We start from the raw sequence: 185,007 nt of genomic DNA, 5'->3' as shown, positions 1-185,007 counted from the left end.
GGGGTTATACCCCAAGTGCAAACCACCCGTTGGACGGGTGGTTCTGATTTCGTGGATAATAGAGGGGAGTGGGGATTTGTCGCCTCCAGACCTTTCACGTAAAGGATGAGCTACTATTGGCGGATGATATCATACAATCAATAAATTATAATCAGGCACCTGCAAGCCTATGGAGAGAGATTGCCGTCTTGCTGCATCGCGTATGGCCGGAGGAGGATGGACTGCTGGAGGATACGATACCGGCTGCCCATCATGAAGCGCTGAATGCGCGTTCCTTCTATGCCTATGCAGATGGAAAATTAGTCAGCTATACGGGAGTTGTCTCCAAAGCGATCGAGCATGAGGGAGAGAGGTTCAGGCTATCAGGACTTAGCTGTGTAGCGACTGACCCTGATTATCGTGGTTTAGGCTATGGGCTAAAAACAGTCGCTGCCGCTACCCGATGGATGGAGCAGAGCGGCGTGGATCTTGGCTTGTTTACATGCCATCCAGATCTGGCTGGTTTCTACCATCGAGCCGGCTCCTGGCCGGCTGTGCCCGATGTAAGCCTTATTGGCAGTCGTGATGAAGGGGCGTTGACGAGCGACTCGCTGCAGGTCGCTGTGCTGATGCGCCTGTTTTCGGCAAAGGCTATTGCCCATAAGAAGGTACTCCGCAACACGACGATCAATCTTGATCTCCCTGTCGGAGAGTTTTTGTAGGGATGGTTCAAAGCCATCCCTTCTCCTCGGCAATGGCTGCGGCCTGCTGTCTCGATTCAGCATCCAGCTTTTGAATGGCAGAAGATAGATAATTTCGTACCGTGCCAATCGTCAGGAAGAGGGATTTGCTGATTTCGCTTGTCGTCAAGCCTTCCTTCGTTAGCCGCAGCATCTCAGCTTCTCTCTCGCTTAATGGATTCTCATTGTTCATAAAGAGCACTGCAGCCAGATCGGTGCTGATCACCCGTTCTCCAGCCATGACCCTACGAATGGATTCAATGAGATAGTCGATCGGTTCATCCTTAAGCAGATAGGCATTCACTTGGGCATTCATTGCCTTTTGCAAATAGCCAGGCCGGGCAAAGGTAGTAACGATCACAATTTTGCAAGGAAGCCCGGCGTTTCTGATTTGCAATGCCAACTCTAAGCCGTTCATGTGCGGCATTTCAATATCTACCACGCATACGTCAGGCTTATGCTGCTGTATGGCTTCCCATGCCTGCTTCCCATCCGCCACTTCCGCCAATACTTCAATATCGTCTTCGAACTTCAGCAATGAGGCAAAGGCACCTCGCAGCATCTGCTGGTCTTCAGCAATCACAACGCGAATCATGTAGCAGCACTTTCCTTTCCGAGATGATGGAGGGGGAGCATCATTGCAACCGCAGTCCCTCCGGCAGGCAAGCATTCCACTGTAAGAGTGCCGTTCAGCGCGTGCATTCGCTCCTTCATTGACAGGATGCCATTTCCGCCTTCTTTGTGGCTTAGCCCGACACCATCATCAGTTATGTATATGGTGTACCTGTTATCTATCATTTGAAGCTGTATCGTGCAGTGCTGCGCCTGACTATGCTTAATCGTATTTGTAATTGCTTCCCGCATAGAGAGAGCAATCATCGTTTCCTCGACACTGGATAGCAATGGGGGAGGGCCATGCTCTATAATTACAAGCTCAATGCCAGCCGTATGAAGCAGCTTGCGCGAATGCGCCAGCTCACTTGTCAGTGAAATGAACTTCATCTCGGAAACGAGTTCCCGTACTTGCTTAAGGGCAATTCGCGAGGTGTTGAGGATGTCGTTCAGCTCTTCTTTGGCCTGCTTCGGGTCTTTATCTACCCATTTAGCAGCCAGCTCGCTTTTCAGTTTGATCATCGTCAAGGTTTGTCCCAGCGTATCATGGAGATCGCGTGCGATGCGGTGTCTTTCCTCCTGCAGGGCATATTGTTCAAGCTGTTCATTGGCAGAGTCCAGCTGGCCTTGCAGGCTGGCCGCTCGCGCTCTTATGTATAGGATAGAAGGCAGGAGTATCTGGATAATGATAATGGGGAGATGCATCATATACCTGGCATAGAAATCACTTTCTCCCCATCTTGCGACTACCGCGTACATAAGGGCTATGGCTGCAGTTCCGACGCCGATTTGCCATTTGGTCTTCGATCTGCCGAGCAGATCGGCAAATATAAATCCGAACATGAGAAGATTGGGGTCAATAAAGATACTGAGTACCGCAATCGTGCCGAGACCAGATACAACAGCTGCCAGCAGATAGATATTCCGATGCCATAATGCAATATAGAAGGAAATCAAAAATAAGCTTAGGATCATAAGGGATCCCAAGAGACCAAGATCGGAACGCGTGCTCAGGACAAAATAGCACAAATATACGATCGCAATTACATCTATGAGCAGAAACTGTTTCATCTGATCTCTTGGGTAGATCTTCATCGATAGCCTCCAGATTCACCTAGACTGAAAAATGCCTACCGCACGCTTGCGGACAGACTCCATAGGGCCAAGCTTGAAGATCCGCAGCCATCTTGAAGCGAACCATAGCTGGAACACGGAGATCTCCACCCAGATTGCGATAATGGTTAACGAATTCAACTTGCCGCCTAATGCTAAGCCCCAGCCATAACAGAGCACGGAAGCAATCACATTTTGCATAACATAGCAGCTTAACGACATCTTCCCTGTGTTTTCAAGCAGGCGCCACAGCCGATCTAATTTGTTATATTGTACCACTTTACCAATGAGCGCTATATACCAAAATGACAGAAAGGGAGCAAATAAATAGCGGACGGGCATGTCGAAAATGCCGCCGGGTATGAAGATAAGCAGGTTTAATGGCACCCCGACGTAGATGCCCAGCTTCAAAAGCTTGCTGCGTTGTCGCTGCCCATTCTCATCTGGAGCGAACACTCCGGAGCGCATAAGGCGAACGCCGAGTAAAAACAGAAACACATTCAACGGAATGACAAAAATGGGCTCAAAGCGAAGCTGTACGAAATGAGATAGTCGATATTGGACTTGCTCCAGCCATGAACCGTCCTTGTAGAGAGTGACCACCTGATCAAAGTTCCCTAGTGACATATTGGCGCCCATTAATCCAAGCAGAAGGATACTCAAAATTGCGATGACATGTACGCTGCCAATCACTCTCATCGTGATGGATATGGCACGATCGCCACCTCGAATAATGAAGGCGGCAATCATGCCTGTTATGCCATAGCTCATTAAGATGTCATACTCCATTACGAGAATAAAATGAAGCAAGCCCTCCAATAGCAAAACAAGAAGCACCCACATATAGACGCCCGGCCAGGCCTTGCCCACACGCTTCGCCTGCTGATACTTCATTTCCATGCCTACTCCGAACATGATCGTTAATAAGCCGAGCATCTTGCCATTTACGAAAAATAATACGATCATGCGGAGCAGATCATCGAGCTTCCACCAGCCCGTATACGCGTACGTGGTGAGATAAGATAAATCTCCTAGATGTGCAAATATCCAAATATTTGTCCCCAATGTGCCTAGAATTGCAAATCCCCGCAAAATATCGAGCAGACGGATTCTCTCCTGACGTTGTTCCACATGTACTCATCCTTCCCTCATATTCATCATGCAGCTTTATTGTAGTGGGGAAGAGGGGCGGTGGAATATTCACAGCTGTAAAGGAATTAGGATGACAGGTGTCATATTGTTCGAATTTGGATAGCAAGGAATATTGTTGCGCAGGATAAGGCTACAGGATTTTGAAAGAAGGAGATAGCCGCCATATGGATCATATGATTTTTCAGGTTGGAACCGCCTTGCTGTTAGTTACCGCCGCCTCGCTAATCGCTGGGAAACTAAAGTTTTCGATCATACCATTCCTCATCGTTCTCGGTATGTTGGTCGGACCGCATGCTCCAGTGATCGGCTTGTTCGACTTAACCTTTATAGAGAGTCAGTACATAATAGCTTTTCTCGGGCGGATGGGAGTACTATTCCTGCTCTTCTACATTGGTCTAGAGTTCTCGGTTTCGAAGTTAATTAAGTCTGGGCGCAATATTGTATTTGGTGGTACCGTATATGTCGTACTGAACTTTGTGCTGGCAATGGCTTACGGATTTTTGGTTAATTTTCCGCTGTATGAAACGTTAATCATTGCAGGGCTGATGTCTGTATCCTCCACTGCCATCGTAGCCAAGGTTTTGGTTGATCTTAGACGTACAGGCAACTCCGAAACAGAGCTGATATTGGGCATGATTTTGTTCGATGATCTCTTTCTGGCCGTGTTCTTATCCGTTATGTCCGGCCTTCTGCTTGGGGGGGCCACATCTATTGGCGGAGTTCTGCTCTCCGTAGGGATTTCCATGGGGTATATGCTCGTATTCTTCATCATCGCAAGAGTGGGGCCGCCAGTATTGAACAAGCTGTTAAATATCACATCGAACGAAATCTTTATTATAGTCGTGTTTTCCCTGCTATTCTTTATTGCCGGGTTCTCGGAAACCCTGCATGTAGCTGAGGCTATCGGTGCGCTCTTATTTGGACTTGCATTGTCAGAAACAGAGCACAGCAAACGAATAGAGTATCTGGTTGTTCCTTTCCGGGATTTCTTCGGTGCGATATTCTTCTTCAGTTTCGGTCTAAGCATAGATCCGCTGACGCTGGGTGATGCTGCATGGATGGCTCTAGGGGCTGTGCTGCTCACGGTGGTGTCCAATATGGTTGCAGGCTGGATGGCAGGACGTAAGGCAGGATTATCCTATAAGGCTTCGACGAATATTGGACTTACCATTATGGCGCGGGGGGAATTCACCATCATAGTGGCGAACTTAGGTATATCAGCCGGTTTGATGCCTTTACTTAAACCTTTCTCCGCGCTGTATGTACTCGTGCTGGCTATAGTTGGCCCACTGCTGGCGAAAGAGTCGAAATATGTGTATAGCGGTCTGAACCGCATATTCAAATGGAGCAATACCAAAGAAAAAGCAAACGTACCAAATAAATAGGATTGAAGGGAGATGTCAGGCCATATGGCAACGATAAGGGAAACGGAACTACCGGGTATCGGGAAAAAGTATCAGATGGAAGCTGCGTCGGGGGATAAAGTCGTCGTCGTTATCCATGATGATGGCAGAAGAGAAGTATACCATTTCGAAGATGACGATCCAGAGCAGAGCATTTCCCAAGTGACACTGGAGGATGAAGAAGCAAGACAGCTTGCATCTATTATCGGCGGCATGAGCTATAAGCCGAAGGCATTGGATACTATCCAAGTGGAACTTGATGAACTCGTCATTGAATGGTGCAAGGTGGGGCCGTCCTTTCCATGCATTAATAAATCCATTGCCGAGCTGCAAATCCGTCAGCGTACGGGAGCAACAATCCTGGCAGCTATAGAAAAAGGAAAGCAGTATATCAATCCCGATCCTGAGGTACAACTTACGCCCAATATGACACTCGTCATTGCAGGAGAGCGCAAACAAATCAAGCAGCTCAAAGAGCTGCTCGCACAAGGATAACGGATCATTATAGTCGGAGAGCATCTGCTTGGATAATAGCAGGTGCTCTTTTTTTTGTTTTGCTGAGATAAGACTAGCTGTGTTTGCCGTGTTTGCTGCCTCTCTCCATTTCTTCTCTAATGATCTGCATGAGCAGATTAGCAGAGGGCGACTGCATATATTCCTGGGCGCCTCGCCTCTGCAAGAAGCCGATTTGAATCAGGGGATCGGCGATGTTGACGTCAATTGCTGCGACTTCCTGCATCAGTGGTGTGGTATCCAATACGACGCCCACGGCAGAAGTATTCTTCACAAAGTGTGGGATTGAAGAAATCTGACTTACGGTGTTCAGGTTAGGTGATGATTCGAATCTGGCGAAATGCTTTGATAAACGCAGCGAATATAAGCAGTTTGGCCCGCCAGCTATGATTGGGTAATGGAGAACCTCTTCCAATGAGATGTTCTCCTGTGCACACAAAGGATGCGCCTGATCTGCAATGAACGTGATCCTCTCTTGATACAGCGGCTGAAAATAGAAGGGAGACGCGTCGGAAGGCTCGCCACAGATGGCAAAGTCCAGCTCCTTTTGCAGGATGGATTGGGACAGGAAATCGGTATTTCCCGCCACAACGTGACATTGCATGTTCGGCTTATGCACTCGGAACTTCCGCAATGCATTAGGGAATACCGTCTCCATGATGGATTCAATTCCTCCAATCCGTACAGACCCAATTTCGTCCTGCTGCAATGCCTTCGCCTGTTCCGAGATATAGTTCCAATGCTGAATGAGACTGTCAATCTCCGCTGCCAGCATGTGGCCGGCACGGGTCAATTCCGCATCCCAGCCTCTGTTGAACAATGGTATGCCCAGTTCTTTTTCCAAGCGTTGAATTTGACTCGTAATGGTAGATTGTGCGTAATTCAACTTCTCGGCTGCTCGGGAGAAAGTCCCTTCTTCAAGTATGGTTTTGAATGCGGTTAGTTCTTTGAGATCCATTTGCTTGTTGTCACCTCTATCGAAATAATCGAATAAGATCATGATTTTATTCAATTATACAAATGAAATTAGCGGGCGTACAATGGAGGCATCTCAGAGAAGGAGTCGATCGGATATGCCATTCATTCGGGTTAGTTACATGGAGGAGCAATATGACACCCGCCTACTTGAACAAATCAGTAAGACAATCATGTGCACTTTGATCACACACTTCAATGTGCCGGAAGATGATTATTTTCAAGTCTTTCATGCCCATAGGGCGGAGGAATTTTTCTACAGCAAGAATTACTTGAATGTTGAACGGAGCGATGGCTTGCTCTATATCCATATCACACTTAAATCGGGGAGGACGGAACAGCAGAAAACAAGCTTTTATGCGATGCTGGCTGAGGAGTTGTCGAACACGGTGAGTATAAGAAATGAAGATGTATTTGTTGTGCTTGTTGATAATGAATTCGATGATTGGTCGTTCGGCAATGGCATTGCTCAAATGCTGGATCGTCAGACAAAGAGGGGTGATTAGCATGGCTCATCGAGCAATTAAACCGCATGTAAGCGAGTCGTTAAGAGGATTAGCTCCGGCATTTGTTGATTATTCGGAGAATGTGTTGTTCGGAGACCTGTGGCAACGGGAGCAATTATCGCTGCGGGATCGGAGTCTGATTACGATTTCTGCGCTAGTTGCTGGAGGATTGATGGAGCAACTTCCTTATCATTTGCGACTCTCGGTAGAGAATGGACTGCAGCAGGAAGAAATCGTGGAAGTGATAACGCACCTTGCGTATTATGCAGGCTGGCCGCGTGCAGCTTCGGCGCTGCAGGTGGTGGAGGTGGTCTTCGGGAATAAGGCGTAATCATGGATAGAAAAAGCACAGCATCTAGCGAATGGCTAAGCACTGTGCTTTTTATGTTCAAGCCACTATTGCTGACTCACGAATTCTGTAACTCCAAAGGCAAAAATGCATAATCTCCGTCTCTTACGATTTCGCATTTGCGAACCGGAATCGGGTGCTTAAATAGAGGGCCGTCGATTACGGTCGTGTGGAACTCTCCACCTTCACCACATGGATCAATTCCGCGTGCGAGGAGCTCCTCCACGAACTCGTGAGTCAGCACACGTCCTAAATCTTCTTCCTTCATGCCCTTCGACAGATTGACTGTCACCAGCATCGTAACAAATCCGAGATTGATGAATTCCTGAACTGCTCCCAGATGATCCATTTCCCAGAGAGGCATTCCCAAGCCTAGCCCTGCATTCTTCGTTACTCGATCATGCCAGCAGCCGTGTTCCGGTACGTCCAAGTCCCCCGTCACTAATACTTCGGCACCTTGCTCCTTCGCATGCGCCAACAGCCCCATAAATACGGACTCATAGTCTGTCCAGCTTGCCGCACCTGCAAATATAGGCAGCCCGATGGCCTCGGCTTGTGCCCGGATAAGCTCAGGCGGCATGCCATGGGAGCGGGAACGCTTGCCCTCTTCTTCAAGCATGACGATTAAGCCTACTGCTTCTCCGCCCTGCATGGCCTTATAGAGTGCCAATGTACTATCTTTTCCTCCGCTGAAGGAAGCAATGAATCTATGTCCGTGAGCACCGTTTTTCCAAGTTGTTGCGTCTGTCATGGTTGTACGCTCCTTTGTATGTGCAATGTAGATGTGGCTCGGTTGATAAAAGAATGTCACACGACATGCGTTTTATAATGGATACTTTATTTTATCACTATTACGTGTGAAGAAATATGCGCAATGCAATAGTAGGCGTTTCCGATTTTAGGCATGAGAACCTTCGATGGAGACCGCCTTTTGATTGCAATTATAGTAAAATGGTAGGATGAACCAAGTTGAGGTGATAGAGATGATATATAATCTTGAAGCGTTACAGAAAGCGCACCAAGCGGGGAAGAAGTTCAAGTACTTATTCTTCTGGGGGCATACGCCTCCTGCTGACGGAAGCATCAATCAGAGCTGCTTCAGCCAATGGTGGACAGCTAGCTTTACAGTAGATGGCCATAAAAATAGCTGCACGGAGCAGTATATGATGGCAGAAAAGGCAAGGCTGTTCGGTGATAACGAGATGTTGGAAGCCATTATGAACGCGAAGCATCCGAAGCAAATGAAGGCGTTCGGGCGCGCCGTGAAACGTTTTGACAACGAGGTGTGGAGCCGCGAATGCTATGACATCGTGAAGCGAGGCAACTTCGCGAAATTTTCGCAAAATGAGGAACTGTGTGCGTTTCTCAAGGCGAGCAAGCAGCGGATTTTAGTGGAGGCAAGCCCAGTTGACCGCATCTGGGGTATTGGAATGGCTAAGGATCATCCAGATGTGGAGAATCCGATGAAATGGCGGGGCGATAATTTGTTGGGATTCGCCCTAACCGAAGTGCGAGATCAGTTATTGGCGAATGGAACGGAGTGACGCCGCCACAGCCAAATAGGCTGCCCCTACTGCCTTTGTTAGAAGGTACAGGGCAGCCCAAAAGCTCAAGAGCTAGTAATTCTCCTTGTCAACCATAACGATAGATTGCCCACGATACATACATGCGGAGCTCCATTTTTATCGTAGTACCGGTAAGGCGAGCGCATATATCCCTGCATTGTAGTTCGAATGCGGCTTATGCATCGTTGTGGCGCGATTCATTCGATTTCCCTCCTCACTTATTTAAATCCAGTCAAGGCTGAGCCAGACTGCATAAAGTATTTCTGCCCGAAGAAGTAGAGGACGATCATCGGCAGTGTCATTACGGTAGAGGCGGCCATGAGCTTCTCCCATTGTGCCCCGTGATCCTGCTGAAAGCCTTGCAGGCCAAGCGTTATCGTCCATTTGGCTGAATCGTTCAAATAAATTAGCGGCCCCATAAAATCCACGTACGCCCATACGAAAGAGAACAATGCCACGGTAACGAGGGCGGGCTTCAGGATAGGCAGGATAATTCGGATATAAATCCGAATCTCAGAAGCCCCATCTATTTTAGCCGCCTCAGACAGTTCTGTCGGTATACCCATTAGAAATTGGCGCAGCAGGAAGATAAAGAAGGGCGCCCCGAAGAAAGCTCCGATCGTTAACGGTAAAATCGTATTCACCCACCCAAGCTTTGTGAAGATGATATATTGCGGGATCAACTGAACCTGTGCGGGTAAAATCATCGTGGCAACCACGATCGAGAAGATGATGCCGCGCCCTTTCCACGGTATTCTTGATATGGAATAGGCAACTAGCGGCGCTGCGAATAATTGTCCGACAATATTGACGGTACAGATGATGAGCGTGTTGGTCATATACCGGGCGAAGGGGATGGTTTCTAGGGCGGCTGCATAGTTGGACCATTGGAACGTGTCCGGCAATAGGTTAGGCGGAAGCTGGAAGATCTCATCCGGTGTCTTTAGGGAGGTCATGACCAGCCATAGAAACGGAAATAGAAACAGAAACGAGAACAGAATAAGCACGGCATGCGGCAAAATCGATTTTCGAAGCTTCGCGGCCACGTCAGTCACCTCCGTAATATACCCAGCGTGCCGAGGTCTTCATGAGCACGAATGTAATGAACAGGACAAGGATGAATAGAATCCAGGCAAGAGCAGAGGCATAGCCCATTTTCAAGTACACGAATGCTTCTTGATACAGGTTAACTGCATAGAACAGCAGGGATTGATCCGGCCCGCCGAGCGATTTGCCCCCATCTACCTTCCCGCCCGCCAGGATGTAAGATTCCGTGAAGATCTGAAAGGATCCGATCAAGCCCATAATGAGTTGGAAGAGGATGATGGGTGACAGTCCGGGTATGGTGATGTTCCAAAATCGATACCACCAGTTCGCCCCATCAACTTGAGCCGCTTCGTAATATTGCTTCGGCACGCCCTGCAAGGCAGCAAGGAAGATGAGTGCTCCAGCACCGGTTCCCCATAAGCTCATGAGAATTAATGAGGGCTTCGTATACTGGGGATCCAGCAGCCAAGCGGGATCAGGGAGTCCTAAGGAGCGGAGTAGAGTATTGATTAAACCAAAATCCGGGTTCAGCATCCACGTCCACAAGAGGGCGCTGGCGACGATCGGAATGACGGACGGCAAATAGAAGATCGTCCGATAATAGTTAATTCCCTTCACCTTCGTATTCAACAGCAGGGCAATCAACAGGGAGATAATAAGCGTAGTAGGCACGGCAATGAAGGTCATGAACAAGGTGTTGCGAAGTGAACGATAGAAGCTCTCGTCCTCAAATATTTGCTTATAGTTATTCAATCCAACCCACTTGGGCGAGCTGAACAGATCATACTCCGTCAGGCTGAAATATAAGGAACTGAAGAACGGATATACCGTAAAGGCTAGAAATCCGATAATCCAAGGGGCGGCGAACGCTAGACCGAGGAGGAAAGTATGCCTCTCCTTCTTCGACCAGCCTCTCTTCAGCTTAGATGGGGCAATGGATGAGGGGACGTTCATCTTGAGTGCCCTCCTTTCGTCAACAATACGTGAATCGAACCTGGATTTGCTGCAAGCATCCGGATGCGAAGGCCATAAATCTGCACAGCTTTTATTTCACTAACGGCTGAATCTTGTCTTTCACCTTCTTCAAGCCTTCCTCCATGCTCACGGTACCCCTCAGAATGGTATCAACCTGTACGGCGAACTCCGCAATATACTCGTTGGCGAAGGAAGTGGCAGGGAAAGAGCGCAAGTTCTGGCTCGTGGAGTAATCCAAGAACTCCTTGAACCCTGGCACGTCATGATAGGCGGGATTCTTCAATGCAGACAGCTTCGTCGGCAAATTCCCAATCGCTGCCGTGAATTCGGCCATCTGCTGCGGCTCTGTCATCCACTTCAAGAACTTCCAAGAAGCATCTGGATGCTTAACACCCTTTGGGATGTAGAATACGCTTGTCGTTACATTGCCCGGTTTCTTCAGCTCAGGGTGATTCTCGTCATAAGGGATAGGAGCTATGCCGTAGTTCAGATTAGGTGCGAACTGCTTAATGAAGGTCGGCAGCCATTCGCCGTCGATTGTCATGGCATACTTGCCGGAGAAGAACGGATTCTGAGCGGACATATATTGCCCGAGACCGGAAGAGAAACGATCTAGGTTAGCTGAGCCGTACTGATCCCAGATGCCCTTGGATAGTTCGAGCGCGGCTTTGACCCCAGCATTGTCAGGTGTTACCTGCTTCGCAGCCTCATCGTAGAACGAGCCATTGTACGCATTCGCGAAGGTGTACGTATCCATTCCCGGCCATAATCCGAGCCGCTGCAGGCGGCCTCCATTCTCCACAATGCTAAGTGCTTTGATGTACTCCTTAAGTTGACTGATCGTCTCTGGCGGTCCGCTAAAGCCTGCCTCCTTCAAAATATCTTTGTTATAAAACAGCATCGTTACGTGCATGGCAATCGGTATGGCATATGTGTTGCCGTCGTGCTGGGAAGTGCTAATTGCAGCGGGAACGAAGTCTTTCATATCGACGCCGTCCTTGGCAATGTAATCATCAAGCGGCATCATGGCACCGCGAAGTCCCCAGGGCACTACATTTTGCCCGAATTGGGACGCGATATCAGGAGGATTGCCTCCCGTGATGGCGGTCAACTGCTTCTGATAATCACTCTGAGACAATCCCTTCACCTGAATATCCGGATTGGCAGAGTTCCACTTGGCGATTAGCTTCTCCAGCGCTGCTGCCTCCGGCCCAGTCCATCCATACCAGAAGCTCAGTTCTACCTTCTCTTTGGAGGACGATTCGCCAGACGATCCTTCTTCGCTGGAGGTATTCCCCCCAGAACAACCTGCAAGCATAGAGAACGCGAGAATGAATGCTAGACACCACATCAACGGCTTTCTTTTCATGACTTTTCCCCCTCCATCATTCAGAAATGTATACTTCCGATCTCCCGATGAAGCAGACCGTGCGCGTAGGGCACGCAGCCTGAGGCATCAATCCGGGAGTGTTCAAGTATCATCGTCAATTTCCCTCCCTTCTGGATTTGGAGTATTCCCATGGTAGCATGTATGCGCTTTATTTTGATTTCATTTTCGTGTGCAAAAGTGGGATTATCGTATGCGTGGCGTGCCTGGCTCCTGCTGGATCGCTTGCTTGCGGTAGGAGGTAGGGGAAATGCCGGTGTATTTCTTGAAGATGCGGCAGAAATAAGAAAGTTCGTTGAATCCGATCGCATAGCAGACATCGGTAACGGATAGTTCGGGCTGTTTCAACATCGTAAGGGCATGAAATATGCGAAGATCCGCTAGATAACGATTGAACGTCTTGCCTGTCCATGTCTTGAATATGCTGCAAAAGGTGGAGCGGGACAATTTCGCGAGCGAGCAGAGCGTGTCCAAATGGAGGTCCTCATGATAGGCTGCATGGATATAATCGATGACTCCTGTCATAATCGACCGATATTTCTCGGTTTTCTCGTATCCTTCCTGCACAAGATCTTTGTTAATTTCCCGGATGAGCATCGAGAGGAGGAGGAGCAGGTTGGATTTCAGTACGATTTGGAAAAAGGGGGATCGCCGCTCATATTCGGCAAGCATTTCTTTGAGCACATGGCGGACACGCATTTCTGTAATGTGTTCGAGCGTAATTTTTGATTGTGCGCTATCATCGCGGCTGAGGAAGTATTCCAGATAGGCAACATCGAAAAAGAGAGGTTCCATCGGCTTCTCCTCGAAGCGCTCGTTAATAAAAGAAGGCATAAACTCACAGCCGTAGATCTCGATGTTCTGTTCGGGGGGAATATCAATACTGTGCAAGGTAAATGGGGGGATGACAAAAATATCGCCCTGTTCAATCTCGAATCGCCGATTGCTGACAGTATGCCGGAAAGCCCCTTTTGCCACATACCAAATTTGAAAATAGTCGTGGCAGTGATAGGTCAGACTATGCTGCCTGTACAGCCTGTACATTTTGCAGGGCAAGTCTTCGAGCATTTCCATTTTGGATGTGAAGTAGATAATGCCTGAGCGAGTCCATTTCCCAATGTCGGCTGCTTTCCACTGAATATCCAATGCCGTTCACTCCTTTGCATCATGTAAATGGGGATCGTCTGAAGAGAATGCCATTCCATCGAACATGCTAGTCAGTTAGCCGTAAGATGCAAATATCCTCCCGCAGAAGAGGTGCAGGAGGATATTTACCTTATTACAAGTATATTCGCGTGCCCCTCGTAACCTTGACTACGTTTCACAGTTTACAGGGTTTGTCCGCTGTCCACTGTTATGATTTGCCCCGTCATCGCTTCTTGCTCCAAGACGGAGCAGATGAACTGAGCAATATCCTCCGGCGTGGAGATCCGCTGCAGCAACAGATTAGGAGCCAGATGCTGCATACGTTCTTCCTGTCCGAGCCACCATCTTGTCGTTACCGCCCCCGGAACGACGCAATTGACCCGAATATTGGGTGCAAGCGCTCGTGCTAAGGATTTGGTCAAGCCATGAACTGCCGCCTTGGATACCGCATAGGGAAGGGAAGAGCCGAGTCCCGTCTGTCCAGCTATACTGCCGACGTTGACGATCGAGCCGCATTGCTTCTCCTTCATATAAGGCGCGACGGCCCGCGCACAGTAGAACATCCCCTTCACATTTACGTCGAACATCTCATCCCATACGTCCTCCGTTGCAGCGTCGAGATCCTCCATCGGGATATGCTTCGTGATGCCTGCGTTGTTCACCAGTACATCAATCGTCCCGAAGGCCCGCACAATCTTATCAACCATTGCTCTAACTTCATTATCTTGTGAAATATCAGCTTGAACCGCTATGGCGCGCCCGCCACTTGAACGAATGAGTTGTACAACTTCTTCTGCATCGGCCTCGGAACGCGAGTAGTTAATGGCAACCGTCGCTCCACGCTTCGATAGAGTAAGAGCGACAGCCCTGCCGATTCCGGTGCCTCCACCCGTTACGACTGCCACTTTATGCTTCAAGTTCATACGTATTCCCCTCTCCTTGTCCATCCTATATTCCATTGTATTGGCTACCTATCTATTTGTATAATTGAATGATATGAATAGATGATTCAATAATATTGAATTTATAAGCAGGAGTATGCTAATGGATATCAAAACATTAAAAACATTCCAGTGTATCGTTAAATACGGCAGCTTTAACCGTGCGGCAGAAGAAATGAACTACGCACAATCCACCATTACGATGCAAATACAGAAGCTGGAGAAAGAGATAGGCGCACAGCTTTTTGACCGAGGGAAAACGATTCAACTGACAGAGGCAGGCAGGATGTTCTATGAGCAGAGTTTGGATATTGTACATCGCATGGAACAGCTGCAGATTAATATTGCGGATATGAGCAACGGGGAGGCGGGATCAGTACGCATTGGCGTAACGGAACCGACGGCTAGCCATCGGCTGCCTATTCAGATCGCACAATTCATGAACAACTATCCGAGAATTCGTATTGCTGTGGAAATTGCGAGCACACCTGTATTAGTGGAGAAGCTGCTTCGCGGCGAAATTGATTTTGCGATCTGTTCGTCTCCAGAAGTAGGCACCGATCTTCACTTCGAACCGTTATTTATGGAGAAGTTTGTTCTGTTATTGCCAGCAAATCATTTGCTCACTGCACGCAATACCATTCAACTGGCAGATATCGAGGGGCATCGCTTATTGATCACAGCAGCGACTTGTCCGTATCGCAAAAAGCTTGATTTCATCCTGCGGGAAGCCGGACAGTTATCTATGGACACCATGGAGATTGGCGGCATGATGGCACTGCAGCATTACGTACAAAGGGGGCTAGGAATTGCTTTAGTCCCAGAAATAATGGTGAACCCGATACCTGAAGGGACAACTGTACGAGCGATAGACGGAGTCGAAGTGGACATGCTGTCCGGCATGCTCAGTAGATCGGGGGAACATCCGTTAAGGTGTACTGCCGCAAATATATATCGGTTTTTGGAAAAGGAACTTCGCCAGAACTGATGTGGACGGGTGTTCAGCTTATCTGTAACAAGTCTACATGACGTTGAAATTATTGTTAAGGAGTTAATATTTATTGACTAACAATAAATACTGATCTACAATGGGTCTTAAATCCATAGAAAACGGAAGTTGAGGCTGGGAAGAATGAAAACATCCATGAGTTCAAGAGTTGTGAACATCATTGTGGCATGCGGTATTGTGTTAACCTTGCTCGCGCTTTTGGCGACTCCTTTACTGCTGACTGCCTTTTTGAAGAGTGCCTATTCTATTCTAGAACAGGACATGGTGACAGTGATAACGAGCAGTATCTATTTATGCGCGGTGCCGTTTGTGATGGCTTTATTTCAGCTCAAGAAACTTAGTAAAATAGCGGTAGGCGGCAATCCGTTCACCCATCATACCGCAAAGGCATTGAAAGTCATCGCAGTCTGTGCATTTATTGAGATTGTCTTGTTCAATGGTTGTTCCGTATTTTTGATATACGCTTACGATCTATTCTTATATGCGGCGACTATCGTCCCGATGGTAGTCGTAACGTTCATTGCGCTAACAGGTGGGTTATTGAGCTTAACCTTGGCTCAGTTGTTTGAGGAGGCTGCGAGAATCAAGGAGGAAAACGATCAAACGATATAAAGCGAGGTTATAGTTGTGGCAATTATCGTGAATCTGGATGTAATGATGGCCAAGCGGAAGATGAGTTCAACCGAGCTCTCGAAGCAATTGGGCATCACGATGGCTAACCTGTCGATATTGAAGACGAATAAAGCGAAGGCGGTGCGCTTCTCTACACTCGATGCACTATGCAAAATTTTAGACTGTCAGCCCGGCGATATTCTCGAATATGTTGAGGATAAAGAAGAGCAGGGAGACAGCTCGGACACCTAAGAAGTGCGGGATATCCGTCAATAAGCTGAACACCACAAAAAGCAATCAACAGCCGTCCGAATGGCCTCGGGGCAAGTGGATTGCTTTTTTTGTTTGTTGTCTGTTATTGTACCGTCACAATCGTAACGCCTTTCATCACATTGGCGGGCTTATCCTTGTTATACAGCCAATAGGAAGGTGTATCCGCAATCTGTTGAATTCGCAGGAAGAATGCTGACTGCGGCAGTTGATCGGATTGAATGATAAGCATATTGCCGTCGACAGAAATAAGTTCTGGTGGAAGGGGGAGCTCTGCCTTGCCCGTTACAATGCTCACACTGCCGGGACGCTTGGCGGAAACTTCATCAATCCGCTTTTGAAACGATATCACGACCTTGTCTCGCTGTGGTCGGGCGACCGCAGTCGGAACAGGGGCTTCGTCGTACATATACTTGCCAAGATGATATTCATAGGCAGTCCAAGTAGAGAACCCCATGTCCTGTGCTACCTCGCCGAATTCTTGAAGCCAGCTGCGATCCTTCACCATTGACAGGGTAGAGCCAATATCGGCCTGCACACCTAGCGGGATGTTCGGATGGACGGCACGTATCTGATCCACGAAGTTCTGGTAGCTGCGAATATACTGTGGCGGCAGCTTGCTCTGCGGCTTCATCCAATCTGGCCAATGCGTCTGCAGGAAGTGAAGGTCAGGCTGAACGGCCGAGATCATCGCCGCAGCATCGAGCCCTTGCAGCTCGCGCAGCTTGGCAACAGAGTCAGGTCCGGCGTCTATCGCCAGCGACCAAGTAGCCACTAGGATGTCGCATCGGGCTTCTCGTACTCCGCCTTCTCCGTTCATGACCTCATTCAGGAAGCTGTTCACCGCTTTGACGCGAAAACCGATCCAATCCTGATATAGCGCCTTATTGGTCAGATAATAGTCTGGATCGCGTGGATTGGTGAAGTTCGGTATGCGTGGGTGCCCGTACTGTTCCTTGAATGCCGCTTGGGCAAGGGGGCCAACATCGCCGTATACACCACGCTTAATTCCGTCCCATTCAGGGAAATACGGTTCTGCTACCTCGATCCCGTCAAAAGGATAATCGCGTACCAATTGGGCGAGCTTCTGCTTCTTCCATTGGACATAGTCCTTACTATGCGGGGAGAAGCGATAGTAACCGTCATTCACAGGCTTCAGCAGTTCCATTTGCCAGCTAGGCCATTCCGGAGGGAATCCCTCTACGGAGTAAGATCCGTTGCCGAGTACAAGCGCCCATACGTACAACCCTCTCTGCTTGAATGCCTCAATGAGTTCACGATTGACGTTGTTTTCGTTGACGACGAAATAATGGACGCCCACAAAGCCATTTTGGATAATCTCATCGGCAATGCTGGCTGCCGAGCGATCTTGATAATAGCGGAAAGTCGGATCTACCTGGATCGTAGGCCCTACAAGGGCAGGGGAATGTTGTTTCGCAAGTGGTGAGCAGGGATGCAGCTTCTGCTTGGGCGATGTATTCGTGATCGATGACAGCAAGATGGGAGGAGGTAAGCGATCTGTTTGGGAACGGGTTAATCCGAAATTGCGAAACGAACGAAATAAAAACATCACAATACCTCCTCTTATGCCGGCTTCTTGCTGCATCTGCTTCATATCGAACCAGAGCCTGCGGGCTCAATCATTATTTTCCCTTTATAACGAATTGGTTCATGAAATGCAAATTTTCCATTCCACTCTTCACTTGCATTACGAGTGGACAGCAGCGCAAGGGAGCTCAATCCATTCATACGGCTGCTGCAATGCTTTCATTCCATTTTCAATAATGGAAATAATCATAATTGTCTGCTCAGACGGAACGGTCGCATGACCAGACTCGAAGAAAGCAACCAAGTCGCGGGCGAACAGCTGGAAGAAGTCCGATTCCACCTTCAAGATGCGGCTGCTGCCTGAGTGATATTTTACTGCCATCGTAAATGGGCATTCGTCGCCAAGATGGCGAACTGTTGCTTGCCTGCCATCCCCGAATTCAATCAGCAGCGCAGGGGCCGTCGTCGTTCCGATGGACATTACTCGCTTTGCATCCGCCCCCATGAGCGAAACAATCGGTTCGATCTGGTGGATGGAGTAACTCCTAAATGTACCAGGCCCCAAGCTGGATATAACCTCAATCCCATCACGGTCTGCTTCGGTATATTCCGCTGCATATCGCAGGGCCGATGAGGAGTACAGCGGCGTGCCATGCTTAGCAGCATGTTCGAACAAGCGAATGGCTGCAGCCCGATCAGGGGCGAACGTCTTATCGATATACGTCGGCTTGCCGGAAGCCAGCGGCAGCTCGGCAAGTACCTCGTGCTGCTCTGGATGGTCTGGTGCGAGCACGATCAGGTAATCACTTTGCGCGACAACTTGCTCGATGCTGTCCAATAGCTGAACACCATGCTTCTCCGCCCATGCAGCATTGCTGAGCCCATGTTCCGAATCCTTCAGGCCATAGGCATAGGCGACCTCCATGGTTCCTTCAGAAGCATTGCGAATCCATGCTGGATAATTATTGGCATGCCATTCGTCTAAGTAATAATCGATAAACCCGATCTTCTTCATGCGAATGAACCTTCCTTCGCGAACGAAATTTCCTTTCTTTGTTCGGATGAATCGTAAATAGCTTGCAGCATCTTGGCAGTCAGAATAACCGTATCAATATGGGAAGGCAGCTTCTCGCCGGATTTAATACAGGAGATGAAGCTGTCAATCTCGTTCTGGAACATATCTGTCTTATTGAACTTCGGCGTGCTCTCCATCAGAGCCCCATGCTTCGCGCTGTAGATCGTGAAGTCTGCGCCGTACTGCAGGCGGATGCCAGCCTTATCGCCTAGGAAGTCGATGTACATTTCATCCACGCCAATGTTCTGCGCCCAAGCGCCATTGACTGTAATGGAAGGACCGGAAGTGCGGATCATTGCCGTTACAAAGTCATCTACATCGTACGTGCCTGCATAATTCGGAGGCCCTGCCCACATGTTGATATAGGAGTAGTTCTCCATATCCTTGCCCAGCTTGCTATAAGCCTGACCGGTTACGGTCTGCGGATCTGGATCGCCCGTGCAGTACATCACGATATCGAGGAAATGCACGCCCCAATCAATGAGTGCGCCTCCGCCGGCAACAGCCTTGTTCGTGAAGTCCCCGCCAAGACCAGGGATCGAACGCTGGGAGCGGAAGCTGACGTAAACATGGTACAGTTCGCCCAAATCGCCGTCGGCAATCATCTTTTTAATAATATTCACGCCAGTATTGAACCGATTTACGACCCCGATGTTCAGCGTCATGCCTGTCTCATGCTGCACCTTCTGCATCTCCAGTGCCTCTGCATACGTTCTGGCAGCTGGTTTCTCGCACAGCACATGCTTGCCTGCGCGCATGCAATCAATCGCGATGGAGGCATGGCAATAGTTCGGTGTACAGATGGACACAGCTACGACTTCCGGATCATCCAGAATGATATGATAATCCTCAACTGCTTCCCCACACTCGTACTTCTCGACAGCTTGCTCTGCCCGTTCCTTGCGAATATCGCAGAAATACTTAATCTCTACCTCTGAATTCGCCATATAAGACGGGATGTGGGCACTGTTCGCAATCGTCCCGCAGCCGATAATGGCAACAATCGTTTTACTCATATCGAATCCCTCCAAGGTATGGGGCCAGTAAGGAACTAGGCCGAATTAGTTCTAGTGACTTGCGCAATAAGTACTCCCATGGTAGCATGTATGCGCTTTAATTAATTTGACTTTCGTATATAAAATTGGGATTATTGTTCGATTTTCGAGTAGGGAACGCCTCAATCTACGTCTTCTACAGAGCTACTGCAATGGGCGTGCATATTTTACAGATTCCGGACAAATCCCATATATAGTGGAATCCTTGCCATCAATCCCATATACTTAGAGCTTACTGATTTGAAAATATAGAATGAATGGAGATATGAAACATGTCTAATTTGCCTAACTGCCCTTCCTGCCAATCGGAATATACGTATGAGGATCGCAATATGTTGGTATGCCCGGAATGCGGGCACGAGTGGTCTGCGAATGCAGATGCTAGCCATTCGGAAGATGACAAGGTCATTCGCGATGCGAACGGCAATATATTGAACGACGGAGACACGGTATCCGTCATTAAGGATTTGAAGGTAAAGGGAAGCTCTTCCGTGATCAAAATCGGAACAAAGGTGAAAAATATTCGCCTTGTTGACGGCGATCATGATATTGATTGCAAAATCGATGGCTTTGGTGCCATGAAGCTGAAGTCTGAGTTTGTAAAAAAGATATAAGCGAGCTATGCGAAAATGTAAAGCCCACCTAGACGACTGTCACAGGTGGGTTTTATTGTGTTCGCTATTCAATTTGTATGGGTTGAATTGGGCATCGCAGAGCGACGGGAGTGTCACGCTGACAACGTTGTTCTACGTATGCTCAGCTTTCAGTCATGATACCTCCATTTACATGAAGCACCTGACCTGTGACATAGGAGGAATCATCGGAAGCTAAATAAATATAAGTCGGTGCAAGTTCAAATGGCTGTCCGGCACGTCTCATTGGGGTGTCGCGTCCAAAGGTTGAGACATAGTCAGCTGAGTAACTGGATACGGTAAGCGGCGTCCATATCGGGCCCGGAGCGACAGCATTGACGCGTATGCCTTTATCAACAAGCTGCAGTGATAATGAACGTGTGAAGGATACGACGGCCCCTTTGGTAGAGGAATAATCAACTAGCAATGGAGCGCCTGCATATGCGGTTACAGAAGCGGTTGAGATGATGGAGCATCCCGGCTGAAGATGAGGCAGGGCGGCTCTGGTCAAATAAAACATTGGGAATATGTTCGTGCGGAACGTATTTTCCAGCTGTTCGTCAGAAATGCAGAGCAAACTTTCCTGAGGAAACTGAACGCCTTGGTTCAGCACAAGCACATCAAGCCGACCATAGTGTTCGATTGTTCTGCGGACGACCTCTTGGCAGTGTGCTGGCTGACGGAGATCGACTTCAAGCAGCAAGCATCGCGCTCCATAGCTTTCAACCATTTGGCGGGTTGCCTCTGCATCTACACGCTCGTATAGATAGGCGATTGCAACGTCTGCTCCTTCCTTGGCAAATCCGATTGCAACAGCACGTCCGATGCCGCTGTCACCACCAGTAATAATCGCTACCTTGCCCGCCAGTTTGCCGCTGCCTTTGTAACCTGGATTATCGGAAATTGGCAGAGGGTGCATCAAATATTCAAGTCCTGGCTGCACATTCTGATGCTGCGGCGGGAAGGTAAGGGGGACTTGGCGACATTGCGTTTCGTAGCTGTAATAAGGAATCATCGGAATCATGGCAAGACATCCTCCTGTGACTTTGTAAACTTACAGGCAGGATATTCGCCTACGCTAAGATCGGTGCTTCACAAGTGATCTGCACTCGTCGTACGACGTTGTCTTTCCACTATACCACTTGATCATGGAAGCGGCGGGAACTGCCAAATAATAAACAAGCACAAGTCGGTTATGCTCATGGACCTGTCAGGAGGGAGATGGTATAATACGAGGTAGAACAACAGGTTGAGGTGGCTATTATGGCAACGGCAATTTCCTTTTTTGCAGGTGCTGGTGGACTCGATACAGGCATTCACCAGGCAGGCTTCGATATTAAACTATCACTTGAAATAGAACCTATCTTTTGTGAGACGCTTCGGGCAAACTATCCGGATATGAATGTGGTCGAAGGCGATATTTCGGACTATTCTCGGGAGCGCATCTATCGAGAGGCAGGCTTGGATGAGGGACAGGACATTGACCTTATGTTCGGCGGCAGTCCTTGTCAATCATTCAGCACGGCGGGTAAAAGGCAGGCATTTGAAGATCCGCGCGGTAATGCGATGTTGAAGTTCGCGCAGCTGGTGGAGGAGACACGCCCCAAGGTTTTTCTATTGGAAAATGTGCGCGGACTGCTGTCTGCTTCTTTGAAACACAGACCGCTCCGCCAGCGGGGAGAGGAGCATGCTCCGCTTGAGCCGGAGGAGATGCCCGGCAGTGCGCTCGCACATTTGCTCCAGCATTTCCATGAATACAATGTGACCTATGAACTGCTGAAAGCAGCTGATTACGGGGTTCCTCAGTCGAGGGAGCGGGTATTCTTTGTCGGCGTACGCAAGGACTTGAGTACAACATATGCGTTTCCCGCCAAGACACATGACGCTGAGGGCGGCGAAGGGCTGTTGAGATGGGTGACGCTTGGAGATGTCTTGCGCGACTTGAACGTAGAAGAGCACCATTACCCTCGGTATTCACCGGAGAGATTGTATTACATGCACATGATTCCGCAGGGTGGAGGCAACTGGCGAAGCTTGCCCGAAGAGTTCGTAGAACTGGCTATGGGCGGCGCCTATGAGTCGGGCGGAGGCAAGGTAGGCTTCTATCGGCGCCTATGGATCGATCGGCCAGCCCCAACGCTGCTGACCTCGCCCATTCAGAAGAGTACGAATCTCGGACACCCGTATGAGGATCGTCCGATAAGCATTGAGGAATACATTGCCCTGCAAGAATTCCCGAAGGAATATCATGTAGCAGGCACATTATCTCAGCAATATACGCAGATTGGAAATGCAGTTCCCGTCCGTCTTGCAAGAGTGCTGGGCAGTTCGATCATGCAGCTGCTTGAGCGCATTACAGAGATACAAGAAGCGAATCCAATGGAAGCAACAGCAAGCAGGTAACATGGGTTTCTTCTTATATGGCCTATAAGGACTTCAAGGTGCAGAGATCATTGCTGCACTTTTTTTGTGCATCTATACGTGTAGAAAAATAAGTAGATTCACCTCTCGTGGTTAGGACTTTAAGAGGTTTACATGATTCATCCAATAACCCATATAGGCTGATTGACATGCATATGATACAATAGGTGAAACCAATAATTAGGAGGTCTATTCATTTGATCGGACGTAGCGGAAATCCAACACTTAATGAAGAAACGTTTGCAAATCAGGGTAACTATGAAAATCAAGAACGAATGACGATCGGCGGTACCGTCAATAAATCGTTCATGGCACTGGCGCTGCTTGTTGGAGCGGCAGTCATATCGTGGACCATGTTCGCGAATGGATACAATATGAATCCATATTTAATAGGTGGAGTAATAGGCGGCGCGATTCTAGCACTTATTATCAGCTTTGTTCCGACAACGGCCCCGTTCCTTACGCCGATTTATGCGATAGCCAAGGGACTTTTCTTAGGTGCTATATCTGCAAGGTTCGAAGCATGGCAAGGAGGAATCACCCTTCAGGCAGTATTGCTGACAATGTGCGTATTCATGGGCATGCTGCTGGTGTACAGACTTGGGCTAATCAAGGCGACAGACGGATTCCGTAAAGGTGTCATTACGGCGACAGCAGGAGTTGCCCTTGTCTACTTGTTCAGCTTTATTTTGGGATTTTTCGGTATTACCATTCCTTATTTGCACGAGAGCTCGCTTATAGGCATTGGAATATCTGTCGTTATCATCATCATTGCAGCATTGAACTTCATTCTTGACTTTAATTTGATTGAAGAAGGTGCGGAACAGGGCGCTCCAAAGTATATGGAGTGGTATGGTGCATTCGGATTGCTCGTGACGCTTGTATGGCTGTACATTGAGATTATTCGTTTGCTTGCCAAGATCGCTAACCGAGATTAATAGGTCTGCTTGTATTTTTAAGCCATTCCTCTCTAGGGATGGCTTATTTCGTTTACTTCTGTAGAGATGAGTAGGCTGACATAAGCCGTTCACTCTTAGGCATATGGGAAGTGCTCTGCTCATTTATAGCTAATATAGGCTCCATTTTCGTTAAATTTATCCCTCGAGTAGAGGAATTCACCCTTGTAGTAGCATCCTGTATCCCTCTACAATGTAAGCAATTAGACCTAGTAGTTATCGAGCCTGCATCACCAGCCACGAGTAGTTCCGGTACTACCGCATATCCATTCTTATATTCACATCCAAATTTACTTTTTCCCGAATAGACATTCATCTTATCCTCATCACCGTATAGGGCATACCCAGTTTCGTAAGCGCTTTAATTAATCGAGTTCTCACTCCTTTCGAAAGCGCTTTAATTATTGCCAGACCACACTTTTACAACTTCTCGGTAGCATTCGCCTACATCATGATCATATTTCATTCCGCTTTTCATTCTGGCAAGGAGGTGATCGCTGCCACAATGACTTTGTAATATCCACCGTAACAATTCAAAAGAGGGTTATACCAACAACAGTCAACAAGATACAGCCTCATTTCGCTAACTCCAAGATACGCAGAAGCTTGAATGGTAGGATAGTGCCATTTTTTTAGGCTTGGACAAATTTGAACATGCGGGAGTGTTATGAGATGAAAAAAAGCTTGATGTTGTTAATGATTATCACCTTGATGGGCATGATGGCTTTGTCTGGTTGCGGCAGTAAAGATGCGGGGAAACCGGCTGAACCAGCGAAGGAGCAGGCAACAACGACAACACCGCAGGAGCCTGCGAAGCAAGAACCTGCTAAAGAGGAGAAGGTTGAAGAATTCTCCATGGTCATTCGTCACATCAACGTCCGTGACACTGCGAAAGCGACGCTGAAGCAGCTGGAGGATGTTGTAGCGAAGACAGAACAGGATGTTCCTGGCTTGAAGTTCAAGTTGGACGGGGTAGAGGATACAGTTAACCGCGACGTGAAGCTGAAGGCGGAGATGTCTGCCGGTACACAGCCTCCGATCTTCAACCTGTTCGGTGGCGATGACACGGTGAAGTACTCTAAGGCAGGACGTTTGCTTGATTTGACTGGGATTTTGGATGAACTGGGCTTGAAGGATGCATTCTTCAACTTAAGGGAATTTACAGTGGACGGTAAAATTTATGGCCTCCCTGAGGCTGGTTATATTGAAGGCTTCTTCTACAACCAAAAACTGTTCAAGGATGCGGGCGTAGAAGTGCCTAAGACATGGGATGAATTGATCAAAGTGTGTGAAGCCTTGAAAGCAAAAGGTATTACACCAATCGCGTTGGGCTCAGGCGCAGGGGATGGCTGGGCAGCCAACATGCTTGTGAACTCCCTGTTCGTCGGCTTGGGCGGGCCAGAGCTGCAAGAAGGCTTTGCATCCGGAAAGACAAAGTGGACAGATCCAGCAATCATCGAGACATTTAAGCGCATTCAAGATTTCAAAAATAAAGGCTATATTGACCCGAACGTACTTGGTCTCAAGTATCCGCAAGGTCAAGCGAATTTCTATACAGGCAAGGCTGCGATGCTGTTCGATGGCAGCTGGGCAGCGAATGCAATTACAGGAGATACTTCTACAGTGAAGGATGTAGCTGGATTCTTCCGCATGCCTGATGTTGGCGGACCTGGCGACGGCTTGATCAATGGCGGTTGGTCGAACGGATATGGCTTCTCCGCTACGCTGAAGGACAATGAGCTGAAGGCCGTTAAAGCATTCATTAAAAATCTATACACGATCGAGGAACAAAAACGCAGTCTCGTTGAATCCAGCCGTATTCCTGCAATGAAGGGTGTGAGCGGTGTCGAGGGTGGTACGGAATTAGTGAAGGCGCTCGGCGAATCGCAAGGCTCTGCAAAAGGTGCATTCCCGGCATTTGATGCGCTCGTACAGAAGAGTGTGAAGGTAACATTGGAGCAAACGGTACAAGAGGTTCTTGGCGGCAAGCTCACGCCTGAGAAGGCAGCTGAGCGTATGCAGCAAGCACAAGAAAAGGGCAATAAGGAAGGGAAATAATCTCGTCGTATTGCATAGTTGGGGGCCGCAGCAGCGCTGTGGTTCCCCTTTCTTATCAGGGTTGATGCGTACATGCTGGTTCGTTAGGCATTACAGCTCTGACCAGGAAGAAATAGCAGCTGATCAGGCAGTCTTCATCTATGAACGGACTCCAGCAGGTGTTTTCCTATCATTTTGTCCCGGTTATGGCCCCACGCTCACCGGATAATGGGAGATGTGAATCATGAACAAGATACTCCGGAATCGTGTCGCTTTCTTTCTGTTTGTAGTTCCGGCACTGGCACTTTACATTACGTTCTATTTAGTGCCTCTATTCAAGTCGCTTCAATATTCCGTAACGAGTTGGGACGGCATTACGGAGCCAGTCTTTAACGGATTCGATAACTTCGCCAAGGCATTGTCTGATGAGAAGTTTTGGATCGCGTTCAAGAACAATATTTATTTTGTGTCTTTCTCCGTATTCATTCAGGTACCCATTATTGTGTTCGTCTCCATATTGGTCAGTGGTGTAAGGCGGATGCTTGATTTCTACAAGCTGACTGTATTTATGCCGAGTATCCTCTCAACCGCTTCGATTGCGGTTATTTGGCAGTTCATTTATTCTCCCGATGCAGGTCTGCTCAATCAAATCTTGAAAGCAGTCGGCCTCGATACATGGACAAGATTGTGGCTGGGGGATGAGAATACCGCAATGCTGTCCGTACTCGTGACCAATGCTTGGCAATGGACAGGATTCTACATTGTCCTTGTGTTGGCGGGTATATTCGCGATTCCGAAGGAAATGTTGGAGGCTGGAGAAATAGATGGTGCGGTCGGCTGGCGCAAGGCATGGCTGCTAACCATTCCGCTCATTCGCCCAGTCATTGTAGTAACGATGCTGCTCTCCATCACGGGTGCCATGAAGGCGCTGGATATTGTACTCATCATGACTAACGGCGGGCCATTCGGCAGCTCTGAAGTTATGGCGACGTACATGTATCAGCAGGCATATGCGCTTGGCGACTTCGGTTATGCGAATGCCATTGCGATCATCATTACGGTATTTACCGCAATTCTCTCGCTCATTTACCATATCATTAACAAGAAGACGTCGAAGGAGGCGGAATACTAATGAGGGCTTATCGATCCAAGCGTATTCTGTCTCATGCCGTGCTTCTCATCTACGTAGTCATCGTTATTTTCCCTATATTGTTCGTTGTGCTCTCTTCCTTTAAGGACAATACAGAGATCTTCAATAATCCTTGGGGATTGCCAGCGAAGTTAAGCTGGGACAATTATGATAATGCCTTGTCGAGTGCACATATAGGCCGGTACTTCGTGAACAGCTTATACATTAGCGTGATCGCGACGACCGCGACCATACTTCTCTCTACAGCGATTGCTTATGCAGTTACACGGATGAGGTTCCCGTCTCTAAGCAAGCTCGTAATGGGGCTCCTGCTACTGTCGATCCTCATTCCACCCGCATCGCTGCTTATACCACTGTATATGATGATTAAGGACTTCGGCATCTACAACACGCCGTTCGCCCTGATGATTCCGTATGCGGCATTCGGCATCCCTTTAACGACGTTCGTCATCGCTGCCTTCCTCAAGTCGATTCCGACAGAGCTTGAAGAAGCAGGGGTTATGGATGGACTGTCCACTTACGGATTGCTGCGCCGTATCATTATCCCATTGACGATGCCAACTCTCGTCACGGTCTTTATTTTGAACTTCATCAGCCACTGGAACGAGTACATTATGGCGAACCTGTTCTTGTCCGATCAGGAGCTGCGTACGCTGCCGGTTGCAGTCGTATCCTTTGCCGACAAGTTCAATATGAACTACGGGGCGCTCACTGCAGCCATTACGATCAGCGTTGTGCCTGTCATTGTCATTTATGGTGTTCTGCAGAAGCAAATTATTGAAGGTGTGACAGCAGGAAGCGTTAAGGGGTAATCGATTTAGCAAATAGCTAGAATTAGGGAAAGGGCTGTCTTCTCGTCATAGAGGGCAGCCTTTGTCATGTTGGATAGAGGAAGTGGATTGCATGCGATTATGCTTGTTCGTTATCGTATATCAGTTTCAGTACCTTGAAAGGGATGCTTTGGGGAAGGAGGATGCCCTCTTCCCATACGCGAGAAGGCCTACCCATGAGAGCAGGCCTTTGTTCGACGGAGGATGATACGAGGGTGAATGGGCGTGATTAGATGATGGATAGAGAACCGCTTCTAATCAAGTTCAATGTGGGGGAACCTTCAGTAAGCACAAGCCTCTCTTCCGCATCACGCGCTTCTTGCTGGGGCTCGATAACGTATCGATAGTTTACGGCATGTTCAAGCAGATACGGCTCTTCTCCATTCACGTAATCGAGATAGCGTGCACGCAAATTCGCAGTCTGTTCCACATAGAGGACTTTGTACATCCGATTGTCCAGCTGCTTCGTCAGGAACACAAAGATTCCGATCGCTTCAGGGATAAGCTCCGCTGATTCAGGGGTAAATGGCAGTACTCGCGACCAATCCGCCATCTTCATCGCCTCCATTTCGTTTAAAATTATTCAATATGGTCAATATGGCGTGTAAACAAGACCGTCCGCAGATACCCTCAGGCCTAGCTCAGAATTGATAGCACAAATAGCTAAGCAGACCTGCATAATCTCGGTAGATGACCTTAGCCTCGCGTTCTGGTTCTCCGCTTCCTAGTGCGATCAGGATCGGAACGAAATGCTCCGGTGTAGGCACAGCAAGCTTCGCGTAGGGAGCGTCTTCGGCATAGTTGAATAGCGCTTCATAGTCTTTGCGTTCAATGTTGTCGATCAGCCAATCGTCGAATTCCAGCGCCCATGATTCTGTTACGTCACTATGCAGGCTTAGATTGTGAACGGTCACGCCGCTTCCGATAATGAGCACACCTTCATGCTGCAGCTCCCGAATGGCACGGCCAATCAAGAATTGTTCCTTAGCGCTCAGATTCGGGTTTACTGACAACTGTACGACAGGAGTGGAGGCGTTCGGATCGAACTGCTTGAGCAAGGACCATGTGCCATGGTCAAGCCCTCGCTCGGCATCCAGCTCACTCTGGATATCGTGTTGGCTCAATAGATTGTGGATGCGGAGAGCCAGCTCTTTATTTCCCTTAGCAGGATATTGTACGGCGAACATCTCATCCATCCACCACGGACCGAAGTCATGAATGGTGTGGTAGGTATCGTCCGTGTACGTTATTCGCGTGCTGGATTCCACTTCCCAATGTGCAGTGAATACGACGAAGGCAGTTGGCTTTACAGGCAGATCCTTGGCAAATTGAGCTAAAAATTGAGTATAGTCATTCTCCTGAATGGCGATGAGCGGCGATCCATGTGCAAGAAATAATACAGGCGCCGAAGTCGTTGTAGCGGTGGACATGATTCACACACCTTCCTTTTTTATATCTCTTAGCGTTAAATCACATAATCAGCAGGTCGGCTGACACGGGAGAGGAACTGCTTCGTCCGCTCGTGCTTCGCAGCTCTGAAGATTTCTTTCGGTGATCCTTCTTCCACGATCGAACCCTTATCGAAAAAGATCACTTTATCTGCAATTTCCTGCACAAACCCCATCTCATGAGACACGATAATCATCGTCCGTCCTTCCCTTGCAGCTGCCCGAATAACGGCAAGCACTTCGCCGACCATCTCCGGATCAAGTGCGGAAGTCGGCTCATCGAGCAGAATTACCTTCGGTTGAAGGGCGAGTGCCCGGGCAATGCCCACACGCTGCTGCTGACCGCCTGATAGCTCGCGAGGGTAGTAGTCTTTCCGATCTTGAAGTCCGACTCGATCTAAGTAGCTGCTTGCGATGTCATGGGCTTGCTGTGTCTTCATTCCTTGTACCGTCACGAGACCTTCCATAACATTTTCAAGAGCTGTCTTGTACTTCAGTAAATGGAACTGCTGAAATACCATTGCGGTATTGCGGCGCAAGTACAGAATGTCGCGCTTCGTCGCCTTGGACATATTAAGCTCGTAGTCGCCCAGTGCAATTGAGCCCGCTTGCGGTGTCTCCAGGAAGTTCAGGCAGCGAAGCAGTGTAGACTTGCCTGAGCCCGAAGGGCCGATGATGGCGACAACCTGACCTTCCTCAACCGTCAGATCCACATGGTGCAGCACGACATGTTTACCGAATGTTTTGTGTAAGCCCTGGATTCGGATCATCGGCTGCCACCCTCCTCTCGTTGACCTTCAGCCGCTTTTCCCAACGCGCAATTAGGCGCTCTATCATAATTGTCACGAGCCAGTAAATGATCGCAAGCGACACATACACTTCGAAGAAGCGGAAATTGCGGGAAGCCATCAGCTTGCCTGCGGCTGTCATCTCCACAACCGAGCATACAAAGGCAAGTGAAGTGCCCTTAATCAACCCGATTAGAGAATTGCCGAGGGTTGGCAGTGCAACGACGAGCGCTTCGGGCAAAATGATGCGGCGCAGAACCTGCATTGTCGTCATTCCCATAGAATATCCGGCTTCAATGCCACCCTTATCGACAGATTGGATAGCAGCCCGAATACTCTCTGAGTTGTAGGCTCCTTCATTCAAGGCAAAGGTGATGAGCACGAAGATCATCGGCGGAATATGGTTCGTATTGTAGTCCGTCCCGTAATAATAATTGATATACTGCATAGCCATCGGAACCGCATAGAAGGCCAGATAGAGCTGAACGATAATCGGTGTCCCTCTCATGAAGGAGACATAGAATGCCGACAGAGAGCGGAGCACGGGAATTTGCTTAATCTTGATTAGTGCCGTCGCAAGGCCGATCAGCAGGCTAAGAAGCATGGATGCAAAGGCAATTCCTAGCGTGATCGGCAAGTACGCAAGCAGTTCAGGAATTTGACTGAACACGAGTTCTACATCAAATAAATTGGGCATGCACATCACTTCTTTATGGATATTTGGAATGGAGCAGGCTTGATTATCTCGTATAGTCGGCTCCTAAATATTGAATGGACAGTTCCTTCAGCTTGCCATTGTCCAGCAGTGTGCGCAGCGCACCATCGAATGCATCGCGAATGGCAGGGCCGTCGCCTGTTTTGCTGAATATGAAATAGGCTTTCGGGTTTTGAATCTTTTCGATTTCTTCCTTAGGGAGCTCTACTGTATCAAGCGCAATGCCGTATTCCTTCTCAATGTCTCTCAGCATGACTTTTTCAGCAAAGGTGAAATCGGCTGCTCCATTGGAAATGTCTTGATAGGTTTTGATCTGATCTTGTTCGGTGTAAGCAGGCTTAATCTCTTTGTCCGGATGCTCCTTGTTGAATTGTTCGACGAACAGCTGCTCGAATCCACCACCAGGACTGATTGGGATCGTTTTTCCTGAAAGATCATGAATGGATGCAATGTCCGTACGGCCTTTCTTCACCACTACCACGGTGCGATTGAAGTAGTAGTATTCGTTGCCAAATAGATATTTTTCTTCGCGTTCCGGCTTCTTGGTGATGTTATTGGCGCCAATTTGATATCGTCCAGAGTCGATGCCAGCGAATATGCTTGGGAACTCGGTCTTCTCAAACTGAATGTCATATTGCGGGAGCAGCTTGTCAATTTCCTTCAAGACAGCAATGTCGTAGCCATCGAGGTTGTTGTTCGGATCCACATATACATAAGGCTTCGGTCCGCCGCTCGTGCCGACTAGCAAGGTCTTGACCTTCTGCTCGCCGGTAGATGATGCTTGATCGGCTGCCTTGCTGCATCCTGTGGCGATTACGGTGAGTGCCACTGCAGCTGTTACGGTCAATGCCCAGAGTATTCTTTTCTTCTTGTTCATATTCGGCGTTCCTCCCTCGACTTCTATATCCGAGTAATCCTATACGGTTATTTGTTTGCCATCATACGGGATAACGTGGTGTAAATATAGTAAAAATCGGAACAGCGCTAAATTTGTTGATAAGAACAGCTACTTCAGCTGTGAGAGATCCAGAGGAAGAGAGGGTCGAAGAGGATTGACAGCAAACAGAAGATTTGATTTTAATATAATTAATCCGATAGGATAAATATAATTAATGTGGGGGTGATCATGTCATGAATGCACAGCCTGACAACTTGGGATATTTCCCTCATCAGCCATCCTTTGAACGGAAGCAGATGAACTACTTCGACAATCGGCTGTCGGCTTATCCCAAGCCGATGGGGATTCAGTATTATACGTTTTCCTTGGATGAAGCAAGCAGCCATCCGATGATGATACTGCCTGATGGGAGTATTGATATTATGATTTGCTGTGATCAGGATCGCCCAAGCGCTAACGTATGCGGAACGGTGACTTCAGGCAAGCAAGGCGGGTTCCGCCAAGGGAACTGTGATGTGTTTGCGATTCGCTTCTTTCCCGGCTATGGCAGGCATGTGCTTCGCTATCCCGCCCATGAGTTCACTGATCGCGAGATCCCACTAGCTGATGTGATCCGCAATTCCTCCATACTGCTGGAGCAAATTGCAACAGCGAACAATATGCCGGCAAGAATCGCGATATTCGAATCGTTCTATCGCCAGCTTATCCAAGAAGAGGACGAGACACCGCCTTGGCTGAAGCATGTAACGGAGCAAATCATTAGCAGCAGCGGATCGCGAAGTATGTCCGATTTATCGCAGCATACAGGGTATTCGTCACGATATATTGCGAAGGTATTCCATGAATATGTAGGGATGTCCCCGAAGCTGTTCAGCCGTATCGTGCGCTTTCAACATGTATTGGACGCCCTGCTGCGTTCGGATTATGAGGGGGTAATGGAGGAGATGATGGAGCTGGGATATTACGACCAGAATCATTTCATTAAGGAGTTCAAGGAATTCAGTACGTTTACGCCTAAAAAGTACATGGAACAGCTATGAATTCATCCGCCGCATCAATCACCCGATAGTTCAAGTAGCAATAAGCCAAGACGGAAGATTAGATATTCTGTTCTTCTTGCACGGAAGATGGACATATAAAAAGCCCCTCTAACTCGTTGAAGGAGTAGGAGGGGCATAACATCTATATTACTTTTTCAATAATAAATAGACGAAGTATGGTGCACCAATCAGTGCGACGACGATGCCGACCGGAATGCCATCAGGTTCCAACACGTTGCGTCCAATCGTATCCGCCACCAGCAGCATCCAGCCGCCTAGCAGTATCGCTACCGGAAGGAAGAGCTGGTGCCTTGGGCCGACCAATGCTCTGGCAATATGCGGCGCCATCAATCCAATGAAGGCGATTCCGCCAGTCACGGAGACGGCTGCGGCAGCTAGTGCAACGGCAGCAATCAGCAATGTCAGTCGTTCCTTCTCGATGGATACGCCTACCCCGATTGCGACAGGCTCATTGAGTGCCAGTAGATTCAGACGATTCGCTTTATATAAGGTATAGGGGATCAATACAACCAGCCAAGGCAGTATCGCCCAGATAAATGGCCAATCTGTTCCCCATACATTCCCCGCAAGCCACTTCGAGATGAAATCAACCTTGGCCCTTTCCGAAGAGGAGATAAGCACGATCATCGTTCCTGATAATGCCATGGAGAAACCGACACCAGTCAGCACCAGCCGTACAGGCTGCAGCCCTGATGTCCGTTGATACGAAAATAGATAGATAAGAGCTGCTGTAAGCACAGCCCCGATAAAGGCGACAAGAGGCAGCATATATGCGAATGAGCCCATGTCTATGGGAACGAACAGGAAGAACACCGAAATAGATACACCGGCCCCAGCATTAATACCAAGTATTCCGGGATCGGCGAGATCATTGCGTGTTACGCCCTGCAGGATGGCTCCTGATAAAGCCAGAGCCATGCCGGATAGGAGTGTAATCAGGATGCGCGGCATTCGGATAGAATACAGCACGAAGTCCTCCTTGAACGTCCCCTGCCCAAGCAGGGTAGGGAGCAACCGATCATAGGATAATGATGAGTATCCGAGACCCATTCCGACGATGACAGTTAGCAGAATAAGCCCGAGCAGCAATACGAGAATAAGCCGCTGCTTTCTCAACAGAGAGGGTAAGATCATGAGAATGCTTTGCCTCCTTTATGTACAATGAACAGGAAGAAGGGCAGACCCAGCATGGCAACGATGGCTGCTACAGGTGTCTCGTATGGGCTATTGATTGTTCGTCCAAGCGTATCGGCAAGCAGCATGAAAGTAGCGCCCGTAAAGATGGACATTGGCAATATAAATCGATAATCCGTGCCGACCATAGCTCGTACAATATGAGGAATCATGAGTCCGATAAAGGCCATATTGCCAACAAGTGCTACAGATGCGCCGGCAAGCAGAACGATGACGATAAATAGGATGATCTTCACCATGAGTGTTTTCTGACCTAAACCCACAGCGACCTCTTCATTCAGGCTTAGGATGGTCAGCTGCCTGGAGAAGCCAATTGCAATCAAGATACCAACGAGGACCACGGGAACGATAATTTGAAGCTGACTCCAATTGGTACCGATAAGGCCACCTGCAGTCCATAAGGAAATTTCCCGAGATATCTTAAAATAAAGCCCTGTCCCTTCCGCTACCGCGATGAGGAAAGCGGTGACGGCAGCGCCAGCTAGAACGATACGAAGCGGGGAGAAGCCTCCCCTCTTCATTGCACCGATGCCGAATACGATAAATGCACCAACCGCTGCACCAATGAAGCAAGCAATCGTAATCGCATAATAGTTGGCGCCAGGAATCAATGCCAGTGTAATGGCCAGCGCTGCATTGGCGCCGGCAGTAAGCCCGAGCAGGCCAGGATCAGCAAGCGGGTTGCGTGTCATGCCCTGCATGATCGCACCTGCTACAGCTAGGGCGGCACCGACGACCATCGCGCCTATTTCGCGTGGAAGACGGATATCTCGTAAAACGGAAATGTTGTCACTTGTAGCATTCGACGTAAGGGCAAGCCACACATCGCGCAGCGAAGTGTCAGCGGCGCCGAATACCATTGCCACGACGAACATTCCTGCACATAAGAGGATTCCGACAATTAACTTGCCTATAAACGGAATCGTACGTTGATTCGAGTTCACCATGCATAATGTCCCTTTCTCATAATGGTGCTTAGAATACAGGAAAAGGAATTCTTAAATTTAAGAATTCCTTCTCCAGACGTTACTTGCTTGCCGCGAAATCTTTACTGAATGTCTCCAATTGGAAGTCCAATGTGAGCGGGTCATTGAAATAGAATTCATTCATATTAACCTCGAACACGCGATTGTTCTTCACGGCAGGGATATTTTTATACGATTCCGTTTCTTGGAATGAATTGTCACCAGCTTTGTTCTTACTGAGAATGACATAGTCGCCTGCGAATTGCGTAAGAACCTCAGTAGAGAGTGCGAAGTAGCCAGGTCCCAACGCTTTTTCTTTGACTTTCTCCGGCATGTTCAGCTTCATCTCTTGGTACAGAATTTCCGTTCCACGGCCCCAGTTGTTGCCGTACACATACAATTGCTTATTGAAGTTCTCGATAACCGAGACAGTTGCATTTTCACCGATTTTGGCTTTAATGTCTTTGCCAGCTTGTTCAGCACGCTTTTTGAAGTCGTCGATCCAAGCCTTCGCTTCAGCTTCTTTGTTCAAAAGCTTGCCGATCTCCAGATGCTGTGTTAAATAATCGACCTTGCCATAAGTGAATGTAACGGTAGGGGCAATTTGGTTCAGCTTGTCAATATTTTTAATGCCTGACAAACCAATGATCAGATCCGGATTCAGTTCAATAATTTTCTCCAGGTTCTCATCAGACACTTCAGCAACATCTTTCAATTTCGATTCAAAGCGAGGGTTCTGCTTCGCCCATGTATCTACACCGACTAGATTCACGTTCAGTGCCATGACATTCCCTGCGAAGGAAGATAATACGACAACACGCTTCGGATCAGCAGGGACCTTTACTGGCCCATTTTCTGACTGATATGTAATCGTGTCGGATTTGCTTTCTTTGTTCTCCGCTGCATCTTTCTTCGGCTCGGCAGCAGGGCTTGTGCAGGCGCTAATTGCGAGCACGAATATGAGCATAAAGGGGATGAACCACTTCTTCATGATGCTGTTGCTCCTTTAATTAAGTTATATGTGATACACATCGGCTTGTTCGTTCGAGGATCCCGTCCGATTTCAGCATCGATTTGAAACACCTTTTTCAGTACGTCTGAGGTCATAACCTCTTCGCAGTCGCCAGCCTTGACGATTTCGCCATTCTTCATTGCGATGATGTAGTCGGCGAATCGAGCGGCCTGGTTCAGATCATGGAGAACCATGACAATGGTACGCTCCTGCTCTTCATTTAGGCGCTGCAGCAGCTCTAATACTTCAAGCTGATGAGCCATGTCCAAATACGTTGTCGGTTCATCGAGGAAGATGATCTCCGTCTCTTGGGCGAGGGCCATTGCAATCCAGACGCGCTGGCGCTGGCCGCCGGAGAGGGCGTCTACAGGGCGATATTTGAAATCAATCGTCCCGGTCACTTCCAATGCCCAGTCGATGACTTCGATATCCTTCTTCGTTAAGCGTCCGAAGCCGCGCTGATAAGGGAATCGGCCATAGGAGACAAGCTCGCCAACCGTTAACCCGCTAGCACTTTCCGGGGTTTGAGGCAGAATGGCCATTTTCTTCGCCAGCAGTTTCGTATTTTCTCTGGCAATGTTCTCACCATCGAGGATGACATTACCGGATTGGTGGGGAATAATGCGAGTAATTGCTTTGAGCAGTGTAGATTTACCGCAGCCATTGGAGCCAATGATCGTTGTGATCTTTTTATCGGGAATAGGTACACTTAGATTTTTGACAATTAAGCGTTCACCGTAACCAATGCTTAAATCATCTGTATATAGGCGAGCCATGCTTCAACCTCCATTTATTTATGGAAAAGAACGAGCGTTATCGACATTAATTGATAATGATTATCAAGATCATTTCTTTCCATAATATAAATTCCTGCATATCGGTTGTCAATAGTAATTTTTGTTGTAAAAGGGTGATGAATCGGATATCATTGATAATGATAATCAATACCAACGAGTTTCTGAGGAGTGAAAGGGAAATGGATCAGGAACAATTATTTGATGTGACGGTCATTGGAGGAGGCCCAGCAGGGCTGTACTCTGCTTTTTATAGTGGACTACGTGAAATGAAAACAAAGCTGATCGAGTATCAGCCACAGCTTGGCGGCAAGGTGCATGTATATCCAGAGAAAATGATCTGGGATGTCGGCGGACTAACACCTCTTACAGGAGCACAGTTAATTAAGCAAATGGTGGCGCAGGGTTTGACATTCGACCCAGAGGTTGTACTTAATGAGAAGGTCGAATCGATTGCTCGCAATGAGGATGGCATCTTCGTACTGGAAGCAACCTCCGGACAGAAGCATTACTCCAAGGCGGTCATCGTGGCAGTCGGCGGCGGAATTTTGAACCCAACCAAGCTTGATATTGAGGGTGCGGAGCGCTTCGAAGTAGCGAATTTGAATTATACGGTGAAATCACTCAGGAAGTTTAAGGATAAGGTTGTGGTCATTTCAGGCGGCGGAAACTCTGCCATTGACTGGGCGAACGAGCTGGAGCCGGTTGCGAAGAAAGTGTATTTGACGTACCGGAAGGGTAAGGAGTCTTTGTCGGGTCACGAGGCAACGATTACGCAGCTGATGAACAGCTCTATTGAGTGCTTCTTCAATACTTCCATTACGAAGCTGATTGCAGCAGACAACCATGAGACAATTGAGCGAGTTGAACTGACGAATCAAACGACAGGCGAGAAGGAAGTATTGTCGATTGACGAAGTGATTATCAACCACGGCTATGAGCGGGATTCGAGCCTCATCGGCAACAGTGCATTGAAGATTGAGCAGGTAGAGGACTTCTATGTGGCTGGCAATGCCAGCAGTGAGTCTTCGATTCCGGGGCTGTACGCAGCAGGGGATATTTTGCATCATGACGGGAAGCTGCACTTAATTGCAGGCGCCTTCCAAGATGCGGCCAATGCGGTGAATAAGGCGAAGCAATTCATTCAGCCGGATGCAAATGGCTGGGGAATGGTATCTTCCCACAACGATGTGTTCAAGGAACGCAACCGTGAGCTTGTGAAGCAGATGATGAATTCATAATAATAACGAAGGGACGCACCAAGGCTTGTTGCTGCAAGCTAAGGGGCGTCTCTTTTTGTTTGCCTGAATCCATCGAAGTATCACGGGAAAAAGCCGATTGGGTGACTAAGAGCGCGGGATATCTATTGTGCTACGGACCTATTCTAAGGAGTGTGTTTGATGATGCCACCATTGAGCCTATTTGATTGGGGTTGACGGATAAATGTCATAGGCGTACAATCAGTTAAAATTTCAGGGGGCGATGGCATGTTGGAATCATGGAGCACAGCGGATGACTTGGTAAATAACCCTTATTTTCAACGGGAGGAGGTGCCGTTCAATCTGCTGTACCGCATTTGCGAGTTGGATGGGGCAACTTGTCTCAAGTCGAAGGCTGGCACCTTGATATTTGCACAGTCTCCTGGACATAATGGGTGGCTTTGGATGTTGAAGGAGATAACGGATTCGGAACGTGATGAGCGCTTGAGAGAGCTTGCGGAAGTGCTTGAATCGCATGAATTGCCTGGCATTACGGGATTGCCGAACACAGTGGAACGATTCGCCAATCTGTATGCGAATGCAAAACAGCTGCACTATGACACCCACATGGGGATGGAATCGTATTGCTGTCCGAAAGTGCTCAAGCCACAGCATGTAGGCGGAACAATGGAAAAGGCCTTGGTAAATCGTACGGGTATCGTGGCTTCGTTTTTGGCAGGATTCTCGGAAAGTGCATATGGAGTAACCGTCACGCCTGAGAGCCAATTGTCGGCGGCTGAAGGATTGATTGGTCAAGGGAATCTATATTTCTGGATGGTCGATGGTCGGCCGGCATCGATGGCAAATATTGCGCACCGATCGCCACGCCATGGACGGATTAATGCGGTTATACGCCGCCTGCATCACGGAAACAGGGCTATGCGAGTGCCCTTGTAGCGGAGGTATGTGAGCTGCTGCATAGAGAGTCCCTGCTGCCGATGTTGTATGCGGACTTGACTAATCCCGACTCCAATAATGTATACCAGCAAATTGGGTTTGTGGACAGCGGCAAAGTGACAGACATTAGATTTAATAGAGGGTAAGCACAACAGGGGCAATCATTAATGCATTTATGATGCACCGAAGAACCGAAGCATTGAAGCTATCAGGCAAGCGTGCCTATAATACATAAGAAGGGAAGCCTTCGGCAGTTCAATCTGATCCGAAGGCTTCTTATTGTTTGCGTAAAGCATACAGTTAGTTGATTAGTCGAGCGCTTGTACCAAGCTTGCACCGAATTGTGCGGCGCCATCCGGGCCGTCGGCGGTAATAATATCATCATGGACGACCACATGCTGTGCGATATACGTGACATTGTTCGCTTTCAATTGGTCAATTTGGATATCAAGTGGATAACATGTCGCTTCTCTGTCTGTAAGCAGTCCAGTACGGGCAACCGTAACAGCGCCTGCGCAAATGCCGGATACAAGCACGCGTTCTTGATGTGCCTGCTTCAAGTATTGCTGAAGCTCCTTGTTATCCCACAGATAATCATTCGTGCCAGAACCGCCGATAACGGCTACGACGTCATAGTCAGCAGCGGACACATCGGAGAAAATGACTTCTGCCGTGGCTTTGCCTTGGAAGTCGCCTGTGATCTCGCCGGTTGTGGTGCTGGCAATGGTTACGTTCACTCCTGCCTGCTCCAAGGCAGCTTTTGGCTGGAACAGCTCATCTTCATTAAATCGTTCAGGTGGTATAATAAATAAAGCTTTTTTATTCATAAAATATGGCCTCCTATTCGTGGTACACAGTTAAGTTGGTGTCAGATCCGTGCTGCAGCACGTACTGAATCACTTCTGAATATAAAGTGAATCTTGATGTTGCGATCATCGCTGTAAGATGTGTCTTATTGTACCGACGCTCTCCCATCCTGTGAAGAATGCACTTTTTTGTGCGGAGGTTACCTATAGGTTACTTATTGAAGAAATAAGGAGTTAAGAATCGATGTCTGATACATTGCGAGAAGAAATAAAAAAGAAAATCGTGAACGGTGACTTTAACTGTGAAAAGGAATTGACACTATCCATTATCAGTGGAAAGTGGAAGGTCGTCATTCTCTGGCACTTGGGCGTCGAAGGCCCTCATCGCTTCAGTGATCTCCAGCGTTTGTTCCCGAAGGTATCTCATAAAATACTGACCAACCAACTGCGCGAGCTGATGGAGGATGGAATTGTGCATCGGGAGGTGTATCCTGAGGTGCCGCCCAAGGTTGAGTATTCCATGACGGAGCTTGGCATGACGCTGCTGCCTCTCGTGGAAATGATGTATGAGTGGGGAAAAATGCGAATGGATCAAATCAAGCAGGAACTGGGGATCGAAGGCGAAGGCTGTGCATCTCATCCATGCAAGGAACAACGTGGCTGAGCAGGATAGCGGTCTTGTCGCCGTGAGGCAGTAAGTGTGATCTAGATCACGTTGATTTTTCTACATGGATTCTTTACAATAGGTGGAAATCAAGATGAGAAGGAGTGGGAGTATGAATTGGAAGCCGAAGACGAACCGTTCATTCGATATTTCATTTTCATATTTTTTCATTCCATAAGAACACTAAGGCATTCGCTGCTTTAGTGTTTTTTTATTTTGCCAATTTCTACGGAGGTGTGGGGATGACGAGATACAAGCGAGTCATGATTAAACTTAGCGGCGGTGCTGTTGCAGGAAGCAGTGAATTCGGCTTTGCTCCTGACAGACTAGAGCATATTGCTAGTGAAGTGATGTCCGTCGTGGAGCTGGGTGTTGAGGTGTCGATCGTCATTGGGGGAGGAAATATATTTCGTGGAAATATGGCGGAAAGTTGGGGGATTGAGCGCGCAGAGGCCGATAATATCGGGACACTGGCGACCGTCATCAACAGTCTTATGCTGCGAGGCGTTCTGAAGGCGAAGACCGATAAGGAGGTGCGCGTCATGACCGCCGTGCCGGTTACTTCTGTTGCAGAGCCGTATATTCGCTTGCGAGCGATTCACCATTTGGAGAAGGGGTATATCGTCATATTTGCCGGGGGCAACGGCCAGCCTTATGTCACCACCGATTATCCCTCTGTGCAGCGGGCAATTGAGGTGAATTGCGACGCTCTGCTCGTGGCGAAGCAAGGCGTTGACGGTGTGCTTGAGGCGGATCCGAGAACGAACAAGGATGCGAGAAAGTTCGCCTCTCTCCATTACAACGATGTGATCCAGCATAATTTGAGGGTGATGGATCAATCCGCATTTATTTTGGCGAGGGACTTCCGTCTGCCTATCCATGTGTTCAACTTCGATCGGCCGGGGACGATGCGTGACATATGTGAAGGGCAAAATAATGGCACATTAATTAGCGAAGAATCAATTCTACAGTTTGATTAATACAGAAGAGGATCCACAAGCGTGGAGTAAAAGAGATCTGCGTTTTGGTTTATCATGACTACACTATATTTTAAAAAGCTAGATGATACCACAGTTGATAAGGTGAATGATGCCTACATAGTTGTTTTGTAAGGATAAGATTGGCCTATGAAAGTAGAAAAGGTATAGCCAGGGATCGGCTATGCCTATTTTTGTTGGCTTATTACTTCCGCGATTTCCTCGCAATATTTCTGAATATTTCGAAAGGAAAGACGTTACCAGCACTACTTAATTTTTAGAGCAGCACCTACTGCGTAACAAAACCATCCATTAGCTTGTCCATGAGCCGACGAAATGAATGTTGGGCATTCCAAGCAGGACTTGTGAACTTCAGTGGGAAAATATAGACTTTATTTGATTGAAGTGGAGTTTAAAGCAGAAAAACTATGTGTGAATAAACAATACTCATTTGGGTCAGAAGAAACTGCAACGAACTTATCGATACGCTGGGCTGCAAACAACAAGAAGAAGGAGAGTATCATGGAACACATCATTAGAGATGGCTACAAATTAGCGATTATAGAGCAAGGAGCGAAAGAAAACGCACCTATATTTGTAATCGGCAGCGCAATTTATTATCCAAGATTGTTTGAGCATGACGTTTTTTCTAATCTGCATCTCGTTTTTATCGATCATCGAGGTTTTGCGAAGTCTGCAAATGATAATGCACCGTATTCACTTGATAATATTGTAGAAGATATTGAAGCGATGCGTGTGAAATTGAACCTCCCCAAAATCATCCTGTTAGGGCATTCCGGACACGGATTTATGGCTATGGCTTACACAAATAAATATCCCGAGCGGGTATCGGCAGTGATACTGGCTAATCTTGCGCCAACGAATTCGAAGGAGCGGCAGGAGGGGAGCATTTCCTATTTTGAACAAACAGCTGATGAGGCGAGAAAGCAGTATTTCTACACGGAAATCGCCAAGCTGGAAAATGATATTAAACAGAATCCGAAGCACCGATTCAGCCATATGAATATTCGTATGCAAGCGCACAGCTTTTATCATTACGAATTTAATGGCGCGTATTTGTGGGATGGAGTGGTAAACAATATGCCGGCTCTGGATCATCTGTGGGGAGTAGAGTTTGCTGTATTCGACACACAATCCGCCCTGCACCATCTTAAAGTCCCCTGTCTGCTCATGTTAGGCGCGTATGATTATTTAGTTTCTCCAATCTCGCTCTGGGATGCCTATCTAGAAAAAATGCCGTCGATCAAAAGGGTCGTTTTCGAAAAGAGCGGGCACAATCCGATGCTGGAGGAACCGGAGAAATTTGCGGATTCGCTTCGGTCTTTCATTGCCGGTTTGTAGACCACTGCGGCTGTGGAACGCAAGATGTCTTCTTACACACTAAGGATTGATGAAGCTTGGAGAGACTACATTTTTATCAGCAATGGAAAGCCCTCAATTGTTGCTAGAATCAATGAGTTTGGGAATCTTGTGAACATCAGCCTGGATCCATTGAGAAAATAAAGATTCAGTAGTTGTTACGAATGGGACAGTTATGCCACCATCATTTCACGACCGTAGGAGGGCGCCGCAACTGGCGCCCTTACGTAAAGTAATGGATCGGTATACGCAATAAATAAATTAAGAAGGGAATTCGTGCAGCGTGATTCGATACAGCTTTATTTCTTTCTCCTTACCGGGATCCACACCTCGCAAATTGACTCAACTCTTTGATCATCCACCCAGTAATATTTTTCAATACAAGGACCCTCTACCTGCTCGAAATTCGTGGAAGGGAACCACTCGGAATAGATCCGTCGCCATACATTCTGAATTTCCTGACCGGAGTCCGGCTCGTCCGTTAACGTTTCCCTACTTTCAAATACGGCGTAAGTGATAGCCGGGATATGCAATACATCAAATTCAGAAGGGACTTCTTGTCCCTCGGGAAGGTCATAACCCATCAGATAGCGCTTCGTTCCATCCTCTTCAAAATCATAAAAATAGCCATAGAGCAGATTGTGCGCAGGTTGACCCAATATCTCGTTTATTCGATCATGCGTGCCATCATTCCAAATTCGTCGAACGAATTCAGGAATTTCTTTGTAGGGATCGTTATAGATGGTGATACTTTTCCCAATGACCGTAGATTCGACTTCTTCCATCATGCGATAGTTCAAAGCAGACTCCCCTTTGATTTGAATGTGAAAGGAGATTGGAGCGAAGGACTTCAGCTTCACATCCATTGAAAGTGATATCGGGATGACAATGCCGATCGGGCAATAGCATCGATATCAAGCTCGGATTGCAGATGCTCCTCCATATAATCAATTGCGTTGAGCAGCATGATGAGTGCCTCCATTTTCCCTCGTATCCTTTCCTGCATTCAGTGTATCGTTGCGGCACATGTATGTCCTGTCTTTGTGTGCGCGGGAATGTCAGGCTTCTCTTAGTAGTACATTTTAGCGCTAATTATACCTGTTGGCATTCGCCATGCTCTATGAAAACAATTGCTTATTGCCTATAACGGGAAAGACTCTTGTTATATTTCAGAAGTTCTGGGACAATAATAATCAGATTATAAGAGGAAGTTCAAAAAGTCCACTTTTGATCACGGAGTAAATCTGGAAGTTAATTGACATCGAATCTTGCATTCACTCTCGAAGTCCGCTGCTCATGTAGTCTTGCCTACACTGCGCTGCTCCTTCTTCGAGTTCTTGCAATCTTCTCGGTGCTGAAAACCGACCTTTTTGAACTATTTTAAAAGCACTTATAAGCAAGTAAGACAGAATTTTGACGTGTTGAAAAGAGGGCACTAGATGAATAAGCAATCCATCTATGGATTAACATTGGATCAGTTGGCCGCTTGGTTAGAGGAGCGGGGGCATAAGAAGTCACGAGCATCCCAAGTGTGGGATTATCTATATCGTAAGCGGGTCAAGGACTTCGCTGATATGACAGAAGTAAATGAAGCCAGCGTAGCACTGCTGTCCGAACACTTCGTTATTCATACGCTTAACGAGCATGTGAAGCAGCAATCGGCTGACGGCACAATCAAGTTCTTGTTCAAGCTCCAGGACGGCAACTTGATTGAGACCGTGTTGATGAGACACAAATTCGGGCTGTCGGTATGTGTGACGACTCAGGTTGGCTGCAACATCGGCTGCAGCTTCTGTGCGAGCGGATTGCTGGCGAAAAGCCGTGACTTGTCCAGTGGCGAGATTGTGGAGCAGATTATGAAGGTTCAGCACCATTTGGATGCAGTGGGTGAGGGTGATCTGGTCAGCCATATCGTCGTAATGGGTATCGGAGAGCCATTCGATAACTTCGAGAATATCGTTGACTTCTTGCGGGTTGTTACCGACCACAAAGGTCTGGCAATTGGAGCGAGACGAATTACGGTATCGACAAGCGGATTGGCGAATAAGATTAGAGACTTCGCAGATATTAATCTGCGGGTGAACTTGGCCCTGTCCTTGCATGCGCCGAATGATGAGCTTCGCACGCGCATTATGAAGATTAACCGTGCCATTCCGATTGCGAAGGTGATGGAGGCGATTCGGTACTTCATCAACACGACAAACCAACGGGTGACGCTGGAATATATTTTGCTGAAGGATGTCAATGATCAGCAGGAGCACGCGCTTGAGTTGGTGCAGCTGATTCAAGAATGGAAGATGCAGGACGAGGTCAATGTGAACTTGATTCCGTACAATCCAGTTGATGAGCACAGCCAGTATCAGCGCAGCGAGCAGGAGTCGATTCGTGGCTTTTATGATGTCATGAAGAAAAATGACATTAGCTGCAGTGTACGGTTGGAGCATGGTACAGACATTGATGCAGCTTGTGGCCAGCTTCGCAGCAAGCAGATTAAGAAAGAAAGCGGTGCTGGTGCCGATCAGGCAGCTATGAGCTAAATAACATTTTGTAGTCAACAAAAGGCGTCCCTACCAATGGGTAGGGCGCTTTTTTTCGTGCTGTCTATGAGAAAGTTCTTTGTCCGCCCTACTAAATTTTGCTACAATAAAACCACGTATTCTTATCGCAATTACATAGAAATAGTTTATATGGTGCTGTGCATGCGCAGCTTAATAGGGAAGTCGATGCAAGTTCGACGCGGTCCCGCCACTGTAACGCAGAGCTGACAATCAAGGCTTTTATCCACTGTTAACTGAGTTAACGGGAAGGTGGATTGTCGAGCGATGATGCGAAGCCAGGAGACCTGCCATATAAGTGCTCTATATTTCTCACGAGGATGGGAGGGGGATGTTTATTCGTGCTGCTAGTAGGAGATTACTAGTGTATTTGGCTGCACCGAAGTGGTTACCTAACATCTTTCTAACAAGGGAAGATGTTTTTTTATTGCCTTCATATCGACATATTAAGGAGATCAGACATTGAAGATGATTACGAACAGAATGTTGAAGAAGAGCTTGTCTGCATTACTAAGTATCGTGTTGTTGTTATCTCTTGTACAGCCACAAGTCATAAGAGCGGCTAGTGGGCAGGGCAATACACAGTTAAATAACATGATTGAACAAACGGTTCAATATTATAAGGACTATTATAAGGATGTTTCTAATCAAGATGCTGTGAGTGATTCATGGTGGGAGCTTGTTGCTCTGTGGAGCGCGGGTCAAGATTTGCATGATGGGACTTGGAGATTACCTACATGGGAAACGAAAGAGCCAAGACTCCGGCCAAATGCAGGAGGCACCGATCATATTCGATATATTTATGGTTTGCTTGCATTAGGAAAGAATCCGGCTCACGCTTGGGAGACGAACCGGAATCTGTGGGCTGAACTGGCAGCTCAGCAAGATCCAACAACGGGTGCCATTGGTGGAGTCAATAAACACATTTGGGCAATGCTTGCCTTAAACGCTGGGGAAAAGCTTGGTCAGGATATGGGGTCATGGAATGCCTCATCCAAGCAAAAAGCGCTCGATTATCTGCTTAAAGCACAATATGCCGACGGAGGTTATGGATTGTCAGCTACCGGCAGTTCGGGTGATACTGACATTACTGGTATGGCGCTGCTTGCACTTGGTCAATACCAAGGACAGAGCGCGGTAGATGCGGCAATTGAACGAGCTAAGGAATTGTTGAAAAAACGCCAATTGGACAACGGAGGGTTTGATTCCGTTGGTACATGGGGATCTGGAGATAATTCCAATAGCTTATCTACATCCGTATCGGGATTGGTTGCGGCAGGCGATGATGTCTTGTCAGCAAAGTGGAGAAAGTCCGGCAACACAGTTATTGATGCATATGCACGTTTTCAACAAAATAACGGATCATTTAAATGGAAAGTAACGGATAACGCTACAAACCGGATGTCCACGGAGCAAGCCCTAGTCGCATTACTTGATATCAAGCATGGAAAGTCGGCGTGGAATCGACTTGCAGAGGTGAAGCTTCCACCGGATCAATCGCAGACAAATGGCAGGACAGTCTTAGTTGGCGAGCATCAAACGAGCGTCACCGAAGGAACTTATCTGGATCCATTATCCTCAAGTAAAGTAACACTTGAATTTCTTAAGGATGAACTGCCACACGTAATTTCGGTAACGAGCAGTACTTACTTAGAAATAGCACCGAAAACGGTTGTAATTTCGACATGGGACAAGAGACTTGAGCTACCCCATAGTTTGGGGATAAGTAATGATAATTTGCTTACGAAGGTCAACGAGGGTTTGTCCCTTGTAAACAAGGAGACAACGGGAATTGATCTCCGCTTGAAAGTGGGCGGTGATCAGGAGATCCGATTCAATCAACACGTAACCCTCATCTTGAAGGGGCAAGGAGATAAGGAAGCCGGGTTCATTAATGAAAACGGAATATTTACGTCGATTCCAAAATACGATAATTCCTCAGAACGGAATGAAGAAGTCTACTCTTATGCACTTAACGGCGATTTGATCGTTAAGACCAATCATTTCACTGAATTTGTAACTTATATTTCGAAAATAAAGGAGACCGGTAATGGAAACGGTGGAGGCGTAGTCCCTCCGGTCACAAATACGATCACATTGTCGGTCGAAAAGCGTACCATAGGCAAAGGGGATATCATTGCACCAGTTCGCGTCGAACTGCAGGATGGAGATACAGCGTATACAGCGCTTGAACGTATTGCTGAGAAACGAGGAATTTCCATTGAATCCACCGGCTCAGGGGCTAACCTCTATATTCAGGCAATCGATGGGTTGGCAGAGTTCGATAATGGGAGCTTGAGTGGTTGGATGTACTCCGTCAACGGTAAGTTCCCGAACTATAGTGCGGGAATCTACAACTTGAAGAATGGCGATGTCCTTCGTTGGCAGTACACGACAAATTTAGGCGAAGATGTTGGCAATAAATTCGAAGGAAACAAGGAAACCCCAGGAAAACCTGGATTGCCAGTTCACCCAGGGGGGGCAGGAACGGGCGGTGGCGCGCTTACACCGAAGCAGGTAGAAGAGTCTGCTAAGCTTAAGAGCCTTATTGACGGTGCTTCAGCATGGATACTAAGCAACCGCAAATTCACCGTTCAAGACAACTTTAATGATTGGGACGTCATGGCGCTGGCTCGTTCAGGTAAGAAAGTTCCTTCTACGTATTACGCGATTCTAGAAAACTATGTAAAAGAGAAAAAAGGAGAATTCCGATTAGTTACTGACTATGAACGCATGGCTTTGGCTGTTACGGCAATCGGCAAGGATCCAAGTAATGTAGCAGGCTTCAACCTCTTAGAGAAAATCTATAATAATGGGCGCATGACAAATCAAGGAACGAACGGTCTCGTGTTTGCTTTATTAGCCTTGGATGCGAACAAAACAGTTGTTCCAAACGATGCACTCTGGACAAGGGATAAGCTGATTCAGCAATTACTTGCTCAACAAAATTCAGACGGCGGGTTCCCGCTTAGCAAAGAGTCTAATGCTGTGAGCGACATCGATATGACTGCTATGTCACTGCAGGCATTGGCGAAATATCAAGATCGCAAAGAGGTCAAAGCAGCCACAGATAAGGCATTGTCTTGGTTGTCTTCGCAACAACTCGCTAACGGCGGATTTAAAGCATGGGGTGTTGAAACGAGTGAGAGCATCTCGCAGGTGATTATTGCGCTGTCCGGTCTTGGAATTGACTTGGAAGACAAGCGATTCGTGAAGAAGGATGGGGATTTGCTGAAAGCACTGCGCACGTATTTCAATACAGACGGCGGATTTGCGCATTCACGAGGCGAAGCGAGCAATTATATGGCAACACAGCAAGCATTGCTTGCGCTGACAGCCTATGATCGCGTGTTGACGAATCGAACAAGCCTGTATGTGATGACGGACGCCGCATCAACGGGCACGCAGAAGCCAAAGGATGAGAAAATAACGTACACAGACGATGCCTCCATTTCTGCTTGGGCAAAAGAAGCAGTCCATAAAGCGACGGAACTCGGGTTTATGCAGGGTACGGGTAAAGATAAGGACGCATCCCAATTTGAACCGAAGCGGGAATTAAGTCGGGCTGAGTTCGCGGCATTGATCGTGAAATTTGCTGGTTTACAGCCACAAGGCACAGATTCAGGATTTACCGATGTAAGTGCTTCGTCTTGGTATGCAGGATATGTTGCCACTGCGAAAGAAAAAGGTCTGATTTCGGGTGTTTCGGCAAATAAATTTGCACCGAACCAGGCGATTTCGAGACAAGAGATGGCAGCTATGCTCATACGAATGAAGGGTCTTCCGAAAGATGCAGATTCATCGGCAGGACCGAAAGATCAACAGCAAGTAGCTGAGTGGGCATTGCCCTACGTCAAATATGCCTATCAAGCAGGTCTGATGTCGGGTGAGGACGGTTACTTTAAACCACAGCTTCATGTGACACGGGAAATGGCTGCTGTTGTCATGGTAAGACTGCACGGCATTCAATAATTTGCACGATCAGAAAGAAGGAGAGCAATCTCCTTCTTTCCGTATGAGCGGAACTACATGATAGCAAGCTTGCATCATCAACGATTATGCATGGCATAGAGGTGAGGACATGTCCGAATGGTTTGCGTGGATAAAGCGCAACAAACAGAAATGGTTAGCTGGACTGGCAGTACTGGCCATTGTAATTGCTACGGTATGGATATATGGCGGAAATGGCAGTCAGCCGAAGGATGAGAGGCTGGCTGGTCATACAACGGCACAAGAGCAAGAGCACCCGAGCCAAGCCTCTAAGGATCTGGCAAGTGAGACTGCTAATCTATCCGAACAGAAGCAGGATCAAGGGAATCCAGAATCGTTGCCTCAAGCAACAGCTGATCCCAAGTCTGATACAGTACAGGACATAGGAAGCAAAACAGGAGACACGGATAACCCAGATCACAAGGACACACGCTCTGATCCGTCTACTACAAGTAAAGAATCGACGAAGGAGGAAGGCCAACAGAAAAATCAGGTTACTGAAACAACGCAGGGAAAAAGCATCGTAAGTAAAGCAACGGAGTCTTCTGTGAAATCGGATGTAACTCCAAAGGATAAAAAACCTTTTGGCACGTCTCCTTCTGCAAAAGAGAGCAAGGGGAATGCAGGCGAAAAGGAGAGCAAGGGCAGCAATAAGCAAGATGGAAAGTCTACACCGAACAAAGGAGTTGCTTCTCAGCCTGATGCAAAGCCTCCACAGACTACTACCGTGCAGCTTACGATTGTGGGATCCTCGGATATTGGTACGATCATGAGCACAGAGGAAATCGAAATTGGCGATTCGGAAACCGTAATGGATGTATTGAAAAAAGCGACGCGTGCTAAGAAGATTCAAATGGACTTCAGCGGTTCCGGTGCAACTGCTTATGTAAAAGGTATTGATAATTTATATGAGTTCGACAAGGGCTCAGGGAGCGGCTGGATGTACAGCATTAATAGTAAATTTCCGAACCGCAGCGCAGGCGTATGGCCGATTCATCCTGGAGACCATATTCAATGGCTGTATACGGAGGATCTAGGCAAGGACTTAGGAGCGGGTACTGACGACGGACTATGGGATGGGGAGAGCTAATATGATACACGGCTTCTCCACATTACATCCGCGATTATGTTTCGCCTATTTTGCCGTACTGCTGCTCTCATGCATGATGTTCACGCATCCTGTATATTCAGTTCTTACTTTACTTAGTATCGTTCTATTGAATCTATCCTTGGATGGAGGGAGAGTGCTCAAGAAGGGGATTAAGGGATACCTGATTATGGCTATGATTATTTTCTTGCTCAATCCCTTCTTCTCTAGTCGTGGAGCTACCATTCTTGGGTATGTGTTCGACCGTCCGATTACATTGGAATCGATCATATATGGTGCTCTATTCGCATTATCACTGCTCAATATACTGCTGGCATTTGTCGCTTACAATCTCGTCATCACACCGGAGAAATTATTGTACCTATTAACCCCAATCGCCCCGCGAACGGCCTTTATCATTACGGTAACCCTCCGTTTTGTGCCGCTGTTGACGAGACGGCTGAAGCAGATTATGACGGTTCAACGTGTTCTTGGTTACCTGCATCCGAAAGCCAGCAAGAAGCATCTTATGCGCGAAGGCATGGAGACCCTGCATACATTAATTAGCTGGTCGCTGGAAGAAGCGCTTCAAACAGCTAGCTCTATGCGTGCGAGAGGATATGGCGTTGGGAAGAGAACGAGTGCAATATCCTACAAGATGGATAAAAGGGATGTCCTTGTATTATGGATCATGGTCGTGACGGGAGCCAATATTGTGATTGGCGGATTGTTCGGCGTTAATCGCTTCCAAGTGTATCCACGGCTGCAGTCGTTGGAGTGGTCGCCACAGCTTTGGCTGCATGCAGCATGTTACTTGGTATTTATCTTCATCCCGATCGTGATGAACGGAAAGGAAGAGCTGTTATGGCGCACTATCAGATCGAAGATGTAAGTTTTCAGTATCCCAATTGTTCAGAGAAGACGCTTGATCATATCACCATCACCATAGAAGAGGGAGAATTCGTGCTGCTGTGCGGCCCATCAGGATCAGGCAAAACTACACTGCTTCGCCAGCTTAAGCGGGAAGTACGGCCGGAAGGCAATCGGAGTGGCAGTATTTATTATAGAGGAATTGCTCTAGATCAGCTTGATGAGCGACGATCCATTGAAGAAATCGGGATGGTATTTCAAGATCCAGACAATCAGATTGTCATGAATACGGTGTGGCAGGAATTGACCTTTGGCATGGAGAATCTCGGCTATTCCACCGCGCAAATGCAGCGAAGAGTGGGGGAACTCGTACAGTTCTTTGGCATGGAGGAATGGCTCCATCTCCCGATACATGAGTTATCTGGCGGGCAAAAGCAGCTCGTCCATTTGGCGTCCGTAATGACATTAAGACCGAGGGTACTGCTGCTGGATGAGCCTACTGCTCAGCTTGATCCGATCGCAGCCAAAGAGTTCATCCAATTGCTCTCCCGAATTAATGAAGAATTCTCCCTTACGATTATAATCAGCGAACACCGAATTGAAGAAGTTGTTCCCCATGCGACGCAGCTTGTCATGCTGAATCGGGGGGGGATCGCATATCTTGGCACTCCTGATCAGGTAATGAAGCAAATATGGAAGGATGAAGATGCATTATTTTTGCCGTATCTTCCATCTATCAGTCAGCTTTATTTGGGAATAGAGAAAGTAAGCGATGCCCGAGCTGTACCTATGAGTGTGAAAGAGGGAAGAAGATGGCTTGCTGGCAAGCAAGAACGGCGGCAAGCTGCTGGGAAGAGCCTGTCTGAAGCAGTGAAGGTTGATGGGCAGCATTTAGAGCCGTTGTTAACATGCAAAGAGCTGTATTTTACCTATGACAAAAATGCTCCTCTCGTCTTGAAGCGATTGTCTCTATCGATTCAAGAGGGTGAATTCTTTGCCCTGCTTGGCGCCAACGGCTCTGGGAAGTCCACATTGCTGCAGCAAATTGCGGGCGCACATAAGCCTCAACGAGGAGACATCTTGTATGCGGGCAAGTCCTTGCTGCGGAAGTCTACAGTAGAGCGGAGTCGGATGATCGGGTATGTCGCGCAGAATCCGATGCTCTATTTCACTAGAGACACGGTGAGGGAGCAATTGATGGATCGGCTAAGGCGGTTAGGCGAGCATAGCAGCATCGAGAAGCTGAATGAACTCGCAGCACGTTTTGACATCGAGTCTATTATGGATAAACATCCGTTTGATATAAGTGGGGGGCAGCAGCAGAAAATAGCGCTCATGCTTGTCTTGTTGGCCGACCCGAAGCTGCTGCTGTTGGATGAGCCGACGAAGGGACTCGATCCTATTTCCAAGCACCGGTTGGCTGAATTGCTTGAAATGATACGCGCAGCGGGTACCACAATTGTCATGGTCAGTCATGACATTGAGTTTGCGGCCAGCTATGCATCAAGATGCGGTTTGTTATTCAATGGCGCTATGGCCGCAGTTGATGATACACGCTCCTTCTTGCAGAGCAACTACTTCTATACAACAACGATTCATCGCACAGTGGGAGATGTCCTGCCCGAAGCGATCACGGTGAAGGATGTATGGGAACAATGGGGAAATTAAAACGCACGATCTACGTGGGAAGTATGGCAGCTGCCATAGTCGTAATGGCAGTTGTGTTATGGATGGACAAGTACTACTTGCCCCTGAGCTTTATGATGATCGGGCTCGCGATGCTGCCCTTCTTCATTCGCTTCGAGCGAAAGACAATGAAGGCGGAAGAGATTCTGCTGATTGCGATGCTTGGTGCGATTGCGGCTGTGAGCCGCGTGCCGTTCGCGCCACTGCCTAGCGTGCAGCCGACATCCTTCGTCATTATGATGTCTGCGCTCGTATTTGGGCCGGAGGTAGGGTTCCTCGTAGGCAGTATCGCCGCAGTGGTATCGAACATGTTCCTTGGACAAGGGCCGTGGACGCCTTGGCAGATGTTCTGTTGGGGGATGATTGGATTTACGGCAGGCCTGCTGCGAAATACAAGATTCATGAAGAGCTTGTGGGGCAAGAACATATTCGGGTTCTCATGGGGATTCCTGTTTGGTTGGATTATGAATCTATGGTTTTTGATCGGCATGTATGATCATTTGAACTGGAAGGTATTCGTATCCGCTTATGTCGCTAGCTTTTATTTTGATTTAGCACATGCGCTGTCGAATGTATTTTTCATTACGATTTTCTCAGCGATATGGATCAAGATACTGCTGCGGGTGAAAACGAAATACGGATTATTGCCCTCGAACGACAAGTAAATGGGGAGCGATCAGAGATATCCACATCTTATAGCCTAAATCAATGTTTTGAGAGTCGGTTCGATACATAAATTTAGTAATTTTACACCTTGACCCCTTGCACCTTCTTCGATTAACATAGGATCTATAAAGGGGAGTAGCTGTTACAATAAAGTCGTCATTACGAGGATAATCCTCCGGCTTTGTTGGCAACTTCGATTGTTAGCGAGACCTTTACCGACAGGGTAAAGGTCTTTATTTATGGCCTTTACCGTGATCGGTAAAGGCCATTTTTGTTTTTTAGGGGGGTTGTCCAGGGAAATTTCTCATAATTGTGCGCAATTGAAGAAAAGATATACATGACATGATAAGAGGAGAGGGTACTATGGATTTCTTTACACCAGAGTTCTGGTCCGCGTTGATGGCGATTGTGGTTATTGATTTAGTACTGGCCGGGGATAATGCAATTGTTATTGGGTTAACCGCTCGGAACTTGCCGAAGGAACAGCAGAAGAAGGTCATATTCTGGGGTACTTTTGGAGCGATTGCGCTTCGTTCCTTGTTGACGCTTGCTGTAGTATGGCTGTTGAAAATACCAGGTCTGCTCTTAGCCGGCGGCGTGTTGCTCGTCTGGATTGCGTATAAGCTGCTTGTGGAAGAGAAGAGCCATGATGTCGGGTCTGCTGGAAGCTTGTGGGCAGCCATTAAGACGATCATTATTGCAGACACGGTTATGGGACTGGATAACGTGCTCGCAGTAGCGGGTGCTGCGCATGGTGATTTTATTCTCGTGGTACTCGGTTTGCTCATCAGTGTTCCTATTGTGGTATGGGGGAGCACGCTTATTATTAAATGGGTGGAGCGGTTCCCGATCATTATCTATATTGGTGCAGGTGTCTTGGCCTGGACAGCAGCGAAGATGATTGTAGATGAGCCAATGGTAAAGGGATTCTTTACAGAGAACCCCTTTCTGAAATGGGGTCTCATCGTTGTCATCATTGGCGGTGTATTGGCTGCAGGAAGAATGAAGAAGCAGAAGCAAGTGAAGCAGGCCGCTTAATAAAAACGAACAACTGCATAGCTGAACGCGACAATCTGAGCACCCTAGCAGGGGTGCTCTTCTTATTTCTGGAATCATGTGTAAATGGATGATGCAGACTGCTACCTTTTGCGGTATAATAAAACCACACAATAAAATGGAACTTAATTTCACCAGGTGAAACAGAACGAACTTTTCCTATGTTCTTATTTCATATCTACAGGAGTGTGAACGTTATGGATAATAAGGAACGATTTTCAACTCGAGTCGATGCGTATGTGAAGTACCGACCAAGTTACCCAGTGGAGGCTGTGTCGTATTTGTATGATACAGTGGGATTCCAAGCGGGTGACGAGATTGCGGATATTGGGGCAGGAACAGGGAAGTTTTCGAAGCTGCTGCTTGCCCAAGGAAGTAGTGTTGTAGCAGTTGAGCCGAATGATCCGATGCGGGAGGCAGCTGTTCAGGAGCTTGGCGGCATTGCGAACTATCGTGCAGCGAATGGAGCAGCGGAGGAGACCGGACTGCCTGATCATTCCGTTGATCATATCGTATGTGCGCAGGCATTTCACTGGTTCGATCGTACCGCAGCCAGAGCTGAATTTCATCGCATCCTGAAGCCTGGCGGTAAGGTTGTCCTGATTTGGAATTCACGATTGCAACAAGGGACTCCATTTCTGGAGGAATACGAGCAGCTGCTGCAGCGGTATGGTACGGATTATGAGAAGGTGCAGCACAAGAACATTTCAGAAGAAGCGCTGTCAGCCTTCTTTGCTCCGAATCAGATGACAGTGGCAAGGTGCACAATGAGTCAATTGCTCAACGAAGAGGAGCTCGCCGGTAGACTGCTATCCTCCTCGTATGCACCAGAGCCTGGCCACCCGAACTATGAACCCATGAGGGCGGAACTGCACCGAATATTTGAACGCAACGAGCAAGATGGCGTGGTATCCTTCGATTATGAGACGGAAATCTTCTGGGGCGAAATGTAGGGAAATAGCCAAGAATAGCATATTGCTTTAGATAAGAGAGGAGAAATACCTCTCTTTTTTTGCGTCTGTGTCATATTTGGTATTGACTCTGCCATACATTATGATAGAATCATTATCACTTATAAATCCTATTGTATTACTAGGTATAAATAAGGGGGATATACGATTTGGCACAAATGATCATTACTGGATTGTTATGCGGGATACTGCTCGGGTTTGTCATGCAGCGCGGCCGATTCTGCCTGACAGGTGGATTTCGTGATATGTATTTAGCGAAGGATAATCGGATGTTCTATGCGCTGCTCATCGCCATCACGGTTCAGAGCATCGGCGTATTTGCACTCATCCAGTTTGGCTTGGTGGAGTTCACGGCAGGCTCGTTCCAATGGCTGAGCACGATCGTAGGCTCATTCATATTCGGCATCGGCATTATTTTGGCGGGAGGCTGTGCGACAGGAACATGGTATCGTGCCGGGGAAGGCTTGATCGGGAGTTGGATTGCCTTATTCGGATATATGGCGATGAGCGCCATTATGAAGTCAGGTGCGCTGCTGCCTGTCAACAATGGCCTAAAGGCGTATGCCGCCCCGAATAATTCCATCCCGGATACATTTGGATTGTCCGTATGGCCGTTCATTGTCGTGCTCGCTCTCGTGACATTATGGCTTGTTAGCAAGCAGTTGCGTAAACCTGCTGTTGCGATTCCAACCTTGCCAGCGAAACGGAAAGGAATCAATCATCTATTGTTCGAAAAGCGCTGGCATCCATTTGCTACAGCTGCTTTTGTAGGAATCATTGCGCTGCTCGCATGGCCGCTGAGCGAAGCGACAGGACGGATGTCAGGTCTTGGCATAACGACTCCATCAGCCAATCTGTTGCAATACCTGGTGACGGGCGATAGTTCCAAGTATGTAAACTGGGGTGTTTTCTTGGTGCTTGGCATCTTTGCAGGCTCTTTCCTGGCAGCGAAGGGAAGCCGCGAGTTTCGCTTCCGGGCACCGGATGCAAAGACAGCTATATCCAGCTTCGGTGGGGGACTTCTCATGGGCTTCGGAGCGAGTTGGGCAGGAGGATGTTCAATTGGCAATGGGCTCGTTATGACGGCCATGATGACTTGGCAAGGATGGGTATCGCTCATTTTCATGATTTTGGGTACATGGACGGCTTCGTATTTCGTATATGTGAGGCCGCGTACTAAGGCAAGTCGTAACCTAAGCACTTCTTATCATGCAAAGACCGTATAGGGGGAGAATGACATGAAAACGAAATTAGCCGTACTGGGCATGGTATGTCCATTTCCGTTAATCGAGGCGAAGGAGGCGATCCAATCACTGAACAGTGGCGATGAGCTGGTCATTGATTTCGACTGCACGCAAGCTACGGAGAGCATTCCTCGTTGGGTCGCCGAAGCCGGGCATACGATAACGAACTACGAACAAATTGACGATGCCTCATGGACGATTACGGTACGTAAAAAATAACCGGGAACATCGACGAACCGTAGCGGAGAGCTTTACGATGCCGCTTCATGCAGCGAACTAAAGAGAGTTGACATAAAGCAAAAAGGTCGAGTTGGGGACAAAGAGAGTCCTGACTCGACCTTTTTTTGAATCACGTTTTTTGATGGCTCTAGGAAAGCTTGTACATATCTTAATCTGGGCATTTTGGGTATGTATCCACTTCAAGCACTCCAAAATTCCAGATCCATGGTTGGAACGAAAAATAGGAGGAAATTAAGCTTGAAAAACAATAAATATAAATTGACTCTCACGTTACGTGATACTTTATAGTAGTTGTTGAAGGGAGGTTACATGGCAATCATGAGAGTAAAAGAAGTGGCGGACATCGTCGGCATTAGCGTGCGTACCTTGCACCATTATGACGAAATCGGACTTCTGTCCCCAGCTCAAGTTACGGATGCGGGCTACAGACAGTATTCAGATGAGGAGCTGGCTATGCTTCAGCAAATCTTGTTCTTTCGAGAGCTGGGCTTCCCATTGAAAAAGATTAAAGACATTATTCACAGCCCAACATTCGATCAGACCGAAGCGCTCGAACTGCACCGCAGTATGCTGCAAGAGAAGCGCAAGCGCCTGGATGTCATGCTGGAGACGCTGGATAAGACGATACTACATCGAAAAGGAGAAATTCACATGACGAACAAAGAGAAGTTTCAAGGCTTCGACTTCAGTCATAATCCATATGAGCAAGAAGCGCGTAAGCGGTGGGGAGATAAGACTGTTGACGCGTCCAATGCCAAGGTTGGGAATATGACGAAAGAGGAGCAGACCTCCATGGGAGAGAAGATGAATGCGATATACTTCCATCTGGCAGAACTGCGTGGAACTGCACCGGATTCAGAAGAAGCGCAGGCAGGGATCAAACAATGGTATGACTTCTTGAATACAATGGGCAACTACTCTCCTGAAGCATTCAAGGGACTGGGACAAATGTATGTAGATGATGCGCGGTTCACCAAAAATATCGACAAGTTCGGCGAGGGCCTTGCCGTGTTCATGCGCGACACTATGGCATTCTTCGCAGATCGGATAAACGAATAGGTATTGCAGCTTTGCACGAAATACGAGGGAAAGAGCAAGGATGAACGCAAGAGAGCCCCTAGTTGCTTTACGCAGCTAGGGGCTCGTTCGTTTTATATCAGGAGTGGGTGGTTCTATAGAATCGAACTGATGGCTCTGTATAATCAATCAGCTGTCTCTATAGATTCAAGATATCACGGATATCCTGCTCAGTTAGGGCGGATATTGCCTCTTCACCAGGCTGGATGACCTCTTCGATCAAGTTCTTCTTTCGCTGTTGAATCTCATACATCTTGTCCTCAACCGTTCCTTGCGCAACAAGACGAATGACCTGTACAACCTGCTTCTGCCCAATCCGGTGGGCGCGATCGGCTGCTTGCTGCTCCACGGCAGGATTCCACCAGAGATCATACAGAATAACGGTATCTGCCCCGGTCAAATTCAATCCTGTTCCTCCTGCTTTCAAGGAAGCCAAGAATAAGTCGCGCTCACCTGCATTGAATCGGCTGCACAGCTCCACTCGCTCAGCGCTCGGCGTCTGTCCGTCCAAGTAGAAGTAGGATACTCCTTGTTCCGCCAGCTCTCGCTTGATCAGTGCGAGCATCTCTGTGAACTGGGAGAAGATAAGCGGTCTTCTGCCAGCCTCTCTTGCTTCTGCGATAATCTCCAGCAGCTGTTCGAACTTTGCAGAGCTTCCTGTATAGTCTTCCATGAACAAGCCAGGGTGGCAGCATAGCTGGCGAAGCCTTGTAATCCCAGCCAAGATTTTGATGCGACTCTTCTGGAACCCGTCTTCATCCAAATGCTTCAAGGCATCCTTCTGCAGCTTGGCTAAGTAAGCGATATACAATTTCTTCTGCTCGGGCAGCAGCTCTGATGCCTGAAGGGATTCGATCTTCTCCGGCAGTTCCTGCAATACATCTGTTTTCAATCTTCGCAGCAGGAACGGGCGGGAGCGCTTCGCTACGACGTCACGCGGAAGATCGCTGAACTCCTTTCTCCCTGGGAACAATCCAGGAAACACAGCATCGTAAATGGACCATAGCTCCTCTAGCGAATTCTCCACTGGCGTTCCGGTAAGCGCGAAGCAGTACTCGGCTTGGAGAGCCTTCACAGACTGGGCCGTCTGAGTCGTGTAATTTTTGAACGCTTGCGCTTCATCCAGAATGAGCGTGTGGAAAGAGTGCTTGGCGTACCATTCAATATCTCTGCGCAGCAGCGGGTAGGACGTAATGATAACATCGACGCGCTCAAGATGATTCAGCTTGCGGGTGCGTTCCGCCTTGTTCCCGTCAGCAATGATGGTGCGGACCGATGGCGCGAAGCGCATGAATTCGTTGCGCCAATTATACATAAGCGACGCTGGACAGACGACGAGCGCAGGAAGCTGCCGCTTTTGAATGTCCGGTAGAACAGACACCATGAAGGCGATGCTTTGCAAGGTCTTGCCAAGGCCCATATCATCCGCCAGAATACCGCCGAAGTGGTAGTGGGCAAGTGTCTTTAGCCACTGGAACCCATATGCCTGATATTCCCGAAGCACATGAACCAGACTGTCCGGGACGGGGAATTCCAAATGGTCCGGGTTGCGCAAATTCTCCAGCAGCTTGCGGAAGGATCTGCCGAATCGTACGGCTTGCCGCTCTCCTTGGGAGTCGATAAGATGCAGCCCGCGCATAACCGGGATACGGAACTCTGCTCCTGAAGCTTCTCCCTGACGAAGGCCCACCTCATTCATGAAGCGAATAATCTCTTGGAACTGTTCACTTTCAAGCGGCATGAGCGCGCCGTTTGCCATTCGATAGTAGCGCCTTTTTTCCTCGATTGCTTTGAGCAGCTTTCGAATTTCTGATTCTGATATTCCATCCATCTCAAACTTGAATTCAAGCCAATCGATACGTTCGTCCACATTGATTGAGATTTTGGGAGGAGCGTTCGGGATGAACAACCTTTCCTTCACAGCTGAAGTCGCATAGATGTGCAGGATTCGTTGCAGTTGGGGAACGATGTGATACATGAAATTATATTCGGCATCCTCGTCATCCAAGAAGTATCCGCCTTCCGTTTTCACAAAGGGCGACTGCTCCATGATTTCTAGTATTCGCTGCTCTTTGTCCGTATTCCGCATCAGAATCCGATTCTCTGTATGCTTGTGTCGATTCGGATCCAGTGGGTTAATGGAGATATCCCCGTAGTGAAATTCCAACCCCGCAAGCAGTCTATCTCGAATGCGATCAAGATACAGCTTCGCCTGTAATTCCGGCTGCACGACGCGATCTGCTATCGCTTGCGCTACGCGTACGTTGCCGAGCTTCTGTAAGCCCGGAACCACCTTGTCCATGATTGGACCAATCTGATTAGGTGATATAAGAATTCGTTGCTGGCGGCGACCGTTGTCCAATGTCTTCTTTAGATCAGAGAGCCGCTTGCATTGCTCAATCGGGGTCGGTATAAAGGCCCCGTTAGCGATGACAGCCCCGTAGCTCTCCAGCACTGTCACTTGTTCTAATCCTTGTACATCAATGCAGTAGGCATCTTTATCCGCCTCATCTAGCCTGAACTGTATTGGGAGAGGCTCATCTACAACAGACAGTCCCTCAAATGTTGATCCGTCATGCGCAAGGAGCACAGAAGGAGCTTGTTGAAGGGCAGGAAGCAGGGCATCCCACGAGTAAGGAGGGATGAGCAGCATCCGTTCGTCGTTGCCCTGCTTGGCAAGAATGGCGGAATGCGGCATGTGACGGTATACATTTTCGTTGCGGTAAATCGCGATCAACTGTTGGATAACGGCAAAATGCTCGGGATGAAAGCAATGCAGTGACGGATCATAGGAGAAATGCCTTGAAAATACATAGCATTCCCCGCGATCGATGCATCGCAGCAATTCGCGAATATGCTTTACGATATATAGTCGCTGCGGCCCGACCCTCATTTCAACGGCCAAAAAGGCCTGCTCGTTGCCTGATGAAACCGGGAAGCAGGTGATTTCTACGTCAAGCGGCTGTCTGGTATCGAATAAGGGGCGGATACGGCTGGATTTGAGTGGAGTATCGTCAAATAATCCGAGTATTCGCTGGGCTAGCTGATCATTCCCCGATTCCATATTCATAGTCGCGGCTCTCCTTTCTATATGTGAGATGAGTATATATAAAGTGAACGCATGTTCGTGTATGTCGATAGCTATATGATATCAGAAAGCAATAAAAAAGAAACAACAGGACTTTGGAACTATGCGATTAAGTCGAAATTAAGAATATATTCAGTGCCGATTGGTAAGATGGTAGCTAGGGTATATATTATTGGTCAGTAAATGCGTGTAAAGGTGTAATAGAGCCATTTATGGAAAGTTGACACCACTGACAGGATGTCTGCAGGCATGTATAATAGGTGCTGCGGTGAAAATATTGTTTTCAGAAAATACAAAATATCCCTCGAATCACCTAGGGAAAAGGATGCCACCTGTCGAATGTAATAGCGATTATACTTTCTTGAGACTCATCGCGCGCAATTTATTTATAAGACTATAGACTCATTTTTTTTGAGTTGATTATAGGAAAAGGAGGCCAACCCGATGGCGGGCACATGGTTGAAGCTGAAAATCGGGCAGAGGCTCGAGTCCCTGCGCCGATATGTCTCGCCGGCACTGCTTGCTGCCGCGGGAGTATTCATCATTACTTGTCTTGCATTATTTGTTCCCCCTTATATCGGAATGGCAGATAACGGCGACTATTTCCGAATTCTCTACAGCAATGGCCTGTACTTCAATGCACCCGATTACTACGATCAGTATTTTGGATATTTTATTAAGGAATATGGAATATTCCAATACTACAATGAGAATGCGGCAACCTTATTTTCTTCCCAGTCCATTTTCATCAAAGCAGCTATTTGGCTCAATCAATTATTTAATCCAGATGTATTCGATATCCGCTTCCAGGCTGCCATATTCGTGGTGCTGTATATCGTTGCCGTATATTTGCTCGTGGAGAGCTTAACGTGGAAGGTTGCTTCCAAGTACGCATACCCGATATCGATCATCGCGATATTTCTATTCGGTGATACCGCATATACCGCTTACTTTAACTCCTTCTTTGGGGAGAGCATCGTGTTTATTATGCTGATCTTTGTGTTCGCCTCGGGGCTGCTCATCTATCGCAATCGATACAATGACTATGTCATGATGGGTGTGCTGTTGGCCAGCGGACTACTATTGACTACCAGTAAACAACAGAATGCGCCTCTTGGCATCATTCTCGGCATATTTGGCATCTTCCTCATCTTTATTCGGAAAGGAAGAACATTCCGGGCATTGATGTCTTCAACGCTCGTGCTCTTGCTACTGGCTGGTATTGGCACTTACACGCTTATACCGAAGGAGTTCGTGAACATCAACCAATATCATGCGATGACGCGGGGGATATTGATGGGATCCGATGATCCAGAATCTACATTGGAACAATTCGATATGGACAAGCAGTACGCCATACTGAACAAAAGTATTTATTACGAGCTGTACACCACAGTAGATGTAGATTCTGAAATTCTGGAGAATCAGTTCTATAACAAATACGGATTTGTATCGATTCTTGGCTATTATGTAACTCATCCTTCTAAAGCTATCGACATGCTGGATTTGGCGGCTAAGAGCGCATTCAAAATACGTCCTCCTGCAATGGGGAATTACGAAATATCGGTTGGAAAACCATTCCGTGCGCAGACGACGTTTTTCTCCGGTTACAGCATCTTGAAGGCAAAAATGGCGCCGAAAACGTTCGGCTTCGTCATTTTGTGGATTGTGCTTGTTGCCGGATTGTACATGCCTTCCTTTGTTGCGGCTGCAAGAGCCAAGCAAATACGGCGCATGATCCGATTCTCCTTTATCTTTATCATGATTTTGATGGGATTGTCGGGAATCGCGGTGTCCATTATTGGTGCGGGGGATGCCGATTTGGCGAAGCATGAATTCGTGTTTACGGCGGTGTTCGACCTTGTCACGTTTGTAACGGTGTCTGACGCCATACGCAGACGCTTATGGAGCAGGCAGGATGAAGATTCTGCATTGCTTACTTCTGATACCAGCACTCATGTTCATGAAGGGGCCAAGGTGGTGATGTAACGTGATCCAAAGAAAATTAATTGTATGCATGCTTGCATTGCTGCTGTTTGGCTGTGGGATGCCTATGACCATTCACGCGGCAGAGCAAGCGGCCTCTAAGGTGCTGCTCATCTACGACAGCTTGGACAAAGGGACAACGAGAGAGGGAAATGTCGAGGCAATGCAGCGCCTGCTGGCATCCTATGGCGTCCAGGTTACGCTCGTTCGTTCTGACCATTATCAGCGGGGGCAGATGGATGCTTATACGAAGGTGATAGGGATTCATAATCTGACTGATTTGAAGGAATCGAATCAGGATTTTCTTCAAGATGTCGAACAGTATCGTGGTGACTACTTGCACATCGGTGCGAGAGTCCCTGCAGCGGTGACCGCAAGCTTAGAGCTTCGCGTTCACAGTGGAGTGCCTGGTCCCATTCGAATCGCTATTGATCGCCTGGCTCAAGATGCAATTCGTACCGAGCAAGTGACCATCATCGAACATGCTGCAGGCACCCGTTATGGGAGCCTGAGTTCAGCAGGCGCTCCATCCGAGTTTCCTTATGGAGTGCGAAACGGCCGCTACGGTTATGCAGCTTATTTCGAGCGGGGCAATATCAGTGAGCTGGCAATGTCGCATTTGCTGAGAGACTGGTTGGGCAATGCAGGAGAGGCGCGCAGCTACGTAATTTTCAAGGAAGTATATCCGTTCTCCGACCTGCATCTGCTGGAGCGGCTTGCCGACCGGATGTACGAGGCGGGAATTCCGTTCATCGCAAGTGTGCAGCCGGTGTTCGTGAATACCGATTATCCGGCCATGAAGCGATACATGGAAACACTGAAGTATGTTCAATCTCGCAACGGAAGCATTATTGCAAATGCTCCAACCGTAGCCTCAACGGTCAATCTAAGCGATACGACATTAAAGGGAAAGATGGAAGGATTCATTGACGTGCTTGCAGACTATGGGGTTGCACCATTGGGACTTGGAGCGGACTTCTACTGGACATATGACCAAAGATATGCAGAAGAGGGCATGAGCTTTACGGACTCGGTCGTGTTGTTTCCAAATAAGAAGTTGAAGTACAGAGTTCAGACGAATGAGTCCAAGGCATTCCCGTTCTCCGCATTCAGCATGCAGCCCGGATTTTTAGAGCAATTCGGTCATTCAGGGACTTTCATGCCTGCAATGCCTATGAACTCCGCATTAACCTTTGACTTCCCTGATACAGAGGAGAAGCTGGACGACATCGTAGAGCAATTGCAGAGCAGCTGGATATCATTTTCTGATTATAAACACGTCTCCCATACTGTTCGTACCCCCAACAGCATCATTATGTCTCGGAGCGGCAGTGTGACCATTAACGGACAGGGTGTAAACTTGGATGTCGTGATCAAGAAGGTAAGCTCGGATTATGTATATAAGGAAAAAGAAGTGAAGAGCTTCGAGACGTTGTTCAATGTACAGAACAAAATTTTTATTGTCATTATCGTACTGACGCTTATTGCATTCACAGGGTTTCTCATCGTGGGTAAACGACTGTACAAGCGCAAATATTACAAATAAGGAGATAGCCATGACGACTGCAGATATTTTAATGCTCATAGCGGTTATCTGTATTTGGTCGCTCTTGCTCGTCAACGTCGTCCTGATCATTGCAGGATACTTGTACTACATCAAGATCGAGAACGAGGAAGTACCGGCAATTAAGGGCGAGGCGCCATTCGTCTCCATCATGGTGCCGGCCCATAATGAAGGGAAGGTTATCACGAAGACGGTGGAGTCGCTATTGGCGCTGGATTATCCCCATGATCGATACGAGATTATCGTTATCAATGATAATTCATCGGATAACAGCAGCGAGCTGCTGGGCAATTTGCAGCGCAAGCATGACGGCCGCAACCTGATTATCATCAACACGGATGCGGTGACAGGTGGGAAAGGCAAATCTAACGCGCTCAATATCGGATTCAAGCAGAGCCGAGGTGAATTGATTGCCATCTACGACGCAGACAATACGCCAGAGAAGACGGCTCTACGCTATCTGGTAGCAGAGATTACGAACGACGATACACTAGGTGCGGTAATCGGCAAGTTCCGTACCCGCAACCGCAACACGAACCTGCTTACGCGCTTTATTAACATCGAGACGCTGTCGTTCCAGTGGATGGCTCAGGCAGGGAGATGGAAGCTGTTCAAGCTGTGCACGATTCCGGGGACGAATTTCATTATGCGGCGGAGCATCGTGGAAAGCATCGGAGGCTGGGACGTGAAGGCGATTGCTGAGGATACGGAAATTAGCTTTCGCATTTACATGATGGGTTATCGAATTAAGTTCCAGCCGAAATCTGTAACATGGGAGCAAGAGCCGCAGACGGTAAAGGTATGGTTCAAGCAGCGAACACGCTGGGCGAAGGGTAATATTTACGTCATCATCAAAAACATTCCGCTGCTCTTTGACCGCAAGGCACGAAATATCCGTTTTGATATCCTTTATTTTTTATCGATTTACTTTTTGCTGCTTACCTCATTGGTCATGTCCGACATCTTGCTCATTTTACATGCCTTAGGCTACGTACATACGACGATAGCTGGCTTCAGTTCCTTCTTATGGCTGCTGGCCATCACGCTGTTCATCTTAGGTACCTATATTACGTTGATCACGGAAAAAGGGGAGATGGTGCTCTCCAATCTGTGGATCATTATGCTGATGTATGTATCATATTGCCAGATGTGGATGGTCGTAGCCGCTTATGGGCTCTATAACTATGTGAAGGATTTATTATTCAAGCGAGAAGTCAAATGGTACAAAACAGAACGCTTTTAGAAGGTCGATTTTGATCACGCAGTATCTCGACCATTTTGATCACGCATTTATATAGGAACTCGTTTGAACATTGATACTCATTTATGAAGAAAAGACAGGAGAGAAGCTTGTGAATAAACGGTGGATCGTAGTCGGCATGACTTGCTTGTCCTTGTTATTCGGACAGCTTGGACAGGCCTCGGCAGCTGTGGCTCCGGCAATGGGCTCTGCTCAGCTGAGTACGTATGAAGAGACATTTTCAAGTGCGGACACATCCTTGTCCGGGATTATGTCCTCCAGACAGTTCAACTTCCAGACTGAGGAGTATTGGAAGGTTGATGAAGTTAAGATTCATGTAGATTATAAAGCGTCGCCCTTAACGAAAAGAGAACGGTCAAGCGTGACGCTGTCATTGAACGGGAAAAAGTTTCATTCCTTCCGTCCTGACGTCAGTGATGATCCAAAGCGTCGACTTACGGTATCCGTCCCTAAGGAATTGCTGGTGAAAGGGAATAACACACTGACGATCGAAGGCTATATTGTCACTACGGATGCGAATCAAATTTGTATGCCGTCGGAGAAGCGTGACAACTGGCTGCAGCTGTTCGCGACGTCAGGCGCCTCTATTCGATATACGAGTGAGGCGATTAAGCCAAGCATTCGCGATTTTAACCGTCATTTTACAGGCATGGATACGGTTAGCGATGAACGTAACGCGATTGCGATCCCGAAGAGCAGTAAGCCTGCCGAACTGGAGGCTGCCGTATATGCATTATCAGGTTTCGCGAAGCAAAATAGACTGAAGCAAAAACAAATTCCGATGTATGCATTCGATGCTGATGCCTTGAAGGGGAAAACAGCAGTTGTGGCTGTGGCATTGTACGACCAACTGCCGGCGGCCTGGAAGAGTGAGCTGGGCAATGTAGATGTCACGCAAGCTGCGGTGATCCGCGTGATTCGTACGGGTACACAGCCTACTCTTGTCGTTACTTCTCAGGATCCTGCCATGCTGGTGAAGGCAGGACGATTGCTGGCGAATCAAGAGCTGGTCAAGCAGTTGGACGGGGATACGAAAATGGTATCGGGCAATACGGATGTTGCGACGCCTGAAGTTACCATTAGCAAGGACATGAAGCTTACGGACAATGGCGATAAGCTGAAAGGCTGGATGCATCAAGAGAAATCATACTTCATATCGCTTCCGGCCAACCGCACGATTGCCGAGGCGAGCAAAATCCACCTGGACATGCGGTATGCGACCAATCTTGATTTTGATCGCTCCATGGTTACGGTGCTCATTAACAACACGCCAATCGGCAGCAAGAAGCTGAATATGGATTTAGCCAACAAGGATACATTAACACTGCCGATTCCGAAAAATTTAGATGTAACGGGTAACTTTACAGTCACGGTTGCATTTGATTTGGAGCTTCGGAATGTTGTGTGCATGGAGCCACAGGATGAGATGCCCTGGGCATTCATTACGAAGGATTCGGTACTACAGCTGAAAACGAAGGATAAGACAGAGCTGCTGTTCGACAGCTATCCGAACCCATTCCTTCGTGACGGCAGCTTCAATCAGGTTGCGGTTGTGATGCCGAAAAATCCAGATATGTATACGTATCAGTCGCTGGCGAATGTGTTCAATCTTCTTGGCCAATATGCGGAGGGCAATGCAGGCGAAGTCCGGTTCTTTGAGGATAGCGCAGCTGCTTCTGACTTGAAGGCCCATAACGTGATCGCAATTGGAAGCTATAACAATAATAAAGTCATTCGGGATAATAATGATAAATTGTATTTTAAATATGGAGCAAATGGAGAAGGGTTTACCTCCAATGAAAAGATGAGCGTGGACGCGGATTACGGCAAGCGTTTAGGTACGCTTCAGATCATCGAATCTCCGTTTGAAGCAGGCCGAGGCTTGCTTGCTATTAGTGGACCGAGCACCGAATATGATTATTTGGCCTCTAAACTGCTCGCCAGTGATAATGCGAAGTGGAGAATATATGGAGATGGCGTAGCCACGAACAAGGACGGCGACATCCACGCCTTCCGCTTCAAGAAGCAGGCGGAACAGCAATCTTCCTCGATTGTGGAGCAGGTTCTGCAGCGTGGGGACGTTCTGGGCTTCATGGTGGCCGCAATGCTTATCGGCTTGCTCGTGCTCGTATCCCTCATTTTCATGATTCGCAAATACCGCAAGAAACGGGGGGCTGGCGATGAAACGGAATCAAAGTAGTCTCCTGTCAGATGGCGCCTTCTTGCTATGGTTTTTGCTTAGCTTCGTATGCATTGCATTTACGGTGGGTGAGCCGAATCGCTACATCCTGAACATGATTTTGCTGAATGTGGCCTTTCTTATCGCGATCGTTACGTACTTTACGAGTGTGACAACGGGGTTAGTTCTGAATATTGTGTTCCTGTTCGGATACGGGACGTTTACGTTGTATCAGACTGTCGTGGAAGGTGGGGTCGTTGGGGCTCATAATTATTTCTGGCTTATCATGACGCCAGCCTTTACCGTAGTTAGTGCCATGCTTACACTCGGCAATCGAAGATTGCAGACGGAGAACGAACAGCTGAAACGGATAAATGCATCTCTGGCGACGATGGACGAAAGCACGGACTTGAAAAATAGCCGCTCGTTCCAAAAAGATGCCAAGGTATTTATGGCTCTCTCTACGCGTTATCATATTCCGCTGACGCTGCTTGTCGTGCAAGTGAGATATTGGGACGAGTTGAAGCGAATGGTAAGCGAGGAGCAAATGTCGGAAATGATCTATGGTGTGTCCAAGCTTAGTGAGACAAGCATACGTATGAATGACTCGCTATACATGCTTAATACGGATAATCCGACATGGGGCCTGCTGTTGTTTACCGACCGTGACGGCGCCAATGTGGTCATCGAGCGGTTGAAGGAGAAAGTTGCCTCCTTCAATGACGTAGAATTGGCTGGCAAATACAAGATCGAGCTTAATCTTACCGTGGGAGCCTTGGAATATTCTCCTGAGACGGTATCCACGCCGCTGGAATTCATAACGCAAGCAAGAAAGCAAATGGAGTACGATGTATAAAGGGATCAGAAAGCCTTAGGGGCATCCGGCCTTGGATCAAATCCATCCACCGTAGTCAGGTGGATGGATTTTTTATTATTCTCCGTTCTGTCCCTCGTTGTCAGTGTTTCTAGCCCATTCATCTATCCATTGAATGGCAGCCATCCGCTCGTTCCAGGTTCGCGTCAATATGCGCTGCAAAAGGATTGAACGGCTTGCCGATACTGTCCTTGCTGCGATCCATGCTTCAAGCGGGCAACGGTATAGGGCGCTTAGTAACAATCGTTCAGGTGATGTCCAAGGCTTCACTTGCCCATATCCCTGCAATAGGGCCTCTATGTGGGCAAGGTTGAAATGAGTAGTGTTGAACAATGTTTTCGTAATCTCATAATAAGCAGAATCGATTCTTACTTGATCCCAGTCGATGAGATAAAGTCCGTTCGGGCTCATGATGACATTCGGCGAAGTGATATCACCATGAATTAGTGTGGGTCGATAGGTCTCCTCATTTAAGAGCTGTTGTATTTCCGTGTTGTTGATGATGCCTTGTGCTTCTGCAGCAAGCTCTGTACATTGCGTGCCGTATGTCTTGAACCAAGATGCCCTTCTTCTGCTTCTGCGCAGTGCCGGAAGCTGGCGGCGAAATGCAGCGTCTTGCTGGAATAGATGCTGTACTACCTTATGCGTAACGAGAGGTGTTGGAGGGAGAATTCCTTGGCAGCAAGTATGAAGTACAGCTAAGGCCTTGCCCAACTGCTCGAAGTCCTGAGCATGCTGTGGTCGATTCCCCTCTACCCATTCCATCATGTAGTACGGCCTGCCACGGCGGCTCACCCACATTCTCCCGGACGATGTGGACAGCCAACGGGGGAGATGAGGATAGCTCTGTTCCTGAAGCATCTTCACATAAGCCGAAATTCGGATAATTTGCTGCTTCGTCGTCAGCTTGGTTAAAACCTTAGACTTATAAAAAGGTTTAATGACGAAGATCCCTTCCTCTGTAGTCGCCCGGTATGCTGCCGTAGATTTATACAGGGAACGATATGGTTTAACTCTCCTCAGATGCAACCCATACTGCCTCGTAATCGTATGAAATTGAAACTTAGATAATCGACGAGCCACTTCTTCGATGTCCCCCTGTCCTTATACATCTCACGCAAGGAATTCTATCGTCAGTGTATTCGAGGAACTAGAAGTGGACACAGGCGAGTGTGCCATTCGATTGGCGCTCTCTTGAAGATTGTTCAGTAAATGTTCAGCAAGCTGGAATATAATGTTGTCTAATGAGATTCCGAGGTGGAGTATGGAGACACGAAAAGGCAGAATATTGTTGACTGCGGTGACTTTGCTAGCGGCTTTGTCGTTGCATATGTATTTGTCGCTAAATGGTCTAAATCATTATTTGGTCGTGGTCATGTCAGCTTTGGCCCTGTTATTCTCGTGGCAAGTTGGCAAGTACATCGATCGATTACGATACGAACGCGATACGGATCCGTTAACGAGGACGCACACCCGACCAGCAGCATTGCGCCTGTTCCGTGCCATGTCTAAGAAATCAATTAAAGCCAATCACAAAGTGGCTGTCTATTTCATCGACATCGATAACTTTAAGACGATTAACGATAGTTATGGTCATCATGTCGGTGACACGATGCTGAAGAAGGTAAGCAGTCAGTTGCTGCAAATGAAAATCCGCGGCAAGCGGGTTGCGCGCTGGGGCGGAGATGAGTTCGTTATTATGGTTCCTTGTGCGGATGATAAGGAAGTGCATAATGTTCAGCATACCTTGCTATCCCACATTCAGCTTCCGACGAGTTACCAGCAGACACCGTTGTCTATCTCCATAGGCTGCTCAACATTCCCAAGTCAAGGCATAAGTCTGAATGAACTGGTGGACATTGCGGATAAGCAGATGCTATGGAATAAGCGCCAGAGCAAGTCGGATGCCCATCGGAAGCGAACTGCGACTCTATCAAATGGACATTGCGAAGAGGCGTCATCACGCCGATGCGTAATGGAAAAATAGTGAAACAACAGACGGTGTTCCTCGTATTGTCTTCTACACGACATCGACCTCGCTTGGTGGACAAGCATGTTCGCAAGCGATACGGAGCAACGGAGGGGCAATCAGTTGGAGAAGACAAAACTAGTTCGTATCTTTGATAAGCAAGCTGCTCAATACGATAAGCGCCGCGAAGATCCGAAGCAGCGAAAATGGAGAGAGAAACTAATCGGCAGCGCAGCAGGGGACGTGCTTGAAATTGCAGTTGGAGCGGGGGCTAACTTCCCTTACTACCCATCAGGTGTGAACATTACAGCTACCGATTTCAGCGAGGGAATGCTGGATAAGGCGAGGAAGGCAGCTGCAAATTACCCATTGGATATCCGTTTCATATGCTCAGATACGGAAGAGTTGAGTTTCCCGGAGCAATCTTTCGATACGGTCATTTCCACGCTATCCATGTGCAGCTATCAGAATCCGATGCTGGTGCTGCGCAACATGCGTCGCTGGTGCAAGCCTGATGGCAAGCTGCTGCTGATGGAGCACGGGATCAGCTCGAAGGCGGCTGTATCAGCGGTGCAGAAGACGCTCAATCCATTGCTATATCGCTTTACGGGCTGTCATCATACACGTAGCATCATGGATATGATTCGCGGCGCGGACATCAAGATCGAACGGGAAGAGAGCTACTGGATTGATATGGTGCACGTTGTGTGGGCGAGACCGTAGCAGCATCGAGGAATGATTGTGGTAAATAGAGACAGCCTGTATTCCACAAGGGAATTAGGCTGTCTTTCTTGTTGATCGGGCTGCAAGCTATGCTGTCCATCATTTCAGTATTAATTCAATCATGCCGCAAAGCTTCTACAGGCTTCAAGGAAGCTGCTTTGTTGGCAGGGAATATGCCGAACACGATGCCGATGATCGCGGAGAAAGCAAATGCGTAGATGACGATATCGACTTGGATGGCGGTAGCAACGGACAAGAAATGGGTCATGGCAAAACAGGCGCCATAGGCGAGCCCAATCCCAGTCAAGCCGCCCAGTCCACTAAGAACAACCGATTCAATGAGAAATTGCAGTAAAATATCGCGTTTCTTGGCACCGAGCGATTTGCGAATGCCGATTTCCCGCGTACGCTCCGTGACAGATACCAGCATGATATTCATTATCCCAATTCCCCCGATAATGAGGGAGATGCCAGCAACACCTGCCATCATTGTTGACAGCGTCTTCGTGATCGAGCTCATCGTCTCCTTGACATCCTGCTGGTTGAAAATATTGAAGCTGTTCGTATTGCCGCGGAACAGCTTCGTCAGCTTCTCATTCAGCTGGTCGACGACCACGCTCATGCGTTCTTCCTGGGAAACCTTAATGTTGACGGAGCGAACGCCGGCCGATTGGAACATTCGCTGCGCAGTCGTGATGGGGATGAGAACCTTCTCGTCATTCGATCCGCCGAGCGAGCTTCCCTTAGACTCCAGCACGCCCACGACTTTGAATCGAGCGCCATCGAGCAGTATCGTTTGCCCGATGGGATCTGCTCCCTTGAATAATTCAGCTGCCGTATCTACGCCAAGCAGGGCCACTCGGGAATAGCCTGTGACGTCAAGCGGCACGATATAGCGTCCGCTTTGATTTCTGAAGTCCTTCACCTGCTCATATTCTGGCGTAATGCCTTCTACAGTCACGGATGCAGATTCGGTCGTCCCGTTCTTGACGGTCGCACTCCCAGATACGATAGGAGCCAAGCCTTCGATATCCGGTATATCATCTGCGAGATGGATGGCATCCTCCAAAGTTAATGTCGTTTGGCTGCCTCGACCCATAATGTTCACGGACAACTGATTCGTTCCCAGGCTTTGCAGGGATTGCTCGACTGCATTGGAAGAGCCTTGGCCCATGGCCATTAAGGAAATAACGGTAGCTACACCAATTAATATCCCCAGCATAGATAGGAAGGTGCGCAGCTTATTGGAACGGATACTGTGCCATGACATTTTGAATCCTTGCGACAGCTTCACGCCCATTCCCCCTTTCTTCGGTCAGGCTGCCGTCATTCATGAAGACAACCCTCTTCGCACGAGCAGCAACCTCCATGTCATGAGTGATGAGTATAATCGTATGTCCTTCTTGATTCAGCTTCTCGATCAGTTCGAGTACCTCGTGTCCCGTCTTCGTATCCAATGCTCCAGTTGGTTCATCTGCAAGCAGGATGGGCGGGTGTGCGGCCAATGCGCGAGCGATGGCTACCCGCTGCTGCTGCCCGCCGGATAGCTCGCTTGGCCGATGCCCAATCCTATCCTCCAAGCCCACCTGCTGCAGTGCCTGCAGTGCTGCTTCCCGTCTCTCTTTATTGCTTAATCCACGGTAGATGAGAGGCAGCTCAACATTTTCAATGGCGGTCAGCTTAGGAAGCAGGTGAAAGCTTTGAAAGATAAATCCGATTTTGTGATTGCGAATGTCTGCAAGCTTGTTGTCGCTCAGGCGACTTACTTCTACTCCATCCAGCGTATAACTTCCTTCACTTGGCGTATCCAGACAGCCAATGACGTTCATCAACGTCGACTTCCCTGATCCAGAAGGGCCAATAATGGCTACAAAATCGCCATACTGAATATCGAGATTGACGCCTTGGAGAATATTGACCTCTTCCGATCCCATTCGATATGACTTCTTAACGTTACAAATGGAGATGATGCTTTGATTATTAGACATGTTTGCCATGACATTGGCAGTATTGGCAAGCTGCTTCATTGGCGACCGCCTCTGCTTCCCATCGAGCCACCCTGGAAGCTCGCTCCCCCAGGGAACCCACCTCCGCCAAAGCCCATTCCATTCTGGCGCTGTCTTTGCTCGGTGGTACTGCTACCGCTGCCTGCCTTGCCCTGTGGGGTGGCAATTAAGACAGCATCACCAGCTTGAAGCCCGGATGTGATCTCGGCATAAGTGTCGTTGCTAATCCCAACGACGACTTCCTTAAGTGTGCCGCCCATTGCTTGTCTCATATCCATACGTCCATTGTTTCTTGTATTTTCTTGACCAGTTTCCCCGTTTCGGCTTGTCAGTTCTCCAGATGGAGTGCCTGAATCGCTGCGGTTGGCTCTAGACCAGCCACCAGCAGCATTTCCATTGCCTGTATTTTGCGGGTTGTCCGCCTTTCTATCCTGCTTATTCACGTCGTCGGCATTGCCTTGTCCGCTAATTGGTTCCTTGCCATCGTTTGCTGCAGAAGAGGCGCTTCCAGCTTCGCCTGGAACACGTACATAATGCTTATTGCCCATCGCGATAACAGCCTCGACGGGAACGAGCACGACATCATTCTTAGTCTGGGTAACGATCTCCGCTTGACCGGACATGCCGGCAAGGACGCCATCCGGCTTGGTTAGGCTGATGCCGACCTCATAGGTAGCGACACCATTGTTGCTGTTGCCCTCTTTTCCAATTGAAGTGATTTTTCCAGTAAATTGTTGGTTGGGGAAGGCATTGAGTGTAACTTGCGCTGACTGTCCGGATTGAATCGATGGAATATCAAGCTCGTCAGCTGACATGATAAATTCAAGTTTGGTATAGTCGGCGATGACCGCAACTACGGTATTTTCATTCACATCATTGCCTGTTTCAATCTGGCTTTCCTTAATTGTCCCTGCAGCTGGAGCAACTACATCGTGATTCTCTGCTTCTTCGGCCTGTAGGCTGGCGAGTGTAGATTCATTTTGCTCGATTTCTAAGTCGAGGGATTCCATGTTCACCTGAATGGACTCCCGGTTCTCCTCAGGTGCCTCCTTGTACTGCTTCTGAAACTGCTGCATTTGCAATTGTTGCTTTTTAAGCGACAACTCCGTTTGCTTGATTCGCTCTGAGTTGTCTGTCTTTTTGAATACAACAAGCGTCTGGCCTTTTTTTACTTGATCACCTACTTTGAAGTTGATTTTGCTGATCGTACCTTTATAGCCAGCCTTGACGTTGTTCACCTCCGACACGCTAACGGATCCAGATCCGGATACCTTTGTTTCCATGTTCCCCTTACTTGCTTGTACGGTTCTTGTTGGCAAATTAGCAGCTGATGGCTGTTCTGCCGGCCGCTGGGTCAAATACACAGCGGTGGCTGCACCTGCTACAAGCAGAATCCCTGCCACATACACCCATTTTTTCATCGTCTCTATCCACCTTTACCGGTTCTGTTGGGCATTCAATCGTTGTGCCCGCTGAACTTAGGGTACTTACCATAGATGAATGGTCCATTAAAGCACACTGAGTAAAAACTGAGCATTAGCTGAATAAACGCTGAAAGTGAAATAACAGACTACATTGTGGAGGAAGTGGAGCGGCTAGAAGCTGCCAATAAAGCAGGGGGTAATGTAGTGATGAGCCTCATTTTCATTTTCACAGTGAGATCAGTATAATAGAGCCTATATTTCAATGCAGACATCGAGGGGGCATCATGGCAAAACGAAAGTGGATCATAGGCCTGATCGTCCTTGCAGCTATATTCGGTTATGTGATTGTTCGATTCTTGTCTTCCACACTTGCAATCGAGCGTCTAGTTGGGCAGCTGGAGACGGGTACAGACGCAGGGCAGCAGCAATCGCTTAAGCATGTGGTGCTCATTGCCCAAGAGCTGGATAATCCCTTCTGGCGCACGGTGGAGCAGGGGGCGAAGGAAGCAGCTGCACAGCGGGATATGGAAATCGAATATACCGGACCCATACGCATTAACCCGTCGGAGCAGATGAGGCTGCTGGCCAAGGCCATTGCCTCCAAGCCGGATGCCATTTTGACACAGGGAATCAATGAGCCGCGGTACGATGAACTCGTAGGCAGAGCAATGGATCAAGGCATTCCGGTTATAACGGTGGATTCCGATGCACCGGACAGCAGACGGTTCGCTTATGTCGGAACAGATAATCGGGCGGCTGGTGTACAAATGGGTGAATTGGTCGTTCATGGCTCAGCATACAAAGGGAAAATAGGCATCATCTTAGGCAGCGAACTGGCTGACAATCAACGGAAGCGGCTGGAGGGATTCAGATCCATCATCGATAAGGCTTCAGGCTATGAGATCGTAGACGTGCGTTCATCGAATATATCTCGCATCGAGGCAGCGAAGCAGACGAAGCTTATGCTGAGCGAGCATCCGGATATACGAACGATTATCGGGTTTAGTGCGTGGGATGCCGCAGGGATCGTGGAGGGATTGCAAGCTGCGAATAAGGGGAAGATTAACGTATTTGGCTTCGATGATGTAGAGGCAACTAGGCGTGCGATTGCTCACGGAGACATCGTGGCAACGCTCGTGCAGCAGCCAAGGGAGATTGGCGCCGAAGCAGTATCCATTCTGCAGCAAATATTTGCGGGCGAGCCGTACGCAGCAACTCAATATACAAGTACTAAGGTTTTGGAACAATGATGAATATACGGAAAAAGCTATTGATTTTCATTCCGGCGCTGCTCGTCTTGAGCAATGGCGTCTCCTTTTTCGTCTTCCAGAGTGGAAGAACCGTACAGCAAAGCTATAACGTCATGCTGGAGCGGGTATTGATGTACAGGCAAATTGCAACCCAAACCGACAGCAATCTGCGTGCCTTGAACATCTATTTGTTAGATCAAAGCGATCGATCGCGCGAAGAGTATCTTCGTGAGGCTCATAGTCTGAAGTTGATGAGAGATCAATTGACGGAGCAAAAAACGAATGCTCCATCCGCCGGAGCGGACGTGCGTAATTATCGCAATCTGCTGAACACGTATATCGAAGAGGAAGCAGGTGTGCTAAAGGCGTGGGGGGAACCGAGCTCTCTGCGTTATGTGCCGCTGTATGAGGAACTGGAAGCGACGGCAGGGTTCATCCGAGAAGAAGGGCATCAATTGATTGATGCGGAGCTTCGTTATTATCAGCCCTTCTACCGGCAGATCTTCACGCACACAGAAGCGATGAATCTATGGGGAATCGGACTTTTTATTATCAATACGCTGCTAAGTATCATGCTTGCCTATTGGCTATCGCTCGGCATTACCGAGCCAATTAAGAAGCTGGTTCATGCAGCGAGAGCAATTTCCCGCGGCAACTTGCAGACGAAGCCTCCACAAGTGGAGGGCAGCAGTGAAATTCGTATGCTGTCTGAGGCGTTCGGGCGCATGCAGGATGATCTTCTGCAGTTGATTGAAAAGGATAAGGCGAACTTGGAGAAGGATCGGCTCGTGAAGGAATTGGAGCTCAAGGCGCTGCAAAATCAAATGAACCCGCACTTTCTGTTCAACTCTCTTAATGTGCTTGCCAAGCTTGCCTTGTTAGAAGGTGCGGAACGAACTAGCGATTTAACTGTGTCGATGTCTAACTTGCTCCGCTATAATCTGCGCAAGCTGGACCAGCCTGTACCGCTCCGAGATGAAGTGGAGCAAGCGAAGGAGTATTTCACGATTCAGCAGGCTAGATTCCGTGATCGAATCCAGTTTGTTACCCATATTGATGAAGCAGCCTTGGACGTGCTCGTTCCTGTGCTTACCCTGCAGCCGATTTTGGAAAATGTATTTGTTCATGGCATTGAAGGCATGGAAGCAGGAGCGGTTGTAACCTTGTCCATTGAACGTGTACCGAGCGAGGTGCGAATCTCGATTGCAGACAATGGCAGTGGCATGACGGAAGAGACGCGCAGCGCCCTGCTTCGCATGGGTGCAGAACCAGCAGATTCCCGATCAGGGGGACAATCTACAGGACTTGGAACGTACAATGTATTTAGACGATTGGAACTGTACTATGGCAGAACCGATCTGGTGGATATTCAGAGCGAGCCTGGCCATGGCACAACCGTCTTGATTCGAATACCGGACAAGGAGGAACACAAGGGGCAACAGGATATTGGCAGGATAATGACTCCTCGATAATTGGAGGTATCCTTACTAACATGTGAATCAGAAAGGAGGGAGAACATGTATCGATTGCTAATCGCTGATGATGAGGCATTAGAGCGGGAGGGCTTGGAGTGGATTATTACGAAAATGATGCCGGATACCTTCGAAGTTATTCATGCAGACAATGGCCGTACAGCAATTCAGAGGGCCGACGAGCATCGCCCTCATATCGTCATGATGGATGTCCGAATGCCAGGCATACAGGGATTGGATGCCCTGAAGGAGATTAAGGAGCGCCATCCACTCGTCAAAATGGTGCTCGTTACTGCGTATGAATATTTCGACTACGCGCAGCAGGCACTATCTCTTGGAGTGAAGGAATACTTGGTGAAGCCTGCAAAGCGGGATCAAATTGTAGCTGTGCTGCAGCGTCTGGTTGATGAGATTCGGGATGAGTGCGGGAAGCGTGACGAGCAACTTGCCATTCGGGATAAATTTTATCAACTGCTTCCCATGGCTGAGACGGAGCTTGCCCTTGCCTTAATGGCGGATCAAGTTCATAAGGCAGACGCCTTGCAGCTTGCTGATATTTTGGAGCTGTCGCTCGATCGAGGGTATGCGCTAGTGGTTGCGATGAATGGAATGAAGTCTGCTGCGGGCCAATCATACGAAGACGAGAAGCAGTTCGCGATCGACGTATCGAAGAGTATATTGAAGGAGCAGGTAAAGGAGAGACACAGCTGGATCGTCAGTCCGATTGTGCATGAACATATGGCTGTTTTTATTTTGGGCAAGGGAACGGCAGAGGCTGGTTCTATGCAAGAGGAAGTGCAGGGCATCGGATCAGAGCTTATCGCAGCTTTGCGCAGACAATGCGGTCTTGAAGTTACGGTCGGAGTTGGGACGCTTCAGCGGCACGTTGAAGGAATACGGCGTTCCTATTATGAAGCAGTGTTTGCCTCGACGTATCCAAGTTCGTGGGGGAGTCTATGCCGATTCGAGGAACTGCAACTGCCTGCAAGTAATGCTTCTTGGCTGCCTGATGATCGGGTTGAACGAGGAACATCTGCTGAGGGAGCGTATGTAGAGCAAGCAATTAAGCGCATCCGTGAGGAACGTGAACAGCAGACATGGAATGTGGTCGATCGTGCTGCTGCATACATCGTAGAGCGATATCAGGAAGAGTTGTCTCTAGAGGAAGTAGCGGACCATGTCCACTTGAATCCGCATTATTTCAGCAAAGTATTCAAGCAGCAGACAGGAGAAACGTTCATTGATTACGTTACAAGGCTAAGAATTGATAAGGCGAAGTCACTCATCTTGGATGGGCAATTCAGCCTGAAGGAAGTGTGCTATATGGTCGGCTACAAAGATCCGAACTACTTCAGCCGTGTGTTCAAGAAGGTAACGGGCGTAACGCCAACCGAATATCGAAGTACGGAGAACTAAGTCCATGCCCATATGTCGGCATGGACTTTTTTGTCCTCCAAGACAAGAATGTGCTAGTTTGTGGCCAATGTTTGGAATCCGTGCGAGCAGGGAACGATATTATGCTGATGATCCGCAAAGAAGTGAAGGGTTTCATCGACATGATCGGACAAGCTGAATGTTATAATGAAGCTCCAGTCTTCATTGATTTTACTCAAAGGGGTATAAAATTATGAGTACGCAACAAGGCGAACACAATCAAATAAATATGAAGTATGTTACGCTCGTATCGATTGTAGCCGCACTCGGAGGCTTGCTGTTTGGATTTGACACTGCTGTTGTCTCTGGTGCAATCGGTTTCATGAAAGAGAAGTTCGGTCTGTCCGAATTTCAAGTCGGCTGGGCAGTATCCAGCTTAATTGTAGGATGTATCGTCGGGGCGGCAAGCACAGGCATACTGGCTGACAAGTTCGGCCGAAAAAAGGTGCTTATCGCAGCTGCGCTGCTGTTCATTGTTGGTACAGCAGGTTCTGCAATTCCAGCAACATTCTCGGGTTATATCAGTGCCCGTATTGTTGGTGGTCTCGGAATTGGTATTACATCTACACTCTGCCCGCTCTATAATGCGGAGATCGCGCCTGCGAAGTATCGAGGCCGACTCGTTGCATTGAATCAGCTAGCGGTTGTAACAGGTATTTTCCTCGTTTACTTTGTTAACTTGGGTATCGCTGGCGCTGGCGATCACGCTTGGGGCGTGGAGAATGCATGGCGCTGGATGTTCGGTGTAGGTGTTATTCCGGGCGTACTGTTCTTGGTTCTCCTGTTCTTCGTACCAGAGAGTCCAAGATGGTTGATTACACAGGGGCGGGCAGCCGAGTCTCTGCCAATCCTATGCAAAATCCACGGCGATGAGCTGGCACGCAAAGAAGTATTGGACATTAAGGAATCGTTCAAGCATGAAAAGGGTTCGCTCTCGGATCTATTCAAGCCAGGTCTTCGTTTGGCACTCATTGTTGGTGTCGTGCTTGCTGTGCTTCAGCAGGTAACAGGTATTAACGCGGTTATGTATTACGCGCCAGAAATCTTCAAGCAAGCAGGTGCTGGAACGAATGGCGCATTGATTCAAACGATTCTCGTCGGTTTCATCAACTTCGTGTTCACGATTCTGGCATTGTGGTTGATCGATAAGGTCGGCCGTAAAGCATTATTGATCGTCGGATCATCCTTGATGGCGGTATGCTTGCTTGTGATCGGGTTTGCGTTCCATACAGGTCATACCTCTGGAATGCTGGTGCTTATCTGTATTCTGGTGTACGTTGCTGCCTTCGCGATATCGCTTGGTCCAGTAGTTTGGGTCGTGATGTCTGAAATCTTCCCGAACCATATTCGTGGCAAGGCTACGGCGATTGCATCCATGATGCTGTGGGTAGCAGATTATATCGTGTCCCAGTCGTTCCCGCCGCTGCTTAGTTCCGCAGGGCCAGCCATTACGTTCTGGATATTCGGCATACTGGCGGTGTTCACCGTCCTCTTTAGTTGGCGCGTCGTCCCCGAGACAAAGGGGAAATCGCTGGAGGAGATCGAGAATATGTGGACGCAGTCCAAGGCTTAATCATAGAGATTGTTGCATCTTATATAACCACTCTGTTTTCCGTTAAGGCGGTTAACAGGGTGGTTTATTTGTTATCATGGCGAATGTGGATTGACAAGAAAAGGAAACCGTGTTTCAATATGAGTGAATTTAAAATTATTCATTCATGCGAGGTCATTCATACATGGATAAGAAGCAGAACATCTTTCAATGTGCATCGGAATTATTCCACGCCAAAGGATTTAAAGACACCAATATTTCAGACATTGCAAAAATGGCGGGAATAGCGGTAGGAACCTTTTATAACTATTATTCCTCGAAAGAGAAATTGTTCTTTGAAATTTATATGAAAGAAAATGAAATAATGAAAAAAAGGATGGTCGAGTCCCTTGATATGAATCAAGATCCCGTAATCCTTGTAAGAACATTAGTGGAGCAGAATATCAGTGCTATGAACTCTAATAAAGTGCTTAAGGAATGGTATAATCGGGATCTTTTCCGGGAATTAGAGCAGTACTATGAAGAAGTCAAAGGAAATGATGATACGATTCGCAGCTTAACCATTGAGTTATTTAAAAAGTGGAAAGCGGAAGGACGAATCAGATCGGATATTGATGATGAGCTTTTGCCTGTCTTCTTTGACTCACTAGTCTATATCGATTCACACAAGGAAGAAATCGGGGTTCACCACTTTCCGCAACTGGTACAGTATTTGTCGGAGTTCATTATGAAAGGCTTAACGAACTTCGAAAAATAGAGGGAATCCGGCAGCGATCTTTTTATGCCCTATAATGAATGAATAAAAAAATATTCATTCATTATACATTGAGATCATTGTACAGTCGGTGTGATTAAGCAAGGGGGTGATTCCGCTTGTAATGCAATTCGAGTCATGGGAAAGATGTGAAAATATTTCAATGGAGGTTCAAACATGAGACGAACAGGGGAAATCGTGTTTAGCATCATTGGAGCAGCATTAAATCTCATCATGATCGTAATCGGAGTCGCTTTCTTATACCTCAAAGATAATGCAGCATATATGGACTATTTGCATGCCAATTGGAATGACAGCCAGATAGCTACTTCGATCGATCAGATGAATCAATCAGGTACGCTGTGGATTCTCCCTGGATTTGTAGGCATTGTGCTAAGTGTTATGGCTATTCTTTTATTGAGGCGCAATGGCAGCCCAAGGCTCGCGGGATGGCTGCTTATTTTGGCAGCGGTGGTGCCTTGTGTGATTTCGGTGTTCGGGTACATCCCGGCCATATTCTTTGTTATCGCTGGGGTGATGACACTCGTTCGAAAGACAGGCGGAAGAAAGGTACAGCTTCGAAGATAAGGGGAGAAGCTGAATTTCAACAAGATAAGAAATCAAAAGGAGCTGCTTAGACGAAGTAGATCAAACACTTGCCGAGCAGCTCCTTTTGTCAGGCCTTTTTATTTTTGAATATAGAAGATGAGTTCCTGTCCATTCTTAACAGGGTCTTGCGCGAGTGTGTAGCCGTGCTTCACCACTTCTTCCGGTACGTTCTTGAAGGCGGCTGGACAGTCCGCAATCACTTGCAACACTTGTCCTTTCTCCATGTCCTGCAATGTCTCTAACGTGTAGATAACGGGATATGGGCAAGGTTCTCCTCTAAGATCCAATGTGAAATCGATCGTCATTATTTTGCATCTCCTTTTTTGAATCCGACGCCGAAGCGGTAATTTTTTTGCCAGTAGCTAGCTACAGCATAACCGATTGCAAGCAAAACTAGTGTGACAATTAGCGCCCAAGCCGGGCCCATCACAGAAATGAGATTGATCTTCGCCCCACTCTTCACGAGCAGGTCGAATACGCCAAGATGATCCCAAGCGTAGGCAAGGGCAGTAGCGCCAATAATGTTGCCGATGAATACAGGCAGGAAGATCACTTGTCCTTCCATGAGGCGGTACATCATCCCTGTCTCACAGCCGCCCGCAAGGACAATGCCAATGCCGAACAGGATGCCGCCGACGAATGTGCTTGGTGCTGCCATTTTCGTAATCGGATCGACGCCGTTCACGAGAATAACGATGAGCGTTAGGACAGAACTGATTGCCATCCCGCCGATAATAGCCTTGGTCATCGTTGCGCGCCCGCTAATCCACAGATCGCGGAAAGCGGAGGTGAAGCAGATCTGTCCTCTTTCGATCAAGATGCCGAAGGCAGCCCCGAAGATGGCGGCAACGCCGAGCATTGTCTTGCCTGCTAGGAAGAAGTACACGATAAGTCCTGTATAAGCCAGTGCAACAAGCCCGCCGATATAAGGCTGAACTTTTCTTGTTTGTTGAATAGTAGGCGCGGCATTCCCTTTTTGCAGGATCGGCTTTCCTTTCCACCATTTGGTACTAACAATTTTCACCCCTGCATAGGTACCGATGGCGGTTGCCACCATGAAGATCCAAGCATGGAACGAGAATTGCGGCACGCCTGTGAAGAAGGCAGCCAAGTTGCAGCCAAGCGCGAGCCGTGCGCCTGCACCTGCGATAATGCCGCCGATCAGGCCCTGTACTAAGCGGCGCTTCTGCTTCGGCATGCGGATCTTGAAGTTGTTGCTGAACAGAATCATGATGAGCGCGCCGATGAACATGCCCCAGACGATCCAGCCGTCCGTGCGCTCGAATGTCGAACCCTTCATTTGTATCAATTTGAAGTAAGCCCAATCGGAGATATCGACCCCGAACAGCTCCAGGATATGTCCTCCAAAACGCGTAAACTCGCCGGTGACGGCCCATACCGTGTTGGTAATGCCGAAGTACAGCGCGCTGAGTACGCCTGCGATGCCGATGGCAACGTAAGGGCTCCAGTAGTTGGTGAACAGCTTGCGTAATGAATCTTTCATCTTTTTCCCTTACCCCTTCAATCCCTCATAGTTAATGGTGCGAACACGATCGAACTATATGGATTTGTTTGTGTGCGGCAATTCACATCCGATCACGAGATGAGATGCAAATAAAACCATTCTCCATTTTACTACAAACTGCTTGCTAGCGGGGGGAATTCGGGATGATACTTTTTTACCTCATATGGAAATTGAAAAAAAATGATCATCACGTGTCACAAAATGAGCACCTTATCTGTCTTAACTTATGTAACCAAAATTAAGATGAGGTGAATGGAATGAAATTGCGCTTTAACTATCGAACGGCAAATGCCCCTGCTTATCAAGCCATGCAAGTTCTGGACAAATTCGTCAGTGGTACACTTGATCCGGTGCTTCTTGAACTCATTAAGATACGAGCTTCTCAAATCAATGGCTGCGCCTTCTGCATCGATATGCACACAGCTGATCTGATGAAGATGGGTGATCATACGAACCGCATCATGCTGCTCAGTGTGTGGAAGGAAGCACCGGTATGTACTGACAAAGAAAAGGCTGTTCTGGAATTAACGGAATATGTGACAGAAATAGCTGATGCGGGTGTGCCTCAGTCGGTTTATGAGAAGGTACGAGAGCATTTTAATGAGAAGGAATATGCAGATTTGATTCTTGCGATTGCGACGATTAACTGTTGGAACCGTATTGCCATTTCGACAGGAATGCATCCAGGATGTTTCGAGAAGTAGGGAGGAGCCTTGTGCTCCTCTTTTTCTTCTTTACTCGATGGATCAGAATAGCTTTGGAATGATAGAATGGGGGGCAAAGGAGTGGGAACATGGATGTAAAAAAGCTCCATTCGCTTCATGCACAGGAAGCTGATTCTGTTGAACAGTTGTATCGTAGCTATCGGTCCTTAGCATTTTCCATTGCATATCGGATGCTGGGCACAGTGTCTGATGCGGAGGATGCGGTACAGGATTTATTTGCGGATATGGTCGGCAGGAATTTGGACGATGTTAGGCATATTAAGGCGTATATAGCCAAGTGGATGACGAACCGATGTCTGAATGTGCTGCAATCTTCCCGTCGAACGAGAGAGACGTATTTTGGCGAGTGGCTTCCAGAGCCTATTGTTGAACAAGGAGAGCAGCCCGATCAGGTGGCGGAGCGTGTAGATTCGCTGTCCTATGCGTATATGGTTATGCTTGAGCGGATGACCCCGATGGAGAGAGCCGTATTTCTGCTGAGGGAAGTATTCGAATATGAGTATGAGGAAATCGCAGATATTGTCGGTAAGTCGACTTCCAACTGTCGCAAAATATTGAGCCGCGCCAAGGAACACGCGCGAGAATATTCCCCCACTGCTAGTCAAGATACGGATGCTAGACGGACGCTCGTCTCCAAATTCGTTACTGCCTTTCAGCAATATGATTTGGAGGCATTGTTGTCCTTGCTGTCAGAGGATGTGCGACTGACTACCGATGGAGGAGGCAAAGTCCATGCTGCTATGCGGCCTATTATAGGTAGAAGCCGTGTACTTAGGTTGCTTACTTCACCTAAAGCATTCGTGGCGCTGCGAAGCTGGGATCTCTCCTTCACTATGGTAAATACGAGCATGAATATGGTGTATCGGGAGCAAGGAGTTGTGAAGGCGGTATGCTGCTGTGAGCTAACGGCTGAGCAAGATCGCATAAGCAACGTTTATGTTATATTTAACCCGGATAAGTTGGATCATATATCGTTGTAGATAGGAGCAGGAGGAATGACGGTGACACTGGACGAAGTCATGGCTAAGCTGGAAGCGATGGGCACAGAGCAAACAAGGAAAACGTTCCTCCGACATGGGGCGCAGGAGCCGCTGTTCGGCGTAAAGATCGGCGATCTGAAGAGGCTGGTTAAGGAAGTTAAGAAGGATCAGCAGCTTGCGCGTGCGCTTTTCGATACAGGGAATAGCGATGCGATGTATTTGGCAGGGCTAACGGTCGATCCATCTGCAATGCCCAAGGAGCTTCTGCAATCATGGGCTCAACAGGCACACTGGCATATGATTGTAGAATGTACGGTAGCTGGTGTGGCTGCAGAAAGTCCGTATGCTCTCGAATTAGCACGCGAATGGATGGCATCCAGCGAAGAGCTGATTGCGACATGCGGCTGGAGCACCTATCTGCACTATATCTCGATTACGTCTGACGAGAAGCTGGATATCGAAGAATTGAGGAGAATGCTTGCGCTCGTCGAATCGACGGTTCATCAGGAACGCAATCGGGTGAGGTACGTGATGAATCAATTTGTCATTGTCGTAGGCTCGTATGTACTGGCTTTGCATGATGAAGCAATGCGAGTGGCAGAGGTCATTGGCAAGGTGCAGGTCAATATGGGCGAGACAGCTTGCAAAGTACCGGAGGCGGCGGCCTATATCCGCAAAGTGGAGGCCGCAGGCAAGCTCGGCGCTAAGCGCAAGACATGCATATGTTAAGGTGAAGCACAGGAGACGAAATCCTGTGCTTTTATTTATTATCAGCCAGGAGCGTAGAGGCAAGCGATTAGATTTGTCAGGATAAATCGGTAGTGTCACGAGTCCGAATTGGCGTGAGCAGGTATACCAATGGAGATCGGTCATAGGGCTTTATGACGACAGGACTTCGTGTGCCAGACAGTTGAATCGACAGCATATCGTTGCCGATTGAGCGAATGAGCTCGCGTAAATATTTCCCGTTCAGGGCAATGAGGGCATCGTCACCTTCACAATCATGGATATCAATATATTCCGATACATCTCCAATTCCATGAGCCTGGGCGCTAAGCTTCATTCTATGACCTGAAGTCTGCATATGAATAACGTGCGAGTCGCCAGAGAGAAGGATTGCACGTTCAACAGCCTGCTGCAATTGCGAAGTATGAAGCGTGATAGAGCTTTTAAAGGCAGGAGGGACTGTAACAGAGGGGAAATGGCCTCTAAGGAATGTACAGTGCATCATCCAATGCTCCGTGGAAAACTTGGCCTGATTAGAACTGACTCCAACCTCGAGTTCGTTCTGCTTGTCCCCAAGTAATTTCGCTACTTCCAAGAGCTGCTTTGCAGCAATGATAATGGGTGGGTAATCGCCAGACTGGTTGGATTGTATCAGATTCCACTCTACGGTTGTAGAAGCGTAGCGAACCCCATCTGTTGCGCGTAGTGTGAGAGAATCATGACTGATCTCGAACAGCACTCCAGCCAATACTGACGCGTGTTCTGCTGTAGAGGCGGCGAATGCAATTTGCCGAATGGCCTGCTGTAGAGACAGACAGGAGATTCGGAACAAAGACGTGTAACGATTAACTGGCACAGCGGGAAATTCATCTGGAACCATGCCACAAATGCGGTAGACGGCCTGTTCCGTTGTAATTTCCATGACATGCTGTTCATTGAGTTGTAAGGATATATTGTCAGCAGGGAGCGCACGGATGATCTCAGTGAAATGCTTAGCAGGGACTACACTGCTTCCTGTTTGTTGAATATCGAGTTTATCTTGCTGTATAGGGACTTCATATTCAAGTATCATGCTGGGTTGACTGGAGGTAAGTGTTAATCCCTTGGAAGTTGCTGTGAGTTTGATTCCGGATAAGATGGAGCTCGTAGTGTGGGAAGAGATAGCTCTGTTCACTACTCGTAGAGCACGGGCAAGGATATCTTGCGAAATGTTAATCCGCATTCGGAATCCCACCTTTAGTCTCGGAGTCTAGAGCAAAATAGGATTCAATAATGTGCCTAATCGCCTCTGAACGTGAAAATTCATTCGCATGGCAATGTTGTTCGAGGGTTTCCCATATTGCTTCAGGTAGGGTTAGAGATATTTTCTTCGTGTCACCGAAGCCTTTTCTGCCTGCCCCTGGACGGGATCCCCCTTTTGTGAAGAGCATACTGATCTGGCCATCCTCGTTCGGAACGCCGATCCTCATATTATTTTGCATGTGACACCCCTGGTCTCTTTTGAATTAAGTAACCATATTCAAATACTACGGTACTTATACTGTAACATGCTTCATGATTGGAAGGCAATATAAGGAAAACAAAGGTTGGCTGCTCGTAATAATAAGATATTGACTTCGAGTTGACTCGAAGTACTACAATACAGCCATCAACGAAGAAGCTGCTGAAGGAGAGATGGCTTGTGTGGAATATCAAGATGACCGTAACTGAATATGGAGGTCCGGAGATGCTGCAGGCTGTGCAAGAGCCGCTGCGTGCGCCCGATGCAGACGAAGTTCGCGTGAAGGTGCAGAGTGCTGGTGTTGCACTGGCGGATATTATGCGCAGGGAAGGTCTGTATCCGATGTCGCCTGAGGTACCTTTTGTTCCCGGATATGATGCGGTTGGGATGGTAGATGCAGTTGGAGCTGGGGTAGAACAATATGCGGTAGGGGATCGCGTTGCTGTATTTTTTAACGGCACAGGCGGATATGCATCACATGTGTATGCCCGAATGGATGAGGTTGTTCCGATCCCTGCGGCAATAGATGCTACTGAGGCGGCAGCTTGTATGCTGAATTATGTGACAGCCTATCAGATGCTGCACCGCATCGCGAATGTATCGGAGGGGGAACGAATCCTTATCCATGGCGCGAGCGGCGGTGTAGGGACAGCGTTGTTGAACTTGGGGCGATTGGCGAAGCTGGAGATGTACGGAACAGCATCGGGAGCGAAGCATCAGGTTGTTGCAGCGTATGGCGCGTTACCGATAGACTATCAAGCAGATGACTTTGTTGAAGTACTCGCGAGCATTGCTCCTGAAGGAATGGCTGCCGTGTTCGATCCGATTGGGGGCTCCAATTGGGAGCGTTCTATGCGGACATTAGGTTCGAATGGACGATTTGTAGGTTATGGCTATACATCCGTACTGGAACAGGGTCATAATAACAACTGGGTCAAGGATTGGACAGGGGTGGCTGCCCGCGGGACAACGGAGAGCGGGAACCCTGTGCATATGTATAGTATTACTGCGCTGAAGAAGGAACGATTGGATTGGTTCCGTGAAGATGTGCAAGCCGTTATGTCCCTACTGGAAGCGGGTAAGATCCATCCGCTTATCTCTCATCGGATACCGCTGCAAGAGGCAGCTTACGCGCAGAATTTGTTGCAAGAATCCCGTTCTGTTGGGAAAATCATTCTTGTGGGAGAGGTGTAGGCGGGATAACTGAGAGGAGCTAATGAAGGGATGTATTCCATTGGGGAAGCAGCACGATTAACCGGGATATCTGCATATACGCTCCGATATTATGAACAGATAGGCCTTCTTCCTAGTCCGCAGCGGCAGGGAGGGAAGCCGGAAGGTGTAAGGCAGTATAATGATCAGGATTTGAGATTCATTCAATTTATCTATGGACTGAAGCAAACGGGCATGAAGCTGGAAGACATCGCCGCGTTTACTGAGGATGGATGTCTATTGTCTGGCGAGCGTCTGCCACATGATATAGAGGATACGTTACATAAACGAATGGATATACTTGATCACCATCTTGCGCGATTATCTGCCCAAATCGAGCAGTTGGAGTCTGTCAGAACGACGGCCGTTGGGAAAAGAAAAATGTATGCCGCAATGCTGCATGAACAGCAAAAGAGCAACAACGATCAAAAGGACTAACCTTACAAGGCTAGTCCTTATTTCTTTTATCGCTCACACGTTTAAGGGCAACTTTCTAAACATTCTGAACATTGCAAACTCGTGACTTCCCACTCATCCTAGTTACGAATCCAGCAGTTTATGTCTCAATGCTTGTACTTTCTCCTCAGGCAATCCAATTGCCGCTAAATAACGCTCTGATCCTCCATATGCTGCATGTAAATGTTGAAGCATCATCTCCATGTTGCTAGGATCGCATCCTAGGAAGCGTTCATATAAGTCAGCGGACATTCCTTTTGGCCGACCGGCGCGAAGCTCATCCATAATAGGGAGGAGACATTCAGCTGTCATTGCATAATCTTCAATAATGGTTGTATGCGGTACACCTGCCAGATCCAGAAGCAAGGCAGCTACCATACCGGTTCGATCTTTGCCAGCTGTGCAGTGGAAGAGGACGGCTTCGTCAGAAGGATTAGCAAGAATTTCGAATATTCGTAGGAATGCACCTTGGCTATTGTCCAGCATACTGACATACAGATCGCCTAGACTGTTAACTTGAGGTTGGTTCGTGGTCGCTGGATTCAGAAGGTCGACATTATGATAGGCAATGTTGTCGGAATCAGCAAATGTATCCTTGGCGACGCTCACCTCTTGCGCGTGACGCAAGTCGATAACCGTATGAATTCCGCGTCCCAGCAATAGCGCTTGGTCACGCTCGGTCAGCTTGTGCTGGCCATCGCCGCGATAGAAGCGCCCCCATTGGATTGCACGTCCTTCTTTTGTTGAATATCCCCCTAGGTCACGCACATTGCATGCGCCTTCCAAGCTGATGATTCGTTCATTTTGCTTTGGCTGTGGTACGAATTGATTGTTGTCTTCGATCATTGTTTCTATCCGCCTCTCATGAAGTAGGTAAGTCTATGCTATCATAGACAACAGGAAAGGGACATAAGCGGAAATGGGCAAAATAGACGCAGGGGACAGACATTTATAGCAGCAATGAGGTGTCTTTATGAATATTACATTGGGCCTGTTCGCCCATGTGGACGCAGGGAAAACGACCTTTGCCGAGCAAGTGCTGTATCATACGCGAAGCATACAGCAACGGGGAAGGGTAGATAACAAGGATGCATTTCTAGATAGCCATGAGATTGAGAAGGAACGCGGCATCACGATATTTGCGGATCAAGCCGTGATGACATACAAAGGCAACACCTACACACTTATCGATACACCCGGCCACGTCGATTTTTCCGCGGAAATGGAGCGGGCGATACAAGTCATGGATGTGGGCGTCATCATTGTAAGTAGTGTGGAGGGTATTCAAGGGCACACCGAAACGGTATGGAAGCTGCTGCAGGAGCGGGGAGTGCCAACAGTCTTCTTCTTGAACAAAATAGATCGAGTGGGTGCGGATGTAGATCAGGTCATCGCAGATATCTACGAGAATTTGACCCCAGATATCATCAACATGACGTCTTATGATCCGGATCAAGGGCTGAGTGAAGAGATCATTATCTTCATGGCTGAGCGGAATGATCAGTTGTTCGAGCTCTATATGGAGGAAGGCTATGAGCAGGCAGTATGGCTGAGGGAGATGCGGCATATGCTTGCCGAGCGCAGATGGTTCCCTTGCGTATGCGGTTCGGCGCTTCAGGATGTAGGCGTGCAGCAGGCTTTGGAGCTTATCCATCAATTCGTACAGACTGAATATTGTACGACGGGGGAAATGGCGGGACTGGTGTATAAAGTCCGCTATGATGATCAGGGAACTCGTACGACCCATATGAAGGTGACGAGTGGGACGTTGTCTGTTCGGGATGAAATCCGATATGGGACAGAGCCGGATACCATCCTCGAGAAGATTACATCGATTCGTATCTATAATGGGCAGAAGGCGCAGAAGGTCGAGCGTGTAGAAGCAGGACAGCTATGTGCGGTAACGGGGCTTACGGCGGCTTCGGCAGGAGAGGGTATCGGAGCCTTCAAGGACATTGCTATCTATCATATAGTACCTACACTCAAGTCCAAGGTTATCTTCCCATCCGAGTTGCACGTGAAGGAGGTGCTGGCTTGCTTCCAGCGGTTGGATGCGGAGGATCCTGCTCTTCGCGTGCAGTGGGATGAGCATGTTCAGGAGATTCACATTCACGTCATGGGCGCCATTCAACTGGAAGTGTTAGAACGGATCGTGAAGGAAGAATTCGACATAGCGGTATCCTTTGCGGATCCTGAAATTCTCTATAAAGAAACGATACGCTCTACTGTGAACGGATGCGGACACTTCGAACCGCTTGGGCACTATGCGGAAGCGCGCTTGCGTCTGGAACCTGGAGAACGAGACAGCGGCATTCAGGTGTTCAACGAGTGTCATCCCGATGAGCTTGGCGTCAATTATCAGAATTTAATTATGCAGCATTTGCTGGAACGGGATCACCATGGGCTGCTAACGGGGGCGCCGCTAACAGATGTGCGGATTACACTGCTTACGGGACGAGCACATAACCGCCATACGAGCGGCGGGGATTTCCGAGAGGCTTCTTTCCGTGCGCTGCGTCAAGGGTTGGAGCAGGCGGATAACGTACTGTTGGAACCGTATTACGACTTCAAAATAACGGTGGATACGGATGATATGGGCAAGGTAATGGCGGATGTGCAGAAGGCGCATGGTACACTTGAACCCCCTGCATTTATCGGCAATAAGGCGGTCATCACAGGGAGGGTTCCGGTCTCCACTTTCATGAACTACAGCACGGAGCTTGCCGCCTATACACAGGGCAAAGGGATGATTCAGCTTCTATTCGGCGGATACGATGTGTGTCATAATGCGGATGAGGTGATTGCACGCAAGAGCTACGACAAGGACGCAGATCCGGCCTATACATCCTCTTCCATCTTCTGTGCCAAGGGACAGGCGTATCGAGTTCCATGGGATGAGGCAGATTCCCATATGCATAGTGAATAACATAGCTAATAACGGAGCTAGAATTTTTGTGCATCAGACCTACGTGTACAAGGAGGATCGTGCCCATAAGATTTCATTTCCGTACTACCATAAAGAAAGGCTGTCCAACAGAATGGGGAATCTCCCAACTTGGACAGCCTTCTTCCGTTCCTCTATTTTAGACAGAACGCGTGAAGCAATTATTCAGCGCCTTGCTGTTCGAACAGCTTCACAATTTCAACAATGACCTCTGTAGCCTTCTGCATATTATCGACGGACACATATTCATAGCGTCCATGATAGTTCTCTCCGCCTGTGAAAATGTTCGGTGTAGGCAGTCCCATATAAGACAATTGTGAACCGTCTGTACCGCCGCGGATCGGCTTGATATCAGGCTCTACGCCAACGTTCTTCATCGCTTTGTAGGCAATGTCGACTATGTGCTTCACAGGTTCGATTTTTTCACGCATATTGTAATACTGATCCTTCAGCTCAATGCTGACGCGTTCAGCTCCATACTTCTCCTGCAAGCTCTTCACGATGTTCTCCATGTTCTGCTTGCGAGCGTTAAAGTTGTCTCGATCGAAATCACGAATAATGTATCGCAGCTTCGTCATCTCGACATCGCCGCTAATGGAGGACAGATGGTAGAAGCCCTCGTAGCCTTCAGTCGATTCAGGCGCTTCTTCAACAGGCAAATGGCTGTTGAACTCCATGGCTATTTTCGCTGCATTGACCATTTTGTTCTTGGCTGTACCTGGGTGAACGTTCTTGCCCTTGAAGGTCAAGGTAGCCTGTGCAGCATTGAAGCTCTCATATTCCAGCTCGCCAAGCGGGCCTCCGTCTACCGTGTACGCATAACGAGCATTGAAGGCTTCTACATCGAAGCGATGAGGGCCTCTTCCGATTTCCTCGTCTGGCGTGAAGGCAACGCGAACCTTCCCGTGCTTGATTTCTGGATTGTGAATCAAGTACGCCATCGCTGTCATAATTTCAGTAATGCCAGCTTTATCGTCTGCGCCAAGTAGTGTTGTGCCATCAGTTGTAACGAGCGTATGCCCGATGTAATTATGTAGTTCAGGGAAGTCCTTGGGCGAGAGAACAACGCCCTGTGCTTCATTTAGCACGATGTCCTTGCCGTCGTAATTCTCAACCAGTTGAGGATTCACGCCTTCGCCCGATAGTTCGGTAGCTGTGTCCACATGGGAGAGGAAGCCGATTGTAGGAATGTCCTTGTCTGTATTGGCAGGAAGCGTAGCCATGACGTATCCGTTCTCGTCCATTGTCACTTCTTCCATGCCGAGCGCTTTCAGCTCATCTACGAGCAGGCGAGCCAAGTCGAGCTGTCCAGGTGTGGAAGGGCAAGTTTCGCTGTCGTCATTGGATTGGGTATTCACTTTAACATAGGATGTAAAGCGTTCAATTAGTTCTTGTTTCACGACATTTCACCTCTGAATAGTAGCGTATCAATCTCCTTTCATCTTACCACGAATAGCAGGACTTTACCCTATTTGTGGCAGCGTCCCCTTGGAACATGTTTAAGAGGGGAGGGGGTGCCATTCCAACTTCTCATGAACCCTCCCTATTTTTGAATGGGGATGTGAATCCATATCGTCGACTGTGGATGCTGTGGTCCATAGAAGTCACGTCCATATACCTCGAAGTCTGCCCGATCATCGAGGCGAAGCGGTGTGTTGTTCAGCCATGTTCCCCAGATGTAATCGTAGGTGCTCCGGAGCTGCTGGGTAGAACCCTGATGCTTGAAGACAGCATAGGTACCGGCAGATATGGTGTACGACCGCATGCCGTGCGGAATGTCAGCAATACGCTCCACGGCGAATCCAGCCATATGCCCAAAAGTCGAATGCTCCGTGATGTCTCGGAACCTGACATCTTGTTGGGGTGGACATATTCCGTAGCTTGTGAGTTCCGACGTCAGAGCGCGGATTTCATGACGACGTTGAAGTAGTTCCTTCCACAGTTCCGGTATCGTATTGTGATCGGGAGAGACAGCCCCACTAACCCCTACGACATGAATATCATTCACGATATCTGTAATGCTTGGGACAAGGCTAATGGAGTCAAGCCGATGCTGCAGGCGATCGTCCAGCAGTGCATCCTTCTCGAGGAAGATGGGACGTCTGCTGCGCTTACGGAAACTGCCGGGCGTTGTACCGAAGACTTGCTTGAATGAGCGGGAGAAGGCCTCTTGGGACTCAAACTGAAACTCTAAGGCAATGTCCAATATGGAGCGCTCACTCGACAGTAAGACTACAGCAGCTTCGGTTAGTCTACGTTTGCGAATGTAGTCGCCGAGTTTCTCCCCTGTCATTGCAGCAAAGATACGATGAAAATGATAGTACGACAAATGGACAGAGGCGGCTACACGCTCTGCATCCAGCCGCTCTGTCAGATGCGATTCGATGAATCGAATCGCTTGTTCAATCTGTTCCTTATAGGTTTGCATAACCGGATCACCACTTATTTCATTTGCCAAAAATCAGGTGCATAATCATGATGACGTATCGATATCTGCACATGATCTACTGGCATTTTCCCGCCTACGGGCACAGTATACCATGGATTATCAATTGGAGAACCAAAGCATATATTGATCGTTCGATCATCCAAGTCGAACAGCATGGAACGCAATGTGCCGAACCACTGGTTGTAATTATGAACAGCCAAGCCTTGCGGGTATTCAGTTGAAACTAAGGATTGCAGATCCTCCATCGTTACAGAATCAGGCCGCTCCAGGAACTGCTGCAAGATGTGCTGGCGGACGACCGAATGATTCAATTTGCCGGGCTCCAATTGCTCAATATCCGCGAACAGCGGATGGTTCGTGGCTGCGATATAAGGAGTTTGGTTTGTATCGCCTACCTCGCGAATTGCTTTGTGTCCGTCGAAGGTTTCAACCAATGCTGCATGACCATGCGGGTCGCAGATGATGAGATTCATGTTGGATGCAATCGGCATCTCCTTCACGAGATGCAGGGCTTCGCTGACGTTGCGGCACTGTTCTAGTATAGCGCGCACGACTGCCCAGAATTGCAAGCCGCTAGCTCTAGGAGGCCTCATACCGGGTGCATTGCCTACAGGCATACCGCAAGCAGAGAAGGTGACGCATAGTCCATGCTCATTCATGCCTTCCGTTCTACCGAACAGAAATACGGAAAAGCCAGTATGCTTATACGCCTTCTCAATGGATGTAGAGCATAGCCTCATATCATCCACATTGGGGGAGAGATCGTAATTGCGGAGCATGTACGTGTGCCCATTCTCGGTTTTAGCTGGAAGAATTGCACAATGGCTGCATCCTGAATGAAGCGCAGAGCTGGCATAATAAGAAATCAGCGACGGCGGCACTTCTAATGCTGCACAGAATCCGTCAATCTCCTCCGTTATTCCTGGACAATATTGTTCAAGCAGTGCGGCTGCTTCTTTCCATTGATCATCAGGTAACGGCTCGTTCAATAATATGCCCTGCAAAAAATGAGGATGCTTCTTCGCAAACTCTCCTTGCTGGTACCCCGCCTCATAACGCGTTCCCTCGATATAAGAAAAATAGCCTTGGATTTGCTGCATACATAAATCCCCCTTCATAACATTGTTAGCTCTTGTTCTAGTGTAGCGGGATAAGCTTCCCGCGTTATGATATTTCCTGCTGTCTTCTCAGGGCTGTGCAGCAATACGGCATATTCAGATGTCTCTTGTCTCTGGTTGAAGGTCAATCCTTATCAAATTCTTAATTTCTTAACATTCACTTAACGGCAGGAACAATCCCCCTAACTGAGCGTCCTATTATATATCGCTTATTATCGCTTATTACGTAAGCTGCAGAGTTGGAACGGCGTAAGGGGTTCGTCCTCATCCCGCTGTTAGAAGAGGAGTAAGTAGTTGGAAGTCGAATTAATATGTACCAAGGGAAGACGCTCCTTCAAGCAGAAGCGTTTTGTTAGCATACATGGAAAGGGAGATAGTCACATGGGCAAGGAAACGATTCTTGTCGTTGATGATGAGAAGGAAATTATTGAACTGCTGCAAATTTATTTGAAGAATGAAGGGTACGAGCTGCTTCAGGCATCCAATGGAATCGAGGCTTTGGATCTACTGGAGAAGCATGAGGTGCAGCTGATTATTCTGGATGTGATGATGCCTCATATGGATGGCATTCAGGCATGCATGAAGATTCGGGAGGAACGCAATACACCTATTATTATGCTGTCCGCGAAGGATCAGGATATAGATAAAATTACAGGGCTTAGCATTGGCGCCGATGATTATGAGACGAAGCCGTTCAATCCGCTCGTGCTGATGGCGCGAATCAAATCTCTGCTGCGGAGAACGAAACAGCTCCGGCAAGAGGAAAATCCGCACACTGAACATGAAATCTTCATTGATGATATGGTGATCAATACAGCGACCTACACGGTAATGGTGGACGATATTCCGGTAAAGCTGACGCCGCGGGAGTTCTCCATATTGAAGCTGCTTGCAGTCAATCGTGGGATTGTGCTCAGCATGGAGAAGATATACGAAGAAGTGTGGAACGAACCCTTCATGGAATCTAAAAACACGGTAATGGTACATATTCGTAAGATAAGGGAAAAAATTGAGAAGGATCGCCAAAACCCGCAATATATTAAGACGGTCTGGGGAATCGGCTATAAAATGGGATAGGAGCGGATATGGAGAAGCGAAACATGACGACGAAATGGCTGAATTCGATTCGATGGAAGTTCCTGATTACGTTTATTGCGAGTATTGGTGCCACGGGTATTTTTTTGCTGCTCGGACAGCTGCTGGCCTCTTATTTGCTGCAGCACAGTCCGTATAATATAGCGCTGAAATGGGTGATCAACAATATCGGCTCCCAGCCCGTGTTTGTCATGTCGGGATGTCTGTTATTTATATTTAGCTACTATCAACTGAGTCGCCCTATAGTAAGTCAATTCACGCATATCTCGGATGGGCTTCAGGAGATGGCGAACGGGAACTTTGCTGTGAAGATCCAAATCGATTCGTCGGACGAATTAGGCGATATTGCACAAAGGATCAATGGCGTAGCGACTGAATTGGACAGCTACCTGCAAGAGATTACTCATGGATTGGGTGAAATCGCCACGGGCGAGCTCCAGCATGAAATACCGGTAAAATCAGCTCAAATGCTGGGCAATGTGGCGGAGAGCATTAACCAAATGAGCCGGCAGTTAAGCCAATCGATTGAGGAAGAACGGAAGGCGGAGAAAACAAAGAGCGATCTCATTACGGGGGTATCGCATGATTTGCGCACACCGCTGACATCGATACTCGGCTTCCTCGAGCTCATTGAGAAGGATCGCTATCATGACGAGGTGGAGATTCGTTATTATGTCAACATTGCCTATGAAAAAGCGCTCGACTTGAAAAAACTAATCGATGATTTGTTCGAGTACACACGCATCAATAACGGACTTCCGCTTCAAGTACAGGAACTGCACATTACGAGCTTCATCCGTCAATTAGTAGAGGAATTCGTACCGAGTCTGGAGAAGGCAGGCTTGGAATGCAGACTGCATGTAGAGAAGGACACGCTCAAGGTACTGGCAGACGGCGACAGGCTCGTTCGAGCTTATGAGAATTTATTGTCAAACGCAATTCAATATGGCCGCAAGGGGCGGTATATCGATATTGAGATCCAGTCGCTGGACGAACAGGCGGTTATTCGCATTATCAATTACGGGGATCCGATACCGGAACGGGATCTGCCATTCATCTTCGACCGATTCTATCGTGTGGAGCAGTCTCGTTCCAAGGAGACAGGCGGTACGGGGCTCGGGCTGGCCATTACGAAAAGTATTATCGAAGTTCATGGAGGACAAATCGCGGCATACAGCAATCCGTATCAGACGACATTCGAGACGATACTGCCAGCAGTATCGAAGAATTCATCGAGCAATGGAGTAATCGTTACAGCACCAACGATGTCCCGTTCAAGTGCTTCCGCAAGGTGATAGCGGAGGCATTCAACAAGGCGTTGAGGCATGAGCTCACTGCTTGAGCTCAGCGGTATGGCAAGGCTCATTGAAAACTCAATGGGCCTTTTTGAGATGTCGCTCATGTGCAAGGGGCATACCCCAAGGCTTGCGAATAGCCGCATAATCAGCAGGCATAGACTAAAGATTGTCCTGTCGGTTACAATATGGGAAATTCATGCCATTCATAGGGGAGACATCGGATGAGCCTACAAGCAAATGAAAGCTATGAAATTACACAGCTGTGCTTATTAGCCGGAAAGATTATGCTGCAGAGCGGCGGAGAGACGAATCGGGTGGAAGATACCATGATACGTATTGCTGCTTCCTATGGATACGAGAATTGCCACAGCTTCGTGACACCGACAGGTATTATTTTCGCGATAGATGGTTCAGCACCGATTACACGCTTGTATCGAATATCCGAGCGGTCGACTGATCTGAAGAAGGTGACACTCGTGAATGATATTTCACGGAAGATCAGCAGCGGCAGCTTGTCCTATACAGAGGCTCATCGTTTACTGAAAAAGATTGAGGTATCCAATCTGGCTTACCCCGTATGGCTGCAGATTGCTGCTGCGATGCTGTCGAGCGGCTGCTTTACGATTATGTTCCGGGGCGGATGGCCTGAGTTCATTCCCTCGCTGCTTGCTGGCGGGCTTGGATTTTCACTCTTTCTGTATTTCCATCGCTTATCGCGGATTAAGTTTTTCTCTGAATTTCTAGCATCGATTGTAGTCGGAACAGTGTCCTATTTCTGTGTGCAGTATGGTCTGGGTCGTGATCTCGATAAGATCGTCATCGGGTCGGTGATGCCGCTTGTTCCTGGGCTGCTTATTACGAATGCAGTTCGTGATTTGATGGCGGGACACTTAGTATCTGGGATCTCGAAGGGAGCGGAAGCATTTTTGACTGCCTTCGCGATTGGAGCAGGGGTCGCTTGTGTCTTGTCATTTGCCTAGGATCGCAATTAGGTAGTGGATTTAGAACTCAACACGATGGACATATAGACTGAGGGAGGCACTTGGTTATGATTGAGCAGCTCATTGTGAGCTTCGTTGCTTCGGCTGCGTTCGGAATTCTATTCAACAGTCCGCCTAAGCTGATGCTTCAATGTGGATTTGTCGGCATGGCAGGCTGGTTCGTATATATTCTGTGCACGGACAATAATATTGGCCCTATTCCTGCGAGCTTGGCCGCATCATTCGTCATTGCGATGATGAGCCATTTGTTCGCTAAGCTGTATCGCACCCCGATTATTGTGTTCAACGTTGCCGGTGTCATTCCGCTTGTACCCGGTGGTATCGCATATGATGCGATGCGAAATATTGTAGAAGATCAGTACGATCAGGCGATTCAGCTTGCCTTCAAGGCGTCGATGATATCGGGTGCTATCGCGATCGGAATCATTTTTTCAGAAGTGCTTCATCAGGTGATGCGCAGGCGAGTAAGAAGATGATCTAAAACCGTGATAAGAATAAGCAAGTAATCTCAAAATATTTCCATCGTCTGGTTTGGGATTTTTTGCCGTTAGCTGAACAAAAGGCCGAGTATGGGCGCAAATTTAAACCCGTACTCGACCAGTTTTAAGACTGATGGTCTTATTGTATGAAATTCAAGGAAACTTCCCCTAAAGAAACTACTTCTTGGCTTTCATTTTTAAATGTACTGAACAGGATACTGCTAAAATGATCATCATGAATGTTGTAAATAAATCTATACGGTATCCATAAATGATTTTTGAAAGTAATTGTATAACAATAACTGTACATGAAAGAATTAGAGTGAGAATAGCAAGTCTGTGATTTGGATACTTTGCACGTTTAAAAACAAAGAAAAATACACCAATTACTAACGAGGCATAGAAAAGTAATAAAGCCATTACACCAATTAAAGCGCCAAGGTGAGCATTTTATCACCTCCCATTAATACGGTTCATGGCGATTATAACATACGGGAACGGACTATTGGTTTTTCGTCACCTCATAATATGTAATGGGCAACCAGTGCAGATTCAGTGTAACTCCTTTAGAATTATTGTAGTGCGTAATACTTCTGGAAATTAGCCCCGCTCCTAATGCAACAATCGCACCGGCAGCTGACGCTGCCCATGCTGCAGGACCTCCAATAATGCCTCCAATAATGCCCGCTACTGCAGCTTCAGTTGCAAATCCATCTTTAATTTGCTCTAAACTATAAGCAAAGTCCTTCGCTTCCGACTCGGTCATTGTTATTGCTACTCCCCACCAATAAGTGTTGGAAAAGGCACTCTTGATGTTGGAGCTGTAATTAAAATTAGGAACTACTAAACGTTTAGCGGTATCGACTGTTGATTCTCCAGACACAATTGTCAGATTCAAAATAGATACGCCTTTACTGACAAGTTCATAAGTCTCTGAAGGCACGACTTCTTTTCCCTTTTCATCCAAATGAAGCAACCCATTCGAGCCAACAGAGATGTAAGGTTCTAATAGGTGGGCAGAACTTGCAGCATCTTTAATGCTCGTAATTTTGAAAGAACTAGAGCTGGAATTGAAACTAATTGGTGCAGACGTGGATTGGGCAAAAGAAGTCGAATTAGCCAACGAACTGAAAATCAATCCTACTGAAAGAACAGTAGCGATAATTTTCTTGTACATACACTCCTTATTATGGGATTAGTACCATATAATAGATATCTAATATAGTATTCTACAAGGAGATGGAAATTCCTCTAATTTCCATAAAAATTATAAATATTTGATGTTACTTCGCGTATTTCCTGTATAGGATCTTTAAGGGTGTTTAGAAATCATATTGGTTTTTCAGAGGAAATCTTGATAGGAGAGTATATGGGTGGTGAATGCAGGTGAAGTGTCTGTACGGTTGAATGGTTTCTATGGATAGTTACGCTTTATAAACATGTGTGTAGCAAGAAACAAGGTTTTGTTAAAACGAGTATAGATGCAGGTAAAAAAAGGGGAAAGCCCATGCCTCCCCTTTTCAATACCCAATAGTTAACCGGTTACTGATTTCGCTGATTTCCCTCGGAACAGCAGGAAACGTATCAGTTCAATGACTGCAATCACAAGCAGGGACATGCCAAGCAGCGGCATGAGCAGACCGAGAATGATTAAAATGACAAAGAAACCGATCATTGATTTCGTGTACGGCTGTCTTGGAGGTGCTGCAAGTCTTCCGCGAGGTCTGCGCATCCACCACATCTTAACTCCCCAGTATACAATGGCAAGCAGTGCAACTACCGTCAGCAGGCATAGGATCTGGTTCGGCCAACCGAATAAATGCCCTTCATGCAAAGGAATCCCATAAGTGAACCACTGGGCGATAAGTCCATAATCACGGTAGTCGATCTTATGAATCTGTGTACCGCTATATTGATCGAAGTAAGCTGTTATTTCCTCGCTAGGCTTGATAACATCCATTCCGGTAATGCCTGATCCTGCGGATTTAGATGCCGTGTAGACATCTTTCTCATCTGCTGGCAAGCTCAGGACAAATGGCTTCGTCACTCCGTAATGGTGAAGCATATGCTCAATATCATCTACAGAGAGTTGCAGGTAGCCTGACGAGGATTGCGGAGCCTTCTCCTTGCGAGTGGCCCATGGCAGCTCCTTCGCTTCGGATTGCGGCGGGCTTACATACAGCTTCGGATACCCTAGTGATTCATTGCTTGCTGCTAGTTGATAGATCTGGTTGCCCATGAAGCCTGACCAAGGCAGCCCAGTAACGATAAGAATAAGCAACGGGATGGTGAATATAATACCGAAGACCGTATGTCTTGATTTCACCTTCTCACGTTTTGTCCCAGCTGCCGATGCCCTCTTCTTCCAACTCATATACAGGCCGGAGACGATCAGAAATACCGCCCAGCATGCTGCAAGCTCCACCAAGTAGTTGATGACGGTTCCACCCACTAACAATGAACTATGCAAATTCCGAGTAATATTGCCAAAAGTATCGTCGGCAAGGATGCTTCCAACGAGTTGTTTGTTACGATCTACAAATACATATCTTTCTTGACCGGCTTCATCACGCATGGAGAATCTGGTGTTGCGCGATTCATCATCGAAGTAACTGACCTTCGTCACTCGTTCTCCCGGGTACGCTTGCTCCGCAGCTGCAATCGCTTGACTTGTTGTTAAGGTCTGGGTGTTGGCGCTCTGTCCAAAGTAAAGCGATTTGTATGCGATATCCTCAATTTCCGATTTGAACAGATATCCAATTCCACTAAGCGATAACGTAATCAGCAGGGGGGCAATGAACAACCCCGCATAGAAATGCCACCGCCAAAACATATGGCTAAGTCTGTTGTTTGTCTTCATACTATGATGTTCCTCCTCTAAAAACAGGGGCTAGGTTGCAATACTAGGTCATTGTATGTGGATGCGAAAAAGCAGACAAGACTCGATCGGGCTATATTTCACCGCATTTATTGAAAATTTAGTTACTTAATTTCGAGATAATCGTAGTAGAGAATTATTAGATAATGGTATATATAGGAAAAATGATGACAGAAGAAAGGGGGAAATGAAGTAGTAGAAGGTCATAAGTAGAACGCCATAAGCGGCTTCAAGTACGAGCAGATTCCACCGTTAGTTGTTCTTGTAGCGCTGCTGCTTAGTTTTGACCTTATTATCCGTGCTGCTGCGGTCATCCCAATCGGGACAACGTATGCCGTATTTGCAGGTATTGGGACTGTTGGGACGGTCGTTGTAGAAGCCGTTATGTCTAATACGTTTCATCCGCTCAAAATCGGAATCATACTGCTGCTTTTGCTGTTCATCATGGGCTTGAAGCTGACGAGTGGGAAGGAGGGGCACTGAGATGGCGTGGATAACTTTAATTGCGGCAGGGCTGCTTGAAGTCATCGGTGTCATTGGTATTAAAAGGGTAGCTGAGAAGAACAATTGGCCAAATAACATTATGATGATTGCCGCCTTCTTCCTCAGCTTTAAATTGCTTATTGGTGCCACGCAGATGATACCGCTGTCGACCGCTTATGCTGTATGGACAGGAGTCGGTACGGTAGGTTCGGCATTAGTGGGGATGCTGATATACCGAGAGTCGAAGCATCCATTTCGCCTGTTATGCATATTAGGGATCATTGGCTGCGTGGTCGGCTTGAAGCTGCTTGATTAACCGGATCGCTGACAGCAGCCCAACGGGGGGCCAAGATTCCTTTATAGACTGCAACAGTACAAGATGTGTAAATGGATTCTTGGCCAGCCTCATGCCTAAAGCGTGCAGCTAGTATGTCGTATTCAATTGCCAAGCGGAAAACTTATTGTCTGGCAGGAATGTAATGCTCGTTCCTGTATCTTGAGTAATACCGATTGTCCGTAATCTTCCTTGCGGAATACCCTTCCTTCACGGCGAATCTCCACGGAAAGCGTGGATGAGATCGCATTAACGACCGCCATGCTAATCCCCTGCTCTCCCCCGGGAGCAGTGAACGAAGCGCTTCTTGAGAACCTTCCCATATCCGTTAGAATGGATTGTGCCTGTATAATATCATGACCGGGAAGCAGGTTCACCGGGATGCCTGACCCAAATGAGGTCAGTTCCAGAGGCTCTTTGTCCTACTACTTCAGTTGATATGTATACGAGTTTGGATTCGCGCCAGCGATCCGATGAGTAAAATAGAGCACGTCTCCCTTTATACGATTGAAGTAAAGACTGTCGCCATCCTTGTTCAATCCGTTGGCCAATGCGGAGTCGATCGATGCTTGTTCCTCGCTAGTCATGAGATGTTTGTATAAAGCTATCGATTCTTTGGTCTTCCTATTGAAGAGATACAGGATTTTCTGTCTGGATGGGCGTACGAGTAAGTAATCGTCGAAGGCTTCCTCCACCGTAAACGTATCGTTCTCTCCGAAGATCTCCTGTGCGAAATAGGATGCTTTGATTGTCCCGTCCGATGCAACGAGCTTCAAGGTGCTGTCATCGATCATAACCCATAAGTCTCCGACTCTATCAATGCTTTTAACAGTATTTCCGCTTCTCTTGTACTGGGCTAAGGACGAAATCGCCACTTTATGATGTTGGATGATCGCTCTATAGATAACATAGCCTGTAATAGTGTCATCCTCGATTTGCAGCATATAGCTGTCATTACTGATCTGGGATGCAGCTAATATGCTGGTATCCGAAGTTTTCAAGTTTATATTTTTAAGTAAAAATGGCTTATTGCCTGTACTCATATACAGGTCACCTATACTTTTGCGAAACCAAAATGCAGCACCCTTCTCTTTTGCGAATATATACGGCGTGTTATACGTAATATCCACGGTGCCAGTCCTGCTTTCCCAAGACATCGGTACTTGCAATACGGAAGAGAACAGCTGAAGCGGAACATACAGCGCGTTGTTATGTATAATCGGGGCTCCCTCAAGCTGCATCGTTTTGCCGAAGGATTTGACTTGAGATTCCCCTACCTTCATGATGACCTCTTGTCCGGGAACAAGCACGCGAAAGGAATCGTTGGAACTATCCATCCAGGTGAAAAAGGATAAATAATGGCCAAGTGAAAACATCGGCACGTATATGCGTCCCGACTGAAATATGGGTTTACCGTTTAGTTCTGCCTCTGCATGGTTAATCCGGATGGTAATATCGGACTCTAAACCGATTTTGGGACGGAAGAGGAAGACGGCGGCTGTCAACAATACGGCGGCGGCCAAAACATAGTTCAACCACTTTAGGATCTTCAAGGATCTCCCTCCAAATAGGTATATACATCCTATATTACAGGACGAATCTGGAAAGGGGAAGGCAACAGGTCAAGGGATCGGCCACGATCAATAGGCGACTATAAAGCTTGGACACATGGAAATTGGGCGAAAGAGAACTTGACGGAAGATCGAGAACTAGGCAATTGCGGGGAGGTTCGGCTAAGATAGTACTCATAAGTTTCCAGACAACTGTCTGTTCAGATCGTCGAGGAGGGGGGCAGTTTACGGTTATGTTCAAATCTACGTATTTGCGCATTTTTGTATGGAGTGGCATATTTATCACCCTCATCATTATTCCGTTCTCCTTGTTTCTTGTTCAGCGTTTCTCAGATTATGCCACTGTGCAGTTAGGTACGATGAATCGGGAGAGAATTGAGGAGACGAGGGAGCGGACGGAATTTATTCTGTCGAAGCTGAAAGGGTATGGCCTGACTATGTATGGGGATCAGACCATTCAGAACTGGATGTATTCAAATCAAGATGATCCACTGCAGGATGCAGCAGCACTCCAAACCCTATCCAAGTACCTATCGAAAGAACCCTTTTTTGAAGGCGCTTACTTATTGAATATGCGCAGAGAAAAAGTGATTGATTTCAATGTAGGGCTGATCGACTTTCAGGAATTCTCCGACCATACGATTCTCGAGAAAGTGAAGCAAGGCGCTCCCACTCTATTGCAATATTTTCATCATGAAGTAGGAAACAAATCCTACATAGGCTTATTGCTTCCGTCCTCCTATATCCGTAAGGAGCAGTATGGCTATCTCGTAGTATTGTTGAATAAGCGTGCAATGGAGCAGTACCTCATCGCGGGAGACGCTGATCCGGATTATCAAGTCGCGTTATTAGACCGGTCGGGGAGACAGGTGCTTGGCGCAATCAACGAGTCAATTATGCCTGAGGTTATTCAGTCCAGATCGAATGATAAACATGGTGCTCTCGAACTCAAGACCGAGGGGGAGAGACTGTACATCAACTATATCGACTTAGAAGCGCAAGGCTGGACCCTATATTCGCTCTCGGGAATGAAGCAATTCCGGCAGCAGGCGACGACTTTTCAGCAGACGATCGTGCTGTACTCGGTACTTCTGCTAGTTGTCCTGCTCATCGTTGTATTTTGGAATTCACATCTCTTCTTCAAGCCCTTCCGAAGACTGGCGAATCAGGTTCACGGGAAGCTTGGAGTTCATGCTGTCAGTGATTACGATGCGATTCAGCAGAGTGTCACGCTGCTGCGCGATCATTACCCCCTTATCAAGACGGAATACCTGCGTCAATGGATTCTTCAGGGCAGATTGGGAGACAGCACGCGGGCAGCGCTTGCTCGTGAATCGAGGATTCTTCAACACGAATGGATAAGGCTGTCTGTCGTGAAGATTGATGGCTTCTATGACATTGCGGAGCAATATGACTTTATGTCCCGGAAGCTGCTCAAGTATGCAGTTGGCAATATTGCGGAAGAACTTCTAGGCAGCGAGAGCCGAACGATCGAAGTAGTCGACTTTGGCGGTGATCACCTGCTGCTTCTGATTGGAGTTGCCGAACCTGCAGATGATGTGATGGAGCAATTAACGGAGCTCCGTCGTCAGGCTAAGGAGCATGTGCAGATGAACATCACTGTTGCTTATAGTGCAGCCAAGCATGTTCGCGATGATATGCGTGTTGTCTATGATGAGCTATGTGAGGTGACATTGTTCAAGTTCGTTAGCGGCGAGGATCGCATTTATACGGAGCAGGAGTATGAACGATACGCAGATTTGCACTGTCAGCCGGATGATATATTGCTGGATCAGCTCATCCAGTCTATTCGGAGCGGCAAGGAAGAGCAATCCTTGAACCTCCTGGAGCAATTATTTGCAAGATTGCTGACGATGAGGTATTCAGAATGTCAGTTCCAGCTGCGGCTATTATTCTTCTCTTTCGTCAAATCCTTCAGCAAGCTGACTTCCATTGATAGTGTGGAGGGGATGGAGCAGCGCCTGAAGAGGTTCACGAAGCTGGAGGATATCCATATGTGGATGAAGGAAGAGATAGTCCGTATCATGTCGCTGCTTGGCAATCAGAAGAGCTTGAACCGTAAGGGGAAGATCGTTCAAGAGGTGGTCGAATATATTCAATATCATATTCACGATCCAGCACTGTCCGTCGATGATATCGCAGACCATATTGCACTCTCCGCCAAATACGTGCGCCAGCTATTTCTCGATCATTATGGATACTCCATGTCTCAGTACATACTCAATAAGCGTATCGAAATGGTGAAGGAATTGCTGCTGCATTCCGATTTGAGTGTTGCAGATATTTCACAGCAGGCAGGCTTCCAGACCAAGAGCCACTTCTTCACCGCCTTCAAAAAATCAACAGGGATGACACCAGCACAGTACCGGCTGGAGCAGGTGCAAGAGGCAAGTGGTTAGCGTAGGGAATGAGCCGTAAACGAAATAGAAGCCAAATCGGCAAAATAAGAACCCTGACATATACCACAGCAGAACCTGATTCGGCCAATGAGAACTAGTGAGATCCATAGGTGAACTGCTACGATGACCCTATTACTCAATGGTTTCACACATAGATCGTGAATAGTGAGGAGGGGAGGCTTTGCGACGTACAAAAAGAGGAGGCCATGGATTTGTTTATGAGATAAGGAAGAATCGATACCTATACTTACTCGGTCTGCCAGGTCTGCTGTTTCTGCTTCTATTTGCTTATATGCCAATGCTGGGGCACTTGCTGGCTTTCAAGAGGTACCGGCTTGCCGATGGACTATTCGGCAGTGAGTGGATAGGCTTCCAGAACTTCGAGTTCTTCTTTCAAGGCAATGACTGGCTGCGCGTCACATGGAACACCGTATTTCTAAACGGACTGTTTCTCGTGTTCGGTCTTGGGACAGCAGTTGTGCTCGCCATTCTGTTGAATGAGGTCACAGGCAAGTGGTTTAAGAAGACCGCGCAATCATTTGTCTTTCTGCCCTACTTCATTTCTTGGCTCGTAGTCAGCATGATGGTGCAGACGATGTTCAGCTCTACAGAAGGAATGATGAATCAGGCATTGACGGCGCTTGGCTTTGAAGGGGTGGATTGGTATCTATCCCCTGGAGTATGGCCTTATATTCTAACCTTCGTGTACGTATGGAAGGTAGCGGGATACAACTCCATTATCTTTCTGGCATCGATTACGAGTATTTCTTCTGAATATTATGAATGTGCCAAAATGGAAGGGGCGAGCCGCTTCCAGCAAATCATGTATATCACGCTTCCGCTATTGCGTCCGATCATCATCATTATGACGCTGCTTGGCATCGGCCGAATATTCTACGGGGATTTCGGTATGATATACGCCATTATTGGAGATGTTGGCGTATTATTCCCAACGACGGATGTCATTGATACGTATGCATATCGCGCGCTGCGGCAGATGGGCAACTTCAGCATGTCCTCTGCGATTATCCTCTATCAGTCTCTTATGGGACTCATCGCCGTTGTTTTTTTCAATTGGTTGACACGGAAGGTTGACCCAGATTCTAGATTGTTCTAAGGTGTGATGAACATGCGTGAACGATTGTTTCTTGGCATTGTATATGGTTTTCTAATTGGTTTTGCCCTGATTTGCTTCATCCCGTTTTGGATTGTGTTGATCAATTCCTTTGCGAACGAATCCTATATCCAGACTGCTGGATATCAGTTGTTCCCCACGTCCTTCAGCTTAGATGCGTACGCCATGCTCTTGTCCGGAGATCAGGTCTTCCGGAGCTATGGTGTCACGTTATTTGTCACCATTACCGGAACGGTGCTTGGCGTTCTCCTTACAGCTTCCTATGCATACGTGCTGAGTCATCCGAAGGTGAAATATCGGAATATTCTGTCCTTCCTAACCTTCTTCACGATGCTGTTCGGCGCAGGACTTGTAGGATTCTACATGCTCATTGCGAACTGGCTTAATCTGAAAGACTCTTTATGGGCTCTTGTCCTGCCATACCTGCTGAACCCGTTCTATGCCTTCATCCTTGTGTCCTATTATCGGTCTCTGCCTTATGAGTTGAACGAAGCAGCCACTGTGGATGGGGCCAATGACATTCGTATCTTCTTCCGTGTCATATGGCCGATTTCCCTGCCGGTCATTGCAACGGTTGCTCTGTTCTATGCGCTGCAATATTGGAATGACTGGTACTTGTCGCTGCTATTTATTGATAACTATAAGCTTCATCCGCTGCAGATGATGATTAGACAGCTGATGTCTAACTTGAATGCCATGGCATACGTGGCAGGGAGCAAGACGGAATACAATATTGTCGTCCCAACCTACGGCATGCAGCTTGCTATTGTCTGCATCACTATTGGGCCGATTGTGTTCGTATATCCATTTGTGCAGAAATATTTCATTAAAGGCATGACATTAGGATCCGTGAAAGGCTAATTCATATCTTGTTGTAGGGGGGACGAAGAAATGAAAATGAAACGCTGGTGGAACATCTCGCTTGTGTTGCTATTGTCCTTGTCTCTGATTGTGGGCTGCTCAAAAGGGACGGAAGGATCGTCCAGCACGGATGCCTCGAAGGGGAGCGAGTCGTCAGGCAGTAAATTGGAACCGGTTACATTGAAGATTATGATCCCGGGAGACCGTCCGCCAGATATGGATCTTGTCATTGCTGAAGCAGAAAAGCGGATGAAGGATACGATTAACGTCAAGCTGGACATCGTATTCGTGCCGTGGGCTGACTTGGGGCAGAAGACACAGGTGACCCTTGCTTCTGGTGAAAATATCGATCTGATCTTCGATGCACCATGGCTGCATATCAATCAAATGATTGCAGACGGCTACTATGAGCCGCTAGATGATCTGCTCAAGCAGTATGGCAAGAACGTGTTAGAGAAGCGTCCACAGCAAATGTGGGATGCGAACAAGTATGACGGCAAAATCATGGCAGTGCCGCTTGGATTAGTCTACATGGCGGGCAACGCTTATGTCGTGCGCAAGGATATTCGTGAGAAGCTGGGTGTGCCGCCTATCAAGACCTATAAGGAGTTAATTGATTTTGCTTACAAGGTGAAGGATAAGGAGCCGGGCATTGCGCCGTTTACGGCGGCAGGAACTACCGGGCAGCAGACGTATTCGATTGTCGGCCAGCGCAGTCTTCATGATTACATTACGCATGCGCGGTTTACCCATGCACTCGGAAGCAGTCTGACCTTATACTACAAAAATAATGATGGCAAAGTATTCAATCTGTTCGAGGATAAGGAACCGATTATGACATGGTTGAAGGAGGCCAGACAGATGTATAAAGATGGCCTCGTATACAAGGATATTTTGACTGCGAAGGATTTCATTCAGCCTTTCATGAGCGGGAAAGCCGCTATCGTGACGAAGGGATCGTTCGGTACAGGACTCTCCTTCGATCAGCAGTTCAAGAGCAATGTTCCGAACGGTGATCTGGAGACCGTGACCTTCTTCGATCCGACCAAAGGGGCAAATATCTCGAACTTCAAGCAGTGGAACTTCCTCGCCGTTCCGAAGGTAAGCAAAAATAAGGAACGTGCTGTCATGTTTATGGACTGGGCGAATCAGAAGGAAAATTATGATCTGCTGTCCTACGGGATACAAGGGAAGCATTGGGAAGCTCTTGGCGACAAGGAATTCAAATTGCTCGATACGAAGGGGTATTCGCAATTCGGCTATGTATGGGTATGGAATCCAATCGATGAGCGGACAGATGTGGAAGCAGACAAAACGTACGAACACTTCGATGCTGTACTCCGCGATGCAGACAGCTTCACGAAGGATATATTGACGGGATTCGAATTCGATTCCTCTACTGTACAGAATGACCTTAGCCAATATAATACGGTCGAGGCGAAGTACTATCCTGCATTGTTCAATGGCGTCCTTGATCCTGAGGAGACACTGAAGAAATTCGAGGTTGAAGCAGGGCCTTCCCTCAAGCGGATTCAGCAGGAGCTGCAGCGTCAAATTGATGCCTTCTTGGCAAAGAAGTAGCTCATCACTGCAAAAAAAGAGGCTATCCTGAAGTCTTGCGACTTCAAGGATAGCCTCTTCGTTCTTCTTACAAGTAACCCCAGATCATCGTGAACAGTGTACCGAACAACGTCACGAGAGCTACGAATAATGCGTACAGAATATTCGTATAGTTGGCTGTTTTCGTTGTCTTATCTTCATCGATATGCATGAACAGGAACAATTGCACGGCAGCCTGGATAGCTGCGCAGATGATCAAGATTGTAAGTCCTGTTGTGAATGACATATCCCATACAATGACGGCTAACGCAACGACAGAAAGGACGAGAGAGAAGACATAACCCATTACATGACGTATCGGGAATAGTTGTTTCATATCACATCATTCCTTTCAAGTATACGAAGCTGAAGATAAAGATCCATACTACGTCAAGGAAGTGCCAGTACAGCGAGAAGATGAACGACTTGTTCGCTGTATCATGTGTAAATCCTTCACGCTTGATTTGCATCATCAATCCGGATCCCCACAGAAGACCCATCGTTACGTGCGCACCGTGTGTTCCAAGCAAGACGAACAAGCTGGACAGGAAGGCAGAAGTTTGCAGTGTTGCACCTTCATGCACGTAAGTGACGAATTCGAAAATCTCAACACCCAGGAAGCCTAGGCCGAGCAGCAGCGTGATTCCGAAGAAGACCATGGCTGGCTTCTTCAGTTTCATGCGCATACTGTGAATCGCAAGTCCGCAAGTGAAGCTACTCGTTAAGAGCAGGAATGTCTCCAGCAATACAGGCTTGATTTCAAAGATTTCTTTGGCAGACGGGCCGTTGCCCGTACGAGTCCACAGTGTAAAGTAAACGGCGAACAAAGTCGCGAAGAGTACAATCTCCGCGCCGAGGAACAGCCAGAAGCCGAAGATTCGGTTACGGTTCTCCTCTGTCTGATATTCTAGCGGCAGCGTATTATCGATCTTCATGCTCTATCACCCCGCAATTGTTGTTCCGTCTTTTTGATTTCCTTCACCGAGATATGGCGGCCATGATCCCGTTCAAAGGAACGTACTGCAAGCATAATCAGAATGAGGAAGCTTGTGATAATGGCAGGTGTCCACCACATAAATACCATAAAGAATCCCCAGAAGAAGAAGATAACACCGAGAATGAACGGCTGGCCGTTATTGTTCGGCATATGGATTTCTTCAAGCTCACCTTCGAACAATGGTTGCTTGTTCTTTTTCCAGAGCCAGAAGGCATCAAGGCTCTTCACCTTTGGAACGATAGCAAAGTTATATTCAGGCACCGGACTGTGCGTTGCCCATTCAAGCGAGCGTGCATCCCACGGATCGCTCGTTGTATCTCTAGGCTGGTAGCGGAAGCTCCAGTAAATGTTGTACACGAGAATCGCGAAGCCGATAGCAAGACCGACAGAACCGATTGTTGCAAGCAAGTTGAGCGGGCCGAAGCCAGTTTCTGCAGAGTACGTGTACATACGGCGTGTCATACCTTTCAGTCCCAAGAAGAACAATGGAAGGAATGTCACGTTAAAGAAGATTGCGATGAACCAGAAGCTGATCTTACCAAGACGCTCGTTCAGGCGGAAGCCGAACAATTTAGGGAACCAGTAGTACATACCTGCGATAACCGCAAATACGGTACCTGGAATCAATACGTAGTGGAAGTGAGCAACCAAGAACATCGTATTGTGATACTGATAGTCAGCACTTGCCATTGCAAGCATAACGCCCGTTACGCCACCAATCGTGAAGATTGGAATGAAGGCAAGAGAGTACAGCATCGGTGTTGTGAACTGTATCTTACCCTTTCGCAGGGTGAACAGCCAGTTAAATATCTTAACCCCGGTCGGAATCGAGATCGCCATCGTACTAACGGAGAAGAATCCGTTAACCATTGCGCCGTGACCCATCGTGTAGAAGTGATGCGCCCACACGAGGAAGGACAAGAGCGAGATGGCTACCATACTGACAACCATCGATTTGTAACCGTACAAGTTCTTGCGAGAGAACGTTGAGATAATTTCACTATATATACCGAAGGCCGGCAAGATAACGATATATACCTCAGGATGTCCCCATACCCAGAACAGGTTGGCCCAGAGCATATCCATACCGCCGTTGGCCATCGAGAAGAACTGAGAGCCGAACATGCGGTCGAATGTCATAAGCGCAAGCGCTACAGTCAATACAGGGAATGCGAACAAAATGATAACGTTCGTGATCAGAACCGACCACGTGAACATTGGCATTTTCATCAATGTCATGCCAGGTGCGCGCATTCTCAAGATCGTAACGATGAAGTTGACGCCTGTCATCAAAGTACCAAGACCTGCAATCTGCAATGCGATCGCATAGAAGTTATTCCCGATCTTCGGTGCAAGCTCAGGACCTGCAAGCGGGAAGTAAGATGTCCAGCCCGCATCCGGGGAGCCCCCGATAACGAACGAGATGTTGAACAGCATTGCTCCCCAGAAGAACAGCCAGAAGCTGACTGCGTTCAGGCGAGGGAATGCGACGTCGCGTGCCCCGATTTGGAGCGGAATAACTACGTTCATCAAGCCGATAATAAATGGCATCGCCATAAAGAGAATCATAATAACGCCGTGCGTTGTAAATACTTCATTATAGTGCTGGGCATCCAGGAACTTCATATCAGGTGCAGCCAGCTGCGTACGCATCATCAGAGCGTCCATACCGCCGCGGAACAGCATGACCAGGGCACTCAGGATGTACATGATACCGATTTTCTTATGGTCAACGGTTGTCAGCCATTCCCGCCACAGATAGCCCCATTTTTTGAAATAGGTCAAGCTGAAGATGATGGCTATCGTCACGAGCACGATGCTGGCCATAGCGCCATAAATCATCGGTTCGCCGGTAACGAAAAATTCGTCCCATTTCATAGTCTCAAATTACTCCTTTCTTGTTCAATCTAGTTGCCATGTTGAGAATGATCCATCTCTTGGTGTTCATCGTTGGAATGTTCCATGTTCGAATGATCCATTTTCGAGTGATCCATTTCTTTATCCGATTCCTTATGAGAGTCGTCATGAGACGATCCACCATGATTGTGGCCGCCATGTTCGCCCTCTGGTGCTGGTCTGAATGTCAAGTGTGTGGAGGAATAAGATTTCCGTCCTACAAATTCGGTCTTCAGCAAGGAGTTGAATTCCTCTTCTGTCAATTCAGAAGCGGTACCCTTCACTTCTTTTACCCACTCTGTGTACTTGGTTGGGGACATTGCGAGCACTTCGAATTGCATGTGTGCAAAGCCTTTACCGCTGAAGTTCGAGTTTTTACCCATAAATGAACCTTCATGATCAGCTGCAAGGTGAAGTGTCGTCACCATGTCGCTCATCGCGTACTTCTGACCGCCAAGCTGCGGTACCCAGAAGCTTGTAATCGGTCCGTAAGAATAGAGACGGAACTCGATTGGGCGATTCGTAGGGATATTCAGATAGTTCACTGTTTCAATGCCTTCTTCTGGATAGCTGAAATGCCATTTGAAGTTGGATGATGCGGCATAAATAACGAGTGGCTTCTGATTGTCATAGCCTTCTGGAGGCGATTCTACTGCAACAGTAGAGCGAATCGTCACAACAGATAGCACGGTTACAATAATGACCGGAATTAACGTCCACGTAATTTCCAGCCACTTGCTGCCTTCCTCATGAGGAGGCTCATAATCAGGTGCTGATTTTGAAGCGCGATACTTCGTTAACATGAAAATATAAAGTGCGTACACGACGAACAAAATTCCTGCCATCATAATCATGGAGAAAATAATGACGTCGGACTGCGTCTTGGCCTGAGGACCTTTCGGATTCAAAACATCTAATGAATCACAACCGGTCAAGAGGACAAGAAGAGCTGCGAATAAGGTGAATAACAACCCTTTCTTTTTCATCAAGGTACCCCTTTCTCTGTTGGTTGGCTTTATATATAGTAGGAAATCGGGATATTGTAACCATGCTATATCTTATTAGGAAGCACTCTGAATTACAAATGACATAGTGATCCTTAGTTGACATAGATATCCATATAAGGATCAATTTTTCCTGCACAAATTGAGCCCAAAAGCCGAAAAAGTGATAAATATCATTGAATTTCCGCCAAAATCGCCGTTTTTGAAATTTGTTCATAATTGCCTCTAAGACCATCAAGTGTACCAATACTGTCACAATTGTGCACCCTTCAAAGGCGGTAAAACCCACATTATTCCTCAATTTTAAAGGATTTGTGTACAGCAGAAGTAAATGTGCATGTTGGTATGAACCGTGGTAGATAAGCAATGGTGAGATCCGAATTGCTCGTTCTAGCGCACGCTCGCTCCGTTTTGTAATACATCGTTTACGAACAGCACAGAATAACCATTCATAACGATTGTTAGGAAATAATTCTAATTTTAAGTAGGATAGAGTGTTTTTAGCTCTAATTACTCGTGAATTCGCGGGTTTTCGCTAGAATACGACACCTTATGAGGTAGAATATATCATCCACTATCCGAGGAAGGCGGATTTTGATATATTTTTATGTGGGTTCAAGAACAGTGGCGGTACACCAATTTATTTGCGGAACATGGGGGTAACGAGGTGAAGGTTGGGCAATTTCTTAGGTTAGTTGAAATCCAAACGAAAGTAGCGAGCATGATACCGTTCTTCATCGGAACGTTATACGCGCTATATCGATTTCATGAATTTCGGCTAGTTCCATTTCTACTTATGTTCGCCTCATTATTGTCTTTCGACATGGCGACCACGGCCATTAATAATTATATTGATTACAAAAAGGCGATTAAAACACACGGGTATGGTTATGAAGTACACAATGCGATTGTATCCTATGGACTCAAGGAGTCGAGGGTAGTTGGGGTCATTGTTATGCTTCTTGTAACGGCCATAAGCTCTGGGGTTGCCTTGGTGCTGCAGACGGATATTCTTATTCTTGGGTTAGGAGGCTTGTCTTTCCTTGTAGGTTTCCTCTATTCGCTGGGTCCGATTGCGATATCACGAATGCCGCTTGGTGAGTTGTTCTCGGGATTGTTTATGGGGTTCGTTATCATTTTCATTTCTACATACATACATGTAGACAAGGAACAGCTTGTATCACTGGCGATTGACTTTCGGATGGCTCATCTCGATATCAATCTAATAGAAGTGCTGTTGGTGTTCGCGATATCGATTCCAGCTGTTCTGAGCATAGCGAATATTATGCTGGCGAATAATATTTGCGACATTGAGGACGATCTGGCGAACAAGCGGTATACACTGCCTGTATATATCGGGAAGCCGAGCGCACTGTTGTTGTTCCAATGGTTGTATGTGGCGGCGTACCTGGACGTCATTGTCCTCTTTGCCATCGGGGTACACCCTGTGCTGTTGCTGCTTATTGTGGCAACGTTCATTCCTGTACGAAGAAATATGAAGAAATTCATAACGAAGCAGACGAAGGAACATACCTTTGTACTGGCCGTGAAGAACTTCATTCTGATGAATGCTGCTCGTATCCTTGTGTTGGGATTAGCAATCTTATTCTCTTGAACATAAGACAAGGGATGTGCCGCTTGGCACATCCCCTGTCTTATTTGTCCGCAAAAAGACGTCATCCATGTAGGACATTGACGTCCTCCGAACCGTAAAGGTGAATGATCACCTACACTCGCCCCATCAATTGATTTGCGGTAATGACAGCTTTCTCTTCTCTCGTCAGAGACTTAAAGACGAGATCATAAGAGTGGTCAATGAGCATCTGAATATCTTGATCACTCAAGCTGCCATTGAGCGCCACCGTGTTCCAATGTCGCTTGTTCATGTGATAACCCGGTGTGATCTCGGCGAATTGCTCGCGCAGGGACTCGGCACGGAAGGGGTCACACTTCAACGTAACACTTGGACAACCGTCCGTTTCACGGAACAAAGCAAATATTTTGCCACCTACACGGAATACGGGGACATCGTCTCCGAACGGGTAGGTCAGACGAGCGCCTTGTTTGTCAAAACAATAGTCATTCCAATCCTGCATGTCGAAACATTCCTTTTCATAGATGAAGATAGTTATCTTTAGCATATCGAAAGGTTGATAGAAATGCAACGGGGCGGATTGACTTCTGTAAGTTCATTTAAAAAATTTGTCGAATTTGCTAAAAATACGGCGATAGATTTCTCTTGTTGCGGAAAGGTAGAGTTGGAGAAGGAAATGGACTATCCATGAATTCGGATCGGTAGGCTGGAGAGTTTGTGGCTGTGATCAGGCATATGCTCGTCAAGGTAGAAGGTCTCCGATGCGGAAGCGAAAGGGAACCGCTTGACGAAGGATGTTAGCGCATATTCTGCCTCCAGCCGGGCAAGTGGTGCGCCAAGACAGAAATGGTGGCCGCTGCCGAAGGTCAAATGCTTGTCGTTGCCTATGCGATGAATATCGAATTTCTCTGGATAGGCAAATTGTCTGTCGTCCCGGTTCGCGGAACTCATCCAAGCGATCACGATCTGCCCCTTCTTCATAGGCGGGCCGAACACATTCGTATCCTGCGTGATTGTACGATCAATGGAGATGTGGAACCGGTGGCGCAGTGTTTCGTCGATCGCTTGTGGGGCAAACTCAGGATGTTTGCGCAGCTCTTTATAAGCAGAAGGTTGATCATAGAGCAGACTATAGAAACAATTCGTAATGAGTGTAGTTGTCGTTTCATTTCCGGCACCCAAGAGGCCGATACCGGTTCTTGCGATTTCCTCATCGGTCAATCGGCTTCCTTCGTATTCTGCCATGGTCAGGTCGGACAAGATGTCGTCTTGAGGGTGTGCTCGTTTCTCCAAAACAAGGGGGAGTAAATATGCTGAGAATTCTTTAATGGCCGTGTCTTTTTGAAGCTTCTGCTGCTCAATGCTCCCCCGATGATGGCCCATGAACAAAATGTTGGACCAGTGTTTGATCTGTTCCCAATCCCGTGACGGCACGCCAAGCAGGTTGGCAATTACGGTCACAGGCAGCGGGACAGCGTATGCCTTCACAATGTCCACCGTGCTCTGTGATTGCATGTTGTCAAGTAATCCATCGACGATTGCTTGAATTTTCGGCTTCCACTGATCCAAGCTGCGTGGAACGAATGCTTTGGCAATAAGCGCACGACGCTTACGATGTATCGGCGGATCCGAGAGGGTCAGGCTGATACCACTGTTATCCCTCGGAACGGGGACGATACTGCGCTCGCGAACGCTGGAGAAGAGTTGATGATCCGAGAGAACTCGCTTTGCTTCCTCATAGCGGAATACATTCCACACATCCTGCTCTGCGTCGTAATAGACAGGGTTCTTTTCACGCATATGCTGGAACCAGGCATACGGATTCCACAACTGCTCTTTCGTTTTGAACCCAGTAATCTCATGAATAAAAATTTCACCCTTTGTTTTCAATTGATTTACCTCCTCCGTAATTGTATAGCTGGTCGTTAAGAGTTTCGATCCAGTTCAGTTCGTCTCGAAGCTTCTTGATCAGGAATTGAAATGTGCTCATGGCGAAAGGTTTGCCTTCGGTGAGTGACTGTCCTTGGGTAATGATTTCGAGTTGGCTGCGAAGATAAACGGATCGGGCGTTCAAAATCGCCTGCTGTTCGGGAAGTTGCAAATAATCGAACAAACTAACACGAACAATGAATTCATTCTCATGAGCTGCAAATTCCGGAGGGAATTCCCGCAGCAGCTTATGAAACATCTTTTTTCCTAGCTCAGTAATGGCGTACATGTGGCGGGAAGGCTTTCCAGGCCGGGCGTCCACTTCCTTCGTAATGGCTCCCATCTGTTCGAACTTGCGAAGGGAGGGATAGAGCATGTTGTTGTTGACGCGGATGGAGTCGGCGAACAGACGCTCCAACTGCTTCTTTACCTCATAGCCGTGCTTAGGCTTAATCATGAGATGATGAAGCAACAATATATCGATGTACATATGTCCTCCTGTTCGTATATAAATTAGAGCATAGGTTATTTTAACCTATGCTCAGGGATAATTGATCATATGCGGCTCAGTAAATGTAAATACATGTAAAAAGTATGAATTAACTATTTATCAGGACGATACACCATGCAGTATTGTTGGGATACGCTGTTCCCGGGCATTGGGATTGTATCCACCATTTCGAATCCATAATGTCCATACAAGGAAATGTTGCTCGGGTTATGCGTCTCCAGCGTGCAAGGAATGCCACGCGCATCGCACTCAGAGAGCAAGGGCCTCATTAATTGGCTGACAAAACCCTGACCGCGGAATTGCGGCTGCACGACAAGCATGTCCAAATGGATATAATCCTGCTCGTTCAGTTCGGATATCCAGGCGGAGCTCATAGAGTTAAGCGTTGACAATCCACGTATAAATTGATGGATGCTGATATAACGGCACATCGGGATTGATTTGATAATAGCACAAGCAATTCGGTACAAGTACCGTGCATGTGAGAACCGGGACACTCCTGTCAGCTCAGAGCGGAACACGAGGGCAACGGCTTCAAGCCGTTCGGACGTTGCATACAGGTCGGCTTCCTCATACAGCATGGCAATATAGTTGCGGAAAAAGATGATGAGCACCTCAAGGCGGGTTGTCCGCTCCGGAAGCATATGCTCATATAGCGGGTCATCCATGAAGCCTTGCGCAAGGACGACGGCAGCTTGGCGGATATCTGTGCGGCGTAGTTTTACGTAGTTGGGTTCGGAAATTCTGTTCGTTGTAACGTTAGCGTGACTTGCTCTTGAATTACAAATGGTTCCACCTCGGATCATGATTCAATGTAAATAAGGTTCCACGTTAGGCTTTCTTTGCTTGTTCATTTTGTCGACCGAATTTCGGAAACCTCCTGTCTATCGTACTGCTGCGCATTCGTCTAAGTCAACGCATGTGCCCTTACTCCCGTTTGCCGTTGTGGATGAATTTCGAGTATGCAGGTTGAATGATATCCCCCCTATATAGTAAACAAGCCGTGCAGGACTCCTTACCGCGTTTGAATGCGGCTTCGGGATCTTTTGCGCGGCTTTTCTTCTTTTATTTGTTAGTGCTGTGCTGCTTTCCTGGCAAGCTCGAACCTGGGTTGCCTTCGCCATGGCGCTGCTGGTTGCGCTTTGCCTTCTGCTGGTCTTCATGCAGCTTATCCACGAATTGCTTGGTGTCTTCCATTGAACAGATCCCTCCTTGTTAGGCATTCCTTGATACTATAACCGGTTGAAGGGAAAATCATGTCCACATAAGTCGTATTTATTGTTGAATTGCGGCTCATGTTACTTGTTCCTCGTTGTCAAATAGAAAATGCCTAAAATAGCGGCATAGGTACATGTGAACACTCTAGATGTAATTTTCATGGTTTCATCATCGGCAAATAGGTGAATGAAAAAATTAATGCCTAGAACGATACCGAAACCGACGTAAACTCCTCTGTAAAATTCCGAATAAATTCCCGTCTTTTTATTCGCTCTATCTGGTTTCTCCCTATCGTCCTTTATTCTGAGTAGGAGCATCATAATTGCGAAATATAAAATGGCGCCAGAAACGGCAATCTCCTGTATGAGAGGATTGGGGATGAAAAAGTACGCAAAAACGGCAAATGCTACGATGACCGCCAACAGAATGTAATTGACTGTAGTTTTTTTCAATTTAAATCACTCCTGTTTGAGCCGATCCGAATTTCGTTGAAGTGGAAAGAGCTCTTGCTGCAATTGCCGGCGGAACTGTGAAGTTCGTGACAAAATTGCTGGAAACCTACAAAGTGGCCAAAGGAATGGGCTTGTCTACGATGGAGGCTATCAAAATGGGTGTGCAAGAGCGGTGAGGTCTATTTTTATTCTGTCAAATCACACTCCCTCCTTTTTTATTAGATCATATTATTACACTGTCTCTATATGACTCCTAACAAATTTCGTGAAAGATAGAATCTGATGGTTACTCATATGATATGTGATCGTGCAGTATAAAGAAAAATGCCAGGTGCATGGCCTAAAAAAGAGCTACTCTGCTTTATACGTTGTATAAAGTGAATAGCCCTATGCGGTAGGTGAAGATAAATTGCAAAGCAAATTAACAAGTTACACAATTGTCTCGTTCAGCCATTGCTCCATTGTGTGGCGTCGCGATAAGGAGTATCTCTGGGCATTCACGATCGCATCCATCGCATGGAATGGGGAACGTGGAGCCTCTTCTTGCGCGCGCTCTCGCATCCATTGCAGTGTCTCCGGATGTCGGGAGAAGATCGACAACTGCGCAACCAATTCTTCTGCATCCTCCGCACAGCAGGCAACCCCACTGCGCAGCAAGTAGCGAATGTTATCCTGTTCTTGACCAGGAAGTGGCTTATAGACGAGTAGTGGAAGCTGTTGGACAACTGCCTCGGAGGTAGTAACACCGCCGGATTTCGTAATCATTAGGTCGGACATCGCCATATATTCGTGCACAGGCTTCACATAGCCTTCAATACGAACATGCAGCGGGCTGGATTCGGCCCAGCGTTCTAATTGTGAACGAAGCTTATCGTTGCTGCCACAAATGATGATAAATTGCATATCCTGTGCCCATCCAGCTTGCTCAATGACATCCAACATGGATGGATCCATCAAACCGCAGCCACCGCCCATCAGAAGAACGGTCAGCTTGGAGGAATCAAGTCCGTACTTCTTGCGCAGTTCTGTCTTCGAATAGGATTCATAGAAGGCTGGACGAACCGGAATTCCCGTCACCTGAATGCGGGATTGAGGAACACCCTGCTCAATCAATTGCGTCTTGGCATCTTCAGAGCCAGCTAAATATAAATCTGTATAGGGATGCAGCCAGAAGCTGTGATCTGTATGGTCAGTAATGACCGTAACAGCTGGGCAATCAATCATGCCGCGCTCCTTCAGCTTCGATACTGCTGCACTGGCAGCAGGGAACGTACTGACAATGACAGTTGGCTTCATCTGCTCTACGAGCTTTATCAGCGGGCGCAAGCTTGTGAAGCGGACTCCCTTCAATAACTGTGCTAGCTTACGATCCTTGCGAGTCATATTGAACAAATACCCGTACATGCTAGGGAACAGCTTCACCCATTGTACGAAGCAATACGTGCCGACACTGTGCAAGTGAGGAGATACCTGCTCCATATAATCAACAACGTGTACATCTGCTTCTGTGCCGTACCAACGTTCAGCCGTTTCTTTAATTGCTTGTGCAGTCTGCATATGGCCGTGGCCAATCGAGCCTGATAGTACAAGCACCTTCGCCCTGCCCGGTGTGGACGGTGCTTCCATCCGTTCGAACATGTTCATAACACTCCTTCGCCGTAATTGAGTCTTCGTCTATATATTCGATTGCGCTGATCTGCCAATCGTTTCCTTGTTATCTGGTACTAATATCGTATCCTAACTCCCTATTCATGAAAATGGCCCTCAGTTCGGTTATATCCTAGACCTGAGTCGGGCATGCTGTCCGGACTCTATTCCAGTTCTATCCGCTATTGGTCCTATTTATGGGGATTTTCAGCTTTTTTTATTACTTACCTTTTCCAATGGGATTTGACCCAAAATTAAGTAATTGTTCTATAATGAACGAGAAGGTCTGAGAAAGGTGTGAGTCTGGCATGCAGCATAAGCTGTTGATCGTAGAAGATGACGCTTCTATTGTAGAAATGGTATCGGATTATTTGAGTAGGGAAGGATTTTATGTAGTGACCGCAACCAATGGTGAAGAAGGCATGGCCAAGTTCACCTCTGACACATACGATATGATGATTGTCGATCTGATGATGCCGAAGCTAGATGGATTTGAGATGATTAAGCTTGTTCGAGAGCGGAGCGCAATCCCAATTCTCATTATGTCCGCGAAGGACAGCGATGTAGACAAGGCACTCGGACTTGGCTTCGGCGCAGATGATTATATCGCGAAGCCCTTCTCGATGCTAGAAATCTCTGCGAGAATCAAGGCGGCAATTAGACGTGCAACGAAGTACGTTCAGATCGATGCGGTGAAGCCAATGCCCGAACAGAACGTCATTCAGGCAGGCCAACTGCTAATCGATCTTGATAATTATCTTGTACAGAAGCAAGAAGAAACTATGAAACTCACTTCCAAAGAATTCGATATTTTAAAGTTATTCGTAACCAACCCGAATCGTGTGTTCACAAAAGCACAAATATATGGATTTGTATGGAACGATGAATACTATGGCGATGAAAATGTCATTAATGTTCACATTCGCCGGCTGCGGGAGAAGATAGAGGACGATCCGTCGAATCCTACCCATATTAAGACCTTGTGGGGGATCGGCTACAAGTGGGAAGGTTGAGCAATGATGATAACGGGCCTTTTATCTATATGTATGGTAATCCTGTTGATCGTAGTCTACACGCAGCATGTGAATCATTCAAGACGCAATCAGCAATTAACAGAAATTCAAAAAAAGCTGGAACAAATTCATCGAACACAATCTGCGGAGAAGCTCCTGCTGTTCACGGATGATAAGCAGATTATTGGGGTCATTGAGCAAATAAATGAATTACTGGTCGATCATGAGAAGGCACTGGCGAATTATGCGAAGACGGAGATCGCGATGAGGAAGATGATATCGAACATCTCTCATGATCTGAAGACCCCGCTTACCGTTGTACTTGGTTACTTGGAGACGCTGAATCTGAGCAGTGAGCGCATCAGTGACGAAGAACGGAACCGCCTGCTCACACGGGTGCATGGCAAGACGGTAGAAGTGATAGAGCTTATACATACCTTTTTTGATTTAGCGAAGCTAGAATCTGGGGACAAGCATGTCGAGCTGACTCGAGTCGATATGAGCGAGCTATGCCGCAAAAATATTCTCCAATTTTATGAGCGGCTTTCAAAGAGGGGGTTCGAGGTTGATATTCAGATTCCGGAAGCTTCTCTCTATGCGAGAGGGAATGAAGACGCACTGGATCGCATACTGAACAATCTCATCTCCAATGCGATAGAGTATGGGGCTGATGGCCGTGTGCTGGGCATAGCTCTGCGCAGTGATGATACGCATCTGTTCGTTGATGTATGGGATCGTGGCAAGGGGATTCCGGAACAGCACCAAGACCGTGTTTTTGAGCGCATGTATACACTGGAGGATTCCCGCAACAAAAATTACGAAGGCAGCGGACTGGGGTTAACGATCACGAAGCGGCTCGCTGAATCAATGGGCGGTTCGATAGAACTTCATAGTAAGCCTTTTAAGAAAACGATTTTCACAATTAAGCTCCTGCGAATGTCTTGAGGTATTTTACGAGAATCCGGCCGGTGCTGGCTGTGTGATGGTTCAGGTCTGTTGACGTCGAAGGAAGGGCCACAAGGTTCGAAGAGATTTGCTGTGCTGTAACCAGTATGGCACTCTGCGGACCTTATTTGTATGTCAAGACGGAAAGAACGTAAGGAATTCGTAAGGATTAGGTAAGAAATAAGAAATAGCTAATCGATACAATGAAGACATCAGAAGAGATGAGAGGGGTAAATGAAATGACCTTCCTTGTACGGACGCATCGATTGACGAAGAATTATCAAGGCAAAGATGTCGTATCGAATGTGAGCATGAATATTAAGAAGGGCGAGATATACGGATTCCTTGGCCCCAATGGGGCGGGGAAGACAACGATTATGAAAATGATGACGAATCTCGTGCAGCCAACGAGCGGTGAGATTGAGATGTTCGGCGAGAAGATGACACCCTCATCCTATTCCTTGCTATCTCGCATGGGGACAATTATTGAGCAGCCAATCTTCTATGATCGTCTTACTGCGCAGGAGAATCTGGAGCTTCATTGCGAATACATGGGCTACCATAATAAGAAGGCGATTGAGGAAGCACTGGAACTGGTAGGACTGAACGGCATTGAACGCAAGCAGGTGAAGGACTTCTCCCTCGGGATGAAGCAGCGTCTAGGCATCGCGCGGGCCATATCGATCAAGCCAGAGCTGCTGCTCCTGGATGAGCCGATTAATGGTCTGGACCCAATTGGGATTAAGGAGATACGTGACCTGTTCAAGAAGCTGTCACGCGAGTTCGGCATTACGCTCTTGATCTCCAGCCACATCTTAGGGGAAATGGAGCTGGTTGCAGACACGATCGGTGTCATTAACCATGGGGTGCTGTTGGAGGAAGTGCCCATGGAGCGGGTTCGGGCGCAGCAGTCCGAATTCATTGAGGTCATCACTGATAATGCGAGCAAGGCGGCCTATGTGCTTGAAGAAGTCATGCATATTTCGAATTTCCGTATTACAGACAACCGGATCATCCGCATCTATCAATCGGGGGTGTCTCAGCAAGATATTACGAAGGCATTTGTTATGAACGATGTCATGGTAGAGTCTGTCCATAAGAAGCATCATTCCTTGGAGGATTACTTTATGAAGCTGTTGAATGGAGGGGATGCTCGTGAATAAGCTCATTCGACTGGAACTGAAGAAATTCCGGTTTGCTACCTATATACGTACGGCCATGTATGTCACGATCGGGATTTTCCTCTTTATTTTGCTTGGAATCTATGGGGATACACAAGGTATCGCGTTCCATGATATATCCGAGGTATTCGGTATCATCGATACGTTTGTGAAGGTATCCTTCATTATTACGGCCTCGGTATTGCTAAGCCGAATGGTTATTGATGAGTTCAAGAGCAAGTCTATAACGGTCATGTTCATGTACCCGATTCCACGGAAGAAGCTCATAACAGCTAAGCTAATCATTGTGGTCTTGTACACCTTTATTGCCATTATTCTGGCAAATATTGTACTTATCAGTGGATTCCTCTTATACAATTCTTATGCGCACACTGTACCTGGCACGGCGACAATAAGTATGGTTACGCATCAAGTGTCAACTAGTGTTATCAACTCCTTAGCAGCAAGCTGCTTAAGTCTGATTCCATTATGGTTCGGCATGCGCAAATATTCAGCGGCTGCGACCATTACGAGCTCCATTCTAATTGCAGGCTTTCTAGGCTCGTCGACTGGCGGATTTACCTTGTGGTCCATTATCGCAGTGCCATTTGCTTTTGCTGCGCTTGGTATAGTGATTGGTTACTTGACGATTCGCAAGATTGATACGATCGACCTGTATAAATAAAAATAGATGCAGCAAAATACCTTGTTGTGACAGCGATGTGACATGCCCAAATTCGTGACAAATTTCAGAATAACTTTTGGTAAAAAGGTGCAGCACATTGCGGGCTGCTTGTAAAGGGGAAAGAAGGCACAATGTCTTTTTTCTTCTTTTTTTCACTTTTTTTCGACATATTTGTGAAATTCGACACAATGTTCTTATTTTGATCAAGTAATTGCTTTAAAATTGTGATTAATATCACATTGCAGCGTTTCTGTATCTGACAGAATACAACTGGAACATGTAATCAACGTCATTGATACCGTGTTCGACGCAGGTATTACAGCCTATTCAGCATAGGAATGAGAGTATAAATAGAAAGGTGGAAGGACAACGATATGTGGGATACGATCTTATTATCGCGCATTCAGTTTGCATCGACGACGATTTTTCACTTCTTCTTCGTACCGGTATCGATTGGTCTAGCATTGCTCATCGCAATGATGGAGACGATGTATGTCGTCAAGGGAAATGAAGAGTACAAGAAGATGACGAAGTTCTGGGGGAAGCTGTTCCTCATTAACTTCGGTGTCGGTGTTGTCACTGGTATTATTCAGGAATTCCAGTTCGGGATGAACTGGTCGAACTATTCTCGCTTCGTCGGAGACGTATTTGGTGCGCCGCTTGCGATTGAAGCATTGCTGGCATTCTTTATGGAATCAACGTTTATCGGATTATGGATATTTGGATGGGATCGCTTATCGAAGAAGGTGCACTGCTTGTGCATTTGGCTTGTAGCCATTGGTACAACGTTGTCCGCCTTGTGGATCTTGGCGGCGAACTCCTTCATGCAGCGTCCGGTCGGATTCGAGATTAACAATGGCCGTGCGGAAATGAACGATTTCTTCGCGCTGCTGACAAATGGTCAGCTGCTTGTTGAATTCCCGCATACGATTTTCGGTGCATTTGCAACAGGAGCGTTCCTCATCACTGGGGTGAGTGCTTATAAACTGCTGAAGAAGCAGGACGTTTCTTTCTTCCAAAAATCGTTCAAGATTGGTGTTATCGTAGCTACGGTCTCTTCCATTCTGGTTGCGGTTTTCGGTCACCAGCAGGCACAATATTTGATGCATACCCAACCAATGAAGATGGCGGCAAGTGAAGGCTTGTGGGAAACAAGTGGCGACCCTGCACCGTGGACGGTATTTGCAGCCATTAATACAGACAAGCAAGAGAACAGCATGGAATTCAAAGTTCCATACTTGCTTAGCTTCCTATCTTATAGTAAGTTCTCCGGTGAAGTTCGCGGGATGAAGGAACTGCAAGCGGAGTATGAACAGTTGTATGGCCCTGGCGATTACATTCCGCCGGTGAAGACAACATTCTGGAGCTTCCGCATCATGGTTCTTGCCGGAACATTGATGATTCTGCTTGGCATGTATGGCTGGTTCTTGGCAGCACGCAAGAAGCTGGGCAATCCGAATAAGTGGTTTATGCGTTTCATGCTCTATGCAATCTCATTGCCGTTCATTGCGAATACAGCAGGCTGGATTATGACGGAAATTGGTCGTCAGCCGTGGACGGTATTTGGTCTCATGCGGACAGAAGACAGTATTTCGCCGAGCGTGTCGGGCGGTCAAGTGCTATTCTCCCTTATCGCATTCTCGACAATTTACACCGTACTTGCTATCGTGCTTGTGTATTTGTTCGTTCGTGTCATCAAAAAGGGTCCGAATGAAGTAATGAAGGCAGAACATTCGAATGACCCGTTTGATCAGGAGGGACAACATGTTATCTCTTAATGAATTGTGGTTTCTACTAGTTGGAGTGTTGTTTGTCGGATTCTTCTTCTTGGAAGGCTTCGACTTCGGTGTCGGCATGTCGACGAAGTTCTTGGCCCGTACAGATGGGGAGAAACGCGTATTAATCAACTCGATCGGTCCGTTCTGGGATGCCAATGAAGTATGGCTGCTTACGGCTGGCGGGGCGATGTTCGCTGCGTTCCCGAACTGGTATGCTACGCTGTTTAGTGGATATTACACGCCATTTGTCGTTTTGCTGCTTGCATTAATTGGACGCGGTGTCGCATTCGAATTCCGCGGTAAGAAAGAGACAGAACGCTGGAAGAAGTCTTGGGATTGGGCGATTTTCTTAGGAAGTCTGCTTCCTCCATTCCTGTGCGGGGTTGTATTCGCAGGACTGATTCAAGGCTTGCCAATTGACGGCCAGATGGAAATGAAGGCTGGACTGTTCGATATGGTGAATGTGTATACATTGCTTGGCGGGGTAACCGTTACGGTACTGTGCCTCGTGCATGGCTTGATGTTCACAACGCTGCGCACAATTGGCTCCTTGCAGGAGCGTGCACGTAAGCAGGCGAAGATGCTGCTAGTGCCTTTGGCGGTATTGTTTGTTGCTTTCGGTGCTATGACATACTTCAAGACGGATGTATTTGAGGTTCGCGGTGGGATCTTGACAGCTGTTGCTGTAGTTGGGGTTGTTGTTTATGTGCTCGCTGGCTACTTCATGGCGAAGAAGCGCGATGGCTGGGCATTCGGCATGACGGGCGGAGTTATCATTCTATCGATCGCGTCTGTCTTTATCGGATTATTCCCGCGTGTTATGATCAGTTCGATTGATAAGGCATTCGACTTAACGATTCATAACGCAGCTTCCGGGCAATACTCATTGAAAGTGATGACGATCGTAGCCTTAACCTTGCTGCCGTTCGTGCTAGGATATCAAATTTGGAGTTATTTCGTCTTCCATAAACGGCTTCATGAGAAGGAGCATTTAGAATACTAATGGATAAAAATTTGCTCAAGTATGAGGGAGCAAGGCCGACAATGTTCATCATTGCCGTCCTTACTCTCGTGCAAACAATATCCATCATAGGTCTGGCAATCAAGCTGGCGGAGGTTATCTCCGCCTTGTTTGCCGGCGCGCCGTTGCAGGAACAAACCGCAAATATGGGTCTGTTCCTGCTTGCGTTTACCGTCCGTCAAGTGACGACCTTGCTCATGCAGAAGGTAGCCTACAACTTCGCCGAGAAGACAGGGGTAAACTTGCGGCGTCAGTTGATGGATAAGTTGTTCCAGTATGGACCTCGCTTTGCCAAGTCAGAAGGTACGGGCAATCTCGTTACTCTTGTACTTGAAGGGGTCTCCCAGTTCCGCACGTACGTGGAACTAATTCTTCCTCGGATGATGGGTACGGGCATTACGCCAATTCTCATCCTACTCTATGTACTCACGCTAGATACGGCGTCCGGTATTATTTTGATTGTGACGCTGCCGATTTTGATTGTATTTCTGATACTGGTTGGGCTTGCTGCGCGCAAGCAGATGGATCGACAATGGGAGTCGTACCGCATTTTATCGAACCACTTTGTCGATGCGCTTCGGGGCTTGGAGACGCTTCGCTTCTTGGGGCAGAGCCGCAAGCACAGCGATACGATTGGGCAAGTGAGTGACAAATACCGCTCTGCGACAATGCGCACGCTGCGTGTTGCTTTTCTCTCCTCCTTCGCCCTTGACTTCTTTACGATGTTATCCGTTGCCTCTGTAGCAGTCGGCCTGGGTCTTCGTCTTATTAATGGAGAAATGACATTGGTGACGGGGCTTACGGTGCTGATTCTAGCCCCTGAGTATTTCCTGCCTGTTCGCATGGTTGGCGCTGATTATCACGCGACATTGAACGGGAAAGAAGCTGGAAAAGCAATTGATGCGATCATTAAACATGAAACTGAAGTAGGGGAAAGTGCCTCACAGCATCCATCCTCTCTTGCTTGGACGAAGGATAGCACAATCGCCTTGTCCGGCATAGGTGTGAAGCATGAAGCGGATGGGCCGTCTTCACTGGATGATGTAACATGTGAGGTGACGGGGCTTCTGAAAGTCGGCATTGTCGGCGAGAGCGGGGCAGGCAAGTCTACGCTCATTGATGTGCTTGGCGGTTTCCTTCGTCCGACATCAGGACAGTTCACCTTGAACGGCGCGGACGTGCCATCGCTTGATGAGGAAGCTTGGCGTCAGCTGACGACTTATATCCCGCAGCATCCGTATCTTTTCAACGTATCGCTCGCGGACAATATTCGATTCTATGCGCCTGAAGCTTCTGATGAAGAAGTGGATCGCGCCCTTGCAGCAGCTGGCTTGTCTACATTGACTGCTGAGCTGCCAAATGGTCGGGATGAGCTTATTGGCAATGGAGGCCGCTCTCTTAGCGGCGGACAGGAGCAGCGTGTAGCGCTTGCTCGTGCATTCCTGAGCGACAGACCGATTATGATGCTGGATGAGCCTACGGCACATCTGGATATTGAGACAGAATATGAGCTCAAGCAGACGATGCTATCGCTGTTCGAAGGCAACCTGGTCTTCCTTGCGACGCATCGCCTGCATTGGATGGAAGATATGGATTGGATTATCGTTATGGATCATGGAAGGATAGCAGAGGCAGGTACGCACCAGGAGCTGCTTGAACGCCAAGGCGTGTATTACAGCATGTTGATTTCGCAGCAGGAGGGGATATTGTGACACGTGAACAGAATCAATGGCTGCGTCCTTATTTGCGGCGCTACTGCGGTCGCTTCGCGCTCATTATTTTCCTCGGCATGCTGACAGTACTGTGCGCGAGTGCGCTCATGTTCACCTCCGGATTCTTGATATCCAAATCCGCAGCGCGTCCAGAGAACATTCTCATGGTGTATGTGCCGATTGTGCTTGTGCGCACATTTGGTATTGGCAGAGCCGTCGTGCATTATGTAGAGCGGCTTGTAGGTCATGATGCCGTGCTTCGCATCTTATCGAAGATGCGTGTTCGCCTGTACCGGATTTTGGAGCCGCAAGCTTTATTCATTCGTTCCCGATTCCGCACAGGGGATGTGCTTGGCGTGCTGGCAGATGATATTGAACATTTGCAAAATGTCTATGTACGTACTATTTTTCCGAGCATTGTCGCGATTGTAATGTATGCGGCAGGGATCGCAGCCCTCGGCTGGTTCGATCTCCCGTTCGCACTGCTGATGGCACTATATATTGCCGTACTCGTCTTCATTCTGCCATGGATATCGCTATGGTTTACACGTCGGAAGCACCGCCTAATGAAGCAGGAGCGCAGCGGGCTATATCGGAAGCTGACGGATGCGGTACTTGGTATGAGCGATTGGGTTATTAGCGGCCGAGCTCCCCAATTCGTCGATTCGTATGAAGCGGATGAGGCGCGAGTGGCCCGTATAGACCGAGATTTACGGATGTGGGCGCGGTGGCGGACACTCATTGCCCAGTCTGTCGTCGGCTTGACGGTTATTACGATGGTGTATTGGGCCGGCGGCCAAGCGGCTGATGGGAATATGCCAGCCGTCATGATTGCGGCGTTCGGTCTTGTGGTGTTCCCGTTGATGGACGCCTTCCTGCCGGTATCGGAAGCGGTAGAGAAGCTTCCTCAGTATGAAGATTCGTTGGAACGTCTGTCGGGCATGGGAGAGGCGCCTGTGGAACAAGCTGTTGACAGCGCTGTGAATGTGAAGCCAGAGCTGCTGCAGCAAGCGCGCGAGTCTACCCATATCCGCTTGGATCAAGTCAGCTTCCGGCATGCAGGATCGGCCTCCTTAACGATTGATGGGGTATCACTTGATTTGCCGCAAGGCAAGAAGATTGCGCTTATCGGACGCAGCGGTGCCGGTAAGTCCACATTGTCTACCTTAATTCAAGGTGCACTTATGCCAGAGTCTGGCAGCGTCATGATCAATAATGTTCGCGCTGATGAGTATGGTGAGCATATCCCAGAGATTCTGTCTGTGCTAAATCAACGTCCACATCTATTCGATACGACAGTTGCGAACAATATTCGTCTAGGACGGCGCAGTGCCTCGGATGAAGAGATTCGTCAGGTAGCGGAACAAGTGAAGCTGGATACACTTATTGCTTCGCTTCCGAGAGGGTATGATACGGCGATGATGGAGACCGGACAGCGCTTCTCAGGTGGTGAACGGCAGCGCATCGCGCTGGCGCGGGTACTGCTTCAGCATACGCCAGTCGTCATTCTCGATGAGCCGACAGTTGGTCTCGATCCGAAGACGGAGCGGGAGCTGCTGGCGACTATGTTCGAGACGATGAAGGGCAAATCGCTCATCTGGATTACCCACCATCTTGTTGGTGTTGAGCAGATGGATGAGATCGTCTTTATCGAAAATGGTCAGGTGGAAATGCGCGGTACGCATGCCGAGCTTATGGAGCAATATCCGCGTTACCGCAACTTGTATCATTTAGATCGCCCAGGCAAAGGGTTACTGTAATCTTCATAGCGTTTGAAGCTTTGTCTTTTATGCTTCTATATAGAAGAAATAGAAAAGGTCAGGATAGCATCAGGGTGAGACTCTGGTGCTATTTTTCAATATGAGTACTTTCTTTGCTATCGTTCCCGATGTTTTTCGTAAACAGGAAGGAAGATGGACAGGGTAATCGAATTTCTAATGAAGGAGATTGCTAACGGTTCAATTAGGGTAATAAATAAGTAGCATTGAACTGCAGCTCGGCATTCACCTAAGAATGAGAAATGAATACTTCACCTTATTTAACAGCATAATGAAGAAGGTATGTCTGAATTATGACCTAATTGAGAAAGAATATCATTTTCATATTATAATTATTATAAAATAGCTTGACAGATTGAATCGTTTAGTTAATAATAATTATTATAAAGTGTGTTACCGAGTGTGTTGTTACCGACATGCTCTAAATAAACCATAAATCAAAGTAGAGGAGATAGTAACTATGTCACTTATCGGAAAAGAAGTACTGCCATTCAAAGCAAATGCATTCCAAAAAGGTCAATTCATCGAAGTTACAGAAGAGAACTTCAAAGGTAAATGGAGCGTAGTGTGCTTCTATCCAGCTGACTTCACATTTGTCTGCCCTACTGAGCTCGAAGACTTGCAAAACCAATATGCAGAGCTGAAGAAATTGGGTGTTGAAGTGTACTCCGTATCCACAGATACACACTTCACGCACAAAGCTTGGCATGAAAGCTCCCAGGCTATCGGCAAAGTTGAATATATTATGATCGGCGACCCATCCCATATCGTATCCCGCAACTTCGACGTATTGATCGAAGAAGCAGGTCTTGCAGACCGCGGTACGTTCATTATCGACCCAGATGGAATCATTCAAGCAGCTGAAATCAACGCTGGCGGCATCGGTCGTGATGCAAGTGCTCTTATCAACAAGATCAAAGCGGCACAATATGTTCGCAACAATCCAGGTGAAGTTTGCCCAGCGAAATGGCAAGAAGGCGGCAAAACATTGAAGCCAAGCCTTGACCTCGTGGGTAAAATCTAAGGAGTGTCCTTACAATGGCATTAGATCAAGATATCAAAGCACAACTAGAACAATATCTCCAGCTTCTTGAGGGAGATATTGTTCTCAAGGTCAGCGCTGGCTCTGATGATGCGTCTTCGGAGATGCTGTCCTTGGTGGAGGAACTCGCTGGCATGTCGTCTCGGATTACTGTGGAGAAGATACAGTTGTCCCGCACTCCAAGCTTTAGTGTGAACCGTGTAGGTGAAGATACAGGCGTTACTTTTGCCGGTACTCCGCTCGGACATGAGTTTACCTCTTTGGTATTGGCTTTGCTGCAAGTGAGCGGTAGAGCCCCTAAGGTAGAGCAGAGTGTGATTGATCAAATTAATAACATTCGTGGTGAATATAAGTTTGAAACTTATATCAGCCTGAGCTGCCATAACTGTCCGGATGTTGTTCAGGCGCTGAACCTGATGAGCATCCTCAATCCTGGCATTTCGCACACGATGATTGATGGTGCCGTATTCAAGGAAGAGGTAGAGAGCAAGGACGTTATGTCTGTACCTAGCGTATACCTGAACGGTGAATTCTTCGGCGGCGGACGTATGACCGTTGAAGAAATTCTGGCTAAGCTTGGTACTGCTCCAGATGCATCCGAGTTCGATAATAAAGAGCCATTCGATGTTCTTGTTATTGGCGGTGGACCATCAGGTGCAAGTGCGGCGATTTACGCAGCACGCAAAGGGATTCGCACAGGTATCGTTGCAGAGCGCTTCGGTGGTCAGGTCAACGATACGCTCGGCATTGAGAACTTTATCAGTGTGAAATACACGGAAGGTCCTCAGCTCGTAGCGAATATTGAAAATCAAGTGAAAGAGTACAATATCGATGTCATGAAGCTTCAGCGTGCAAAACGCTTGGAGAAGAAGGACCTTATCGAAATTGAACTCGAAAACGGTGCTGTACTGAAAAGTAAGACCGTAATCGTATCGACAGGTGCTCGTTGGCGGAACATCGGCGTCCCTGGTGAAGCAGAGTTCAAGAACAAAGGGGTAGCTTACTGTCCACACTGTGACGGGCCTCTGTTCACAGGCAAAGATGTTGCAGTCGTTGGCGGCGGGAACTCTGGTATTGAGGCCGCAATTGACCTTGCAGGCATTGTGAAACATGTGACGGTACTTGAGTTCGCTCCAGAACTGAAAGCCGACGCTGTATTGCAAGACCGCTTGTACAGCCTACCGAATGTAACGGTATTGAAGAACGTGCAAACATCTGAAATTACCGGTACAGACAAGGTTGACGGCATTTCCTATATCGATCGCGCTACAGGTGAGACGAAGCATGTTGAGCTGCAAGGCGTATTCGTACAAATCGGTCTTGTGCCGAACACAGACTGGTTAGCTGATACCGTTGAGTGCACTCGCATGGGTGAAATCGTAGTAGACAGCCATGGTGCAACAAGCGTACCTGGTGTATTTGCAGCCGGCGATTGCACGAATAGCCCATACAAGCAGATCATCATCTCGATGGGATCTGGTGCTACAGCAGCATTGGGTGCATTCGATTATCTCATTCGCAATTAATCGATATCATCATGAATAGATACGCTTCTTGCCTCGTGGCAGGTCAAGCGAGCGACGGCCCTCATTTCTTACATGAAGTGGGGGCTGTTGTTATTTGCCTATCAATACGGAACAGAGAGCTTTACAGGATTTAGGGTTGATTCGCTGTAATGTTGTAACTATAATGGTTACATGTATGTAGGTTGAAATTGACATATCTTGTATTGTTGGTTGCAGCCGTGATTACGATTGAAGAAAGGAATTGAAAAACCATCTATGAGTATGCCTGTGCAACACAGTAATACGGCCTCAGCCATGTCTGCACCTACTCGGAAGCAGAGGCTGTCCATGGCCGTTATTCTTGGATCGATGACAGCGATTGGTCCGTTGTCGATTGATATGTATCTGCCTTCTTTGCCGATGTTGGCGAGTGACTTGCAGACGAGCACTTCCTTCGCGCAATTGAGCTTAACTGCCTGTCTCATGGGCTTAGCTCTTGGTCAGTTGATGCTGGGACCCCTCAGTGACGCAAGAGGGCGCCGGAAGCCGCTGATCCTCTCACTCGCCATTTACGTGATAGCTTCTGTTCTATGTGCTGTTGTTCCGTCCATAGGTGGCCTGATTGCCCTCCGCTTCATTCAGGGCATGGCTGGGTCTGGAGGCATTGTCATTGCCCGTGCCATGGTGCGCGACATGTATTCGGGCAGTGAACTGACGAAGTTCTTCTCCCTGCTCATGCTTATTAACGGTTTGGCTCCAATATTAGCGCCGATTGCTGGAGGGCAGCTGCTTCAGTTTACGACTTGGCATGGGGTGTTTATCGTGCTCGGCTTGCTCGGTCTGCTTATGATGATCGCCGCATGGTTCGGTTTGCCGGAGACACTTCAGCCTGAGCGCCGTTCTACCGGCGGTCTGCGCACGACGATGGCAACCTTCCGTACACTGCTGTCTGATCGTGAATTCATGGGATATGCCTGCACACAAGGCTTCGTTTTCGCTGCGATGTTCGGTTATATATCGGGATCACCCTTTGTGCTGCAGGAAATTTACGGCGCATCCCCGCAAGCATACAGCCTGTTTTTCGCACTCAATGGCCTTGGGCTCATCATTGCGACACAAATTACGGGCCGCTTGGCGTCTCGCTTCCATGAGAAGCGGCTCTTCATTGCAGGAATTGTTCAAACCGTTAGCGGTGGTTTGCTGCTCTTAGCTGCGATACTGCTGCAGGCACCATTAATTGCAGTTGTCATCGCCTTGTTCATTGTTGTATCGAGTACAGGGGTGGTCAATACGGCAGGCTTCTCTCTAGCGATGCAGAGCCAAGGGGAGAGAGCGGGCAGCGCATCGGCTATGCTCGGCTTGATGTCCTTCATTGCAGGCTCGCTTGCTGCTCCGCTTGTCGGCATTGCTGGCAGCCATACAGCCGTTCCGATGGGTGTTGTTATTGCATGCTGCGGACTTGGCGCGGTACTGAGCTACTTGTTCATGATTCGCAAGCGGTAACGTCATAGACTTGTATCTTGTGCACAGTTGAACTCATATCATGTAATTTTTATTTATACGTATTTCCACGTACAGAAGCGCTGGAGCAAGCGGAATGGTTCGCGAAGTCTCCAGCGCTTTTTAGTTTGGTGATGGGTTGAAGGTTGTGATATGAATGCTTGGCTTATCCGGCAAGATTGTCGGTATGTACCTCTTGCTTGGTCACATGCTCAAGCCGCTTGGATCTGCGTGACAGTTGGTTGACGGTCAATGTAATCATGAAGGCAGATAAGAGGCTCCCGACCATCGCAACGATGAATCCAGTCATGTTATTGGATAACAGAGGCGCCATGAACGAAGGAACGTATGCGGTGCCTTGTACTTCGAACATTCCGACCAATAAGCCGCCCAGCCCTGCGGATACGATAGCACCGCCGAAGATGAATTTGTTCGAGAACATGAAGGGATACGCTGCTTCTACGAATGTGCCGAACCCGATATTAATCAGAAAGCCAGGTACGGCGACGGCTGCTTCTCCCTTATCGCGAGGGGTAATTATATTCGCTAACGTGATACCGGCAGACACCATGACAAGTCCAGCCATGTCTACAGCTCCAAGGAAGCTATTACCGGTCCGCTCCATTTCGAGCAAGACAATGGGCAGGATGGCTGCATGATATACACCGCCTAGAATGGCAGGCCATATGAGCAGTCCAGCGAGCAGTCCGGCTAGTATTGAGCTTGTAGATACAGCTGCTTCCAGCAGCCAGCGAATACCTTCACCGGCTTGCAGGGCGATTGGAGCAATCATGAAATAGACGATAAGCCCAGAAATTAAGCCGGAGAGTCCGCCGGCGACAATGTTGACAGTTGTAGCAGGGAAGCGCCACTGCACACATTTACGAAAGAGGGCGTGCCCGAGCAGTCCAGCCCCAATCCCCCCAATGATTCCTCCAATAATGCCGCCCTCGACAGACATGACTCCAGCGATGATACCTGAGACGATGGATACCTCATCAAGATCCGAGATTTGCTTCGCTGCAATTGCTGCCAGTATGACAGGGAGCGCCTTGATCATAATGTCGAATATCTCGCTAAGTCCGGCCAGTGCAGGGATTTTACTTAAGGCAAGCAGCAGTGCCATCGCAATAAAGCCGGGCAGAGAGGCGAGCATAATGCCGCGTATGCTAATGCGTCTCCAAGGCGAGCCCTCTCCTGTTCCGCCAGATGAGGCATCAGCAGTTGCGCCGATAATTGGCCGATAGGTCAATCCCCAATGCTGACATAGTGTGGTCACGAACGTGACTGCTCTTGTACGATTCGTCGTTCCGGTCGTGCCAGACACGGCCAGCACATTCGCTCCCTTGGCACTGGTGAGAGCCATGGACGTGCCGCCAGTTCCTGTGATTGGCAGATTCATATCTATCGCTGCTTCCACGGCATATGCGTTGGTGCGGGTAGGATCTGCACTCATCATAATGAGTGCGCCAATACGACCCTGGCGAATCTGCGCCGCAATATCTTGATCCAATTGCGTGGCAACCTGATTGATCTCATCTAGTGATCCTTCTGCAAGTGGCTTCGGAGTCTGGAGCGACTCATCCCAGCCATACAGGGCAGCCTGCGTAGAGCCTTTGGCGTTGTCCATTGATGCGTCTGCGCCAACGAACTGAATCGCTCCACAGCCGATCCCAGCACTCTCCAATTGGATGACAAGTTCTTGGAGCAGTTTAAGAGGGTCTTTGCCTCCTAAGTTATATAGGTTGCCTCCGCTGCTTCCGATGATTGCGATTGTTTTTGCCATAAACGATCCTCCTGTCTGCGGTGGAAAGAAGCTGTTCTATCTTTTTTTCTATATTATAGTAAAGTGGTAAATGGTTGAAGTAACAATCTATATGTCATGGAAAAAAGAGGAATAATTACCCTCATTTCAATAAAAAAATAGGCAAATTGTGCAATGAGGAATGTTGGAAAGTAAGTCAGGGTCATCGGAGTGTTGCCGCGGTTTGCTAAGAGGGACGCAGGTAATAGAATAAGGCTGCTTGTCTCCAGGTAGAGATCGCAGGGACATGCAGCCTTAATGAAGGGAATAATCGAGAGATAGATAGAATGAATTAAAATTCAAGTCCCAGCACGGCAGGAATGCCTTCTTCGTAGTAATGCTTCACGGGCTGAATTTCCGATACGAGATCTGCAATTTCCATGATTTCCGGACAAGCTGAACGTCCTGTTATCACGATGTTCAGATGCTCGTGACGATTCTTAATTACTTCGATGATCTCAGCCCTTGGCAGAACATCATCAATCGGGAAGCTTGTAATTGCAAGTGCGTTGTTCAATTCATCCAGTACGATGAGATCATAATCACCAGACTGGATTTCCTGCTTCGCAATCGCCCATGCCTGCTTGAATGCTTCACGGTGCTCCTCCGGTGTCTTCAGCCAAGTAAATCCGATCCCCAGCTGTCTTACTTCAACACCCAGCTTCTCCAACGAAGCCTGTTCTCCGTAAGAGCGCTTGGGACTCTTGATGAACTGGAGCATAAGTACCTTGAAGCCATGTCCAACCGCTCTGACGCATAGCCCGACTGCTGCTGTCGTCTTCCCTTTGCCATCACCTGTATATACGAGCGTCATTCCTCTGGTTCGTGTCGCCATGTTGGCTGTCCCTCCTGTATGAGCCGGCATGCATCTTTCCAGCGTGCTGGCATAATCTTGGTAGCATATATTACTCCCATAGTATCACTGAGGGGAAGGCCTGTCGACTAAGAGGGAGGGGATGAACCGACTGGCGGTTTATCTGGCTGAACGCACGGCAATACTGGAAAACAGAATCTATGGCTGTCGGTGGAAAGCCAGCAGCACAACAAGCAGGCATGCGATCAACTGCAGAAGTGAGGAAGGACGTCTATGGATCAGCTGCAAGCAAGCTTACAACGCAATCTGGATTATATTCGGACGAAGCTCGGCAATAGCTCTGATATTGTGATTCGTGAATTGCGAGTCGGGGGCAAGGGTGAGCAAAGAATCGCATTAATATATACGGATGGACTAGTCGATCAGGCGATTATAACTGATTTTATGATGGAGTCGCTCTTGAACGATAGTCAAATATTGCAAGGTGATAATTCCACACAGCAAGCAGATTCAGCTGCATCACAAGGTACCATGGCCACGAACAGTAGGCCGGATCAGCTGGGAGGCTCGGGCGGATCTGCATGGTCTGTATCTGCACCTTCTACCGCCTCCTCGAACGGAGATCAATCAAGTTCCCAATTTAACTTACAACAAAGCTCGCAGCAAGGCCCGCAACAAAGCTGGCAACAGAACCCGCAGCAAGGCCCGCAACAAGGTTCGCAGCAGAGCTCGCAACAAAGCTGGCAACAAGACCCGCAACAAGGCGCGCAACAAGGTTCGCACCAGAGCTCGCAACAAAGCTCGCAGCAAGGCCCGCAACAAGGCGCGCAACAAAGCTGGCAACAAGACCCGCAACAAGGCGCGCAACAAGGTTCGCAACAAAGCTGGCAACAGGGCGCGCAGCAAGGCTTGCAACAAGGTTCGCACCAGAGCTCGCAACAAAGCTGGCAACAGGGCGCGCAGCAAGGCTCGCAACAAGGTTCGCACCAGAGCTCGCAACAAAGCTGGCAACAGGGCGCGCAGCAAGGCTCGCAACAAGGTACGCAACAAGGTACGCAACAAGGCACGCAACAAGGCGCGCAACAAAGCTGGCAACAAGACCCGCAACAAGGTTCGCAACAGAGCTCGCACCAGAGTTCGCAACAAAGCTGGCAACAAAGCTCGCAATCAGGCTCACAGCCTGGGACGGGTGGGTCAACAGATATGATTAAGCTATTGCAAGAGCGAGTACTTGCGGTAGGGGATATTCAGTCTGTAGCCTGCTTCGAGGATGTATTCCAAGAGGTGTTGTCCGGCAATACGGTACTGCTCTTAGATGGCTATACGACGGGGTTGTCAGCCAGCACACAGGGATGGAAGGATCGCGGTGTAGTAGAGGCAACAACAGAACCATCTGTTCGAGGATCTCGTGAGGCGTTCTCTGAGACACTACGAACGAATACATCACTGGTTCGGAGAAGGATCAAGCATCAGGATTTACGCGTGGAGACGAAGTCGTTCGGTCGTCTCACACAAACGAATGTCGCCATTATGTTCATTCAAGGGATCGCCAATGACAAGGTCGTACAAGAGGTACGAGACCGTATGGCTCGAATCGATATTGACGGCATTCTGGAGAGTGGATACATCGAAGAATTGATTCAGGACAAGACGTTCACGCCCTTCCCGACGGTATACAATACAGAGCGCCCTGATGTCATCGCCGCAGAGCTGCTGGAAGGGAAGATCGCCATTATCGTGGATGGCACACCGTCCGTGCTCGTAGTGCCTGCGCTATTCGTATCCTTCCTCCATGCGGCTGAGGATTACTTCTTCCGATCGGACATCAGCACTCTTGTTCGAATCCTTCGCTATATCGGCATCTTCATCGCGCTGTTAGGGCCATCACTATATGTCGCCATTACGACATTCCACCAGGAGATGCTTCCAACGCAGCTGCTGATCAGCTTGGCGGCACAGCGGGAAGGGATTCCTTTCCCTGCTGTCTTCGAGGCGATTATGATGGAGATTCTGTTCGAGCTGCTTCGGGAAGCAGGAATCCGAATGCCGAGAATGATTGGGCCAGCGGTATCTGTTGTGGGAACGCTCGTTATTGGACAAGCTGCGGTCGATGCAGGTATCGTCTCTGCTGCAATGGTCATCGTTGTGTCGACGACGGCGATTTGCAGCTTCGTATTTCCCGCATACAGCATGTCGAATGCGTTCCGCATGCTTCGCTTTCCACTCATGCTGCTCGCTGCATCTTTTGGGCTGTTCGGGGTCTGTATTGGTCTGATCGCCATTGTGCTCCACTTGTGCAGCCTGCGCTCTTTTGGCGTCCCTTATATGAGTCCGCTGGCACCTATCATTATCAAAGATCAGAAAGATACGATCTTTCGCTTGCCACAGTGGGCAATGCGAACAAGACCAAGCTATATGAGTCCGAACAATAAGAATCGGCAGCAGCCTCCGGCGCAAGCTAAGCCCAAGCCGCCAATAAAATAACAACATAATCAAGTGAAAAAAAGGGGGCGACAGTCATGAAGCGGAGATCCGCTCTCCTCAGCTGCCTGCTGCTTCTGCTGCTTGGTCTGCTCGTCTCCGGCTGCTGGAATCGGCGTGAGATGAATGATTTGGCCATAGCGGTAGGGATGGGAATTGATAAAGCAGACAATGGGCAGTATGAGGTATTTGTGCAGGTTGTCGATCCAAGCGAGGTATCGGCACGCAAACCGAGCGGCAACAGGGCTCCTGTAACGCTATATAGTGCAAAAGGAAATACGGTGTTCCAAGCGATACGACGCATGACCACGATTACACCTCGCAAGGTGTATTTCTCGCATCTGCGAATTTTTGTTTTTGGAGAAGAAATGGCGCGTGAAGGCATCAGCAAGCCGCTCGATTTCCTATCACGTGATCAAGAGCTGCGTACTGATTTTTATCTCGTGGTTGCCAAGGGAACTACGGCGAGAGATATATTGAATTTCTATACGCCGCTCGATAAAATACCTGCCAATAAAATGTATAAGTCGCTAGAGGTGTCGGATAAGACGTGGGCACCGACAGTGGGTGTTCGGTTAGATGATTTGATAACCAATTTAACCAGTTACGGAAAGGACGCAGTGCTGACAGGCATATTGATTCAGGGGGATCGTGAGGCAGGGAAGAAGAAGGGGAATGTGGAGCTGATCGAGACCCAGGCGCTATTAAAGTATTCAGGCATAGCCATCTTCAAGGGAGACAGACTCGTGGGGTGGATGAATGAGGCGGAGAGCAAGGGATACAGCAACTTGACTGATAATTTGCAGAACACCTACGTTCAAGTTCCCTGCGAGTCTGGGGGGAAGGCGGGGGTGGAGGTCATTCGCTCCAAGACCAAGGTGAAGGCGAAGGTTGTAAATAATAGACCAGAAATCAACGTCTTCATACGAACAGAGGCTAATGTTGCAGATGTTGAATGCAATATCGATACAAGCCAGCAGTCTACTCTTGATCAATTGGAGAAGGCGGCAGAACAAGTGATGATTAACCATTCAACTAAATCACTGCAGCGAGCGCAGGCAGTAAGTGCAGATATATTCGGATTTGGAGAAGCTGTCCACCGGGCATATCCGGGCTACTGGAATCAACATAAGGAACGGTGGGCTGAATTGTTCAAGGAGCTACCTGTCCACATTCAAGTGGATTTGAAAATCGTACGGACAGGGACAATTGGCAACTCATTCTTACGTGACGTGAAGGAGTAGGGGAGATGTGGATCAGTATTGGCTCAATTGTAATTGCGGTGATCACCTTCCTGTCTGAATCCTCTCGTATGAAGCGGCAGCAATTATACAAGGAACGCTGGGTGCTGCTGATCATGCTGCTCATCGCTGCTGGGTTTGGTATAGCCCTCGGGATGAAAATGAGGATACCGAATCCTATGGATTGGATCATGATGATGTTTAAGCCTTTGAGGCGATTTCTGTAGTAAAGAACGACAAGCAAGCTAGTGAGATGCAGCATCAAGGAGGTGATAGGGCGGATGAAGGATCAATCCATCATAAGTATTCGTCAGCTGACAATCTTGACGGCACTATTTATTATCGGAAGTGCGATCTTGATTATCCCATCGAGCCTAGCGGAAGAAGCCCGGCAGGATGGATGGCTATCCGCTCTATTATCCTTAGTTCTTGGCCTGCTCGTCGTCCCCCTGTACTCCGCCCTATGCCGAAGATACCCGGGACAATCGATAGCAGAATATTGTGAGTTGATCCTTGGCAAGGTGTTCGGCAAGGCAGCATCGCTTTGCTTCATTATCGGATTTGCACTTACTACAGCGGCGCTTACTCTGCGGGATATCGGCGATTTCATAACGATGCAGATTATGCCGGAGACACCGGCTGTGGCGACTCATATTGTCTTTATGTTCATCATCATTTTCGGTGCCTATCTTGGAATTGAAGTGTTTGCGCGAGGAGCTGAGATATTTTTCCCATGGGTGCTGCTTCTATTTATTTGCTTTATTTTGTTTGTAATGCCGCAAGTTGAAGTGAAGCAGTTCTTGCCGGTTCTCGAACGTGGATTTGTGCCGGTCATGCGCGGGGGATTGACCTTCTTCAGCTTTCCTTTCCTCGACATGGCAATCTTGCTGCTGATTCTTCCTTCAGTTAAGAACCAAGGCAAAGTGGCAAATGCTTTACTGTGGGGATGCATAATTGGCGGGGCGTTCCTGATCATTACAACGTTATTGTCTATATTGGCCCTTGGAGCCGAGAGTACGGCGAGGCATATGTATCCGACCTATGCGCTGGCCAAAAAAATCAGCATCGGTAATTTCTTGGAGCGGATCGAGGCGGTGATGGCGGTTATTTGGTTTTTGACGACTTATTTCCGCATGGCGCTGCTTCTGTATGCAACTGCGGTAGGCCTCGCCCAATCCTTGAAGCTAGCTGAACATCGCTTCCTCATCATTCCGCTAGGGATGATCACGGTCAGCTGGTCGATCTTATTCATCCCGAATTCTCCCTATCTTAGCAAGCTGCTCGATCATTGGGCGACCTATGCGCTTCTGCCAGGGCTTGTCCTGCCCTTGCTCCTGCTGTTAGTTGATATGTACCGATCCAACACTCAGGCGAAGACACAGCAAGAAGAGAGTGCTCCCCAGAATGAATCATGCAAAGAGCAAGGGGCTGCGATAGAGAATGGATCCACTTCCTCGGATAAGGGAGGCGGGAGTGATGTGCCCATGGATGATGCTCCTGCTGCCCTTCGGCCAAGCAGTGGACGAACATCTCCTCCTGAACGCTAAGTACATGAATGACTGAGCATGCACCTCTCTCATGGTACAATGGAGTCATATTAAGGAACAGGAGCGGCTTATCTATGTGGACACATCTATTGGAGCTGGCGGCGATATGGATACCGATAATTAATTTATTATTTGCGGCAATCGTTATTTTTCTAGAGAGACGCAATGTAGGGGGAACGTGGGCATGGTTAATGCTTCTCTTGCTGCTCCCATTCATCGGATTCCTATTCTATATTTTGTTCGGTCAGAATTTGGCGCGACGGAAGGTCTATCGAATCAAGCCTCGGAATGAACGTCTTGTTCGAGATGAGATTGCAGCTCAAGTGCGGGGAATTCGGGAGGGAACCTTCGAATATCAGGATGATGGCGTGAAGTACTATGAGCCGCTTATTTATATGAACTTGGTAAGCAGCTACTCTCCTTTAACACAGGACAACAAGGTGAGTGTCATTGCAGACGGGGACGAGATGATGGATCGGCTTGTTGAACGAATTCAGAATGCTGAAGATCATGTCCATTTGCTGTATTACAAGCTGGCTGGGGATGCGACCGGACGCAGAATCATTGACGCGTTGACGGAGCGTGCTGCGGATGGTGTCGAGGTAAGGCTGCTGTATGACGATATTGGATCGCCTGCCTTGAAGGATAGGGATCTTGCAGCTCTACGTGAAGCAGGTGGAGAAGTATTTCGCTTCTTCCCATCGCGGATCCCGTATCTTAATTTGCGTGTCAACTATCGTAATCACCGAAAAATCGCGGTTATGGATGGTAAGGTTGGGTTTGTTGGCGGATTCAATATCGGTGATGAGTACGTCGGACTCGATCCGAAGATTGGACATTGGCGTGATACTCATCTTGAGCTGCAAGGAGGGGCTGTTCATCGCCTTCAGGGCCAGTTCTTGCTTGATTGGTCCATCGCGTCTGAACAGTATCTGGCCTTTAATAAAAGATACTTTCCAACACCAGTTCATACAGGGAATACGGCCGTTCAAATTGTATCTAGCGGTCCGGACTCCGATAAGCAGCAAATTCGTAATGCGTTGCTTAAGCTCGTATTCGAAGCCAAGGATCGCATCTATGTACAGACACCGTATCTTGTGCCGGATGATAGTGTGCTCATCGCGTTAAAGGTTGCCGTACAATCCGGGGTTGATGTGCGCATCATGATTCCGAAGAAGGGAGACAGTCATTTGGTGCAATGGGCATCAAATGCGTATCTTGGTGAATTGCTTCGTGCTGGTGCCAAGTGCTATTGGTATGAGAAGGGCTTCCTGCATGCCAAGACGATGGTTGTAGATGGATGGGCTGCTACGGTTGGTACGGCGAATCTGGATCATCGCAGCTTCAGCCTGAACTTCGAAGTTAATGCCTTCCTCTATGACAAAGCGGTAGCGGGAGAGCTCGACAAGTTGTTCGAGCAGGATATGAAGGAGTCTATCGCGTTAAATTGGAATACGTATCAGAAGCGGTCAATTCATCACCGCTTTGTAGAATCCATCGCACGATTGGTGTCGCCAATTTTATAAATGTCTAATGCCTAATTATGGACATACTTGACATAGGTTTGCGATCACACTACAATTTGTAGTGGGAGGAATTCCACGATGAAAATTCATAACTTCAAATTCCACGAGAGTGGATTGAACCGATTCTTCGGGCCGCTGGAGGCCAAGGTTATGTCTGTCCTGTGGGAAGGTTCTGAAATGACGATTAAGGACGTGCAGAAGAAGCTTGAGGCAGAGAAGTGCGTCAACTTCAACACCGTCATGACGGTCATGAACCGACTCGTGGATAAGGGAGTCCTGGTCAAGCGCACGGAGGGGCGTTCTTCCTTATTCCGCCCAGTATTGTGTCGGGATGCCTTCCTCGATACGCAGTCCAAGGAATTAACGCATGAGCTGATGGATGAATTCGGTCCGCTTGTCGTGAATCACATGCTGGATGCCTTGGAGGATGTAGATGAGGGGCTGCTGGACAAATTGGAACAAAAAATCAAGCAATTGAAAAAGGATAAATAGACAATGTGGAAAAATCGATCTACGTTCATTTTCAGTTCGATGCTTCTAATTGCAGCCGTGTTGTTCTGTCAAATGGTACTATATGCGATGAAGGTGCTTGCCGGATGGGAACTGCACTTCAATCTCGTCGAGGCGTGCTCCACGCTCATGCAGAACTACGGATTGTCCAAGTTCGTGTACGTGCTTGATGCCTATGTGTTCTGTACGCTTATTAGCGTACTGATCCTGTTCATCCGGCAGATGTGGCTGTCTCGCAAAGCATACTGGAAGCTGCATGCGTATCGCAGTCAGGAGCTGACGCTTCAGATGAATAGTCGGTTCTATGAAGGCAAGCAGCGAATGATGATTGTCGAGCATGCTTCCCCGATCGCGTTCACAATGGGGCTATGGTTGCCAATCGTGGTCGTATCGACCGGCTTAATGGAACTGCTTGATGATGATGAGCTGGAAGCAGTTGTCCATCATGAGGCTTTCCATCAGATGCACCGAGATCCATTGCGGATGTTCATTCTGTCTCTTCTCGCTTCGGTCATGTGGTACATGCCAATTATGAGATGGTCGAAGCAGCAGTATAACATCATCCGTGAAGTGCTGGCCGATCATTACGCCATTGGACGTCTCGGAACATCGGCACACTTAGGAAGCGCACTGCTCAAGATGTTGAAGCAAGGCAAGGCGCCGCGCATGCCATTTGCGTATGTCTCATTCGCAGATACATCGATTAATTACCGGATTCGTCAGCTGTTGGAGCCAGATACAGATATTCCAATGAAGCTGCCGTTTACGCGGGCTATTGTGTCACTGCAAGTATTGCTTGCATTATGTTTATTGTTCTTTGCTGCTATGCCTTAATTTTTTTTAGAGTTTTACACTACAATGCGTAGTTTTAATTGAAGATTCATGAATCAACCATACTAACACATATTATGTTAAATAGGAGGCGTTTTATTATGTCAGTAAATCAAGGATTAGGTACATTGTTCATCAGGCTTGCGTTAGGGATTATTTTCTTCATTCACGGCCTGGAGAAATTCCAAGGGGGGCTCGACAATACAGCAGGCTTCTTTGAAAGTCTGGGTATTCCGGGATTCATGGGATACGTTGTCGCGGCTATTGAATTGATTGGAGGCCTTCTGCTCATCGTTGGTCTAGGTACAAGATGGATTGGGGCGGCGTTTACCGTCATTATGCTTATGGCTATCTTCACGGTGAAGCTGCAAATGGGCTTCGTAGGCGGCTATGAATTGGATATTGCGCTTGCAGCCATGTCGTTGTACTTAGTAGTAAGCGGAGGCGCGGACTACTCGCTTGACCGCGTATTGTTCCGTCGCAGCAAGGCAGCTCAATAAGACCGAAATAAGAAGCATTTTCTCATCGATGATGTCGATGAGAAAATGCTTTTTTCATATTTATTTCATTTCTTGTGAAAATCGATATACTAAGTTATACGTGACGAATTTGCAATCAGGGGGATACCATGCTTAAGAATCGAAGAACACTGCGCTACTTGGGGCTATTCACCATTGCAGTGATAGTGTACAAGCTCATCGACAATATTGCTTATGTGCTTAGTGGAGTTGTAGCCTTATTGTCTATGCTTACACCGTTTTTTATCGCTTGTTTTATTGCCTACCTTCTTCGCCCGCTTGTTAATCTCTTGGAGAAGAGACTGTTGGCCAGGACAAAATCGAAGCGATTCGTTAGTATTATAGCCGTGTATACCTTGTTTTTCGGCATTATTGTGCTGCTGATTACGGTTATTACACCGCGGGTGATTGAGAGTGTAAGCACATTGCTGGCTGATATGCCGATCTATATGGAGAGTACGAAGATATGGCTGCAGGCCAATGTCATGAGTAAGGAATGGTTCATTCAATCCGGAATCTCGAGCAGCATTAGCGAGCATTTCAGCTCTGTCTCCAGTCAAATTAGTGACTTCTTGAAGCTGATGCTGAATAATTTGCTGTCCAGCTTGTTTACCTTTACGTCTGCGCTGTTGAATCTCGTTATCGGTTTTATCGTTTCGATCTACTTGTTGAAGGACAAGGAGAAGATCGGGACAGGCGCGAAGCGCACTTTGCATGGCCTGCTTAAAAAGGAACGGGCTGAAGGCGTCATCGATTTCGTGAGAAAAATGGACATGATTTTCTCGCAATATTTTGTAGGGGTCATTTTGGATGCAACGGTCGTAGGCAGTATCGTATTCATTGGACTCCTTATTATTCAAGCGCCATATGCGCTGTTGTCCGCTTTGCTCGTGGCCGTAACGAATGTGATCCCGTACTTCGGCCCATTTATGGGGATGTTGTTCGTTGGTATCATTACGTTGTTTGTATCACCAGAACAGACGCTATGGATTACGTTGTTTATTTTCATTGTCCAACAGTTCGACGGTTATTATATCGGTCCGAAAATTGTGGGTAATAAAGTGGGCATAGGTCCCATTTGGATTATCTTTGCGATTATTATTGGAGGCGCTATGTTCGGTATTTTGGGCATGTTCATTGCCGTCCCAGTTGTTGCAGTGCTTAAGACGGCGGTAGATTCATTTATTCAACGTCGTATTGGTGAGCAGTAGGAACGAACAGATAATAAGGAATAAGGTGCCAAAGGGGGATCGTGTGCTCTCCCTCTGGCACCTTTTTATATGCTAGCGGTAAATCTAGTAAGGGCAGGACTGGACATAAGCAAGACACATATAGGATTGAATACATATTCAAATTATTTTTTATGCAACATTATGCATACTTCCTCCGTCTATGAAGACAAACCGAATAATCGTAAGGCATCAAGAAGTAGGTACATAGGTGTGCCCTAACAACATGAGATTAGAGGAGGAATTTAAAATGAAAAAATGGAACAAGGGCTTGGCAATTGCATCAATTATGGCGGTACTTAGCGTACCATTCGCTGGAGCAGTAGCTGCTGAGGCCATTCAAGGTCATGTCGTATCGTCTCACCCTGTAGAGGAGGGCTCGACATTGCCAGAAGAACATGTGACATCACAAGGAATTATTGAGTCGGGGAACGGAAGTAAATTTGTTCTCCGTGGTCAACAATATTTGCATATTAATGTACAAGACAACACGGTTATCGTGAACGAGAAGGGACAGACGCTCAGCAAAGATGCCTTGAAAGAGGGCGCAATTGTTGAGGTTCAATTTGGACCGATTATGCTCATGACCTTCCCGGGAACAGTCGGAGCCGAGAAAATTGTTGTCAAAGGCGAAACAACGGCTAAGGAAGGCAAGGTGCTTAGCGTAACGAAGACAGAAGGCGATGTAAATGGTCGTGTTCATGTCGATGTTGATAATGATGGCAATATCAATAATGACGTCGTTTTGAATATCTCGAAAGAAACATACATCATGGACAAGCAAGGTGTAGCTTTGAAATTGGCGGATTTGAAGGAAGGGCAGAAAGTGAAGGCATTCCACTCTCTGGCAATGACTTTCTCCCTTCCAGGACAGTCGCACGCTAGCCTTATTATCGTTGAATAATCGAGACAACAGGGAATAAGTGGTGCGGAATACAACCATACTACGTCTAGCTTGAGATATGCCGCTGATGCAGGCATAAGGAGGTTATGCGTTATGGTGGCACATGTGCCGATTCCGCTGCAAGTTACAGGAGCGGCAGCCAACGATGCATTGGCTGCCGTTTTTTATTTTATGGTCTACTCGTTCGGAGGGTGGCTGCTTGAGAACATATACAGTAAGTTAACAACGGGCCGTTTCTGGAAGGAGGGCTTCCTGCAAGGGCCATTCAAACCTATGTATGGAGTTGCCCCTCTTCTCTTGCTTCCTTATGTCGAAAAAGGGGGCAATTGGGGCCTCATTCTGCTGCTGAGCTTCGTCATTCCGACGGCTGTCGAATATATGAGCGGCTTAATGCTGGAAAAGGTATTTTATCGCAAATGGTGGGACTATTCTTCATATCGGATACAGATTCAAGGTCATGTTTGTCTATCCTTTTCACTATGCTGGATGTTCTTATCGCTAGCAGTTGTGTACGGGCTGCATCCCTTGCTAGAGGCTGGCTACGTGCAAATATCAGCAATCTGGAATATGGCATGCCCAATGTTCGTCATTTATTTTTGGGTGGACATGGCGTGGACCGTATGGTCGCGAAGACGTGAAGGAAAGTTGATGGCAGACAGTCGAAGCTGAGTAAAATTTAGGTAAAATAATAGTAAAATCAAGGTTGCGAGAGCGGAGACAAAATGTCTTCGCTCTTCTTTTTGTTGATATTACCCATTTTACAGGGAAAACATGTATTTACTAAAAGTTTTACTGACACCATGTAATAGTTAGTAAAAAAATAAATGATCAGTAAAATATTTTACTAAAACGATTGTGAATTTTACTAATCTCAGGTAAAATTTTATTAGAAAGTGAAAATGTGATTCATCCAACATCTCAGACGGAACGAATGGTGAGACGGATGGAAATGGATGTCGTTCGTGTGATGAATCCCCGTGGCAGGAGGCCGTACTATGCGTGTGATGAAGCAATGGGAAAATGTGGGTGTTACAAATTGTAACCGTATGAAAGGGAGAGCGTACTTTCGCTCCTATCCGAATCGACAACTAGCCTTGCTGGACGAGCCGAAGTATGCGCATCAATGGAAGAGCTTGAATGGTACATGGAAGTTCGCTTATTTGGAAGCGCCTGAGTATTCGCCGCCGGGATTCGAGCGGCCATCATTTGATTGCTCGAACTGGGACGACATTACGGTGCCGAGCAACTGGCAGCTTGAGGGTTATGGCAATATGCATTACTCGGATTTATGGTACAACTTCCCGATTAATCCGCCTTATGTGCCGACAGACAACCCGACAGGAATATATAAGCGCAGCTTTGCGATTAGCCCGCAATGGCTGGACAATCAGCAGGTGATTTTGCGATTCCATGGCGTTGATTCCGCATTCCATGTATGGGTGAACGGGCAGGAAGTCGGTTACAGCAAGGGTGCAAGACTGCTGAGTGAATTTGATATTACAAGCTATGTAGAAGCAGGGCAGAATGAAGTGTGTGTCCGCGTGTATCAATGGTCGGATGGAACGTACATTGAAGATCAGGACATGTGGTGGCTGAGCGGTATATTCCGTGATGTCGAATTGTATGCCCAGCCGCTTGCGGGGATTGAAGACTTTACAGTGGTCACAGAGCTGGATTCTACTTTTACGAATGCGATCCTTCGCCTGAGCGCAGATATTCGTGGTGCGAAGCAGGGACACACGCTGTCTTACGAGCTGCTTGATGCAGTTGGACAACGGGTAGCCTGCGGCGATATGCCTGCGGGCGAACGCATCGCGACTGCTGTCCCAATTGCGGCTCCGAAGTTATGGAGTGCGGAGACGCCGTACTTATATACCCTTCTCTTCACCTTAACAGACGGGGATGAGGTCATTGAGGTCATTCCACAGCAGGTGGGCTTCCGCGCTGTTGAATTGAAGGGGGACACATTCACCGTCAATGGGATTGCCATCAAGCTGAAGGGTGTCAACCGCCATGATGCGCATCCGATTACAGGACGTGTTGTATCGCGCGATGATATCGAGAAGGATATTCGCCTCATGAAGCAGCACAATATTAATGCGATCCGTACGGCGCATTATCCGAATTCGCCTTGCTTATATGAGCTGTGCAATGTGTATGGCATGTATGTGATCGATGAGACGGATCTGGAGTGCCACGGCTTCGAGCTGACAGACAACTTTAATTGGATTACGGATGATCCGGCATGGGAGAAAGCATACGTCGATCGTATTGAGCGCATGATTGAGCGGGATAAGAATCATCCTTGTATTATCATGTGGTCGCTTGGCAACGAATCAGGCTATGGCCGCAACTTCAGAGCGATGGGTCTCCGTGCGAAGGAAATGGATCCGACACGCCTCGTCCACTATGAAGGGGACAGAGATACGGATATTGCGGACGTGTACTCGACGATGTATACGTGGCTGGATCATCCGGAGCGGAAGACGATGCAGTATATTATTGAGAACTCTACGAAGCCGCATATTCTATGCGAGTACGCTCATGCGATGGGGAATGGACCGGGCAATATGCAAGAGTATCAAGATCTATTCTACGCACATGATAAGCTGCAAGGCGGATTCGTCTGGGAATGGTGTGATCACGGCATCCAGACAATCGATGAGCGGGGTCGTGTCTATTATCGTTATGGCGGAGACTTCGGCGATGATCCGACGAATGGAGCCTTCTGTATTGACGGGCTTGTCATGCCAGATCGTACCCCTTCACCGGGATTGTTGGAATATAAAAAGGTCATTGAACCTGTTCATACGCATGAGGTTGATTTGCAGCGCGGCTTGATCCGCGTCAGCAACAAATATGACTTTGCATCGCTGGATCAATTGGCACTGCGTTTCTCGATTGTGAAGGATGACTGCATTTTGCAGACAGGCGAAGCAGACATTACTGGAATCGCTGCACGCACAAGCAAGGAGGTAGAGCTCGGATACTCACTCGATTTCACGCCTGAACCGGGAACGGACTACTATGTGAATCTTTCTTATACGTTGAAGAGTGACTGTGCCTGGGCACAAGCAGGACATGAATTGGCGACGGCGCAATTCCTCCTGCCGATTGCTGGTGAGATGCTGTACATCGAGCCGAGCGGTACGCTTACGATGGAAGAGGGACACTGTGAGCTCATCGTCCGCGGGGAAGAGTTCAGCATTCGCTTCGATACGGTCAAGGGCCGCATGACCTCATGGACACATCATGGCACTACGGTTGTGGAAGAGGGTCCAAAGCTTCAGTTCTGGCGCGCGCCGATCGATAATGATATGTATGTCGTGGATGATTACCGAACTAAGACATTTATGCATTTGATGCATGAAATTGTAGAAGGAGTCACCTATTCACAGGAAGGCGATGTTGTCCGTGTGACGGTGTCTGTCTTGAATGGGACGACGAACGCCGCTTGGCATTACCGTTCCCGCTATGATTATTGTATCTACCCGAATGGCGATGTGCTGCTCGATGTGAGCGGAGAGCCGGGTGGCGTGAAGGAACAGGCGCCGGAGATGATTCCGCGCGTTGGTGTGGAACTTCGTGTACGTGCTGCTTGTGAGAATGGCAAATGGTATGGCAGAGGTCCTGGGGAGTCGTATGTAGATTCCAAGCAGGCAAATCAGTTTGGCGTCTATGAGCGGACGGTGGATGAAATGTTCACGAATTACGTGCATCCACAGGAAAATGGCAATCATACGGACTGCCGCTGGGTTCGCTTGGCGGATCGTTATGGGGTAGGGATCATGGCAGTTGCGTATCCAAAGATGGACTTTAGTGCTTCTTATTATGAAGTTAAGGATTTGGATGCTGCCAAGCATACGGTTGATTTGAAGAAGCGGGATTACATTGTGCTGCATCTCGATGCGAAGCAGAATGGTCTAGGCTCGAATTCCTGCGGACAGCGCCAGCTGAGTCAATATCGCAGTGGATTTGAGCCGTTCGAGCTGAATCTGAAGCTGTCTGTATATTCGAATAAGGAAATCTCAGATGTGATGAAGGCGAAGGAAACAGTGCGCCGCAACTAGCAATCGCGAGGCTTTCCTCTATGCTTTTGGGCAAGAATACAGTACAATCGTAAGGAAATGAAAGAATGACGGAATAACGGAATGACGGATTGCTGGCGACGCATAACGATTGGAGGGCGAAATGGCTACCCTGAAACAAATTGCGGAGCGGGCTGGTGTGTCGATATCCACGGTGTCTCGCGTGCTGAACTTCGATGAGACATTGTCGGTATCAGACGAGACGCGGCGCCGCATTATGGAAACGACTGAAGAGCTCGGCTATAACAAGTACAAGCGGAAGAAGCGAACGATGGATATGGCTGCGCCGGAGCCTTCGATGCCCGTGCCGATAGCGGAACCGCCTGCTCCTGTGCAAATCAGGGCGAGTCAGAACACGATCGGAATTGTCATGACCTATGACAAGAGTGAGGAGCTGAATGATCCGTATTATTTAACGGTGCGGCTTGCGATAGAAGAAGCAGCTCGGGAGCGAGGCGTGCAGCTTGTAGAGGTAGGCAAGAAGGGAGAACGATCCCTTCCTGCTTCTGCTGCATCGGGGTTCATCGTGGTTGGGCCGATTGGGTCAGGTCAGCTGCATGAGCTCCAACGCTCCTCCTCTCCAATCGTATATGTGGATGATGTTCCTTGGGATCGCAAGTCGGATATTGTGACGGTCGATCTGCATGATGCTGTAGAACAGGCACTGGTGCATATTCGTGCATTAGGACATGAGCGAATTGCGTATGTCGGCGGAAGAGACATGCTGGATGGAGCCTCAACAGCGGATCGGCGAGAGGTCGCCTATGAGAAGTGGATGAAGGAAGCGGGAATCTTTGATTCATCCTTGGTGCGTGTCGGAACCTTCTCAGCCGAGGATGGCTACCGTTTGACGAAGGAATTAATTGCATCTGGTCGCGGCTGTACCGCCGTCCTTGCGGCGAATGACTCTATGGCAATCGGTGCGATTCGGGCCATTCAGGAGCACGGCATGCGAGTGCCGGAGGATATTAGTGTGGTTGGCTTCAATGATATTGCGGTTGCTCAATTCATGACCCCTGCGCTTACCACAGTAAGACTGCATAGTGACTGTATCGGGGATACAGCGCTGGAGCTCATGATGGAGCGGCTGGAGAAGCAGCGGATCATTGGCAAGAAGGTTATGATACCAACAGAGCTGATCGTGCGGGAGAGCTGCGGGCCAGCTGCCAGACTGCGTTAAGATGTAGAACACAATGGAACATTCGGAACGGTGAAGGAGTCCAATTCTTAGGAATTGGGCTCCTTTTGTGTACATGGAGGGATCTAGGAATGCATATGCACGAATAACAAAATGGCCGGCCATACAGTGTGGGAGGAGCCGCTATTAATGAGTGGCTGCTGCTTAAGAATCTGAGAGTCAATAGCAGGTTGGATGCGCTCACCCGACGAAAGTCCAGTTCAGAACCCGTCGCCAGCACGTGTTGGAATAGATGACCAATATATAAAATGGAACTAACAGCAATACAGAGAGCGATAGGGGCGAATGTAGCATGGGTGAATGGATGGACAGCATAATCAATGCGGGTAAGGGCACAGGACAGGGTGATGCGAAGAGGTATCCGATTTATATCGTACTGACCGATACAGGAACACTGTTTTCTAAGCTCATTCGAATGTACACCAAGGCACCGCTGAATCATGTATCTATAGCCTTCGATCCGGCATTGCAGGAAGTATATAGCTTCGGACAGAAGCCTTCCCGAAATCCGTTAACAGCAGGCTTCATGCGTGAAGAGATAGAGCGTGATCTACTGCGTGCTGACGGTAAGCCGACGATATGCGCCATGTACCGCTGCATGGTGAATGCTGCGCAATACCATATGATTCGTGCCCGCATCATCACCATGATGTTCAATGAAGCTAAATATTCGTATAACTTGCTTGGCGTGCTAGGCATTCCATTCAAGCTGCAGGTTGAGCGGGAGAAGGCGTTTTTCTGTTCTCAATTCGTTGCGTCGCTATTCGAGGAATGCGGCCTGAACGTCGTCGGTAAGCCTGCGGCAGCTGTAGAGCCCGATGATTTCCGCAGCTCCGAGCTGCTGGAACTTGTATTTAAGGGTGATTTGCGCAATCTCGTGAGTCCAGTCTCCCAAGAGGCCAATGATTGGAACAGCATGACTGTAGCGCTGTAAACTTGTGTTTGTATATAAGAATAGGGAGGTTCTAAATTTGATAAGCCTCCCTAAGGTATACAGGTGAGTAACAAAACCTAACAAAATCATTAAATCTTTTACTGTAAAGAGCGCCTCAATGTATAAAAAGGACATACCACTTCTGAGAAGTAAGCAATTATCCAGAAGATTTCTAGCATATTTACATTCTACTCGAAGGGGACGGTTCCCATATGGGACACTCTCCTTTGTTGTTAGTCACTAGTTATACAACCATATGAACCATGTTTAATTAGCTGCAATAGCTCTAACTTTATGCTCTGTACAGCATCCTCACTAGGCATATTTATGAACTTGCTCAAATATAAAATATCATCCTCGAAGTGTTGTATCAGTCGCAAAGTGGCTTCTTTATTATTTTGTCTAGCTAATAAATTCATCTTCTGATAAAGATATTTGAGGCACTTTCTTTTCCATTTGCTCACCGCCTGTTGACTTATATTCATTTCTTTAGCGATTTGGGTTTCAGGTTTTTCTTGAATATATATTTTGAAAATGATCTGCTTTCCAGTTTCAAACAGAATTTTATCTATAAGATCCATAACATATATGTGACTCTCTCTATAATGATCATGAACAGGCGTTGTTAAGTACATGTAGTCGTTTAATGCTGTTTCTCGTCTACGCCTAACTCTCGCATAGTATTGTAATCGCCACGCAATCCTTTTTAGTTCTTTCTGATATTGTTCTATGACAGATGCATTTTTATCCTTCATTCATATCCCTCCTAAAAATAAGTCTTTTAATTCAAGGAAATCAGAAACAGGGAAATACAACCAATTCAAGAACATTTGTTCCTATTCTATCACATTTTTTGCCTACAAAAGGCCAAAAATGAATTTTTAAATTCCTCTTTACTAAGTAGTAATGATTTTAAGAGGTGAATGTATATGGGGGCAATGGATACGGTATCACTCATAACTAATCTTTGGTTTCCAGTAGAACTGGTATTGAAGCATATCTTACAAACTATTGGTGGGAAATTTAACAACCTAGAAGAAACAATCAAAAAAGCTAATAGTTGCGATAGAAAAATTAGACACAAATTAACCCGAAAAAGTCTGTTCGTAAAAATCGAACAGACTTTTTTTATCACTAAGGTTGTACTTTTCTGAATGCCGTTTCCTTATATAGTGTGAAGGGGAAAATTCATCGATGAAGCAAATTTCTTGATTCACACTAAAATCAATTAGGAGGAATATTACTATGGCTGAATTTAGAGAGTATCCACAAACACTTGAATTGAATCTGAACGAGGCTTATGCACTCATGGGGGCGCAGCGAACTATTTACCTAGAGGGATTTGGGAAAAATACAAATGCTAGCAGTTTTTCTAGCAAATTGAGTGATTCCTCCACTGCCATGGGGATACTGTTCTCAGTTGCTAGTGGTACCATTGCTACTATTGGAGGCTGGGCAGCAACTATTCTTGGTCTTGCCGGAGGATTAGGTTCTGGAACAACACTTGAGAGACAAGTTAAAGACGGCTCTTTCTACATGTCTGGGGTTGCTGAGTACCTACGTAACAATACACAATATGATCGTATTCGGGTGGAAGTACCAATGGTTGAGTATAACACTTCTGGTGGCTATGTTCGATTTATTACTGGAGAAGGCCGTACCACTGGACTTCATTATCGCGGAGGTAGTTGGTCTACTGATCAATAATTTTCAGGTAGAACAGTAAGAGATGACCTTGTGTTGTCTCTTACTGTTCTTTTCCTATCATCTTTTCAGCTTAGCTAAAAATGGATCAAGGAATTCTAAATCACCAAGCCTGAATTCATTTGCAATCTTGTATGAATAGTTCTCCTTTTTTTCGTAATCATGCATCAAGATATCCTTACTAGAAATAATAATACCCAAAAATAGCTTTTCGTTTTTTCCTTTAATAACAAATTCATATGTTGGATATTCAGGAAAACCACGAGAAGAAGAGTCGCCCCTTACTTGGATTTCAGGAAGTGATTGCATGAAGAATTCTATATCTTTTTTATCATTAAAGAGAGTATCGCTATAGTCCGCGGCTGATACAAACTTTTGTATAAAAATAGACTCAATTTCTCTTTCCTTAAAATGCTCATGCAGCAACTCATTAAATGAAAAAGTTCTCTCATTATTTGCATTATAGAGAAAAACGCCTATTACACTGATGATCAGTATGCCTGCAATTATCAAAACAGATTTCTTAGATGTTGACATTACCATCCCTCCTTAAATTATGGAAAATGTGCACCACATACATTTTACCAAAAATGATAAGTAATAGAACCACTCAGAGTCTTATTGTCAGTCAAAGGACATCTTCTCCATGTTCCGGGAATGATTCGTCAGTGTTAAAATAAGAAAATTATCAAAAAAAGGAGCTGTCCTAAACTTGGGATAGCTCCTTTCACGTGTACAGCAGTAAAATTCGTGTCTGAATCTGCTTATTTTTTGTCTGTAATTTCTTCTTTCGGGTGCACCGAACTAATCACTTCGAACGTCTTGTAATTGATAAGAATGTAAATGTTGTCCTCAGGCTTATCCTTGACATGCCCGTATAACGCAATGTGACTGGAGGCGTGCTCAGGCTGGAATTGATGCTCTGTCCATTCCGTCTCCAAACCGTATTTGTCCTTAAAATATTCAGTTCCTGTTGCCATTGCTTGTTGAACAGCTGCTTGCTTTTGTTCAGGGTTCATAGTGGCTTCACATCCTATTAAGATTGCAAAAATGAGAATCAAAAAACCTGTATAGCGGACATTTTTTTGCATAACGTCTTCACTCCTACAGGAAGTATTTTTATAATATTGTATGATAGATACCAAAAAATGAAAAGACAGGAGATCCTATGGCCCAAAAAACACGCATATCAGATGAAGATTATTGGAAAATGTCCAGTTCAGCTTATGATAAGGTTCCACCTGGCGCATATGATGGCGCAAGTGGCTCGTGGGAGGTTGTTGAGCCGAAGGGTACGATGCTGCATGATTCTGAATCTGGATTCGATGCAGTCGTGTTCCGCAATAAGGATACGAAGCAAGTAGTTGTTGGATTTCGAGGTACAGAAGGGTCATCAAGCCTTGATCGTTCACTACCTGATTTCAAGACGGATTTAAATGATGTTGTTCTCGGCAAGGCGAAGGATTTGGAGGAACGATTCAGTTCCAGGGAAAATATAATTCTCTCGTACCTAGACCCGAGGAAAAATATGGAGCAAGATATACATGACTACAAGCATAATCAGTTCCGGCAAGCTGATGTGCTCGTGAGGCAGGTGAAGGAGGAGTATCCCGAATATGAGGTTACGTTGACCGGACACTCCCTTGGCGGCGGCTTGGCGCAGTATGCTGGCGCTAAAAATAGTGTTGGTGCGGTAACGTACAGTGCACCAAGCGTAACAAATCTGCTGCCTGACAAATTAGCGGAAAAAGCCAAAAATGGAGAGTTTGACGACAAAATTATCAATTATGTGCACCCGAGCGATTCGATAGGAGCGGGACCGCTCAAAGAGTATGATAGCCATGTTGGCTCAACGTATTATCTTGGCGAAGATTTTAAGACCGCGAATAGCGAATACAAGGGTATTAAGGGACGAATTAAACGGTTTATTGATACCATATCCGGCGATAAAAATTTTCATTCCTTGGATCAATACAAGTTTAATAAGGATGGCGATATCAAGAATGAGCTGATCAATCGGGCGACAGGGGAAAAATTGACGATTTCGCCGCGTGCGCTGCTTGAAGGCGATTCCGTTCTTCTTGCGGGGATGTCATTAGGCGGGGGGCTCGTTCAAGCTGCGTTAAGCGCGGCCATGGGGGGACTAGGTGGAGGCAAGCTGATTGCGCTTCGCCCCGAAGAGCTCAGCAGTGTGGCGCGAACGCTAGAGCAGCATGTTGGACAATTCCAAGATCAGGCGGGCTCGGCAGTTGGCAGTATTACGAAGTTGATTCATACGAGTCAGAGCAAGCGCATCGTATCGATAGCAGAGAACACCACGCAAGAACTTACGCAGATGACGGAATGGTATGCGACTGCAGTGCAGGAGCTTGCAGGCTATATTGATCGCAAGGCCAATGAGTTCAAGGCGGCTGATTTGGCTTAATGAAATGAATGGAAGGTCGAGAAGCAAAGGAGGGAATATGATGAACGACCGTATCCTGGTCGAATTGAATGATTTGCGCCAAGCGCACAAGCAGATTGGTCAGTTAGCAGAGCTGCTGGAGCGCAATGAGCAGTATGTTCAGCAGCAGCTTGCGAGGCTTCAGGATTGGGTTGGTATCTCTGCTGATGAGATGAAGCAGCGGTTAAGCAAATTCCAATCAGAGCTTGTCATGCGAAGGCGCCTCCTGACGGAGCGTCAGCAAGAGCTGTTCCGGTATATTCAGGATATGGAACGTGCGGATCAGTCTGCGGCTTCAGTACGCTGGATGTGAGGGGTTGAAGGAAGCAGCATGATAGATATCGTATGTATGACTACATAAGAAGCAGGTGCATAACAGAATGGAAGTCGATTACGAGAAGTTCGCAGCTCTCATCGAACGTCTAGAAAAGTCCGCGAAGCGCTCTCCGCAAGGATACAAGCTGCGCGTACTTGGATTAACAGTGCTTGGATTCAGCTATATTTATCTCATTTTAGCAATTCTGCTTGGTTTAGTAGGCGGTCTCATCTGGTATTCCATCTCCACTGGACGAGTCAATGCGGGTGAAGTGAAGCTATTCATTATTCTTATTCCGCTTGCGCTTATTATTCTACGTTCATTATGGGTTCGCTTCGAGCAGCCGGAAGGGCGCGTATTGTTGCGTTCGGAAGTGCCGGAACTGTATGCAGAGGTTGATCGAATGGCGCGTGAATTAAAGGCCCCTCGCGTGGACAGCATCATCGTAGATGAACAATTCAATGCTGCGATGCTGCAGCATCCTCGCTTAGGTATGTTTGGTTGGCACAAAAATATATTGATTGTTGGATTGCCTTACATGATGGCCTCTACGCCAGAAGAGTTCCGTTCGACAATCGCGCATGAGCTTGGGCATTTGTCTGGCGGTGACAGCCGGTTCTCAGGCTGGGTATACCGGGTCGTGAAGACATGGGGAACGATTGTAGGGAAGCTGGAGGAGAAAAATCAGTTCGGTACAGGGTTGTTCAAGAAATTCTTTAACAAGTTCTATCCTTACTACTCCGCATATACATTCGTACTGCGGCGGGCGAACGAATATAGTGCAGACCGCGCCTCAGTGCAGCTGGCTGGCGCAGAAGTAACAGCCTCCTCCCTGTATAAGATCCATGTGTTAGGCGCTTATTTGTCGGAAGTATTTTGGCCGAAGCAGTATCGGGCTGCACAGCGCGTATCGGAACCTCCTCGTATTTACGTTTCGTTGGAACGTTTCTTGAAAGAGGGCCTTCCAGAACGTACGGTGCGGCAATGGGGGCAGGCGGCACTAGCTGAACGAACGGGACTGACGGACACGCATCCGTCCTTGTCGGATCGGCTGCAGGCAATTCAGCAGTCTCCTGATGCACCTCATGTTCCTTCATGGGAATCGTTAAGCGGCTCTACGGCGGCAGAATATTTTCTAGGCAGCTTGTACAAGGTGCTGCTGGAAGAAGTGGACAACCGCTGGATTGCACAAATTGCAACAAGCTGGCAAGAGCGACACCACGAATATGCGCCGGTACGGGCGGAGCATGAAGAGCTGAAGCAAGAGCTTCAGCAGCAAGGCAAGCTGAGCTTCGAGCAGGGGTGCCGCTATGCGCATACAACGGAATTGCTGTATGGCGGCGAAGAGGCTCTTCCTCTTCTAAAACGTATTAATGAGGAGTATGTGGATCAGATTGAGCCGCTGCAAGAAGAAGGACGCATCCGCTTGCAGTATTTAGATGAAGGCGGAATTCATCTGCTTGAACGAGTGATGAAGCTGGATATGTTCCGGACGAATCAGATGTGCCGGTGGATCTACAATTATCTGGTTCACATGGGGCGATATGAGGAAGCTGATCCTTATGCGGAACGCGCGATGGATTGGATGGAAGAGAACAAGGATGCGATTGAGGAACGTACGCATCTAACCTTTCAGGACAACACCTATATCCATCATGGGCTGAGTGAGCAAGAGCTGAAGGATGCCAGAGAGAAGCTTGCTTCTATCCCTATCATCCAAGAAGCGTATCTGGTTCAGAAGAAATTGGAGCATTTCCCTGATCAATATGGAGTGTACCTGTATGGTGTAGTTGTTGACGTACCGCAGGAGGCTGCTGGCCAAGAGGCAGAGTGGCTCTCCGAATTTACGGACAAATGTGCGGAAGAACTGGATTTACCAGGGGCCTATGTGTACATGATCGATTACGCTACCTATCATGGTGTGATCGAACAGATGAAATCAATTCCTGGGTCGTATATTTATCATGTAAGTCATATAGGCGAGCAAGAAGTCGGTTGATGCTGTTTATATCCCTTATATCCTAACAAAGAAAGCAGCTTGCTGAGCAGTAACTCGGCAGGCTGCTTTCCATTATGGCGACTAGGATACTCGCGAGGCGTATCTCTTACACTGGGTTAGCTTCTGCGCTCCCCGCTTGTTGCAAAAATTGCTTGCCATATTCACCATGATCATGCATGGCAGGATGCTCAATTTGAATCGTGGTGTGCTCAATGCCGTACTTCGCCTTAAGCATATGATTGATAGCCAGAATGACGCAAAAGGGCTGAATATCCTCACGGATGAAGACATGCGCTGTCAATGAATAGTGATCGGTGGATACCGCCCACAGATGAAGCTCATGGACATCTTCTACTCCTTCCACCTGGTTCATTTCCGCACGTATTTCCTCCAGATCGTATTTGTCAGGGACAGCCTCCATTAATATGAGGATGGATTCGCGAATGATTTTCGCGCCGCCAATGCAAATGATGGCCCCAATCACCATACTAATCAATGGATCCAACACGTACAGTCCTGTGAAATAGATGAGAATGGCCGATATAATAACACCTACAGAGCTGAGTAAGTCACCGATAAAGTGCCACAAGGCACTCTTTACATTCAGGTTGTCCTCTTCCTTCGTGCTATGACTCAATACGAGCGTCAGGACAATGTTTACGATCAAGCCGATCGTAGCGATAATCAGCATCAGCCGCAGATCAACATCTTGCGGATGAACCATCCGCTTAACACCTTCGACAACGATTCCAATTGCAATCACAATCAGAGCCAGTCCATTTAGGAAGGATGCAATAATTTCGAATCGGAGATAGCCAAACGTATATCGCTGGTTGGGTTCCCGAGTTGCCATGTAAATGGCGGTCATACTGAGACCTAACGCGATAACATCCGATATCATATGAGCAGAGTCGGATAAGAGAGCAAGTGAGTTGGACAGAAGCCCGCCCACAATTTCAACAATGGTGAAGAATAGGGTCAAGGCTAATGTAATCCACAATGTACGCTTCGAAGTGACTTGTTCCTTCACATGGTTGAGATGGTGGTAGTCGTGGTGAGTCATAAGGAACCATCCTTTTTATTAAAGTAAAATTCTCATACAGGAATGAGTATGATGTATTGTATCCATACCTCGCTTTTTTCTCAAATGAACGTTTTATGGATAATACAATTGATTTTCATTCTTATAAATTGTGCTTGTTCGCATACTACGTATCGGGCATGTTGGTGCGATTAAGGAGACAGGCTGCTCCTTGTCCTAGTCGTTTATTTCCGGCTATTGCAAATCCAGCATTGTTCACGAGAAGAAGAACGCTCCTATTCGTGTCAAGGATATATTGTGCAGTGGCGGCAATGCTATTCGAATCAGTTGCATCGAGCGCTTGAATGTTGATCCGCTGCTTATACGCCCTGTTCTTCTGCCTCCATTAGGCGGGAGGAGTGATGGGGATTGCGCATGGTGGCTACTCTATATGTATAAGTGAATTGCTTGATAGCGTCGTTCCCTTGTCTGTTTGAAAAAGAGGTGAAGCGTGGAGTGTGTACGGTAGTGATATCCATGGTTGGATATGCATGAAGTGCAAGGAGGCATATAGTAAGCTGAATATGCAAGAAATCATAAAGTTAGGGGAAAGATCCTGCCTGAGTCTGTACGGCACTTCTTTCCCCCTTCGCTGGCTGCTATGAATTTGCAGGTGAGAAGCCTTCCTCTTGCAAGTACTCCTCTGCTTCCTCACGCGTCTCGAATGTCATTTCCAGGCTCTCGTCCGCATAGATGTTCCACAACTCAAAGTCATACTCGAGCCATAGTGTCTCGTTGTTGTCATTGATATAGCGCTCTCTGCTGCTCTCTTCAGCAGTGTCTCCCATCTCGACGTCAGCCTCCTGTGAAGCAGGCGACATGGAATCAATGGAGGCGCGAATGAGCTTGCGAAGCTCCTCTTCCGAGTATTCACGGATGTTAACCATGCCTTTGGCATCTGTATCATAACCCGATACATAGCCGGCATAGACGAATCCGTTGCCGTTCGGATGCAGGTGATAGACGACAGTCTTCTTCTCCACAATGCTGTCTTCATAGTGGAAGTTCACTCGTCCCAGTGATACATTATTACGCTCAAGCTCTGGGAACGATTCGATAACCGCTAGTTTCTGTTCAAACGTCAGCATGTTACCTCCTGAATTTATACGATAGAATCGATATTGATGGTCCATTATACCATAGGGACGTTTCCGTGTATAATATGTGGATACCGATGTCGATCATATGCATGGAAATATCGGCGAAGTCGGTTCAACTGCAAGTTTGCAGTGAAGGATAGAATGAGCAAGGAGCAGTGTCTTCATGGAACAGAATGGACAGCAGCGAAAGCATATATTTGCTGGTCTTGAGGTGGATATTGTGCTGAAGCAGGATCAGCGTACGGGCAAGACGACAAGAGGTATCGTGAAGGATATTCTGACGAATTCTCCATCTCATCCGCACGGCATCAAGGTACGCCTGCAGGATGGACAAGTAGGCAGAGTGAAGTCGATTTTCCATACATCATCACAAGATAGGGACTAGATTGAATTATACAGAAATGGGGTGGCCTGTCTGACGGGCTTAAATCAACGAGGATTCGCACAATTGGGAGTAACGGAGCAATTGGTGCACACATTGAATCAACATGGAATTGCGGTGCCAACACCGGTTCAGGCTGAGACGATTCCGGTCGTACTGTCGGGAGAAGATGTTGTATCCCAGGCACAGACGGGGACAGGCAAGACGCTGGCCTTCCTGCTGCCAATTATTCAACGCATTGATGCAAGTTCAACACATGTTCAGGCATTGATTGTTGCACCTACACGAGAGCTGGCTCTGCAAATTACGGCAGAAGCGAAGAAGCTTATCGAGGCTTATGAAGGCGTGAACGTGCTTGCTGTATACGGTGGACAAGATGTAGAACGTCAAATGCGCAAGCTCCAGGGCGGTCGTCAGCTTGTCATCGGAACGCCAGGTCGATTGCTTGATCATCTGAGACGCGGGACAATCTCGCTGTCGAAAGTGAAGACATTGGTATTGGATGAGGCGGATCAAATGCTTCATATGGGCTTCCTTGGGGAAGTGGAGGAAATTATTCGCCAGATTCCAACGAATCGCCAGACGCTGCTGTTCTCTGCTACTATGCCAGTGAATGTAAGACGCTTGGCGGAGCGATTTATGCGCAGTCCGATTGATATCCATGTGCAGAGCGAGCGTATTACCGTGAAGAACGTGAAGCAGATTGTCGTGCAAACGACAGATCGTGCCAAGCAGGCGACTCTGTGCAAGCTTATTGATGAGCATCGCCCTTATCAAGCCATTATTTTCTGCCGGACGAAGCGCAGAGCAAGCAAGCTGAATGAAGAATTGCTTGAAATGGGCTATGATTCGGACGAACTGCATGGCGACTTGTCGCAGTCGAAGCGGGAGCAGGTTATGGAACGCTTCCGCAAGGTGAAGATGCAACTGCTTGTCGCGACGGATGTTGCGGCACGAGGGCTGGATGTAGAGGGTATTACACATGTGTTCAACTATGATGTCCCTCAGGATGCAGAGAGCTATATCCACCGCATTGGCCGTACAGGCCGCGCAGGTGCGCAAGGGATCGCGATCACATTCGCTTCTCCTAGAGATCGTATGGCTGTGGAGCTGATCGAGCGCGGCATCGGACAGAAGCTGGAGCGTCGTAATCAAGATGGGGAGCATACTGAGGTTGCTGGCGATGTTCGGACTGGTCGTGGCAAGAAGTCAGATAATGAACGCAGTTCCGGACGTGGCGGACGCGGCAATAGTCGTGGAACACGAAGCGACGCGAAGGATGCACGCGGTCAAGGTGCAGGTCGAGGTGGACGCGGTGCTGCTCGCGGCAAGCAAGGCATTGATGCGGGTGGCCGTGGCGGACGGCGTGAAGCAAGAAATGAAGGCCATGGCGGACGCAGCAGTGCGCGCGACGGACGAGGCCAGGGCCGTAGTTCTCGTTCGCAGTCAAGCCAAGGCGCTGGTCGCCAAGAGAGCCGCGGCAAGTCTGGTGGCCAATCCAGCGGCCGTTCGAGCCAAGGTGGAGGTCGTTCATCCGGTCGTGGCGGCGGACGTCGTTCTCGATAGAGCATGTTACATTTAAATACAATAATCGTGTAAGGCGGTTATAATAGGAGGGCTGTCTCGAATTGGGCAGCCCTTTTGCCCATGGTGATACAGTTGCTTTTGTTTCAATAGCAGGCTGATTTCGTTATATAGTAAAAAGGACACAAATGTGGCAGTTACTTGGGGCTAAGGTATCTTCATGTCTTGTAATTGTTAGTATTTGAGCCTGTCTTCCTGTAGATATATGATACTATGTTACTAATCACAACATGATTCGGATTGAAACAAGTGATAGGCGGAAAGGTTGAGAGCATCAATGCATCGCATACGAGATCCACTGACAAGCTTATTTAGTATACCGACTGTGCCTAAACAGAAAAGGATAGCCTTGGTTATCGGCTTCGTCGCGCTGGTTAGCACTCTTGTGGTCATACCGTATGCTTCAACGCCGCTATGGGGGGTAACTCCCTTTTTCCCGATCTTTATTGCATGGAACATGTTTGGTGATTTCATGACTTCGCACTTGCTTTATATCCAATATCGTGCAACTGGTTATAAGCCAATTTTGATTTTATCGGGGACGTTTTTTTTTACGGGGCTAATTATGATTCCACATCTTCTGACTTTCCCAGGCATATTCAGTGATAAGGGGGTTCTGTACGCAGGGACTCGGGCTTCGGTATGGTTCTGGGGATGTTGGCATGCGGGATTTCCAGCAGGGATATTGCTGTATACGTTCAGTATCCAGAAGCAGTCCTATTCGCGATCAGAGCACAAGAATAAGACGGCTGCTTCAACTGTGATGTTTATTGTTGTAGTGCTGGTTGTCGGGATGATTACGTATATATTGGCAGGTCAGCATGAATGGCTGCCTACGCTTATTTCGGATAGCAGCCATGGTCTTCTCCTTTCAACAGGTATAGGCCCTATTGTATGGGTAATTAGTCTTGTGGCTTGTGTGTATTTGTATGTGGTAACTCGTGGAAAGAGCCTGCTGCACTTATGGCTTCTTTTGTCTGTTTTCACATTCTTTTTGGATGTGTCGATCACTTTGCTGGCCAACGATAGATACACGCTTGGCTGGTACGCGGCATGCGTTTACTCATTGCTGTCGGCAACAGTTGTACTATTTGTCTTCTTTTATCAGATGAATCAGCTCAATGTGAAGCTCCATCATTCTCAAAGGGCGCTCCACAATTCACAGGAACAAATTGCAATTATTCTTGATAGCATTACCGATGCCTTTCTTGCAGTAGACAAGCAGTGGTGCTATACGTATATGAATAAGGAAGCGGAGAAGTATTTGGGGTTCTCCTTCGAAGTTGTAAAAGGGCGATCCATTTGGGATATTAATCCCCATTTGAAGCAGACCAAGCTGTACGAGGTGTGCCACCAAGTCATGGAGCGGGGAGAACCGGCGGAGATTACGGAGTTTGATCAGCTGCATGGCAGATGGCTGGAGAATCGCGTATTTCCGTCTCGCAACGGGGTGTCGGTGTACTTCCATGATGTAACTGAACGGATTGTAGCGGAAGAGCAGATGAAGGAAGCAAATAAGAAGCTGCAAATGGCGAATCGGCTCCTAACTGATTTCTCCTATACCGACGGGTTGACCGGGGTTTACAACCGCAGATACTTCGATCAGATGATGAATCAGGAGTGGGAGCGGGTTAAGCTGCAGAAGAGTCCACTATCACTAATTATGCTTGATGTCGATTATTTCAAAAAATATAACGATACGTATGGTCATCTAGCTGGGGATGAATGCTTGCGACGAGTAGCGCAGGCAGTTCAGAATACGGTTACACCGCCGCTTGCCGTTGTTGCCAGATACGGTGGGGAAGAGTTCGGCGTGATCTTGCCAATGACGGATCTTCGTCAGGCTGAGGCCATCGGTGAGCAAATTCGTCTTCATGTAGAGTCGCTTAAAGTACCGCACGCTGGCTCAGAGGTGAGTCTAGTTGTGACCTGCTCGCTTGGTGTTGCATCCTGCAGCATTGAGGATATTCAGGACTCAGAACCGAATACGCTGGTTGCCATGGCGGATCAGAAGCTGTACCGGGCGAAGCAGTCTGGCCGCAATCGATTAGTAGCAGTGGATTAATGAAGGATAGGGGATTCAGAAGCAGTTGAATCCCTCTATCCTAATTTTTTTATGCATTTACAATGCTGCATAAGCTGGGACGTGATTGCTTATCAGCGTACCTAGCTGCAAGCTTCTTAATGATGAAGTTTAGGAGCTTGATAACTATTTATTTCTCCAAATATGTTGGAGGTGTGACATCGTTGATGAACAAGATGCCATCATATTGCTCGCTCGGAATGCTGCTTATTGGCGAGATTCCTGTTACGTATGACGTCATTGGCTGTGACATCCATGTTGTGCCTGGAACGGCAGGCGCGTTACTCATATCAATGAATGAGAAGGGCTTGCCGATGCTTGTCATAAGCTCTTCTATAGAATGCGGCATAGGCGGAAGTACGTCATAGATTTCGCGTGTGACATGCGCGTTCTGTCCTTTGCCTAGGAATAAGCCCATCACGTATCCTTGGTCTTTGTACTTGGTTGTTTGCATAATCTCGCCCATATTGCGAAGCGGCAATGCTATGCCGAATTCTTTGGAATGTGCCTTGCTAATATGTCCGTTGTGTGCCCATACGATGATTTTCTCGTTTTTATAGACGTTGTCAGCGAGCCATACCAAGTTATCTGCCATCATTTGGTCGCGATACTCCCACGATTGGATCATGGACATATAATCGAGGTTTTTGCCCTCCATATATAGAGTAGACTTAATTGTCAGTTCCATGTATTCACGAACAATTTGAATTCGGTTGTCGATTGCGCGTTGTACAAGCTGTACGATATGCGGGTTGTCCGGGAACTGCTTGCGCAGCGCCTGTTCACGCTTTGGAATGGTCGCTTTTATTTGTTCATACAGCTTCAAGTAGCCTGGTTTTACCTTCTGATACCCCTCCAGATCCGAGCTCATTTCCCATTCGTCCAGTGCTAGTTCAATCTCCTGAAACTGCTTGGCAAGCTTTGCATCGCCCATCCAATCAGCAGCGAACATGACGCCCTGCGGCTGCATATCGTATCCGGCCAGCGTGAGCGGCTTATCGGTACGCTTCGTATCTTGAATGTATTGATACAGTGGCACGGTCTCTTGTGCTTGCCAGATGCGGAATATGGAATCTTTCATTGTCGCAATCGGCTTTTGCGAGCTTACATTGCCATAAGCGCCAGCTGCATTGCCTAAGTTCGTCTCGAAGGCGATGACATTGAACCCAAGCTCCTGATGTAAATATTGAATGAGACGTGTTTTGGCGGAGTTGTATTGAGCTGCCCCATGTGAACTCTCGCCCAAATAGACGATTCGCTTGTCTTGCAGTAATGGCTTTAAGGCCTCTAAATCGGCAAATTTCTCGGGTGCGATTCGTGCGTCTGATCCAGTCTGTTCAGGATTGATCGAATTCAGCGAGACTGCGTTGTCGCTCAGCCAGTTCTTCCAATCTTCACGTGTTTGTGAGCTGGTACGTGCTTGCTCCAGCTGATCTCCCTGCTTATCAGATGAAGCCTGAGCATGTATAGGGGCTCCGAAGGAAAGCATCGAGCCAAGTGCGATAACGGAAGCGAGAGCTAGAGATAGGCTTTGACGTTTCCATGTGCCTTTTATTGATTTCATCGGATTGTCCTCCAAGTGTTAGGTATCGCAGCTGCGATTCATTGTGTTGCATTGTTCGCTTACCGGCTGCGGTTTCATTCAATCGTTCGAAGCATCTATCGGTGCAAGCAGTTGTTACTTAATCGGTGTTGGCGGCTGTACCTTGTCGATGTAGAGAATCCCGTCGTATTGCTCGCGAGGTACGAATACCTCTGGCAGCACTCCGAAGTACAGTGCGGTACGCGGCTCGTCCATCCATGATGTACCAGAGCCTTTCATTGCATAGCGCATATCGACGAAGGAATACGGCTGATTAGCTGCCTTCATAATGGATTCGATGGAGCTAGGCGGGAGCGGTTGAACCTCTAACGGCTCGCCTAAATTGTCATGGGTAGTTCCGCTTCCTGCATAGAGACCAATCGTGTAGCTATAAGGACCAAACATCGATTCCTGCATAAGTTCACCCATGAATCGCCCTGCGACAGGCATGAAGGACTGCTCCATTTTTGATTCGGCCTTGCTGATATGGGCATTGTGTCCCCAGACGATAATCTTTTCCATTGGATAGATTTCAGTTGCCAGCCAGAGCAGATTGTCGGCCATCGCCTTATCCCGCCATTCCATCATCTTCGTCGCTACTGCATAGTCGCCAGTCTGCGCAGCAATATTCGACTTGATCGACAGCTCGATGTATTCATCTACGACGCGAAGGCGGTCATCCAGCGTTCGGTTCACCATGGCAACGATATGCGGATTGTCCGGGTACAGGGCCTTCAACTGAGCTTCGTTGGCTGCAACCTTTGTCTTCACGTCTTTGTACAGCTTTTGCAATTCCGGCTTCACTGCGGAGTAAGCAGCAAGGTCTTCGGAATTGGTCCAGCGGAACAGCTTCTTCTCGGTTTCAGCAAATTGCGTTGCTAGCTTTTCATCCTTCAGGATCTCTCCGTTGAGAAATGGTCCCAAGGATTGCATGTCAAATCCGGCAAGCTTAATCGGCGTTTCCGTTGACTGTGAATCTTGGATGTATTGGAACAATGGAGTCGTTTCTTTAGCCCACCATTGTGGAAATACGGATTTCTTCATCAATTGCTCCGCCTCGCTTGTCTTTACATTGCCGAACGCGGTTGCTGCATTACCGAGCGGTGATTCGAAGGCGACGACATTGAACCCAAGCTCCTGATGGAGAAATTGAATTAATCGTGTCTTGGCGGAATTGAATTCGCCTACACCATGAGAGCTTTCGCCCAAGTATACGATGCGTTTATCCGACAAAAGCGGTTTCAGCATGTCCAAGTCTTTGAAACGCTCGCCTGTGACGGCCCCGTCTTTCGTGCTCTCTGGGGTAATGGTATCTAATGTATAAGCATTATTTTTAATCCATTTGTGCCAATCCTCTGTAAATTTTGTTGAAGATGTTCCGGCAATTGTTGTGCTTTGCATGCTAGTTGCTGCTGTTGCGGCTTGACCATGTACAGTTGACTGCCAACTAAGCATTGAGCCTAACGCAATGACGGATGCAAACAATACAGGAATGCTTTTTCGTTTCCAAGTCGTCGAAAATGATTTCATAAAATGATGTCTCCTTACGATTTATAGTGATGAGTATGTAAACTGATATTATTTTCCGGGAAATACCGGTGAATATGATTGTAGCAGGAATAGATTGGTTTAAGCCATATGTTTGATGACGTATACGACAAGTATTGATACTCCGCAAGCAAGCAAGAATTGCAGACCCATCTTCGTTGTAGTCTTGTTCATAAACTCCCGGGCTCCTCTCGTGTCGTTGGTGATCCAAGCATATCCTAAATGGAAGGCAATTGCCGTATATTCTGCTTGAATAGAGCAGCTTCTGGGGTGAATGGTGCAGTTTGGGGGATGAATAGAAATGATGATTCTATGTGGACATTGTCGGAATGCCCCGGAAAAACGGTGTTTGAAGAATGTGAGGACTCCAATTGTAGACATACTATCCATAAGGGGAGCAGGTAAGCATTGAAGAATCTCTCTCGCAAGGAAGGGAACACTTATATAGATCGTTGTTTCATTTAGTCACAATTGGTAAAGATGGGCTTACTCGGCTTGTGATGAAATTGGTTGATAAGCATAATGTTCGTATTTAGCTGGGTTATCTGGCTAATTTTCTGTGTTATATTGGAATATATGTGACCTAAAAACGAATAAATGTACAAATTTATTGACAAAGAATCGCCTTTCTAATAAGATGCCTAAGTGTTAGTTTTGTTGCTTATGAAAGGAGCAGCTTGATCCAATGGAAAAATGGTTTAAATTGAAAGAAAACGGAACGAACGCGCGCACAGAAGTGACGGCGGGCATTACAACGTTCTTAACGATGGTATATATCGTTGTCGTGAATCCAGCGATATTGTCGAGTGCTGGAGTTCCATTCCAGCAAGTGTTTACCGCAACGGTAATATCGGCAATTATCGGTACGTTATATATGGCTTTGTTCGCGAATCACCCAATTGCTGTAGCACCAGGAATGGGGATGAATGCATACTTTGCTTCTGTAGTAGCTTCACAGGGTGTGAGCTATCAGGCTGTATTTGGAGCAGTGTTCCTGGCAGGTATTATCTTCTTGTTGCTGACGTTTACGAAGCTGCGTGAAACGCTTATTGAGTCAATTCCCAGTTCGTTGAAGTTTGGGATTACGGCAGGCATTGGCCTCTTTATCGCTTTTATCGGCTTGAAATCCTCCGGTATTGTCGTGCCGAATGAGGCAACCATGATTGCTTTCGGGGATTTGCATAAACCGGTAACGGTGCTAACCTTGGCGGGATTGTTCATCACGCTTATCCTGATGGCCCGTAAGATACAGGGTGCCCTGTTCATCGGTATGGCAGCTACGGCGCTTATCGGTTACTTCATGGGCTTGATGAAGTTTGACGGCTTTATTGCGCTTCCAACAGCACCAGTGCTGTTCGATGTGGATATAGCGGGTGTATTCTCTCATGGCCTATACACAGTTGTATTTGCCTTCTTGCTCGTTACGATCTTCGATACAACGGGTACGATGATTGGGGTAGCGGAGCAGGCAGGTCTAATGAAGAACAATCAATTTCCGCGTGCGAAACAGGCATTGATGGCGGATGCGCTTGCGACAACAGCAGGTTCTTTGATGGGGACGACACCATCCAGTGCGTACATTGAATCTTCGGCAGGTGTTGCTGCTGGTGGACGTACAGGATTGACCTCCGTTGTTGTAGCGGGGTTGTTCTTCCTGTCCCTATTCTTCTCGCCGGTTCTCGCAGGGATTTCATCCTTGCCAGCGATTACAGCTCCAGTGCTTATTATTGTTGGCTGCTTCATGATGGACGGGCTTGCACGTATTAAATGGAAAGAGTTCGACGAAGCTTTCCCGGCATTTGCGATTCTGATCAGTATGCCGCTTACATCCAGCATTGCTACAGGTATTGCGATTGGCTTCATTACGTATCCGCTTATGAAGCTATTCAGCGGCAAAGGGAAAGAAGTCCATCCGATTCTATATGTATTTGGCGTAATTTTCGCTATTCAAATGGCTTTCTTCCCAGCCCACTAAGGTTGTTGGCAGGAATCCAATATCGTAAGGAAAAGCCTCGGAACTCAGCTCCGGGGCTTTTTTATATTTTTGAATTCGGATCAAACCCTTATTTGTTGTAAGTCGTCTGATAGGCTAGGAGTGGTCGTAGTGGCATAAAGTGTACACGAACTGGGAAATTTATAGGTAATGTGGATGCCCCAATATGATCCAACAAATGAAGAAGTTTCTTTATGAATCCATATCTTGATAATTGTATACTAATAAAGTGTCTGCACACATAATTGTAACATATTTCCACAAGTAGTGAGAGGAGCTTTTGCAACATGAACCGCAACGACGATAACAAAAAGCTTCGATGGTATAACATTGCCTTGATAGCTTTCGTCTCCGTGTGGGGGTTTGGCAACGTTGTTAATAACTATGCAAACCAAGGGTTAACGGTAGTAACATCTTGGATACTTATTATCGCGCTGTATTTCGTGCCTTACGCACTGATGGTTGGACAAATGGGTTCAACATTCAAAAACGATCAAGGCGGCGTTAGTTCCTGGGTAAAAGAAACGATGGGACCTACAGTCGCTTATTTGGCTGCTTGGACGTACTGGGTTGTTCACATTCCATATCTGGCTCAGAAGCCGCAAGGGATCCTGATCGCACTCGGCTGGACAGTAACAGGCAGTGGGAACTTTATTAATCAGTTTTCCACATTGACGCTGCAGCTTATCTGCTTGGCCGTATTTCTCGTATTCCTGTGGGTTGCTTCCCGCGGGCTCAATTCCTTGAAGAAGATCGGTACGATTGCAGGGATGTCCATCTTCATTATGTCGCTTCTGTACATTGTACTTGCGGTGACAGCACCTGCACTGACGGGCGCGACGATTGCGACGGCAGATATGTCGGTCAGCTCGTTCATTCCGGACTTTAACTTCGCGTACTTTACAACATTGTCCATGCTCGTATTTGCCGTAGGTGGAGCAGAGAAAATCTCACCATACGTCAACAATACGAACAATCCTTCGAAGGAATTCCCTCGCGGGATGCTGATTCTGGCGGGGATGGTTGCTGTATGTGCCTTGCTCGGTTCGTTCGCAATGGGCATGATGTTCGATTCGAACAACATTCCGGCAGATTTGAAGATGAACGGACAGTACTATGCGTTCAAGATGCTTGGTGAATATTATGGAATCGGCAATACATTCCTCGTGCTGTATGCGATAGCGAACACACTTGCACAAATTTCGGCGTTGGCCTTCTCTATCGATGCACCACTGAAAGTATTGCTGCTTGATGCGGACAAGAAGTTCGTGCCTCAGAAGCTGATGAAGACGAACGAGCGCAACACGCCAGTCAATGGATACATTATGACGGCTGTGCTTGTAGGGATTCTGATTGTTATTCCGGCGATCGGAATTGGCAACATGAACTCGCTCTTCAACTGGCTGCTTGATCTGAACTCGATCGTAATGCCGCTTCGTTACCTATGGGTATTCGCAGCCTTCATGGCGCTCATGAAGCTAGGGGACAAGTTCCAATCCGATTATAAATTTGTGAAAAATCGCAAGGTCGGCTTCGTGATCGGTTTGTGGTGTTTCGTCTTTACGGCTTTTGCTTGTATTATGGGGATGTTCCCTAAAGTTGAGGCATTTACGTCAGAATGGTACTTCCAGCTAATGCTGAACGTCATCACGCCATTCATTTTGCTTGGTTTAGGCTTGATCTTGCCGATGATCGCAAGGCTGGGCAAGAACAATCGATAAGATGCGTATTTATGAATAGGACAGGAGCTCAAGCTAAGCTTGGGCTCCTTTTTTGTGTGCTTGCCTAGCAAGCGTGCAACATTACATCTTTCGCAGCAAGTAGGTCTCGATTAGCGCGGCAATGCCAGCGACAGCTAATAATACGATAAATGGATAGGTGACGGGGGCGTAGAACTGCAGTGCTGTCAGCAAGGTGGCACACCAAATGCCTGTACACCAATGGCAGCTTATTAGTGAGCCCAGCCAATAGCGAAGCCCCTTGCCTCTTGGTTCCGTAATTCGCGATACATTGCCATTCTCATCGGTTACATACGTAACAGACAAAAAAGGCTTGCGCAGCCATTCCATAATGTCGTCATAGACGAGCAGATGGGTCAGGCGAAAGGAAGCCAGCGCTAATATGAACAGCTCAATCCAGGTGATCATCATACATTCTCCTTTCCGCTTGGCAGATGTCGACATGTCCAATCCATCTAGTGAGAGACTGCATATGCTAGAAATGGATATAGGGAATGGAGGTGACAGATGATGTGCTTCTGCAACCAGATGAATAAGGTCAGCAGCCCAATCAAGGTCATTCAGAGTGATGCGAAGCCGCAATCTCCGCAGGGCATCCAGATGACAGCACGGAAAGTTGAAGCGGTATCTGCAATTAAGCCGATTCGATAAGTCATGTAGCTGGTAAGATGTACTCCAACATATGCATTGGTCCACAGCAAGGTGATTTCAGTTCATGGGAAGGCTCCTGCTCCTACCTTAAGGCCTGTTCCGTCATAAGACGGGCAGGCTCTTTTTGTGTGGGGCACATGCAATGCAATTATCAAGGATTTGCTTAGGGAGATTGAGGTTGCAATCTATCTAAGAGGGAACTTATAATTGGGTAGGAATATTTTGGGAGATGAAATTCTGGTGTGTTGTTGAGTGCAAACTAACAATTACATATCAATTAAGAGGGGACAGAACTGCGTGAGGAAAAAATCAATTTGGGTATGGGGAAGTATATTTTTGATTATAATCGGGACAACGATGGCAGTGGTAATATGGGGGCAACAAACCAAACAAGCTCCTTCTCCTTCCGCAACGCAAGCACTTCAACCGACTTCAGCAGTAGAGTTAACATCAATTATGGAGAAGCCGATGGGGAAAACGCCAGCACAGAAGCAAGACGAAAAGATAAAGTGGGTAGATGAAGCGTTTATCCAAGCGTTAAGGCCGACTGTAGAAAAAATTGCTGGGAAGTCGGTTACTTTCTCGAAACCATACTTGGACGGTAAAGAAATCGTCATACCTTGGGAGGATGGAAACTGTTCGGTGGAATTGATTACATCCACATCAGGGATTTTTAGATTTACCATCCCATTTAACAATTGGGAGAAGTCGAAAAAAGAAAAAGCAGTAAGCGCGCTTCGAACGGTAGTGGGAGATACGAATATTGAAATTGAACAAGCAAGAATCACTCGAGTATCTAATTTGAAAGAATTAGATAACAAAAAGGAAATTTATTACGTAGCGGGGCAAGGATTCAATGTGAGTTGGGAATCTGATGAGGACAAGTCTCCAAGTGTCGAAGTGATATATGAACTAGAGGATGCTGATCAAAAGGCTGTACATGCAGCAAAACAAGCACTGGAGAAGGAAATGGGCAAAAAAGTTGAATTGGTTGGGCGTGCAGTTCGATTTAAAGACTCCAAGAATAACATATGGGCCTTTGCTTCAACTCAAAAGCAAGTAGTAACAGTGTACGCAGAAACATATAAAATTGAGAAAATCACAAATGGTAAACGCAAATAATATAGCAGACACACTTCTTATCATGCGGAGTGTGTTTTCTTTGCTTTTCTGTGTAAAAAAGAGGGGTGCGCGGCCTTGCTTGTTGTCAAAAAGGTAGGGTATAATAGTGACATTAACTAAGAAAACTACTTTTGTTTTTATAGTTTTATGTCGGCGTGAATGGAGGGAATTTCATGCGCGAACGGATTATGAAGGCATTTATAGAGGAGTTGCAAGACAAAGGGATCAAATTCACGATGGATGATTTGGCGCGTCGACTTGGGATGAGCAAGCGCACTTTGTATGAGCATTTCTCTTCAAAAGCGGAACTGCTAGATACGATCATAGAACAGACGATGCACGAAAGTGATGCGAAGACTGAAGAAATCATGAAGAATGACACTTTGTCGCTTCTGGATAAATTGAAAGCGGTAATGACCGTGCTTCCGAATCACTTTGAGCTGTATGACAACCGAATCTTGGAGCAAATGAAGCGCGTTTACCCTGAGCAGTGGTCAAAGATTGATAAGGCTCTCCGGGATGATTGGGAGATGCTGCGAATTTTGCTGGAGCAGGGGATGGAGGAAGGCATTATATTAAGGCATAATGCGGCCTTTATCGTGAAGGTAATTACGGATGCGTTCAATTCAACCTTGGATCAGCGATTTTTTGCTAAGCAGAACATTTCGCTGCCGGATGCATTAAAGTCGATTGCAGATATTATGCTGTATGGGCTTGTTGCTAGAGATCAATCTGAGGAACAAAGATAATCCATGCAAGGGGATTTATCTTATCGCTGCAAGGCTCATGCTTCACACTGGGGACATGAGGTCGTTCATATTGGAATCATCAGGCTATATCGACTGAACCATTAGGCTCAGTCTTTCGCCTAAGAAAACTTATAAAAACAAATTAGTTTTAGGAGTGGGATTATGTCTTTCATGAGGCAGATTAGTCGCGCACAGTGGATTGGCCTCGTGCTCGTTATCGGTATTTTATTTATTGACATGTTGTTGTACAGTTTGTTTATTCCAGTCGTGCCGTATTTTACAACCGAGTATGCGATGTCTTCGACCACACTTGGTATTCTGTTCGGCAGTTATGCAGCAGCTTTGTTCATTACCACGCCTTTTTTCGGGCGGGTTGCAGATAAATTTGGCAGACGCAAGACGATCTTAACGGGTCTTGTGTTCATGATGATATCTACCATGCTGTTCGTATTCTCGCAAACGACGGCAATGCTCATTACGGCTCGCTTCCTGCAAGGCTTAGCTGCGGCTGCGTCATGGACAGCAGCAATGGCGCTGCTGGCTGATCTGTTCTCTGGGCCGGTACGCGGAGCGGCAATGGGCTTCGCCATGACAGGGATATCATCGGGCTCCCTGCTTGGAGCTCCAATTGGAGGCTGGTTGTTTGAGATTGGCGATCACCATACGCCATTCTGGTTCGCAGCAGCATTGACGGCAGTTATTTCGATCATTGTCGTGTTTGCACTTCGCGAACCTGTCAGAGAGGAGCGTCAGGCCGAAGGAGGAGGCACGTTCTCCCTGCTGCGGCATCGGACGATTCTGTTCGTTGCTTCGATTATCCTGCTTGCTGAGACGACATTGACGATGCTGGAGCCGCTCCTTCCGGTCTATGTTACTGAGCAATTCCAGATGTCTCCGCTTGCGCTTGGCATGCTGTTCGGTGTCATGACACTGAGCTATGGAATGATCGCTCCTATAGCGGGAACACTTACAGCTAAGCATAATCCTTTCCGACTCATGCTAATAGGGCTTGTTGGTTTGGCGCTCACGTTACCATTAATCGCATTTGCAGGCAATGTGACTCTATTGATGATGGCAGGCAGCTTGGTAGGGGCAGCAGTAGGATTTACGCTGTCGCCGACATTGCCAACATTAGGTGCCATCGTGGATGGCGATTCATCGGGCGGTGATTATGGGGTGGCATACGCCCTATTCAATATGATTCATGCGGCGGGGATGATGCTTGGACCAATCGCTGGAGGAGTGTTGACGGATGCGCTGCCAGTGTCGTCCTCGCTCATTGTCATCAGCGTGATCATTGTATCAGCCGTGTTCGGCTTGAGCTTGCTGAAGCGCCGCCATAAGCAGACCTTCTCCATAAGCATGAGCGGAGTAGAACCAGCGCAGACGATGAAGGCTAACGGCAAGAGCGTATATAATAATTGATGATCGGAATCAATGAGGTGTAATTTCGATAATCTTGATGTAGGGAAGCTGTCTCGTCTATGATGGATGAGACAGCTTTTTTAGCGTATGGAGGATGGAAATGAGCGGGAATCATTTACCGATAGATGATGTATTGCCAGAATTGAAATCGGCGCTGAGCAGCCATACAGGGGCGGTATTGGTAGCTGAGCCAGGTGCGGGGAAGACGACCCGTGTACCGCTGTCGCTGCTGGATGAGTCATGGCTCCAAGGACTGCGGATTCTCATGCTGGAGCCGCGGCGTATTGCAGCGCGTTCTGCTGCACGCTACATGGCTCGTGCATTGGGTGAGCAGGCCGGTGAGACAGTAGGATATCGCGTACGTTTGGATACGTGCATAAGTGAAAAGACGCGCATTGAGGTCATTACGGAGGGAATTCTGACTCGCATGCTCCAAGAGGATCCTTCCTTGGAAGGGGTAGGACTCGTCATATTCGATGAGTTCCATGAGCGGCATTTGCATGCAGATGTCGGCTTGGCCCTCACCGCCGAATCACAATCTGTCTTGCGCGAGGATCTCCGTATCCTCGTGATGTCGGCGACGCTTGAGGCAGAACCAGTCGCGGCCATGCTGGGAGGAGCGCCAATAGTGGTCAGCAAGGGCCGCAGTTATCCGGTCGAGACGATATATGCTGAACGGCGTGAAGATACTCTACTTGAGCCGCGTATCGTAAGGACGATTATGCTGGCGCTTCATCATCATGAAGGAGACATCATGGTATTCCTTCCTGGAGCGGGGGAAATTCGGCGCGTGCAGACTGCTCTGGAGCAGGAGTTGACGAAGAACGGGTGGATTGAACGTGCATATATTGCCCCGTTATATGGACAGCTGTCAGCGGCTGCACAAGATGCTGCGATTAGCCCCTCAACGAATGGGATGCGCAAGATCGTGCTGGCTACTGCCATAGCAGAGACGAGTCTAACTGTGGAAGGAGTCCGGATCGTGATCGACAGCGGCCAGATGCGTGTGCCGCGTTTCTCTCCACGGACAGGCCTTACGCGGCTGGAGACGGTTCCGGTGTCACGTGCCTCAGCCGATCAGCGCCGCGGTCGTGCGGGTCGTCTTGGGCCTGGGGTCTGTTACCGATTGTGGACGAGAGAAGAAGAGAGACAGCTCCCTGCACATCATGTGCCGGAGATACTTGCGGCTGATCTCGCCTCGTTAGCATTGGAGCTGGCTGCATGGGGGACGGAGGCATCTGATCTGAAGTGGCTGACTCCGCCGCCTCCTGCAGCACTGCAACAAGCGGAAGAACTGCTCGTTCAGCTCGGAGCGCTGTCCGAGTCCGGCACACTGACTTCGCACGGTCGTACGCTGGCCAAGTTGGGGCTTCATCCTCGCTTCGCACATATGATCGTGAAGGGGATGGAGCTTGGATTGGGAGAAGCAGCATGTACGCTAGCTGCGCTGCTGGAGGAGCGGGATGTCATTCGCCATAGTGGTAGCAGTGCTAACGCAAGGGGGGGATTCGGGCAAGCGGGACAGACACCTGCAGCGTTTAACCCCGATTTAGGACTGCGCATGGAACTGTTGACGCTAGGAACACATTCACCATCACGTCATTCTCGTCATGGGGATGTCGATGAGAGTGTGCGGCGACGGATTCATGAGCAGGCGAAGCAGTACAGACTGGCCTTCCGTATGGGACAGGATGATAAGCAACAAGTACAGCGCAATGCGGATTTGGCCGACGAGGATGCATGGAGCTTGCTTGCTGCCTTCGCTTATCCGGATCGGATTGCCGAGCGTCGTTCAGATGGGCGCTACTTGCTGCGCAATGGACGTGGCGCGGCCTTTACGCAAGCTGCTGCAAGCGGAACCCTGCTGGCACAGTCGTCTTATATTGTGGCGGTGCAGCTTGACGATGCTGGCACCGATGGTCGAATTGTGCTTGCAGCGTCACTTGGCAGGGCGGTGCTGGAGCGTTACTTCGCGAGGGAGTTTACACGGGAAGACCTGATTGCTTGGGATCGGACGACCCAGTCGGTTCGAGCTCGGGAACGCGTTCGTCTAGGGGCGCTCACGCTTAAGGATATGCCGCATAGCGCACCTGATGCAGATGCGGTGCAGCATGCCTTGCTGGAAGGCATCGCCCAAGAGGGGCTTGCCCTCCTGCCATGGACGAAGCCGGCCCGCCAGTGGCAGGCGAGGCTCCAATTCATGCATCGGCATCTGCCTGAGGAATGGCCAGATGCCAGTGAAGAAGCCCTCTTAGCCACCTTGGAGGAGTGGCTAGGCCCGCATATATACGGTATGCGCAGCCGTGATGAACTTGGCAAGCTTAGCCTTACGACGGTCTTCGAGTCGATGCTAACGTGGGAACAGCGCCAGCAGCTTGATAAGGAGGCGCCGACACATATTGCAGTGCCTAGTGGCTCGCGCATTGGGGTCGATTATCAGGATCCTGATCGTCCGCTGCTGGCTGTACGGCTGCAGGAAGTATTCGGCCTGCACGATACGCCGCGCATTGCGGGCGGACGAGTGGCACTGACGATGCACTTGCTCTCGCCAGCACAGAGGCCTGTACAGGTAACGCAGGATTTGGCCAGCTTTTGGGCGACGACTTATTTTGACGTGAAGAAGGATTTGAAGGGGCGCTATCCCAAACATTATTGGCCGGATAATCCTCTAGAGGCGATTGCGACCCGGCGCACCAGACCGGCTCCGGATAAGAAATAGACTTGGGTATGCAATGTTAAGATCCCTCACTGGCTATTGGTATGTGAATGTAAAATTCGATATAATAGATCATACAGGAAATGACCAACGGGTCTAATGAATAGTAGGTAGTAATAGCGATAACTATAGGCTTGTACTTAGTGGAGGTGATGGTGCATGTCACATGCACTCGTGTCATCACAGTTGATGTCACTGATTGTGTCCTTGTGTGCGGGGACGGGGGTAATCGTACTGCGTCTGCGTGCGGCGAACAAGCCGACCTCAATGAAGAAGATAATTATGCCGCCTATCGGTATGGCAACTGGATTCGGTATGTTCATCATACCTGCGATGCGTATACCGTGGCTATGGGCGATCGGAGCTTTCCTCGCAGGGGCATTGATCTTCGCCTATCCGCTTATTCGCACATCCCGGTTCGAACGAATTGGCGAGGAAGTATATTTGAAGCGATCGAATATGTTCATTGTCGTCATTGTTGGATTGCTCGTACTGCGGCTCATTCTGCATGATGTTGTGGAGCAGTATGTGTCAATCTCACAGAGTGCGTCCATGTTCTTTATTCTGGCATTCGGCATGCTGCTGCCATGGCGCTTGGCTATGATGATGCAGTATAAGAAGCTGATGGCAGAAAGAGTGGAGCAGTAAGAATTGTTGAGAGGTTAAGGTAAATAAGAAGCTGTACCCGCCTTCATTGTAAGGTTGGGTGCAGCTTTTTTGCATTGTGTTAGAAGGACGGAGGGTTGCTGGATTTGAATACCTGTCCACGAGAACGTGACGGGTGTCATTGTCCTGTTGTGTGCTGAGCGTCATCATGGAAGGACTAGAAGCACGTGTGCTAACAGGAAAAAGGATGGGATTACGACATGGCACAACAAGACTCACAACATACTTCTCGGCAAGCTTCCTCATCTAACATGCAGCAGCCTTATCAGGGTGCGGCTTGCGCGAAACAAGAGCCGAATTCAGAAAACAATGAGGGCGCCTCTATCTGTTCACAAGGAGCTTCAACTTCAACCACTCATTGCAATAGCCAATATGCAGCTGACAAGGCTTCTTCTAGTCAGCCTATGGTGACATGGCGTCCTTCACGGTTCAATGCGCAGACTAAGGTTGATGATGGAGGGCTCGTATTATATAACAGCTATTCTGGAGCAATTGCTTCGTTCTCTGCGGAAGAACAGACACGAGTGCTGTCTTGGCTGCGGCCGGGACAGGCTGAGGTGGAACCGAACAATGCCGTCTATCGCGATTTATTGGAGCACGGCTTCCTTGTTCCGGCTGACACGGACGAGATGCGGCGCGCACAGTTCCTTCATCAGGCGATGCACCAGCTTGATGCGATGCATTTGGTACTGCTTGTAACAGAAGCGTGCAACTTCCGCTGCAACTACTGTTACGAATACTTCCCACGGGGCAATATGCGGGACGAAATCGTAGAGGGATTAATCGCCTATATGGAGCAGCGGGCCAAGACGCTCAACTTCTTGACCATCAGCTGGCATGGGGGCGAGCCGCTGCTTGCTCCGCATGTGATCGAGCAGCTGTCGAGCGCGTTCATCGATGTTTGCGACAAATACGATGTCGCTTATCAAGCGGAAATATCCACGAATGGATATTACTTAACACGGGAGCTGTTCGAACAACTGTTAGATTTACATATTGATCGGTACATGGTTACGATTGATGGCCCTGCTGAAGTGCACAATGCGCGAAGAGGATTATTTGGGGGCGGAGATACCTATGAGCGCATCATTGCGAATTTGCTCTCGCTTAAGCAGGTGAAGCGCCCATTCGAGATTAATATTCGCGTGAACTTTGACAATAGCAATCTGGATGCGGTTCATGCATTCATCCCTGTGCTGCATGACTCGTTCGGCGATGACAAGCGGTTCTCCGTCTACTTTCGTCCAGTCGGCTGCATGGGGGGAGAGAATGATCTGATGCTCCCGGTATGTGATGCCCTCACTAAGGATAAGGAGATATGGGCATTGAATGAAGAAGCCATCCAGGCAGGCTTGCAAGTAAGCTCCTTCATTAAGGACATTTTGCTGCCGACAGGGGCGGTCTGCTATGCGGCGAAGCCGAACTCGATGATTGTCGGATCAGATGGCAATTTGTATAAGTGCTCGGTAGCACTTGAACAGGCGAACAATCAATTAGGGTGTATTCATGGAGATGGGACATTAGAGCTCGATATGGACAAAATGGCCGTCTGGACCACTTCCGGTGAAGAGACAGATGAGAACTGTCAATCCTGCTTCTTCCGCCCAGCCTGTCAGGGCAATCACTGCCCTTTATATCGGATGCGGTCAGGCGAGCGGCCATGCTCCTATGAGAAGCGGCAGATTAAGCAGGTGCTGCGTACGATTTGGCTTCAATCTGTGGAGCACATGTCAGCTATTCAATAACTATAGCGACCCAAGCCTAGTCATTCTGAGAGCGGGTCTTCCATATGCTAAACATTCAATGATCGCAAGGAGGTGAGTAAGAAAGTGAAAGTGATTCGCCCAGCAGCGAAGCCAACATCCATCAAGACTGGACG

At 47.7% G+C, this 185,007-nt stretch carries 167 protein-coding genes and 1 riboswitch; of the genes, 104 read left to right on the top strand and 63 right to left on the bottom strand.

Annotated features, from left to right (window positions below; all coding sequences use genetic code 11):
- The first annotated feature begins 116 nt into the window (after window positions 1-116).
- Entirely contained in the window at window positions 117-701 is a 585-nt protein-coding gene (locus PBN151_RS13025; protein WP_072729259.1) for a GNAT family N-acetyltransferase, read from the top strand.
- A gap of 7 nt (window positions 702-708) precedes the next feature.
- On the opposite strand, the gene PBN151_RS13020 is transcribed toward PBN151_RS13025, so the two are convergent.
- Genes PBN151_RS13020 through PBN151_RS13010 form a run of 3 tightly spaced genes read right to left on the bottom strand, consistent with a single transcriptional unit; the run spans window position 709 to window position 3,575 of the window.
- Entirely contained in the window at window positions 709-1,314 is a 606-nt protein-coding gene (locus PBN151_RS13020; RefSeq protein ID WP_072729258.1) for a response regulator transcription factor, read from the bottom strand.
- Complete coding sequence (locus PBN151_RS13015) at window positions 1,311-2,426, bottom strand: sensor histidine kinase (protein ID WP_072729257.1); 1,116 nt, start codon at window positions 2,424-2,426, stop codon at window positions 1,311-1,313. The genes PBN151_RS13020 and PBN151_RS13015 overlap by 4 nt, the downstream gene beginning before the upstream one ends.
- Window positions 2,427-2,441: 15 nt before the next feature.
- Window positions 2,442-3,575, bottom strand: coding sequence for a DUF418 domain-containing protein (locus tag PBN151_RS13010; protein ID WP_072729256.1), 1,134 nt, complete (start codon window positions 3,573-3,575; stop codon window positions 2,442-2,444).
- 185 nt (window positions 3,576-3,760) lie between these two features.
- On the opposite strand from PBN151_RS13010, the gene PBN151_RS13005 reads away from it, so the two are divergent.
- Window positions 3,761-4,981 carry a cation:proton antiporter gene (locus PBN151_RS13005; protein ID WP_072729255.1) on the top strand — a complete coding sequence of 407 codons (1,221 nt, stop codon included), beginning with the start codon at window positions 3,761-3,763 and terminating at the stop codon, window positions 4,979-4,981.
- Window positions 4,982-5,005: 24 nt separating this feature from the next.
- Complete coding sequence (locus tag PBN151_RS13000) at window positions 5,006-5,494, top strand: cation:proton antiporter regulatory subunit (protein WP_021257443.1); 489 nt, start codon at window positions 5,006-5,008, stop codon at window positions 5,492-5,494.
- 73 nt (window positions 5,495-5,567) lie between these two features.
- Here the strand turns inward: PBN151_RS13000 and PBN151_RS12995 are convergent, their stop codons facing one another.
- Window positions 5,568-6,470, bottom strand: coding sequence for a LysR family transcriptional regulator (locus PBN151_RS12995; protein WP_072729254.1), 903 nt, complete (start codon window positions 6,468-6,470; stop codon window positions 5,568-5,570).
- Window positions 6,471-6,585: 115 nt separating this feature from the next.
- Between PBN151_RS12995 and PBN151_RS12990 the strand changes: the two genes are divergently transcribed.
- Complete coding sequence (locus PBN151_RS12990) at window positions 6,586-6,993, top strand: tautomerase family protein (RefSeq protein WP_072729253.1); 408 nt, start codon at window positions 6,586-6,588, stop codon at window positions 6,991-6,993.
- Between the two features lies 1 nt (window position 6,994).
- Window positions 6,995-7,324, top strand: coding sequence for a carboxymuconolactone decarboxylase family protein (locus tag PBN151_RS12985; RefSeq protein WP_072729252.1), 330 nt, complete (start codon window positions 6,995-6,997; stop codon window positions 7,322-7,324).
- A gap of 76 nt (window positions 7,325-7,400) precedes the next feature.
- Here PBN151_RS12985 and PBN151_RS12980 read toward each other — a convergent pair whose 3' ends face one another.
- Entirely contained in the window at window positions 7,401-8,093 is a 693-nt protein-coding gene (locus PBN151_RS12980; RefSeq protein WP_072729251.1) for a Dph6-related ATP pyrophosphatase, read from the bottom strand.
- Between the two features lie 232 nt (window positions 8,094-8,325).
- On the opposite strand from PBN151_RS12980, the gene PBN151_RS12975 reads away from it, so the two are divergent.
- Window positions 8,326-8,886 (top strand): riboflavin biosynthesis intermediates N-glycosidase, encoded by a 561-nt coding sequence (locus tag PBN151_RS12975; RefSeq protein ID WP_072729250.1) that lies wholly within the window; start codon window positions 8,326-8,328, stop codon window positions 8,884-8,886.
- Between the two features lie 239 nt (window positions 8,887-9,125).
- Here the strand turns inward: PBN151_RS12975 and PBN151_RS12970 are convergent, their stop codons facing one another.
- The 5 genes from PBN151_RS12970 to PBN151_RS12950 all read right to left on the bottom strand — a co-directional run bounded on the left by PBN151_RS12970 (window position 9,126) and on the right by PBN151_RS12950 (window position 14,385).
- Complete coding sequence (locus PBN151_RS12970) at window positions 9,126-9,953, bottom strand: carbohydrate ABC transporter permease (RefSeq protein WP_072729249.1); 828 nt, start codon at window positions 9,951-9,953, stop codon at window positions 9,126-9,128.
- Between the two features lies 1 nt (window position 9,954).
- Window positions 9,955-10,908, bottom strand: a complete 954-nt coding sequence (locus PBN151_RS12965; protein ID WP_072729248.1) for a carbohydrate ABC transporter permease — start codon at window positions 10,906-10,908, stop codon at window positions 9,955-9,957.
- A gap of 91 nt (window positions 10,909-10,999) precedes the next feature.
- Complete coding sequence (locus PBN151_RS12960; protein WP_072729247.1) at window positions 11,000-12,298, bottom strand: ABC transporter substrate-binding protein; 1,299 nt, start codon at window positions 12,296-12,298, stop codon at window positions 11,000-11,002.
- Between the two features lie 204 nt (window positions 12,299-12,502).
- A complete protein-coding gene (locus tag PBN151_RS12955; RefSeq protein WP_072729246.1) occupies window positions 12,503-13,462 on the bottom strand; it encodes a helix-turn-helix domain-containing protein in 960 nt (319 codons plus the stop codon).
- A 182-nt stretch (window positions 13,463-13,644) separates the two neighbouring features.
- Window positions 13,645-14,385, bottom strand: a complete 741-nt coding sequence (locus tag PBN151_RS12950; RefSeq protein ID WP_072729245.1) for an SDR family NAD(P)-dependent oxidoreductase — start codon at window positions 14,383-14,385, stop codon at window positions 13,645-13,647.
- A gap of 121 nt (window positions 14,386-14,506) precedes the next feature.
- Here PBN151_RS12950 and PBN151_RS12945 point away from each other — a divergent pair, with 121 nt between their 5' ends.
- The 3 genes from PBN151_RS12945 to PBN151_RS12935 all read left to right on the top strand — a co-directional run bounded on the left by PBN151_RS12945 (window position 14,507) and on the right by PBN151_RS12935 (window position 16,276).
- Entirely contained in the window at window positions 14,507-15,391 is an 885-nt protein-coding gene (locus PBN151_RS12945; RefSeq protein ID WP_072729244.1) for a LysR family transcriptional regulator, read from the top strand.
- A 156-nt stretch (window positions 15,392-15,547) separates the two neighbouring features.
- Complete coding sequence (locus tag PBN151_RS12940) at window positions 15,548-16,024, top strand: DUF2975 domain-containing protein (protein ID WP_175560696.1); 477 nt, start codon at window positions 15,548-15,550, stop codon at window positions 16,022-16,024.
- A gap of 15 nt (window positions 16,025-16,039) precedes the next feature.
- Window positions 16,040-16,276, top strand: coding sequence for a helix-turn-helix domain-containing protein (locus tag PBN151_RS12935; protein ID WP_072729242.1), 237 nt, complete (start codon window positions 16,040-16,042; stop codon window positions 16,274-16,276).
- Between the two features lie 103 nt (window positions 16,277-16,379).
- On the opposite strand, the gene PBN151_RS12930 is transcribed toward PBN151_RS12935, so the two are convergent.
- The 3 genes from PBN151_RS12930 to PBN151_RS12920 all read right to left on the bottom strand — a co-directional run bounded on the left by PBN151_RS12930 (window position 16,380) and on the right by PBN151_RS12920 (window position 19,933).
- On the bottom strand, window positions 16,380-17,864 hold the full coding sequence (locus tag PBN151_RS12930; protein WP_139295336.1) for an N-acyl-D-glucosamine 2-epimerase: 1,485 nt from the start codon (window positions 17,862-17,864) through the stop codon (window positions 16,380-16,382).
- 138 nt (window positions 17,865-18,002) lie between these two features.
- The gene (locus PBN151_RS12925) at window positions 18,003-18,857 is read right to left on the bottom strand and encodes a Gfo/Idh/MocA family oxidoreductase (RefSeq protein ID WP_072729241.1); all 855 of its coding nucleotides are present in this window, start codon (window positions 18,855-18,857) and stop codon (window positions 18,003-18,005) included.
- The gene (locus tag PBN151_RS12920) at window positions 18,854-19,933 is read right to left on the bottom strand and encodes a Gfo/Idh/MocA family protein (protein ID WP_072729240.1); all 1,080 of its coding nucleotides are present in this window, start codon (window positions 19,931-19,933) and stop codon (window positions 18,854-18,856) included. Before PBN151_RS12920 ends, PBN151_RS12925 begins: the two co-directional genes overlap by 4 nt.
- A 311-nt stretch (window positions 19,934-20,244) precedes the next feature.
- Between PBN151_RS12920 and PBN151_RS12915 the strand changes: the two genes are divergently transcribed.
- Window positions 20,245-20,586, top strand: a complete 342-nt coding sequence (locus PBN151_RS12915; protein ID WP_072729239.1) for a zinc ribbon domain-containing protein YjdM — start codon at window positions 20,245-20,247, stop codon at window positions 20,584-20,586.
- A gap of 142 nt (window positions 20,587-20,728) precedes the next feature.
- Here the strand turns inward: PBN151_RS12915 and PBN151_RS12910 are convergent, their stop codons facing one another.
- Window positions 20,729-21,628: an SDR family oxidoreductase gene (locus PBN151_RS12910; protein WP_072729238.1), complete on the bottom strand. Its 900-nt coding sequence runs from the start codon at window positions 21,626-21,628 to the stop codon at window positions 20,729-20,731.
- 239 nt (window positions 21,629-21,867) lie between these two features.
- Between PBN151_RS12910 and PBN151_RS12905 the strand changes: the two genes are divergently transcribed.
- The 5 genes from PBN151_RS12905 (at window position 21,868) to PBN151_RS12885 (ending at window position 27,980) form a co-directional block, all read left to right on the top strand.
- Entirely contained in the window at window positions 21,868-23,007 is a 1,140-nt protein-coding gene (locus PBN151_RS12905; protein ID WP_072729237.1) for a DNA cytosine methyltransferase, read from the top strand.
- A 215-nt stretch (window positions 23,008-23,222) separates the two neighbouring features.
- Window positions 23,223-23,963, top strand: coding sequence for a Bax inhibitor-1/YccA family protein (locus tag PBN151_RS12900; RefSeq protein WP_028533287.1), 741 nt, complete (start codon window positions 23,223-23,225; stop codon window positions 23,961-23,963).
- A 690-nt stretch (window positions 23,964-24,653) separates the two neighbouring features.
- Entirely contained in the window at window positions 24,654-26,039 is a 1,386-nt protein-coding gene (locus tag PBN151_RS12895) for an extracellular solute-binding protein (protein WP_072729236.1), read from the top strand.
- 223 nt (window positions 26,040-26,262) lie between these two features.
- Complete coding sequence (locus PBN151_RS12890) at window positions 26,263-27,150, top strand: carbohydrate ABC transporter permease (RefSeq protein WP_021257421.1); 888 nt, start codon at window positions 26,263-26,265, stop codon at window positions 27,148-27,150.
- Complete coding sequence (locus tag PBN151_RS12885; RefSeq protein WP_028533289.1) at window positions 27,150-27,980, top strand: carbohydrate ABC transporter permease; 831 nt, start codon at window positions 27,150-27,152, stop codon at window positions 27,978-27,980. Before PBN151_RS12890 ends, PBN151_RS12885 begins: the two co-directional genes overlap by 1 nt.
- Window positions 27,981-28,227: 247 nt before the next feature.
- Here the strand turns inward: PBN151_RS12885 and PBN151_RS12880 are convergent, their stop codons facing one another.
- From PBN151_RS12880 to PBN151_RS12860, 5 genes are all read right to left on the bottom strand, one after another.
- Window positions 28,228-28,551, bottom strand: coding sequence for a hypothetical protein (locus tag PBN151_RS12880; protein WP_072729235.1), 324 nt, complete (start codon window positions 28,549-28,551; stop codon window positions 28,228-28,230).
- An 88-nt stretch (window positions 28,552-28,639) separates the two neighbouring features.
- The gene (locus PBN151_RS12875; protein ID WP_072729234.1) at window positions 28,640-29,428 is read right to left on the bottom strand and encodes a dioxygenase family protein; all 789 of its coding nucleotides are present in this window, start codon (window positions 29,426-29,428) and stop codon (window positions 28,640-28,642) included.
- A 35-nt stretch (window positions 29,429-29,463) separates the two neighbouring features.
- Complete coding sequence (locus PBN151_RS12870; RefSeq protein WP_072729233.1) at window positions 29,464-30,216, bottom strand: amino acid ABC transporter ATP-binding protein; 753 nt, start codon at window positions 30,214-30,216, stop codon at window positions 29,464-29,466.
- Entirely contained in the window at window positions 30,179-30,931 is a 753-nt protein-coding gene (locus PBN151_RS12865) for an amino acid ABC transporter permease (RefSeq protein WP_072729232.1), read from the bottom strand. Before PBN151_RS12865 ends, PBN151_RS12870 begins: the two co-directional genes overlap by 38 nt.
- A 43-nt stretch (window positions 30,932-30,974) precedes the next feature.
- The gene (locus PBN151_RS12860) at window positions 30,975-31,826 is read right to left on the bottom strand and encodes a transporter substrate-binding domain-containing protein (RefSeq protein ID WP_072729231.1); all 852 of its coding nucleotides are present in this window, start codon (window positions 31,824-31,826) and stop codon (window positions 30,975-30,977) included.
- Between the two features lie 254 nt (window positions 31,827-32,080).
- Here PBN151_RS12860 and PBN151_RS12855 point away from each other — a divergent pair, with 254 nt between their 5' ends.
- A complete protein-coding gene (locus PBN151_RS12855) occupies window positions 32,081-32,887 on the top strand; it encodes a helix-turn-helix domain-containing protein (RefSeq protein WP_072729230.1) in 807 nt (268 codons plus the stop codon).
- 147 nt (window positions 32,888-33,034) lie between these two features.
- Here the strand turns inward: PBN151_RS12855 and PBN151_RS12850 are convergent, their stop codons facing one another.
- From PBN151_RS12850 to PBN151_RS12835, 4 genes are all read right to left on the bottom strand, one after another.
- On the bottom strand, window positions 33,035-34,042 hold the full coding sequence (locus PBN151_RS12850) for a FecCD family ABC transporter permease (protein WP_072729229.1): 1,008 nt from the start codon (window positions 34,040-34,042) through the stop codon (window positions 33,035-33,037).
- Window positions 34,039-35,049 carry a FecCD family ABC transporter permease gene (locus PBN151_RS12845; RefSeq protein ID WP_028533295.1) on the bottom strand — a complete coding sequence of 337 codons (1,011 nt, stop codon included), beginning with the start codon at window positions 35,047-35,049 and terminating at the stop codon, window positions 34,039-34,041. Before PBN151_RS12845 ends, PBN151_RS12850 begins: the two co-directional genes overlap by 4 nt.
- 79 nt (window positions 35,050-35,128) lie before the next feature.
- Window positions 35,129-36,058, bottom strand: a complete 930-nt coding sequence (locus PBN151_RS12840; protein ID WP_072729228.1) for an iron-hydroxamate ABC transporter substrate-binding protein — start codon at window positions 36,056-36,058, stop codon at window positions 35,129-35,131.
- Window positions 36,055-36,855 carry an ABC transporter ATP-binding protein gene (locus PBN151_RS12835; protein ID WP_072729227.1) on the bottom strand — a complete coding sequence of 267 codons (801 nt, stop codon included), beginning with the start codon at window positions 36,853-36,855 and terminating at the stop codon, window positions 36,055-36,057. Before PBN151_RS12835 ends, PBN151_RS12840 begins: the two co-directional genes overlap by 4 nt.
- Before the next feature lie 200 nt (window positions 36,856-37,055).
- Between PBN151_RS12835 and PBN151_RS12830 the strand changes: the two genes are divergently transcribed.
- The 3 genes from PBN151_RS12830 (at window position 37,056) to PBN151_RS31900 (ending at window position 39,175) form a co-directional block, all read left to right on the top strand.
- Window positions 37,056-38,114: an NAD(P)/FAD-dependent oxidoreductase gene (locus PBN151_RS12830; protein WP_072729226.1), complete on the top strand. Its 1,059-nt coding sequence runs from the start codon at window positions 37,056-37,058 to the stop codon at window positions 38,112-38,114.
- A 246-nt stretch (window positions 38,115-38,360) separates the two neighbouring features.
- Window positions 38,361-39,029 (top strand): hypothetical protein, encoded by a 669-nt coding sequence (locus PBN151_RS12825; RefSeq protein ID WP_227774611.1) that lies wholly within the window; start codon window positions 38,361-38,363, stop codon window positions 39,027-39,029.
- A 14-nt stretch (window positions 39,030-39,043) separates the two neighbouring features.
- Window positions 39,044-39,175: a GNAT family N-acetyltransferase gene (locus PBN151_RS31900; RefSeq protein ID WP_227774620.1), complete on the top strand. Its 132-nt coding sequence runs from the start codon at window positions 39,044-39,046 to the stop codon at window positions 39,173-39,175.
- A 162-nt stretch (window positions 39,176-39,337) separates the two neighbouring features.
- Here the strand turns inward: PBN151_RS31900 and PBN151_RS12820 are convergent, their stop codons facing one another.
- Window positions 39,338-39,856 carry a DJ-1/PfpI family protein gene (locus PBN151_RS12820; protein WP_072729225.1) on the bottom strand — a complete coding sequence of 173 codons (519 nt, stop codon included), beginning with the start codon at window positions 39,854-39,856 and terminating at the stop codon, window positions 39,338-39,340.
- A 223-nt stretch (window positions 39,857-40,079) separates the two neighbouring features.
- Between PBN151_RS12820 and PBN151_RS12815 the strand changes: the two genes are divergently transcribed.
- From PBN151_RS12815 to PBN151_RS12805, 3 genes are all read left to right on the top strand, one after another.
- Window positions 40,080-40,499, top strand: coding sequence for a winged helix-turn-helix transcriptional regulator (locus tag PBN151_RS12815; RefSeq protein ID WP_072729224.1), 420 nt, complete (start codon window positions 40,080-40,082; stop codon window positions 40,497-40,499).
- A gap of 242 nt (window positions 40,500-40,741) precedes the next feature.
- Entirely contained in the window at window positions 40,742-41,479 is a 738-nt protein-coding gene (gene pyrH, locus PBN151_RS12810) for a UMP kinase (RefSeq protein WP_065291025.1), read from the top strand.
- A 519-nt stretch (window positions 41,480-41,998) separates the two neighbouring features.
- Window positions 41,999-42,838 (top strand): alpha/beta fold hydrolase, encoded by an 840-nt coding sequence (locus PBN151_RS12805; protein WP_072729294.1) that lies wholly within the window; start codon window positions 41,999-42,001, stop codon window positions 42,836-42,838.
- Window positions 42,839-43,155: 317 nt separating this feature from the next.
- On the opposite strand, the gene PBN151_RS12800 is transcribed toward PBN151_RS12805, so the two are convergent.
- Window positions 43,156-43,656 (bottom strand): GyrI-like domain-containing protein, encoded by a 501-nt coding sequence (locus PBN151_RS12800; protein WP_227774609.1) that lies wholly within the window; start codon window positions 43,654-43,656, stop codon window positions 43,156-43,158.
- 639 nt (window positions 43,657-44,295) lie between these two features.
- On the opposite strand from PBN151_RS12800, the gene rlmN reads away from it, so the two are divergent.
- The 11 genes from rlmN (at window position 44,296) to PBN151_RS12745 (ending at window position 58,280) form a co-directional block, all read left to right on the top strand.
- Window positions 44,296-45,393 (top strand): dual-specificity RNA methyltransferase RlmN, encoded by a 1,098-nt coding sequence (gene rlmN / locus PBN151_RS12795; protein ID WP_072729223.1) that lies wholly within the window; start codon window positions 44,296-44,298, stop codon window positions 45,391-45,393.
- Between the two features lie 134 nt (window positions 45,394-45,527).
- Window positions 45,528-45,720, top strand: a riboswitch (cobalamin riboswitch).
- Window positions 45,721-45,879: 159 nt separating this feature from the next.
- Complete coding sequence (locus PBN151_RS12790; RefSeq protein ID WP_139295335.1) at window positions 45,880-49,383, top strand: S-layer homology domain-containing protein; 3,504 nt, start codon at window positions 45,880-45,882, stop codon at window positions 49,381-49,383.
- 109 nt (window positions 49,384-49,492) lie between these two features.
- Window positions 49,493-50,491 carry a DUF4430 domain-containing protein gene (locus PBN151_RS12785; RefSeq protein WP_072729221.1) on the top strand — a complete coding sequence of 333 codons (999 nt, stop codon included), beginning with the start codon at window positions 49,493-49,495 and terminating at the stop codon, window positions 50,489-50,491.
- 1 nt (window position 50,492) lies between these two features.
- On the top strand, window positions 50,493-51,380 hold the full coding sequence (locus tag PBN151_RS12780; protein WP_072729220.1) for an energy-coupling factor transporter transmembrane component T: 888 nt from the start codon (window positions 50,493-50,495) through the stop codon (window positions 51,378-51,380).
- Window positions 51,353-53,026: an ABC transporter ATP-binding protein gene (locus PBN151_RS12775; protein WP_072729219.1), complete on the top strand. Its 1,674-nt coding sequence runs from the start codon at window positions 51,353-51,355 to the stop codon at window positions 53,024-53,026. Before PBN151_RS12780 ends, PBN151_RS12775 begins: the two co-directional genes overlap by 28 nt.
- On the top strand, window positions 53,014-53,709 hold the full coding sequence (locus PBN151_RS12770; protein ID WP_370510417.1) for an ECF transporter S component: 696 nt from the start codon (window positions 53,014-53,016) through the stop codon (window positions 53,707-53,709). Before PBN151_RS12775 ends, PBN151_RS12770 begins: the two co-directional genes overlap by 13 nt.
- A gap of 364 nt (window positions 53,710-54,073) precedes the next feature.
- The gene (locus tag PBN151_RS12765; RefSeq protein WP_072729218.1) at window positions 54,074-54,748 is read left to right on the top strand and encodes a TerC family protein; all 675 of its coding nucleotides are present in this window, start codon (window positions 54,074-54,076) and stop codon (window positions 54,746-54,748) included.
- A gap of 215 nt (window positions 54,749-54,963) precedes the next feature.
- The gene (locus tag PBN151_RS12760; RefSeq protein ID WP_072729217.1) at window positions 54,964-55,719 is read left to right on the top strand and encodes a class I SAM-dependent methyltransferase; all 756 of its coding nucleotides are present in this window, start codon (window positions 54,964-54,966) and stop codon (window positions 55,717-55,719) included.
- Between the two features lie 176 nt (window positions 55,720-55,895).
- Window positions 55,896-56,963, top strand: coding sequence for a YeeE/YedE family protein (locus PBN151_RS12755; RefSeq protein ID WP_072729292.1), 1,068 nt, complete (start codon window positions 55,896-55,898; stop codon window positions 56,961-56,963).
- Between the two features lie 12 nt (window positions 56,964-56,975).
- The gene (locus PBN151_RS12750) at window positions 56,976-57,200 is read left to right on the top strand and encodes a sulfurtransferase TusA family protein (protein WP_072729216.1); all 225 of its coding nucleotides are present in this window, start codon (window positions 56,976-56,978) and stop codon (window positions 57,198-57,200) included.
- Between the two features lie 330 nt (window positions 57,201-57,530).
- The gene (locus PBN151_RS12745; protein ID WP_083545119.1) at window positions 57,531-58,280 is read left to right on the top strand and encodes a MerR family transcriptional regulator; all 750 of its coding nucleotides are present in this window, start codon (window positions 57,531-57,533) and stop codon (window positions 58,278-58,280) included.
- A gap of 157 nt (window positions 58,281-58,437) precedes the next feature.
- On the opposite strand, the gene PBN151_RS12740 is transcribed toward PBN151_RS12745, so the two are convergent.
- On the bottom strand, window positions 58,438-61,368 hold the full coding sequence (locus PBN151_RS12740) for a DEAD/DEAH box helicase (RefSeq protein ID WP_072729215.1): 2,931 nt from the start codon (window positions 61,366-61,368) through the stop codon (window positions 58,438-58,440).
- A gap of 462 nt (window positions 61,369-61,830) precedes the next feature.
- Here PBN151_RS12740 and wsfD point away from each other — a divergent pair, with 462 nt between their 5' ends.
- The 5 genes from wsfD to PBN151_RS12715 all read left to right on the top strand — a co-directional run bounded on the left by wsfD (window position 61,831) and on the right by PBN151_RS12715 (window position 69,232).
- Window positions 61,831-63,375, top strand: coding sequence for a glycan biosynthesis hexose transferase WsfD (wsfD, locus tag PBN151_RS12735; RefSeq protein WP_072729214.1), 1,545 nt, complete (start codon window positions 61,831-61,833; stop codon window positions 63,373-63,375).
- Between the two features lies 1 nt (window position 63,376).
- The gene (locus tag PBN151_RS12730) at window positions 63,377-64,918 is read left to right on the top strand and encodes a hypothetical protein (RefSeq protein WP_072729213.1); all 1,542 of its coding nucleotides are present in this window, start codon (window positions 63,377-63,379) and stop codon (window positions 64,916-64,918) included.
- A gap of 10 nt (window positions 64,919-64,928) precedes the next feature.
- On the top strand, window positions 64,929-66,179 hold the full coding sequence (locus PBN151_RS12725) for a glycosyltransferase family 2 protein (protein WP_072729212.1): 1,251 nt from the start codon (window positions 64,929-64,931) through the stop codon (window positions 66,177-66,179).
- A 109-nt stretch (window positions 66,180-66,288) separates the two neighbouring features.
- Window positions 66,289-68,397, top strand: a complete 2,109-nt coding sequence (locus PBN151_RS12720) for a cellulose biosynthesis cyclic di-GMP-binding regulatory protein BcsB (protein WP_139295333.1) — start codon at window positions 66,289-66,291, stop codon at window positions 68,395-68,397.
- Window positions 68,378-69,232 (top strand): diguanylate cyclase domain-containing protein, encoded by an 855-nt coding sequence (locus PBN151_RS12715; protein ID WP_072729211.1) that lies wholly within the window; start codon window positions 68,378-68,380, stop codon window positions 69,230-69,232. The genes PBN151_RS12720 and PBN151_RS12715 overlap by 20 nt, the downstream gene beginning before the upstream one ends.
- A 75-nt stretch (window positions 69,233-69,307) precedes the next feature.
- On the opposite strand, the gene PBN151_RS12710 is transcribed toward PBN151_RS12715, so the two are convergent.
- Window positions 69,308-70,333 (bottom strand): phosphotransferase, encoded by a 1,026-nt coding sequence (locus PBN151_RS12710; protein WP_072729210.1) that lies wholly within the window; start codon window positions 70,331-70,333, stop codon window positions 69,308-69,310.
- A 181-nt stretch (window positions 70,334-70,514) separates the two neighbouring features.
- Here PBN151_RS12710 and PBN151_RS12705 point away from each other — a divergent pair, with 181 nt between their 5' ends.
- Both PBN151_RS12705 and PBN151_RS12700 read left to right on the top strand, forming a co-directional pair.
- Window positions 70,515-71,237, top strand: a complete 723-nt coding sequence (locus PBN151_RS12705) for a GGDEF domain-containing protein (protein ID WP_072729209.1) — start codon at window positions 70,515-70,517, stop codon at window positions 71,235-71,237.
- A gap of 105 nt (window positions 71,238-71,342) precedes the next feature.
- The gene (locus tag PBN151_RS12700; RefSeq protein ID WP_072729289.1) at window positions 71,343-71,942 is read left to right on the top strand and encodes a class I SAM-dependent methyltransferase; all 600 of its coding nucleotides are present in this window, start codon (window positions 71,343-71,345) and stop codon (window positions 71,940-71,942) included.
- 115 nt (window positions 71,943-72,057) lie between these two features.
- Here the strand turns inward: PBN151_RS12700 and PBN151_RS12695 are convergent, their stop codons facing one another.
- The 3 genes from PBN151_RS12695 to PBN151_RS12685 are packed head-to-tail and all read right to left on the bottom strand — an operon-like array spanning window position 72,058 to window position 75,369.
- Window positions 72,058-73,242 carry an ABC transporter permease gene (locus tag PBN151_RS12695; RefSeq protein WP_072729208.1) on the bottom strand — a complete coding sequence of 395 codons (1,185 nt, stop codon included), beginning with the start codon at window positions 73,240-73,242 and terminating at the stop codon, window positions 72,058-72,060.
- On the bottom strand, window positions 73,184-73,969 hold the full coding sequence (locus PBN151_RS12690) for an ABC transporter ATP-binding protein (RefSeq protein WP_275936812.1): 786 nt from the start codon (window positions 73,967-73,969) through the stop codon (window positions 73,184-73,186). Before PBN151_RS12690 ends, PBN151_RS12695 begins: the two co-directional genes overlap by 59 nt.
- Window positions 73,966-75,369, bottom strand: coding sequence for an efflux RND transporter periplasmic adaptor subunit (locus tag PBN151_RS12685; RefSeq protein ID WP_072729207.1), 1,404 nt, complete (start codon window positions 75,367-75,369; stop codon window positions 73,966-73,968). Before PBN151_RS12685 ends, PBN151_RS12690 begins: the two co-directional genes overlap by 4 nt.
- A gap of 287 nt (window positions 75,370-75,656) precedes the next feature.
- Between PBN151_RS12685 and PBN151_RS12680 the strand changes: the two genes are divergently transcribed.
- The 6 genes from PBN151_RS12680 to PBN151_RS12650 all read left to right on the top strand — a co-directional run bounded on the left by PBN151_RS12680 (window position 75,657) and on the right by PBN151_RS12650 (window position 82,422).
- Window positions 75,657-76,622: a substrate-binding domain-containing protein gene (locus PBN151_RS12680; RefSeq protein ID WP_072729206.1), complete on the top strand. Its 966-nt coding sequence runs from the start codon at window positions 75,657-75,659 to the stop codon at window positions 76,620-76,622.
- Between the two features lie 20 nt (window positions 76,623-76,642).
- A complete protein-coding gene (locus PBN151_RS12675) occupies window positions 76,643-78,094 on the top strand; it encodes a sensor histidine kinase (protein ID WP_227774607.1) in 1,452 nt (483 codons plus the stop codon).
- A gap of 45 nt (window positions 78,095-78,139) precedes the next feature.
- On the top strand, window positions 78,140-79,510 hold the full coding sequence (locus PBN151_RS12670; protein ID WP_072729205.1) for a response regulator transcription factor: 1,371 nt from the start codon (window positions 78,140-78,142) through the stop codon (window positions 79,508-79,510).
- A 211-nt stretch (window positions 79,511-79,721) separates the two neighbouring features.
- A complete protein-coding gene (locus tag PBN151_RS12660; protein ID WP_072729203.1) occupies window positions 79,722-81,101 on the top strand; it encodes a sugar porter family MFS transporter in 1,380 nt (459 codons plus the stop codon).
- Between the two features lie 163 nt (window positions 81,102-81,264).
- Window positions 81,265-81,837 (top strand): TetR/AcrR family transcriptional regulator, encoded by a 573-nt coding sequence (locus PBN151_RS12655; protein WP_072729202.1) that lies wholly within the window; start codon window positions 81,265-81,267, stop codon window positions 81,835-81,837.
- A gap of 174 nt (window positions 81,838-82,011) precedes the next feature.
- Window positions 82,012-82,422, top strand: coding sequence for a DUF4064 domain-containing protein (locus PBN151_RS12650; protein ID WP_072729201.1), 411 nt, complete (start codon window positions 82,012-82,014; stop codon window positions 82,420-82,422).
- 98 nt (window positions 82,423-82,520) lie between these two features.
- Here the strand turns inward: PBN151_RS12650 and yedF are convergent, their stop codons facing one another.
- Both yedF and yedE read right to left on the bottom strand, forming a co-directional pair.
- Window positions 82,521-82,748 (bottom strand): sulfurtransferase-like selenium metabolism protein YedF, encoded by a 228-nt coding sequence (yedF, locus tag PBN151_RS12645; protein ID WP_021260862.1) that lies wholly within the window; start codon window positions 82,746-82,748, stop codon window positions 82,521-82,523.
- The gene (yedE, locus tag PBN151_RS12640; protein WP_072729200.1) at window positions 82,748-83,947 is read right to left on the bottom strand and encodes a selenium metabolism membrane protein YedE/FdhT; all 1,200 of its coding nucleotides are present in this window, start codon (window positions 83,945-83,947) and stop codon (window positions 82,748-82,750) included. Before yedE ends, yedF begins: the two co-directional genes overlap by 1 nt.
- Window positions 83,948-84,225: 278 nt before the next feature.
- Here yedE and PBN151_RS12635 point away from each other — a divergent pair, with 278 nt between their 5' ends.
- From PBN151_RS12635 to PBN151_RS12625, 3 genes are all read left to right on the top strand, one after another.
- Window positions 84,226-84,672, top strand: coding sequence for a carboxymuconolactone decarboxylase family protein (locus PBN151_RS12635; protein ID WP_072729199.1), 447 nt, complete (start codon window positions 84,226-84,228; stop codon window positions 84,670-84,672).
- An 89-nt stretch (window positions 84,673-84,761) separates the two neighbouring features.
- On the top strand, window positions 84,762-85,673 hold the full coding sequence (locus tag PBN151_RS12630; protein WP_072729198.1) for an RNA polymerase sigma-70 factor: 912 nt from the start codon (window positions 84,762-84,764) through the stop codon (window positions 85,671-85,673).
- 21 nt (window positions 85,674-85,694) lie between these two features.
- Complete coding sequence (locus tag PBN151_RS12625) at window positions 85,695-86,402, top strand: DNA alkylation repair protein (RefSeq protein ID WP_072729197.1); 708 nt, start codon at window positions 85,695-85,697, stop codon at window positions 86,400-86,402.
- A 76-nt stretch (window positions 86,403-86,478) separates the two neighbouring features.
- Here the strand turns inward: PBN151_RS12625 and dnaN are convergent, their stop codons facing one another.
- Both dnaN and PBN151_RS12615 read right to left on the bottom strand, forming a co-directional pair.
- Complete coding sequence (gene dnaN / locus PBN151_RS12620) at window positions 86,479-87,621, bottom strand: DNA polymerase III subunit beta (protein ID WP_072729196.1); 1,143 nt, start codon at window positions 87,619-87,621, stop codon at window positions 86,479-86,481.
- Window positions 87,611-87,880 (bottom strand): ribbon-helix-helix domain-containing protein, encoded by a 270-nt coding sequence (locus PBN151_RS12615; protein WP_072729195.1) that lies wholly within the window; start codon window positions 87,878-87,880, stop codon window positions 87,611-87,613. The genes dnaN and PBN151_RS12615 overlap by 11 nt, the downstream gene beginning before the upstream one ends.
- 200 nt (window positions 87,881-88,080) lie before the next feature.
- On the opposite strand from PBN151_RS12615, the gene PBN151_RS12610 reads away from it, so the two are divergent.
- Both PBN151_RS12610 and PBN151_RS12605 read left to right on the top strand, forming a co-directional pair.
- The gene (locus PBN151_RS12610; protein ID WP_083545117.1) at window positions 88,081-89,094 is read left to right on the top strand and encodes a medium chain dehydrogenase/reductase family protein; all 1,014 of its coding nucleotides are present in this window, start codon (window positions 88,081-88,083) and stop codon (window positions 89,092-89,094) included.
- Between the two features lie 30 nt (window positions 89,095-89,124).
- Window positions 89,125-89,550: a MerR family transcriptional regulator gene (locus tag PBN151_RS12605; RefSeq protein WP_072729194.1), complete on the top strand. Its 426-nt coding sequence runs from the start codon at window positions 89,125-89,127 to the stop codon at window positions 89,548-89,550.
- A 102-nt stretch (window positions 89,551-89,652) separates the two neighbouring features.
- Here PBN151_RS12605 and PBN151_RS12600 read toward each other — a convergent pair whose 3' ends face one another.
- The gene (locus PBN151_RS12600; protein ID WP_072729193.1) at window positions 89,653-90,414 is read right to left on the bottom strand and encodes a tyrosine-protein phosphatase; all 762 of its coding nucleotides are present in this window, start codon (window positions 90,412-90,414) and stop codon (window positions 89,653-89,655) included.
- 127 nt (window positions 90,415-90,541) lie between these two features.
- Here PBN151_RS12600 and PBN151_RS12595 point away from each other — a divergent pair, with 127 nt between their 5' ends.
- Window positions 90,542-92,494 carry a GTP-binding protein gene (locus PBN151_RS12595; RefSeq protein ID WP_072729192.1) on the top strand — a complete coding sequence of 651 codons (1,953 nt, stop codon included), beginning with the start codon at window positions 90,542-90,544 and terminating at the stop codon, window positions 92,492-92,494.
- Window positions 92,495-92,673: 179 nt separating this feature from the next.
- Here PBN151_RS12595 and pepT read toward each other — a convergent pair whose 3' ends face one another.
- The 3 genes from pepT to PBN151_RS12580 form a co-directional block, all read right to left on the bottom strand.
- Window positions 92,674-93,912, bottom strand: a complete 1,239-nt coding sequence (gene pepT / locus PBN151_RS12590) for a peptidase T (protein WP_072729191.1) — start codon at window positions 93,910-93,912, stop codon at window positions 92,674-92,676.
- A gap of 143 nt (window positions 93,913-94,055) precedes the next feature.
- Window positions 94,056-94,940 (bottom strand): AraC family transcriptional regulator, encoded by an 885-nt coding sequence (locus PBN151_RS12585; RefSeq protein ID WP_072729190.1) that lies wholly within the window; start codon window positions 94,938-94,940, stop codon window positions 94,056-94,058.
- Window positions 94,941-94,954: 14 nt separating this feature from the next.
- Window positions 94,955-96,061, bottom strand: a complete 1,107-nt coding sequence (locus tag PBN151_RS12580; protein WP_072729189.1) for a C45 family autoproteolytic acyltransferase/hydrolase — start codon at window positions 96,059-96,061, stop codon at window positions 94,955-94,957.
- Window positions 96,062-96,460: 399 nt separating this feature from the next.
- Between PBN151_RS12580 and PBN151_RS12575 the strand changes: the two genes are divergently transcribed.
- The 4 genes from PBN151_RS12575 (at window position 96,461) to PBN151_RS12555 (ending at window position 99,949) form a co-directional block, all read left to right on the top strand.
- Entirely contained in the window at window positions 96,461-97,156 is a 696-nt protein-coding gene (locus tag PBN151_RS12575; protein ID WP_072729188.1) for a response regulator transcription factor, read from the top strand.
- Window positions 97,157-97,179: 23 nt separating this feature from the next.
- Complete coding sequence (locus tag PBN151_RS12570) at window positions 97,180-98,469, top strand: HAMP domain-containing sensor histidine kinase (protein WP_227774605.1); 1,290 nt, start codon at window positions 97,180-97,182, stop codon at window positions 98,467-98,469.
- Window positions 98,470-98,693: 224 nt separating this feature from the next.
- The gene (locus PBN151_RS12560; RefSeq protein ID WP_021257357.1) at window positions 98,694-99,452 is read left to right on the top strand and encodes a threonine/serine exporter family protein; all 759 of its coding nucleotides are present in this window, start codon (window positions 98,694-98,696) and stop codon (window positions 99,450-99,452) included.
- 68 nt (window positions 99,453-99,520) lie between these two features.
- On the top strand, window positions 99,521-99,949 hold the full coding sequence (locus PBN151_RS12555; protein WP_072729186.1) for a threonine/serine exporter family protein: 429 nt from the start codon (window positions 99,521-99,523) through the stop codon (window positions 99,947-99,949).
- Between the two features lie 505 nt (window positions 99,950-100,454).
- Here the strand turns inward: PBN151_RS12555 and PBN151_RS12550 are convergent.
- A complete protein-coding gene (locus tag PBN151_RS12550) occupies window positions 100,455-101,129 on the bottom strand; it encodes a hypothetical protein (RefSeq protein WP_072729185.1) in 675 nt (224 codons plus the stop codon).
- Between the two features lie 357 nt (window positions 101,130-101,486).
- Window positions 101,487-102,812 carry a PepSY-associated TM helix domain-containing protein gene (locus PBN151_RS12545; RefSeq protein WP_072729184.1) on the bottom strand — a complete coding sequence of 442 codons (1,326 nt, stop codon included), beginning with the start codon at window positions 102,810-102,812 and terminating at the stop codon, window positions 101,487-101,489.
- 237 nt (window positions 102,813-103,049) lie between these two features.
- On the opposite strand from PBN151_RS12545, the gene PBN151_RS12540 reads away from it, so the two are divergent.
- Window positions 103,050-103,313: an SMR family transporter gene (locus PBN151_RS12540; RefSeq protein ID WP_072729183.1), complete on the top strand. Its 264-nt coding sequence runs from the start codon at window positions 103,050-103,052 to the stop codon at window positions 103,311-103,313.
- 1 nt (window position 103,314) lies between these two features.
- The gene (locus tag PBN151_RS12535) at window positions 103,315-103,629 is read left to right on the top strand and encodes a DMT family transporter (protein WP_072729182.1); all 315 of its coding nucleotides are present in this window, start codon (window positions 103,315-103,317) and stop codon (window positions 103,627-103,629) included.
- Between the two features lie 122 nt (window positions 103,630-103,751).
- On the opposite strand, the gene PBN151_RS31245 is transcribed toward PBN151_RS12535, so the two are convergent.
- Both PBN151_RS31245 and PBN151_RS12530 read right to left on the bottom strand, forming a co-directional pair.
- The gene (locus tag PBN151_RS31245; protein ID WP_175560695.1) at window positions 103,752-103,910 is read right to left on the bottom strand and encodes a hypothetical protein; all 159 of its coding nucleotides are present in this window, start codon (window positions 103,908-103,910) and stop codon (window positions 103,752-103,754) included.
- Window positions 103,911-104,072: 162 nt separating this feature from the next.
- On the bottom strand, window positions 104,073-105,200 hold the full coding sequence (locus PBN151_RS12530) for a stalk domain-containing protein (RefSeq protein WP_072729181.1): 1,128 nt from the start codon (window positions 105,198-105,200) through the stop codon (window positions 104,073-104,075).
- A gap of 251 nt (window positions 105,201-105,451) precedes the next feature.
- On the opposite strand from PBN151_RS12530, the gene PBN151_RS12525 reads away from it, so the two are divergent.
- The 4 genes from PBN151_RS12525 (at window position 105,452) to PBN151_RS12510 (ending at window position 111,215) form a co-directional block, all read left to right on the top strand.
- A complete protein-coding gene (locus PBN151_RS12525; protein ID WP_072729180.1) occupies window positions 105,452-107,638 on the top strand; it encodes a helix-turn-helix transcriptional regulator in 2,187 nt (728 codons plus the stop codon).
- A gap of 181 nt (window positions 107,639-107,819) precedes the next feature.
- Window positions 107,820-108,755: an ABC transporter permease gene (locus PBN151_RS12520; protein ID WP_072729179.1), complete on the top strand. Its 936-nt coding sequence runs from the start codon at window positions 107,820-107,822 to the stop codon at window positions 108,753-108,755.
- 12 nt (window positions 108,756-108,767) lie between these two features.
- Window positions 108,768-109,634 carry a carbohydrate ABC transporter permease gene (locus PBN151_RS12515; RefSeq protein ID WP_072729178.1) on the top strand — a complete coding sequence of 289 codons (867 nt, stop codon included), beginning with the start codon at window positions 108,768-108,770 and terminating at the stop codon, window positions 109,632-109,634.
- A 30-nt stretch (window positions 109,635-109,664) separates the two neighbouring features.
- On the top strand, window positions 109,665-111,215 hold the full coding sequence (locus tag PBN151_RS12510) for an extracellular solute-binding protein (protein WP_083545116.1): 1,551 nt from the start codon (window positions 109,665-109,667) through the stop codon (window positions 111,213-111,215).
- A gap of 67 nt (window positions 111,216-111,282) precedes the next feature.
- On the opposite strand, the gene qoxD is transcribed toward PBN151_RS12510, so the two are convergent.
- The 4 genes from qoxD to qoxA are packed head-to-tail and all read right to left on the bottom strand — an operon-like array spanning window position 111,283 to window position 115,112.
- A complete protein-coding gene (gene qoxD / locus PBN151_RS12505) occupies window positions 111,283-111,570 on the bottom strand; it encodes a cytochrome aa3 quinol oxidase subunit IV (protein ID WP_005545125.1) in 288 nt (95 codons plus the stop codon).
- Window position 111,571: 1 nt separating this feature from the next.
- Complete coding sequence (gene qoxC, locus PBN151_RS12500; protein ID WP_021257346.1) at window positions 111,572-112,168, bottom strand: cytochrome aa3 quinol oxidase subunit III; 597 nt, start codon at window positions 112,166-112,168, stop codon at window positions 111,572-111,574.
- Entirely contained in the window at window positions 112,165-114,108 is a 1,944-nt protein-coding gene (qoxB, locus tag PBN151_RS12495; RefSeq protein WP_021257345.1) for a cytochrome aa3 quinol oxidase subunit I, read from the bottom strand. The genes qoxC and qoxB overlap by 4 nt, the downstream gene beginning before the upstream one ends.
- A 29-nt stretch (window positions 114,109-114,137) precedes the next feature.
- Entirely contained in the window at window positions 114,138-115,112 is a 975-nt protein-coding gene (gene qoxA, locus PBN151_RS12490) for a cytochrome aa3 quinol oxidase subunit II (protein WP_021260887.1), read from the bottom strand.
- Between the two features lie 685 nt (window positions 115,113-115,797).
- Between qoxA and PBN151_RS12485 the strand changes: the two genes are divergently transcribed.
- The gene (locus tag PBN151_RS12485; protein ID WP_072729177.1) at window positions 115,798-116,745 is read left to right on the top strand and encodes a prenyltransferase; all 948 of its coding nucleotides are present in this window, start codon (window positions 115,798-115,800) and stop codon (window positions 116,743-116,745) included.
- Window positions 116,746-116,857: 112 nt separating this feature from the next.
- Here PBN151_RS12485 and PBN151_RS12480 read toward each other — a convergent pair whose 3' ends face one another.
- The 7 genes from PBN151_RS12480 to PBN151_RS12450 form a co-directional block, all read right to left on the bottom strand.
- The gene (locus PBN151_RS12480; protein ID WP_036620387.1) at window positions 116,858-117,226 is read right to left on the bottom strand and encodes an MmcQ/YjbR family DNA-binding protein; all 369 of its coding nucleotides are present in this window, start codon (window positions 117,224-117,226) and stop codon (window positions 116,858-116,860) included.
- Between the two features lie 179 nt (window positions 117,227-117,405).
- Window positions 117,406-118,614 (bottom strand): cytochrome P450, encoded by a 1,209-nt coding sequence (locus tag PBN151_RS12475; RefSeq protein WP_072729176.1) that lies wholly within the window; start codon window positions 118,612-118,614, stop codon window positions 117,406-117,408.
- On the bottom strand, window positions 118,598-119,143 hold the full coding sequence (locus PBN151_RS12470) for a PadR family transcriptional regulator (RefSeq protein ID WP_072729175.1): 546 nt from the start codon (window positions 119,141-119,143) through the stop codon (window positions 118,598-118,600). The genes PBN151_RS12475 and PBN151_RS12470 overlap by 17 nt, the downstream gene beginning before the upstream one ends.
- 113 nt (window positions 119,144-119,256) lie before the next feature.
- The gene (locus PBN151_RS12465; protein WP_175560694.1) at window positions 119,257-119,970 is read right to left on the bottom strand and encodes a GNAT family N-acetyltransferase; all 714 of its coding nucleotides are present in this window, start codon (window positions 119,968-119,970) and stop codon (window positions 119,257-119,259) included.
- Window positions 119,971-120,229: 259 nt separating this feature from the next.
- A complete protein-coding gene (locus PBN151_RS12460) occupies window positions 120,230-120,361 on the bottom strand; it encodes a DUF4023 family protein (protein WP_021257338.1) in 132 nt (43 codons plus the stop codon).
- A 101-nt stretch (window positions 120,362-120,462) separates the two neighbouring features.
- Complete coding sequence (locus tag PBN151_RS12455) at window positions 120,463-120,834, bottom strand: hypothetical protein (RefSeq protein WP_072729174.1); 372 nt, start codon at window positions 120,832-120,834, stop codon at window positions 120,463-120,465.
- 429 nt (window positions 120,835-121,263) lie between these two features.
- Window positions 121,264-122,472: an MGDG synthase family glycosyltransferase gene (locus PBN151_RS12450; RefSeq protein WP_072729173.1), complete on the bottom strand. Its 1,209-nt coding sequence runs from the start codon at window positions 122,470-122,472 to the stop codon at window positions 121,264-121,266.
- 317 nt (window positions 122,473-122,789) lie between these two features.
- Here PBN151_RS12450 and PBN151_RS12445 point away from each other — a divergent pair, with 317 nt between their 5' ends.
- The 11 genes from PBN151_RS12445 to PBN151_RS12395 all read left to right on the top strand — a co-directional run bounded on the left by PBN151_RS12445 (window position 122,790) and on the right by PBN151_RS12395 (window position 136,623).
- Window positions 122,790-123,494 carry a response regulator transcription factor gene (locus PBN151_RS12445; protein WP_072729172.1) on the top strand — a complete coding sequence of 235 codons (705 nt, stop codon included), beginning with the start codon at window positions 122,790-122,792 and terminating at the stop codon, window positions 123,492-123,494.
- A gap of 9 nt (window positions 123,495-123,503) precedes the next feature.
- Window positions 123,504-124,439, top strand: a complete 936-nt coding sequence (locus tag PBN151_RS12440; RefSeq protein ID WP_139295339.1) for a sensor histidine kinase — start codon at window positions 123,504-123,506, stop codon at window positions 124,437-124,439.
- 239 nt (window positions 124,440-124,678) lie between these two features.
- Window positions 124,679-125,602: an ABC transporter ATP-binding protein gene (locus PBN151_RS12435; protein WP_072729170.1), complete on the top strand. Its 924-nt coding sequence runs from the start codon at window positions 124,679-124,681 to the stop codon at window positions 125,600-125,602.
- Window positions 125,595-126,284 carry an ABC transporter permease gene (locus PBN151_RS12430; RefSeq protein WP_083545115.1) on the top strand — a complete coding sequence of 230 codons (690 nt, stop codon included), beginning with the start codon at window positions 125,595-125,597 and terminating at the stop codon, window positions 126,282-126,284. The genes PBN151_RS12435 and PBN151_RS12430 overlap by 8 nt, the downstream gene beginning before the upstream one ends.
- 374 nt (window positions 126,285-126,658) lie before the next feature.
- Window positions 126,659-128,062, top strand: coding sequence for a cytochrome ubiquinol oxidase subunit I (locus tag PBN151_RS12425; protein ID WP_072729169.1), 1,404 nt, complete (start codon window positions 126,659-126,661; stop codon window positions 128,060-128,062).
- Window positions 128,049-129,065: a cytochrome d ubiquinol oxidase subunit II gene (cydB, locus tag PBN151_RS12420; RefSeq protein ID WP_072729168.1), complete on the top strand. Its 1,017-nt coding sequence runs from the start codon at window positions 128,049-128,051 to the stop codon at window positions 129,063-129,065. The genes PBN151_RS12425 and cydB overlap by 14 nt, the downstream gene beginning before the upstream one ends.
- Window positions 129,065-130,795, top strand: coding sequence for a thiol reductant ABC exporter subunit CydD (gene cydD / locus PBN151_RS12415; protein ID WP_072729167.1), 1,731 nt, complete (start codon window positions 129,065-129,067; stop codon window positions 130,793-130,795). Before cydB ends, cydD begins: the two co-directional genes overlap by 1 nt.
- A complete protein-coding gene (gene cydC / locus PBN151_RS12410) occupies window positions 130,792-132,555 on the top strand; it encodes a thiol reductant ABC exporter subunit CydC (protein WP_072729166.1) in 1,764 nt (587 codons plus the stop codon). Before cydD ends, cydC begins: the two co-directional genes overlap by 4 nt.
- A gap of 478 nt (window positions 132,556-133,033) precedes the next feature.
- A complete protein-coding gene (gene ahpC / locus PBN151_RS12405) occupies window positions 133,034-133,597 on the top strand; it encodes an alkyl hydroperoxide reductase subunit C (protein WP_021257326.1) in 564 nt (187 codons plus the stop codon).
- Window positions 133,598-133,611: 14 nt separating this feature from the next.
- Window positions 133,612-135,141, top strand: a complete 1,530-nt coding sequence (gene ahpF / locus PBN151_RS12400; protein WP_072729165.1) for an alkyl hydroperoxide reductase subunit F — start codon at window positions 133,612-133,614, stop codon at window positions 135,139-135,141.
- A gap of 255 nt (window positions 135,142-135,396) precedes the next feature.
- On the top strand, window positions 135,397-136,623 hold the full coding sequence (locus tag PBN151_RS12395) for a multidrug effflux MFS transporter (protein WP_072729164.1): 1,227 nt from the start codon (window positions 135,397-135,399) through the stop codon (window positions 136,621-136,623).
- Between the two features lie 163 nt (window positions 136,624-136,786).
- Here the strand turns inward: PBN151_RS12395 and PBN151_RS12390 are convergent, their stop codons facing one another.
- Window positions 136,787-138,406, bottom strand: a complete 1,620-nt coding sequence (locus PBN151_RS12390) for a PTS sugar transporter (RefSeq protein ID WP_072729163.1) — start codon at window positions 138,404-138,406, stop codon at window positions 136,787-136,789.
- A gap of 310 nt (window positions 138,407-138,716) precedes the next feature.
- Complete coding sequence (locus PBN151_RS12385) at window positions 138,717-139,259, bottom strand: cob(I)yrinic acid a,c-diamide adenosyltransferase (RefSeq protein WP_072729162.1); 543 nt, start codon at window positions 139,257-139,259, stop codon at window positions 138,717-138,719.
- 252 nt (window positions 139,260-139,511) lie between these two features.
- On the opposite strand from PBN151_RS12385, the gene PBN151_RS31895 reads away from it, so the two are divergent.
- From PBN151_RS31895 to PBN151_RS12305, 14 genes are all read left to right on the top strand, one after another.
- Window positions 139,512-141,722, top strand: coding sequence for a spore germination protein (locus PBN151_RS31895; RefSeq protein WP_227774601.1), 2,211 nt, complete (start codon window positions 139,512-139,514; stop codon window positions 141,720-141,722).
- Between the two features lie 35 nt (window positions 141,723-141,757).
- Window positions 141,758-142,963 (top strand): Ger(x)C family spore germination protein, encoded by a 1,206-nt coding sequence (locus PBN151_RS12365; protein ID WP_072729161.1) that lies wholly within the window; start codon window positions 141,758-141,760, stop codon window positions 142,961-142,963.
- Window positions 142,964-142,968: 5 nt separating this feature from the next.
- Entirely contained in the window at window positions 142,969-143,187 is a 219-nt protein-coding gene (locus tag PBN151_RS12360; RefSeq protein WP_072729160.1) for a hypothetical protein, read from the top strand.
- 54 nt (window positions 143,188-143,241) lie between these two features.
- Window positions 143,242-144,507: a GerAB/ArcD/ProY family transporter gene (locus PBN151_RS12355; protein WP_072729159.1), complete on the top strand. Its 1,266-nt coding sequence runs from the start codon at window positions 143,242-143,244 to the stop codon at window positions 144,505-144,507.
- A gap of 74 nt (window positions 144,508-144,581) precedes the next feature.
- Window positions 144,582-146,033, top strand: coding sequence for a cardiolipin synthase (cls, locus tag PBN151_RS12350; RefSeq protein WP_072729158.1), 1,452 nt, complete (start codon window positions 144,582-144,584; stop codon window positions 146,031-146,033).
- A gap of 78 nt (window positions 146,034-146,111) precedes the next feature.
- On the top strand, window positions 146,112-146,525 hold the full coding sequence (locus tag PBN151_RS12345) for a BlaI/MecI/CopY family transcriptional regulator (RefSeq protein WP_021257316.1): 414 nt from the start codon (window positions 146,112-146,114) through the stop codon (window positions 146,523-146,525).
- A gap of 3 nt (window positions 146,526-146,528) precedes the next feature.
- Window positions 146,529-147,377 carry a M56 family metallopeptidase gene (locus tag PBN151_RS12340; protein WP_065291456.1) on the top strand — a complete coding sequence of 283 codons (849 nt, stop codon included), beginning with the start codon at window positions 146,529-146,531 and terminating at the stop codon, window positions 147,375-147,377.
- A gap of 98 nt (window positions 147,378-147,475) precedes the next feature.
- Window positions 147,476-147,874: a DoxX family protein gene (locus PBN151_RS12335; protein WP_072729157.1), complete on the top strand. Its 399-nt coding sequence runs from the start codon at window positions 147,476-147,478 to the stop codon at window positions 147,872-147,874.
- 128 nt (window positions 147,875-148,002) lie between these two features.
- Window positions 148,003-149,103 (top strand): AI-2E family transporter, encoded by a 1,101-nt coding sequence (locus PBN151_RS12330; RefSeq protein ID WP_072729156.1) that lies wholly within the window; start codon window positions 148,003-148,005, stop codon window positions 149,101-149,103.
- 268 nt (window positions 149,104-149,371) lie between these two features.
- A complete protein-coding gene (locus tag PBN151_RS12325) occupies window positions 149,372-150,025 on the top strand; it encodes a hypothetical protein (RefSeq protein WP_072729155.1) in 654 nt (217 codons plus the stop codon).
- Between the two features lie 93 nt (window positions 150,026-150,118).
- The gene (locus tag PBN151_RS12320) at window positions 150,119-150,694 is read left to right on the top strand and encodes a putative ABC transporter permease (RefSeq protein ID WP_072729154.1); all 576 of its coding nucleotides are present in this window, start codon (window positions 150,119-150,121) and stop codon (window positions 150,692-150,694) included.
- Between the two features lie 326 nt (window positions 150,695-151,020).
- Window positions 151,021-154,095, top strand: a complete 3,075-nt coding sequence (gene ebgA, locus PBN151_RS12315; RefSeq protein WP_139295330.1) for a beta-galactosidase subunit alpha — start codon at window positions 151,021-151,023, stop codon at window positions 154,093-154,095.
- 121 nt (window positions 154,096-154,216) lie between these two features.
- Window positions 154,217-155,293 carry a LacI family DNA-binding transcriptional regulator gene (locus PBN151_RS12310; RefSeq protein ID WP_072729153.1) on the top strand — a complete coding sequence of 359 codons (1,077 nt, stop codon included), beginning with the start codon at window positions 154,217-154,219 and terminating at the stop codon, window positions 155,291-155,293.
- 310 nt (window positions 155,294-155,603) lie between these two features.
- Window positions 155,604-156,245 (top strand): hypothetical protein, encoded by a 642-nt coding sequence (locus tag PBN151_RS12305; protein WP_227774599.1) that lies wholly within the window; start codon window positions 155,604-155,606, stop codon window positions 156,243-156,245.
- A gap of 233 nt (window positions 156,246-156,478) precedes the next feature.
- Here the strand turns inward: PBN151_RS12305 and PBN151_RS31890 are convergent, their stop codons facing one another.
- Entirely contained in the window at window positions 156,479-157,000 is a 522-nt protein-coding gene (locus tag PBN151_RS31890) for a hypothetical protein (protein ID WP_227774597.1), read from the bottom strand.
- 490 nt (window positions 157,001-157,490) lie between these two features.
- Here PBN151_RS31890 and PBN151_RS12290 point away from each other — a divergent pair, with 490 nt between their 5' ends.
- Window positions 157,491-157,952 carry a hypothetical protein gene (locus PBN151_RS12290; protein WP_021257305.1) on the top strand — a complete coding sequence of 154 codons (462 nt, stop codon included), beginning with the start codon at window positions 157,491-157,493 and terminating at the stop codon, window positions 157,950-157,952.
- Between the two features lie 57 nt (window positions 157,953-158,009).
- Here PBN151_RS12290 and PBN151_RS12285 read toward each other — a convergent pair whose 3' ends face one another.
- Together PBN151_RS12285 and PBN151_RS12280 are read right to left on the bottom strand one after the other, a co-directional pair.
- A complete protein-coding gene (locus PBN151_RS12285) occupies window positions 158,010-158,486 on the bottom strand; it encodes a hypothetical protein (protein WP_072729151.1) in 477 nt (158 codons plus the stop codon).
- A 227-nt stretch (window positions 158,487-158,713) separates the two neighbouring features.
- Window positions 158,714-158,968, bottom strand: coding sequence for a hypothetical protein (locus PBN151_RS12280; RefSeq protein ID WP_139295329.1), 255 nt, complete (start codon window positions 158,966-158,968; stop codon window positions 158,714-158,716).
- 149 nt (window positions 158,969-159,117) lie between these two features.
- Between PBN151_RS12280 and PBN151_RS12275 the strand changes: the two genes are divergently transcribed.
- The 3 genes from PBN151_RS12275 to PBN151_RS12265 all read left to right on the top strand — a co-directional run bounded on the left by PBN151_RS12275 (window position 159,118) and on the right by PBN151_RS12265 (window position 162,707).
- Entirely contained in the window at window positions 159,118-160,374 is a 1,257-nt protein-coding gene (locus tag PBN151_RS12275; RefSeq protein WP_072729149.1) for a Tle-like phospholipase domain-containing protein, read from the top strand.
- Between the two features lie 40 nt (window positions 160,375-160,414).
- On the top strand, window positions 160,415-160,705 hold the full coding sequence (locus tag PBN151_RS12270) for a hypothetical protein (protein WP_072729148.1): 291 nt from the start codon (window positions 160,415-160,417) through the stop codon (window positions 160,703-160,705).
- A gap of 67 nt (window positions 160,706-160,772) precedes the next feature.
- Window positions 160,773-162,707 (top strand): M48 family metallopeptidase, encoded by a 1,935-nt coding sequence (locus PBN151_RS12265; protein WP_072729147.1) that lies wholly within the window; start codon window positions 160,773-160,775, stop codon window positions 162,705-162,707.
- Window positions 162,708-162,813: 106 nt separating this feature from the next.
- Here PBN151_RS12265 and PBN151_RS12260 read toward each other — a convergent pair whose 3' ends face one another.
- Together PBN151_RS12260 and PBN151_RS12255 are read right to left on the bottom strand one after the other, a co-directional pair.
- Window positions 162,814-163,770, bottom strand: coding sequence for a cation diffusion facilitator family transporter (locus PBN151_RS12260; RefSeq protein WP_072729146.1), 957 nt, complete (start codon window positions 163,768-163,770; stop codon window positions 162,814-162,816).
- Window positions 163,771-164,387: 617 nt separating this feature from the next.
- Complete coding sequence (locus PBN151_RS12255; protein ID WP_072729145.1) at window positions 164,388-164,876, bottom strand: hypothetical protein; 489 nt, start codon at window positions 164,874-164,876, stop codon at window positions 164,388-164,390.
- Window positions 164,877-165,051: 175 nt separating this feature from the next.
- Between PBN151_RS12255 and PBN151_RS12250 the strand changes: the two genes are divergently transcribed.
- From PBN151_RS12250 to PBN151_RS12240, 3 genes are all read left to right on the top strand, one after another.
- The gene (locus tag PBN151_RS12250) at window positions 165,052-165,273 is read left to right on the top strand and encodes a YwbE family protein (RefSeq protein WP_021257296.1); all 222 of its coding nucleotides are present in this window, start codon (window positions 165,052-165,054) and stop codon (window positions 165,271-165,273) included.
- 21 nt (window positions 165,274-165,294) lie between these two features.
- Window positions 165,295-166,836, top strand: coding sequence for a DEAD/DEAH box helicase (locus PBN151_RS12245; RefSeq protein ID WP_072729144.1), 1,542 nt, complete (start codon window positions 165,295-165,297; stop codon window positions 166,834-166,836).
- 295 nt (window positions 166,837-167,131) lie between these two features.
- Window positions 167,132-168,919: a diguanylate cyclase gene (locus tag PBN151_RS12240; protein ID WP_072729143.1), complete on the top strand. Its 1,788-nt coding sequence runs from the start codon at window positions 167,132-167,134 to the stop codon at window positions 168,917-168,919.
- 148 nt (window positions 168,920-169,067) lie between these two features.
- Here the strand turns inward: PBN151_RS12240 and PBN151_RS12235 are convergent, their stop codons facing one another.
- Window positions 169,068-170,501 carry an erythromycin esterase family protein gene (locus PBN151_RS12235; protein ID WP_072729142.1) on the bottom strand — a complete coding sequence of 478 codons (1,434 nt, stop codon included), beginning with the start codon at window positions 170,499-170,501 and terminating at the stop codon, window positions 169,068-169,070.
- Window positions 170,502-170,615: 114 nt separating this feature from the next.
- Window positions 170,616-172,049: an erythromycin esterase family protein gene (locus tag PBN151_RS12230; protein ID WP_083545114.1), complete on the bottom strand. Its 1,434-nt coding sequence runs from the start codon at window positions 172,047-172,049 to the stop codon at window positions 170,616-170,618.
- A gap of 703 nt (window positions 172,050-172,752) precedes the next feature.
- Between PBN151_RS12230 and PBN151_RS12225 the strand changes: the two genes are divergently transcribed.
- Both PBN151_RS12225 and PBN151_RS12220 read left to right on the top strand, forming a co-directional pair.
- Window positions 172,753-174,042, top strand: a complete 1,290-nt coding sequence (locus PBN151_RS12225) for an NCS2 family permease (protein WP_072729141.1) — start codon at window positions 172,753-172,755, stop codon at window positions 174,040-174,042.
- A gap of 305 nt (window positions 174,043-174,347) precedes the next feature.
- Window positions 174,348-175,781 (top strand): amino acid permease, encoded by a 1,434-nt coding sequence (locus PBN151_RS12220; protein ID WP_028533352.1) that lies wholly within the window; start codon window positions 174,348-174,350, stop codon window positions 175,779-175,781.
- Window positions 175,782-175,862: 81 nt separating this feature from the next.
- On the opposite strand, the gene PBN151_RS12215 is transcribed toward PBN151_RS12220, so the two are convergent.
- Window positions 175,863-176,207, bottom strand: a complete 345-nt coding sequence (locus tag PBN151_RS12215) for a DUF1360 domain-containing protein (RefSeq protein WP_021257289.1) — start codon at window positions 176,205-176,207, stop codon at window positions 175,863-175,865.
- Between the two features lie 120 nt (window positions 176,208-176,327).
- On the opposite strand from PBN151_RS12215, the gene PBN151_RS32280 reads away from it, so the two are divergent.
- The 7 genes from PBN151_RS32280 (at window position 176,328) to PBN151_RS12185 (ending at window position 184,873) form a co-directional block, all read left to right on the top strand.
- On the top strand, window positions 176,328-176,450 hold the full coding sequence (locus PBN151_RS32280; protein ID WP_265332088.1) for a hypothetical protein: 123 nt from the start codon (window positions 176,328-176,330) through the stop codon (window positions 176,448-176,450).
- Window positions 176,451-176,747: 297 nt separating this feature from the next.
- Window positions 176,748-177,572, top strand: coding sequence for a hypothetical protein (locus tag PBN151_RS12210; RefSeq protein ID WP_072729140.1), 825 nt, complete (start codon window positions 176,748-176,750; stop codon window positions 177,570-177,572).
- A gap of 173 nt (window positions 177,573-177,745) precedes the next feature.
- Window positions 177,746-178,321, top strand: coding sequence for a TetR/AcrR family transcriptional regulator (locus PBN151_RS12205; protein WP_021257287.1), 576 nt, complete (start codon window positions 177,746-177,748; stop codon window positions 178,319-178,321).
- A gap of 162 nt (window positions 178,322-178,483) precedes the next feature.
- Complete coding sequence (locus PBN151_RS12200; protein ID WP_072729139.1) at window positions 178,484-179,746, top strand: MFS transporter; 1,263 nt, start codon at window positions 178,484-178,486, stop codon at window positions 179,744-179,746.
- Window positions 179,747-179,846: 100 nt separating this feature from the next.
- Window positions 179,847-182,465: an ATP-dependent helicase HrpB gene (gene hrpB / locus PBN151_RS12195; protein ID WP_072729138.1), complete on the top strand. Its 2,619-nt coding sequence runs from the start codon at window positions 179,847-179,849 to the stop codon at window positions 182,463-182,465.
- A 156-nt stretch (window positions 182,466-182,621) separates the two neighbouring features.
- Window positions 182,622-183,110, top strand: a complete 489-nt coding sequence (locus PBN151_RS12190) for a CcdC family protein (RefSeq protein ID WP_021257284.1) — start codon at window positions 182,622-182,624, stop codon at window positions 183,108-183,110.
- A 422-nt stretch (window positions 183,111-183,532) separates the two neighbouring features.
- Window positions 183,533-184,873, top strand: a complete 1,341-nt coding sequence (locus PBN151_RS12185) for a radical SAM/SPASM domain-containing protein (RefSeq protein ID WP_072729279.1) — start codon at window positions 183,533-183,535, stop codon at window positions 184,871-184,873.
- Window positions 184,874-185,007: the final 134 nt, after the last annotated feature.

The organism is Paenibacillus sp. NAIST15-1 (genome assembly GCF_001894745.1).
Classification (GTDB): Bacteria; Bacillota; Bacilli; order Paenibacillales; family Paenibacillaceae; genus Paenibacillus_B; species Paenibacillus_B suaedae.
Note: the sequence above shows the minus strand (reverse complement) of the source record. Positions and strands in the feature narration are given on the sequence as shown.

What these genes read in the sequence shown, in the direction of transcription:
- PBN151_RS12575 (WP_072729188.1), top strand. Translation starts at nt 96,461, where the DNA reads ATGGGCAAGGAAACGATTCTTGTCGTTGATGATGAGAAGGAAATTATT.
- PBN151_RS12705 (WP_072729209.1), top strand. Translation starts at nt 70,515, where the DNA reads ATGGAGACACGAAAAGGCAGAATATTGTTGACTGCGGTGACTTTGCTA.
- PBN151_RS12870 (WP_072729233.1), bottom strand. Translation starts at nt 30,216, where the DNA reads ATGATCCGAATCCAGGGCTTACACAAAACATTCGGTAAACATGTCGTG.
- PBN151_RS12685 (WP_072729207.1), bottom strand. Translation starts at nt 75,369, where the DNA reads ATGAAAAAATGGGTGTATGTGGCAGGGATTCTGCTTGTAGCAGGTGCA.
- PBN151_RS12910 (WP_072729238.1), bottom strand. Translation starts at nt 21,628, where the DNA reads ATGATTCCGATGATTCCTTATTACAGCTACGAAACGCAATGTCGCCAA.
- PBN151_RS12535 (WP_072729182.1), top strand. Translation starts at nt 103,315, where the DNA reads ATGGCGTGGATAACTTTAATTGCGGCAGGGCTGCTTGAAGTCATCGGT.
- PBN151_RS12835 (WP_072729227.1), bottom strand. Translation starts at nt 36,855, where the DNA reads ATGGCTCGCCTATATACAGATGATTTAAGCATTGGTTACGGTGAACGC.
- PBN151_RS12740 (WP_072729215.1), bottom strand. Translation starts at nt 61,368, where the DNA reads ATGAATATGGAATCGGGGAATGATCAGCTAGCCCAGCGAATACTCGGA.
- ahpC (WP_021257326.1), top strand. Translation starts at nt 133,034, where the DNA reads ATGTCACTTATCGGAAAAGAAGTACTGCCATTCAAAGCAAATGCATTC.
- PBN151_RS12280 (WP_139295329.1), bottom strand. Translation starts at nt 158,968, where the DNA reads ATGAACCCTGAACAAAAGCAAGCAGCTGTTCAACAAGCAATGGCAACA.
- cls (WP_072729158.1), top strand. Translation starts at nt 144,582, where the DNA reads ATGTGGACACATCTATTGGAGCTGGCGGCGATATGGATACCGATAATT.
- PBN151_RS31895 (WP_227774601.1), top strand. Translation starts at nt 139,512, where the DNA reads ATGGATCAGCTGCAAGCAAGCTTACAACGCAATCTGGATTATATTCGG.
- PBN151_RS12875 (WP_072729234.1), bottom strand. Translation starts at nt 29,428, where the DNA reads ATGTCCACCGCTACAACGACTTCGGCGCCTGTATTATTTCTTGCACAT.
- PBN151_RS12840 (WP_072729228.1), bottom strand. Translation starts at nt 36,058, where the DNA reads ATGAAGAAGTGGTTCATCCCCTTTATGCTCATATTCGTGCTCGCAATT.
- PBN151_RS12650 (WP_072729201.1), top strand. Translation starts at nt 82,012, where the DNA reads ATGAGACGAACAGGGGAAATCGTGTTTAGCATCATTGGAGCAGCATTA.
- PBN151_RS12995 (WP_072729254.1), bottom strand. Translation starts at nt 6,470, where the DNA reads ATGGATCTCAAAGAACTAACCGCATTCAAAACCATACTTGAAGAAGGG.
- PBN151_RS12185 (WP_072729279.1), top strand. Translation starts at nt 183,533, where the DNA reads ATGGTGACATGGCGTCCTTCACGGTTCAATGCGCAGACTAAGGTTGAT.
- PBN151_RS12320 (WP_072729154.1), top strand. Translation starts at nt 150,119, where the DNA reads ATGGTGGCACATGTGCCGATTCCGCTGCAAGTTACAGGAGCGGCAGCC.
- cydD (WP_072729167.1), top strand. Translation starts at nt 129,065, where the DNA reads ATGGATAAAAATTTGCTCAAGTATGAGGGAGCAAGGCCGACAATGTTC.
- PBN151_RS12580 (WP_072729189.1), bottom strand. Translation starts at nt 96,061, where the DNA reads ATGCAGCAAATCCAAGGCTATTTTTCTTATATCGAGGGAACGCGTTAT.
- PBN151_RS12830 (WP_072729226.1), top strand. Translation starts at nt 37,056, where the DNA reads ATGGATCAGGAACAATTATTTGATGTGACGGTCATTGGAGGAGGCCCA.
- PBN151_RS12775 (WP_072729219.1), top strand. Translation starts at nt 51,353, where the DNA reads ATGGCGCACTATCAGATCGAAGATGTAAGTTTTCAGTATCCCAATTGT.
- PBN151_RS12915 (WP_072729239.1), top strand. Translation starts at nt 20,245, where the DNA reads ATGTCTAATTTGCCTAACTGCCCTTCCTGCCAATCGGAATATACGTAT.
- PBN151_RS12755 (WP_072729292.1), top strand. Translation starts at nt 55,896, where the DNA reads ATGATCATTACTGGATTGTTATGCGGGATACTGCTCGGGTTTGTCATG.
- PBN151_RS12570 (WP_227774605.1), top strand. Translation starts at nt 97,180, where the DNA reads ATGACGACGAAATGGCTGAATTCGATTCGATGGAAGTTCCTGATTACG.
- PBN151_RS12990 (WP_072729253.1), top strand. Translation starts at nt 6,586, where the DNA reads ATGCCATTCATTCGGGTTAGTTACATGGAGGAGCAATATGACACCCGC.
- PBN151_RS12200 (WP_072729139.1), top strand. Translation starts at nt 178,484, where the DNA reads ATGTCTTTCATGAGGCAGATTAGTCGCGCACAGTGGATTGGCCTCGTG.
- PBN151_RS12905 (WP_072729237.1), top strand. Translation starts at nt 21,868, where the DNA reads ATGGCAACGGCAATTTCCTTTTTTGCAGGTGCTGGTGGACTCGATACA.
- PBN151_RS12235 (WP_072729142.1), bottom strand. Translation starts at nt 170,501, where the DNA reads ATGAAATCAATAAAAGGCACATGGAAACGTCAAAGCCTATCTCTAGCT.
- PBN151_RS12865 (WP_072729232.1), bottom strand. Translation starts at nt 30,931, where the DNA reads ATGCCCAATTTATTTGATGTAGAACTCGTGTTCAGTCAAATTCCTGAA.
- PBN151_RS12860 (WP_072729231.1), bottom strand. Translation starts at nt 31,826, where the DNA reads ATGAACAAGAAGAAAAGAATACTCTGGGCATTGACCGTAACAGCTGCA.
- PBN151_RS13015 (WP_072729257.1), bottom strand. Translation starts at nt 2,426, where the DNA reads ATGAAGATCTACCCAAGAGATCAGATGAAACAGTTTCTGCTCATAGAT.
- PBN151_RS12205 (WP_021257287.1), top strand. Translation starts at nt 177,746, where the DNA reads ATGCGCGAACGGATTATGAAGGCATTTATAGAGGAGTTGCAAGACAAA.
- PBN151_RS12975 (WP_072729250.1), top strand. Translation starts at nt 8,326, where the DNA reads ATGATATATAATCTTGAAGCGTTACAGAAAGCGCACCAAGCGGGGAAG.
- PBN151_RS12390 (WP_072729163.1), bottom strand. Translation starts at nt 138,406, where the DNA reads ATGGCAAAAACAATCGCAATCATCGGAAGCAGCGGAGGCAACCTATAT.
- PBN151_RS12960 (WP_072729247.1), bottom strand. Translation starts at nt 12,298, where the DNA reads ATGAAAAGAAAGCCGTTGATGTGGTGTCTAGCATTCATTCTCGCGTTC.
- PBN151_RS12310 (WP_072729153.1), top strand. Translation starts at nt 154,217, where the DNA reads ATGGCTACCCTGAAACAAATTGCGGAGCGGGCTGGTGTGTCGATATCC.
- hrpB (WP_072729138.1), top strand. Translation starts at nt 179,847, where the DNA reads ATGAGCGGGAATCATTTACCGATAGATGATGTATTGCCAGAATTGAAA.
- qoxB (WP_021257345.1), bottom strand. Translation starts at nt 114,108, where the DNA reads ATGAAATGGGACGAATTTTTCGTTACCGGCGAACCGATGATTTATGGC.
- PBN151_RS12895 (WP_072729236.1), top strand. Translation starts at nt 24,654, where the DNA reads ATGAAAAAAAGCTTGATGTTGTTAATGATTATCACCTTGATGGGCATG.
- PBN151_RS12335 (WP_072729157.1), top strand. Translation starts at nt 147,476, where the DNA reads ATGTCAGTAAATCAAGGATTAGGTACATTGTTCATCAGGCTTGCGTTA.
- PBN151_RS12945 (WP_072729244.1), top strand. Translation starts at nt 14,507, where the DNA reads ATGGATATCAAAACATTAAAAACATTCCAGTGTATCGTTAAATACGGC.
- yedE (WP_072729200.1), bottom strand. Translation starts at nt 83,947, where the DNA reads ATGAAAGATTCATTACGCAAGCTGTTCACCAACTACTGGAGCCCTTAC.
- PBN151_RS12450 (WP_072729173.1), bottom strand. Translation starts at nt 122,472, where the DNA reads ATGTTCGAACGGATGGAAGCACCGTCCACACCGGGCAGGGCGAAGGTG.
- PBN151_RS12595 (WP_072729192.1), top strand. Translation starts at nt 90,542, where the DNA reads ATGAATATTACATTGGGCCTGTTCGCCCATGTGGACGCAGGGAAAACG.
- PBN151_RS12715 (WP_072729211.1), top strand. Translation starts at nt 68,378, where the DNA reads ATGAAACGGAATCAAAGTAGTCTCCTGTCAGATGGCGCCTTCTTGCTA.
- PBN151_RS12215 (WP_021257289.1), bottom strand. Translation starts at nt 176,207, where the DNA reads ATGATCACCTGGATTGAGCTGTTCATATTAGCGCTGGCTTCCTTTCGC.
- PBN151_RS12770 (WP_370510417.1), top strand. Translation starts at nt 53,014, where the DNA reads ATGGGGAAATTAAAACGCACGATCTACGTGGGAAGTATGGCAGCTGCC.
- PBN151_RS12225 (WP_072729141.1), top strand. Translation starts at nt 172,753, where the DNA reads ATGGAAAAATGGTTTAAATTGAAAGAAAACGGAACGAACGCGCGCACA.
- PBN151_RS12820 (WP_072729225.1), bottom strand. Translation starts at nt 39,856, where the DNA reads ATGAATAAAAAAGCTTTATTTATTATACCACCTGAACGATTTAATGAA.
- PBN151_RS12355 (WP_072729159.1), top strand. Translation starts at nt 143,242, where the DNA reads ATGAAGGATCAATCCATCATAAGTATTCGTCAGCTGACAATCTTGACG.
- PBN151_RS12560 (WP_021257357.1), top strand. Translation starts at nt 98,694, where the DNA reads ATGAGCCTACAAGCAAATGAAAGCTATGAAATTACACAGCTGTGCTTA.
- cydB (WP_072729168.1), top strand. Translation starts at nt 128,049, where the DNA reads ATGTTATCTCTTAATGAATTGTGGTTTCTACTAGTTGGAGTGTTGTTT.
- PBN151_RS13020 (WP_072729258.1), bottom strand. Translation starts at nt 1,314, where the DNA reads ATGATTCGCGTTGTGATTGCTGAAGACCAGCAGATGCTGCGAGGTGCC.
- PBN151_RS12855 (WP_072729230.1), top strand. Translation starts at nt 32,081, where the DNA reads ATGAATGCACAGCCTGACAACTTGGGATATTTCCCTCATCAGCCATCC.
- PBN151_RS12780 (WP_072729220.1), top strand. Translation starts at nt 50,493, where the DNA reads ATGATACACGGCTTCTCCACATTACATCCGCGATTATGTTTCGCCTAT.
- PBN151_RS12445 (WP_072729172.1), top strand. Translation starts at nt 122,790, where the DNA reads ATGCAGCATAAGCTGTTGATCGTAGAAGATGACGCTTCTATTGTAGAA.
- PBN151_RS12365 (WP_072729161.1), top strand. Translation starts at nt 141,758, where the DNA reads ATGAAGCGGAGATCCGCTCTCCTCAGCTGCCTGCTGCTTCTGCTGCTT.
- PBN151_RS12470 (WP_072729175.1), bottom strand. Translation starts at nt 119,143, where the DNA reads ATGTACATCGATATATTGTTGCTTCATCATCTCATGATTAAGCCTAAG.
- PBN151_RS12765 (WP_072729218.1), top strand. Translation starts at nt 54,074, where the DNA reads ATGGATTTCTTTACACCAGAGTTCTGGTCCGCGTTGATGGCGATTGTG.
- PBN151_RS12275 (WP_072729149.1), top strand. Translation starts at nt 159,118, where the DNA reads ATGGCCCAAAAAACACGCATATCAGATGAAGATTATTGGAAAATGTCC.
- PBN151_RS12515 (WP_072729178.1), top strand. Translation starts at nt 108,768, where the DNA reads ATGCGTGAACGATTGTTTCTTGGCATTGTATATGGTTTTCTAATTGGT.
- PBN151_RS32280 (WP_265332088.1), top strand. Translation starts at nt 176,328, where the DNA reads ATGAATAAGGTCAGCAGCCCAATCAAGGTCATTCAGAGTGATGCGAAG.
- PBN151_RS12985 (WP_072729252.1), top strand. Translation starts at nt 6,995, where the DNA reads ATGGCTCATCGAGCAATTAAACCGCATGTAAGCGAGTCGTTAAGAGGA.
- PBN151_RS12615 (WP_072729195.1), bottom strand. Translation starts at nt 87,880, where the DNA reads ATGCAAAATAATATGAGGATCGGCGTTCCGAACGAGGATGGCCAGATC.
- PBN151_RS12340 (WP_065291456.1), top strand. Translation starts at nt 146,529, where the DNA reads ATGTGGAAAAATCGATCTACGTTCATTTTCAGTTCGATGCTTCTAATT.
- PBN151_RS12750 (WP_072729216.1), top strand. Translation starts at nt 56,976, where the DNA reads ATGAAAACGAAATTAGCCGTACTGGGCATGGTATGTCCATTTCCGTTA.
- qoxC (WP_021257346.1), bottom strand. Translation starts at nt 112,168, where the DNA reads ATGAAGATCGATAATACGCTGCCGCTAGAATATCAGACAGAGGAGAAC.
- PBN151_RS12585 (WP_072729190.1), bottom strand. Translation starts at nt 94,940, where the DNA reads ATGCAAACCTATAAGGAACAGATTGAACAAGCGATTCGATTCATCGAA.
- PBN151_RS12550 (WP_072729185.1), bottom strand. Translation starts at nt 101,129, where the DNA reads ATGTACAAGAAAATTATCGCTACTGTTCTTTCAGTAGGATTGATTTTC.
- PBN151_RS12260 (WP_072729146.1), bottom strand. Translation starts at nt 163,770, where the DNA reads ATGACTCACCACGACTACCACCATCTCAACCATGTGAAGGAACAAGTC.
- PBN151_RS12435 (WP_072729170.1), top strand. Translation starts at nt 124,679, where the DNA reads ATGACCTTCCTTGTACGGACGCATCGATTGACGAAGAATTATCAAGGC.
- PBN151_RS12670 (WP_072729205.1), top strand. Translation starts at nt 78,140, where the DNA reads ATGTATCGATTGCTAATCGCTGATGATGAGGCATTAGAGCGGGAGGGC.
- PBN151_RS12660 (WP_072729203.1), top strand. Translation starts at nt 79,722, where the DNA reads ATGAGTACGCAACAAGGCGAACACAATCAAATAAATATGAAGTATGTT.
- PBN151_RS12265 (WP_072729147.1), top strand. Translation starts at nt 160,773, where the DNA reads ATGGAAGTCGATTACGAGAAGTTCGCAGCTCTCATCGAACGTCTAGAA.
- PBN151_RS12190 (WP_021257284.1), top strand. Translation starts at nt 182,622, where the DNA reads ATGTCACATGCACTCGTGTCATCACAGTTGATGTCACTGATTGTGTCC.
- PBN151_RS12815 (WP_072729224.1), top strand. Translation starts at nt 40,080, where the DNA reads ATGTCTGATACATTGCGAGAAGAAATAAAAAAGAAAATCGTGAACGGT.
- PBN151_RS31245 (WP_175560695.1), bottom strand. Translation starts at nt 103,910, where the DNA reads ATGGCGGTCGTTAATGCGATCTCATCCACGCTTTCCGTGGAGATTCGC.
- ahpF (WP_072729165.1), top strand. Translation starts at nt 133,612, where the DNA reads ATGGCATTAGATCAAGATATCAAAGCACAACTAGAACAATATCTCCAG.
- PBN151_RS12555 (WP_072729186.1), top strand. Translation starts at nt 99,521, where the DNA reads ATGATTGAGCAGCTCATTGTGAGCTTCGTTGCTTCGGCTGCGTTCGGA.
- PBN151_RS12360 (WP_072729160.1), top strand. Translation starts at nt 142,969, where the DNA reads ATGTGGATCAGTATTGGCTCAATTGTAATTGCGGTGATCACCTTCCTG.
- PBN151_RS12890 (WP_021257421.1), top strand. Translation starts at nt 26,263, where the DNA reads ATGAACAAGATACTCCGGAATCGTGTCGCTTTCTTTCTGTTTGTAGTT.
- wsfD (WP_072729214.1), top strand. Translation starts at nt 61,831, where the DNA reads ATGGCGGGCACATGGTTGAAGCTGAAAATCGGGCAGAGGCTCGAGTCC.
- PBN151_RS12690 (WP_275936812.1), bottom strand. Translation starts at nt 73,969, where the DNA reads ATGAAGCAGCTTGCCAATACTGCCAATGTCATGGCAAACATGTCTAAT.
- PBN151_RS12325 (WP_072729155.1), top strand. Translation starts at nt 149,372, where the DNA reads ATGAAAAAATGGAACAAGGGCTTGGCAATTGCATCAATTATGGCGGTA.
- qoxA (WP_021260887.1), bottom strand. Translation starts at nt 115,112, where the DNA reads ATGAAAAAGAAAGGGTTGTTATTCACCTTATTCGCAGCTCTTCTTGTC.
- PBN151_RS12425 (WP_072729169.1), top strand. Translation starts at nt 126,659, where the DNA reads ATGTGGGATACGATCTTATTATCGCGCATTCAGTTTGCATCGACGACG.
- PBN151_RS12850 (WP_072729229.1), bottom strand. Translation starts at nt 34,042, where the DNA reads ATGATCTTACCCTCTCTGTTGAGAAAGCAGCGGCTTATTCTCGTATTG.
- yedF (WP_021260862.1), bottom strand. Translation starts at nt 82,748, where the DNA reads ATGACGATCGATTTCACATTGGATCTTAGAGGAGAACCTTGCCCATAT.
- rlmN (WP_072729223.1), top strand. Translation starts at nt 44,296, where the DNA reads ATGAATAAGCAATCCATCTATGGATTAACATTGGATCAGTTGGCCGCT.
- PBN151_RS12920 (WP_072729240.1), bottom strand. Translation starts at nt 19,933, where the DNA reads ATGAGTAAAACGATTGTTGCCATTATCGGCTGCGGGACGATTGCGAAC.
- PBN151_RS12845 (WP_028533295.1), bottom strand. Translation starts at nt 35,049, where the DNA reads ATGGTGAACTCGAATCAACGTACGATTCCGTTTATAGGCAAGTTAATT.
- PBN151_RS12885 (WP_028533289.1), top strand. Translation starts at nt 27,150, where the DNA reads ATGAGGGCTTATCGATCCAAGCGTATTCTGTCTCATGCCGTGCTTCTC.
- PBN151_RS12220 (WP_028533352.1), top strand. Translation starts at nt 174,348, where the DNA reads ATGAACCGCAACGACGATAACAAAAAGCTTCGATGGTATAACATTGCC.
- PBN151_RS12965 (WP_072729248.1), bottom strand. Translation starts at nt 10,908, where the DNA reads ATGAACGTCCCCTCATCCATTGCCCCATCTAAGCTGAAGAGAGGCTGG.
- PBN151_RS12785 (WP_072729221.1), top strand. Translation starts at nt 49,493, where the DNA reads ATGTCCGAATGGTTTGCGTGGATAAAGCGCAACAAACAGAAATGGTTA.
- PBN151_RS12725 (WP_072729212.1), top strand. Translation starts at nt 64,929, where the DNA reads ATGACGACTGCAGATATTTTAATGCTCATAGCGGTTATCTGTATTTGG.
- PBN151_RS13000 (WP_021257443.1), top strand. Translation starts at nt 5,006, where the DNA reads ATGGCAACGATAAGGGAAACGGAACTACCGGGTATCGGGAAAAAGTAT.
- PBN151_RS12480 (WP_036620387.1), bottom strand. Translation starts at nt 117,226, where the DNA reads ATGCAGGATTGGAATGACTATTGTTTTGACAAACAAGGCGCTCGTCTG.
- PBN151_RS12950 (WP_072729245.1), bottom strand. Translation starts at nt 14,385, where the DNA reads ATGAACTTGAAGCATAAAGTGGCAGTCGTAACGGGTGGAGGCACCGGA.
- PBN151_RS12930 (WP_139295336.1), bottom strand. Translation starts at nt 17,864, where the DNA reads ATGTTTTTATTTCGTTCGTTTCGCAATTTCGGATTAACCCGTTCCCAA.
- PBN151_RS12745 (WP_083545119.1), top strand. Translation starts at nt 57,531, where the DNA reads ATGGCAATCATGAGAGTAAAAGAAGTGGCGGACATCGTCGGCATTAGC.
- PBN151_RS12600 (WP_072729193.1), bottom strand. Translation starts at nt 90,414, where the DNA reads ATGATCGAAGACAACAATCAATTCGTACCACAGCCAAAGCAAAATGAA.
- dnaN (WP_072729196.1), bottom strand. Translation starts at nt 87,621, where the DNA reads ATGCGGATTAACATTTCGCAAGATATCCTTGCCCGTGCTCTACGAGTA.
- ebgA (WP_139295330.1), top strand. Translation starts at nt 151,021, where the DNA reads ATGCGTGTGATGAAGCAATGGGAAAATGTGGGTGTTACAAATTGTAAC.
- qoxD (WP_005545125.1), bottom strand. Translation starts at nt 111,570, where the DNA reads ATGAAACAACTATTCCCGATACGTCATGTAATGGGTTATGTCTTCTCT.
- PBN151_RS12385 (WP_072729162.1), bottom strand. Translation starts at nt 139,259, where the DNA reads ATGGCGACACGAACCAGAGGAATGACGCTCGTATATACAGGTGATGGC.
- PBN151_RS12270 (WP_072729148.1), top strand. Translation starts at nt 160,415, where the DNA reads ATGAACGACCGTATCCTGGTCGAATTGAATGATTTGCGCCAAGCGCAC.
- PBN151_RS12940 (WP_175560696.1), top strand. Translation starts at nt 15,548, where the DNA reads ATGAGTTCAAGAGTTGTGAACATCATTGTGGCATGCGGTATTGTGTTA.
- PBN151_RS12695 (WP_072729208.1), bottom strand. Translation starts at nt 73,242, where the DNA reads ATGGGCGTGAAGCTGTCGCAAGGATTCAAAATGTCATGGCACAGTATC.
- PBN151_RS12805 (WP_072729294.1), top strand. Translation starts at nt 41,999, where the DNA reads ATGGAACACATCATTAGAGATGGCTACAAATTAGCGATTATAGAGCAA.
- PBN151_RS31890 (WP_227774597.1), bottom strand. Translation starts at nt 157,000, where the DNA reads ATGAAGGATAAAAATGCATCTGTCATAGAACAATATCAGAAAGAACTA.
- PBN151_RS12655 (WP_072729202.1), top strand. Translation starts at nt 81,265, where the DNA reads ATGGATAAGAAGCAGAACATCTTTCAATGTGCATCGGAATTATTCCAC.
- PBN151_RS12980 (WP_072729251.1), bottom strand. Translation starts at nt 8,093, where the DNA reads ATGACAGACGCAACAACTTGGAAAAACGGTGCTCACGGACATAGATTC.
- PBN151_RS12330 (WP_072729156.1), top strand. Translation starts at nt 148,003, where the DNA reads ATGCTTAAGAATCGAAGAACACTGCGCTACTTGGGGCTATTCACCATT.
- PBN151_RS12925 (WP_072729241.1), bottom strand. Translation starts at nt 18,857, where the DNA reads ATGAAGAAGATCGGGTTTATCGATTATTACTTAGACGAATGGCATGCC.
- PBN151_RS12460 (WP_021257338.1), bottom strand. Translation starts at nt 120,361, where the DNA reads ATGGAAGACACCAAGCAATTCGTGGATAAGCTGCATGAAGACCAGCAG.
- PBN151_RS12255 (WP_072729145.1), bottom strand. Translation starts at nt 164,876, where the DNA reads ATGCTGACGTTTGAACAGAAACTAGCGGTTATCGAATCGTTCCCAGAG.
- PBN151_RS12305 (WP_227774599.1), top strand. Translation starts at nt 155,604, where the DNA reads ATGGGTGAATGGATGGACAGCATAATCAATGCGGGTAAGGGCACAGGA.
- PBN151_RS12465 (WP_175560694.1), bottom strand. Translation starts at nt 119,970, where the DNA reads ATGATCCGAGGTGGAACCATTTGTAATTCAAGAGCAAGTCACGCTAAC.
- PBN151_RS12880 (WP_072729235.1), bottom strand. Translation starts at nt 28,551, where the DNA reads ATGGCGGATTGGTCGCGAGTACTGCCATTTACCCCTGAATCAGCGGAG.
- PBN151_RS12345 (WP_021257316.1), top strand. Translation starts at nt 146,112, where the DNA reads ATGAAAATTCATAACTTCAAATTCCACGAGAGTGGATTGAACCGATTC.
- PBN151_RS12240 (WP_072729143.1), top strand. Translation starts at nt 167,132, where the DNA reads ATGCATCGCATACGAGATCCACTGACAAGCTTATTTAGTATACCGACT.
- pyrH (WP_065291025.1), top strand. Translation starts at nt 40,742, where the DNA reads ATGACGAGATACAAGCGAGTCATGATTAAACTTAGCGGCGGTGCTGTT.
- PBN151_RS12525 (WP_072729180.1), top strand. Translation starts at nt 105,452, where the DNA reads ATGTTCAAATCTACGTATTTGCGCATTTTTGTATGGAGTGGCATATTT.
- PBN151_RS12395 (WP_072729164.1), top strand. Translation starts at nt 135,397, where the DNA reads ATGAGTATGCCTGTGCAACACAGTAATACGGCCTCAGCCATGTCTGCA.
- PBN151_RS13005 (WP_072729255.1), top strand. Translation starts at nt 3,761, where the DNA reads ATGGATCATATGATTTTTCAGGTTGGAACCGCCTTGCTGTTAGTTACC.
- PBN151_RS12285 (WP_072729151.1), bottom strand. Translation starts at nt 158,486, where the DNA reads ATGTCAACATCTAAGAAATCTGTTTTGATAATTGCAGGCATACTGATC.
- PBN151_RS12790 (WP_139295335.1), top strand. Translation starts at nt 45,880, where the DNA reads ATGATTACGAACAGAATGTTGAAGAAGAGCTTGTCTGCATTACTAAGT.
- PBN151_RS12230 (WP_083545114.1), bottom strand. Translation starts at nt 172,049, where the DNA reads ATGAAATCATTTTCGACGACTTGGAAACGAAAAAGCATTCCTGTATTG.
- PBN151_RS12825 (WP_227774611.1), top strand. Translation starts at nt 38,361, where the DNA reads ATGTTGGAATCATGGAGCACAGCGGATGACTTGGTAAATAACCCTTAT.
- PBN151_RS12630 (WP_072729198.1), top strand. Translation starts at nt 84,762, where the DNA reads ATGGATGTAAAAAAGCTCCATTCGCTTCATGCACAGGAAGCTGATTCT.
- PBN151_RS12290 (WP_021257305.1), top strand. Translation starts at nt 157,491, where the DNA reads ATGGCTGAATTTAGAGAGTATCCACAAACACTTGAATTGAATCTGAAC.
- PBN151_RS12760 (WP_072729217.1), top strand. Translation starts at nt 54,964, where the DNA reads ATGGATAATAAGGAACGATTTTCAACTCGAGTCGATGCGTATGTGAAG.
- PBN151_RS12680 (WP_072729206.1), top strand. Translation starts at nt 75,657, where the DNA reads ATGGCAAAACGAAAGTGGATCATAGGCCTGATCGTCCTTGCAGCTATA.
- PBN151_RS12250 (WP_021257296.1), top strand. Translation starts at nt 165,052, where the DNA reads ATGGAACAGAATGGACAGCAGCGAAAGCATATATTTGCTGGTCTTGAG.
- PBN151_RS12545 (WP_072729184.1), bottom strand. Translation starts at nt 102,812, where the DNA reads ATGAAGACAAACAACAGACTTAGCCATATGTTTTGGCGGTGGCATTTC.
- PBN151_RS12635 (WP_072729199.1), top strand. Translation starts at nt 84,226, where the DNA reads ATGAAATTGCGCTTTAACTATCGAACGGCAAATGCCCCTGCTTATCAA.
- PBN151_RS12605 (WP_072729194.1), top strand. Translation starts at nt 89,125, where the DNA reads ATGTATTCCATTGGGGAAGCAGCACGATTAACCGGGATATCTGCATAT.
- PBN151_RS12510 (WP_083545116.1), top strand. Translation starts at nt 109,665, where the DNA reads ATGAAAATGAAACGCTGGTGGAACATCTCGCTTGTGTTGCTATTGTCC.